This window comes from Pantoea sp. AG702, assembly GCF_003182295.1.
In the GTDB taxonomy this organism is placed as follows: domain Bacteria; phylum Pseudomonadota; class Gammaproteobacteria; order Enterobacterales; family Enterobacteriaceae; genus Pantoea; species Pantoea ananatis.
This window is the reverse complement of sequence record NZ_QGTU01000001.1, coordinates 1,147,096-1,351,691: the sequence shown is the minus strand read 5'-3', so window position 1 is coordinate 1,351,691 and position 204,596 is coordinate 1,147,096. Positions and strand designations below refer to the sequence as shown.

General features: G+C 53.4%; 176 protein-coding genes, 3 tRNA genes, 6 other RNA genes and 6 pseudogenes (1 of these 191 running past the window's edge). 104 read left to right on the top strand and 87 right to left on the bottom strand.

Annotated elements, in window-relative coordinates; genetic code table 11:
• The first annotated feature begins 923 nt into the window (after window positions 1-923).
• The 4 genes from DFO57_RS06420 to DFO57_RS06405 all read left to right on the top strand — a co-directional run bounded on the left by DFO57_RS06420 (window position 924) and on the right by DFO57_RS06405 (window position 10,534).
• The gene (locus DFO57_RS06420; RefSeq protein ID WP_014593938.1) at window positions 924-1,829 is read left to right on the top strand and encodes a flagellin; all 906 of its coding nucleotides are present in this window, start codon (window positions 924-926) and stop codon (window positions 1,827-1,829) included.
• 189 nt (window positions 1,830-2,018) lie between these two features.
• Window positions 2,019-5,711 carry a glycosyltransferase gene (locus DFO57_RS06415; RefSeq protein ID WP_064373935.1) on the top strand — a complete coding sequence of 1,231 codons (3,693 nt, stop codon included), beginning with the start codon at window positions 2,019-2,021 and terminating at the stop codon, window positions 5,709-5,711.
• A gap of 130 nt (window positions 5,712-5,841) precedes the next feature.
• A complete protein-coding gene (locus DFO57_RS06410) occupies window positions 5,842-9,315 on the top strand; it encodes a glycosyl transferase family 2 (protein ID WP_014605575.1) in 3,474 nt (1,157 codons plus the stop codon).
• Window positions 9,316-9,391: 76 nt separating this feature from the next.
• Window positions 9,392-10,534, top strand: a complete 1,143-nt coding sequence (locus DFO57_RS06405) for a DegT/DnrJ/EryC1/StrS aminotransferase family protein (RefSeq protein ID WP_014605576.1) — start codon at window positions 9,392-9,394, stop codon at window positions 10,532-10,534.
• Window positions 10,535-10,788: 254 nt separating this feature from the next.
• Here the strand turns inward: DFO57_RS06405 and DFO57_RS06400 are convergent, their stop codons facing one another.
• The 7 genes and pseudogenes from DFO57_RS06400 to DFO57_RS06370 all read right to left on the bottom strand — a co-directional run.
• Entirely contained in the window at window positions 10,789-11,895 is a 1,107-nt protein-coding gene (locus DFO57_RS06400; protein ID WP_014605577.1) for an FkbM family methyltransferase, read from the bottom strand.
• A gap of 33 nt (window positions 11,896-11,928) precedes the next feature.
• Window positions 11,929-13,038: a Gfo/Idh/MocA family protein gene (locus DFO57_RS06395; RefSeq protein ID WP_014605578.1), complete on the bottom strand. Its 1,110-nt coding sequence runs from the start codon at window positions 13,036-13,038 to the stop codon at window positions 11,929-11,931.
• A gap of 9 nt (window positions 13,039-13,047) precedes the next feature.
• Window positions 13,048-14,214 carry an acetyl-CoA carboxylase biotin carboxylase subunit family protein gene (locus tag DFO57_RS06390; RefSeq protein WP_110015185.1) on the bottom strand — a complete coding sequence of 389 codons (1,167 nt, stop codon included), beginning with the start codon at window positions 14,212-14,214 and terminating at the stop codon, window positions 13,048-13,050.
• 394 nt (window positions 14,215-14,608) lie between these two features.
• The gene (locus DFO57_RS06385; protein WP_014605580.1) at window positions 14,609-15,451 is read right to left on the bottom strand and encodes a WcbI family polysaccharide biosynthesis putative acetyltransferase; all 843 of its coding nucleotides are present in this window, start codon (window positions 15,449-15,451) and stop codon (window positions 14,609-14,611) included.
• A 12-nt stretch (window positions 15,452-15,463) separates the two neighbouring features.
• Entirely contained in the window at window positions 15,464-16,330 is an 867-nt protein-coding gene (gene rfbD, locus DFO57_RS06380; protein ID WP_014605581.1) for a dTDP-4-dehydrorhamnose reductase, read from the bottom strand.
• Window positions 16,330-16,521, bottom strand: a complete 192-nt coding sequence (locus DFO57_RS06375; protein ID WP_227022877.1) for a dTDP-4-dehydrorhamnose 3,5-epimerase family protein — start codon at window positions 16,519-16,521, stop codon at window positions 16,330-16,332. The genes rfbD and DFO57_RS06375 overlap by 1 nt, the downstream gene beginning before the upstream one ends.
• Window positions 16,519-16,647, bottom strand: a pseudogene (locus tag DFO57_RS06370) (sugar phosphate nucleotidyltransferase); the annotation flags it as partial. The gene DFO57_RS06375 and the pseudogene DFO57_RS06370, both read right to left, overlap by 3 nt.
• Window positions 16,648-16,978: 331 nt before the next feature.
• Between DFO57_RS06370 and DFO57_RS06365 the strand changes: the two are divergent.
• From DFO57_RS06365 to DFO57_RS06330, 8 genes are all read left to right on the top strand, one after another.
• On the top strand, window positions 16,979-17,947 hold the full coding sequence (locus DFO57_RS06365) for an HNH endonuclease signature motif containing protein (protein WP_014593927.1): 969 nt from the start codon (window positions 16,979-16,981) through the stop codon (window positions 17,945-17,947).
• 143 nt (window positions 17,948-18,090) lie between these two features.
• The gene (locus DFO57_RS06360) at window positions 18,091-18,813 is read left to right on the top strand and encodes an RNA polymerase sigma factor FliA (RefSeq protein ID WP_006118887.1); all 723 of its coding nucleotides are present in this window, start codon (window positions 18,091-18,093) and stop codon (window positions 18,811-18,813) included.
• Between the two features lie 51 nt (window positions 18,814-18,864).
• Window positions 18,865-19,368 carry a flagella biosynthesis regulatory protein FliZ gene (gene fliZ, locus DFO57_RS06355; protein WP_013026139.1) on the top strand — a complete coding sequence of 168 codons (504 nt, stop codon included), beginning with the start codon at window positions 18,865-18,867 and terminating at the stop codon, window positions 19,366-19,368.
• Between the two features lie 203 nt (window positions 19,369-19,571).
• On the top strand, window positions 19,572-20,558 hold the full coding sequence (locus tag DFO57_RS06350) for a D-cysteine desulfhydrase (protein ID WP_015700081.1): 987 nt from the start codon (window positions 19,572-19,574) through the stop codon (window positions 20,556-20,558).
• 133 nt (window positions 20,559-20,691) lie between these two features.
• On the top strand, window positions 20,692-21,492 hold the full coding sequence (tcyJ, locus tag DFO57_RS06345) for a cystine ABC transporter substrate-binding protein (RefSeq protein ID WP_110015184.1): 801 nt from the start codon (window positions 20,692-20,694) through the stop codon (window positions 21,490-21,492).
• Entirely contained in the window at window positions 21,492-22,160 is a 669-nt protein-coding gene (gene tcyL / locus DFO57_RS06340; RefSeq protein WP_013026136.1) for a cystine ABC transporter permease, read from the top strand. Before tcyJ ends, tcyL begins: the two co-directional genes overlap by 1 nt.
• The gene (tcyN, locus tag DFO57_RS06335; RefSeq protein ID WP_029570176.1) at window positions 22,157-22,909 is read left to right on the top strand and encodes an L-cystine ABC transporter ATP-binding protein TcyN; all 753 of its coding nucleotides are present in this window, start codon (window positions 22,157-22,159) and stop codon (window positions 22,907-22,909) included. Before tcyL ends, tcyN begins: the two co-directional genes overlap by 4 nt.
• A gap of 236 nt (window positions 22,910-23,145) precedes the next feature.
• Window positions 23,146-24,231, top strand: coding sequence for an acyltransferase family protein (locus DFO57_RS06330; RefSeq protein WP_014605584.1), 1,086 nt, complete (start codon window positions 23,146-23,148; stop codon window positions 24,229-24,231).
• Between the two features lie 179 nt (window positions 24,232-24,410).
• On the opposite strand, the gene DFO57_RS06325 is transcribed toward DFO57_RS06330, so the two are convergent.
• Window positions 24,411-25,019, bottom strand: a complete 609-nt coding sequence (locus DFO57_RS06325) for an NUDIX domain-containing protein (RefSeq protein WP_110015183.1) — start codon at window positions 25,017-25,019, stop codon at window positions 24,411-24,413.
• Between the two features lie 946 nt (window positions 25,020-25,965).
• Here DFO57_RS06325 and DFO57_RS06320 point away from each other — a divergent pair.
• Window positions 25,966-27,045: an acyltransferase family protein gene (locus DFO57_RS06320; RefSeq protein WP_110015182.1), complete on the top strand. Its 1,080-nt coding sequence runs from the start codon at window positions 25,966-25,968 to the stop codon at window positions 27,043-27,045.
• A 101-nt stretch (window positions 27,046-27,146) separates the two neighbouring features.
• On the opposite strand, the pseudogene DFO57_RS06315 reads toward DFO57_RS06320, so the two are convergent.
• Both DFO57_RS06315 and putA read right to left on the bottom strand, forming a co-directional pair.
• Window positions 27,147-27,374 (bottom strand): annotated as a pseudogene (locus tag DFO57_RS06315) (respiratory nitrate reductase subunit gamma); the annotation flags it as partial.
• A 74-nt stretch (window positions 27,375-27,448) separates the two neighbouring features.
• Window positions 27,449-31,393, bottom strand: a complete 3,945-nt coding sequence (putA, locus tag DFO57_RS06310; RefSeq protein WP_110015181.1) for a trifunctional transcriptional regulator/proline dehydrogenase/L-glutamate gamma-semialdehyde dehydrogenase — start codon at window positions 31,391-31,393, stop codon at window positions 27,449-27,451.
• A gap of 443 nt (window positions 31,394-31,836) precedes the next feature.
• Between putA and putP the strand changes: the two genes are divergently transcribed.
• The 5 genes from putP to phoH all read left to right on the top strand — a co-directional run bounded on the left by putP (window position 31,837) and on the right by phoH (window position 38,165).
• Window positions 31,837-33,321, top strand: coding sequence for a sodium/proline symporter PutP (gene putP, locus DFO57_RS06305; RefSeq protein WP_022623275.1), 1,485 nt, complete (start codon window positions 31,837-31,839; stop codon window positions 33,319-33,321).
• A 190-nt stretch (window positions 33,322-33,511) separates the two neighbouring features.
• On the top strand, window positions 33,512-34,339 hold the full coding sequence (gene efeU / locus DFO57_RS06300) for an iron uptake transporter permease EfeU (RefSeq protein ID WP_013026128.1): 828 nt from the start codon (window positions 33,512-33,514) through the stop codon (window positions 34,337-34,339).
• A 49-nt stretch (window positions 34,340-34,388) separates the two neighbouring features.
• Window positions 34,389-35,510, top strand: a complete 1,122-nt coding sequence (gene efeO / locus DFO57_RS06295) for an iron uptake system protein EfeO (protein WP_013026127.1) — start codon at window positions 34,389-34,391, stop codon at window positions 35,508-35,510.
• Entirely contained in the window at window positions 35,510-36,799 is a 1,290-nt protein-coding gene (gene efeB, locus DFO57_RS06290; protein ID WP_014605589.1) for an iron uptake transporter deferrochelatase/peroxidase subunit, read from the top strand. Before efeO ends, efeB begins: the two co-directional genes overlap by 1 nt.
• 577 nt (window positions 36,800-37,376) lie before the next feature.
• On the top strand, window positions 37,377-38,165 hold the full coding sequence (gene phoH / locus DFO57_RS06285; RefSeq protein WP_013026125.1) for a phosphate starvation-inducible protein PhoH: 789 nt from the start codon (window positions 37,377-37,379) through the stop codon (window positions 38,163-38,165).
• A 68-nt stretch (window positions 38,166-38,233) separates the two neighbouring features.
• Here phoH and DFO57_RS06280 read toward each other — a convergent pair whose 3' ends face one another.
• The 5 genes from DFO57_RS06280 to ssuD all read right to left on the bottom strand — a co-directional run bounded on the left by DFO57_RS06280 (window position 38,234) and on the right by ssuD (window position 45,201).
• A complete protein-coding gene (locus DFO57_RS06280; protein WP_072136866.1) occupies window positions 38,234-39,436 on the bottom strand; it encodes an acyl-CoA dehydrogenase family protein in 1,203 nt (400 codons plus the stop codon).
• A complete protein-coding gene (locus DFO57_RS06275) occupies window positions 39,429-40,889 on the bottom strand; it encodes an MFS transporter (protein ID WP_014593915.1) in 1,461 nt (486 codons plus the stop codon). Before DFO57_RS06275 ends, DFO57_RS06280 begins: the two co-directional genes overlap by 8 nt.
• A 233-nt stretch (window positions 40,890-41,122) precedes the next feature.
• Window positions 41,123-42,532 carry an LLM class flavin-dependent oxidoreductase gene (locus DFO57_RS06270; RefSeq protein ID WP_013026122.1) on the bottom strand — a complete coding sequence of 470 codons (1,410 nt, stop codon included), beginning with the start codon at window positions 42,530-42,532 and terminating at the stop codon, window positions 41,123-41,125.
• Between the two features lie 68 nt (window positions 42,533-42,600).
• Complete coding sequence (locus DFO57_RS06265) at window positions 42,601-44,013, bottom strand: FAD/NAD(P)-binding protein (RefSeq protein ID WP_110015180.1); 1,413 nt, start codon at window positions 44,011-44,013, stop codon at window positions 42,601-42,603.
• A 15-nt stretch (window positions 44,014-44,028) separates the two neighbouring features.
• Window positions 44,029-45,201 (bottom strand): FMNH2-dependent alkanesulfonate monooxygenase, encoded by a 1,173-nt coding sequence (gene ssuD, locus DFO57_RS06260; RefSeq protein ID WP_013026120.1) that lies wholly within the window; start codon window positions 45,199-45,201, stop codon window positions 44,029-44,031.
• Between the two features lie 278 nt (window positions 45,202-45,479).
• Between ssuD and DFO57_RS06255 the strand changes: the two genes are divergently transcribed.
• From DFO57_RS06255 to DFO57_RS06240, 4 genes are all read left to right on the top strand, one after another.
• The gene (locus DFO57_RS06255; protein ID WP_026020924.1) at window positions 45,480-47,366 is read left to right on the top strand and encodes an aliphatic sulfonate ABC transporter substrate-binding protein; all 1,887 of its coding nucleotides are present in this window, start codon (window positions 45,480-45,482) and stop codon (window positions 47,364-47,366) included.
• Between the two features lie 94 nt (window positions 47,367-47,460).
• Window positions 47,461-48,408 carry a sulfonate ABC transporter substrate-binding protein gene (locus DFO57_RS06250; protein ID WP_015700094.1) on the top strand — a complete coding sequence of 316 codons (948 nt, stop codon included), beginning with the start codon at window positions 47,461-47,463 and terminating at the stop codon, window positions 48,406-48,408.
• 324 nt (window positions 48,409-48,732) lie between these two features.
• Window positions 48,733-49,125, top strand: a complete 393-nt coding sequence (locus DFO57_RS06245) for a type II toxin-antitoxin system RelE/ParE family toxin (RefSeq protein ID WP_110015179.1) — start codon at window positions 48,733-48,735, stop codon at window positions 49,123-49,125.
• Window positions 49,115-49,468, top strand: coding sequence for a DNA-binding transcriptional regulator (locus DFO57_RS06240; RefSeq protein ID WP_014605595.1), 354 nt, complete (start codon window positions 49,115-49,117; stop codon window positions 49,466-49,468). Before DFO57_RS06245 ends, DFO57_RS06240 begins: the two co-directional genes overlap by 11 nt.
• Before the next feature lie 91 nt (window positions 49,469-49,559).
• Here the strand turns inward: DFO57_RS06240 and DFO57_RS06235 are convergent.
• The 6 genes from DFO57_RS06235 to pmrA all read right to left on the bottom strand — a co-directional run bounded on the left by DFO57_RS06235 (window position 49,560) and on the right by pmrA (window position 52,840).
• Window positions 49,560-49,684, bottom strand: a non-coding RNA gene (locus DFO57_RS06235) — RtT sRNA.
• A gap of 41 nt (window positions 49,685-49,725) precedes the next feature.
• Window positions 49,726-49,850, bottom strand: a non-coding RNA gene (locus tag DFO57_RS06230) — RtT sRNA.
• 42 nt (window positions 49,851-49,892) lie between these two features.
• Window positions 49,893-49,980, bottom strand: a tRNA-Ser gene (locus tag DFO57_RS06225).
• Window positions 49,981-50,187: 207 nt separating this feature from the next.
• The gene (gene msrA / locus DFO57_RS06220; RefSeq protein ID WP_024472094.1) at window positions 50,188-50,727 is read right to left on the bottom strand and encodes a peptide-methionine (S)-S-oxide reductase MsrA; all 540 of its coding nucleotides are present in this window, start codon (window positions 50,725-50,727) and stop codon (window positions 50,188-50,190) included.
• Between the two features lie 362 nt (window positions 50,728-51,089).
• Window positions 51,090-52,157 (bottom strand): two-component system sensor histidine kinase PmrB, encoded by a 1,068-nt coding sequence (gene pmrB, locus DFO57_RS06215; protein WP_013026114.1) that lies wholly within the window; start codon window positions 52,155-52,157, stop codon window positions 51,090-51,092.
• Entirely contained in the window at window positions 52,154-52,840 is a 687-nt protein-coding gene (pmrA, locus tag DFO57_RS06210; RefSeq protein WP_013026113.1) for a two-component system response regulator PmrA, read from the bottom strand. The genes pmrB and pmrA overlap by 4 nt, the downstream gene beginning before the upstream one ends.
• Window positions 52,841-53,725: 885 nt before the next feature.
• Between pmrA and otsB the strand changes: the two genes are divergently transcribed.
• The 18 genes and pseudogenes from otsB (at window position 53,726) to DFO57_RS06125 (ending at window position 73,217) form a co-directional block, all read left to right on the top strand.
• Window positions 53,726-54,514: a trehalose-phosphatase gene (gene otsB, locus DFO57_RS06205; protein WP_078828734.1), complete on the top strand. Its 789-nt coding sequence runs from the start codon at window positions 53,726-53,728 to the stop codon at window positions 54,512-54,514.
• The gene (gene otsA, locus DFO57_RS06200) at window positions 54,511-55,947 is read left to right on the top strand and encodes an alpha,alpha-trehalose-phosphate synthase (protein ID WP_110015178.1); all 1,437 of its coding nucleotides are present in this window, start codon (window positions 54,511-54,513) and stop codon (window positions 55,945-55,947) included. The genes otsB and otsA overlap by 4 nt, the downstream gene beginning before the upstream one ends.
• A 992-nt stretch (window positions 55,948-56,939) precedes the next feature.
• Entirely contained in the window at window positions 56,940-57,290 is a 351-nt protein-coding gene (flhD, locus tag DFO57_RS06195; protein WP_006120236.1) for a flagellar transcriptional regulator FlhD, read from the top strand.
• Window positions 57,290-57,868, top strand: coding sequence for a flagellar transcriptional regulator FlhC (gene flhC, locus DFO57_RS06190; protein WP_013026109.1), 579 nt, complete (start codon window positions 57,290-57,292; stop codon window positions 57,866-57,868). Before flhD ends, flhC begins: the two co-directional genes overlap by 1 nt.
• Window positions 57,869-57,998: 130 nt before the next feature.
• Entirely contained in the window at window positions 57,999-58,886 is an 888-nt protein-coding gene (gene motA / locus DFO57_RS06185) for a flagellar motor stator protein MotA (protein WP_006120238.1), read from the top strand.
• Complete coding sequence (gene motB / locus DFO57_RS06180) at window positions 58,883-60,157, top strand: flagellar motor protein MotB (protein ID WP_013026108.1); 1,275 nt, start codon at window positions 58,883-58,885, stop codon at window positions 60,155-60,157. The genes motA and motB overlap by 4 nt, the downstream gene beginning before the upstream one ends.
• Window positions 60,158-60,168: 11 nt before the next feature.
• Window positions 60,169-62,163 carry a chemotaxis protein CheA gene (cheA, locus tag DFO57_RS06175; RefSeq protein WP_014593908.1) on the top strand — a complete coding sequence of 665 codons (1,995 nt, stop codon included), beginning with the start codon at window positions 60,169-60,171 and terminating at the stop codon, window positions 62,161-62,163.
• Window positions 62,164-62,186: 23 nt separating this feature from the next.
• Window positions 62,187-62,684, top strand: coding sequence for a chemotaxis protein CheW (gene cheW / locus DFO57_RS06170; RefSeq protein ID WP_013026106.1), 498 nt, complete (start codon window positions 62,187-62,189; stop codon window positions 62,682-62,684).
• Between the two features lie 268 nt (window positions 62,685-62,952).
• Window positions 62,953-63,420 (top strand): annotated as a pseudogene (locus tag DFO57_RS23055) (Tar ligand binding domain-containing protein); the annotation flags it as partial.
• 126 nt (window positions 63,421-63,546) lie between these two features.
• Window positions 63,547-64,515, top strand: a pseudogene (locus DFO57_RS23050) (methyl-accepting chemotaxis protein); the annotation flags it as partial.
• A 111-nt stretch (window positions 64,516-64,626) separates the two neighbouring features.
• Window positions 64,627-66,303, top strand: coding sequence for a methyl-accepting chemotaxis protein (locus DFO57_RS06160; RefSeq protein ID WP_014605659.1), 1,677 nt, complete (start codon window positions 64,627-64,629; stop codon window positions 66,301-66,303).
• An 82-nt stretch (window positions 66,304-66,385) separates the two neighbouring features.
• Window positions 66,386-67,258: a protein-glutamate O-methyltransferase CheR gene (gene cheR, locus DFO57_RS06155; RefSeq protein ID WP_013026103.1), complete on the top strand. Its 873-nt coding sequence runs from the start codon at window positions 66,386-66,388 to the stop codon at window positions 67,256-67,258.
• The gene (locus tag DFO57_RS06150) at window positions 67,258-68,307 is read left to right on the top strand and encodes a chemotaxis response regulator protein-glutamate methylesterase (protein WP_014605660.1); all 1,050 of its coding nucleotides are present in this window, start codon (window positions 67,258-67,260) and stop codon (window positions 68,305-68,307) included. The genes cheR and DFO57_RS06150 overlap by 1 nt, the downstream gene beginning before the upstream one ends.
• A gap of 40 nt (window positions 68,308-68,347) precedes the next feature.
• Window positions 68,348-68,737 carry a chemotaxis response regulator CheY gene (gene cheY / locus DFO57_RS06145; protein WP_013026101.1) on the top strand — a complete coding sequence of 130 codons (390 nt, stop codon included), beginning with the start codon at window positions 68,348-68,350 and terminating at the stop codon, window positions 68,735-68,737.
• Window positions 68,738-68,746: 9 nt separating this feature from the next.
• Complete coding sequence (gene cheZ / locus DFO57_RS06140) at window positions 68,747-69,388, top strand: protein phosphatase CheZ (protein ID WP_014593904.1); 642 nt, start codon at window positions 68,747-68,749, stop codon at window positions 69,386-69,388.
• 202 nt (window positions 69,389-69,590) lie between these two features.
• The gene (gene flhB, locus DFO57_RS06135) at window positions 69,591-70,742 is read left to right on the top strand and encodes a flagellar biosynthesis protein FlhB (RefSeq protein ID WP_014605661.1); all 1,152 of its coding nucleotides are present in this window, start codon (window positions 69,591-69,593) and stop codon (window positions 70,740-70,742) included.
• Window positions 70,735-72,828 (top strand): flagellar biosynthesis protein FlhA, encoded by a 2,094-nt coding sequence (flhA, locus tag DFO57_RS06130; protein ID WP_014593902.1) that lies wholly within the window; start codon window positions 70,735-70,737, stop codon window positions 72,826-72,828. The genes flhB and flhA overlap by 8 nt, the downstream gene beginning before the upstream one ends.
• Window positions 72,825-73,217 (top strand): flagellar protein FlhE, encoded by a 393-nt coding sequence (locus DFO57_RS06125; protein ID WP_015700157.1) that lies wholly within the window; start codon window positions 72,825-72,827, stop codon window positions 73,215-73,217. The genes flhA and DFO57_RS06125 overlap by 4 nt, the downstream gene beginning before the upstream one ends.
• Before the next feature lie 95 nt (window positions 73,218-73,312).
• Here DFO57_RS06125 and aqpZ read toward each other — a convergent pair whose 3' ends face one another.
• Both aqpZ and argS read right to left on the bottom strand, forming a co-directional pair.
• A complete protein-coding gene (gene aqpZ / locus DFO57_RS06120) occupies window positions 73,313-74,008 on the bottom strand; it encodes an aquaporin Z (protein WP_015700158.1) in 696 nt (231 codons plus the stop codon).
• Window positions 74,009-74,312: 304 nt separating this feature from the next.
• Window positions 74,313-76,043, bottom strand: a complete 1,731-nt coding sequence (gene argS, locus DFO57_RS06110) for an arginine--tRNA ligase (RefSeq protein ID WP_014605664.1) — start codon at window positions 76,041-76,043, stop codon at window positions 74,313-74,315.
• 629 nt (window positions 76,044-76,672) lie between these two features.
• On the opposite strand from argS, the gene DFO57_RS06105 reads away from it, so the two are divergent.
• Window positions 76,673-77,233 (top strand): VOC family protein, encoded by a 561-nt coding sequence (locus DFO57_RS06105; protein ID WP_013026094.1) that lies wholly within the window; start codon window positions 76,673-76,675, stop codon window positions 77,231-77,233.
• On the opposite strand, the gene DFO57_RS06100 is transcribed toward DFO57_RS06105, so the two are convergent.
• Window positions 77,230-78,372, bottom strand: a complete 1,143-nt coding sequence (locus DFO57_RS06100) for a MalY/PatB family protein (RefSeq protein WP_110015177.1) — start codon at window positions 78,370-78,372, stop codon at window positions 77,230-77,232. The genes DFO57_RS06105 and DFO57_RS06100 overlap by 4 nt on opposite strands.
• 86 nt (window positions 78,373-78,458) lie before the next feature.
• Here DFO57_RS06100 and cutC point away from each other — a divergent pair, with 86 nt between their 5' ends.
• On the top strand, window positions 78,459-79,211 hold the full coding sequence (cutC, locus tag DFO57_RS06095; RefSeq protein WP_110015176.1) for a copper homeostasis protein CutC: 753 nt from the start codon (window positions 78,459-78,461) through the stop codon (window positions 79,209-79,211).
• A gap of 242 nt (window positions 79,212-79,453) precedes the next feature.
• Window positions 79,454-80,299, top strand: coding sequence for a hypothetical protein (locus DFO57_RS06085; RefSeq protein ID WP_014605666.1), 846 nt, complete (start codon window positions 79,454-79,456; stop codon window positions 80,297-80,299).
• Between the two features lie 3 nt (window positions 80,300-80,302).
• Here DFO57_RS06085 and DFO57_RS06080 read toward each other — a convergent pair whose 3' ends face one another.
• Window positions 80,303-81,397, bottom strand: a complete 1,095-nt coding sequence (locus DFO57_RS06080; protein WP_014605667.1) for a glycerol dehydrogenase — start codon at window positions 81,395-81,397, stop codon at window positions 80,303-80,305.
• A gap of 146 nt (window positions 81,398-81,543) precedes the next feature.
• On the opposite strand from DFO57_RS06080, the gene DFO57_RS06075 reads away from it, so the two are divergent.
• A complete protein-coding gene (locus DFO57_RS06075) occupies window positions 81,544-82,167 on the top strand; it encodes a LysE family translocator (protein ID WP_033770444.1) in 624 nt (207 codons plus the stop codon).
• A gap of 3 nt (window positions 82,168-82,170) precedes the next feature.
• On the opposite strand, the gene cmoB is transcribed toward DFO57_RS06075, so the two are convergent.
• From cmoB to DFO57_RS06055, 4 genes are all read right to left on the bottom strand, one after another.
• Window positions 82,171-83,139 (bottom strand): tRNA 5-methoxyuridine(34)/uridine 5-oxyacetic acid(34) synthase CmoB, encoded by a 969-nt coding sequence (gene cmoB, locus DFO57_RS06070; protein ID WP_110015174.1) that lies wholly within the window; start codon window positions 83,137-83,139, stop codon window positions 82,171-82,173.
• Window positions 83,136-83,864: a carboxy-S-adenosyl-L-methionine synthase CmoA gene (cmoA, locus tag DFO57_RS06065; RefSeq protein WP_014605669.1), complete on the bottom strand. Its 729-nt coding sequence runs from the start codon at window positions 83,862-83,864 to the stop codon at window positions 83,136-83,138. Before cmoA ends, cmoB begins: the two co-directional genes overlap by 4 nt.
• A 79-nt stretch (window positions 83,865-83,943) precedes the next feature.
• Window positions 83,944-84,339 (bottom strand): MAPEG family protein, encoded by a 396-nt coding sequence (locus tag DFO57_RS06060; protein ID WP_014605670.1) that lies wholly within the window; start codon window positions 84,337-84,339, stop codon window positions 83,944-83,946.
• Window positions 84,340-84,393: 54 nt separating this feature from the next.
• Window positions 84,394-85,215: a DUF72 domain-containing protein gene (locus DFO57_RS06055; protein ID WP_014605671.1), complete on the bottom strand. Its 822-nt coding sequence runs from the start codon at window positions 85,213-85,215 to the stop codon at window positions 84,394-84,396.
• Between the two features lie 220 nt (window positions 85,216-85,435).
• Between DFO57_RS06055 and aspS the strand changes: the two genes are divergently transcribed.
• The 6 genes from aspS to ruvB all read left to right on the top strand — a co-directional run bounded on the left by aspS (window position 85,436) and on the right by ruvB (window position 90,916).
• The gene (gene aspS, locus DFO57_RS06050) at window positions 85,436-87,214 is read left to right on the top strand and encodes an aspartate--tRNA ligase (protein WP_019105097.1); all 1,779 of its coding nucleotides are present in this window, start codon (window positions 85,436-85,438) and stop codon (window positions 87,212-87,214) included.
• Window positions 87,214-87,645, top strand: a complete 432-nt coding sequence (gene nudB, locus DFO57_RS06045; protein ID WP_013026082.1) for a dihydroneopterin triphosphate diphosphatase — start codon at window positions 87,214-87,216, stop codon at window positions 87,643-87,645. Before aspS ends, nudB begins: the two co-directional genes overlap by 1 nt.
• A gap of 239 nt (window positions 87,646-87,884) precedes the next feature.
• On the top strand, window positions 87,885-88,628 hold the full coding sequence (locus tag DFO57_RS06040; RefSeq protein ID WP_013026080.1) for a YebC/PmpR family DNA-binding transcriptional regulator: 744 nt from the start codon (window positions 87,885-87,887) through the stop codon (window positions 88,626-88,628).
• A gap of 36 nt (window positions 88,629-88,664) precedes the next feature.
• Complete coding sequence (gene ruvC / locus DFO57_RS06035; RefSeq protein WP_013026079.1) at window positions 88,665-89,192, top strand: crossover junction endodeoxyribonuclease RuvC; 528 nt, start codon at window positions 88,665-88,667, stop codon at window positions 89,190-89,192.
• A gap of 96 nt (window positions 89,193-89,288) precedes the next feature.
• Complete coding sequence (ruvA, locus tag DFO57_RS06030; RefSeq protein WP_013026078.1) at window positions 89,289-89,903, top strand: Holliday junction branch migration protein RuvA; 615 nt, start codon at window positions 89,289-89,291, stop codon at window positions 89,901-89,903.
• An 8-nt stretch (window positions 89,904-89,911) separates the two neighbouring features.
• The gene (gene ruvB, locus DFO57_RS06025; protein ID WP_013026077.1) at window positions 89,912-90,916 is read left to right on the top strand and encodes a Holliday junction branch migration DNA helicase RuvB; all 1,005 of its coding nucleotides are present in this window, start codon (window positions 89,912-89,914) and stop codon (window positions 90,914-90,916) included.
• On the opposite strand, the gene znuB is transcribed toward ruvB, so the two are convergent.
• Both znuB and znuC read right to left on the bottom strand, forming a co-directional pair.
• Window positions 90,917-91,702: a zinc ABC transporter permease subunit ZnuB gene (gene znuB / locus DFO57_RS06020; protein ID WP_014593886.1), complete on the bottom strand. Its 786-nt coding sequence runs from the start codon at window positions 91,700-91,702 to the stop codon at window positions 90,917-90,919.
• Window positions 91,699-92,454 carry a zinc ABC transporter ATP-binding protein ZnuC gene (gene znuC / locus DFO57_RS06015; RefSeq protein ID WP_014593885.1) on the bottom strand — a complete coding sequence of 252 codons (756 nt, stop codon included), beginning with the start codon at window positions 92,452-92,454 and terminating at the stop codon, window positions 91,699-91,701. The genes znuB and znuC overlap by 4 nt, the downstream gene beginning before the upstream one ends.
• Window positions 92,455-92,531: 77 nt before the next feature.
• Here znuC and znuA point away from each other — a divergent pair, with 77 nt between their 5' ends.
• The 3 genes from znuA (at window position 92,532) to lpxM (ending at window position 95,913) form a co-directional block, all read left to right on the top strand.
• On the top strand, window positions 92,532-93,479 hold the full coding sequence (gene znuA / locus DFO57_RS06010; RefSeq protein WP_013026074.1) for a zinc ABC transporter substrate-binding protein ZnuA: 948 nt from the start codon (window positions 92,532-92,534) through the stop codon (window positions 93,477-93,479).
• Window positions 93,480-93,493: 14 nt separating this feature from the next.
• Window positions 93,494-94,825 carry a murein DD-endopeptidase MepM gene (gene mepM / locus DFO57_RS06005; RefSeq protein WP_013026073.1) on the top strand — a complete coding sequence of 444 codons (1,332 nt, stop codon included), beginning with the start codon at window positions 93,494-93,496 and terminating at the stop codon, window positions 94,823-94,825.
• Between the two features lie 113 nt (window positions 94,826-94,938).
• Window positions 94,939-95,913 carry a lauroyl-Kdo(2)-lipid IV(A) myristoyltransferase gene (lpxM, locus tag DFO57_RS06000; RefSeq protein WP_110015173.1) on the top strand — a complete coding sequence of 325 codons (975 nt, stop codon included), beginning with the start codon at window positions 94,939-94,941 and terminating at the stop codon, window positions 95,911-95,913.
• Between the two features lie 29 nt (window positions 95,914-95,942).
• On the opposite strand, the gene DFO57_RS05995 is transcribed toward lpxM, so the two are convergent.
• The 3 genes from DFO57_RS05995 to DFO57_RS05985 all read right to left on the bottom strand — a co-directional run bounded on the left by DFO57_RS05995 (window position 95,943) and on the right by DFO57_RS05985 (window position 99,861).
• Window positions 95,943-97,175 carry an MFS transporter gene (locus DFO57_RS05995; protein ID WP_110015172.1) on the bottom strand — a complete coding sequence of 411 codons (1,233 nt, stop codon included), beginning with the start codon at window positions 97,173-97,175 and terminating at the stop codon, window positions 95,943-95,945.
• A gap of 85 nt (window positions 97,176-97,260) precedes the next feature.
• Window positions 97,261-98,703, bottom strand: coding sequence for a pyruvate kinase (pyk, locus tag DFO57_RS05990; protein WP_013026070.1), 1,443 nt, complete (start codon window positions 98,701-98,703; stop codon window positions 97,261-97,263).
• Window positions 98,704-98,997: 294 nt separating this feature from the next.
• Window positions 98,998-99,861, bottom strand: coding sequence for a MurR/RpiR family transcriptional regulator (locus DFO57_RS05985; RefSeq protein WP_105076942.1), 864 nt, complete (start codon window positions 99,859-99,861; stop codon window positions 98,998-99,000).
• A gap of 370 nt (window positions 99,862-100,231) precedes the next feature.
• On the opposite strand from DFO57_RS05985, the gene zwf reads away from it, so the two are divergent.
• On the top strand, window positions 100,232-101,707 hold the full coding sequence (gene zwf, locus DFO57_RS05980) for a glucose-6-phosphate dehydrogenase (RefSeq protein WP_013026068.1): 1,476 nt from the start codon (window positions 100,232-100,234) through the stop codon (window positions 101,705-101,707).
• A gap of 186 nt (window positions 101,708-101,893) precedes the next feature.
• Window positions 101,894-102,532 carry a bifunctional 4-hydroxy-2-oxoglutarate aldolase/2-dehydro-3-deoxy-phosphogluconate aldolase gene (locus DFO57_RS05975; RefSeq protein ID WP_015700167.1) on the top strand — a complete coding sequence of 213 codons (639 nt, stop codon included), beginning with the start codon at window positions 101,894-101,896 and terminating at the stop codon, window positions 102,530-102,532.
• 54 nt (window positions 102,533-102,586) lie between these two features.
• On the opposite strand, the gene purT is transcribed toward DFO57_RS05975, so the two are convergent.
• Window positions 102,587-103,765, bottom strand: a complete 1,179-nt coding sequence (purT, locus tag DFO57_RS05970) for a formate-dependent phosphoribosylglycinamide formyltransferase (protein WP_110015171.1) — start codon at window positions 103,763-103,765, stop codon at window positions 102,587-102,589.
• Between the two features lie 170 nt (window positions 103,766-103,935).
• On the opposite strand from purT, the gene DFO57_RS05965 reads away from it, so the two are divergent.
• Window positions 103,936-104,580: a tellurite resistance TerB family protein gene (locus DFO57_RS05965; protein WP_110015170.1), complete on the top strand. Its 645-nt coding sequence runs from the start codon at window positions 103,936-103,938 to the stop codon at window positions 104,578-104,580.
• 115 nt (window positions 104,581-104,695) lie between these two features.
• Complete coding sequence (locus DFO57_RS05960) at window positions 104,696-106,768, top strand: prolyl oligopeptidase family serine peptidase (protein ID WP_014605680.1); 2,073 nt, start codon at window positions 104,696-104,698, stop codon at window positions 106,766-106,768.
• Here the strand turns inward: DFO57_RS05960 and exoX are convergent.
• Window positions 106,752-107,423 (bottom strand): exodeoxyribonuclease X, encoded by a 672-nt coding sequence (gene exoX / locus DFO57_RS05955; RefSeq protein ID WP_015700171.1) that lies wholly within the window; start codon window positions 107,421-107,423, stop codon window positions 106,752-106,754. The two genes, DFO57_RS05960 and exoX, sit on opposite strands and share 17 nt — an antisense overlap.
• Window positions 107,423-107,653, bottom strand: a complete 231-nt coding sequence (locus DFO57_RS05950; protein ID WP_089517302.1) for a DNA polymerase III subunit theta — start codon at window positions 107,651-107,653, stop codon at window positions 107,423-107,425. Before DFO57_RS05950 ends, exoX begins: the two co-directional genes overlap by 1 nt.
• 150 nt (window positions 107,654-107,803) lie before the next feature.
• Here DFO57_RS05950 and copC point away from each other — a divergent pair, with 150 nt between their 5' ends.
• The 3 genes from copC to DFO57_RS05935 are packed head-to-tail and all read left to right on the top strand — an operon-like array spanning window position 107,804 to window position 109,433.
• Window positions 107,804-108,178, top strand: a complete 375-nt coding sequence (gene copC / locus DFO57_RS05945; RefSeq protein WP_089517303.1) for a copper homeostasis periplasmic binding protein CopC — start codon at window positions 107,804-107,806, stop codon at window positions 108,176-108,178.
• Between the two features lie 4 nt (window positions 108,179-108,182).
• The gene (gene copD / locus DFO57_RS05940) at window positions 108,183-109,058 is read left to right on the top strand and encodes a copper homeostasis membrane protein CopD (RefSeq protein WP_110015169.1); all 876 of its coding nucleotides are present in this window, start codon (window positions 108,183-108,185) and stop codon (window positions 109,056-109,058) included.
• 27 nt (window positions 109,059-109,085) lie between these two features.
• A complete protein-coding gene (locus tag DFO57_RS05935) occupies window positions 109,086-109,433 on the top strand; it encodes a YebY family protein (protein ID WP_014593872.1) in 348 nt (115 codons plus the stop codon).
• 352 nt (window positions 109,434-109,785) lie between these two features.
• Here DFO57_RS05935 and DFO57_RS05930 read toward each other — a convergent pair.
• Window positions 109,786-110,118: pseudogene (locus DFO57_RS05930) on the bottom strand (methyl-accepting chemotaxis protein); the annotation flags it as partial.
• Here DFO57_RS05930 and DFO57_RS05925 point away from each other — a divergent pair.
• Window positions 110,071-111,393, top strand: coding sequence for a 6-phospho-alpha-glucosidase (locus tag DFO57_RS05925; RefSeq protein ID WP_072136861.1), 1,323 nt, complete (start codon window positions 110,071-110,073; stop codon window positions 111,391-111,393). The pseudogene DFO57_RS05930 and the gene DFO57_RS05925 overlap by 48 nt on opposite strands.
• Before the next feature lie 269 nt (window positions 111,394-111,662).
• Window positions 111,663-112,136 carry an MEKHLA domain-containing protein gene (locus tag DFO57_RS05920; protein WP_029568844.1) on the top strand — a complete coding sequence of 158 codons (474 nt, stop codon included), beginning with the start codon at window positions 111,663-111,665 and terminating at the stop codon, window positions 112,134-112,136.
• 38 nt (window positions 112,137-112,174) lie between these two features.
• Here the strand turns inward: DFO57_RS05920 and DFO57_RS05915 are convergent, their stop codons facing one another.
• A complete protein-coding gene (locus DFO57_RS05915; RefSeq protein ID WP_015700182.1) occupies window positions 112,175-113,719 on the bottom strand; it encodes a methyl-accepting chemotaxis protein in 1,545 nt (514 codons plus the stop codon).
• 784 nt (window positions 113,720-114,503) lie between these two features.
• A complete protein-coding gene (locus DFO57_RS05905) occupies window positions 114,504-115,637 on the bottom strand; it encodes an acyltransferase (protein ID WP_014605688.1) in 1,134 nt (377 codons plus the stop codon).
• A gap of 181 nt (window positions 115,638-115,818) precedes the next feature.
• Between DFO57_RS05905 and DFO57_RS05900 the strand changes: the two genes are divergently transcribed.
• Window positions 115,819-116,565, top strand: a complete 747-nt coding sequence (locus DFO57_RS05900) for an SDR family oxidoreductase (RefSeq protein ID WP_014605689.1) — start codon at window positions 115,819-115,821, stop codon at window positions 116,563-116,565.
• Window positions 116,566-116,602: 37 nt separating this feature from the next.
• On the opposite strand, the gene DFO57_RS05895 is transcribed toward DFO57_RS05900, so the two are convergent.
• On the bottom strand, window positions 116,603-117,520 hold the full coding sequence (locus DFO57_RS05895; protein WP_028715234.1) for a LysR family transcriptional regulator: 918 nt from the start codon (window positions 117,518-117,520) through the stop codon (window positions 116,603-116,605).
• Window positions 117,521-117,602: 82 nt separating this feature from the next.
• On the opposite strand from DFO57_RS05895, the gene DFO57_RS05890 reads away from it, so the two are divergent.
• Window positions 117,603-118,016 carry a GNAT family N-acetyltransferase gene (locus DFO57_RS05890; RefSeq protein ID WP_013026048.1) on the top strand — a complete coding sequence of 138 codons (414 nt, stop codon included), beginning with the start codon at window positions 117,603-117,605 and terminating at the stop codon, window positions 118,014-118,016.
• A gap of 34 nt (window positions 118,017-118,050) precedes the next feature.
• Here the strand turns inward: DFO57_RS05890 and mdtI are convergent, their stop codons facing one another.
• The 5 genes from mdtI to betI form a co-directional block, all read right to left on the bottom strand.
• A complete protein-coding gene (mdtI, locus tag DFO57_RS05885; RefSeq protein ID WP_013026047.1) occupies window positions 118,051-118,380 on the bottom strand; it encodes a multidrug/spermidine efflux SMR transporter subunit MdtI in 330 nt (109 codons plus the stop codon).
• Window positions 118,367-118,717 carry a multidrug/spermidine efflux SMR transporter subunit MdtJ gene (gene mdtJ / locus DFO57_RS05880; protein ID WP_014593863.1) on the bottom strand — a complete coding sequence of 117 codons (351 nt, stop codon included), beginning with the start codon at window positions 118,715-118,717 and terminating at the stop codon, window positions 118,367-118,369. The genes mdtI and mdtJ overlap by 14 nt, the downstream gene beginning before the upstream one ends.
• A gap of 397 nt (window positions 118,718-119,114) precedes the next feature.
• A complete protein-coding gene (gene betA / locus DFO57_RS05875) occupies window positions 119,115-120,797 on the bottom strand; it encodes a choline dehydrogenase (protein WP_013026045.1) in 1,683 nt (560 codons plus the stop codon).
• Between the two features lie 23 nt (window positions 120,798-120,820).
• Entirely contained in the window at window positions 120,821-122,293 is a 1,473-nt protein-coding gene (gene betB / locus DFO57_RS05870) for a betaine-aldehyde dehydrogenase (RefSeq protein WP_013026044.1), read from the bottom strand.
• A 17-nt stretch (window positions 122,294-122,310) separates the two neighbouring features.
• Window positions 122,311-122,904: a transcriptional regulator BetI gene (betI, locus tag DFO57_RS05865; RefSeq protein ID WP_014593862.1), complete on the bottom strand. Its 594-nt coding sequence runs from the start codon at window positions 122,902-122,904 to the stop codon at window positions 122,311-122,313.
• Window positions 122,905-123,160: 256 nt separating this feature from the next.
• Here betI and DFO57_RS05860 point away from each other — a divergent pair, with 256 nt between their 5' ends.
• From DFO57_RS05860 to DFO57_RS05850, 3 genes are all read left to right on the top strand, one after another.
• Complete coding sequence (locus tag DFO57_RS05860) at window positions 123,161-125,191, top strand: choline transporter (protein ID WP_014593861.1); 2,031 nt, start codon at window positions 123,161-123,163, stop codon at window positions 125,189-125,191.
• Window positions 125,192-125,322: 131 nt separating this feature from the next.
• Window positions 125,323-126,690: an MFS transporter gene (locus tag DFO57_RS05855; RefSeq protein WP_015700189.1), complete on the top strand. Its 1,368-nt coding sequence runs from the start codon at window positions 125,323-125,325 to the stop codon at window positions 126,688-126,690.
• 96 nt (window positions 126,691-126,786) lie between these two features.
• The gene (locus tag DFO57_RS05850) at window positions 126,787-127,005 is read left to right on the top strand and encodes a DUF1272 domain-containing protein (RefSeq protein ID WP_013026040.1); all 219 of its coding nucleotides are present in this window, start codon (window positions 126,787-126,789) and stop codon (window positions 127,003-127,005) included.
• 147 nt (window positions 127,006-127,152) lie between these two features.
• Here DFO57_RS05850 and rsmF read toward each other — a convergent pair whose 3' ends face one another.
• The 3 genes from rsmF to yebS form a co-directional block, all read right to left on the bottom strand.
• Complete coding sequence (gene rsmF / locus DFO57_RS05845; protein ID WP_199226566.1) at window positions 127,153-128,580, bottom strand: 16S rRNA (cytosine(1407)-C(5))-methyltransferase RsmF; 1,428 nt, start codon at window positions 128,578-128,580, stop codon at window positions 127,153-127,155.
• Window positions 128,581-128,657: 77 nt separating this feature from the next.
• Window positions 128,658-131,297, bottom strand: coding sequence for a PqiB family protein (locus DFO57_RS05840; protein ID WP_015700191.1), 2,640 nt, complete (start codon window positions 131,295-131,297; stop codon window positions 128,658-128,660).
• Window positions 131,266-132,510: a membrane integrity lipid transport subunit YebS gene (yebS, locus tag DFO57_RS05835; protein WP_013026037.1), complete on the bottom strand. Its 1,245-nt coding sequence runs from the start codon at window positions 132,508-132,510 to the stop codon at window positions 131,266-131,268. Before yebS ends, DFO57_RS05840 begins: the two co-directional genes overlap by 32 nt.
• A gap of 211 nt (window positions 132,511-132,721) precedes the next feature.
• Here yebS and DFO57_RS05830 point away from each other — a divergent pair, with 211 nt between their 5' ends.
• The 4 genes from DFO57_RS05830 (at window position 132,722) to htpX (ending at window position 137,217) form a co-directional block, all read left to right on the top strand.
• Window positions 132,722-133,222, top strand: coding sequence for a GAF domain-containing protein (locus tag DFO57_RS05830; protein ID WP_013026036.1), 501 nt, complete (start codon window positions 132,722-132,724; stop codon window positions 133,220-133,222).
• A 96-nt stretch (window positions 133,223-133,318) separates the two neighbouring features.
• On the top strand, window positions 133,319-134,020 hold the full coding sequence (gene proQ / locus DFO57_RS05825) for an RNA chaperone ProQ (RefSeq protein ID WP_013026035.1): 702 nt from the start codon (window positions 133,319-133,321) through the stop codon (window positions 134,018-134,020).
• Window positions 134,021-134,039: 19 nt separating this feature from the next.
• Window positions 134,040-136,085, top strand: coding sequence for a carboxy terminal-processing peptidase (prc, locus tag DFO57_RS05820; protein ID WP_014605697.1), 2,046 nt, complete (start codon window positions 134,040-134,042; stop codon window positions 136,083-136,085).
• 250 nt (window positions 136,086-136,335) lie between these two features.
• Window positions 136,336-137,217, top strand: coding sequence for a protease HtpX (gene htpX / locus DFO57_RS05815; RefSeq protein ID WP_013026033.1), 882 nt, complete (start codon window positions 136,336-136,338; stop codon window positions 137,215-137,217).
• Between the two features lie 48 nt (window positions 137,218-137,265).
• On the opposite strand, the gene DFO57_RS05810 is transcribed toward htpX, so the two are convergent.
• Entirely contained in the window at window positions 137,266-138,627 is a 1,362-nt protein-coding gene (locus DFO57_RS05810; protein WP_013026032.1) for an MFS transporter, read from the bottom strand.
• A gap of 185 nt (window positions 138,628-138,812) precedes the next feature.
• Here DFO57_RS05810 and kdgR point away from each other — a divergent pair, with 185 nt between their 5' ends.
• Window positions 138,813-139,607, top strand: a complete 795-nt coding sequence (kdgR, locus tag DFO57_RS05805) for a DNA-binding transcriptional regulator KdgR (protein WP_013026031.1) — start codon at window positions 138,813-138,815, stop codon at window positions 139,605-139,607.
• 30 nt (window positions 139,608-139,637) lie between these two features.
• Here kdgR and DFO57_RS05800 read toward each other — a convergent pair whose 3' ends face one another.
• Complete coding sequence (locus tag DFO57_RS05800; RefSeq protein ID WP_013026030.1) at window positions 139,638-139,874, bottom strand: YobH family protein; 237 nt, start codon at window positions 139,872-139,874, stop codon at window positions 139,638-139,640.
• A gap of 221 nt (window positions 139,875-140,095) precedes the next feature.
• Between DFO57_RS05800 and DFO57_RS05795 the strand changes: the two genes are divergently transcribed.
• The 5 genes and pseudogenes from DFO57_RS05795 to rlmA all read left to right on the top strand — a co-directional run bounded on the left by DFO57_RS05795 (window position 140,096) and on the right by rlmA (window position 143,232).
• Window positions 140,096-140,368 carry a YebO family protein gene (locus DFO57_RS05795; RefSeq protein ID WP_044042541.1) on the top strand — a complete coding sequence of 91 codons (273 nt, stop codon included), beginning with the start codon at window positions 140,096-140,098 and terminating at the stop codon, window positions 140,366-140,368.
• Between the two features lie 18 nt (window positions 140,369-140,386).
• Window positions 140,387-141,391: an MBL fold metallo-hydrolase gene (locus DFO57_RS05790; protein ID WP_028715231.1), complete on the top strand. Its 1,005-nt coding sequence runs from the start codon at window positions 140,387-140,389 to the stop codon at window positions 141,389-141,391.
• Between the two features lie 528 nt (window positions 141,392-141,919).
• Window positions 141,920-142,038: pseudogene (locus DFO57_RS05785) on the top strand (DUF2627 domain-containing protein).
• A 37-nt stretch (window positions 142,039-142,075) separates the two neighbouring features.
• Window positions 142,076-142,285: a transcription antiterminator/RNA stability regulator CspE gene (cspE, locus tag DFO57_RS05780; RefSeq protein ID WP_001062678.1), complete on the top strand. Its 210-nt coding sequence runs from the start codon at window positions 142,076-142,078 to the stop codon at window positions 142,283-142,285.
• 137 nt (window positions 142,286-142,422) lie between these two features.
• Window positions 142,423-143,232 carry a 23S rRNA (guanine(745)-N(1))-methyltransferase gene (rlmA, locus tag DFO57_RS05775; protein WP_022623239.1) on the top strand — a complete coding sequence of 270 codons (810 nt, stop codon included), beginning with the start codon at window positions 142,423-142,425 and terminating at the stop codon, window positions 143,230-143,232.
• Here the strand turns inward: rlmA and DFO57_RS05770 are convergent.
• The 4 genes from DFO57_RS05770 to manX all read right to left on the bottom strand — a co-directional run bounded on the left by DFO57_RS05770 (window position 143,229) and on the right by manX (window position 146,457).
• Window positions 143,229-143,687, bottom strand: coding sequence for a DUF986 family protein (locus tag DFO57_RS05770; RefSeq protein ID WP_014593854.1), 459 nt, complete (start codon window positions 143,685-143,687; stop codon window positions 143,229-143,231). The two genes, rlmA and DFO57_RS05770, sit on opposite strands and share 4 nt — an antisense overlap.
• 89 nt (window positions 143,688-143,776) lie before the next feature.
• Window positions 143,777-144,622: a PTS mannose transporter subunit IID gene (locus DFO57_RS05765; protein WP_013026024.1), complete on the bottom strand. Its 846-nt coding sequence runs from the start codon at window positions 144,620-144,622 to the stop codon at window positions 143,777-143,779.
• Window positions 144,623-144,637: 15 nt separating this feature from the next.
• Complete coding sequence (locus DFO57_RS05760) at window positions 144,638-145,438, bottom strand: PTS mannose/fructose/sorbose transporter subunit IIC (protein WP_026020938.1); 801 nt, start codon at window positions 145,436-145,438, stop codon at window positions 144,638-144,640.
• A gap of 44 nt (window positions 145,439-145,482) precedes the next feature.
• The gene (gene manX, locus DFO57_RS05755; protein WP_110015167.1) at window positions 145,483-146,457 is read right to left on the bottom strand and encodes a PTS mannose transporter subunit IIAB; all 975 of its coding nucleotides are present in this window, start codon (window positions 146,455-146,457) and stop codon (window positions 145,483-145,485) included.
• A 501-nt stretch (window positions 146,458-146,958) separates the two neighbouring features.
• Here manX and DFO57_RS05750 point away from each other — a divergent pair.
• Complete coding sequence (locus DFO57_RS05750; RefSeq protein WP_014593852.1) at window positions 146,959-148,527, top strand: TerC family protein; 1,569 nt, start codon at window positions 146,959-146,961, stop codon at window positions 148,525-148,527.
• A gap of 81 nt (window positions 148,528-148,608) precedes the next feature.
• On the opposite strand, the gene DFO57_RS05745 is transcribed toward DFO57_RS05750, so the two are convergent.
• From DFO57_RS05745 to pabB, 4 genes are all read right to left on the bottom strand, one after another.
• On the bottom strand, window positions 148,609-150,171 hold the full coding sequence (locus DFO57_RS05745) for an EAL domain-containing protein (RefSeq protein ID WP_014593851.1): 1,563 nt from the start codon (window positions 150,169-150,171) through the stop codon (window positions 148,609-148,611).
• Between the two features lie 213 nt (window positions 150,172-150,384).
• The gene (locus DFO57_RS05740) at window positions 150,385-151,749 is read right to left on the bottom strand and encodes an L-serine ammonia-lyase (protein ID WP_110015166.1); all 1,365 of its coding nucleotides are present in this window, start codon (window positions 151,747-151,749) and stop codon (window positions 150,385-150,387) included.
• Window positions 151,750-151,935: 186 nt separating this feature from the next.
• Window positions 151,936-152,499, bottom strand: a complete 564-nt coding sequence (locus DFO57_RS05735; protein ID WP_013026018.1) for a CoA pyrophosphatase — start codon at window positions 152,497-152,499, stop codon at window positions 151,936-151,938.
• Window positions 152,500-153,858, bottom strand: a complete 1,359-nt coding sequence (gene pabB, locus DFO57_RS05730) for an aminodeoxychorismate synthase component 1 (protein ID WP_072136833.1) — start codon at window positions 153,856-153,858, stop codon at window positions 152,500-152,502.
• Between the two features lie 109 nt (window positions 153,859-153,967).
• On the opposite strand from pabB, the gene DFO57_RS05725 reads away from it, so the two are divergent.
• Complete coding sequence (locus DFO57_RS05725) at window positions 153,968-154,153, top strand: YoaH family protein (protein ID WP_013026016.1); 186 nt, start codon at window positions 153,968-153,970, stop codon at window positions 154,151-154,153.
• A gap of 15 nt (window positions 154,154-154,168) precedes the next feature.
• Here DFO57_RS05725 and DFO57_RS05720 read toward each other — a convergent pair whose 3' ends face one another.
• Window positions 154,169-154,513, bottom strand: a complete 345-nt coding sequence (locus tag DFO57_RS05720) for a RidA family protein (protein ID WP_014605705.1) — start codon at window positions 154,511-154,513, stop codon at window positions 154,169-154,171.
• Window positions 154,514-154,664: 151 nt separating this feature from the next.
• Between DFO57_RS05720 and DFO57_RS22735 the strand changes: the two genes are divergently transcribed.
• The 6 genes from DFO57_RS22735 (at window position 154,665) to rnd (ending at window position 161,355) form a co-directional block, all read left to right on the top strand.
• The gene (locus DFO57_RS22735; RefSeq protein WP_199226565.1) at window positions 154,665-154,832 is read left to right on the top strand and encodes a hypothetical protein; all 168 of its coding nucleotides are present in this window, start codon (window positions 154,665-154,667) and stop codon (window positions 154,830-154,832) included.
• A 112-nt stretch (window positions 154,833-154,944) separates the two neighbouring features.
• The gene (locus DFO57_RS05715; RefSeq protein ID WP_041930812.1) at window positions 154,945-156,855 is read left to right on the top strand and encodes an ATP-dependent DNA helicase; all 1,911 of its coding nucleotides are present in this window, start codon (window positions 154,945-154,947) and stop codon (window positions 156,853-156,855) included.
• Between the two features lie 45 nt (window positions 156,856-156,900).
• Window positions 156,901-157,599, top strand: coding sequence for a tRNA (adenosine(37)-N6)-threonylcarbamoyltransferase complex dimerization subunit type 1 TsaB (tsaB, locus tag DFO57_RS05710; RefSeq protein WP_015700197.1), 699 nt, complete (start codon window positions 156,901-156,903; stop codon window positions 157,597-157,599).
• Window positions 157,600-157,659: 60 nt separating this feature from the next.
• Window positions 157,660-158,253, top strand: coding sequence for a Slp family lipoprotein (locus DFO57_RS05705; protein ID WP_013026011.1), 594 nt, complete (start codon window positions 157,660-157,662; stop codon window positions 158,251-158,253).
• A gap of 204 nt (window positions 158,254-158,457) precedes the next feature.
• Complete coding sequence (fadD, locus tag DFO57_RS05700; RefSeq protein ID WP_126843543.1) at window positions 158,458-160,134, top strand: long-chain-fatty-acid--CoA ligase FadD; 1,677 nt, start codon at window positions 158,458-158,460, stop codon at window positions 160,132-160,134.
• Between the two features lie 99 nt (window positions 160,135-160,233).
• The gene (gene rnd, locus DFO57_RS05695) at window positions 160,234-161,355 is read left to right on the top strand and encodes a ribonuclease D (RefSeq protein ID WP_019105121.1); all 1,122 of its coding nucleotides are present in this window, start codon (window positions 160,234-160,236) and stop codon (window positions 161,353-161,355) included.
• Between the two features lie 51 nt (window positions 161,356-161,406).
• On the opposite strand, the gene minE is transcribed toward rnd, so the two are convergent.
• From minE to minC, 3 genes are read right to left on the bottom strand one after another with little or no spacing between them, the layout of a single operon-like run.
• Window positions 161,407-161,676 carry a cell division topological specificity factor MinE gene (gene minE / locus DFO57_RS05690; protein WP_010616394.1) on the bottom strand — a complete coding sequence of 90 codons (270 nt, stop codon included), beginning with the start codon at window positions 161,674-161,676 and terminating at the stop codon, window positions 161,407-161,409.
• 3 nt (window positions 161,677-161,679) lie between these two features.
• Window positions 161,680-162,492: a septum site-determining protein MinD gene (gene minD, locus DFO57_RS05685; RefSeq protein ID WP_014593844.1), complete on the bottom strand. Its 813-nt coding sequence runs from the start codon at window positions 162,490-162,492 to the stop codon at window positions 161,680-161,682.
• A gap of 33 nt (window positions 162,493-162,525) precedes the next feature.
• Window positions 162,526-163,224, bottom strand: coding sequence for a septum site-determining protein MinC (gene minC / locus DFO57_RS05680; RefSeq protein WP_013026006.1), 699 nt, complete (start codon window positions 163,222-163,224; stop codon window positions 162,526-162,528).
• Window positions 163,225-163,378: 154 nt separating this feature from the next.
• Between minC and DFO57_RS05675 the strand changes: the two genes are divergently transcribed.
• The 3 genes from DFO57_RS05675 to DFO57_RS05665 all read left to right on the top strand — a co-directional run bounded on the left by DFO57_RS05675 (window position 163,379) and on the right by DFO57_RS05665 (window position 165,119).
• Entirely contained in the window at window positions 163,379-163,654 is a 276-nt protein-coding gene (locus DFO57_RS05675) for a YcgL domain-containing protein (RefSeq protein WP_013026005.1), read from the top strand.
• A 295-nt stretch (window positions 163,655-163,949) separates the two neighbouring features.
• Window positions 163,950-164,609, top strand: coding sequence for a fumarylacetoacetate hydrolase family protein (locus tag DFO57_RS05670; RefSeq protein WP_110015165.1), 660 nt, complete (start codon window positions 163,950-163,952; stop codon window positions 164,607-164,609).
• 63 nt (window positions 164,610-164,672) lie between these two features.
• Window positions 164,673-165,119, top strand: a complete 447-nt coding sequence (locus DFO57_RS05665; protein ID WP_013026002.1) for a YcgN family cysteine cluster protein — start codon at window positions 164,673-164,675, stop codon at window positions 165,117-165,119.
• 41 nt (window positions 165,120-165,160) lie between these two features.
• Here the strand turns inward: DFO57_RS05665 and dsbB are convergent, their stop codons facing one another.
• Window positions 165,161-165,691 carry a disulfide bond formation protein DsbB gene (gene dsbB / locus DFO57_RS05660; RefSeq protein ID WP_014605709.1) on the bottom strand — a complete coding sequence of 177 codons (531 nt, stop codon included), beginning with the start codon at window positions 165,689-165,691 and terminating at the stop codon, window positions 165,161-165,163.
• Between the two features lie 380 nt (window positions 165,692-166,071).
• Between dsbB and fadR the strand changes: the two genes are divergently transcribed.
• The gene (fadR, locus tag DFO57_RS05655) at window positions 166,072-166,791 is read left to right on the top strand and encodes a fatty acid metabolism transcriptional regulator FadR (RefSeq protein WP_013026000.1); all 720 of its coding nucleotides are present in this window, start codon (window positions 166,072-166,074) and stop codon (window positions 166,789-166,791) included.
• 46 nt (window positions 166,792-166,837) lie between these two features.
• Here fadR and DFO57_RS05650 read toward each other — a convergent pair whose 3' ends face one another.
• Window positions 166,838-168,373, bottom strand: coding sequence for a SpoVR family protein (locus DFO57_RS05650; RefSeq protein ID WP_110015164.1), 1,536 nt, complete (start codon window positions 168,371-168,373; stop codon window positions 166,838-166,840).
• A gap of 503 nt (window positions 168,374-168,876) precedes the next feature.
• Here DFO57_RS05650 and DFO57_RS05645 point away from each other — a divergent pair.
• On the top strand, window positions 168,877-170,178 hold the full coding sequence (locus DFO57_RS05645; protein WP_064373891.1) for a D-amino acid dehydrogenase: 1,302 nt from the start codon (window positions 168,877-168,879) through the stop codon (window positions 170,176-170,178).
• Window positions 170,179-170,196: 18 nt separating this feature from the next.
• Window positions 170,197-171,267, top strand: coding sequence for a catabolic alanine racemase DadX (gene dadX, locus DFO57_RS05640; protein WP_014593840.1), 1,071 nt, complete (start codon window positions 170,197-170,199; stop codon window positions 171,265-171,267).
• Here dadX and DFO57_RS05635 read toward each other — a convergent pair.
• The 6 genes from DFO57_RS05635 to yeaG all read right to left on the bottom strand — a co-directional run bounded on the left by DFO57_RS05635 (window position 171,260) and on the right by yeaG (window position 180,002).
• On the bottom strand, window positions 171,260-172,453 hold the full coding sequence (locus DFO57_RS05635) for a multidrug effflux MFS transporter (RefSeq protein WP_110015163.1): 1,194 nt from the start codon (window positions 172,451-172,453) through the stop codon (window positions 171,260-171,262). The two genes, dadX and DFO57_RS05635, sit on opposite strands and share 8 nt — an antisense overlap.
• A gap of 121 nt (window positions 172,454-172,574) precedes the next feature.
• Window positions 172,575-174,041, bottom strand: a complete 1,467-nt coding sequence (gene wbaP, locus DFO57_RS05630) for an undecaprenyl-phosphate galactose phosphotransferase WbaP (RefSeq protein WP_014605710.1) — start codon at window positions 174,039-174,041, stop codon at window positions 172,575-172,577.
• A 376-nt stretch (window positions 174,042-174,417) separates the two neighbouring features.
• Window positions 174,418-174,651 (bottom strand): DUF1480 family protein, encoded by a 234-nt coding sequence (locus DFO57_RS05625; RefSeq protein ID WP_013025994.1) that lies wholly within the window; start codon window positions 174,649-174,651, stop codon window positions 174,418-174,420.
• A 76-nt stretch (window positions 174,652-174,727) separates the two neighbouring features.
• On the bottom strand, window positions 174,728-176,455 hold the full coding sequence (locus DFO57_RS05620) for a potassium/proton antiporter (RefSeq protein ID WP_013025993.1): 1,728 nt from the start codon (window positions 176,453-176,455) through the stop codon (window positions 174,728-174,730).
• A 245-nt stretch (window positions 176,456-176,700) separates the two neighbouring features.
• Entirely contained in the window at window positions 176,701-177,975 is a 1,275-nt protein-coding gene (locus DFO57_RS05615; RefSeq protein ID WP_013025992.1) for a YeaH/YhbH family protein, read from the bottom strand.
• 92 nt (window positions 177,976-178,067) lie between these two features.
• Window positions 178,068-180,002 (bottom strand): protein kinase YeaG, encoded by a 1,935-nt coding sequence (gene yeaG / locus DFO57_RS05610; protein WP_014593835.1) that lies wholly within the window; start codon window positions 180,000-180,002, stop codon window positions 178,068-178,070.
• Between the two features lie 420 nt (window positions 180,003-180,422).
• On the opposite strand from yeaG, the gene DFO57_RS05605 reads away from it, so the two are divergent.
• Entirely contained in the window at window positions 180,423-181,172 is a 750-nt protein-coding gene (locus DFO57_RS05605; protein WP_013025990.1) for a MipA/OmpV family protein, read from the top strand.
• A gap of 70 nt (window positions 181,173-181,242) precedes the next feature.
• The gene (locus DFO57_RS05600) at window positions 181,243-182,094 is read left to right on the top strand and encodes an aldo/keto reductase (RefSeq protein ID WP_110015162.1); all 852 of its coding nucleotides are present in this window, start codon (window positions 181,243-181,245) and stop codon (window positions 182,092-182,094) included.
• Between the two features lie 8 nt (window positions 182,095-182,102).
• On the opposite strand, the gene DFO57_RS05595 is transcribed toward DFO57_RS05600, so the two are convergent.
• Together DFO57_RS05595 and gapA are read right to left on the bottom strand one after the other, a co-directional pair.
• Window positions 182,103-182,981, bottom strand: coding sequence for a D-hexose-6-phosphate mutarotase (locus DFO57_RS05595; RefSeq protein WP_015700203.1), 879 nt, complete (start codon window positions 182,979-182,981; stop codon window positions 182,103-182,105).
• Between the two features lie 72 nt (window positions 182,982-183,053).
• Window positions 183,054-184,052 (bottom strand): glyceraldehyde-3-phosphate dehydrogenase, encoded by a 999-nt coding sequence (gene gapA, locus DFO57_RS05590; protein WP_014593833.1) that lies wholly within the window; start codon window positions 184,050-184,052, stop codon window positions 183,054-183,056.
• A gap of 340 nt (window positions 184,053-184,392) precedes the next feature.
• On the opposite strand from gapA, the gene msrB reads away from it, so the two are divergent.
• Both msrB and DFO57_RS05580 read left to right on the top strand, forming a co-directional pair.
• A complete protein-coding gene (gene msrB / locus DFO57_RS05585; RefSeq protein WP_013025986.1) occupies window positions 184,393-184,803 on the top strand; it encodes a peptide-methionine (R)-S-oxide reductase MsrB in 411 nt (136 codons plus the stop codon).
• A gap of 2 nt (window positions 184,804-184,805) precedes the next feature.
• Window positions 184,806-185,087 carry a YeaC family protein gene (locus DFO57_RS05580; RefSeq protein ID WP_013025984.1) on the top strand — a complete coding sequence of 94 codons (282 nt, stop codon included), beginning with the start codon at window positions 184,806-184,808 and terminating at the stop codon, window positions 185,085-185,087.
• Window positions 185,088-185,170: 83 nt separating this feature from the next.
• Here the strand turns inward: DFO57_RS05580 and pncA are convergent, their stop codons facing one another.
• The 3 genes from pncA to sppA all read right to left on the bottom strand — a co-directional run bounded on the left by pncA (window position 185,171) and on the right by sppA (window position 188,757).
• Window positions 185,171-185,779, bottom strand: coding sequence for a bifunctional nicotinamidase/pyrazinamidase (gene pncA / locus DFO57_RS05575; protein WP_013025983.1), 609 nt, complete (start codon window positions 185,777-185,779; stop codon window positions 185,171-185,173).
• A 16-nt stretch (window positions 185,780-185,795) separates the two neighbouring features.
• Complete coding sequence (gene ansA, locus DFO57_RS05570) at window positions 185,796-186,809, bottom strand: asparaginase (protein WP_013025982.1); 1,014 nt, start codon at window positions 186,807-186,809, stop codon at window positions 185,796-185,798.
• A gap of 85 nt (window positions 186,810-186,894) precedes the next feature.
• The gene (sppA, locus tag DFO57_RS05565) at window positions 186,895-188,757 is read right to left on the bottom strand and encodes a signal peptide peptidase SppA (protein ID WP_014605713.1); all 1,863 of its coding nucleotides are present in this window, start codon (window positions 188,755-188,757) and stop codon (window positions 186,895-186,897) included.
• A 173-nt stretch (window positions 188,758-188,930) separates the two neighbouring features.
• Between sppA and DFO57_RS05560 the strand changes: the two genes are divergently transcribed.
• From DFO57_RS05560 to DFO57_RS05550, 3 genes are all read left to right on the top strand, one after another.
• Entirely contained in the window at window positions 188,931-189,482 is a 552-nt protein-coding gene (locus DFO57_RS05560) for an NAD(P)H nitroreductase (RefSeq protein ID WP_013025980.1), read from the top strand.
• Window positions 189,483-189,731: 249 nt separating this feature from the next.
• Entirely contained in the window at window positions 189,732-191,648 is a 1,917-nt protein-coding gene (locus DFO57_RS05555; protein ID WP_014593831.1) for a DNA topoisomerase III, read from the top strand.
• Entirely contained in the window at window positions 191,648-191,944 is a 297-nt protein-coding gene (locus DFO57_RS05550) for a YnjH family protein (protein WP_013025978.1), read from the top strand. Before DFO57_RS05555 ends, DFO57_RS05550 begins: the two co-directional genes overlap by 1 nt.
• 35 nt (window positions 191,945-191,979) lie before the next feature.
• Here the strand turns inward: DFO57_RS05550 and xthA are convergent, their stop codons facing one another.
• The 9 genes from xthA to DFO57_RS05505 form a co-directional block, all read right to left on the bottom strand.
• Window positions 191,980-192,786 (bottom strand): exodeoxyribonuclease III, encoded by an 807-nt coding sequence (gene xthA / locus DFO57_RS05545; protein ID WP_013025977.1) that lies wholly within the window; start codon window positions 192,784-192,786, stop codon window positions 191,980-191,982.
• Window positions 192,787-192,898: 112 nt separating this feature from the next.
• Window positions 192,899-193,011: non-coding RNA, RtT sRNA (locus DFO57_RS05540), on the bottom strand.
• Window positions 193,012-193,052: 41 nt separating this feature from the next.
• Window positions 193,053-193,180, bottom strand: a non-coding RNA gene (locus DFO57_RS05535) — RtT sRNA.
• 41 nt (window positions 193,181-193,221) lie between these two features.
• A non-coding RNA gene (locus DFO57_RS05530) (RtT sRNA) lies at window positions 193,222-193,349 on the bottom strand.
• A 41-nt stretch (window positions 193,350-193,390) separates the two neighbouring features.
• A non-coding RNA gene (locus tag DFO57_RS05525) (RtT sRNA) lies at window positions 193,391-193,518 on the bottom strand.
• A gap of 41 nt (window positions 193,519-193,559) precedes the next feature.
• A tRNA-Tyr gene (locus DFO57_RS05520) sits at window positions 193,560-193,644 on the bottom strand.
• Between the two features lie 35 nt (window positions 193,645-193,679).
• Window positions 193,680-193,764 (bottom strand) — tRNA-Tyr (locus tag DFO57_RS05515).
• A 144-nt stretch (window positions 193,765-193,908) separates the two neighbouring features.
• Complete coding sequence (gene purU / locus DFO57_RS05510; RefSeq protein WP_013025975.1) at window positions 193,909-194,757, bottom strand: formyltetrahydrofolate deformylase; 849 nt, start codon at window positions 194,755-194,757, stop codon at window positions 193,909-193,911.
• 56 nt (window positions 194,758-194,813) lie between these two features.
• The gene (locus tag DFO57_RS05505; RefSeq protein ID WP_110015161.1) at window positions 194,814-195,269 is read right to left on the bottom strand and encodes a YchJ family protein; all 456 of its coding nucleotides are present in this window, start codon (window positions 195,267-195,269) and stop codon (window positions 194,814-194,816) included.
• A gap of 97 nt (window positions 195,270-195,366) precedes the next feature.
• Here DFO57_RS05505 and rssA point away from each other — a divergent pair, with 97 nt between their 5' ends.
• From rssA to DFO57_RS05480, 5 genes are all read left to right on the top strand, one after another.
• Entirely contained in the window at window positions 195,367-196,278 is a 912-nt protein-coding gene (gene rssA / locus DFO57_RS05500; RefSeq protein ID WP_014593828.1) for a patatin-like phospholipase RssA, read from the top strand.
• Between the two features lie 99 nt (window positions 196,279-196,377).
• Entirely contained in the window at window positions 196,378-197,394 is a 1,017-nt protein-coding gene (gene rssB, locus DFO57_RS05495; RefSeq protein WP_110015160.1) for a two-component system response regulator RssB, read from the top strand.
• A 195-nt stretch (window positions 197,395-197,589) separates the two neighbouring features.
• A complete protein-coding gene (gene galU, locus DFO57_RS05490; RefSeq protein ID WP_014593827.1) occupies window positions 197,590-198,498 on the top strand; it encodes a UTP--glucose-1-phosphate uridylyltransferase GalU in 909 nt (302 codons plus the stop codon).
• Between the two features lie 21 nt (window positions 198,499-198,519).
• Entirely contained in the window at window positions 198,520-199,860 is a 1,341-nt protein-coding gene (locus DFO57_RS05485) for a UDP-glucose/GDP-mannose dehydrogenase family protein (RefSeq protein WP_013025970.1), read from the top strand.
• A 14-nt stretch (window positions 199,861-199,874) separates the two neighbouring features.
• On the top strand, window positions 199,875-200,882 hold the full coding sequence (locus DFO57_RS05480) for an NAD-dependent epimerase (protein ID WP_014593826.1): 1,008 nt from the start codon (window positions 199,875-199,877) through the stop codon (window positions 200,880-200,882).
• Window positions 200,883-200,977: 95 nt separating this feature from the next.
• Here the strand turns inward: DFO57_RS05480 and hns are convergent, their stop codons facing one another.
• Window positions 200,978-201,385, bottom strand: a complete 408-nt coding sequence (gene hns / locus DFO57_RS05475) for a histone-like nucleoid-structuring protein H-NS (RefSeq protein ID WP_014605719.1) — start codon at window positions 201,383-201,385, stop codon at window positions 200,978-200,980.
• A gap of 415 nt (window positions 201,386-201,800) precedes the next feature.
• On the opposite strand from hns, the gene tdk reads away from it, so the two are divergent.
• Entirely contained in the window at window positions 201,801-202,424 is a 624-nt protein-coding gene (gene tdk, locus DFO57_RS05470) for a thymidine kinase (RefSeq protein ID WP_024471785.1), read from the top strand.
• Between the two features lie 232 nt (window positions 202,425-202,656).
• On the opposite strand, the gene adhE is transcribed toward tdk, so the two are convergent.
• Window positions 202,657-204,596 carry the 3' portion of a bifunctional acetaldehyde-CoA/alcohol dehydrogenase gene (adhE, locus tag DFO57_RS05465; RefSeq protein WP_110015159.1) on the bottom strand. It continues 748 nt past the right edge of the window, so the window shows 1,940 of its 2,688 coding nt (coding positions 749-2,688); its start codon lies beyond the right edge, outside the window; the stop codon is at window positions 202,657-202,659.

Sequence of the window (204,596 nt, the reverse complement as noted above, 5' to 3'; positions counted from 1 at the left end):
CTTCTGTACTGGCCCAGGCCAACCAGGTTCCACAGACCATGCTGTCTCTGCTGCGTTAATCGCCGCAAAACCTGTATTAATAAAAACGCCCTCAGTGATGAGGGCGTTTTTTTATTGCCTGAAAACATGATGTCTTCATGGCTGTGGGTGAAAAAGTGAAACGCTTGCTTGAATGTTACAGGGATTCATACGGCATTTCACGTCGGTGAGTCTCTGGCAGGTCAGCTCACAGCGTTGAGTATCGAACGCTGACGTAAGGGAATAGACAGAAATATGCTGCGTTGAGGGCCTGGGCTAAAACAGGTGCATATCCTGATGCTGATTCGTTCCTGAAAGTGGTTCTGGCAGGCACGGCTATGACATCTTGCGTTATATCCGTTCATGTTCAGGCCGACTGGCTTTTAAAAGGGAAGCGGTTTGACATGAGATGATGAATAGCAATTATTAACGCAATGTTATTATCACGCCTTTCTGGGAATGGATTATTGAAGATGGAATGCTGAAACAGGTTGCCCGAACAGGCACTGAGATATCACGATGTTTCTTTATTGCAGAAATAACATTTTGTCTCGGTGGTGGCATCATATTAAAGCGGAGCCACTTTTCAATAAAACCGGTAAGTGAAAGGTTTTAATACGGAATAAATAGGCGAAAAAATATAACCGCCTATTTAATAACGTTTTTTAATACAGGGGAAAGTGAGCAGGGGAGCGCCTGCTGCCAGGAATACGGTAAGTTTACGCTTCAGTACGGCCCGACCTTGACCTGGGAAGCCTTTTGTAAACAAATTTCAGTTGTCCTCTTTGGTAAAAAAAAAGACTAAAGCATAAAGTTTTAAGCCAGGAGGGCGATAACAATATTGAAGGCGATGAAGCCGCAGGCCAAATCCGAACCCTATAATTCTTTTATGAAGGATAATTATTATGGCAGTTATTAATACCAATACCCTGTCTCTGGTTACGCAGAATAACCTGACCAAATCTCAGTCATCACTGGGTACTGCGATTGAGCGCCTGTCTTCCGGCCTGCGCATCAACAGTGCAAAAGATGACGCAGCGGGTCAGGCGATTGCCAACCGCTTCAGCTCTAACATCAACGGCCTGACCGTTGCTGCCCGTAACGCCAACGACGGTATCTCGCTGTCGCAGACCGCTGAAGGCGCACTGACCGAAGTCAACAACAACCTGCAGCGCGTACGTGACCTGACCGTTCAGGCACAGAACAGCTCTAACTCAGCGTCTGACATAGACTCAATCCAGGCTGAAGTTAACCAGCGTATGGAAGAGATCAACCGCGTCACCAAGCAGACCGACTTCAACGGCATCAAAGTGCTGAACACCGGTTCAGGCAGCAGCACCTACAACTTCCAGGTTGGCGCGAAAGACGGTGAAACCATTGGTATCACCATCAGTGCAAGTAACGGTTTCAACCTGTTCAATACCTCTGGTGCGACGTCTCAGACTACAGGTCAGACTATCAATGGCAACGCCCGTACTACCGCTGCAGAAGGCTTTGACGTACTGAGCGGTACCGTAACAAGCGGTGGCAGCACTGATGGTGCGCCGCTGGCCGATATTGATGCTGCCATTAAAGCAGTCGATAACCAGCGCAGCCTGCTGGGTGCGTCTCAGAACCGTTTTGAGTCCACCATCAGCAACCTGAACAACACCGTAACCAACCTGACCGCGGCCCGCAGCCGTATCCAGGATGCGGATTACGCAACGGAAGTGTCGAACATGTCCCGTGCGCAGATCCTGCAGCAGGCCGGCTCTTCTGTACTGGCCCAGGCCAACCAGGTTCCACAGACCATGCTGTCTCTGCTGCGTTAATCGCCGCAAAACCTGTATTAATAAAAACGCCCTCAGAAATGAGGGCGTTTTTTTGCTTAATCGCTTTAATTAGCCCGGTTTACTGTAGCTAATGTCCCGCTAAGTTAGTCGCTTACACTTCTACAATAGTCTGATATGGGTGATCTATGTGCGTGCAGATTTTGCTGATGCACAACCAGAGGATATCAGATGAGCAGGCTTTTAATTAGCATCGACAGATTCGAGCACTTTTCCATTCACGTTAATGAAGCGCTCGATATCATTGATGTTTTTTTGTCCTTAGGATGGCAGGTTGACGTTGTTACCAGTACGTACGGTAAGACGGTGTCATTTGAACTGGAAAGGCTCAGACAGAATCCAGACTTTCGCATCATCAGCGAAAAGCTGGGCACTTTGGCCGATGAGTATGGGCTTATCCTGGTTTACAAAGGTTTTTTTAGCCAGAAACTCCTGTCTTCTGTTGGGTTATTTTCCAGAACCGCGCCCGTTATTTTCCGGCATTTTTACGACTATCACGATGTTTATATGCCATGGGGCGTTGAGCTTGAGAATCAGCTTGCTTCACTCTCTCTCAGCCTGTCGCCGGCGATCTCTGAGCGATTACTCCAGAACGGCCTTCTACCCGGTCAGGTAGAGGTTTTACCCTATACTTTCTCCCCTGCATTCAATGCATTCGGGCAGCGTAGGATTCGCACAGAATTGAAAAAGGTGCTTTATTTTGCGCCTGATATTTCTGCCGAAATGTATGAACTGCAGCAGCAGCTCAAAGCACAAGCAATCAGCCTGGAATGGTTCGATTGCAGCCAGCCTGTTAGCCGTATTGAGCCTGAGTGGCTCAATAATTATGATGCCGTTATCGGTAGTGATGAGATTGTGGCGAAATCACTCATCCTCGGTATTCCTGTGTTTCTCGCCTCTACAAATTATGTTGAAGGCTATTTAGGCGAGCATAATTTTAGTGAGTTCGATAAATCACATTTTACTGTCGTTAACCTGCAGTTTTGTCCTGATGCGGATGAATGGATTGAATTACTCAAACGTGGCTTCAAGGATGCACTGCATTGGACGCTTGCAAATGAAGACCGCTTCCGGAATCAGTGGGACCTGTCTTGTGCCATCGACAAAATCATTAGCCTGCCACTTGTAGCCAAAAAATGGTCTATGGATGAACGCGCGCATCACGCTTTGCGTTTCCATAGCCAGTCAGTGTTGTCATGGGTAGACAAAAACTATTCTATAGAGCAGTGGCTTAAAGAGAGGCGTATTACGGACGCCCGTCGGGCAGCATTACTCTCGTTTATTGGAGCCGTTCCAGAAAGTGGTCACATCGGCGTCGTCATCGTTAATGAAAAAGGCAACGCAGCTGACTGCAAACGTTCTCTGGCTGCGGTCAGGGAGCAAACACTGCCGCCCTCGACAATAAGCTTATTAAGCGATGATGATGTCGTTTTAGATGAAGGAACTTTTGCGCGATGTGAAAAGGGCTGGCTGGCTGAACTTAACCACTTGCTCAAAGACACAAGCGCCCCTTCCGCATTTATTGTTGTCATGGCAGGAGATGAGCTTTTACCGGATGCCTTGTTGCTCATGGCTGAACACCGTTTGCGCTATCCTGATACCGCCTTCTGGTATTGCGATGAGAGCTTTAACGATGAAAACAATGAACCCGGCGTCATACTGCGACCCGCGCCTAATATCGATCTGTTAAGAAGCACGCCTTACGTGGGCCGCACGCTGATGTTTGACAAACATAAGGCGCAGGCAGCAGGGGGGATCACCGATGAAATGAATCCCCTCGGACTTTATCAACTTCTTTGGCAATGCATTGAACAGCAAGGGCCGGGTGCACTTGGTCATCTGTCAGAAGTGGTGGTAAAGAGCAGTAAAGATAACGGCCGCTGGTTCGAGGAAAGCCATTACAGCGCAGCCTATCAGGACGTTGTTAAAGCACATTTACAACGTTTAGGGATTACGGCATCACTTGACGCCGGAATGAATCTGGGCACGATGCGGGTGCGTTATCACTGGGATGCTAAACCGCTGGTTTCAATTATTATTCCCACCCGCGACCACGCCGCCTTATTACGTACCTGTATTGATACGTTGATGGAGAAAACGCGCTATCCCTATTATGAATTGCTGATTGTTGATAACCAGTCAGTGGACGAACAGGCGTGTGCATTTCTTAACGATCTTGAAAAATTAAATATCGAACAAATCAAGGTCCTACGCTACGACGCGCCGTTCAACTTTGCAGCCATAAATAATCGTGCTGCGGAACAGGCACGAGGCGACATACTGCTGTTTCTCAATAACGACTGCCAAATTACCCATCCGGACTGGCTTGATGCACTGCTCGAACATGCCTTGCGTCCGGAAATTGCCTTGGCGGGCGCTCGTCTGGAGTATCAGGATGGCCGGATACAGCATGGCGGCTTTCTGCTCGGCGTACAGAATGGTGTAGACAGCCCCTGGGATGGGGTTGATGGTGAAGCCAGAGGCTTCCAGCGTTATCTGCAAACTGAGCACAACCTGGCCGCGGTAAGCGCATCTTGCATGATGGTTCGCAAATCGGTCTTTTTTAGTCTGGGTGGATTTGCTGAACAAGAGTATCCCCTGTATTTCGCGGATGTTGATCTGGGCCTACGCGCTTTACAGCAAGGTTACCTGAACGTCTGGACACCATGGTCGCGCGTTCGTCATATGGGCGGAGCAACCCGACTGATGACGGAAAAATTCCATGTGCAGGAAAGACCTTTTCTTCACGATTACAGCAAGCTTCGCAGCCAATGGCGATCGATGCTCTTGCGGGATCCCAGCAATAATCAACAAATGCAGCGGGCAGGTAAAGCGTTCACGCTTGGCGCAGGAACGGCGCGTTTCCAGCAGCCGTTACCGGGGCGCCCCTTGCCGGTTGTGTTAGCGCATCACGTTGACTGGCAGGGATGTGGCAATCACCGTATCGTCCAGCCATTTAAAGCGCTGGAAAGTAATCTGCTGTTAGAAGGCGGTATGACCCAGCAGATTCCCGGCGTCATGGAAGTGGCGCTTCTGCAACCAGACATCATTTTGCTGGAGTCATTAAGTGGAAGCCGCTTCCCTTCAATTATGAAGCAGTATCGGGACGTCAGCGACGCGAAGATCGTGGTGGAATATGATGATTTCCTGCTGAACGTGCCGTTAAAAAATGGCAACCGCAACCACTTTCCCCAGCAGATCGTCAAAAATCTTCGCAAAGTGATGGAGTCCGCAGACTGGGTTGTCGTTTCCACGGCGCCACTGGCTGAGGCTTACAGCCGCTTTCACGCCGATATACGGATCGCGCAAAACCGACTGGCGGAAGCACAGTGGGGGCACTTATTGAGTCAACGTGGTGTCGGGCGTAAGGTGCGTATCGGCTGGGCAGGCGGCAGCACGCACACGGGCGATCTGCAAATTTTATTGCCAATTATCAAGGAACTGGAAGATAAGGTTGAATGGGTGTTCATGGGGATGAAGCCCCGGGGCGTTCACTGCGAATTCCATCCAGGCGTGCCTTTTGAGATGTATCCAGAAAAACTCGCCAGCCTCAACCTGGATCTGGCGCTGGTTCCTCTTGAAATCAACCAGTTTAATGAATGCAAAAGTAACCTTAGGCTGCTGGAGATTGGCACCTGCGGCGTGCCCATTATCGCGACCAGTATCGAGCCTTATCGCTGTGGATTGCCTGTGACCCTGGTTGAAAACCGCTTCAAAGACTGGATGGGCGCTATCCGCTCGCACTTAGGCGACATGGAGGCCACTTATCATCTGGGCGATCAACTCCGTGCTGCCGTCCATCAGGACTGGTATCTAAGGGAGAATGGATTAGATGAATGGCAGAAAGGTTGGCTTTCTGCCTGAAGCGGTTGCGGCGCGTCGTCTTGATGATGACGCCGTCGTTACATGACTGGACATAAGGTCTCCGTAGAGACACACGACTTTCAGGCAACGCCAGCTTTTCATTGTCGCGCCTGTAGAAAAAGAGGCTGTTATGCGTGGGTTCACCTTTCCATACTTACTTCTGGCACCTGATTACATCGAATCGTCATCCGGCGTTCAGGTTATTCATCAGCTCTGTCATATGATTAACGAACAGGGCGGTAAAGCCTGGATGGTTAATTGCCGGGTAAATCCAGAATGGAATACGCCGGTGATAAACAGTGAAGACTGGATGGTTATTCAAAACAGCGGACAACCCTGGATTGCCATTTACCCTGAAATCGTGTCGGGAAACCCTCTCTCCGCGCCCGTTTGTGTTCGCTATATGCTGAACCGGGAAGGCGTGATCATGAATAATCGGATACATGAAGGACCAGAAGATTTATTTTTCTGGTACCGCAACGAATTTGCTGAAAAAGCGGTTGATCCACAGATATTGGGAATTGAATCGTTTGATCTGCAATTATTTTGTGACGACAACCCGGAGAAAGACCTTAATATTCTCTACCTGAATCGTGTGCCTGAATCGGTTGTTGATTTCAGCCGACTCCCTGCAGATACCAAAATCTTGTCTATGGCAAACCCACTGCCTCTGAAAGAACTTGCCGTTGTGCTCAAGCGTACGCGCGTATTTTATTCGTATGAATCCTCGGGCACCTGCGCAATGGCGATTTTATGCGGAAGTCCCGTAGTTTCGTTAACCGCACCGGGTTATGAAAAGTATGCCATTACGCAGGAAACCGTGCGTGACAACGGTGGCGCTGGATTTTGCTGGGAAAACACCCAGGAAGCGATTGATAACGAGCGCCAGAATTTATGGAAGATGCGTGAATATTTTCTGGTCCGACGCGCGCGAAGTCAGCAACAGTTTGAAAACTTCGTTACGTTGACACAAGAAAAGGCCGAGCAACGTGCCGCGCATGATAAGCGACACGCTTTGAATGACTGGCTGTATAAGCGTCTACTTCCAGTTCCTGCTGAAAAGGTGCAGAGTATTGCGCCACCGCCAGGCCTCAGAATGCTGATTGCCGTGCAGTCAGGTCGCGCAGAAGACATGAACACGACGCTGAATACCTTACTGCCTCAGTTAGATCATGTAAAAGGATGCGCTGTTTTACTGGCGGCTCATCAGGAAACGCGACACGTTTCTGATGATCGTGTCGTTCAAATCGGGCCTGAGGTATGGTTGGGCGAAATTAATCGTTATCTGGAGCAGAACGTTTACGACTGGATATACGTCGTCCCTGCCGGATGCCAGTTTACTGCGGAAAGTTTACGACTCATGGCTGAAGCCTTGAGCAGCAGAACGGAATGCGCTTTTGTTTACGCGGATGAAGGCCTCTCTGACAATGAAGGGAAAATTCATCCCCATTTTAAGCCTGCATTTTGCCCGGATCTTTTTCTGAGTCAGCCTTCACTCTATCTCAAGCGCGGGATCTTCGCGCGAAACGCCATGATGGCTATTGGCGGGTTTAATGCTGATTTTTCGGAGTGCTATGAACTGGATGCGGTTACACGGTTGTTAGCCACGTACGATCGCAATGCCTTTGGCCATGTTTCAGAAGTCTTTACCGTGACTGCTCTGAACAGCTGTGTGACACAGGAACTTCAGCAGGAACATGCTGTGTTGCAATCTTATCTTCAGCAGCAGGGCTTCAGCCAAGGTGTAGTGGAGCACCAGCCGGGTAAGCCGTGGCGGTTAAAATACAGCATGGAGCCGGTTATTTCGCTCAGCATCATACTTGTCGCTGGCACGGATATTCATCAACTGCAGTGTTGCATCACCACGTTATTTGAACAAACCTATCAACCGCTATGCCAGTTGATTGTTATTGTGACGCCAGCGACCTCTGAGGCTATCACGGCCTGGCTGACGACAAATTTGTCAACAGCATCGGTTAACATCCACATCCTGAAAAGTCATGGTAGCCAAACCCAGGAAGCTGCGATTAATGAGGTAGCAGGGCAGGCAGAAGGCGAGTTTCTGCTGTTGTTGGATCCCAGTGTTTTATTTGTCAGCCGCGGCTGGCTGGAGGCGCTGGCATGTCATGCTCTACGGCATGACGTTGTCTGCGTCGCGCCTCATATTATCAACCTGGACAGTCAGATCTTATGTGCCGGAGAAATTCTTGGGGTTCGGGGCCTGGCCTTCCCCGTCGGTTATGCCGAAAGATGGGGCAATGCAGGCTACCTGTCACGTTATCAAAGCGACTGTAGTTATTCGACGTTGCCCACAGACTGTTTGTTAATCAGAAAAGACAGATGGCTGGAGATCGGCGGATTTGATACGGCTTACACACAACCTCTGCTGGCCAGACTGGACCTGAATCTGCGACTGGTTCAGCAGGGCGGTCGGGCAATATGCACACCCTACAGCGTCGTAGCGAAACAGGAAGCCGTGACGGACTTTCCGCCAAATTACGCGTTGTCGCCTTCACAGGACCTCGACCGTTTCTATCACACCTGGCTCCCTGTTCTGGCAGATGATCCGGCTTATAATAAAAATTTAAGCCTGAACAGAACCCTTTTTACCGCAGACAGAACGTTAGTCACGGGCTGGAATCCGCTCAAACATAGCGAAACACGCACCGTCATTTTTATCGCGCAGGATCAGAATGATACTGGCGTGCAGCGATTTATCACCGCTCTGGACAGGCTAACGAATGCCGGCGGCGTCAAAAGCGTGCTTCTTGAACAGATACCCTCCGCGCCAGAATTATTGCGGCATCATCCTGACGAGCTCGTTATCAGCGGCGAACTGTCGGATCTCGCCTGCCAGACAATCAGGCAACTCAAAAACGCCGTAACCTGTCGTGTTCATTATCTTATTCAGGACGATCCGAATGCGCGGAAATATAAAAAATTAATTGAAGATAATGTTATCGATAACTGGCTAACGTACAGCGATGCCCTGGCCAATTGGCTCAAAAAGCGCCATAAACCTGTCGTTATTCTTCCCAATGTTTTAGTGCAACCCTGTCAGGATAGGGTTAAGCAGAAAAAAGACAAATGCCGTGTCGTGTGTTTCACATACGATCTCAGGAAGAAAGAGTGTGAATTACTGACTTCAGCGATAATGGCAAGTGCTGAAAGGCTTGACTGGATTGTCATTGGGCATTGTCCGCCGGAATGGCTGCCTTATATCAGGGAAACGTACCGTTTTCAGACTGAGGCCCGCCTGGTCGCGCAGTTGCTGCATTGTGAAGCCGATATCGCCGTGCTTCCGCGCTGCAACAATGATGAAAACCGTTACAAAGATAACAACGTGCTCATGCAGTTAGCGGTTATGGGGATACCGGCGATATATAGCGATCATCCTACATTCGGTGAATCCGTTCCCGGCTGGAAAGTAAAGCATAACCCGAACGCCTGGAAAGAGGCTATCGCAACACTTTGTGCAGAGACGTCGCTCACTGACACGATGAGTCAGCAGTTGAAAGAAAAAGCTTATGACGAGGTAAACCAGAACGCGCTTATGACACTTTTCGGCCGGATACAGGCGTTATCTGAAGCAACTCAGGCATAAATGACGTGCAAAGACAGCGAGCCAGATAAAAGCCCTGTACGCATTCAACAATTATTTAAGGTCAGGAAGTTATCCGATGAAGATAAACAAGCCCTCATCAAATGTGCTGGTGACAAGTCCTCTTCTGCCGCCCTTGGAAGAGTTCCTGCCTTATTTAGAACGTATCTGGGACAGTAAACAGCTCACAAATGGTGGTCCCTATCACCAGGAGCTGGAACGGGCCCTTGCCGATTATCTCGGTGTCGAGCACCTCAGTTTGTTCGCGAACGGTACCCTGGCGCTGGTGACTGCGCTACAGGCGCTCAGAATCACGGGGGAGGTGATTACCACGCCATATTCTTTCGTCGCGACATCCCATTCCTTATTATGGAACGGCATAAAACCCATTTTCGTCGATATTGATCCTGTTACCTGCAATATCGATCCTGAAAAGATTGAGTCCGCCATTACGCCAACCACCAGTGCAATTTTACCCGTTCACTGCTATGGCATTCCCTGCGATGTTGACCGCATTCAACGTATTGCCGACAACTACGGTCTGAAAGTCATTTACGATGCCGCGCATTGTTTTGGTGTTAAACAAAAAAACGTCAGTATCCTAAATCACGGCGATCTGTCTGTTTTAAGCTTCCATGCAACGAAGGTATTTAATACGTTTGAAGGCGGTGCCATTATCTGCCCGAATGAAAAAATCAAACGACGTATTGATTATTTAAAGAATTTTGGCTTTGCCGATGAAACCACGGTGGTTGCGCCGGGTATCAATGGCAAAATGAATGAAGTTCAGGCGGCTTTTGGATTACTCCAGCTGAAGCATGTGGATTCAGCGCTGGCTAAGCGTAAAGTCATTTATCAAAAATATCAGCAGGCATTAGGGCATATACACGGACTTACGCTACTACCGCTCGTTGATGAAACCGACTGGAACTATGCGTATTGCCCGGTCTTTGTTCACGCGGGATTATTCCCGATGACGCGTGATGAACTGTATCATCACTTCAAAAGCCAAAATATTTATGTCAGACGGTATTTTTATCCGCTCATCTCCGATTTCCCGATGTACAAAGGCTATGAATCATCGGCTCCTTCAAATCTGCCGGTGGCCAGTCAAATTTCTCAGCAGGTGTTGTGTTTACCAGTGCATCCGAACCTGGCGGAAGAAGATCAGGATGAGATTATTAACATTATTATGCGCGCCAGCAATGTGAATGCTGCGTAAGTCATCAATCCGGATCTTTGCAAGCCCGTCATGCAAAAGTGAACATGCTTTTGCATGACGCTGCAGATCTCACATGCATTCCATCTGCACGATCTCGCTTTCTTAATCGGTTCTCATCTCAAAAATCGTTGCTGACAGCGGTACATTGACAGCAGCCTGAAAAAGAAACGGGAAGGGCACAGACGACGGATACAGGTAATGAGAATAACTCTGCCCGGTTGATACGCGAGAGCCGGGCTGATGCAAAGAAAAAATCAGGTAGGAATCGCGTACAACACCAGTTCAAAAGCATGAACAGGATGATGTGCGCGGAGATAAAACCGATACCCGGGCATAATGCTTTTAATATAAGCAGGGATCTTTATAAGATCATCCGGTTTATGATAGGCGCTGATTGCCAACAGTGGGTAACAGCGTTGAATACTGTTTTTCGCCCCCTCCAGCGCAGAAAGCTCAGCACCTTCAATATCCATTTTGATAAATGTCACCTTACTGTCCGCAATAACGCTATCGAGCGTGGTTAATACGATACTGTTAGTCGTGACCTTTTCGGTGATTTTTGAATCCAACGCTTTTCCTGATTCGAAATACAGCGTTGTCTCTTCACTCCATACGCCTGCCTGGTGGCATTCACAATACGCTTTATCCGCTGTAGCGGCACACAGCAACGGGTAATTGACCTTGTCTGGTTCGAAGGCAAAGATTTTTTTCGGCAAAGGGAGTCCGCGGGTTGCCAGTGCGGCTTCGAAAGCATTCACGCTGTCACCATTATAAGCGCCACAGTCAACAAAAACCTCGGACTTACTCAACGCGACAATGTCGATTGGGAAGTAATGGTTCTCATCATATACTGCTTTAATATAGTCAGAGCGTGCGCTAATACGCTGATTCATGAATGCGATAAACGTCTCGCGAGATTTATCATCACCAAGACTTTCATATAAGGAATGCAGTGCATCAGCATGAGTCTGACAAAAATCATAGGAGATAATTTCTTCGGTGTTCACGCCTGTGAAAGAGGGATCATAGACCAGGACTTCAGATTGAACGTCTGATAGTGAATTTAAAAACGTCTGATCGACATACTGTAGTGCAATAATAAAATTGTATTTCTTATTGGTGTTGAGCAAGTTTTCTAGAGGCACAACAGTCAGTTCGTTTAACGTTTGACCAGGAGAAAAATACATTTCATTGACCGCAACATAATCGATATGCAAGTGATTACGCGCCATATATTCACTGGTCTTAGTAGCCAGACAGCCTGCGCCAATGAGGACTACCGGATTGCTGTTTTGGTACATTTTCTCCAGCGTAACGAGAAAATGGTTATTTTTCTCGACTATTTCACTAAGAAAATTCATGAGAAACTCCGTTATATTTTATCTTTTTATTGTTTAAAGGGTACATTTTTGCAGACTTGTTGCACTTTTCGCGGCACTTTCGAGAAAGTGAAGCCCGCGAGCCGCAACGTCTGAACCCATCACGTAATCGTTAGGTTCCCCTCTCAATGCAGAGGCAATGTCAGCATAATAATTGGCAAATGCTTCAATAAAGCCAGCAGGGTGACCCGCTTTAAAACGGCAGTAACGTGCATCAGCAGCAACAATATTGTCATTGGCTGTGCGATCGATAACAGTACGACTGCCTTGCAAACCGCTGACATAAAGGAATTCAGGATCCATTTGGAGCCATTCTGCACTGCCCTGACTTCCCATGACGCGAATCCGCAGGCCATTTCGGTATCCCAGGGCGGCTTTGCCATACCAGTAATTACATGTCATACCGCTTTGATAACGCGATAAGAGATGTACGGTGTCGATGACGCCGGGGATTTTGGCGTACGTATCATGGATCGCATAAATATCGACTGCGTGATCCCCGGTGATAAATTCAATTAGCTGGTGAACATGAACGCCAAGATCGAGCGAAACGGTTGGAATGACGGCATCCTGCTGCCGCCATCTCTGCGGTTTTGGCACATCGCCATGTTGATTATGTCGTGCAAAACCTTCCTGAGGCATTTCAACCATGACTTGCTGAATGGCCCCGAAATCGCCCCGCTGTACGCGTTTTTGCAGTTCGCGCACCATGGGATAGCCACTGTAATTATAAGTGACAAACAATTTTGCCTGATGTTGGTGCTCGCTGTTCATCACGTGCAAAGCGCTTTGATGGCTTTCAACCATAGCCTTTTCGCAAATTACAGCCAGACCGTTTTCGAAACAGGCGGTGATAATTTCATGATGGTCAGGGGTGGGTGTTAACACCGCAACTGCGTCAAGATGGTGGCGCTCCTGCATAATAAATGCCTGAATACTGTCGTAGATACGTTCAGGATGAATATTCCAGCTCTCACCCGTGTGGCGATTCTGCTCAGGATTGCGGCTAAAGCAGCCCGCCACAAGTGTAAAATCCCCGTCGAGCTGTGAGGCAATTTTATGGGTAAGACCAATAGCCGAATTCGCGCCACCGCCAATAAAACCAAGTTGTAGTTGTTTTTTCATATCGGTTTCCTAGTACTTACTGAGCGTAAAAAAATTTTTTAATTGTGGTGTGAAGCTGGCCAGTTCATCACGTTGGTGGAATTCAGCAAAAATAAGCGCGGCGCGATCGTGAGGCGCGCGCTGGATTCTCTCGCCTGTTTTCTTCAGTGGCAGAAAGGAAAGGATATTGGCCGGTAATGCTGCGAAGTTGACGGAGGTAAAGGTTTCTTCCTGATCAACGGACAGGGTATGGCGAGCGATTAATCTGACGTGCCCGGGGCGCCGATTGGCTGGCGTAAAAGGTGTGCCGGTAAAGGCATGGGTGAACCAGAGTGAATAAGGCGTGTCTGTAGAATATTCAATAAGTTGATTATAAAGATCACCCGGGCATCGGCGTGTCATTTCTATTAGAGAAAAGTCTTTACCGTCCGAGATAAACTGAGTGTGCAGTAAACCATCACAAAGCCCGAGCTCATCAACGAGTGCCTGTATACAGTCGCTGACCTGGTCTTTTATCGACGCAGAAAGATTGAGGCTGAGACTACTACTGTTTACCTGCCAGGAGTAAACGGTACAAAATTCATCAACAAAATATTCGACCGCCACTTTTCCATTCACGATAAAAGCGGAGTGGCTGTGCAAATCACCGGCTATCCAGCGCTCTATAAGTGCCTGGCCACAGGATGATGCTGCACAGGCGTCTCGCCAGGCGGCGGAGATATGTTCGCGCTCAGTCACCAGTGAAATCCCTAATCCGCTGTATGAGTCGACAGGTTTTATCATCAACGGTAGCGGAAGTGGCGCCGCCTCTTCAGGACAGCTCACGGCCACAGGGACTGGATAACCCTTATTCTGTGCCCACTGGCGGAAAACGTCTTTTTTAAAAATAATTTCTGCTACATCAGGGCGATCAAAACCGCGTAAGCCCATTGCTTCAGCGACACTGGCACCCGTAAGGTAAGACACATCGGTAACACCAGGCAGAAGTGAAGTGATATTGAGTGATTTCGCCAGGGTCAGTACGTCCTGTACGTTGGCATAATTCAGGCAAAAAGAGTGGGCCGCGAGTTGATGAACCGGATCCTGCGGTTTGCCGCTGCATACGGCTGTTTCATAACCGGAATGCTTAAGTGCCATCAAAAGAGGCATGGCAGCAAAACCGGCATCCAGCATAAGTGCTTTTTTATTACTGCTCATTATGATTTGCCTGAGGTGGTGCAGCTAACACATTGTTTAGCTAGCGAAGTTTTTCCTGGTATGAATGGGGTGCCAGGCGCGCTTTTATAGCAGATTGTAATCCCGGCAGGCCGAACTGATGCCGTAAATAAAGCCCTTTTTAGTGTGTATTTAACGCAAACGGGGACAGGCAGGCACTCCAGGAACCGCGCTTCTTTCTGGCGTCAACCTGAGCGTTGTAAGCAGAATCATAATGACCGGAATGGCAGAGACAGGCCTGACGCAACAAAGCGATATAACGCTGTATTAATACGGTAAAGCAATATCGCTGTGTTTATTGCGCGGCCTGAACAATATCGTTTTCTGTGCTGATAAGCCTGATCGATAAGATGCAACTTCAGGCTTACAGCATAGCTCAGAGGTTTTGATAGCCGGATTTCAGACTGCGGTAATAGGTAGAACGCAGTAAGGCTTCTGAGAGTTGTTCACGCGATTGTGAAGAAAAGAAGTGATAGTTAATTTTACAGGCCAGAGAAAGCCCTGTTTCGCGCATCATAAAATAATGCTGTTCGCCACTGCCTACCTCTGGAACAATATAGTTTTTAAGCAAATCGTTGCCGCCCAGATCGAAGTTCTTATTCTCTTTAAATAAATCAAAAAAGATTGCACTAAAGAAAATGCTTAAATGTTTATTATTGGGGTGGCTTACCGTGCTGTAGCAACGTTTATCTTTTAACAGGGCATCCCGATAAAAGTCTGAATAATCAAACGCCACCTTCCCCTCTTTGAACAACCGCTGGTAGCGATTAGCGTCGTCCATGATCATGTTATGCTGCCTGGCAGCATCGTAACTGACATTGTGGTACGCAGCAACGGCATCCATACAGGCATGTGCGGTCAAATAAAGATGCAAAAAACGGTAATCAACATACACCATTAAATCGGGCACGGCAGCAGAATAATACCCTAGTTGCGGTGCTGATACGCTTGATTCCATTGTGGGTAATATGCGGATATCGAAATACTCAGTCAGTTTTACAGTTGAAAGCAAACCCCAGCGTTCAGAATGATACTGCATATAAATATGATCGCAGCTTTCAAGTTCGTGCATCAGATTGATAATGTCTCGCTGAGCATCAAGTTTATACAGAGGTGTATTAAAAACTTGTGTTATTGCGCCACGATGAAGCTCAGAATAATTACTTAATAACTGACCAACGACTTCGAGCTGACAGTTACCAATCGTTGCTACTTTCATTCAATTATCTCCTTATAAAGTATTCGCGTAGGGAAAGGGGGTCGCCAGGTGATTCAGACAGAGGCGAAGTTTATCCTGCCAGTCTGAAGGGTGGATGCCGATGGTGCTGAGAGCGTCGCTGTTCATCACACTGCGCGCAGGCCGAATCGCCGCAGACGGATAGTGCGAGCTGATAATGCCATGCACGACCACGTCCTGTTGCGCCGCGACAAATATTGTCTGAGCGAATTCGCACCAGCTAACGGCAACATCGCCACAATAATGGTAAAGACCGCGCTTTTCGGGCATGTCGGCGAGCGTGATCATGGCCTGGGCTAAATCACCCGCGTAGGTCGGACAGCCATACTGATCGTTCACCACATGTAACTCGGAACGCGTCTGCGCCAGACGAAGCATCGTACTCACGAAGTTATTACCGTATTCGCTGAACATCCATGAGGTTCTAATCACAATGGCTTCTGGCAATACCTCAAACACACGCTTTTCACCTTCCCACTTGCTTAAGCCATAGAAATTAATCGGGCAGGGCGGATCATTTTCGCTATAAGTCGTTTTCTTTAACCCATCAAAAACATAGTCAGTCGATATATGAATCAGGCGTGCGTTGACCAGTTTTGCTGCTTGTGCCAGATTTTCAGGACCAATCGCATTCACCTTCAGCGCGCGGGTACGATCGGTTTCTGCTTTATCGACGGCCGTGTAGGCCGCAGCATTCATGATGACATCAGGTTTGAATTTTTTGACGACGCGCATAACCGCACAGCGGTCAGTAATATCCAGTTCTGCCGAACCACACGCCAGCGTGATCCAGTCAGCGGGAAAACGATCCAGCAAGCAACGCCCTAATTGGCCATAAGCCCCTGTAAGTAAAACGCGCATTACACCAACTCCTGCAGTGATAGTCCTTGTTGATCTTTTACCGACAATATCGGCTGTTCTACAGGCCATTGAATTGCAAAATCAGGGTCATTCCACATCAGGCAGGCTTCATCCTTAGGATTATCATAGTGAGGACAGGTATATTCAAAATCAGCAATGTCCGGGCGCGAGACGAATGGATGCAAGTGCATCAAAAGCGAAAGGGGAAGAGAGAGCATGGGTTTGTCATAGAACGGTAGCAGTTGCTCAGAGACGCCGCAGGTTACAGGATGTAATCGAGAACCTGTTCCACCAGCCAGCACTATGCCTTTCATCATTCACTTCCTCTATACCCGATCTGCATCTGCAGAGTGATGGTGAAAGAATACGAGTGTGCAAGTGAAATTAATGGCAAGAATAACCGATAAAAAAGCAGGTAAAGTAAAGGATAAGAACGCCGCGCGCCCCTGAACAGAGAGGGAGATAAAACAAACAGGCGTGTTTTGTGTTGCACTAATGCAAATGTTGCAGAGCAAAACGAACGGATTTTGGTCTGGGCCGTAAACAATAAAAAAGTGAACTCAGCGTTACAGTTCATCTCCGCTATGCCGATAATTCCCTTCAGAATGGCTCTAATTTTGATATTACTTTTCATGTTCTGGGGTGGTTATGCGCTTTAACTATGACCTGCTACCGGGCGAACGTCTCTCATTTGAAGAGATCGCCCTACGTTATGCACAACAATACCCTGATGAGAAAGAACTGACCGCGCGTGCGTTGCTGAGTCCTTCAACCAGCTATCGGACGTTAAAAATTCGCGCTGTCTTTGCTCAGGAAGAGAGTAACAGTCCGCTGGAAGACCTGTTGTTCATTGCCAACGATAACGAACGAAAAAATTATCTGCGCCGTTTTGAGCACTATCTGAAACAGCAGCAGCCTTTTCACTATTTTCGTCGGGGACACGAGGATAAAGAGAACAACCGGTGGAAAGTGATTGGGCAGAGCTACGTCTATGCGATGGTCGATCCGCACTCCGCTCAGGCGCAAAACCTGATCAACAGCCGGGGCTATAAGCTGGTTCTGATGCGCGAGGACGAAGAGGATGCCTGGTGGCAGCTGTTCAACGTTCAGTCTAATCCTTGCTTTCCACAGTCACGCCGTATCCAGTTTATTGTGGTACTAAGCACGCCTGAGCACAGAACGCCCGCTGCAGTTATGCCTGGTACGGAAGTCGGGCGGCGGGTGAAAGCCAAAGTGTTGCAGAAGGCCAGCCAGTCAGAGTTTATGGCGGCGGTTAAGGCGCGCTATGGGGCCTGTATCATTACCGGAACCAGCCTTCTCGATCAGCATCAATGGCCCTGGGTCGAAGCCTGCCATATCGATACGCGCGAAAACGAAGAGGGATTTCTCGCAGACAATAGCGTGGATAATGGGCTGTTCCTACGCAGCGACTTACAGCGGCTTTTCATCAACAGAATGATTAGTATCGATGGTGATTCCGGGCAGGTCCGTTTTCACACGGATGATAAAACACGTGAAAGCATTAGCCCGTTTTATCAGGAGATGGAAGGCCGGGTTTGCGCGCTATGGGAAAACGTCCCCGTAGCCACACGGCAGCGTTTGCTGACATTACGTTAGCCTTCCTGTTCAGAGCGGAGACTTCCGCTCTGAAACATCACAAATTTGAAATAACCTCGGTTTATCCCGCCTATTCTGCCAATCAAAAGCCCTACAGAATTGCATAATCATGCCGATAACTTCATTAACGCAGGGTAGTCAACGTGAACGATCTCTATACCGCCGAAGGCGTGATGGACAAACATTCGCTCTGGCAGCGCTACGTACCACTGGTACGTCATGAAGCACTGCGCTTGCAGGTCCGCCTGCCAGCCAGTGTTGAACTTGACGATCTGCTTCAAGCCGGGGGCATTGGTCTGTTGAATGCGGTGGAGCGCTATGACGCACTCCAGGGTACCGCCTTTACCACGTATGCAGTACAGCGCATCCGTGGAGCCATGCTTGATGAGCTTCGCAGCAGGGACTGGGCACCACGTAGCGTCAGACGAAATGCTCGCGAGGTTGCGGGAGCCATGCATCAGGTTGAACAGATGCTTGGCCGCGCTGCCTCTGAGCAGGAAGTCGCGCAACAGTTGAATGTTTCGATAGAAGAGTACCGGCAGATTCTGTTGGATACCAACAACAGCCAACTCTTTTCGTACGACGAGTATCGGGAAGAACACGGTGACAGTGCGGAACTGGTGACGGAAGGGCACGAAGAGGCCAATCCACTTCATCAGTTGATGGAAGGGAGTCTGCGTGAACGCGTCATTGAAGCGATCGAGGCCTTGCCCGAACGCGAAAAGATGGTGCTGACACTGTACTACCAGGAAGAACTGAATCTGAAAGAGATTGGCGCGGTTCTTGACGTGGGGGAATCCCGAGTCAGCCAACTGCACAGTCAGGCGATAAAACGCTTGCGTGCCCGACTTACGGGAGCGCGCTAGAAGGCTCAGTTCCTGGCGATCTATAAATAATAAGAAATCGGGGACTCAACAGTGGGAGCCAAAACCAAAGCCAGACCTTTAAGTCGTTATCTTAAAGACTACAAACACAGCCAAACCAATTGTTCACACTGTGGCAAAGTTTTAGATCGTATGGCGCTGGTCTTCCGAGGTCAGATCATCAATAAAGAGGCCATCGCACGCATGGACCAAATGATTGATGAGCCGCTTTGGCTAAAACTTCAGCCTGAATTAACGGCGCTTTGCCGTTTTTGCAGCGATATTTTTTGTAATACACATCCTAACTACTTTGACATTATGGCGTTTAAACAATATCTGTTCGAACAGACGGAAATGAGCCCGAGCACGATTCGTGAATACGTGGTTCGCTTACGTCGGCTTGACGATATGCTGAAAGCCAGAAACTTTCCGGCTGAAAAACTGACAGGCAATAGCTGGCATCAATGCCTGGAAGAAGACTTACCTGATGCTGGCAATAATAATTATCGTATTGCGCTGCGAAAGTACGACCAGTTTTTAGGCTGGCAGCAACGTTAAGGGACACAGTGAAATGTCAGAGAGCGTTGCCACTGACATGATGTCTCCCACCCCCATTTTTCCCACTTCGCGGGGGAAAATGGGGATGTTGCGCTGCAGCAGGCTGACCTCTCTTTCCCCCCGCATTTGAATTCAGGATGATCCTTTCCGCATCTTCTGTAACACTGTAAAGATCACTGCCTTGTGCCCAACGGGAGGCCGCATTGTCCTTACATCTTATCCATCAGTTTCCTCGTATCGAACTTCTGGGCGCGCCCACGCCGCTGGAATATCTGCCCCGTTTATCTGACTATCTTGGTCGTGACATCTTTATCAAACGTGATGACGTGACACCGCTGGCTATGGGCGGTAACAAGCTGCGCAAGCTGGAGTTTTTAGCCGCGGATGCCCTTCGTGAAGGCGCTGACGTGCTGCTGACCGCCGGCGCCATTCAGTCTAACCATGTGCGTCAAACGGCGGCCGTTGCGGCCAAACTCGGCCTGAAATGTGTGGCCTTGCTGGAGAACCCGATAGCAACGCACAGTGAAAACTACCTGACCAATGGCAACCGCCTGATGCTGGATCTCATGGATGTCGAAGTGGTGATGGTCGATGCGCTGACCCAACCTGCCGTGCAACTGGCGGAACAGGCGGAGCGGCTTGAAGCGCAGGGCTTCCGGCCTTACATTCTGCCGGTGGGCGGTTCGAATGCGCTGGGGGCGCTGGGCTATGTGGAATGTGCCCAGGAGATTGCTCATCAGAGCGAAGGGGTGGTGGATTTTGCGGCAGTCCTGGTCGCATCAGGCAGTGCCGGAACGCATGCCGGTCTGGCGGTTGGGCTGGAACAGCTGCTGCCGGAAACTGAGCTGGTTGGCGTAACCGTATCGCGTAACGTCGCTGAGCAACGGCCTAAGGTTGACGCACTACGCCAGGCCCTGGCAACGCAGTTAGCCCTAGAGGCGAAGGCACCGGTCACGCTATGGGATGACTATTTTGCTCCGCGCTACGGCGAGCCGAATGAAGAAGGCATGGAGGCGATCAAACTGCTGGCGCGTCTTGAAGGGATTTTTCTCGATCCTGTTTATACCGGTAAAGCCATGGCGGGCCTGATCGATGGTATCAACCAGAATCGTTTTCGCCGGGAAGGGCCGCTGTTGTTTGTGCATACAGGCGGCGCGCCCGCGTTATTTGCTTATCACCCTTCGGTCTGAGACGCAGCGCAAAAAAGGGTTATAATTCAGCCGTTATTTTAACGCCTTAGGTAAAATAACGCCCATAATGACAGAGCGGCAGGCCGTGATGCGCCGCTCAACAGCACACTTACAAATAATAAACGGGGTAAACATGGCTTTCTCACAGATTCGTCGCCAGGTGGTGACGGGAATGATGGCGGTTGCGCTGGTGGCAGGCTTCAGCGTTAAAACGTTTGCGGCAGACGATTTACTGGCGCAGGTTAAAAGCAAAGGCGAGCTGCGCGTCGGTCTGGAAGGCACCTATCCTCCTTTCAGTTTTCAGGATGAAAAGGGCAAGCTGACGGGCTTTGAAGTGGAGTTTGCTCAGGATCTGGCCAAACACATGAGGGTTAAAGCCGTCCTGAAGCCGACCAAGTGGGATGGCATGTTAGCGGCGCTGGATTCGAAACGCATCGATGTGGTCATCAATCAGGTGACGATCTCCGATGAGCGTAAAAAGAAATACGATTTCTCTACGCCGTATACGATTTCTGGCGTGCAGGCGCTGACGCTGAAGAAAAACGCGGGCAGCATCACTAAGCCAGAAGACCTCGCAGGGAAGAAAGTCGGTGTGGGCCTGGGGACCAACTACGAGCAGTGGCTGCGCGCGAACGTAAAAGGTGTGGATATCCGCACTTATGATGATGACCCAACCAAATATCAGGATCTGCGTTCTGGTCGCGTTGACGCGATTCTGGTGGATCGCCTGGCTGCTCTGGATCTGGTGAAGAAAACAGGCGATACCATGGCGGTAGCCGGTCCGGCATTCTCGCGTCTGGAAGCGGGCGTTGCGCTGCGTAAGGGCAACGAAGATTTACTGAAGGCGATCGATCAGGCCATTGCGGAAATGCAGAAAGACGGCACCCTTAAAAAGCTGTCAGAAAAATGGTTTGGCGCGGACGTTACTAAATAATGCAGGAAAGTTTACAACTGGTGCTGGACTCAGCACCCTTTCTTCTTAAGGGCGCGCTGTTCACGCTGCAGCTCAGTATTGGCGGTATGTTTTTCGGGCTGATACTGGGCTTTTTGCTGGCGCTGATGCGCCTGTCCCGCTTCTGGCCCGTGAACTGGCTGGCGCGTATCTACGTGTCCATCTTTCGTGGCACGCCGCTTATCGCCCAGCTGTTTATGATCTACTACGGTCTGCCGCAGTTTGGCATTGAGCTGGATCCCATTCCCTCGGCGATGATTGGGCTGTCGCTTAACATGGCGGCCTATGCCTCAGAATCGCTGCGCGGCGCGATTGCTGCCATCGAGCGCGGCCAGTGGGAAGCGGCGGCCAGTATCGGCATGACGCCGTGGCAAACGCTGCGTCGGGTTGTTTTACCGCAGGCCGCCCGCACCGCACTCCCGCCTTTGGGTAACAGCTTTATCAGTCTGGTAAAAGATACCTCGCTGGCTGCCACGATCCAGGTTCCGGAACTGTTTCGTCAGGCGCAGCTGATTACTTCACGCACGTTGGAGGTGTTCACCATGTATCTGGCGGCTTCGCTGATCTATTGGGTGATGGCAACCGTACTGTCAGCATTGCAGAACCGACTGGAAGCGCACGTTAACCGTCAGGATCAGGAGGCGAAATGAGTGCTATTGAAGTTCGCCAGTTGGTGAAAAAGTTTAACGGACAAACGGTACTGCACGGCATCGATCTCGATGTCGCCCCGGGCGAAATCGTCGCGATAATCGGCCCCAGTGGCTCAGGTAAAACCACGCTGTTGCGCAGCATCAACCTCCTTGAGGTCCCGGATGCTGGCCGCATTAAAGTGGGTGATATCACCATTGACGCCAGCCTGGGCATGAACAGACAGAAAGAGCGGGTGCGGATGTTGCGTCAGCAGGTGGGTTTTGTCTTTCAAAACTTCAATTTATTTCCGCATCGTTCGGTGCTGGAAAATATTATTGAAGGTCCGGTGATTGTGAAGCGGGAAGCGAAAGCGGACGCGGTTGCCCGCGCGCGCAGCCTGCTTGAAAAAGTTGGACTCAACGGCAAGGAAGACAGCTACCCACGGCGCCTGTCCGGTGGTCAGCAGCAGCGTGTCGCCATTGCCCGCGCGTTGGCGATGCAGCCAGAAGTCATTTTGTTTGATGAACCGACCTCTGCGCTGGATCCGGAACTGGTGGGTGAAGTACTGAACACCATTCGCGCACTGGCTCAGGAAAAACGCACCATGGTTATCGTGACGCACGAAATGAGCTTTGCCCGCGACGTCGCCGACCGCGCCATTTTTATGGATCAGGGCCGTGTTGTTGAACAGGGCCCTGCTAAGGCACTCTTCAGCGATCCTCAGGAGCCGCGTACCCGGCAGTTTCTGAATAAATTTCTTAATCAATAAACCCGGTGCCGCCAGAAGTTGGCGGCGCTTATTGCGCTGTATCCCACCTTTATTCTTCTCAGTTTCTTCCGAAAATTTACATTTTGCATAGATTTAATTAACTGATTTTAAAGGTTATTTGTCATCATCTCGCGTCCTGAGGTAACAGATTGTAACTTTTAAGAGCCGCCTGATTGAGACTTCCCGCTAAATATTAATAATTCTTCACAAATTCATTGCACGATCGGGAAGACATAATGAACCAACCCAGGAAGGAAATCCTCTGGATCAATACCCTAAAAGGGGGATGCATTTTACTTGTGGTACTGCATCACTCCATCATTACAACCTTCGCGCCAGCGCTTCATCATTTGACAGCCGGTATCGTACCGGCTCATGCGTGGGTGGCGTTTAATACCTGGCTTTCCCCCTTACGGATGCCGGCATTTTTCTTTGTATCCGGCCTGCTGGCCAGTAACTCGGTGATCAATAAACGCTGGAAAGCGGTCTTCACTAAAAAGTTCAGCAACATCGTTTACCTGTATCTGCTGTGGGGCGTAATCCAGTGGCTGAGTATCCACTACATTTCAACCCACCTGGGCGAGCGGCTGTCCAGCAGCAAAAACGCCGCCTATGCGGATTCGCCAATGGAGTTTATTAAACTGCTGATGCTGTCGATGACCAGCCTGTGGTACCTGTATGCTCTGGCGGGGTTTTTTCTGGTCACTAAACTTTTCCATCGGCAGAAGATGCTGCTGGTGGCTGCGGCAATAGCGGCAAACTACGCCGCGCAGTTTAGCCTGATCCCCGGATGGGGCCCGGCCAGCGTGGCACAGAACTATCTCTATTTCTTACTGGGCGTATTTTTTAGCGCAACGTTAATCGAACTGAGCGGTTTAAAAGGTCGTCACTGGCTCTGGTTGGGCGCAATCGCGGCGATCGGCATTGCCCATCATCTGGGCGGCATATATAAAAACCCGTTCTACAGCCTGCTGACCATCGTCTTTGGTATTGTGCTGTGCCGTTTTCTTAATGCGCATTTCAATATGGCGTGGCTGAACTATATAGGGCGTAACACGCTGCAGATTTATGTTTTGCACCGTATCTTTATCGAACTGGTGGGGCTGAGCGCCATCTCACTGGCGCTGCACTACGGCTGGTTTGGCAACGCGGGTTTTAGCTGGGCATGGGCGTTGCTGATGCCGTTAACCGGCGTGGCAGTCTGCACGCTCCTGTCTTTGATGGTCTGGTCGCTGCTGAACCGGGGGCCGGGACGGATGCTGTTTATTCATCCACGTTTAATCAGTAAACGGCAGCCAGAAACCCAAGCCTCATCATCCTGACGTACCGGGCCAGCATGCTGGCCCGTTTCGTATCCTTTCTCTGGCGAGCAAAGCAGGGAGTGAGCATCTCTCCCCCGTTAGCCTGTTCCTGTCGCGTCAGCTGACAGGGCGAGAAGCCTCAGCCGCCTCTGGTCGGGGAAAAGGACACTGCATGTTGAGGCTGCTCTTCGCGTGCCGTGTTATGCCGGGAGACAAATGCCTTTGATGACCAGGTGCTGAATCAGAATAATGGTTTTCGCGTCAATGATGATGCCGGCCTCAATCATTGCAAGCGCCTCTTGAATCGCCACCTCAATGACTTTGATATCTTCACCTTCAGCAGCAAGGCCTCCGCCCTCGTTAATCCGAATTTCGCGGGTAAAAGGGGCGATGAAAAAGTGCAGACGCTCAGTAACGGAACCCGGGCTCATGAATATCTCGCCAATCTTAGTGACCTCATTCAGCTTATATCCGGTCTCTTCTTCGGCTTCGCTTCTTATTGCCTGGATCGGGTCCCGCTCATCAAGCAAACCGGCGCAGGCTTCAATCAGTTCATAGTGATGACCGATCAAAAACGCAGGCAGGCGGAACTGGCTGGTAAGGATGACCGTTCTGTCATCGCGGTTGTAGAGCAGAATAGTCGCACCGTGGCCGCGATCGTAAGCTTCACGCGTGAAACGCTGTTCTGTCCCATCGGAACGGACATAGGTCATATCGTATTTGGTCAGAGTGCCCCAGTCGTTTGCCAGTATCTGCTGGTTGTTAACGGTCGCGGTGGTGGAAACGGGCGTATAATGCGCATGCTGCATATTGAGATTCCATTGGTAAGTAAGTCTGGAAGAGCTATTCAGACACAGCGTGCCGAGTGGACATTGAAAAAATCACCCCTAAACCTAAACCTAAACCTAAACCTAAACCTAAACCTAAACCTAAAAATGCACTTTTCACCTGTCAGCGATATTTCCGAAAGGAACACCTAAGCGAATAACGTTTAGCGGTGTTTTATCCACGCCCTGTCTTTTTTAAGGTGATATTCGAACCTGAAATAAAGATACAGGCAATAATGCAGGAAAAAATTAGCCGAAAAGGGCATGAACGAACGATTTTACCTGGCTGAATAAGTCACTCGCGCTAATCAAACACGCACAGTAACGTTACCTGTACTTAAGATGAGTCACCTGAGCTAACATAAAGCCAGAAATAAGGTTAAGCAAGCGTTGAGTGTGAAAATTCGCCGGGACGTCATCGTGCGGTGTGGCATCGCGCGATGAAACGTTTATCTGTTGCCGCAACGATAAAGTCATGGATCTGAGGGGCAGGATGCGCGGGACCTTGGGGCCTTTTCGGCAGGATGCCTGCATAGCGCCGCACGGCTTTTGCAGCGCGCGTTCACGCAACAGCGTAGGGCCATGGGATAAAATACCTCGCCTGTCCTGCGCGACCCAGGCCAACTGATTTAATAACTGACCTGATGCTTAACGGGCAGCAACACCTGGACATTTCTTATTTATTCAGATAAGAACACCTTATTTATTCCGTCGTCTGACAACAATTCCCTGCGTTGAAATTAAATTCGGGATAAATGTCAGAAAACATCCTGTATTGTAAAGTACGGTTTTAAACCCTTCCGGGGAGGGGACTTTAAGACTTTCGCTACATTCAGGAGTGCGAGCATAGGGAATACTTTTCGTATAACGATAACGTCGGCAGTTCGAATAACTTGTTTGTACATGACACAGCGACGGAAAAAGCCTGATGACGAAAAGTGAAAAAAAAGATATTGCATGGATTAATACCCTAAAGGGAATCTGTATCCTGCTGGTCGTCCTGTATCACACGGTGTTACCCGGTTTTGAAAGCCAGGTGAAAGATCTGGCCGCAGGTGAATGGGTGGCAGAGATGTGGGTGCAGTTTAATACGTTATTATCGCCGCTGCGCATGCCCGCGTTTTTCTTTGTGTCGGGTTTACTTGCCAGAAATGCCATCATTGACCGCCCCTGGAAACATATCGCGACCAGCCGGATGACAAATCTGTTTTATCTCTATCTGCTGTGGGGAGCCATTCAGTGGGGGGCCATCACGGGCATTTCAACGGAAATTACCGGGCAGCGTATTTCACAAAATATCAATGCGGCCTATGCGGGAACCTTTTCTGAGTTCCTGACGCTGACGTTTCTGGCGATGAGCACCTCATGGTATTTATATGCCCTGGGGATCTACTTTCTTCTTGCCAAACTTCTTCAACGTTACAGCCTGCCTTTATTGCTTATGGCCGCAGTGCTTAATTATCTGGCGGTTGAAAAAATCATTCCCTACTGGGGCCCGCAGAGTCTGGCGCAATATTTTGTTTTCTTCATGCTCGGCACGTTCTGGTGTTCGCAGATACTGCGTTTAAGCGAGTGGCGAAGGCAAAACGGACTGCCGTGGTTGTTACTGCTGCTGCTGGCGGGCCTGCCCGCTCTGTTCGATTTCGACAGAAGCCTCTTCTTATCTGTTCTTGCCATCCTCATCAGTGTGGCGGCCTGTCGCGGGTTAAATCAGGTCAGTAGCATGGCGTGGCTCAACTGGATTGGCCGTCACACCTTGCCTGTTTACGTCCTGCATCGCATCTTTATTGAGTATTTCGGCATGACGGCCATTTTGTTTGCGCAGCGCCACCAGCTCTTTGCGCTGGCATGGTTTTCGTGGCTGTGGGCCTGCCTCTATCCGCTGGTCATTGTCGTCCTCTGCTCACTGGCGTCCGTTGCCGTCTGGTCGCTGACAAATCATGGCGTCGGGCGCGCGTTGTTTCGCTTCCCGACGCTGATAAAACGGCCTGCGTGCCCGGCGGCGTAACCGGGGCAGGGCACGCAGGATGCGGGAACAGAAAAAGGCGTGATGTAAAAAGCGCAATGAACCCGGCCGCTGATAGCGGGCCGGATTGCGGTCAGGCTTAGTTACGCGCGCACCACCTGATAGCGTCGCGTGAAATACTCGACCGGCGCGCTCCAGATGTGCATAAGCCGGGTAAACGGAAACACCAGAAAAATCGTCACTCCCAGAATCAGGTGAATACGATCAATCCCTTCCACCCCGTCAAGCCAGCGTGAGGCGTTGCCCCGCAACATGATCACCACCTGTGCCCAGCCGACCTGTTTCATCATGCCAGGGCCGTCCATATATCGCCCAATGCTCCGCGCAAAAAAAGGGTTCATGCCCGGGCATGAACCTTTAACGTAAGCGATCGGTCTGAAGGACGTTACCCGATTGTCATCAGGCTGGCATTGCCGCCCGCGGCTGCGGTGTTAACGCTGAGCGAACGTTCAATCAGCAGACGTTCCAGCAGCAGATTAGTTTCGCCGCGCGCAAAACCCTGCACCGACACGATGGCACCTTCGCGCGCCGCAACCTGTTCGCACAGGTTGCGGAGCTGGTCGGCATCACCGTGATAGATAACGGCGTCAAAATGCGCAGACAGGGGATCGTTGGAGAGCGTAATGCGGCTTTTCACCGTCGCCGGTAAGGTGCCCAGCAGTGCGCGGTGCAGCTCATCGTCCTGCCACAGTGCCTGGCTGCCTACGCTGGTGACCGCCGCCAGTTGAATCAGAGCATCCTGCTCGTTATCCGCCAGACAGAGTACCTGCTCACGCGGCAGCAACAGGAAGGTATTGCGTTCGCCTGTTGGACCGGGCAGCAGGCGTACCGTGCCTGCCTGAGCCAGCTCGGCATAATGCTGGCACAGTGAAGACAGCTGAGGCTTATCTTTTGCCCACTCGCTCAATGCCTGATGTGCTGCCAGCAGCAGCTGACGCTGGGCATGGTCGGCCGGGCGCTCAGCATCCTGACGGGCGAGGGTGGTGCTGAGTGCGTTGTCCGGGCGATTCGCCAGCAGGCGATACAGATAAAGCGGGCCACCCGCTTTCGGACCGGTACCGGATAACCCCTCGCCGCCGAATGGTTGCACGCCCACCACCGCGCCAACCATGTTGCGGTTAACGTACAGATTGCCCACTTTGGCCGCTGCGGTGACCTGCATGATGGTTTCGTCAATGCGGGTATGGACGCCTAACGTCAGCCCATAGCCCGAGGCGTTAATCTGTTCGATCAACTGCGGCAGGCCACTGCGGGTGAAGCGCACAACGTGCAACACCGGACCAAATACCTCTTGCGTCAGATCGCTAACCTTATCCAGTTCAATCAGCGTCGGTTTCACAAAGGTTCCGGTTGCCCACTCTTTGCTGTCCTGTGGATGATCCTGCGCCGTTTGAAACACCTTAAAGCCTTTATTGCGCATGGCCTGAATATGGCGCTCAATGTTGGCTTTGGCCTCTTTATCGATCACCGGGCCGATATCGGTGGACAGGCGCTCCGGATTCCCCATACGGCACTCCGCCATCGCGCCACGCAGCATTTTCAACGTATGTTCCGCGACGTCCTCCTGAACGCACAGCAGACGCAGCGCAGAGCAGCGTTGACCCGCGCTGTCAAAGGCCGAGGCGACGATATCTATCACCACCTGTTCTGTCAGGGCGGATGAATCGACAATCATGGCATTCATGCCGCCGGTTTCAGCAATCAGCGGAGTGGGGCGGCCTTGGGGATCCAGCCGACCTGCCAGATTACGTTGCAACAGGGTGGCGACCGCCGTGGAGCCGGTGAACATCACGCCACGAATGCGTTCGTCTCCGGTGAGCTGTGCGCCCACGGTTTCACCGGGGCCCGGCAGCAGTTGCACGACGCCAGCCGGGACACCGGCACTCAGTAAGATCTCAACGGCCTGCGCGGCAATCAGCGGCGTCTGCTCGGCAGGCTTCGCCAGCACGCTGTTTCCGGCCGCCAGCGCGGCTGCGACCTGACCGGTAAAAATGGCCAGCGGAAAGTTCCACGGGCTGATACAGACCACAGGTCCCAGTGGGCGGTGCGTTTCGTTGTCAAAATCAAGGCGGACGATGCCAGCGTAGTAATAGAGGAAGTCCACGGCCTCACGCACTTCGGCAATGGCGTTGCTGTAGGTTTTACCGGCTTCGCGCACCAGAATGCCCAGCAACTGCTGTAGCTGACCTTCCATTAACTGGGCTGCACGCTCAAGGATGGCCGCGCGCTCCTGCGGCGGAGTGGCAAACCAGATAGGACCGGCATTGACCGCCGCCTCAATGGCCTGGGAAACCTCCTGTTCTGAGGCATGGCGAACGGTACCGACGACGTCCGACGGCGCGGCCGGATTCACCACATTCTGGCTTTCTCCGCTACCAGCAGGGCCGTCAATAAGCGGTTGTGCCAGATAAGGCTCACTCGCGCCGCTCAGCAGAGCACTGGACAGGGAAGCAAGGCGGTGCTCGTTAGCCATATCCAGACCCGCAGAGTTAACCCGGTCGCTGCCATATAAGTCTCGCGGCAGCGGGATCTTTGGATGTGGCAGGCCCAGGGTGCCTTCGCTGGCACCCAGTTTTTCAATTTCACTCACCGGATCGGCGACCAGCTCGTCTATCGGCATGGACGTGTCGGCAATACGGTTAACAAAGGAGGTATTCGCACCGTTTTCCAGTAGGCGACGCACCAGGTAAGCCAGCAGGGTTTCATGTGTACCTACGGGGGCATAGATACGGCAGGGACGATTGAGTTTGCCGTCTGCCACTTTGCCTACCACCTGATCGTAGAGCGGTTCACCCATGCCATGCAGGCACTGAAACTCATACTGTCCGGGATAATAGTTATTGCCCGCCAGTTGATAGATCGCGGCCAGCGTGTGCGCGTTATGTGTGGCAAACTGCGGATAGATCAGATTGGGCACCGCCAGCAGTTTACGGGCGCAGGCCAGATAAGAAATGTCGGTGTACACCTTACGGGTATAAACCGGATAGCCTTCCAGTCCTTCCACCTGGGCGCGTTTGATCTCGCTGTCCCAGTAAGCGCCTTTCACCAGGCGAATCATGAGACGACGACGGCTGCGTTGGGCCAGATCTGTCAGCTCATCAATCACAAACGGGCAACGCTTCATATAAGCCTGAATCACGAAACCTATGCCGTTCCAGCCTTCAAGCTCGGGTTCAAAACACAACCGCTCCAGCATATCGAGAGACAGCTCTAAACGATCGGCCTCTTCCGCATCAATGTTAATGCCGATGTCGTAAGAGCGGGCCAACAGGGTCAGCGACTTCAGAATTGGATACAGCTCATCCATCACCCGATCATACTGCGCGCGGCTGTAGCGCGGATGGAGTGCGGACAGCTTGATAGAAATGCCCGGGCCTTCATAGATGCCCCGACCGTTTGAGGCTTTACCAATGGCGTGAATCGCCTGCTGATAAGAAACCAGATAGGCTTTGGCATCGCTGGCCGTCAGGGCGGCTTCACCCAGCATATCGTAGGAGTAACGGAAGCCTTTTTCTTCAAGCTTGCGGGCGTTGGCCAGGGCTTCGGCGATGGTTTCACCGGTCACGAACTGTTCGCCCATCAGACGCATCGCCATATCCACGCCTTTCCGGATGAGCGGCTCGCCGCTCTTGCCAATAATTCGGTTAAGCGAGCGCGACAGGTTGACTTCATTGTGCGTTGAGACCAGACGGCCCGTAAACAGTAATCCCCACGTCGCGGCGTTCACAAACAGTGACGGGCTGCGGCCAAGATGTGACTGCCAGTTACCGTTGCTGATCTTGTCGCGGATCAGCGCATCGCGGGTGGGCTTATCCGGGATACGCAACAAAGCCTCGGCCAGGCACATTAATGCCACACCTTCCTGAGAGGAGAGTGAAAACTCCTGCAGCAGGCTTTGCACCATGCCGGCACGGCCGGTCGCCCCTTTTTGGTGCCTCAGCTTGTCGGCCAGCTGGTGCGCCAGCTGCTGCGTTTTTTCTGCCAGGGCGGCGGGAAGGCGCGCTTGCTCAAGCAACATGGGAACCGCATCAGTTTCAGGACGGCGCCAGGCGGCTGTCACCGCAGAGCGGGCGACCGATTGCGGCAAAATGTTTTCGGCGAATTCAAGGAAGGGCTGAACGATTTCTTCCGGGGCAAGCTCATCGGATGCTGAGTCGTTAAGCTGCAGGGGGATCTCATCCACCGTTTCACCCGCATCTAACTGGGTCAGATAATTAAAGATCGCCTGTTTGATCAGCCAGTGTGGCGTGCGATCGAGTTTCTGCGCCGCCAGTTTAATACGGTTGCGGGTGGCTTCATCCAGCTTCACCCCCATGGTTGTTGTTCCCATGATTTTCTCTTCCTTAAAACGGTTTTGACCAGAGCATGGGCTGCACTATTACCCATGTTGCAACTTTGTGCAACCAGGTTAAATGTGACCTCGGTTGCACACTTTGAACCCCCTTTTTTAATTAACATTTAAAAGCGGCACAAATCTTGCTGCAAAAAACTCGCCAAAGTTGCAACCTCATTCAATTTAAAGGGTGAAATCATTGCAAAGGTGCAACTTTATTGTGAGCGGGCGCAACCTGTGAGCATTAAAAAGGGATTGAGAGGTGAAACTGATGTGACGGATGTGTTAAATGCATTGTGTGCGCCGTGCCTTTACGGCAGGATACCGCGCCTTAAGGGAAATCGCTTTCTCTTGATGCGGTAACAGCCTGACGCCTTCACGTTCCGAGGGGGGCAGGAAAAAGATTTCTCTCAAGAGATCGGATAATAACGGAGAAACAAATGACAGTAAGTACGCCAATGTTGGTGACCTTTTTAATTTATATCCTTGGGATGGTGCTTATCGGTTTTATTGCCTGGCGCTCAACGAAAAACTTCGACGACTATATTCTGGGCGGACGCAGCCTGGGCAGTGTCGTGACTGCGCTGTCCGCTGGAGCCTCCGATATGAGTGGATGGTTGCTAATGGGATTGCCGGGTGCCATTTTTCTTTCCGGTATCTCTGAAAGCTGGATCGCCATTGGCCTGATTATTGGTGCATGGTTTAACTGGAAGATTGTCGCGGGGCGCTTACGGGTTCAGACGGAACATCATGATAACGCCCTGACGCTGCCTGACTTCTTTACCAGCCGCTTTGAAGATCGCAGCAAAATCTTGCGGGTCATTTCTGCCGTGGTGATTCTGGTGTTTTTCACTATCTACTGCGCATCAGGCGTGGTAGCGGGCGCGCGTCTGTTTGAAAGCACCTTTGGTATGGATTACTCCACCGCCCTCTGGGCCGGTGCCGCCGCCACCATTCTGTATACCCTGGTGGGCGGATTCCTGGCGGTGAGCTGGACGGATACCGTTCAGGCCAGCCTGATGATCTTCGCGCTGATCCTGACGCCAGTCATCGTGGTTATCGCCGTGGGTGGCTGGAGCGATTCGATGGCGGTGATTGAGGCCAAAAATGCTGAAAACGTGGATATGTTCAAAGGCCTGAATTTCGTGGCCGTGCTGTCACTGCTGGGCTGGGGACTGGGCTATTTCGGTCAGCCTCATATCCTGGCACGTTTTATGGCGGCGGATTCACATCGTTCCATTCGTACCGCGCGCCGTATCGGCATGGCGTGGATGATTCTCTGTCTGGCGGGCGCGGTGGCCGTGGGCTTCTTTGGGATCGCCTATTTCCACAATAATCCTTCTCTGGCTGCGGGCGTTTCACAGAATGGAGAGCGCATCTTTATTGAGCTGGCACGTATTCTGTTTAATCCGTGGATTGCCGGTATTTTACTGTCTGCCATTCTGGCGGCGGTCATGTCCACGCTCAGCTGCCAGCTGCTGGTCTGCTCCAGTGCGCTGACGGAAGATTTGTACAAAGGCTTTTTACGCAAGAATGCCAGCCAGAAAGAACTGGTTTGGGTAGGGCGCCTCATGGTGCTGCTGGTAGCGTTAGTGGCCATCGCGCTGGCGTCGAATCCCGAAAATCGGGTGTTAGGCCTGGTCAGCTATGCATGGGCCGGTTTTGGCGCGGCATTTGGACCGGTAGTCCTGTTTGGCGTGTGCTGGAAACGCATGAACCGCAACGGTGCGCTGGCGGGAATGATTGTCGGTGCGGTCACGGTACTGGTATGGAAACAGTATGGCTGGCTCGGCCTGTATGAAATCATTCCGGGCTTTATTTTTGCCAGTATCGCCATTGTGGTCTTCAGCCTGGCAGGCCGGGAACCTTCTGCAGCGGCCATTGAACGCTTCGATGCTGCCGAGGCAGAATTCCAGACTAAATAAGGCGTGAACGTGTTGAAAAGCCTGCCCTGTAAAGGGCGGGCTTTTTTTTGGCCTGCGTCTGGCACAGACAGTTACGAAATTATTTCACGGAGGAACTTGTTTTTTTCTGAGTGGTAATGATAATCGGTATCGTTCGTTTTTACGTAAATTTACGTCCCATTGACGCTGCTTAACATTCAAGAGGTCGGCGATGTTCGTTCCCTTTCTCATCATGCTGCGTGAAGGCCTGGAGGCAGCGCTCATCGTGAGCCTTATTGCCAGCTACCTGAAAAGGACGCAGCGCACACAATGGTTCCCTGCCATGTGGGCGGGTGTGTTTATTGCCGCTGCGCTTTGCCTTGCGCTGGGCATCGTCATCAACCAAACCACAGGGGAGTTTCCTCAGAAGCAGCAAGAGCTTTTTGAAGGCATTGTTGCGGTGGTCGCGGTCGTCATCCTGACCTCAATGGTGTTCTGGATGCGCCGGGTGGCGCGCAATATCAAGCTGGAACTTGAGCAGGCGGTCGATCAGGCTTTACAGAAATCAGCCGGGGGCGGCCTGGCCCTGGTCCTGATGGTGTTTCTTGCCGTCGCCCGGGAAGGGCTGGAGTCAGTGTTCTTTTTACTGGCCGCCTTCACTCAGGACGTCGGTTATGCGCCGCCGCTGGGGGCCGTGCTTGGCCTGGCGACGGCCGTTGTGCTGGGCATGTTGATCTACTGGGGCGGGGTTCGTCTGAATATGGCGCACTTTTTCCGCTGGACCAGCCTTTTTATTCTTCTGGTGGCCGCGGGGCTGGCAGCTGGCGCTATCCGTGCCTTTCATGAAGCCGGGCTGTGGAACCATTTTCAGCAGGTGGCCTTCGATATGAGTAACACCTTATCGACCCATTCACTGTTTGGCACGCTGCTTGAAGGCATTCTGGGTTATCAGGAAGCCCCCAGCGTAAGTGAAGTGGCCGTCTGGCTGCTTTATTTGATTCCGGCATTATTACTGTTTGTTATGCCTGCACGTGCTGGAACCTCAGCCGCTGCGCGCTAACGCGTTTACCAGGCGCGTCAGGCGCGCCTCTGACTGAATAGGGAAAAATATGAAGAAGCGTTTTCGTCGTCACGCGGTGCTGGCTTCGCTGCTGGCGGTTTCCGGCTCCACACTGGCTGCAGCCATTCCACAGGTTAGCGTGAGTGTCACGGACAAGCAGTGTGAACCGATGTCACTGACGGTTCAGGCGGGCAAGACTCAGTTTCTGATCAAAAACAACAGCCAAAAGGCGCTGGAATGGGAAATCCTGAAAGGGGTGATGGTGGTTGAGGAGCGCGAAAATATTGCGCCCGGCTTCAGTCAAAAACTGACCGCCAACCTTGAAGCGGGCGAATATGAAATGACCTGCGGCCTGCTGACGAATCCGAAAGGCAAGCTGATTGTCCAGGGCGGCGCGGGCAAAAACGTGCAGAAAGGTAAAACAGAACTGATGCAGCTGGCGGGTCCAATCAACGCCTACAAAGCCTACGTGACGGACGAAGTCAACCAGCTGGTGGCGGGAACCCAGGCCTTTACGGATGCAGTGAAAGCCGGAGATATCGAAAAAGCCAAAGCGCTGTTTGCCCCCACGCGCCAGCATTACGAACGTATAGAGCCGATAGCTGAGCTGTTCTCCGATCTGGATGGTCGCATTGACGCCCGTGAAGATGATTATGAGAAAAAGGCTGAAGACCCGAAATTCACCGGTTTTCACCGGCTTGAGAAAGCGTTGTTTGCCGATAATAGCACCAAAGATATGGCGGGCTATGCCGAGCAGTTAAACAACGACGTGCGCGATTTGCAGAAACGCGTTAGCGAGCTGGCGTTCCCCCCGGCCAAGGTCGTGGGCGGCGCCGCAGGGCTGATCGAAGAAGTGGCTTCCAGTAAAATCTCCGGCGAAGAAGATCGTTACAGCCGTACCGACCTGTGGGATTTCCGGGCGAACGTGGATGGCGCGCAAAAAATTGTCGAGCTATTGCGCCCCGTCCTGAAGCAGGCAAATCCAGCGCTTCTGGCAAAAGTGGATGCCAATTTCGCGAAAGTTGACGCGATTCTGGATAAATACCGCAGCGGTCAGGGTTATGAATCGTATGAAAAACTGACGCCAGCCGATCGAACCGCGCTGAAAGGGCCGATTACTGCCCTGGCGGAAGATCTTTCTCTGCTGCGTGGCACCTTAGGCCTGGATTGATGATGGATAAGGATAAGGCGTTAAGCCAGCCATCGCGCCGCCGTTTATTGAAAGGACTGGGGATGCTGGGCGGCGCGGCGGCCGTCAGCGGTGGTTGTCCGTTTCATGCCGCGGCCGCCGAAAACCCGGACAGCTTTTCGCCCGGCACGGTAACGCCGAACGCGCGTCAGCAAGTGCAGCCCTTTTATGGCGTGCATCAATCCGGCATTACGACGCCACAGCAGGCGTCAATGATGCTGGTCGCGTTCGATGTGCTGACCCGCGATAAGCAGGAACTGCAGCGTTTGTTCAAACTGCTTACGCAGCGCATCGCGTTTCTGACCCGGGGCGGGATGGCGCCCGCGGTGACCAACCCACAGCTGCCGCCGCTGGATTCAGGCATTCTGGGCGCCGAGATTGCCCCGGACAACCTGACGATGACGGTTTCCGTCGGTCATTCCCTGTTTGATTCGCGCTTTGGTCTGGCGGCGCTTAAGCCGGCTAAACTGCAGGCCATGAGCCGTTTCCCTAACGACTCTCTGGATGCAAATCAGTGCCACGGCGATCTGCTGTTGCAAATCTGTGCTAACACGCAGGACACGGTGATTCATGCACTCCGTGATGTGGTGAAACATACGCCCGATTTGCTCGGCATTCGCTGGCGACGGGAAGGTTTTATTTCCGATCATGCCGCGCGCAGCGCGGGAAAAGAAACGCCTATTAATCTGCTGGGTTTTAAAGACGGCACGGCCAATCCCGATACGCATAACATGGCGTTGATGGATAAGCTGCTGTGGGTAACGGAAGAGCAGGCGGAACCCGCGTGGGCCCGTCACGGCAGTTATCAGGCAGTAAGGTTGATCCGTTTTCATGTGGAAATGTGGGATCGCACGCCATTGGGTGAGCAACAAACGATCTTTGGTCGCGAGAAATTAAGCGGCGCACCACTGGGCATGAAAAACGAGCACGACGTGCCGGATTATCGCCAGGATCCTGATGGCGATGTCATTGCGTTGGATGCGCATATTCGGCTGGCGAACCCGCGCACGCCTGCGACCGAAAGCAGCCTGATGCTGCGCCGGGGCTACAGTTATTCGGCGGGTATTTCAGCGTCAGGCCAGATGGAAATGGGCTTGCTGTTTGTTTGTTATCAACATGATTTAGAATTGGGTTTTCTGACCGTACAAAACCGTCTGAATGGTGAAGCGCTGGAAGAGTATATACGTCCCTTTGGCGGCGGATACTTTTTTGTATTACCCGGCGTTATCAATGAAAATCATTATTTGGGCCAGTCCTTACTTGAAAGCTGATTAAATTTTAATCACGGCATTCTGTGCCTGACCGCCCAGTGTGCCGTATTTCTGTCTCAGGTTTTTTATCTCCCGCCTGTTTTTTCGCGCTCCGTTTTAAACCGTTGATGCCGCATTGAAAAATAAACTAACTCTCTGTAATACTTGCGTAATTTAATTTAAGTAAGGTTGGCGATAACGCACGGTTGAATATTTATTTTTCAATAAAGTGAAAATACTGTTGCAAAATACCAATAAGATGGTTCACTTTACTATGAAAGCGTAATCGGGCGTGTTGATGTCTCACACTGGAGTTCGCGCATGGATAGATGTTTTTACAGCCGTTCAGCAGTAAAAAATATCGCATTTACCCGTGAGGAGGTTTCTTCCTCAACCGCTTTTACACCGCAATGTGTTTTCTCTTTTCAACCTCACTCCTTTTTTACCGGTATACGGCCTGGCTGTTTTGCTGCCGGATATCAATCGTCATGGCCTGTCACGGCTCTAAAGGAAGCCAACTGAAACCTCTAAAGCGTTCACGTAATCGCATCGGGCTTGTTGCCTGAGCGGGAAATGAAACCAACTGTAAGGTGCCACTATGGGAAGACAGAAAGCAGTGATCAAAGCGCGTCGAGAAGCAAGACGAGTGCTTCGCAATGACTCCCGCAGTCATCGTCAGCGTGAAGAAGAATCGGTCACTTCGCTGGTGCAAATGGGTGGGCTGGACTCGATTGGCATGGCGCGCGATGTGCGCGATCGTGCTCCGATTGAAGCCCGCAATGAAGCTCAGGCGCACTATCTCAACGCCATAGAATCAAAACAGCTTATCTTCGCTACCGGCGAGGCAGGCTGCGGCAAAACCTGGATTAGTGCTGCGAAAGCGGCAGAGGCCCTGATTCATAAGGATATCGACAGGATTATCGTTACGCGCCCGGTGCTGCAGGCGGATGAAGATCTGGGATTCCTTCCCGGGGATATCTCAGAAAAATTCGCCCCGTATTTCCGCCCGGTTTACGACATTCTGGTTAAACGTCTTGGCGCATCCTTTATGCAATATTGTCTGCGTCCCGAAATTGGCAAAGTTGAAATCGCGCCCTTTGCTTATATGCGCGGTCGTACCTTTGAAAATGCAGTGGTGATTCTCGATGAAGCGCAGAACGTTACCGCTGCGCAAATGAAAATGTTTCTGACCCGCCTTGGCGAAAACGTCACGGTGATTGTTAACGGCGATATAACCCAGTGCGATTTGCCCGCTGGGGTGCCTTCTGGTCTCGCGGACGCGCTGGCGCGTTTTGAAGAGGACGAGATGGTGGGCATTGTCCGTTTTGGCAAAGAGGATTGCGTGCGTTCCGCGCTGTGTCAGCGCACTTTGCATGCTTACAGCTAGCGTTCGATTGAGTCATGTAGCGACCAAAACCCGGCTTCGGCCGGGTTTTTTATCTCCGTTATGGGGCGCTATTCGCCGCTGCCGATTTGCCAGATAAAGGTAGGATCGCGCCCGTTGACTTCCCAGTCGCCCACGTTACGGCTTTTATAGATCACCGGATTGTGCGAGCCAATCGTTCGGGCATTGCGCCAGTGACGGTCCAGCGCTTTACTCACTCGCGTATCTGACGCGCCAAGCGCGTTAAACAGCTCACTGGCCGCACGCGTCACCCAATCCACGGCCACGACCTGCGCCTTCGCAGCCTCCACTTCTGCCTGGACGTTGGCGGCATGAATCTGCGTTTCATCTTGTCCCTGAATGTGCGTATCAAAAGCCTGTTGCAGCGCGTGCGTGGCCCGCTGCACGGCGGCATCTGTTGCCCATATCCAACTGCTGATCTGTCCCACCACCTGTAAGACCTGCACGTCCTGGCTGACGTGACGGGCATTACCGTGGCTGTAGATTCGTTTTCGGTTTGCTACGCCCTGTGACACGTCCCGCACGATAGCCCGGCCGATCCCGGCCAGCGTCGCCAGTAAGACATGCTGATAGAAGGCGGTTTGATATCGGAAGCGCTCGCTGAAATCATAGACATGGGCAGGTTCCACAACGGCCTGATGAAAACGCGTGGTTCCGCTACCGGTAAGACGTTGACCAAATCCGTCCCAGTCATCCTCCCGTACTACCGCATCCTGATGTGTACTGACCACCGCAATGACATCGCGCTGGTTGTCCGTACGCTTAGCGTAGACATCAATCCAGTCGGCATACAGCGTGCCGGTGCTGTAAAATTTTTCGCCCTCAAGCCGCCAGCCGTTGGCGGCGGGCGACACCTGCGTATTCACGTCTCCTAATCGAACGCTGCCTGTTTCACTCCAGCCGCTCCCGACAATATCACCGTCGATAAACCGATTAAACCAGCGCTGGCGCGCCTCACTGTCGGGCTGGTTAAGACGATCCTCGACAAAGGCCATGTGCGCGCGCAGCGCCTGAGGCAGGTTAGAATCCGCTTCTGCCAGCTCGGTCAGTAAGCGGAACAGTTGTGGCAGCGAGGCACCCAATCCGCCGTTTGCTTGTGGAATACGCAGCGTGCCAAAACCCGCCGCCTTCAGCCAGCGAACCGGCTCGTGAAGCAGGGTACGATTCCGTTCGCGATCGGCAGCGCCTTCGGCGATGCGGGCAAAGATGGGGCGGAAACGCGCCGCCAGTGAGGTGTAATCGGGCTCAGACATGGTGTTCTCCGTGTGTTGACTGGTCATCGATATCGTGACGAGTGGGTTCAAACCGGACGACTAACAGGAAAATGATGGGAATGAGGGCGGCTAGTGACACGATCCAGAACATATTGGTGCCATAAGCCGCCTGCAATATGGGCAGAATGAACAGCGCCAGCGCGCTCCCGATGCCCGAGACGGAACGACTAAAACCGACGCCGGTGGCCCGAATGTGCGTGGGATAGGAGAGGGCGGGATAGATCATTAACTGCGCTCCTGGCCCAAAGCCCTCAGCAAACAACCACAGCCCCAGCAGTAAAATGGCAAATACGACGCCGTAGGTTGCAACAGGATGGCCAATCAGAGCCAGTGAGATCAGCGCAATAAACTGCAGGGCAAATCCGGCAATCGCAACATGGCGTGACGGAAATCGCCAGGCCAGACGCATGCCAAGCAGGCCGCCGGTAAAGGCGAACAGCGCGTTAAGTCCTAGCGAGGCGGAGATCGTTTCAAAGACGCCCGCCCCCAGAAACTGCGCCAGGATAGAGGGCAGGAAAAAGGCGATCGCCGTATATTCGAATGAAATACAGGCGTTCATCACCGCCGCCACAACGGTGCGCTCCCGGTAAGGTTTTTGAAACAAGACGCGAAAACTGACCGCCTGGGCGACGGGTTTGGCCGCCGGCTCAGCGCGCTTATCTTCGTGCGCGTGAATGCCGTACGAATCGCGCAGGATTCGCGCTGCGCCGCTTAAATCCCCCTGGTTTGCGGCCCACAGCGGAGACTCATTCATAAACCTGCTGCGCACAGCAATGATGAGCAGGGCAGGCACTGCGCCAAACAGCAATGAAGCGCGCCACAGCCAGTCGAGGTGCTCTGCAGGCAGCAGAAAGTAAAGGCCAAAAATAATCAGAAAGCACACCGAAGACGCGGCATACCACATGGGGCACCAGGCGGCGAGCCGCGACGCTTTATTCCCCTTTCCGGAGAATTTCGAAAATTCGGCCAGATAGGCCATCGCGACAGGCAAATCGATGCCCACACCAACGCCCATCAAAAAGCGCGCGCCAATCAGTACCCAGACGTTCGGCGCCAGGCCGGCCGCAATAGCGGACACCACAAAAAAAAGCATGTCCGCCATAAAGACGGAATAGCGGCCATATTTATCCGTCAGCCAGCCCCCGACCAGATTACCGACAATGGTGCCAATCATAATGGATGAGGTGACCAGTCCGGTTAATGTGGGCGTTAAGCTGAATGTTTTCACGACATCATCAATGCCGTAAGACAGGGTGGTCAGGTCGTAGGCATCCAGAAATACGCCGCCTAACGCCAGAAACACGATCCAGCGTGCGTAGCTGTTTTTCTCACTTTGCGTATTAATCAACTTTGCAACGTCGCTGACGGAGCGAATGGGCGTTGAGTGAGGTAAGGGGATCGCGGCATCGTCATCGATATTTAATGTGCTCATTTTATCCTCGTTATTGTCTGTACAGGTGACGCCTTTATATGCAGGAATCGCGATGTAAACAAACAACAAAAAGTGATAACTATTACTTTAATTTCAATAAGTTAATTTGATTTTTGTAGATAAGGGAAATACCGGGTGCGCTGTGACGCATCCGGTAAAATAAGCGGGCAAGGGGACGTGGTGTCAGTCTGCTCAGCGGCAGACGGGCTATCCGAACAGATCGTTAAATCCCTTCATGATGCCTCCGCAGGCACAACCCGGCCTGATACCGAGGTTGTGCGTCGATATCCTGCGCCGGGATGAGGATGTTCAAGGCGGGCGCCCTTAGCAAACAGCTTCTCCCGCAGCGTACCGGGTTGGTAATCCTGTTTATAAACGCCACGTTTTTGCAGTTCCGGCACCAGCAGATCGACGACATCAGCAAAGGTTTCATGCGTGAGGGCATAGGCCAGATTAAAGCCATCCACGTCCGTCTCCTCCACCCAGCTTTGCAGTTCATCGGCAACGGTTTCTGTGCTGCCCACCAGTAGGGGACCAAAGCCGCCAATGCCCACCCAGTCGGCCATGTTTTGCACCGTCCATTCACGCTGCGGATCGGCTGTGGAGAAGCTCTCTACAACAGACTGAATGGCATCGGTATGCAGATGCTTAAAAACCTGATCGGGTTGGTACTGACTGAAATCGATGCCGGTCCAGCCGGAGATCAGCGCCAGTGCGCCTTCATGGCTGACATAGCGTTTGTAATCCTGCCACTTGGCCTGGGCTGCTTTATCGGTTTCCCCCACAATGACCGTTTGCATGTTGAAAATCAGAATACTGCGCGGATCGCGGCCGGCCTCCTCTGCACGACGACGTATATCGGCCACGGTTTTCTTCAACAGCACTTTAGACGGCGCGGCAACAAATACGCACTCGGCGTGTTGTGCGGCGAAGGCTTTACCGCGGCTGGATGCGCCTGCCTGATACAGCACAGGCGTGCGCTGGGGCGAAGGCTCACACAGATGAATGCCCGGTACCTGGAAAAACGTTCCCTGATGATTAATGGGATGCACCTTATTGGGATCGCTGAAAATATGACGCTGGCGATCGCGTATCACGGCATCATCCTCCCAACTGCCTTCCAGCAGCTTGTATACCACCTGCAGATATTCGTCGGCGTAGTCATAACGCGCATCGTGGCTGGTTTGGCTGACCTGTCCCAGATTGCGGGCTCCGCTTTCCAGATAGGAGGTAACAATATTCCAGCCGATCCGACCTTTGGTCAGATGATCCAGCGTCGACATGCGCCGGGCAAACGGATAGGGATGCTCAAAAGAGAGTGATGCGGTCAGGCCAAAACCGAGGTGCTTTGTCACCATCGCCATCGGCGTAATCAGAGCCAGCGGGTCATTGACCGGTACCTGGGCGGCACTGCGAAGAGCGGCATCATTATTCCCGTTGAAAACATCGTAAATCCCCAAGACGTCGGCGATAAACAGGCCGTCGAACTTACCGCGTTCCAACAGGACCGCCAAATCTGTCCAGTATTCCAGATCTTTGTATTGCCACGAGCGGTCGCGAGGGTGCGCCCACAGGCCAGGTGACTGGTGACCCACACAGTTCATATCAAACGCATTAAGGCGGATTTCACGTTGTTTAGGCATAGCAAACTCCTGAGCGGATGCGGCACTGTCGGGCCGCCCACTTCGTTGGGATGAAAAAGGGGGGTAAATTAATTAGTCAGAGAAAGGGGACATCGCTCATGACGCGTGTCATCAGTGAGGTTGAGCAACTGGCGCGCGACGGCCTCAGCATGTGTGGCAACCTGCGGCAGGCCCATTAATTCACCAAAACGTCCGCGCGCCGCAGGCCCGACCACATACAGATGAGGATTCGCCTGGCCCTGGGGGTTTAGCGTCTGTGACCGGGCATTGACATGAATTCCCAGCGCCAGCGGATCGGACTGAATAACGCCATCCTGAGCCAGCTGGTTGAGTAACGCATCGCGCTCAATCAACGCGCCATGCGCAGGACCGGTGGTGACGATGATCTTGTCCACCTCCAGCGCCTGTACGCCGCCGGAACGCGGTTGCAGGCTGAGCCTGACGGCAGAGGGCAACGCCGCCGCCGCGGTCAGTCGTGCGGCGAGCACGCTGAGTGTGCCGCTGCGTTGGTGGTGCTTTAACACCTGCCCAACCTGGGGGGCAATCCGATAACGGTGAACGTCCCACCATGGCCGCAGATGCCGCAGGAAACGCCGTTGTTCATCCAGCGACAGGCTTTGCCAAATCGCCTGACCGTTGTGACGGACCTCATCGAACACCACCTGCCACGGGATGTGCCTGGCCGCCGCCTGGCGAATTTCCTGTCTGATCCGGCGTAGCCATGCGCGAACGCCCAGAGGTTTGCTGAAATCAATACCAAGATGCCAGCTGAAATTGTCCTCAGTGAGGCTGGAACGCGGAAGCTGACCGCGTCGGGAAAAGACGGTGACTGGCCCGCGATGTCCCTGACGGTCCAGGGTCGCAACCATGTCTGACATGGTTAAGCCGGTACCCACAATGGCAACCCGGTCGTCAGGCGCAATCTGTGACAGGGCACCTTCCCGCCAGGGATCGGCAATCAGTGCAGGGTGAGGTGCCAGCGAAGCCAGGGCTGAGGGAAGTTGAGGCGCGGGATGGCTGATGGCCAGTACCACGATATCAGCATCGAGATGCGCACCGGATGCGGTGCTGACCGTACCTTGTCGCAGCGCAACGGCGCGGTCCTGCACATGCAACAGCTCAACAGGAGAATGCTGTTTTACTGCATCAAACTGTTCACTGACCCACTGGCCAAACTGCCTGCGCTGCGGAAAAACCGTGCCGTCGTGCCATTCAGCCGCCGCATCCCTGGCAAATGCGGCAGAGGCACGGAACCAGCGCTCAAAGCTGCCTTCCTCGTCGCCGGCGAGTTGCATACGCGAGGCGGGCACGTTGGTGCGATGCGCCGGATCGGTGGTCGAGTAAGCTACGCCCTGGGCCAACTGCGCGCGGGGTTCGATGACCGTGACGCGCAGGCCCGCGCCGCCCAGACGACCAAGATGAACGGCCAGCGCCGTTCCGCTGAATCCTCCACCCACAATGACAATATGCTGCTCGGACATACACTGCCTCTCTGATTAGCTTGCACTGGCCTGTTTTTCGGGACGACGGTCGCCTCCGATGGTTTCGCCAAAAGGACCGGTATTAACCGTGCGCTGTTTATTTCCCGCAGGGGTTGAAAGCGGCAACAGCGGCATCAGCAAATCGGCAACCCGGTGTGCTTCTTCGAGATGCGGATAACCGGACAGAATAAAGTTATCAATGCCCAGCGCCTGGTATTCCCGAATCCGTTCCGCGACCTGCTGCGGATTTCCCACCAACGCGGTACCCGCGCCGCCGCGTACCAGACCGACGCCAGCCCATAAGTTGGGACCGATGCGCAGTCCATCACGCGAGCCACCGTGGAGTGCGCTCATGCGAGCCTGTCCGGTCGAATCCATTCTGGCAAAGATTTTCTGGGCGGCGGCGATGGTGTCTTCATCCAGATGTGCGATCAGCTTATCCGCCGCGGCCCAGGCTTCTTCCTCGGTTTCCCGCACGATGACGTGAAGACGAATACCGTAGGAAAGCGTCCTGCCGCGTTCCTCTGCGCGCTTCCGCACCCCTTCAAGTTTAGCGGCAACCTGCGCTAAGGGTTCGCCCCAGGTCAGATAGGTATCAACCTGACGGGCTGCAACGTCAACCGCTTCATCGGATGAGCCACCGAAATAAAGCGGTGGACCTTCGGCCTGTACCGGTGGAAAGAGAATTTCAGCCCCTTCCACGTGAATATGTTCCCCGTGATAGTCCACTTTCTCTCCTTTAAGCAGGCGGGAATAGACATCAAGAAACTCACGGGTGACCTGATAACGTTCTGCGTGGCTGAGAAAAATGCCGTCGCCCTTGTTTTCAACCGGATCGCCGCCGGTCACCACATTGATCAGCAAACGTCCTTCAGACAGACGATCCAGCGTAGCCGCCATGCGCGCCGCCAGGCTGGGTGGCTGCAATCCCGGCCGGACGGCTACCAGATAGCGAAGCTGTTTGGTAATCGGCACCAGCGCAGAGGCTACCAGCCAGGCATCTTCGCAGCTTTTTCCAGTGGGAATTAAAACGCCATAGAAACCCAGATTATCGGCGGCAAGGGCTACCTGTTGCAGATAGGGCAGGTCTACCGCTCTGCCGCCCTGGGTGGTTCCCAAATAACGCCCGTCACCATGTGTCGGTAAGAACCAAAAAAGATTGATGTTTTTTTCAGCGGTATCAGGCATTAGCAGATTCCTTTATAACGATATTTGAAATTGGCAATTAGAAAATTCATTTTCAGTTATATAGCTTTAAGCAGGATACGTGCCAACAGGTTAAGTGTTTTTTATTTTTTAATATCAATAAGATAGGTTTTTATTGCGGCGGCGGCTGCTGCTGCAAATGCAGCAATGTGTGAAGGATGCTGCTGTATTTGCAGCAAATCACGCTGGGCAGCGGCTCGTTTCTGGCCGCAACAAGGGATATCTTTAGCGCTCTCTCACTCACTCAGCAGGAACGCGCTATGCAACACGCTGGCCCCGATTTAATTGACCCTGCTTCCCTGGCGTTCAGGCATATTCTGGATCAGCTGGCGCCCACGGACGCGACCGTATTAATCATTGGTGAAACCGGCACGGGCAAAGAGGTGATGGCGCGCTATCTGCATCATCACAGCCCGCGCCGCCATGCGCCCTTTATGGCAGTGAACTGCGGTGCGCTAACGGAGAGCCTGGCAGAATCAGAACTCTTTGGTCATGAGAAGGGGGCATTTACCGGCGCGACCGACCGTCATCGTGGCTGGTTTGAGGCCGCGCAGGGCGGGACGTTACTGCTGGATGAAATCGGCGAGCTGAGCCTGCCCCTTCAGGTCAAACTGCTTCGCGTACTGCAGGAAAGGGAAATTACCCGCGTGGGATCTTCTCGCGCAGTAAAAGTTGACGTCCGGGTGATTGCCGCGACGAACCGCGATCTGACGACTGCGATAGCCGAGCGGCGGTTTCGCGAGGATCTCTACTACCGGTTAAACGTCGCCAGCGTTGCCTTGCCGCCGCTGCGCCAGCGGTGTGAGGATATCCCGGTTCTGGCTAACTATTTTCTGCAAAGCTATGCGCGCCGACTGGGACGACCGCAGCTGCGCCTGAGCGACGAGGCAATGGAAACGCTCAAGGCCCATTCATGGCCAGGGAATATACGGGAGCTGGAAAATACATTACATAACGCGGTGCTGCTCTGTGAAACACCGCAGGTAGAACCACAACAGCTGCGGCTGGGCACGGTGACGGGCACGGGGCGGGTACAAAAGCAGGATGCGCTTGATGATTTTATTCGCCAGCAGATCCAGTGCAGTGACACGCCACTTTATCCCCGCGTCATTGAGGCACTGGTGAGAAATGCCTATGAACTAAGCCAGGGCAACCAGTTACAGGCCGCGGCGTTGCTGGGGATTAGCCGTAACAGCCTGCGTACGCATCTTGGCCATTACGGCATCATCAAGCCGCGTCGCAGCCTGACGTCAACCCTTCGCACCGCGTCAACAACGGGCGCGCAGGAGCGCGAGTTGCGAATTGGTTATCAAAAGTTTGGCAACCTTGGCATCCTCAAAGCGCGCCAGCAGCTTGAACAGCAGCTCGCCGGGCAAAACGTCAGCATCCTGTGGAGCGAATTTCCCGCCGGGCCTCAGCTGCTGCATGCGCTGAGCAATCGGGAAATTGATTTTGGCACCACCGGCGAAGTACCGCCTTTATTTGCCCAGGCCAGTCACTGTTCTCTGGTGTACGTTGCCTGGGAGCCGCCCGCGCCACAAAGCGTGGCGCTGCTGGTGGCTAAGCACAGTCAGATAAACCAGATGGCAGACTTAAGAGGCAAACGTATTGCCGTAAATAAAGGTTCCAACGTGCATTTTCTGCTGCTGCAAATCCTTGATGAGGCGGGGATGACGCCAGAGGACGTGCGGATTGTGTACGCGCCGCCTAAATACCCGCTCACGCCCAGCGATCTGAATGCCGTTGATGCATGGATGATGTGGGATCCTCTGCTGAGCGAGGCAGAAAAAGGGGAACAGCTCCGGGTCATTGCCGACGGCGTAGGACGGGTGAATAACCATCAGTTCTACCTTGCCGATCGCCACTTCGCGAACCAGTCTCCAGACCTTTTAGAAATACTGGTAACCGCGCTGGAGCAGACGGGGCGCTACATTGATGCCCATCCTAAAGAGGCCGCCGGGCTGCTGGCCGGGGAGCTAGGGATGTCTGATCGCGCGCTGCGCCTGGCGCTGGCCCGGCGGAGCCACCAGACGCAACCAATGAATCTGGCGATCATTCGGGAGCAGCAGAGAATCGCGGATCGTTTCTACGCGCTGGGCCTGTTTCCCCGCGCGATTAACGTACGTGACGCGGTGTGGTCGCAATGACGTTTTATGACTAAAGATAGAAGTTTTACGCATTAAGGCGTTGAGGCCTGGTTTGCTATGTTGCGCTGACGACAACACCACTCAGGAAAGAGACATGAAAAAAATTATATTCAGCGCACTGCTTGCGGTCGCGCACATTAGCAGCATCGTGACGGCACACGCAGAAGAGAAACCCAGGGTAGTGAATATCGGTTTTCAGAAAGCCAACATTTTTGCCTTACTGAAATACCGGGGCACGCTCGACAGTGAATTCAAAAAGCAGGGGATTGCCGTGCACTGGGTGGAATTTCCGGCGGGACCGCAAATGCTGGAAGGGCTCAACATAGGCAGCATCGATCTGGCCGCAACGGGTGATGCGCCGCCAACTTTTGCGCAAGCCGCGCAGGCTGACCTGGTTTATCTGGGCCATTCACCGGCAAATCCACAAACCGAAGCCATAGTGGTGCCTGCGGATTCGACGATAAAAAGTGTCAAGGATTTAAAAGGCAAGCGCGTCGCCCTGAACAAGGGATCGGATGTGAATTATCTTCTGGTATCAGCCCTTGAGCAGGCGGGGCTAAAATACAAGGATATCACGCCGGTTTATCTTCCTCCTGCTGATGCGCGAGCGGCTTTCCAGCGAGGCGCTGTAGATGCATGGGTCATCTGGGACCCTTACCTGGCGGAAGTAGAAACCACCGCCGGCGCGCGGCTGCTTAAAAATGCCGAGGGGCTGGTACCGCACTACACCTTTTATCTGGCCAGCCGCAAATTTGCGGAAGGTCATCCAGACGAGGCCAAAGAGGTTCTTTCAGAGCTGCAAAAGCTGAGCAGCTGGGCCAATAAAAACCAGGGCGAAGCCGCGAAAATTCTGTCTGGCTCGACTGGCCTGCCCGAACCTATCTGGCAGCGCGCGCTGGCAAGAATGCCCTTAGGGGCCGAGCGGATGACGCCGGATGTTTTCAAAGAGCAGCAGGCACTGGCAGATAAATTTACACAAATTGGTTTATTGCCGGTGAAGGTCGATGTCCGCAGCGCGACATGGTCGCTGGATAAAAAGTAACGGGTGAATGTGTTAAAGGGCCTGCCGGGTAGACCGGTAGGCCTTTTGTATTGGTGGGGGATACATTTCGTAGCGCGTAATTTTTTGGGGAGCGGCTCGCACTTCGCGTACGCAAGGCGTGAACAGGTGAGTGGGGAATCTGAATCGCTGATAGTGTGGGCGGGTGTTATTCATGGCCAGCGGTAATGGCGATGCGCACCGATTGGATTTCTTACTTTTTTACAAATAGCTTCAGATCCATTTGGACGTAAGACCAGGGGCCTTTGGCTTGTGAAGTGTAGTAATCATTACTATAATTCTCGCCATAACGAAAAGGGACTTTTCATGGGTTTTACGCTTTATGTTCATAAACGTTTTGACAGAGTGTTTAAAAAAACGCGTCTGACAGACAGCGTCCTGTGTTACGCAGCAGGTGACGTTATTACTGGCGTGTTTGAGGCTGACTTAGGCGGTGGCGTTATTAAAAAGCGTCTTGCTCTTCACCAAGGCAAGCGTGGCGGCGTGCGAACGGTCATCTTCTTCAGACAAGGCACCAACCTGGTTTATTACGATGGATGGGGCAAAAACTTGTCGAGGAAATACGCCAGGGAAATCGATGAAGATCAGCTGGATACCTACAGGGATGTGGCAAGAATGTTTTTCCGTGCAAATAGTGAAGTGATGAGCCTGCTCGTCAGAAGCGGAATGGTCAGAGAGGTTAAATGTAATGAAAACTGAACCCGCCGAATTGAGTGAACTACTTGAAGATGCGAAAGCGTTTCATGCGTTAGGACTGGCAACAGATGAAGAAGTGGAGTCCATAGCAAAGCGCGCAAAAAATCGTGAACTCCGTGCCCGTATTGCATCAGTAAAGCCCATGACAGCAACTGAAATCAAAGACGTGCGCATGCGTTGGGGAATGTCGCAATCGCTTGTGGCGCTCTCATTTGGCATGACGGTCGATAGCGTATCGAAATGGGAGCGAGGTGAAATCACACCGAGCCCACCGGTGATGCGGATGCTGCAACTCCTTCGCGATAACGGCCCTGAACTCTTTACCTCTAAGCATCAAGGTATCTAGACGCCGAACCCCGGTCGGAGCTTCTCATCCCCCTCAGCGCAGAATATGCAAAAAAAAAGTCCAGAGGTTAGTCTGGACTCTTCTTTCAATGTGGCGGTGAAAGGGGGATTCACTCGCTGCGCTCGCCCTTCGGGTGGCCTTGCGGCCATGCAAAACGGCGGGCCGTTTTGTCGAACCCCGGTCGGGGCTTCTCATCCCCCTCGGCGGAGAATATGTAAAAAAAAGCCTGAACGTGAGTTCAGGCTCTTCTTTGAAGATGGCGGTGAGAGGGGGATTCACTCGCTGCGCTCGCCCTTCGGGTGGCCTGACGGCCATGCAAAACGGCGGGCCGTTTTGTCGAACCCCGGTCGGGGCTTCTCATCCCCCTCAGCGCAGAATATGCAAAAAAAAAGTCCAGAGGTTAGTCTGGACTCTTCTTTGAATGTGGCGGTGAGAGGGGGATTCGAACCCCCGATACGTTGCCGTATACACACTTTCCAGGCGTGCTCCTTCAGCCACTCGGACACCTCACCGCAAATTGTTGCTGACCGCGCTGGGTCAACGGGGCGCTACTATAGGGAGTAGGCCTGAAACGGTCAAGCACTATTTTTCTCTTTTTTTCTATTCGCTTAAGCTCTGAACGAATCGCGTTAAGGCTGCGCAAATCGCGGTTTTTTGGCGCCAAAAACGCGATATTGCACAGCGTAACAGAAGGGGGAAATTCGCTGGGTTGCCTGAGCTTACGGCGCGCTTTTTACGCGGTTGGCAAAACTCTTGCGCAGCTTTTGCAGTTTGGGGGGAATCACCGCCATGCAGTAACCGTTGCGCTGACCGGCGCCTTCCCAGTAATCCTGATGATAACCTTCAGCGGGATACCAGGCTTTTAACGGTTCAATGGTGGTCACAACAGGCTCAGCATGATCCTGTTGGGCACGCGCGATGGCCGCTTTGGCTTCGGCTTCCTGCTCCGGCGTCTCAACAAAAATCGCGGAACGATACTGTGTACCGATGTCATTGCCCTGACGATTGAGCTGGGTCGGATCGTGGGTCGCAAAGCTGATGTCCAGCAAATCGCCATAGCTGATCTTTTCAGCATCAAAACCAATACGAATGGCTTCGGCATGACCGGTTGCGCCGCTGCACACCTGCTCGTAGGTGGGATTAGGGCGCGCACCGCCGGTATAACCACTTTCCACTGACTCAACGCCGATCACATCTTTAAAGACCGCTTCTGTACACCAGAAACAGCCGCCTGCGATCACTGCATATTGGATAGCCATAAAATTACTCCTGTCTGGTCTGAAGGAAAGAGGTGGGGATGAGATCGATCGTTTTCAACGTCACACAAGGCATTTCAGGCCGTTGCCAGGCTTTAGCGGGGTGGTGACATGGCGTGAGACGAATGATTTAGCGTAGCAGGGATCGATCGCCTGCGCCTGGCGGGCAGCCTGAAGGCGCGGCAGGTTAATGTTTCCTTAATATAAGAAAGCGATACTGCATGAAACATCACTGGAGAGATCGATGAAAACCCCCACCGTATCCGTCAGTTCTGTTCCGTCTCGCAGCCTCAGCGAATATCTAGCCGTGATTATTGCCGCCGGCACAGTGATTGCGTTTCTGGTCTGCTGGTTCAACGGCTAAATCACGCAGTAGCGAAGTTTACCCTGGCGCGGCAGCCTGAACGATCTGGGCGATTTTCCAGCAGGAATTGTCCGCCATGGAGCTGGACAATCCGGCTGACAATGCTCAACCCCAGGCCAATTCCGCCGTAGCCGGTATCCATGCGTACAAAGGCTTTACTCAGTTCACCGCGCATACTTTCATCAATGCCGTTCCCTTCATCCTCAATGATGAGCGACAGCCCGGCTGTTGCCTCAATACGCACCGTAATGTTTCCGCCCGATGGACTATAGCGATGAGCATTCTCTACCAGGTTACGCAGTAGCATTCTCAGCAAGATGGCATCGCCCTTCACCCGGAACATGTCCTCGACCTCCAGGGTCAGAGTCTGCTCGCGCGTCTCCAGCATTGCACTCAACTCAGCCTCCATCGGCAGGATGACTTCCTCTACTATCTCAACATTCTGATAACTGCCAGAGGTGAACTGCTGACCTGCACGCGTGAGTTGCAACAGTTGAGAGACATTGCCAGACATCTGATCAAGCCGCTGTAATAACGGTTGTGTATCGACGGCCTGGTTGCGCTGTAACAGTTCAAGATGCAAACGCAGCCCAGCGAGCGGCGTACGCAGTTCATGAGCAACATCGGCAGTAAAGAGGCGTTCGCGTTCAAGACTGGCGGTCAACCGCGCAACAAGTCGGTTAATGGACTGCGTGACGGCATCAATCTCCTGAACGGAGCCTTCAAAGATAATCGGCTCGAGGTTCACCTCACTCCGGCTTTCCAGCTCATGCTGCAGTTGATAAAGCGGGCGAGTGATCCATCTTACCGCCTGATAGCACAGCAGTAGCGTCAGGCTAATCATGACCAGGCTGGGCAGCGCCAGGCTCAGGATGGCTTCACGGACCTCTTTATCCACGTGCTTATCCATGTTGCGGTTAAGCAGGTTGGCTTCCACCAAAAACTGCACCTGCTCTTTACTCTCATGCCAGAGCCAGGCCACGCTGATCAACTGAAAAAACAGCATGATCATGCCAATCGTGAGCATCAGCCGGAAACGCATGGTATTGCCAGAACGGTAGGGATTCATTCGGGTGATGACTCGTTTTCTGCGCGCGGCTGAGATAAGGCATAGCCAAAACCGCGAACCGTTCGGATCGTGGCTTTGCCCACCTTGTCGCGCAGGTTATGAATATGGACTTCCAGCGTATTGGTGGAGGGCTCATTATCAAAGTTGTAGATGTCCTGATACAGCAACTCACGGTGAACCGGATGGCCTGCTTTCAACATCAACCGGGACAGAATGGAAAACTCTTTGGGCGTCAGGTCGAGCAGCACGTCATCCAGATGAATCTGGCGGTGGGTCATATCCAGTGAGAGATTACCCACTTCGAGGCGGGAATCGCCCTGGTTAACGTGACGCCTGATCAGCGCGCGAATCCGTGCCAGCAACTCATCCAGCGCAAAAGGCTTAATCAAATAGTCATCAGCGCCGGCATCGAGTCCGGCTATGCGCTCTTCAATGGTATCGCGTGCGGTCAGGATTAAAACGGGCTGCATCTGCTTTTGACGACGCAGGCGTTGCAGTAAATGCAGGCCGTCTTCGTCCGGCAGGCCGATATCCAGCACCACCAGGCTGTAAAGTCCGCTGGCAAGGTGGGCTTCGGCAGAACGGACCGTTGAAACACCATCGCACACATAGCCTGCACCTTCCAGCGCCAGTACCAGCCCCTGAAGTAGCAGGGCATCGTCTTCAACAATCAATATTTTCATAAGTTCTGAAACCCTTTACGAATCGGCGCTGGCAGTGAGAAAGGCAGATAAAGCGTGTTTGAGTCCCCATCGTGTGGGTGAACAGGACAAGCGCCCCGGCTATTGTGACCGAAAGCAACGTAAACGCCTATTGCGTCAGGGAATCTCAGCCTATTAATCGATGGCAAACGACGCGTAACCTTTACCGAATGCCGCGATAACGCTGAGAGACTGCCTGACGCAATGCCACATTCAGACGAATGGCAACGCCGTATGACGAAAACCTTGCCAGGGCAATAAAGCTGTCGCGATATAGCAAAACATAAAATGCCGCATTGCCAAAAGGACGTAATCAGTAATAGGGGAAAGCGACGCCCAAAAAATGATTTCATACGGAAAGGAATTATTAATCCAGGACGGATGGAAAGTCATTAATTACTATTATCACCGATTAAAAAGCGTTCATGAAACCAACAAAATACCGCCCATCCGTGTACGCGCGAATGAGTTGACAATAATTTTAAACAGTCTGCTGATTAAAGATTAAGAAAACCTTAAACAGGGCCATTTATTACACTTTTATTTCATTGCTGAGCGCTTGATAAAAAGACGGTAAGCGCTCAGGGATCGGTCCGGGCCAGTCCAGGGCATTGGAAAGCGAGACGGCTGGCACAGGAAATGCATATTCCTGGCAGAACGAAATTTAGCGACTACACTTTATGGGGCGACAATAGCAGCCAGCGGATTTATCAGCATCAAAACACATTTGTTTTTTGAGAAAGGGTTGTTGAATTGCAGGGTTTTACCACGCAGTCTCCTTACTTCACATGGCCTTGAGCCAACCTCTTGCTGAAACGTCCTCTGCTGTGATGTCCTGATGATGAACCTATTTACAGGAGAAGACACGTGACCCAGATGGCAGATAGTGATGCCTCATTTCCGTCATTGAGCGGCGGTCTGTATGCCTTCTTTTTTGATGTCGATGGCACGCTGGCAGCGATTCAGTCCCAGCCCGATGCTGTTTTCATTCCAGAAAATGTCGTCGCAGAACTGCAACGGCTCTCATCGTTATGCCATGGCGCAGTGGCGCTGGTTTCTGGCCGACCTGTCGAACAACTGGATGCGCTGGCGGCGCCTCTGCGGGCACCGGCAGCCGGCGTGCATGGAGCTGAACGGCGCGATGCGACAGGCGAACTGCATCGGGTGACTTTGCCAGATGATGTTGAACGTCCGCTCAAACGCCTGCTTGAGGAGGCGATGGAGCAGTGGCCGGGTACGCAGTTAGAAGCCAAAGGCATGGCTTTCGCGCTTCATTACCGTCGCGCGCCGCAGCACGAACAGGATGTCATGCAACTGGCTCAGGCTGCGGTGGCGCGTTTTAACGGCCTTGCGCTGCAACCCGGCAAATGCGTTGTAGAAATCAAACCCACCGGGATTGATAAAGGCGCAGCCGTCCATAAATTTATGCAGGAAGCCCCATTCTCAGGCCGTATCCCGGTGTTTATCGGGGATGACCTGACCGATGAAAAAGGATTCGCTGCGGTGAATGCCCTGCAGGGAATCTCTATAAAAGTGGGGGAAGGCCCCAGTCAGGCGCATTATCGTTTACATGACGTTACGGATGTCTATGCCTGGCTTGAAACAACACGATTACAATTAGAGCAAGACAACATTGGTAAGGAGTGTAGGTTATGAGTCGTTTAGTGGTTGTATCTAACCGTATCGCCATGCCAAATGGGAACAAAACCGGTGCTGGCGGCCTGGCCGTCGGCATTCTGGACGCGCTGAAGAGCACGGGCGGACTCTGGTTTGGATGGAACGGTGAGATCAGTGAGTTTTCAGGTGAAGAAGAAAATCCGGTATCGGTAATGGAACATGACGGTATTGAATATGCCTCTTTCCCTCTGAGCCAGAACGAATACGATCTTTACTACTGCCAGTTTTCAAACACCGTTATCTGGCCCGCCTTTCACTACCGGTTAGACTTAGTTCAGTTCCAGCGCGAAGCCTGGGAAGGCTACTGTGAGGTCAATGATGCGGTCGCGCAGCGATTAAAGCCGCTGATTAAGCCGGATGACATTCTGTGGATCCACGATTACCACTTTTTACCTTTTGCCGCTGCATTGCGTCGGGCTGGCATTAACAACCGTATCGGCTTCTTCCTGCATATTCCTTTCCCTACGCCGGAAATTTTCAACGCGCTGCCTCCTCATAAGGAACTGCTGGAGATGCTGTGCGAATACGATCTGCTAGGCTTCCAGACAGAATCAGATCGTGTGGCTTTCCTCGACAGTGTCAGCCAGTTGACCCAGTTGCAGAATAAGGGTGACAAGAAACACCGCGCCTATGGCAATACCTTTATGACAGAGGTCTACCCGATAGGGATTGAACCCGACAGCATTAAAGAGATGGCTGAAGGGCCGTTGCCACCGAAGATGGCCGCGATGAAAAAAGAGCTGGGCGATGCCCGCAACATCATCGCCTGTGAGCGTCTGGACTACTCCAAGGGGTTACCAGAACGTTTCCTGGCTTATGAGGCGCTGCTGGAAAACTTCCCTCAGCATCACGGCAAAATACGCTATTCCCAGATTGCGCCCACGTCACGCGGTGATGTGCAGGCTTACCAGGATATTCGTCATCAGCTTGAAACGGAAGCAGGGCGCATTAACGGTAAATACGGGACACTGGGCTGGACGCCGCTGTACTACCTTAACCAGCACTTTGACCGTCGTCTGTTGATGAAAATCTTCCGTCTGACCGACGTGGGGCTGGTGACGCCGTTACGTGATGGGATGAACCTGGTTGCGAAAGAGTATGTTGCGGCACAGGACCCGGATGATCCGGGCGTACTGGTACTGTCCCGCTTTGCCGGTGCGGCGAATGAGCTGACCTCGGCATTGATCGTGAATCCCTATGACCGGGATGAGGTGGCCGCTGCGCTGGACAAAGCCATTACTATGCCGCGCACGGAAAGAATTTCTCGCTATAACGATATGATGGCGGTTCTGCGTAAGAACGACATCACCGTATGGCGCGAAAGCTTCCTACGCGATCTCGAAAAGATTGCGCCACGTAGCGCCGATCATGGAATGGCGAATAAAGTGGCCACATTTCCAAAACTCGCCTGATGCCGCAGCAAGCCAGGGATGGCTTGCTGTTTGTCGTATTTGACCCTCGCTTGCCGTCTGCAAACGCTCCTTATGTTTTAATCAGTTACCCTTAACTCAAAGGCGGTCCCGTACCGCGGCAGGACACTATTCCGGCACTTTTGCTGTCAAAATGACCCATTAAAATGTCAAAACACTATTTTTACCTGGTTAAGCTAAAGTTTTGAAGATCCGGGCCGATACTCTTAGTGCACAAAACTATCTTGCCTGCAATTCATTCACGTTATTAATGTAACTCCTTGTTACATCGACGATCACCCTCTAAACACCTTGCTGTCACCCTTTACAACGGATTGCCAGAACGCGCCTAATCCCCATCGCCTGCCGGACATGGCTGTTGCCCCTTACTCTGCAGTAAAACGCTAACTGACTAATTTAAAAACAAATAATTGTTTCTGCTGGCAGCACATTCCACTGCTTTTATGGTTTTGAATGGTTCTAAATAGGGTACAAATTGCATTCGTGAACATAAACCTGACCTCAACGGTCTGATTTGGCTTTTGCGGCCGTTTTGTTGCTAATTAAGTCCTGGTTAGGACAAATCCCTACAAAAAAAACGTAATTTCGCTCAAAAAACACACAGTCAAAATGTGATCATAAAGTATTTCTGAAGAAAAAAGGCTCAAAAGTGTGACCTGTGTCACACTTTATCCAAAATTTCACTGAACTGTCGTTGTATGTGAGGATCAGACGATATAGATTTGCCTTGTTTTCGGATTAGTCTTAAAAAATGTATGAAGGCCTCACGGAAGAAGGTTGAAGACTTAAGAATAAGGTGGACTGAAAAAATTGACTTCTGACCCAAAACACAGGGTCGTAAAAAGAAGCAGCACTCAGAACCATTTGCCTTTTATGTTTAATTATTTTTGCCATCTTTAGATTTACCAACCAGCAGCTCGATACGCAGAGATGTTATCTGCGGTAAGTTACGTCGCGTCTCTCAGGATGGAAAAATGGGTACATCTGAATTACTAAAACATATTTACGATATCAACTTGTCATATTTACTGCTCGCGCAGCGATTAATTAACCAGGAAAAAGCTTCGGCAATGTTTCGCCTCGGGATCGATGAAAAGATGGCAGATGCGTTGTCAGAATTAACCTTACCTGAAATGGTAAAATTAGCTGAGACCAATCAACTTGTGTGTCAGTTTCGTTTTACCGATAGCACCGTTATTAATCGCCTGACGCAGGAATCTCGCGTGGATGATTTGCAACAGATCCACACCGGGATTTTGTTATCCAGCCGTTTATTACGCAGCGCGTCCAAAGACGCCGCGCCTACTAAAAAGAGGGCGGTATAATGGGTGAAAAAAGTATTGTTCAGGAAGCGCGCGATATTCAGCTCGCCATGGAGCTGATTACCCTGGGTGCGCGGTTACAAATGCTGGAAAGCGAAACGCAGCTGAGCCGCGGTCGCTTGATTAAACTGTATAAAGAGTTGCGTGGTAGTCCACCACCTAAAGGCATGTTGCCTTTCTCTACTGACTGGTTCATGACGTGGGAACAAAATATTCATGCTTCCATGTTCTGTAACGCCTGGACTTTCTTACTGAAAACCGGTTTGAGCAAAGGTATTGATGCGGTAATCAAAGCCTACCGCCTCTATCTTGAGCAGTGCCCGCAATCGGACGAGGGCCCGCTGTTGGCGCTGACACGCGCCTGGACCCTGGTGCGATTCGTCGAAAGCGGTATGCTGGAATTATCGGATTGTAAAAGCTGCAACGGCAGCTTTATTAATCATGCACATCAGCCTGTTGGCAGCTTTGTCTGCAGCCTGTGCCAGCCACCATCACGTGCCGTAAAAAGACGTAAACTTTCTGCAGATACTGCCGATATCTTTCCACAACTGCTGGATGAACAGGTTAAACACGCCGTTTAAATTTGTTCGCAATGTGGAAGTCATCCAGCAGCGGTTAATCCCGCTGCTTTTTTTTTGCCTCCACGTGGTGAACATCACCTGGGTTTCTGGCTTAACGTCGACCAACACGTTACGGACGTAAGGATTTTTTGTGCTGATAATTTTAGGTTACATCGTTGTATTAGGTTCCGTGTTGGGCGGATACGCTTTAGTGGGCGGCCATCTTGGCGCGCTTTACCAGCCTGCAGAACTGCTGATGATCGCCGGGGCGGGCGTCGGTGCGTTTCTGGTGGGCAACAACGGTAAATCGATCAAGAAGACCCTGAAGGCCCTGCCGCTCCTGTTTCGTGGCTCGAAATACAACAAAGCGGTCTATATGGATTTGATGGCGCTGCTGTATCGCCTGATGGCGAAATCACGCCAGCAAGGCATGTTGTCACTGGAGCGCGATATTGAAGATCCCGCTCAGAGCGAAATTTTTGCTAATTATCCCCGCATCTTAGCCGATAAACAGTTAGTAGATTTCATCACTGACTATTTACGCCTTATGGTCAGTGGCAACATGAATGCCTTCGAAATCGAAGCATTGATGGATGAAGAGATTGAAACCTACGAACACGAGTGTGAAGTTCCTGCGCAAAGTATCGCAGCAGTGGGCGATGGTCTGCCGGCTTTCGGTATCGTCGCCGCGGTGATGGGCGTAGTGCATGCCCTGGCGTCAGCCGACCGCCCAGCCGCAGAGTTAGGTGCGCTGGTTGCCCATGCAATGGTGGGAACCTTCCTCGGGATTTTACTGGCATACGGTTTTATTTCGCCGCTGGCGTCAGTGTTACGTCAGAAATGTGCAGAAACAACCAAGATGATGCAGTGCGTAAAAGTGACGCTGCTTTCAAGCCTGAACGGCTATGCGCCACAAATCGCCGTCGAGTTTGGCCGTAAAACGCTTTACTCCGCCGAGCGTCCTTCGTTCAGTGAACTGGAAGAGCACGTACGCAACGCGAAGAACCCGGCTAAACAGACTTCGGATCAGACCTCATGAAACATGGCAATCGCCCAATTGTGCTGATTAGAAAGCGCAAACATAAGAAACATGAAGGAGGGCATGGTTCATGGAAAATCGCTTATGCCGACTTCATGACGGCGATGATGGCATTTTTTATGGTGATGTGGCTGCTGTCGATCGCCAGCCCACAGCAGTTGATTCAGATAGCGGAATATTTTCAGACGCCCTTAAAAGTGGCGCTGACGGGTGGACAACGCAGCAGCGACAGCAGCAGCCCTATCCCGGGTGGCGGTGACGACCCAACGAAGAAAGAGGGTGAAGTTAAGAAGGTTGTGGATATGGATGCGCAGAAACGCAAGCTGGATGAGATTCGCCTCAACCGGTTACGTGAAAAGCTCGACCAGCTGATTGAAGCCGACCCGCGCCTGAAAGCACTGCGTCCGCATTTGATCATCAACATGGTGGAAGAGGGGCTGCGTATTCAGATTATCGACAGTCAGAATCGCCCAATGTTCAAAACCGGCAGCGCAGAAGTTGAACCTTATATGCGCGACATTTTGCGCGCGATTGCCCCGGTTCTGAACGACATCCCAAACCGAATCAGTATCGCGGGGCATACGGATGATATTCAGTACGCCGGTGGTGATAAAGGCTACAGCAACTGGGAGCTCTCTGCTGACCGCGCCAATGCGTCACGTCGGGAACTGGTGATTGGCGGACTGGATGGTGGAAAGATTCTTCGTATTGTCGGCATGGCTGACACGATGAAACTGAAAAACCGCGGGGGGGATGATGCCGTGAACCGCCGTATTAGTTTGCTGGTGTTGAACCACGATACCGAAGCCGCCATTGAGAAAGAGAATGCTGAAAGTGATGCCGTGCAGGTTAGCGATCCGGCTGCGTTTGAGAAAGTTACCGAACCATCAGCCTCCATCGGTACAGCAGCAGATAAAGCGGGTGCAGTGAAAACCGCAACCTCAGCACCGTCCGCCTCGGCAGGCGGTGCGATGAAAACGACAGCGTCTTCGCCGTCCGCCCCGGCGAACGGCACAGTGAAAACAGGCACTTCCACGCAGCCCGCGTCTTCAGCGGGTGCGGTGAAAACAGCAACGTCCGCACAACCAGCGTCTTCGACTGGTGCGGTAACAACCGTATCTCCCGCGCCGTCAGCCTTATCGACGGGTACGGTGATAACAGTAACCTCTGCACCGCCAGCGTCATCGGCTGGTGCGGTTAAAACAACCTCCGCGCCGTCAGCTTCGTCGGCTGGTGCGGTCACTACAGCAGCCCCCTCACAGCAGAGGTGATTCCCGTGAGCATGGACATCAGCGATTTTTACCAGACGTTTTTTGATGAAGCCGATGAGCTGTTAGCGGATATGGAGCAACACCTGTTGGGACTCGATCCCCAGGAACCTGACTCTGAACAGCTTAACGCCATCTTCCGCGCCGCCCACTCCATTAAAGGCGGGGCAGGAACCTTTGGTTTTACGGTTTTACAGGAAACAACCCATATCCTGGAAAACATTCTGGATGGTGCTCGTCGCGGCGAAATGCAGCTCAGCACCGACATCATCAATCTGTTTTTGGAAACTAAAGATATTATGCAGGAACAGCTCGATGCTTATAAAACCGCGCAAGAGCCTAACGCGGAAAGCTTCAAGTATATCTGTGAAGCATTACGCCAGCTGGCGTTAGAGGCTAAAGGTCTGCCGGTTGAAGCGCCGGTGGTGGTTGCCCTTGATGCACCGGTCAGTCAGGCAGAGTCCGCGCAAGCCGGCGCCGACGGCGTTCATCTGCAACTGGTCGATCTGAAAGAAAAAGACATTGATTTGATGCTGGAAGAGCTGGGTAACCTCGGCACAATCAGCGATGTCAAGAAAGGCAGCAACTCGCTTGAGTGCCACATTACGGGCGTTGGCAAAGACGATATCGTCGCCGTGCTCTGTTTTGTGATTGATGAATCCCAGATTCGCTTCCCGGAGGAGGGCGACGCAGCCCCAGCCGAGACAGCGCGCGCCGCTGAGCCTGAGGTGGCCGAAGTACAGACCGCGACCGTTACCGAATTGCCCGTTGCCGCAGCCAAACGCGAAAGCAAGCGCGTTGCCGCACCGGCGAAGACCAGCGAATCCAGCAGCATCCGTGTTGCCGTTGAGAAGGTCGATCAGCTGATTAACCTGGTGGGTGAGCTGGTAATCACGCAGTCAATGCTGGCACAGCGCTCTGGCGAACTGGATCCGGTGGCGCACGGCGAGTTGCTGAACAGCATGGGCCAGCTGGAGCGTAATGCGCGTGACCTGCAAGAGTCGGTGATGTCGATTCGTATGATGCCGATGGAATACGTATTCAGCCGCTTCCCGCGTCTGGTTCGCGATCTGGCCAGTAAACTGGGCAAAGAAGTCGAACTGACCTTACTCGGCAGCTCGACCGAACTGGATAAGAGCCTGATTGAACGCATTATCGATCCGTTAACGCACCTGGTGCGTAACAGCCTGGACCACGGCATTGAATCGCCTGATAAGCGTATTGCCGCAGGAAAAGTCGCGACGGGCAACCTGACGCTGTCCGCAGAACATCAGGGCGGCAACATCTGTATCGAAGTCTCCGATGACGGTGCGGGCCTGAACCGTGAGCGTATTCTTGCTAAAGCACTGTCATCCGGTCTACCGGTTCATGAAAACATGAGCGACGAAGAAGTCGGCATGTTGATTTTCGCGCCAGGCTTCTCCACCGCAGAACAGGTCACGGATGTGTCTGGCCGCGGCGTGGGCATGGACGTTGTGAAACGGAATATCCAGGAAATGGGTGGTCATGTCGAAATTGCCTCTAAACAGGGCAAAGGCACCACAATCCGTATCCTGCTGCCGCTGACGCTGGCCATCCTTGATGGCATGTCTGTACGCGTCGCGGATGAAGTCTTTATTCTGCCGCTGAATGCGGTGATGGAATCATTGCAGCCTCGCGCAGAAGAGTTGAAACCGCTGGCGGGTGGCGAATGTGTTCTGGAAGTCCGTGGCGAATATCTGCCGCTGGTTGAACTGTGGAACGTCTTTGATGTGAAAGATGCCAAAACAGAAGCGACACAGGGCATCGTGGTCATTTTGCAAAGCGCGGGCAAACGCTACGCCCTGTTGGTAGACCAGTTAATTGGTCAGCATCAGGTTGTTGTTAAAAACCTGGAAAGCAACTATCGCAAAGTACCAGGGATTTCAGCCGCCACCATCCTCGGCGATGGCAGCGTGGCGCTGATTGTTGACGTTTCGGCGTTGCAGTCACTTAACCGTGAAAAACGTGTGGCCGGCGCTGCCGCCTGATTGATAACGAAAGGGTAAATAACATGAGTGGAATGGCAACCGTGACAAAAATTGCTGGCGAAACCGTGGGCCAGGAGTTCCTGGTGTTCACGCTGGGTGATGAAGAATACGGCATCGATATTCTTAAGGTTCAGGAAATTCGTGGTTACGATCAGGTAACCCGCATTGCCAACACGCCGGATTTTATTCGCGGCGTAACGAACCTGCGTGGCGTGATTGTGCCTATCATCGATTTGCGTGTGAAATTTGCACAGGCAGACGTTGAGTACAATGAGAATACGGTCGTAATCGTTCTTAATCTGGAAAACCGCGTCGTCGGTATCGTGGTTGATGGCGTGTCTGACGTGCTGTCGTTGACGCAGGAACAGATCCGTCCTTCACCTGAGTTTGCCGTGACAATGTCCACCGAGTACCTCACCGGTCTGGGTGCGCTCGGCGACCGCATGTTGATTCTGGTTGACATCGAGAAGCTGCTGAGCAGCGAAGAGATGGCGCTGGTCGATAACCTGCGTACGGCATAATCCTTCTTCACGGGTCAGTCCAGGCTGGCCCGTGAGGTTCTGTGTCTTGTGTACAGCCTGAATTAGTGTGATCCGCTTAACCCACGCATCGCTTCCACCTCTCATTTTTCCCCTGTTGTCTGTGACCTGGGCCACTAAAAAACACCCTCAGCTGATATCAATAATTACAAAAGCCCTAATTGCCGCTTTTTCACTGAAGTTGACTAAACCCTCTCTCTTTCCCGCCGATACAGCCCCTGCACTTTACTTTTTATGCTCGGGGAAAAAGATGTTAAAACGAATAAAAGTCGTGACCAGTCTTATCGCGGTACTGATGCTTTTCGGTGCCATGCAGCTGCTGTCAGGCAGCCTGTTCTGGTCAGCGCTGAATAATGATAAAGAGGCCTTTGCACTGTCACAAATTTCCACCCGGAACGTTGCGGCGATGACCGATGCCTATATGGCGCTGAACCAGTCTCGTACCACCCTCAACCGCGCAATGTTGCGCCTGCAAACCAGCCTGGCGTCTCAAATGAACGGCGGCCAGCTGGACAGCCTGACAGAGAAAGCCGTTAACGAGGCGAATAAAGGTGAGCAGTACCTGGCAGAATTTAACGCGATTCCGGAAACACCGGGCGCAGATACGGAAATGCGCGATCGACTGCAAAACGATTTTAAGGCCTATCTGACCGGTCTGCGCGGCATGATCGCCAGCCTGAAAGCGAAAGATCTGGAAGGCATGTTTAAACAAAATATTGAACAGAAGCAGCAGGCGATGCAGGCCACCTATTCCGCATGGCGCCTGAAGCAAAGCGAACTGTCCGCACACGGCGCAGAGCAGAATCAACAGGCCTTCACGCAGATGATGTGGATGCTCGGCATGGTGGGCGTGCTGGTGATTGTGGTTATTCTGGGCTGCTGGTTTGGACTGCGTCAGCTCTTGATTCAACCGCTTCAACGTCTGCTGGTGGATATTCGCACCATTGCTTCTGGCGACCTGACGCAACCCATTCTGGTGGAAGGCCGCAATGAGATGAGCCAACTGGCCGCCGGCATCCATGAGATGCAGCATTCGTTGGTATCGACCGTGGGTGAGGTTCGCAGCGGGTGTGATGCCATTTTCACCGGCGCCAGTGAAATCGCGGCCGGGAATAACGATCTGTCTGCGCGTACGGAAGAGCAGGCAGCTTCGCTTGAACAAACGGCAGCCAGCATGGAGCAGTTAACGGCGACGGTAAAACAGAACGCAGATAACGCACGTCAGGCTTCTCAACTGGCACAAACCGCATCCGAAACCGCGCTGCAGGGCGGTAAAGTGGTGGATGGCGTGGTGACCACCATGCAGGAAATTGCCGGCAGTTCGAAGAAAATCGCAGACATTATCAGCGTTATCGACGGCATTGCTTTCCAGACCAATATTCTGGCGCTTAACGCTGCCGTAGAAGCGGCGCGTGCCGGTGAGCAGGGCCGTGGCTTTGCCGTGGTGGCGGGTGAAGTCCGCAGTCTGGCACAGCGCAGTGCTCAGGCAGCAAAAGAGATCAAAGGGTTAATCGAAGATTCAGTGGCGCGCGTTAACAGCGGCTCGCTTCAGGTTGAAAGCGCGGGCAGCACCATGAATAACATCGTGGGCGCGGTAACACGCGTGACCGATATCATGGGCGAAATCGCTTCTGCATCTGACGAGCAAAGTCGCGGCATCGATCAGGTGGGCCAGGCCGTAACGGAAATGGATCGTGTGACACAGCAGAACGCCTCGCTGGTCGAAGAGTCAGCCGCCGCGGCCGCCGCGCTGGAGCAACAGGCCAGCGCCCTGTCCCAGGCCGTATCCGTCTTTAAAATCTCGCGCGTTTAAGTTTTCCCAACCTCTTTTTACGGCCAGCGTGAACCTGTCTTCACGCTGGCCGTAAAGTTCCGCACGTCCGGGCCGATAAACAGAATCGAATTGCTAATGAATGAGGTTTCTATGTTTAGTCGAGTACGTGTTGTCTCCGGTCTTCTCTGTGTATTGGCACTGTTCGCGCTACTGCAAATTTTTTCGGGTGGCGTGTTCTATAAGACGGTGACAGAAGATAAAGAAAATTTTGCCTATAACCAACGTCTGAGTACGCTTCAACGCGCCATGGGCACCTCTTGGGTCGCACTGGTACAGGCGCGAAATACCTTAAACCGCGCCGGGATCCGTTATTTGCAGGATGGGCAAATGGCCGGCTCAGGTGCCACCGTTAAAGAGCTGGTGGCGCTGGCAGATAGTGAATTAAAGCGTGCGGAAGAAGGCTATGCCATGTTCAATGCCAATCTTTCTGAGAAAGGCAAAAGTGCAGAAAACGTACTGACGCTGCAGGCAAACTATAAGCAATTCCATGACGGACTCGCGGAACTGATCGTATTTCTTGGCAACGGTAACTTTAAAGGGTTTGTAGACCAGCCGACGCAGAGCTATCAGGACAAATTCCAGAAAGACTACGATGCCTGGCTTAACTACAACCTTCAACTCAGTCAGCAGGGCGTGGATGCCAACAATGCCGCCTATCAACGCATGATTATGCTGGTTGTAGGGACGCTGTTGGTCACGCTGTTGGTGATTGTGCTGGTCTGGAATCTGATGCGCAGCCTGCTTATTCGACCGCTCAAAGAGAGCATTGAACATATTCAGCACATCGCAGGCGGCGATCTCACGCAGCCCATCAACATTAGCGTACGTAATGAAATTGGCGATCTGCTGACCTCGCTGCAGGACATGCAACGTTCTCTGGTGCGCACAGTCAGCACCGTGCGAGACGGCGCAGATGCAATTTATACCGGGGCCAGCGAAATTGCCGTCGGTAATAACGATCTTTCTTCACGAACCGAACAGCAGGCGGCATCGCTGGAGCAAACGGCGGCCAGCATGGAAGAACTTACCGCGACCGTAAAACAAAATGCGGAAAATGCCCGTCAGGCTTCAAAGCTGGCGCTGAATGCCTCTGAAACCGCGCAGCAGGGTGGCAAAGTCGTTGATGGCGTGGTCACGACCATGAAAGAAATTGCCGGCAGCTCACGGAAAATTGCGGACATTATCAGCGTCATTGATGGTATCGCTTTCCAGACCAACATCCTGGCGTTGAACGCAGCGGTTGAAGCCGCGCGAGCTGGCGAACAGGGACGAGGCTTTGCCGTGGTAGCTGGTGAGGTTCGTAACCTGGCCCAGCGCAGCGCACAGGCGGCAAAAGAGATTAAAGGCCTGATTGAAGACTCCGTTGGTCGCGTTAACACCGGCTCAGTGCTGGTTGAGAGCGCGGGCGATACCATGAATGAGATCGTCAGTGCGGTGACGCGCGTGACCGACATCATGGGTGAAATTGCTTCTGCGTCGGACGAACAGAGCCGTGGTATCGACCAGGTCGGTCAGGCGGTGACCGAGATGGATCGCGTAACACAACAGAACGCCTCGCTGGTGGAAGAGTCTGCTGCAGCCGCCGCGGCGCTGGAAGATCAGGCCAGTAACTTAAAACAAGCGGTTTCTGCCTTCAATATTGGTAAAGAAATTGTCACGCAGGCCGTTAACAAGACTACGGCGGCAAAAAATTTACGTTTAGAAAGTCCGTCAGAAGGCATTCGCCAGCCATCACCGCGCGGTGATGAGAACTGGGAAACCTTTTAATTGCCTGGATGGCCCAGCCGCTGAGACGCGGTTGGGCGTAGCAGCAGATGTTCAACAGGTTTAGTTCAGGCCAGGTGCAAAGATGAAGAAATCGACGTTATTAGATCAACCGGAAGCGACGACGCTGCTGTCACAAATGGTGCAGCGTCTGCCCCTGTCCGATACCCATTTTCGCCGTATCAGCCAGCTCATCTATCAGCGTGCGGGTATCGTGCTGGCCGATCACAAGCGCGAGATGGTTTACAACCGTCTGGTTCGTCGTCTGCGCACGCTGAATATCGATGATTTTGGTCGCTATCTGGCCCTGCTGGAAAATGATCCAAACAGTGCTGAGTGGCAGGCGTTTATTAATGCGTTAACCACTAACCTGACAGCGTTTTTCCGCGAGGCGCATCATTTTCCAATCCTTGCGGAGCATGCACGTAAACGTCAGGGAAATTTTAGCGTCTGGAGTACGGCAGCGTCCACCGGCGAAGAGCCTTACTCTATCGCGATTACGTTGGCTGAAACCTTAGGCATGGGACCGGGTAAATTCCAGGTACATGCCAGCGATATCGATACCCAGGTTTTGGAGAAAGCCGTGGCGGGCGTTTACCGCCAGGAAGAGCTGCGTACGCTGTCGCCCGCGCAGTTACAGCGTTTCTTTTTACGCGGTACAGGTCCACATGCTGGCATGGTTCGTGTCCGTTCCGAACTGGCGAACATGGTGAACTATACCCAGCTTAACCTGCTGGCAAATGACTGGGCCTTACCGGGACCGTTCGATGCGATCTTCTGCCGCAACGTAATGATCTATTTCGATAAAGAAACACAAGAAAAAATTCTACGTCGTTTTGTTCCTCTGCTTAAGCCCGGCGGCATTCTCTTTGCCGGACACTCAGAGAACTTCAGCCAGATTAGTAAAGAGTTTTGGCTGCGTGGGCAAACCGTGTATGGACTGACGAAGGAAAGATGATGAGCAAAATTACCGTGATGTGCGTAGATGACTCTGCGCTGATGCGGCAACTGATGACCGAAATCATCAACAGTCATCCTGATATGGAAATGGTGGCTACGGCCCCGGATCCGTTAGTGGCACGCGATCTGATTAAACAGTTTAATCCGCAGGTGTTAACGCTGGATGTTGAAATGCCGCGCATGGACGGCCTGGACTTTCTTGAAAAACTGATGCGTTTACGGCCCATGCCCGTGGTCATGGTGTCATCCCTGACGGGACAGGGCTCAGAAATCACGCTGCGCGCGCTGGAGTTAGGTGCGATCGATTTCGTGACGAAGCCGCAGCTAGGCATTCGTGAAGGCATGCTGGCCTATAGCCAGATGATTGGCGACAAAATTCGCGCGGCGGCCCGGGCGCGCCTGCATGTTCGTAACGTCATGCCCGCGCCGGTCACGCTGAAAGCCGGCCCGTTGCTGAGTAGTGAAAAGTTGATTGCCATTGGTTCATCAACCGGCGGCACAGAGGCGATTCGCCACGTTTTACAGCCGTTACCGGCCACCAGTCCGGCACTGCTGATTACGCAACATATGCCACCGGGCTTTACCCGATCTTTTGCCGAGCGGCTGAACAAGCTGTGCCAGATCACGGTGAAAGAAGCGGAAGATGGCGAGCGTATTCTTCCCGGCCATGCCTACATCGCGCCTGGCGCAATGCACATGGAACTGGGGCGCAGCGGGGCGAACTACGTGGTGAAGCTGAATGAAGGCCCCCCGGTTAACCGGCATAAACCTTCAGTGGATGTCTTGTTTAAATCGGTTGCGATTAACGCCGGGCGTAATGCCGTCGGCGTCATCCTGACCGGTATGGGTAACGATGGGGCAGCAGGCATGCTGGAAATGCATCGTGCCGGCGCCTGGACCATCGCGCAAAATGAAGCAAGTTGTGTCGTTTTTGGCATGCCACGCGAGGCGATAGCCAGCGGTGGCGTGAGCGAAGTAGTAGATTTAAGCAACATCAGCCAGCACATGCTGGCGAAAATTAGCGCCGGACAGGCATTGCGTATATAACCAGGCCCGTCCTGCCGGGCGAGATAACACAGGAGTAGATATGGCTGATAAAAACATGCGCTTTTTGGTAGTGGACGACTTCAATACGATGCGTCGTATTGTACGTAACCTGCTGAAAGAGCTTGGTTTCAATAACGTAGAAGAAGCGGAAGACGGCGTTGATGCGCTAGGCAAGCTGAAAGCAGGTGGTTTCGATTTCGTTATCTCTGACTGGAACATGCCAAATATGGATGGCCTGCAACTGCTGCAGACTATTCGTGCCGATGCTGCCATGGCGAGCCTGCCAGTTTTAATGGTGACGGCAGAAGCGAAGAAAGAAAACATTATTGCTGCTGCTCAGGCGGGTGCAAGCGGCTATGTAGTCAAGCCGTTTACTGCAGCCACGCTTGAAGAAAAGCTGGGCAAAATTTTTGAAAAACTGGGTATGTAAGGAGATGTGATGAGCGACCTTCCGAAATCAGCTGAGCAAGCCGCGGCACACGATATCATTTCCCGCATCGGTTCACTGACCCGCATGCTGCGTGACAGTCTGCGTGAGCTGGGGCTGGATCAGGCCATTGCAGAAGCTGCTGAAGCCATTCCTGACGCCCGCGACCGTCTGGACTATGTAGTGCAAAAGACCGCTCAGGCGGCCGACAGGGCGCTGAACAGCGTCGAAGCAGCGCAACCGCACCAGGACAAAATGGAAGCGGGCGCGATTGCGCTGAAAGGACGCTGGGATGCGTGGTTTGAAAATCCAATTGAACTTGCCGACGCACGCGAGCTGGTGACGGATACGCGTGAGTATTTAGGGGAAGTGCCTACGCACACCTCTTTTACTAACAAGCAGTTGCTCGACATCATGATGGCGCAGGATTTCCAGGACCTTACTGGTCAGGTCATCAAGCGCATGATGGATGTGATCCAGGAAATCGAGCGCCAGCTGTTGATGGTGCTGCTGGAAAACATGCCAGAAGTGAGCGCCGAGAAACGTCAGGTTGGCACCACGCTGCTTAACGGACCTCAGGTCAATGCCGCTGCGCCAGGCGTCGTGGCGAATCAGGACCAGGTTGATGACCTGCTGGACAGCCTGGGTTTCTAACCGCGAGTCTGTCTGGTCATCGCCGATCCGTTAACGGTTGGCGATTGCCGCCCCTTCTAAGATGGCCTGTTTCTGACAGGCCACTTCTCTTTTCTCTTTTGCCATCCGTGAAAGAGCGCGCATTTTTCACGTTTTATCCACGCTTTAACCAAACCCAAATTTGGCATTCTATGCTCAGAATTCCTGCCAACCGAGGTTTGTGGTGTCAGAAAATAGCGACGAAGAAAAAACAGAATCGCCCACGGCCCACCGACTTGAGAAAGCACGTGAAGAAGGCCAGATTCCGCGTTCGCGCGAGTTGACCTCATTACTGATGCTGTTAGCCGGCATCATGATTTTATGGGTCGGCGGTGCCATGATGGCCCACCGGCTGGCCGCGATGGTGTCAACCGGATTACGATTTGACCATGCCATGGTGACCGATGACAAAATCATCATTGCGCATGTGGGCAATCTGATTATGCAGGCCATTGCGGCGCTGCTCCCGCTGCTGGGCGGGCTGGTTCTGGTCGCGATTGCCTCGCCAATGCTGCTGGGCGGCGTGGTGATCAGTGGAAAATCCATTAAGGTCGATTTTGGCAAACTGAACCCGCTGTCTGGTTTAAAGCGTATGTTTGCCGCTCAGGCCTGGACCGAACTGTTTAAAGGCATCCTGAAGACTATTCTGGTCGGTTGTGTTGCAGGCTGGTACGTCTGGAGCCACTGGCCCGATATGCTGCGTCTGATTGCCGAATCACCGACAACGGCACTGATTCACGGCATGGATATGATTGCCATCTGCTGCTCGCTGGTCATGCTCGGGTTGATCCCCATGGTGGGCTATGACGTTTTCTGGCAACTGTACAGCCATTTTAAAAAGCTGCGCATGTCGCGTCAGGAAATTCGTGATGAACATAAACAGCAAGAGGGTGATCCGCACGTGAAAGGGCGCATCCGCCAGCAGATGCGCGCAGCCGCCCGACGTCGCATGATGGCCGATGTTCCCAAAGCCGATGTTATCGTCACCAACCCAACGCACTACTCGGTTGCCTTGCAATATAACGAGAAAAAGATGAGCGCGCCGAAGGTCATCGCCAAGGGCGCAGGGGATATTGCCTTACGCATTCGTGAACTGGGCGCGGAACACCGTATTCCGGTTCTGGAAGCGCCGCCACTGGCGCGTGCGCTGTACCGACATACTGAAATTGGACAACACATTCCGGGTGCGCTCTATGGCGCCGTCGCGGAAGTGCTGGCCTGGGTCTGGCAGCTACGTCGCTGGAAGCGCGAAGGCGGCCTGATCCCGGTAAAACCTAAAGACCTGCCGGTCCCGGCAGAGATGGACTTTGCAGGAGAGAACACAAACGATGGCTAATCTGGCCGCTAAATTACGCCTACCGGGCAACTTCAAAGATATGCAGTGGCAGGTGCTTGCTGGCCCGGTACTGATCATCATGATTTTATCGATGATGGTTCTGCCGTTACCGCCATTCATCCTTGATCTGTTGTTCACCTTCAACATCGCCTTGTCGATCATGGTGCTGCTGGTGGCGATGTTTACCCAGCGCACGCTGGAGTTTGCGGCGTTTCCAACCATCCTGCTGTTTTCGACCTTGCTGCGCCTGGCGCTTAACGTTGCCTCAACCCGTATCATTTTACTGGACGGCCACACCGGGGCCGCCGCCGCCGGACGGGTGGTGGAAGCCTTTGGCCACTTCCTGGTCGGGGGCAACTTTGCCATCGGTATTGTGGTGTTTATCATCCTGGTGATTATCAACTTTATGGTTATCACCAAAGGTGCTGGCCGTATCGCTGAAGTGGGCGCGCGCTTTGTTCTTGACGGGATGCCCGGTAAGCAGATGGCCATCGACGCCGACCTGAATGCCGGTCTGATCGGTGAAGATGAAGCGAAACGCCGCCGTGCTGAAGTCACCCAGGAAGCCGACTTCTACGGTTCAATGGACGGTGCCAGTAAGTTCGTACGTGGTGATGCCATCGCCGGCATTTTGATCATGGTAATCAACGTGATTGGCGGGCTGTTGGTCGGTATCGTGCAGCACGGCATGGATGCAGGACATGCGGCAGAAACCTATACGTTGCTGACTATCGGTGATGGTCTGGTTGCTCAGATCCCGGCGCTGGTTATCTCGACTGCGGCGGGTGTTATTGTGACGCGCGTGGCAACCGATCAGGACGTCGGCGAGCAGATGGTTGGCCAGCTGTTTAAAGATCCTCGCGTACTGATGCTGAGCGGCGGCGTAATCGGTTTGCTGGGCCTGGTGCCGGGCATGCCGAACTTCGTTTTCCTGCTGTTTACGGCGGCCTTACTGGGGCTGGCATGGTGGTTACGCGGCCGCGAAATGCAGCCGAAAAAGAGTGTCGAATCACCCAGCAGCCTCACCAAATCTATGGAAACACCCGCATCGGCCGAGGCGTCCTGGACCGATGTACAGCTGGAAGATACCCTGGGAATGGAAGTGGGCTATCGCCTGATTCCGATGGTCGATCATAATCAAAACGGTGAACTGCTGGGGCGTATCCGCAGTATCCGTAAGAAGGTGGCGCAGGACGTCGGCTTCCTGCCACCGGTGGTGCATATCCGTGACAATATGGAATTACCGCCGGCCCGCTATCGCATTTTGATGAAGGGCGTAGAAATTGGCAGTGGTGACGCGTATCCGGGGCGCTGGATGGCGATTAACCCCGGCACCGCAGCGGGCACCTTGCCGGGTGAAGCCACCGTCGATCCGGCGTTTGGCCTGGCGGCCGTGTGGATTGATGGCGCGCTGAAAGAGCAGGCCCAGATCCAGGGCTTTACCGTGGTCGAAGCCAGTACGGTGGTGGCAACCCATCTTAATCATCTGATTGGTCAGTATGCCAGCGAGCTGTTTGGTCGTCAGGAGGCGCAACAGCTGCTGGATCGCGTCTCGTCTGAAATGCCTAAACTGACTGAAGATCTGGTGCCGGGCGTCATTACCCTGACAACCCTGCATAAAGTGCTGCAAAACCTGCTGGTGGAGCGCGTCTCTATTCGCGACATGCGCACCATCATTGAAACGCTGGCAGAGCACGCGCCGGTTCAAAGCGATCCGCAGGAGTTGACCAGCGTGGTGCGTGTCGCGTTGGGTCGTGCAATCACCCAACAATGGTTCCCGGGCAACGGTGAAGTTCAGGTTATTGGCCTGGATGCTACGCTGGAACGCCTGTTACTGCAGGCTCTGCAGGGCGGTGGTGGGCTGGAGCCGGGGCTTGCCGATCGTCTGCTGGCCCAGACGCAGGAAGCCTTACAGCGTCAGGAGATGATGGGCGCGCCGCCGGTCTTACTGGTAAACCATCCATTACGTGCGTTACTGGCGCGCTTCCTGCGTCGCAACATGCCGCAGCTGGTTGTGCTGTCCAACATGGAATTAAGTGACAATCGTCAGATTCGCATGACCGCCACCATCGGAGGCAAACAATGAGATCGATGATGCTGTTTGCACTGCTCCTGCCGCTGTCTGCCCTGGCCGCTGACGGCGCCTGGAGCGCCAGCGCGGCGGGCCCGCTGATGGCCAATCGCGGTAGCTGGCAATCCTCACAGCCCTTAACGCCGCCGGGCGACGTAAAAGGGGCAATGACCGTGGTGAACTGGCGCTATCAGCTCACCCGGCCTGCGCCATCGGGCCTGCAGGTCCGGCTTTGTGCGGCGCAGCGCTGTACCGAACTGGACGGTGCCAACGGCGCGACGCGGGGTCTGACCGGCGTGACCGCGGATGAAACATTGCATATGGTGTTTGGTTTCGCTGGAAGCGGCAGCTTACCGCCCGGGCTGAAAGTGGTCAGTACAGACGTGACGGTTAATTACCAGTAAGCCTGATTATTTCATTGTTAAGACAGACCGGCAGCGATCGTGCAGGCGTGCACGATCGCTGCCGGTCTGCATAATGAAGTCATTTTCGCATTAAATCAGTCTGTGCTTAGCAGCAGAAAACGAGAGATCAATCCGCCAGCCACACCGCCCACCATCGGCACCAGCCAAAACACCCACAGCTGCTGCAAGGCCCAGGTTCCCTGGAACAGCGCCATCGCCGTACTGCGCGCCGGGTTTACCGACGTATTGGTCACGGGGATGCTAATTAAATGAATAAGCGTTAAGGCCAGGCCAATGGCGATGGGCGCGAAACCCGCGGGCGCGCGTTTATCGGTCGCCCCCTGAATAATGATCAGGAAAAAGGCGCTGAGTACTAGTTCAGTGACCACTGCTGCACAAAGGCTGTAGCCCCCGGGAGAGTGTTCGCCAAAGCCGTTAGCCGCGAACCCGCTGGTGGTGGCATCAAAATCAGACTGACCACTTGCAATCACATACAGCACGGCCGCCGCCGCGATACCGCCCGCGACCTGCATAATGATATAGGGCAAAATGGCCTGATATCCGATACGGCCGCCCGCCCATAAACCCAGCGTGACGGCAGGATTAAAATGGCCGCCCGAAAGATGACCAACAGCAAAAGCCATCGTCAGTACGGCAAGGCCGAAAGCCAGAGCCACTCCGGCAAAGCCAATCCCGGTTTGCGGAAAGGTTGCCGCCAGCAGGGCGCTTCCACAACCTGCCAATACTAACCAGAATGTGCCTATGAATTCGGCAAACGCTTTTTTAATCATCAATTTAGTTTCCTTTCTCGTTAACAGGTCAAGACCTGATGAAATGCGGGCTTATAGTAGAGCGCGCGCATCAGAAAGGAATAACCCCATGATCTTACGCAGATAAACAGGACATTATGGCGGCATGGGCCAGTTTGTCCGTTGCTATGCATCATGATGTCTGGTTTTCAGGCGATAGCGGGCCGATTCATATCGTGGGCAGAGCGGGCGGCGAAAACAGCGGTCGCGGAAATCATGACGCGGCGGCGGGGAAGGCAGGGAAGGCAGGCGCCGGGCCACGGTGGGCACTCAGCGCCTGAAGAGGTTACATGCGATCGACGGTTTTGATACCCAGCGTGTCCAGCCCCAGTTTCAGGGTTTTGGCGGTCAGGGCAGCAATCTGTAACCGGCTCTGACGGGTCGCTTCATCTTCGGCCGCCAGAATCGGGCAATGCTCGTAGAAGCCGGAGAACAGGCCAGCCACGTCATAGAGGTACGCACACATCACATGCGGCGTGCCGTCACGGGCAACCTGAGTAATGACTTCTTCAAACTGCAGTAGGCGTGTAGCCAGCAGGGCTTCACGATCGTCCGTCAGGGTGATGTCGGCCTGAATCGCGTCGGCTTCAATACCGGCCTTACGGAATACCGACAGGACACGCGTGTAAGCGTACTGCATATAAGGCGCGGTGTTACCTTCAAACGCCAGCATGTTGTCCCAGTCAAAGATATAATCCGTGGTGCGGCTCTTTGACAGATCGGCATATTTTACAGCGCTGACGCCGACGACTTCCGCAAGTGCACGCCGCTCTTCTTCGCTCATCTCCGGGTTTTTTTCGCTGACCAGCGAGTAAGCACGATCGTAAGCTTCATCCAGTAGATCCGAAAGTTTGATGGTGCCGCCGCTGCGGGTCTTAAACGGACGACCGTCTTTACCCAGCATCATGCCAAATGCATGGTGCTCAAGCGGCACAGATTCAGGCACATAACCGGCTTTACGCACGATGGTCCACGCCTGCTGTAAATGCTGATGCTGGCGCGAGTCGATGTAGTAAATCACCCGATCGGCATGCAGCGTTTCGTAGCGGTATTTGGCGCAGGCAATATCGGTAGTGGTGTAAAGATAGCCGCCGTCTTTCTTCTGAATGATGACGCCCATAGGCTCACCTTCTTTATTCTGGTATTCATCCAGAAAGACCACGGTCGCACCTTCGCTCTCAACGGCTAACCCTTTCGCTTTCAGGTCGGCAACAATACCCGGCAGCATGTCGTTGTAAAGGCTCTCGCCCATGACATCTTTGCGGGTCAGCGTGACGTTAAGGCGGTCATAGATATGCTGGTTCTGGCTCATGGTGATATCAACCAGCTTTTTCCACATCTGGCGGCAGTAGTCATCGCCGCCTTGTAACTTCACCACGTAGCGACGTGCGCGCTCTGCAAATTCCGGATCTTCATCGTAGGTGCGCTTGGCTTCACGGTAAAACCCTTCTAAGTCAGCCAGCGCCATTTCGGCATGGTTTTCGTTCTGCTGTTTCTCAAGGAAAGCTATCAGCATACCGAACTGCGTTCCCCAGTCGCCAACGTGGTTGGCACGGATGACGTTATGGCCCAGAAACGCCAGAGTGCGGACAGCGGCATCACCAATAATGGTGGAGCGGACGTGGCCGACGTGCATTTCTTTCGCGACGTTCGGGGCAGAGTAATCCACGACGATAGTCTGAGGTTCAACGCGGGCGACGCCGAGTCGCGGATGCTGAAGGGCATTCCTGGCATGTTCTGCCAGCCAGCCACGATCGAGAAAGATATTAATAAACCCGGGTCCGGCAATCTCAACCTTGCTGGCAATACCGGTAAGATCCAGATGTTGAATAACAGTTTCAGCTAATTGTCGCGGCGCCTGGCCCAGTTTTTTAGCCACGGCCATGATGCCGTTTGCCTGATAATCACCAAACTGAACTTTGGCCGACTGGCGAACCTGAGGTTCGCAATCGGAGGGAGCACCAGCCAGCACCATAGCCTGACTGACTTTTGCGGAAAGAAGCGCCTGAATATTCACCGGGTTACCTTACATATGCTAAGAAAAGCACGCTGACAGCGCAGCGCGCTTCATCCTCATTCTGCCGGAGGCGATAACCAGAGTCATCACCAGGCAGAACGGAAAAAAATGAGGGGAAAAGTATACGTGAATTGTCAGCTTGAGTCAGTAACTGGATAAACGCGGAGAAACAGAGCTAAGGATGTTTCCCAAAGGATTAGCGGCGGCGCGCGCGGCGCGCATTTTTAACGCTTTTGTCTTCTCGCACCTTCCAGTGGCGCGCAAGGGCAAATCCCATCAGTGCGATCAATGTTGCCACTACGATGAGCATAGTCATAAAAACTTTCCTTATAATGGTATTGATGCAAATTTATAAGAAAGGTGACGCGGCTGCAATCATGTTGGCGGCAAATGGGAATTGTCTTATGGCATTAATTAACGTTAATTTAAACAGATAGTTAGGTGGTTTTTGTCAACTTAAGGGTGGATCTAAAAAGAAGATAAGTCTGAATTGAAAGCGTAATTTATCTGCTTTAATGGAAAAGAATCACGTAAATAAGATGAATCTCACCATTATGTCGTTTAGGATTTAATGCTAACAATGAGTTACGATATTTAAGTCTGTAAATTTTAGAGGGGCAGAGGCAACCGTGAGCACCACCTTTCCATCAGAACTGGACGATTTACGCGAAGATTTGGCCGCTTTCGAACAACGGTTACAAAGTTTTTCACAGCGACTCGGATTAGATAATGCCGGACTCGATGTCGATCATGTCGCGGTTCGCTGTCACCAGAACACCACCGCCGAACGTTGGCAGCAGGGTCTGGCGAAAATGGGCCAGCAATTTTCGGCAGCGATGATCAATGGTCGTCCTGTCTGCCTGTTCAAACTGCATCAGCCGCTCCAGATTGCCGGCTGGCATATCGACGTGGTGGAGTTACCCTGGCCCGGCGAGAAACGCTATCGCCATGAAGGCTGGGAGCATGTGGAAGTGGTATTAAGGGGCGAGCCAGAAACGCTTGGGATGCGGGCAATGGCGTTGCTGTCCGACCATGCGCTGTCCCAACCCGGTATTTCGTTCAAGACCAGCTCGCCAAAAGGGGAAAATGAACGTTTGCCTAATCCTACCCTCGCAGTAACCGACGGGGAAACCACGATAAAGTTTCACCCGTGGAGCCTGGAAGAGATCGTGGCCAGTGAGCAGTCCTAACCCAGGGCGTCAACCGCGCGTTTAAGCCGCTTTGCCGCTTCTTCCAGCAGTGCGCGTGGACAACCGAAGTTGATACGCACGAAACGATCATCGCCAAAATCGCGGCCCGGTGAGAAACCCAGCCCGTACTTTTCAAAATAGAGTGCCGGGCTGGCAACCGGTAATGCGCTGGCATCAATCCAGCCGAGATAGCTGCCTTCTGGTGACACCATCGAGAGTCCGGGGAGCGCATTGACCTGTTCAACCAGCCAGTCACGATTACCGCGCAGATAGTCCAGCTGTGCAGCAAGCCAGTCATCATTGTCGCGCCAGGCAACCTCTGCGGCCACCAGCGCCAGAATATCAACCGAGGGAACGATGCCCTGGCGGACGGCGTTGAAACGTTCACGCAGTACAGGGTCAGGGATGATGGCGACGGATGCGCCCAGGCCTGCGATGTTAAAGGTTTTCGAGGGCGAAAGCAGCGTGACGCTGCGCCGGGCGGCATCGTCGCTCAGGGAGGCGAACGGGATGTGTTGCAGGCCCTGTGTTAACAGCAGGTCGCAATGGATTTCGTCAGAACAGACAATCAGGTCGTGCTGCTGGGCAAACGCCAGCTGGGCCTCCAGCTCTTCCCGGCGATAAACCGTACCGCCAGGATTCTGGGGATTACACAGCATCAACAGCTTTTTGTCCTGCATTTTCCCTTCGGCCGCGCTCAGGTCCATGACCCAGCGCCCGTCCTGTAATATTAATGGCAGACTCAGCTGGTCGCGTTCCGCCAGTTTAGCGGCAGAGCGAAAAGGGGGATAAATCGGTAAGGGTGCCACGGTACCTTGCGGTGGCTGAGTAAAGGCGCGGACCGACAGATTTAAGCCGCAGACAACGCCGGGCAAGACAACAACCCATTCGGGATCGACCTGCCAGTGATAACGTGATGCACAGCGGGCGATAAGGGCCGCAATCAACCCCTGGGGCTTATCGCCATAGCCGAAAACGCCGTGGTCAACGCGGGCTTTAATGGCTTCAATGATACGCTCAGGCGATCGGAAATCCGTATCGGCGACCCACAGTGGCAGAATATCCTGACCCGCATATTTGTGCCATTTAAGACTATCACTGTGACGGCGGTCTATCCGTTGGTCAAAATTGAATGTCATAGTTAGTTTTCCACGTAAACTGTTCTAAGGGATAAGCGTACCTGACGAATTTGGCGTGAACAGGAAGCCATGTAAAGGAGAAGACAATGACGACACTGGAAATTTGTTGCTATGGGGTGGATTGTGCATTAACCGCCCAGCAGGCGGGAGCCGATCGCATAGAGCTTTGCGCCGCGCCGCGTGAAGGCGGGCTGACGCCTTCTGCAGGCATGCTGGAGGTCGCCCGTCGTAACATTTCAGTTCCGGTGCATCCTATTGTTCGCCCTCGCGGTGGCGACTTTTGCTATTCCAGCCGTGAATTTGAAACGATGAAGTCAGACGTGGCGCGTATCCGTGAGCTGGGTTTTCCCGGCATCGTTCTGGGCATGCTGGATGAAGATGCCAATATCCATGCCAGTCAGATGCGACAAATCATGGCCCTGTGCGACGGGATGGCGGTGACTTTTCACCGCGCCTTCGATCTGTGCCATCGGCCCAAGCGTTCGCTTGATGTGCTGACGGATTTTGGCGTCAGGCGCATCCTGACATCTGGCCAGCAACAAAGCGCGGAAAACGGAATTGCATTATTGAGGGAACTTAATGAATACAGCGCAGGTCCAATCATTATGGCCGGTGCTGGCGTTCGCCTCAGCAACCTGCAAAAGTTTCTGGATGCGGATATTCGCGAGGTACACAGCTCGGCCAGCCACCTTGTGGCATCCCCGATGCGCTACCGTAAAGTGGGCGTTTCCATGTGTTCCGAAGCCGAAATTGATGAGTTCAGCCGCTACTGCGTCGATGGCGATGTCGTTGAGGCAATGAAAAGTGTGATGCAAATGAATACCGCCCGGGTGGCTTGATTCATGACCAGTTTTGCCGCGCAGCACGCCGATTGATGACGTGATGTTTGCAAGTACCAAACCCCAGTAAATTTGCTGGGGTATTTTTTGCCCAAAATTCCTTCAGCGCCCTTTATCGTCGTGCCCGCGAGGCTGAATTCAGTCGCTGCTGGCGCTGAGAGAAGAATTCCGCTTTCCATCATCCGTCGGTTCCTGCTATTTAGGGTAAACCGTTTACGACATTGACGTCCGAGGTGCACACCATGCGATGCGTTCTGCTGTCCGCTGTGATTACGTTATTCTCCTTTCCCACCGCATGGGCCGCAGCCTCATGTCAGCCATACAGTAAAGCGGTGACCAACAGCAATAACTGGATCCTGCTGGGCGGCAGTGCCAAAGGTCAGGTGCGTCAGGTGATCGCCGGCGAGTTTGGTAAAGACGTCAACTCACAGAAACGGGTACTGGGGCAGTTTGATCGCTGTGGCGATCTGCTGGTGGCGGACATCAGCTATGACAAAAATGAGCGCAACGTCATCCTGAGCATGGAACAGCACCTGGTTCGGGTTCAGGACGGCTGGGTTGCGGAGTATGCCTATCTGGTTAAAGTCATCAAGCAGGGCAGTGAAGTGGTGGTCGATAACCGTCAGGGCACTATTCAGTGGCAGAAGGGCAAAAACGGCAACATCATCAGCGCATCGGATAAATTTATCAGCATGGGTAAAGACGGGTTTACGGATACGACTTACCGTTATGATAAACGTTTCCACTTACTAAAAAGTATTGCGCGAGGTACCGATCCCGTCAGCAATGGGGAATACCGTTATGAGTGGAATCCACAAGGCCTGGTCACCCGTTCGACCTCTGCCCGCCGCAAAGATACCTATACCTATGATAACCAGTGGCGGGAACGGCGCCTGAATGGCACCGCAACGACAGACGTCAGCACATTGCGCACCGTGGATGAATGCCAGTTCTGGGATGAGAAGGGCAACTGCACGCTGAGTTATCTGAATGAAACGGAAGTGTTCGAGAAAGGGACGATTCAACGCCACCTCAGCGCAGTCTATAAATACCAGTACTGGGATAAACCCGCTGAGGTGACGGAATAGCCGTTATTTTACCGTTTGACTGAACGCATCCAGCCCCAGCAGCGCATGGGCAATTTGCTCCGGTGCCAGGTTGGGGTTAAGGTTTTTCAGCGTATCGCCTTCACTGTTTGCCAGTGCGCCTATTTTCACCAGATTTTCCCAGCTTTCGCCCTCCAGATGCATCTCTTTCAGGGTGGTGGGCATCTTAATCGAGCGATAGAAACGGATGTAGCGTGCGATCTCCTCGTCCGGTCGCTGCTCCAGCACCATCTGGGTTAAGGTACCGTAGGCCACTTTCTCGCCGTGGGTGAGATGATGGATATCGCCTTCAATAGCAGTAAAACCATTGTGAATGGCGTGCGCGGCTGCCAGGCCGGCATTTTCGAATCCCAGGCCCGACAGCAAGGTATTCGCTTCCACCACCGCTTCCACCGCCGGCGTCACGCGTTTTTCCGAAACGGCAACATAGGCACTGTAACCCCAGGTCAGCAGGGTTTCCTCACAGGCACGGGCGATGGCCAGCCCGGCAATGGTCGGATCGCCATTGACCATCGATTTGGCATGGCTGCGGGCTACCGCCTGGGCTTCCACCCAGGTTGCGAGGCCATCCGCAATGCCCGAGGCAAACAGGCGGGCAGGCGCAGCGGCACAGACGGCGGTATCCACCAGCACCAGATCGGGGTTCTTATTGTAGAAGCGGTAGCTCTCAAACACGCCGCTGTCAGAATAGATAACGGAGAGTGCGCTACAGGGCGCATCGGTAGAGGCAATCGTGGGAACGATCACAACCGGTTGTTGGATCTCATCAGCCACTGCCTTAACGGTATCCAGCGTTTTACCGCCGCCCAGCCCGATGACCACGTTGCAGTTCTGCTGTTGCGCCTGCTGGCTCAACCGGGTGATTTCATTACTGGACGCCTCGCCGTTGAACTGCTGGCGCACCACGTTCACGCCCGCCTTTGTGAGCGTGGCCTGAGCCCGTTCACCAATCAGTCCCCAGACGACATCGTCCGCGACCACAAAAGCCTGAGTACCCAGTTCGGTGACGTAGCTCCCCAGTTCATCGAGTACGCCTGCACCTTGCACATATTTGCGCGGTGACGAGAAAATAAATTTCATAAACGTTGCTCCTGGTTGCATAAATCATGGCCGTGATCGGCCCGTTGATAAAGCCCTTAAAAGGGTAGCAGCTAATGGGGGTTTGCTGGCTGTACAGACAAAAAACCGCTTGTTATTGTGAGCGGATGTTTACCGGGGATACGCTTATGACGGCTTCGTTGCTCTCTTTCCTGCTGGCTATTATTATTTTGACCCTGACGCCGGGCTTTGATACGGCGTTGATCCTGCGATCGGCCGCCGCACAGGGCTGGCAGCGTGCCAGTGCCACGGCGCTGGGCGTGGCAACCGGCTGTTTGCTCTGGGGCATTGCGGTAGGGCTGGGATTAGGCGCGCTGCTGCTGGCGTCTGAGATGGCTTATAACCTGCTGAAGTGGGCTGGCGCCGCTTACCTCCTCTATCTGGGCATTAAGCTGCTGTGGCATCCGCGCGCCCAAAGCGTGTCAATGCATGCCGAGGCCGCGGCTCAGCAACGTCATCTTGCCTGCTTCACGCGTGGATTATTGGGGAATCTGCTGAATCCCAAGGTGGGCGTTTTCTATGTGACTTTTTTGCCCCAGTTCATTCCGCAGGGCGCCTCTGTCCCGATCTGGTGCAGCCTGATGGCGTTGACGCACATGCTGGTGGGGTTGGCCTGGAGCACGGTGCTGATCGGCAGCAGCCACTATTTTGCTGAGCAGTTAAAACGGCCACGGATAGTCAAAATCATGGACCGTTTAACGGGCTGCGTCTTTATTGGTTTTGCGGCGAAACTGGCGCTGTCTCGCCGCTGAGGGTCAGGGTTTGGTGGCAACCAGAACGGCACGCAGCGGTGCGGGATAACCTTCAATGGTTTTGCTGCTGTCGTCAGGATCCAGAAATTCGGCCAGTGATTCACTGGTCATCCAACTGGTACGACGTTGCTCTTCCGTCGAGGTCAGGGCAAAGTCGACAATGCGCACGTTAACAAAGCCACACTTCTCCAGCCAGCTTTTCAGCGCCTCGGCAGAGGGAATAAAATAGACGTTGCGCATCTGCGCATAGCGTTCGCCCGGCACCAGCACCTGGTTCACATCGCCTTCGATCACCAGCGTTTCCAGTACCAGCTCGCCGCCGCTGACCAACTGATTTTTTAGCTGAAGGAGGTGATCAAGGGGGGAGCGGCGATGATATAGCACGCCCATCGAAAAGACCGTGTCGAACGCCTGGAGCGCCGGCAGTTGTTCAATGCCCAGCGGCAGTAAATGGGCGCGACGGTCATCATTCAACAGCTTACGCACGGCTTCGAACTGGCATAAAAACAGCTGCATGGGATCGATACCGACAACCAGATGCGCACCCGCACCGATCATCCGCCACATGTGGTAGCCGCTGCCGCAGCCGACATCCAGCACGGTTCGTCCGGCCAGCGAGGAAATATGAGGCAGCACGCGCTCCCATTTCCAGTCAGAACGCCATTCGGTGTTAATCTCCGTTCCGTACAGGGAATAAGGGCCTTTGCGCCACGGCATCAAATTGCGTAGTAGTTTCTCAATGCCCTGACGATGACGATCGCTGATGTCATCCCGATCGGCGCTTACGCTGTTCAGCAGGTCCAGCCGCTGGGGTTCCAGCAGCGGTAAGTATTCCAGCGACTTGTACCAGTCACGGAAGTGCCCGTGCAGATTCTCGCGCTGCCAGTCGCTAATCTGTGCAGGCAGCACGTCAAGCCATTTTGCCAGGGGGCTAACGGCGATTTGCTGATAAAAACGGCCAAAGTCGATCATTTTAATGCCACCAACGAACCAAAATTAAAGCACTGAAACCATAATTCAGCGTGCGAAAAGCCCGCCTGCTTAAGACGAGCCTTATGCGCTTCCACACTGTCGGTCAGCATGACGTTTTCCAGCATGCTGCGCTTCTGGCTAATCTCCAGTTCGCTGTAACCGTTGGCGCGCTTAAAGTCATGATGCATGTTAAACAGCAGTTCGCCGACATCACGATCTTCAAAGCTGAACTTCTCCGAGAGAACCAGGGCTCCGCCGGGATTCAGCCCCTGCCAGATTTTACTGAGCAGCGTAAGACGGGCAGGCGGCTCAAGAAACTGCAGGGTGAAATTGAGCACCACCAGAGAGGCATTCTCAATCTCAATGTCACAGATGTCCGCTTCCACCACGGTAACCGGCGTGTCGGCGCGAAAGGCATTGATATGGCGGCGGCAGCGTTCGACCATGGCCGGAGAGTTGTCTACGGCGATAATCTGGCAGCCTGGCACGTGAATATTACGACGCACCGAAAGTGTGGCGGCACCGAGTGAGCAGCCCAGGTCAAACACCTGGCTGTTGGGCTGGACGAAGCGTTCTGCCAGCATGCCAATCATCGAAATGATATTGGAATAGCCGGGCACCGAGCGCTGAATCATGTCGGGAAACACTTCAGCGACACGTTCGTCAAAGGTCCAGTCGCCCAGTTTTTCAATGGGCGCAGAAAAGAGTTGATCGCGATCAGACATATCGAAAATCCGAAGAGACGGCGGAAAGGGCGCTATTCTGGCAGAAACTGCCGCGGCCTGCACCCTTTAAGCCGCAACATTAATGCAGGCTGAGCACCAGTTGCCAGGGGAGATAGATGAGGTTAAAAATCACCATTCCACTCAGGCCAAACAAGGTCAGCATCATGCCGTATTTGCGTCCACTCATCACGTCTTTACGCAGGCCATAAGCATGCAAAAAACGGCCAACAAAAAACACGATGCCCGTCAGGTGAACCATCCAGACATCCGCCCCGTTCATCTCAAGCGTGATCAGCAGCAACAGCGCCAGGGGAATGGTTTCAACGGCATTGCCATGAATGCGGATGGCCCTGTTCAGGTCGTGATGACCGCCATCCCCAAAAGCAACATGATGTTGACGCCGAAAGCGGACGACATTGAGGGTGAACTTCATTATCAGTAACGCACCGATAACCACATATAACGCGCTAATCATCATTGTTTCCTTTTTTATTCATATCACCAGAGGGGGCGAGGCTGCCCATCGCTATCAGAATAGCGAATCCTGTTGCGGCCAGTCAGGTCCGGGACCGATGCTGGCATCAATTTTTTGTAATGCCGGCCAGAGCGCCTGCACCAGCGGAAACACCTGTCCCATATCGGGCGTGTGGATAAACACCAGAGGGTCACTTTGCGTGTGCCATTCGGCCAGCTTGGCCAGCCAGATTTGAAACAGTGGCAGGCTTTCTTCCAGGTTGTCGCTGCCGACAAAACGGATCATGGGGCGCGACCCGGTTAACAGTGCATGCGGCGGAACGCGAGGCTTTTGCTGGCGGGCGTGAAGTGCCGCCGGGCTTTGCGAGGTTGAGGCATGAACCGGACGGCTGTCCAGCACCACACGATTGACGCCGCGCTGCAGCAGGCCGCGATTCAGCGCGCGCTCAGCCTCGCCTTTGGCAAAAAAGGCGGCATGGCGGACTTCGACGCCGTAGGAGAAATGGGTGGGCAGGCTGTCCAGAAAGCGCCAGAGATCGTTCAGTTGCGCAGGGGAAAAGCTGGCGGGCAGCTGTAGCCAGTACTGACCCATGCGGTCGGCGAGCGGTGCCATCAGGCGAAAAAAATCCGTTACTAAGTCGTCGGTATTTTGCAGGGCGGCCTGATGGCTGATGCTGCTGGGAAATTTAAAACAGAAACGAAACTGGTCATGCGTCATATCCCGCCAGCGCAGGACCGTTTCCGCATCAGGCAGCGCATACAATGTGGTATTGCCTTCCACCGTGCCGAAATAACGCGCATAGTCAGCCAGGGTTTCGATTCCCCATCGCTTCCAGTGCGCGTGATGCCATTGTGGCAAACCAATACGAAGTGTCACGCCTGATTCCCGCCTTTGAGTGTGATGGTAATTATCCTGTAAGGCAGTATATTGACGCAAACAGGTGAAAAGCGAACAGGAAATGCCGCGCTTTAACGTGGCTCCACTTATCCTGTTTGCCTTTTTCCATTATAATAGCGGCCTTTTTTGCGACAGCACCCTACAAGGTGACGCGGCCTGGTGCTGTCAGCTGCAGCGGCGAAGTTAAAAGGATAGTGTTATGCGTACAGAGTATTGTGGACAGCTCAATCTGTCTCATGTAGGTCAGCAAGTCACGCTTTGCGGCTGGGTCAACCGTCGTCGCGATCTGGGAAGCCTGATTTTTATCGATATGCGTGACCGTGAAGGCATCGCACAGGTTTTTTTCGATGCCGATCATCAAGACGCTTTCCAACTGGCATCTGAACTGCGTAACGAATTCTGTATCCAGATTACCGGCACCGTGCGTGCCCGTGACGAAAAAAACAGAAACAGCGACATGGCCACGGGTGACGTAGAAGTCTTTGCCCACGCGCTGAACATCATCAATCGTGCTGAACCACTGCCTTTGGATTCTAACCAGACCAACAGCGAAGAAGCACGTCTGAAGTACCGTTATCTGGATCTGCGCCGCCCTGAAATGGTTGAGCGCTTAAAGACTCGCGCTAAGATCACCAGTTTTGTCCGTCGTTTTATGGATGACGCTGGCTTCCTGGATATCGAAACGCCGATGCTGACGAAAGCCACCCCGGAAGGCGCGCGCGATTACCTGGTGCCGAGCCGCGTGCACAAAGGCAAATTTTATGCGCTGCCTCAGTCACCGCAGCTGTTTAAACAGTTGCTCATGATGTCGGGTTTCGATCGCTATTATCAGATTGTTAAATGTTTCCGTGATGAAGACCTACGCGCAGACCGTCAGCCCGAATTTACGCAGATCGATGTGGAAACTTCCTTCCTGACCGCACCTCAGGTGCGTGAAATTATGGAGCGCATGATTCGCGAACTCTGGCAGAGCGTGAAGGGCGTGGATCTGGGTGAGTTTCCGCAGATGACCTTTGCCGAAGCCATGCATCGCTACGGTTCAGACAAACCCGACCTGCGTAATCCCATGGAGCTGGTGGACGTGGGCGACCTGCTGAAAACCGTTGAGTTCCAGGTATTTTCTGGCCCGGCTAACGACGAGAAAGGCCGTGTTGCCGCGCTGCGTGTTCCCGGCGGCGCGCAGCTGAGCCGTAAGCAGATTGATGAATACGGCAAATTTGTTGAGATTTACGGTGCCAAAGGCCTGGCCTGGATGAAGGTAAACGAACGTGCGAAGGGCCTGGAGGGCGTACAGAGCCCGGTAGCGAAATTCCTTAATGCCGATATCGTTGAAACCCTCCTCAGCCGCACGAGCGCGCAGGATGGGGATATCATCTTCTTTGGTGCCGACCGTGCCAAAGTGGTGGCCGATGCGCTGGGCGCACTGCGCCTGAAAGTGGGACGTGACCTGCAAATCACCGACGACAAAGCCTGGGCGCCGCTATGGGTTGTCGACTTCCCGATGTTTGAAGAAGATGACGAAGGTGGGCTGGCTGCCATGCACCATCCGTTTACGGCACCGAAAGAGATGAGTGCGGAACAGCTGGCAGCCGATCCAACCCAGGCCGTAGCGAATGCTTACGACATGGTGATCAACGGTTATGAAGTCGGCGGCGGATCTGTGCGTATCCACAACGGAAACATGCAGCAGACCGTGTTTAGCATTCTGGGCATTGAAGAGCATGAACAGCGTGAGAAGTTCGGCTTCCTGCTGGATGCACTGAAGTACGGCACGCCGCCGCATGCAGGCCTGGCGTTTGGTCTGGATCGCCTGACGATGCTGTTAACCGGTACCGACAATATTCGTGACGTTATCGCGTTCCCGAAAACCACGGCAGCGGCCTGCATGATGACGGAAGCGCCAAGCGAAGCGAATCCGGCGTCACTGCTTGAGTTAGGCATTCAGGTCGTCAAGAAAGACAAGTCTGAGACGAAGTAATGCCGTATAAACATCCGGTTTCTGTGTTAGTGGTGATTGTGGCGCAGGACAGTGGCCGGGTGTTAATGCTGCAGCGCCGTGACGACCCGGATTTCTGGCAATCGGTCACCGGCAGCCTGGAAGCGGATGAGTGTCCGCTGCAGGCGGCCGAGCGAGAAGTCGGTGAGGAGCTGGGGATTGATGTAAAGGCCGAGCAGCTAACGATTGAAGACTGTCAGCGTGAAATCGACTTTGAGATTTTCCCGCACTATCGTCATCGTTATGCGCCGGGCACGACGCACAACCGTGAACACTGGTTCAGGCTGGCCTTGCCTACAGAGCGTGATCTGCTGCTCACCGAGCATCTTGCCGCGCGCTGGCTCGATCCCGCCGCCGCCGCTGCCCTCACGAAATCCTGGAGTAATCGCCAGGCGATTGAAGAATTTATCTGAATGCTCGCCGCTGCGCGTTTTTCCCGTGGCGAAGGCATTAGGTTTTATGAATCGGGTGGGTTTTCAATGAACGCACCGAACAATATCGACAGTCAGGCGTAATCGGCGCCGCGAGGGTGTCCACCGCCAGCGCACCGCAACGGATCGTACTTCTGTACGTGGGAATTGCGGGCACGGCCTGGGGACACGTTCGCACGTAAGATAGCCTGCACCCAGTAAAAGATCGGAGAAAATGCAACATGGCTGGACACAGTAAATGGGCGAATACCAAGCACCGTAAGGCCGCTCAGGACGCCAAGCGCGGTAAAATCTTTACGAAGATCATTCGTGAGCTGGTCACGGCTGCCAAACTGGGCGGCGGCGATCCGGGCTCCAACCCGCGCCTGCGTGCGGCAATGGATAAAGCGCTGTCTAATAACATGACGCGCGATACCATGAACCGTGCCATTGCACGCGGCGTAGGCGGCGAAGATGACTCCAATATGGAAACCATCATTTATGAAGGTTACGGTCCGGGCGGGTCGGCCATCATGATTGAGTGCCTGAGCGACAACCGCAACCGTACCGTGGGCGAAGTGCGTCACGCCTTCACCAAAACGGGCGGCAACCTGGGTACCGATGGCTCCGTCGCCTATCTGTTCAGCAAAAAAGGCGTAATCTCCTTCGCACCCGGTCATGACGAAGATGCGGTGATGGAAGCGGCGCTGGAAGCGGGCGCAGAAGACGTGGTCGGTTACGATGACGGCGCGATTGACGTGTTTACCGCATGGGAAGAGATGGGCACGGTGCGCGATGCGCTGGAAGCGGCGGGCTTTAAAGCCGACTCCGCGGAAGTGGCCATGATCCCCTCGACCAAAGCTGAAATGGATGCGGAAACCGCGCCTAAACTGCTGCGCCTGATCGATATGCTGGAAGACTGTGACGACGTGCAGGAGGTTTACCATAACGGCGAAATCTCCGACGAGGTGGCGGAAACGCTTTAATGCTGTACCGCTGCACGCTTAGGCTGGAGACGCGTCATGTCGATTATTTTAGGGATTGACCCTGGCTCACGCGTGACCGGTTATGGGGTGATTCGTCAGACTGGCCGCCAGCTCACTTATCTGGGCAGCGGCTGTATTCGTACCAACACAACAGAGTTACCTGCGCGTCTGAAGCTGATCTATGCCGGAGTATGCGAAATCATTACGCAGTTCTCGCCGGATTTTTTTGCTATCGAGCAGGTGTTTATGGCGAAGAATGCCGATTCTGCCCTGAAACTGGGGCAGGCGCGGGGGGCCGCGATTGTGGCGGCGGTTAACCATGATCTGCCGGTGTTTGAATATGCCGCGCGCCAGGTCAAGCAAACGGTCGTTGGCACCGGTGGCGCAGAAAAAAGTCAGGTGCAACACATGGTGAAATCGCTGCTGAAACTGGCGGCGAATCCCCAGGCCGATGCCGCCGATGCGCTGGCTATCGCCATCACGCACTGTCACGTGGCCCAAAACGCGGCGCGCATGAGTGACAGCAAGCTGGTGCTGACCCGCGGCCGGTTGCGTCAGAGTTAACAACCCTTACGTCGTCATCGCTATCAGGCTGGATATTCATCCAGCCTTTTTTATGGTATAAATTCCGCCACATACTTTGGATAAGGAAGGCTTCAGGTGATTGGTCGTTTACGGGGCATTATTCTGGAAAAGCAGCCACCGCTGGTGCTGCTGGAGGCGCACGGTGTCGGCTATGAAGTCCATATGCCAATGACCTGTTTTTATGAGCTGCCCGATCTTAATCACGAGGCGGTGATCTTTACTCAGTTTGTGGTGCGCGAAGATGCACAGTTGCTGTTTGGCTTTAACAGCAAGCAGGAACGTGCACTGTTCCGTGAGTTGATTAAAGTCAATGGCGTTGGGCCTAAGCTGGCGCTGGCCATTCTGTCGGGCATGTCGGCACAGCAGTTTGTGACGGCGGTTGAAAAGGAAGAGATTGCCGCGCTGGTTAAACTGCCGGGCGTGGGCAAGAAAACCGCTGAGCGTCTGGTGGTGGAAATGAAAGACCGCTTTAAAGGCATGCATGGCGATCTGTTTGGCGGCGATTCGGCCTTTACGCTGACCACGCCGGGCCCGGAGCCAGAGACCAACGATGCAGAATCGGAAGCGGTTGCAGCGCTGGTGTCGCTGGGGTATAAACCGCAGGAAGCGAGCCGCATGATCAGCAAAGTTGGCCGTCCTGACGCGGATTGCGAAACGTTGATCCGTGAAGCGCTCCGCGCCGCTATTTGAGGTAATTCATGATTGAAGCCGATCGCCTGATCTCCGCTGCCAGCATTAACGAAGAAGAGGGCCTCGACCGCGCCATTCGTCCGAAGATGCTGACCGAATATGTGGGCCAGCCGCAGGTGCGTGAGCAGATGGAAATTTTCATCAAGGCAGCACAACTGCGTGGTGATGCGCTGGATCATTTATTGATTTTTGGCCCTCCCGGGCTGGGCAAAACGACGCTGGCCAACATTGTGGCCAACGAGATGGGCGTTAATCTGCGCACGACCTCCGGCCCGGTGCTGGAAAAAGCGGGCGACCTGGCCGCGATGCTGACCAACCTCGAACCTCACGATGTGCTGTTCATTGATGAAATCCATCGTCTTTCACCGGTCGTGGAAGAGGTACTTTATCCGGCTATGGAAGACTATCAGCTGGATATTATGATTGGTGAAGGCCCGGCTGCGCGTTCCATCAAACTGGATCTGCCGCCCTTTACGCTGATTGGCGCCACCACGCGGGCAGGCTCGCTGACGTCACCCCTGCGCGATCGCTTCGGCATCGTGCAGCGTCTGGAGTTTTATCAGGTAAAAGATTTACAGCACATTGTGGGACGCAGCGCCGCCTGCCTTGGTCTGGCACTCAGTGAAGAAGCCGCCCTGGAAATCGCCCGCCGGTCACGCGGAACGCCACGTATTGCCAATCGCCTGTTACGTCGGGTAAGGGATTTTGCTGAGGTGCGCGCGAACGGTGTACTGAGTGGTGATGTCTCGGTGACGGCGCTGGATATGCTGAACGTGGACAGCGAAGGCTTCGATTATATGGATCGAAAACTGTTGCTGGCCATTATCGATAAATTCACCGGTGGGCCGGTCGGGCTGGACAACCTGGCGGCAGCGATTGGCGAAGAGCGGGAAACCATCGAAGACGTGATTGAGCCGTTTTTAATTCAGCAGGGCTTTATTCAGCGCACGCCGCGCGGCCGGATGGCCACGCAGCATGCCTATCGCCACTTTGGTATCACCAAAGAAGCCTGATCACAGCGCCGGTTTGCGCACCATGCTGAAGAGAAAAAGGATGGCGGCGCACAGCACGACGGAAGGGCCGGCGGGCGTGTCATAAAACGCCGAGAAGGTTAAGCCGCCGGTCACGGCAATCACGCCAATCAGTACGGCCACTGCCGCCATCATTTCGGGTGAACGCGCAAAGCGCCTGGCGGTGGCAGCCGGAATGATCAGCAGCGATGTGATGATCAGCGCACCAACAAACTTCATCGCCACACCAATCGTCAATGCGGTTACCAGCATCAGCATCAGCCGGGTGCGTTGAATATTCACGCCGTCAACCTGTGCCAGTTCAGGGCTGATTGTCATCGACAGCAGTGCGCGCCACTGCCAGGCCATAACGGCCAGCACGAATATCACACCTGCAGCCATGGCCCAGAGATCGCTGGGCGTTACCGCCAGCAAATCGCCAAACAGGTAGGCCATCAAATCCACCCGCACGTTCGACATCAGGCTCACCACGACCAGTCCGAGCGAAAGCGCACTGTGCGCCATGATGCCTAGCAGTGTATCTATCGCCAGATGCGGGCGACGCTCAAGCCAGACCAGACCCAGTGCCAGACAGACCGTGACCAGGATCACGGCATAGTAAGGGTTGACGTTGAGCAGCAAACCAAAGGCGACGCCGAGCAGTGAGGCATGCGCCAGCGTGTCGCCGAAATACGACATCTTGCGCCAGACGACAAAAGAGCCCAGGGGGCCCGCCGCCAGCGCCAGCATCACGCCGCCCAGCCAGCCCGGAAGCAGTAATTCAATCATGATGGACCCGGTCCTTTGCGTAATACGATACGTCCCTGAAGGTCGTGACGGTGATTATGGTGATGACGATAAATAGCCAGTTCCTGCGCACCGCGCGGGCCGAACATGGCAATAAATTCGGGATGCTGCGACACCGCCTCAGGCGTACCTGAACAGCAAATGTGATGGTTAAGGCACAGGACCTCATCCGTTTTCGCCATGACTAAATGCAAATCATGGGAAACCATGAGCACGGCGCAGTTCAGCTCGTGTCGCAGTTGATTGATCAAATCGTAAAGCGCGACCTGCCCGTTGACATCCACACCCTGCGTCGGTTCATCAAGCACCAGCAACTGAGGCTGATTGAGCAAGGCGCGAGCCAGTAACACGCGCTGCGTTTCGCCGCCCGACAGTTTCTGCAACGGCGAGGTCAACAGGTGACCCGCCTGGACGCGTTTCAGGGCAGGCAAAATATCCTGATTGCGCGCACCGCGCGACAGGCGCATAAAACGTTCGACCGTGACCGGCAGCGTGGGATCGATATGCAGCTTCTGTGGCACGTAGCCGATGCGTAAGCCCGCACTGCGACTGACCCGACCGGAGGAGGGCGCAAGGAGGCCAAGCACCACCCGGACCAGCGTCGATTTGCCCGCGCCGTTAGGACCGAGCAGGGTTAAAATTTTACCAGGATGAAGTTCCAGACTCACGCCAGATAAGACCTGACGTTGATCAAAACTGATGGATACGTTTTCAAGTGTGACAAGTGATGGCATAAGATTTACAGGTTGCACAGAATTTCGAATGTTATAATATCACATCCAATCTGTTGATGACGAAGGAATGACGCATTATGTTACATAATAAAAAAGGGGGCTTTTTGACCCTGACGGCGATGGCTTTCGCCACCTCTGCTGCCTTACCCGCTCATGCCGATATTGTGGCCTCCATTAAGCCCGTTGGGTTTATCGCCTCGGCCATTGCTGACGGCGTCACACCCGTGGAGGTTTTGCTGCCGGATGGCGCATCCGAACACGATTATGCCCTGCGCCCCTCTGATGTAAAACGCTTACAAAACGCGGACTTAGTTGTTTGGGTTGGCCCTGAAATGGAAGCCTTCATGACAAAATCTGCGGCGTCTCTGCCGGAAAAAAAGAATCTTGAGATCGTGCAAATTTCCGGCGTAAAACCCTTGCTACTGCGTGGAGGTGAAGACGATGATCATCACGACCATGATGACGCAGAGCACGATCATGATGAAGCGCATCATCACCATCATGGTGAGTTTAATATGCACTTGTGGATGTCACCAGAGATAGCGAAAAAAACCGCGGTTGCAATCCACGGAAAATTATTGGAACTTATGCCGCAGGATAAAGCCAAACTTGACGCCAACCTGCAGCATTTTGAGGCAGAATTAGCGGACACAGATAAGCGCATTATCTCACAGCTTGCCCCCGTTAAAGATAAAGGGTATTTCGTTTTTCACGACGCTTACACGTACTTTGAAAAACACTACGGTCTCTCGCCCACCGGGCATTTTACCGTTAACCCTGAGATTCAGCCGGGTGCACAGCGCTTACATCAAATTCGAACACAGTTGGTTGAGAAAAAGGCCGTTTGCGTCTTTGCTGAGCCACAATTCAGGCCGGCGGTCATCGATGCTGTTGCCCGTGGAACCCAGGTGCGTAAAGGCACGCTTGATCCGCTGGGTACAGACATCAGCTTAGGAAAAGACAGCTATGTGAAATTCCTCTCACAGCTGTCGAGCCAGTATGAGACCTGCCTGAAAGGAGCATAGAGGAATAGTTCAACGTGCAGCAGATAGCCCGCTCTGTCGCCCTCGCATTTAATAATTTGCCGCGCCCCCACCGCGTTATGCTGGGATCGTTAACCGTAGTGACTCTGGCCGTCGCCGTCTGGCGGCCTTACGTCTACCATCCCAGTAATGATGTGACGCCCATCGTCAAAACCATCGAACTGGACAAAAACGAATTTCGTACACTGCTTCCCGAAGCCAGTGAACCCATCGACCAAAGTACCCCAGAGCCGGATGAAGAACTCCCTGCAGATGATGTCGATCAGGACGTCGCCGACAGTGCCGGCACGCATGAATACACGGTTTCTTCTGGCGATACCCTGAGCAGTGCACTTAATCAGTACGGCATTGATATGGGGGACATTAACGCCCTGGTCTCCAGCGATCGCGATCTGCGGAATTTGCAGGTCGGGCAGCAGCTCAGCTGGACATTAAACGATGACGGCGCGCTGAACACCTTTAGCTGGGAAATTTCGCGTCGTGAAACCCGCACCTATACGCGCACGGATAGCGGCGGCTTCAAAATGCAGTCGCAGATGCAGCAGGGCGAATGGCGCAACAGCGTGATGCAGGGTGAGATACACGGCAGCTTTGCCGCCAGTGCCCGTCGGGCCGGTCTAACCAGTGGCGAAGCCAGCAGCGTGATCAAAGCGATGCAGTGGCAGATGGATTTCCGTAAGCTGCGGGCAGGCGATAAGTTTAGCGTGCTGATGTCGCGTGAAATGATGGACGGCAAGAGCGCACAAAGCCAGTTGCTGGGGGTGCGTTTGCGCAGTGGCGGTAAAGATTATTACGCCTTCCGTGCTGATGACGGCAAGTTCTATGACCGCAGCGGTGCAGGACTGGCGCGCGGCTTTATGCGCTTCCCCACCGTCAAACAGTATCGAGTGTCCTCTAACTTTAATCCCCGCCGCCTTAATCCTGTGACGGGTCGCATTGCGCCGCACAAAGGCGTTGATTTCGCCTTACCGATCGGTACGCCTGTGCTGGCGGTCGGTGATGGTGAGGTCGTGGTGGCGAAAAACGGCGGCGCCGCCGGAAACTATGTGGCTATCCGGCATGGTCGTCAGTACATGACGCGCTACATGCACCTGAAGAAAGTGTTGGTGAAACCAGGTGAAAAAGTGAAGCGTGGCGACCGCATTGCGCTGTCAGGCAACACAGGCCGTTCTACTGGCCCGCACCTGCACTTTGAGATCTGGATTAATAACCAGGCGGTCAATCCCTTAACGGCTAAGCTACCGCGTATGGAAGGCCTGACCGGTAAAGAACGGACGCAGTACCTTACCCAGGTGAAAGGCTGGCTACCTCAGCTAGGGCTGAAGTAAGTTTTTCGCTAAAATCGACGGCATTGCCGTCGATTTTTTTATCTCTGGCGCAGGATGATTGCAAATTTACTCGTCGCCACTATCATTAGCCCGTCATTGATTGAGGCGAGTGCATGGAAACCCGTAAAAAAAATAACAGCGAATTTATTCCCGTTTTTGAACGATCTTTTTTAAAGCCTAAATACTGGGGCAGCTGGTTGGGTATTGGTGCACTGGCAGGCATCGCCCTGATGCCCGCCACCGTGCGCGATCCGCTTCTGGGGCGGCTGGGCAAAATGGCCGGAAAGCTGGCGAAAGGCGCGCGTCGTCGTGCGCTGATTAATCTCTATTATTGCCTGCCTGAATTAAGCGAATATCAACGCGATGCGATCGTTGATCAGATGTTTGCCACTGCGCCACAGGCGATGGCCATGATGGCTGAGTTGGGGATGCGCGATCCGGCACAAATTCGTCAGCGCGTTGAGTGGCACGGTCGGAAAATTATTGACCAGTTGCAGGCCGACAAGCAGAACGTTATTTTTCTGGTACCGCATGGCTGGGCTGTCGATATTCCTGCTATGCTGCTGGCCTCAGAGGGCCAAAAGATGGCAGCCATGTTCCACAATCAGAGCGATCCGCTGGTGGACTATGTCTGGAACCGTGTCCGTCGCCGCTTTGGTGGCCGTATGCATGCGCGCAATGATGGCATCAAGCCGTTTATCAGTTCGGTTCGTCAGGGCTACTGGGGCTATTATCTGCCTGACCAGGATCACGGTCCGGAGCACAGCGAGTTTGTCGATTTCTTTGCGACCTATAAAGCCACTTTGCCCGCGGTGGGGCGACTAATGAAAGTCTGCCGTGCCCGCGTTGTACCACTGTTTCCGGTCTATAACGGTGAAAGTCACAAACTGGAAATTTATGTTCGCCCTCCCATGGACGACTTACTTGACGCGGATGACCGCCAACTGGCGCGCAGGATGAATGAGGAGGTGGAGGTGTTTGTGCGTCCGCATCCGGAACAATATACCTGGATACTCAAGCTGCTGAAAACTCGCAAAGAAGGTGATATCGAACCTTACTCGCGCGACGAGCTTTATCCACGTAAATAATCATCAGGCCGCATTGCGGCCTGAAAGCTTCAGAAAGGCGTTACTTTGGCGTGACGTTTACGTTCACGCAGGAACATCAGCACCAGCCCAAACCACATCACGCCGCTGATAAAGTTGATCAGGCTAAACCAGATGACCCCGCCGTTGAAATAGAAGTGCTTCGCTAACTCAATGCCGATAGCCAGGGTCAGAATACTGACCATGCCCAGCATGGCCGCCACGCTGCCTTTTCCTTCATCACTGGCATACAGTGTCAGACGATAAAGTCCTGCATTGACCATGCCGCCGCCAAAGGCATACAAACTCAGTCCCGCCGTGATAAAGAGATAACTGTGCGCGTCAATCAGGGTAGCTGAAAGGGCAAGACTCAGGCCCAGTAGTATCGGCCATGCCGCAAACTTTACTGGCTGCTCTATCGGCATGCGGCCTACCACCTTACTCAGCGTCACATTGCCCGCAATCATCGCCAGAAAAACCGGAAGCTGGAGCAGGGCATACTGCATGCGGGAAAGGCCCTCATCGCGCATTAAAATCACGGGTGACAAGGCAACCCAGGTCAGAATGGGAATGAATACCAGCCCGATAGCAAAGGAGCCATACATCACCTGGCGATCTTTCAAAAGACGGCCGTAATTACGTGCGAGCACGGGCAGCGCAACAGACTGAGTGCGATCGCCTGCGGTTTCAGGCATCACCCGCCATAAAACGAGAAAAGCCACGGCGCTGCAGGCGGCAAACAGCCAAAACATACTGCGCCAGCTGCCTACCGTTAGCCAGGCTGCACCCGCCAGCGGTCCGGCGAGCGGGGCGAGCAGGGCCACATTCGCCATGAGCGCCATAATCCGCACCGCTAAAGCTTCTTCAAACGCTTCCTGAATAGCGGCATAGCCCACCGCGCCGATGAAGCACAGACTGATACCCTGCACAAAACGCAGGCTGACAAACTGCTGAATATCGCTTACCCAGGTTGTGAGAATGCAGGCGGACGCAAAAAAGAGAATGCCGAATAGCAACACGGGCCTGCGGCCATATTTATCCGATAGCGGGCCGAGTAACCACTGGAGCACGACGCCGCCCAGTAAGTAGGCCGTCAGAGAGGTTGATACCCATTCTGCGCCAACGTTGAATTCGGCGGTGACCAGTAACATGCCGGGTTGGATCATGTCGTGCGCAATATAGGTTGCAAACTCGTAGAGCACCATAGCCAGTGGGAACAGCATTATGCGCCCCGTAAGCTGGCTGATGGGTTGATAACGGGCCATCTGGCCTCCTTGTGGAAAAACAAAAACGCGACTGCAGGGCAGTCGCGTTTCCAATGGTAATACAGGTGATGGGAAAAAGGCGGAATTAATCGACGCGCAGCACACGACCTGTGTTGGTTGTTCCGGTTGCGCCCATCACATCACCCTGGGTGACCACGACAAGGTCACCCGACAGCAGAAAGCCTTTATCACGCAGCAGATTAACCGCGTCGTGCGCGTTTGCTACGCCCTCATTATTGCTGTCGAAGAATACCGGCGTTACGCCACGGAACAGCGCCGTAATGTTCAGCGTGCGCTCGTGGCGCGACATGGCAAAAATCGGCAGGCCAGAGGTGATGCGCGAGGTCATCAACGGCGTACGGCCTGATTCCGTCATCGTAATAATGGCGGTCACGCCCTGCAGATGGTTGGCCGTGTACATGGCTGACATCGCGATGGCTTCTTCGATGTTGTCAAACTGCACGTCAAGGCGGTGTTTAGAGACGTTCACGCTGGGGATTTTTTCTGCACCCAGACACACTTTTGCCATCGCCGCGACCGTTTCAGCCGGGTACTGGCCTGCGGCGGTTTCAGCAGAGAGCATCACGGCATCGGTGCCGTCCAGCACGGCGTTGGCAACGTCCATGACTTCAGCGCGGGTGGGCATTGGATTGGTAATCATGGATTCCATCATCTGGGTTGCCGTGATGATGGTACGGTTAAGCTGACGGGCGCGGCGGATAAGCGCCTTCTGAATACCCACCAGTTCCGGATCGCCGATTTCAACGCCAAGATCGCCACGGGCCACCATGACCACGTCTGAGGCCAGAATGATGTCGTCCATCGCCTCCTGCGAGGCAACGGCTTCAGCACGTTCTACCTTCGCCACCATCAGCGCATCACAGCCTGCGTCGCGCGCCAGACGGCGCGCATAGTGCATGTCTTCACCACAGCGCGGGAAAGAAACGGCCAGGTAATCCACATTGATTTTGGCTGCGGTGATGATGTCTGCTTTGTCTTTTTCGGTCAGGGCTTCGGCTGATAACCCGCCGCCCAGTTTGTTGATCCCTTTATTGTTGGAGAGCGGGCCGCCTACCGTAACTTCAGTAAAGACTTTTACGCCCTGAACTTCCAGCACCTTTAACTGTACGCGACCATCATCCAGCAACAGAATATCGCCAGGCACCACGTCCTCAGGCAGACCTTTATAATCGATGCCCACGCGCTCTTTGTCGCCTTCGCCTTTACCCATCGCCGCGTCCAGCAGGAAACGATCGCCGACGTTCAGGAACACTTTGCCTTCTTTGAAGGTCGAGACACGGATCTTAGGGCCTTGCAAATCGCCCAGAATGGCAACATGACGTCCCAGTTTTGCGGCAATCTGACGGACTTTATCAGCACGCAACTGATGATCTTCAGCCGTGCCGTGAGAAAAGTTAAGACGCACGACGTTGGCGCCAGCTGCAATGATTTTTTCGAGGTTGTTGTCGCGGTCAGTGGCTGGGCCGAGGGTAGTTACGATCTTGGTTCTTCTTAAACGTCGAGACATAGGGATTCCTTTGGAGTTTGGAACTGAGCTGAATCGTTACATTTTAAGGTGTTAGCCCATCAGATACTGCTTACCACACAGAGGTATTATTATACATTCGAGTGTGTCAGAACTGTGGCACTGCGCCATAACCCTGTCGAGAAAGGGCGATTTTGTTAGATACAATACTGAGACTCATCAAGGAAGTCATCCCCCTCACGGCATTAGCGAAAGCTTAATTGACCAGGCGCATATGATGTCACTTTTCCGATCGCTTTTACGCGGTATCGGGAAAATGAACCCAGGGCGCAGAGATCAGACGCTATCGTTATCGGCAATGGCAGGTTTGTCGTAACGAGATGACTTTAGCGCCTCTTTTACCCGCTTCAGGTTCTGCCTGAAAGCGGGCCCCCGTTCCAGGGTAAAACCGGTCGCCAGCAGGTCGATCACGGTGAGTTGAGCCAGCCTGGACACCATCGGCAGATAGATATCGGTATCCTCGGGCACATCGACGAGCAGCGCCAGCGAGGCTTCATGGGCAAGTGGCGATCCGGCTGAGGTAATGGCGATAACGGTCGAGCCGTTGGCCTTTGCCATCTGCGCTAGCTCAACCATGTTGCGGGTACGGCCGGTATGAGAGATCAAAACAAACACCTCGTTGTCGCGGCTGTTGATACAGCTCATTCGCTGCATCACCACATCATCTGACCAGATAACCGGCAGGTTGAAGCGTAAAAACTTGTTGAAGGCATCGTGTGCCACCACAGCGGAGGCACCTAAACCAAAAAAAGTGATTTTATCGGTATGCGTCAGATGGCTCACGGCCTGCTGCAGCGCGGCAAGATCGAGATGCTCCCGCACCCGCTGAAGCCCGGCCAGGGCAGAATCGAATATTTTCTCACTGTAACGCTCAACGCTGTCATCTTCCTGCACGTCCCGACTGAGCCAGTTAGGGGACTTGACCAGCGCCTGAGCAAGTTGAAGCTTGAAGTCGGGAAAACCCGCCGTGCCAAGATGGCGGCAAAACCGGTTGACGGTGGGCTCACTCACTTCCGCCGCCCGTGCCAGCGTAGCAATACTGGAATGTATCGCCTGCTCCGGAGAAGCAAGGATATGTTGTGCCACTTTACGCTCTGACTTACTGAGCGCACTCATCTGCACCCGAATTTTATCCAACATAGTCCTGACCTGATAAGCGTGGAATATCTGTTAATATGAATAATTACTGTTGTTACAGGAAATTAACGGAGAATATACCCCGCCTGACCGAGGTGGGCGCAAGGTCTGATAAGTTTGCGGCCCTTTTTTTTGCGATAATCAGGCCCGTACTGGATTTTAGCCAGACAATATTTGACACAGAAAAATAACTGAAAGCGCACGTGTCAACATACCCCAGACGCTAATTGGGTGCAGAGTTAGCGTCGTGACGCCGCAGGCTGGTTTACCTGGCCTGGGGAAAAAAGTACATTGTGCTGAAAGAAAATGACAACTTGGACCCGGTGCTCAGGACGCAACGCCACCGGGACAATCCTGCAACGAGGAGAGGAAAATGGCGGTAACACAAATAGCCCAGGCATGCGATCTGGTAATTTTCGGCGCCAAAGGCGATCTCGCCCGTCGTAAACTATTGCCCTCGCTGTATCAGTTAGAGAAAGCGGGCCAGATTCATGAAGAAACCCGCATCATCGGCGTGGGCCGTGCCGAGTGGGATAAAGCCGAATACACCAAAGTGGTGCGTGAGGCGTTAGAAACCTTCATGAAGGAAAAGATCGATGAAGCACTCTGGGACAAGCTCAGCAACCGTCTCGATTTCTGTAACCTTGATGTAAACGATACGTCGCACTTCCCACGCCTGGGTAAGATGCTGGACCAGAAAAGCCGTACCACCATTAACTATTTTGCCATGCCGCCCAGCACCTTCGGTGCGATCTGTCAGGGACTGGGCACGGCAAAGCTGAACGCTAAACCCGCGCGTGTTGTCATGGAAAAACCGCTCGGTACCTCGCTGGAAACCTCAAAAGAAATTAACGACAGCGTGGGTGAGTACTTTGATGAGAGTCAGGTTTTCCGTATTGACCACTATCTGGGCAAAGAAACGGTTCTTAACCTGTTAGCGCTGCGCTTTGCTAATGCCATTTTTGTTAATAACTGGGATAACCGCACGATCGATCACGTGCAGATTACCGTAGCGGAAGAAGTGGGTATTGAAGGACGCTGGGGCTACTTTGATAAAGCGGGCCAGATGCGCGATATGATTCAGAACCATCTGTTACAGGTTCTGACGATGATCGCCATGTCACCGCCTTCCGATCTCAGCGCCGACAGTATTCGTGATGAAAAAGTGAAAGTGCTGCGCTCGCTGCGTCCTATCGATCAAACCAACGTCCGCGAAAAAACGGTACGTGGTCAGTACACCTCTGGCTTCGTTCAGGGCAAGAAAGTGCCAGGTTATCTGGAAGAAGAGGGTGCCAATAAGACTAGCGCCACCGAAACCTTTGTGGCTATTCGCGTGGACATCGATAACTGGCGTTGGGCAGGCGTGCCGTTCTACCTGCGTACCGGTAAACGTCTTCCGACCAAATGCTCAGAAGTCGTGGTGTATTTCAAAAACCCGGAGATGAACCTGTTTAAGGATTCCTACTCCCAGTTGCCGCAGAACAAACTCACTATTCGCCTGCAGCCTGATGAAGGCGTGGATATTGAGATCCTGAACAAAGTGCCTGGTCTTGATCATAAACACAAACTGCAAACCACCAAGCTGGATCTGAGCTATTCAGAAACCTTCAATCAGTCTCATCTGGCCGATGCCTATGAGCGCTTATTGCTGGAATCCATGCGCGGTATTCAGGCGCTGTTTGTGCGTCGCGATGAAGTGGAAGCGGCATGGACCTATGTGGATTCCATCATCGATGCCTGGGCAGCCGACGGCGACTCATCCAAGCCTTATCAGGCGGGAACATGGGGGCCGGTGGCCTCTGTGGCAATGATTACGCGTGATGGCCGCTCCTGGAACGAATTTGAATAACCACCCAGCCCGCCGCGAGCGGGCTTTTTTTTGCACCAACTCTCAAAAATGAACTGCCGTTTTAAAAATCTTTCCCGGTCATAGACGGGCAAACGGCGGATCCTGTATGGTAGTAGCGCTGTTAACCGGGCTGACCTGGCGATGTCCTCGCCGTGCTGCTCCCAATGTTATCCATCAGGGGACGTGATGAAAAACTGGAAAACGAGTGCCGAACAGATTCTGAAAACCGGACCGGTCGTGCCGGTGATTGTGGTTAACAAGCTGGAACATGCCGTTCCCATGGCTCAGGCCCTGGTCGCCGGTGGCGTCAAGGTACTGGAGGTCACGTTGCGCACCCCTGTGGCGATGGATGCCCTGCGCGCCATCATTAAAAACGTACCTGACGCCATTGTGGGAGCCGGCACCGTGCTTAACACCCAACAGCTGCAGGAAGTCACGCAGGCGGGTGCCCAGTTCGTCATTAGCCCGGGGATTACCGAGTCTCTGCTTAAGGCCGCCGTTGAAGGCCCGATTCCGCTGATTCCCGGCATTAGCACCGTGTCAGAATTGATGACCGGCATGGACTATGGTTTGCGGGAATTCAAGTTTTTCCCTGCGGAAGCGAACGGTGGAGTAAAAGCGTTGCAGGCCATCGGCGGGCCTTTCCCTCAGGTACGCTTCTGCCCGACGGGCGGTATCTCACCGACAAATTACCGCGACTATCTGGCTCTCAAAAGCGTGCTCTGTATCGGCGGTTCCTGGCTGGTGCCAAACGATGCACTGGAAGCGGGCGACTGGCAGCGAATCACGCAACTGGCGCGCGACGCTGTCGCTGGCGCGGAGTAATCTCCGGCGGGAAGTCAAACGCGAGCGGTGAGTCACTGACTCACCGCAATGGTACTATCCCTGAACGCTGACAGCCGCCGCGCTGGCAACGGCACGCGCAACGGCTTCTTCAGTTGTATCCGCACTGGCCAGGGCAACACCTAAACGGCGCTGACCGTCGATTTCAGGTTTGCCAAACAGGCGCAGCTGCAAACCTGAACCCAATGCCGCCTCCACATTGACGAACTGCACGTTCTGACTGGTCAACTGCGGCAGGATAACAGCTGACGCGGAAGGACCATACTGGCGAACGGCGCCAATCGGCAGGCCAAGGAACGCACGCACATGAAGCGCGAATTCAGACAGATCTTGTGAAATCAGCGTCACCATACCGGTATCGTGCGGGCGAGGGGAGACTTCGCTGAACACCACTTCGTCGCCACAGACAAACAGCTCTACGCCAAACAGCCCATAGCCACCCAGCGCTTTCACCACGGTTTCCGCAATGTGCTGCGCACGCTGCAGCGCCAGCTCACTCATTTGCTGAGGTTGCCATGATTCACGGTAATCCCCGTCCTCCTGGCGATGACCAATGGGGGCACAGAAATGAATGCCGTCAACGGCACTGATCGTTAACAGGGTGATTTCAAAATCAAACTTCACCACGCCTTCCACGATAACGCGCCCGGCACCCGCACGGCCGCCCTGCTGCGCATAGTCCCAGGCTTTTTCCAGCTGGCTGGCATCCCGGATAAAGCTCTGACCTTTACCTGAAGAGCTCATCACTGGCTTCACGATGCATGGAAAACCAATTTCGGCGGCGGCAGACACGAAATTATTTTTGCTGTCGGCAAAACGGTAGTGGGAAGTGGGAAGCGCGAGCTCTTCTGCTGCCAGACGGCGAATGCCCTCGCGGTTCATGGTCAGGCGCGCCGCGCGGGCCGTCGGCACGACGTGCTGGCCTTGCTGCTCCAACTCCAGGAGTTTTTCAGTCGCAATAGCTTCAATTTCGGGTACGACGAAGTGAGGCTTTTCCTGCGCAATCACCGCGGCCAGCGCGTCACCATCCAGCATATTAATCACGTGGCTGCGATGAGCAACATGCATGGCAGGTGCATCAGCGTAGCGGTCAACGGCAATCACTTCCACACCCAGGCGCTGACATTCCAGCGCAACTTCTTTCCCCAGTTCACCGGAGCCCAACAGCATTACGCGCGTTGCACCAGGGCGCAGCGCAGTTCCAAGAGTCGTCATAAATTCCCCTAAAATCGAAGCAGTCAAAATGCGCGCGCAGTATATACGAAAACGTTTGCGTTCTCACCCTTCAGCTTGTTTGCCTGGGTTTGCGCTACTTTTCCTGCTCTGACGTTTCCTGACATCTTTTTGGTAATGATGTTGTTTCTGAATGGTAAAGGGAGATGATGATGAACAACTGGCTGCAACAGATTCAATCGGTACTGGCTAAAAAAAGCAGCGAGGGTAAATCCAGCGGAGGATTAAGCGATATGCTGGCGCCGGGGGCTTTAGGCGGGCTGGCAGCCATGCTGGTGGCCAGTAAGTCATCCCGAAAGTTGTTAACGAAATATGGCGGTCAGGCTTTGATTATCGGCGGCGGGGCCGCGGCGGGTGCCGTGCTGTGGAACAAATATAAGCAGCGGGTACGCGAAACGCATCAAAACGATCCCGGCTTTGGTGCGTTGCAAACGCCAGTGGATCAGCGGGCGGAGCGGCTGGTGACCGCGCTGGTTTTTGCTGCTAAAAGCGATGGCCATATTGACGATCGGGAACGCGCGGCGATTGAGCATAATATTCACGAGGCTGGCTATGGTCAGGATGCCGAAAAACTCATCCAGCAGGCCATGCAGCGACCGCTGGACCCCGAGTGGCTCGCGGCGGACGTCAAAAATGAAGAAGAGGCGCTTGAACTCTATTTTCTGAGCTGCGCCGCCATTGATGTGGACCACTTCATGGAGCGCAGCTATCTTTCCGCCCTGGGCGATGCGCTAAAAATCCCGCACGATGTGCGTGACGGCATTCAGCAGGATATCCTGCAGCAGAAAGCGGGCTAACCGCACAGGGCCAGCGATATGGCCCTGCACAACCTCACATTACCTTCACTTTACTTGGCATCTCTTTACATTAGTGCCACGCTTAGTGTTCATTACATTCAGCGGGACGGATGACATGAAAGCACCGAGCGCAAAAAAAATCCCTTACGAATTATCGCTGCATGGCGAAACGCGCATCGACAATTATTACTGGCTACGTGACGACAGGCGTGAAAACAGCGAGGTGCTGGACTATTTACGCGCTGAGAACAATTACGGCCAGAAAATCATGGGCTCACAACAGCCCTTACAGAATCGCATTCTGCATGAGATTATCGATCGCCTGCCGCCGCAGGACCACTCAGTACCCTATGTGAAAAATGGTTATCGCTATCAAAGCCGGTATGAAAGCGGCAATGAATATGCCGCCTATTACCGACAGCCCGCTGACAGCGATGAGAGCGACCCGTGGACACTGCTGCTGGATGCGAATCAGCGCGCATCACACAGTGATTTTTATACTATGGGCGCACTGCACATCAGCCCGGATAACCGGGTGCTGGCAGTGGCAGAGGACTTCCTTTCCCGGCGGCAGTACGGCATTCGTTTTCGCAATCTGGACAGTGGGAGTTGGTATCCGGAAGTGCTTAACGATGCCTCGTCCAGCTTTGCGTGGGCGAATGATTCACGCACCCTCTATTACGTTCGTAAACATCCGCAAACCCTGTTGCCTTATCAGCTATGGCGGCATGAGTTGGGTACGCCCCAGCACGACGATCGGCTCGTGTACGAAGAAAAAGACGATACCTATCACCTCAGCATTCATAAAACCACGTCGAAACAGTTCATCCTGATCGTGCTATACAGCACCAGCAGCAGCGAGATTCAGCTGATCGATGCGGATTTCCCGGACGCCCTTCCGCAGGTTTTTTTGCCCCGGCGGCGCGATCATGAATACAGTCTTGATCATTATGATCACACGTTCTTCATCCGCTCGAATCGCGAGGGTAAAAATTTCGGACTCTACCGTAGCCATTATCTGGATGAAGCGCGCTGGCAAACCGTGATCCCCGCGCGCGACCATATCGTAATGGAGGATTTCCAGCTTTTTCGTGACTGGCTGGTGGTAGAGGAGCGCCAGCGTGGGCTGACCAGCCTGCGGCAAATCAACTGGGAGACGGGAGAAACCAGCGGCATTGCGTTTGACGATCCCACTTACGTTACCTGGCTGGCTTACAATCCTACGCCGCGCACCAGTAAGCTGCGCTATGGCTATTCGTCCATGACCACGCCCGCCACGCTGTTTGAACTGGATATGGATACGGGGGAACGTCGCATCTTAAAACAAAGTGCGGTCAAAGACTTCAATCCGGATGAGTACAAAAGCGAGCACCATTGGATCACCGTTTCTGACGGCACAGAAGTGCCGGTCTCGCTGGTGTACCACCGCACCCATTTTCAGAAAGGGCAGAACCCCATGCTGGTGTATGGCTATGGCGCCTATGGCAGTAGCATGGACGCTGACTTTAGCGTCAGTCGACTCAGCCTGCTGGACCGCGGGTTCATCTATGCGCTGGTGCATGTGCGAGGCGGCGGGGAGATGGGGCAGCAGTGGTATGACGGTGGCCGCCTGCTCAATAAGATGAACAGCTTCACCGATTTTATCGACGTGACAAACGGGCTCGTGGCGCGTGGATTCGGGCACCCGGACCGGCTCTATGCGATGGGAGGAAGTGCAGGGGGATTGCTGATGGGCGCAGTCATGAATCTGGCGCCCACGCGCTATCACGGTGTGGTTGCGCAGGTGCCTTTTGTTGATGTGCTCACCACGATGCTTGATGAGTCTATTCCACTGACGACCGGGGAATATGACGAGTGGGGTAATCCGAATGACGCGGAGTACTATCGCTATATCCGGCAATACAGCCCATATGACAACGTTGCGGCGAAAACCTGCCCCCACCTGCTGGTGACAACCGGCCTGCATGATTCACAGGTGCAATACTGGGAACCGGCAAAGTGGGTGGCTAAGCTGCGTGAATATAAAACCGATGATAACCTGCTGCTGCTCTGCACCGATATGGACTCGGGGCATGGCGGTAAGTCTGGGCGCTACAAGGCCTATGAAGGCGTTGCCCTGGAGCTCACCTTCATCATCGCCCTTGCTCAGGGCAGTTTGCCTCCGGCCGCGCTTACGGAAGCTGACTAAGGCACTTGCGCAGCGCCTGCCGTAACGGTGGGCGCAAATCTTTCACGTTATCCAGCATCCATTTCAGGTAACCCGGATCTTTTCGGGCCACCACGGCCAGCGCCTGACCACGATATTTGCCAAACGGCAGCACATCATCACGCTGCGCGGCAGGCTGCGAGCGCAGACTCATTTCGTCCGCACGCCAGCCGGACAGTTCCATAATTCGAATGAGCAGCGCGGCCGTCACGTAGCAGTCGTACAGCGCCCGATGAGCATGCAAATCCGCTGGCGGCGTCACATCCAGCTTGAGGCTGTGCCGGAGCGCCTGATTACCGTATTTAATGCCGGGCCATAGCTGACGAGCCAGCGTCATGGTACAGATCCACTCGCCGTGCATTTCCGGCAACATCCGGCGGTCAAAGCTGGCGTTGTGGGCCACGTAAAAGGGACTGCCGTGGTAGCGCAGGATGGCCTCTTCAATCGGCGGTTTGCCCATTACCATGGCTTCAGTAATGCGGTGCACGGCCATGGCCTGACGACTGATGGGGCGATCGGGTGAGACAAGATCGCTCATTGGATTGACGATTTGGCCGTCGATCACATCTACCGATGCAACTTCAACCACGCCGCCCTGCAGTCCGCAGGTTTCCGTATCGATAACGCGTAGCATCATTATTTCTGTTTAGGCTCGTAGGGCAGGCGTGACAGGTTGAGAGAGGCCTGGCGGTAATGCATTAAACGCTGACGAAACCACTCCCGCAGGGCTTCAGGTTGTTCGTTGGCGATCATTTCTGCCACGACAGGCATGTTGTAGCGCTCTTTAAAAGCAACGCCTGCTGCAGCCAGATCGACATTGACTTTGTCTTTCTCTTCCTGCGACAGCAAGGCAAGGTTGTGACTCATGATATTCTCCCGATAAGCGTGACCAAAAGTAATGTTTTCCTCCTCCTGGCGCAAGGGACAGGATAGCATTGCTGGCCTCGACAGTTAAATTTCAGCGGCGTATTCTTGCGCCACGTTCGTGGCCTTTGCCGCCGTTAACAGGATGAAGAGATGAAAAAAACCGCGATTTCACGTGGGGTGCTGGCTCTGATCGCCACCGGCACAATGATGTTTAGTCAGCTTGCACTGGCGCACGCCCACTTAGCGTCGTCGGTGCCGGCAGCCAACGCGGCGGTAACGCCTGCGCCGCAACACATTACGCTGAGCTTCACCGAAGACGTTGAAGCCGCATTCAGTGGCGTTGACGTCATGAATGCACAGCATAAAGCCGTGGGTGAAAAGGCCCGGCTGGATGGCAAGCAGCACGACCGCCTGCGGGTTGATTTTGCCCAGCCGCTGGCGCAGGGCGCTTATCAGGTTAACTGGCACGTGCTGTCCGTTGACGGGCACAAAACGCACGGAAGCTATACCTTCAGCGTGAAATAAAACCGTGACCCTGTTGTGGCTGGTGCTGCGCGCACTGCATTTCACGGCATTAATGTTGTTGGTTGGCAGTGCCTTTTACAGCAGGTTGCTGGCACCGGTTGCCTTTCGAACCTCGCTGGCCGCGCGATTATTTCCGCTAATGAAGTGGAGTACATGGCTGGCCCTGCTGTCGGCACTGGCGATGCTGGCCACACAAAATGTGTTGATGAGTGGTGACTGGCACAATTTGTCAGAGACGGCTGTGTGGCTGGCGGTATTCACAACCCGCTGGGGGGCCGTATGGCAATGGCAGCTCCTCTTTTCGCTGTGTAGCGTGGCTGCGATTGTCATGCGTGACCGCCTCCGTCAGCAGGTTTGGCTGTTAATTGGCCTGCTACAGACAGGCTGCCTGGCGCTAACGGGCCATGCCGCCATGCGCGAGGGTATCGCCGGGCTCCTGCAACAAAGTAACCAGGCCTTACATCTTCTCTCCGCCGCCTTTTGGGCGGGCGGGTTAGTGCCTGTGTTGGTGTTGATGCGCATGGCGCGTAACATCGAATACCGGACAGCCGCAATCCGCACCATGATGCGTTTTTCCCGTTATGGTCACGTTGCCGTCGCCTTAACGATAATTACCGGTGTCGTTAACAGCCTGCTGATTGCCGGGGCGCCAGCAAACTGGCATCTCAACGATTATGTTGTACTGTTGTTGTGCAAAGCAGGGCTGGTCATGCTAATGGTGCTGATTGCGCTCTGGAATCGTTACTGGCTGGTGCCGCGCTTTCACATTGCGGGCCTTGCCGCACAACGACTGTTTATTCGCATGACCCAGCTGGAAATTGTGCTGGCATGCGGCGTAGTGGGGTTGGTCAGCGTGTTTGCTACGTTGTCACCAACCTGAATGATGAAAACCCCATAAAGGTAAGTTATGTTGCTGAAGAAAGCGATCCCCACACTGCTGTTATTAACGCTGGCTGGTCAGGCAGCAGCGGCACAAATCATCACCGTCAGCCGTTTCGAAATTGGTAAAGACAAGTGGCCGTTTAATCGTGAAGAGGTGATGCTGACCTGTGAGAAAGATGGATCGCTGTTTGCCATCAATCCCAGCACGCTGATGCAGTACCCGCTTAATGAGAAGGCGGAGGCTCAGGTCAATGCTAAGCGGGTGAAGGCACAGCCCATCAGCGTGATTCAGGCGCCGGATAAAGCGCATCCGGATCGGATGATGAGTCTGCAACCTGTCGTGGATCGTGCACAGGCGCTGTGCACAAAATAAGACGATGCAGGCAAGAGTGCGCAAATTTGTCTTACGGGTCACAAACCTGTCGGGTTTATGGTCTGAGCCGCGGCGCTGGCTGGAAAATCTGGCGCGTTGTCCTACGCTTTAGAAGCAAGGCGAAAGCCTCTATTAATGCCAACTTTTAGCGCACGGCTCCTTGAGAGCCATTTCCCTGGACCGAATACAGGAATCGTGTTCGGTCTTTTTTTGCCTTTCAACGCTCACCATGACGGCCCAGACAGCGGGGATGGTGTTCACCTGGCCGCACGCTACTGGCCCGGCTCACGCAACAGGATGGCAGAAACGAAACCGGCGCGATCGCGTTTCTCCCTCCTGTGCGAAAGGGCGTTTACACCCGGAACGCTTCTACCATACCGCGCAGCGCGTGTGCCTGCTCAGAAAGGGATTGTGAAGCGGACGATGATTCCTCAACCAGTGCGGCGTTGTTCTGAGTAACGCTGTCCATCTGGCCCACGGCGACACTCACCTGAGAAATCCCCTGCATCTGTTCGGAAGAGGCCAGCGAGATCTCATCCATAGCCGTTGCCAGTTCACCCACCATGTTAACGATTTTCAAGATACTTTGACCGGTTCCACTCGCGACGGTTACGCCGGTTTCAACCTGCTGCACGGCCTGTTCAATCAAGGTTTTAATTTCCTTCGCGGCGGTAGCACCTTTACGCCGGGTATTGTGCTAATGCTCCTGGCGAACCGGCACCGCTTTCCTTTACGCCAGCTGAAGTTTTACGACAATGACGCGGCCCGTCAGGAAACCATTGCCCGGGCCTGTAAGATTATCTTGCAGGAACAGGCACCTGACATTGTGTTCAGCTATACCACCGATCCGCAGGAAGCATTCAGTGACGTCGATTTTGTCATGGCGCATATTCGGGTGGGTAAATATCCCATGCGTGAGCAAGATGAAAAAATCCCCTTGCGTCATGGTGTTCTGGGCCAGGAAACCTGTGGGCCGGGTGGTATTGCCTATGGCATGCGCTCAATCGGCGGTGTCCTTGAGCTTGTCGATTATATGCAACAGTACTCACCCGACGCCTGGATGCTGAATTATTCCAACCCGGCCGCCATCGTGGCTGAGGCAACGCGACGCCTGCGACCTGAGGCTAAAATCCTGAATATTTGTGACATGCCGATTGGTATTGAAAGTCGGATGGCAAAAATTGTCGGTCTGCAAGACCGCAAGCAAATGCGGGTGCGCTACTACGGGCTCAATCATTTTGGCTGGTGGACCGCTGTTGAAGATTTGAAGGGGAATGATTTAATGCCACAGCTGCGTGAGTACGTGGCAAAGTACGGCTATGTTCCGCCCTCTGGATCGTCATCAGTGGAGTCCAGCTGGAAGGATACTTTCCTGAAGGCGCGCGATGTGCAAGCGCTGGATCCCCAGACGTTGCCCAATACCTATCTGAAATATTATTTGTTCCCAGATTATGTGGTCGCGCATTCCAACCCTGAACGCACCCGCGCTAATGAGGTCATGGAGCATCGTGAAAAGCAGGTGTTCAGCGCCTGCAGGGCAATCACCGATGCCGGGCATTCATCCGCCGGAGAGTTGGAAATAGACGAACATGCTTCCTATATTGTCGATCTGGCGACCGCGATCGCCTTCAATACCCAGGAGCGTATGCTGCTCATTGTGCCTAATCAGGGCGCTATCCCCAACTTTGATGCGGACGCTATGGTGGAAATTCCCTGTCTGGTGGGGCGCAACGGTGCGGAACCCCTTCAGGTTGGCGACATTCCGACTTTCCAGAAGGGGTTAATGAGTCAGCAGGTTGCGGTCGAAAAGCTCGTGGTGGAGGCATGGGAACAGCGCTCCCGGCATAAGTTATGGCAGGCCATTACCTTATCTAAAACGGTACCAAGTGCCGCCGTTGCAAAAGCGATTCTCGACGATCTTATCGAGGCAAATAAAGCCTTCTGGCCGCCGTTGAGCTAGAGCGCCCGTCAGCCAGCCTGGGTTCGCGTTCAGGCTGGCTGTCTTCGCAGACAGGGCCAACCAGGAGAATCGAATGCCGTGAGGGATAACCCTGTGGATCGCGCGAGAGAGTCGTCAATATTCCAGTGTGCATTGCGCGGCAGTGCAGTCCTGAGCTCGGCGTGCCGGGACTGCACTGCCGCGTCATGCCTCTCCACCGTTGCGCGTGCTTGATTTTCAGCGCGCATCCCGCCACATTAGCTCCTCGTATCCTGCCGCTTGCAAAGGAGATGATCGTGTCGACTGTACCCCCACTGACCTTACTGAAGCGTATTGATGAACGCTACCGATCGCTCACCGGACATGGGCTTTACTGTCCTCATGATATCGATGACCGTTATCAGTGGCTGCATGAACAGGCACCGTACAGCATTCTTGCCCACAGTACCGCAGCCGATCCCGTGTTTGTCTATGCCAATCGTTGTGCTCTGAACTGCTTCAAATACAGTGCGGAAGAGATACGGCAACTGCCGTCACGACTCAGTGCCGGGCCTTTCGACAGGGAAGCACGACAGCGCCTGCTGGATATTGTCAGACGCGATGGCATTGCCACCGGCTACAGCGGACCGCGTGTCGATAAGCAGGGCAAAAGCTTCATTATCTACGATGGCGAAGTCTGGCAGTCAGACGGACGCGATGAGGCGGGATGGGGCCAGGCCGCACTGTTCTGGCCCAGCCCCCGTCACGCGTTGGCAGCGTTCTGATCGGCGCGACGACGCCTTTCTGCCGTGTGCTGACAGGCTTATACCCGGAACGCTTCTACCATGCCGCGTAATGCGTGGGCCTGTTCAGAAAGGGACTGAGAAGCAGAGGATGACTCTTCAACCAGCGCCGCGTTGTTCTGGGTGACGCTGTCCATCTGGCTGACGGCGACGCTCACCTGAGAAATGCCCTGCATTTGTTCGGAGGAGGCCAGTGAGATCTCATCCATCGCGCTGGCCAGGTCGCCGACCATGCTGACGATTTTGAGGATGCTTTCACCTGTACCGTTGGCGACTTTGACGCCGCTGCCAACCTGTTCAACCGCTTGCTCAATCAGCGACTTAATCTCTTTTGCTGCGGTCGCGCTGCGCTGGGCCAGGGTGCGGACTTCACCTGCGACAACGGCAAAACCCCGGCCCTGTTCGCCAGCACGCGCGGCCTCTACCGCGGCATTGAGGGCCAGGATATTGGTCTGGAAGGCGATGCCCTCAATAACGCCGGTGATATCGCGAATTTTAGACGCGCTCAGCGAAATGTCGTTCATGGTTTCCGACATCCGGTGTACGTCGCTTTCGCCACTGCGCGCCAGCACGGCGGTCTCACGGGCAGTTGACGCAGTGCTTTGCGCACCGGCGGCGTTACTTTTCACCGTGGCGGTGAGCTGTTCCATGCTGGCTGCGGTTTCCTGCAGGGCGGCGGCCTGCTGTTCGGTCCGGGAGGACAGCTCCGTGTTCCCCTGGGCGATCTCTTCCGCTGCCAGCGCAACGTTACCCGAGGTCTGTTTGATCTCTGACACCAGAGCACGCAGTTTAGCCTGCATACCATCCAGTGAAGCCAGCAGGCTGGTGGAATCATTACGGCGGAGCGTGACGCTGGCGGTCAAATCGCCCGAGGCAATCGCGGCCGCCAGTTCCTGGGCCTGGGCAGGCTCACCGCCCAACTGGCGCATTAACACCCGGGTGATGACATAGCCGGTGGCGATGGAGAACAGCACGGAAAGCACGGATAAAAACACCAGCGTCAAGGACGCCCGGCTGGTTGCCACGCTGTTAACTTCCACCGCGTTGCGGCTGTTATGCATGAGAATGTCTGTGGTTTTGTTTAGCGCATCCAGCATATTGCGTTGCAAGGGGCGCAAGGTCTCCATGAGATAACGCGTCGCTTCATCTCGCTCATTCTTCAGCCCCAGTTGCCCGGCAGCTTCGAAAGCGCTCATCACCGTGCCTTCCAGTTCTTTAATGTGGTTTAAGGCAGCCTGTTCTTCAGCCGTGGACTGGCTCTGCATGATCACCTCGAGCGTTTCACGGTTTTCCGCGAACAGTTTTTTTTGCGCTTCAAGACGCTCCCATTCAGGCTGCATTTCCTTAACGTCGCTCAACAAGGCCAGATTTCGCACGGCTATCGCCAAATCCCTGAGTTCGCCGCGCATATCAAGAATCAACTGGTACTTCCGCATTTTGACATTCACGACCTCATCCATTCCGGTTTTAGCGTTATGCAGCGAGTTAAGTGAGACAGAGGTGCAGATAATGGAAAGCAAAATTAACAAACCGAAACCGGTTGCAAGACGAGTGGAGATTTTCATGGATATGTTCCCGATGGATTGCTGTTTTGTTCTCTATCGGCACGCGTCAGGAAAATGATTAACAAAAAGGCCAAAATTTACATAAGTATCGTTAATATTATTATTTTGAATTTAAAAAATGATCTTAATCAATAAATGACGATATTTTTGTTATGTCTTGAATATCGTAAGGTAATGGCCGAAAAATATGCAATAGGTTGATGTATTGAGTCAGGTTGAGGGGGAATTTTTTATTAAATCATAAATTTAAATGGTGGTTGCCACTAACCCGGATCGACGGGCAGCGAAGGGCAGACATGACCTCGTAGCGGGCCTGGATCTGCGCTCGCCACTCTGTTGCTCATCAGTGATCCCGTCACGCTACCCAACAGATCAAACTCTGAAGTGACGGCGTTGGGTAAGGTGTGCCTGTGCGACGAACACAGCGCGTATACGTCCGATAAATATGTGATCGGGGGTAACAATCTTGACATGAATTTTAAGTTTATCAGACAGTTCATTACGCCAGTTTCTTCACTATAGCGACTCCATTCACAGCATGGGAAAGCACAATGAGGAAACCGTTAGCAGTGGCCTGGTTGTTTTTGATCATTTCATTCGGCGCAACGGCGCAAAGTCTGACGCACAGCAGGGCCGATCCCGCCCATTATGCGGGATTAAAGACGTACAGCAGCATCGCAGATACGCCGGAATCACCGGATGAGCATGTGAGGGAGAGGCAGCACGACGTGGGTAAAGCATTGTGAAGTAAAAAGATGGCTCGCCAGTGCGAGCCATTTTTTCATCAGCGTGCAGGCCTGGGTGCCAGAAACTTCTTGCCCAGTTTTATTCCCGGTTTTTCCACACAGTTAAACAGTAATGATGCCAGCGCGTAGGTCACCGGAATCGATACGGCACAAACAATCAAAAAACGCGTCAGATCATTTTGATACTCAATGTCCGTTTGATTGAGCAACAGCGCAATGGCCGGGATCACGATCAGCAGATGCAGCAAGTAGACCGAAAACGACACATCGCCCAGCCATGTACTCAGACGGTTGTTTAACACCTTACGCGGAATGCGGATCAGTTTTGCCATCAGGCTGCTTTCCTGATACTGCCAGAGCACGGCCGCCATACCGATAATCATAAAGGCTTCCAGCATCACCTGCAGCTTAATGGCACCCAGCCCAATCAGCACGCTTACGGCCGGTCCGGCAAGGGCAAACAGCACGTACAGCAGGGATTTACGGCGTACCGCTTCAGCCAGCAGCATGCCTGAAATAAACATATTCAGTTTAATCAGAATCATTGACGGCATTTCAAAGGCTTCATAGTAGTCGGGCAGCAGATAACGGCCTGCGCAACTCAGCGCCATCATGCTCAGCAGGGCGGTCGCGTAACCGAAGCGCATCACCGCCAGCATCATAAACGGAAACAGCAGATAGAACTGCATTTCCAGCCCAATGCTCCAGTCGGGCAGCGTGGTATTGAATCCATAGGCGGGCAGCACGCCAAACAGGAATGACAGATGCGTCAGCACGTTCATGAACGACTGATCCGCATAGCGTGAGGATTCTGTTGCGGTCCCGGAATAAAACTGGGCAATGGTATCGCGCATCTCACCAAACCAGGGGCCATAGATCAGGGCAACCGCCAGCAGCAGATAATAAAGCGGGGCAATGCGGAAAAAACGGCGTAACCAGAATTTTTTAATGGTTTCCGCGCGTTGCCAGGGCTCCTTGTGCTGGCGTTCCACATAGTTTTTTGCCATCAGATAGCCCGAAAGCAGGATAAAGAGATCCACGCCAATGCCGGGTGAGGAGATCAAGGTAATATGGCAATGGATAAGCAGACTTATGTGTCCCAGCAGTACCCAAAGAGAAGCGATGCCGCGTAACCCCTCCAGTTCCGTGGACCAACCTCGTGTCGCAGACATGGTAAAACCCCGTTAATCAGTTAGTTATACTTGCACTAAGGCGGTAACTAAGCCCTAACGTGGTGGTTAAGTCCACCCGTTGAGAAAAAAGTGAGAGGATTCTGACGCTGTGGTTAATAATTAATCGGCGAGATAATGCGCTCGCTGATTATTTATGGCGGTTCAAACGGGAGCACGCAAGATGAATAAGCACGGCAATACATTGTTGATCACCGGTGGGGGAACGGGCATTGGGCGCGCACTGGCGCATCGCTGGCATGACGCCGGGAACAAGGTGATTATTACCGGACGTCGTCAGGACGCGCTGGACGAAGCGGCGGCCGGACGAGAAGGCATAGCGACCTGGGTTTTAGATGTCACCGATGCGGATGACGTCAGTCACGCCATTCCTCTGCTGCTCCAGACGTATCCGCACCTGAATGTTTTAGTCAACAATGCTGGCGTCTTTAGCCCTGAGGACATCACTTCACGCCGCGACCTGAGCGATGTTGTGAGAATGACCGAAACCAATTTTATTGCGCCCGTCAGGCTCACTGATGCGCTAATCGATCACCTGAGTGCTCAGCCCGCTGCGGCTATTATTAACGTGTCGTCCGGGCTGGCATTTGTCCCTTTCCCTGCTTCGCCGACCTACAGCGCCACTAAAGCGGCACTTCACTCCTATACCGCAGCCCTTCGGCCGCTGTTAAAAGGGAAGGTTGAGGTGATTGAGATTATCCCGCCACAGGTGCAAACCGAGTTAGCGCCCGGGCAGTCTCAGGATCCTGACAGCATGCCGCTTGATGCCTTCGCCGATGAGGTTATGACGTTATTGCACAGCGGCACAACGCCCACCGAAGTCTGTGTGGAACGCGTGCGCTACTTTCGCGAGGCCGAAGCGAAAGGGCAGTTTGATGAGGCATTGCAGATGCTGGTGCAATACAGCTAAGCCCCGGCCAGGCGCGAGGCGACAACGCGAGCGACGATTACGCTGTTCCACTGATTTCGTGCAGCCAGTCTGTGAGGTCGCGCTCAAGCGTTCCTGCCTTTGCGACCTCAGGCGAGAACAGGCAATACTCTGAGCCATCTTCCACAAACCCCATTGGTGCGGCCAGTATGCCGCTTTGAATATCATCTTTAACGAGCGGCCAGGGTCCAATGGCTACGCCGATCCCGGCTACCGCCGCCTGCAGGCTAAAATAAAAATGTTCGAAACACTGCTGCACGTTAACGGGAGCCGGTATCTGCATCGCCGTCGCCCAGACCTGCCACGCCTCCGGGCGGCTTCTGGAGAGCAGTAAAGGCGCGTCCGGATTCAAACCCGGACGCTCGCTGTCGAACCAGACCGTGACGCGATCGGGGCGGCAGACCGGTCCCACCTTTTCCCTGAACAAGTGTTCGATATGGCAGGGCGATACGTGAGTAAAATCATTGCGGCGCAGCGCAAAATCAATCCCCTGATCAAACGAGAATGCGCCACTGGCCGCGACCAGATGGATTTCATTTTTACCGAAGCGCGCCTCAAAATCGCCCCAGCGTGGAATCAGCCAGCGCATTAATAACGTGGGCTCACATGACAGCACGCGCTGGCGCGTTCCCGCGCGTAAGCGGTTTACGCTGCGGGAGATCATGGCGAAGCCGTGACTGACCGCGTCAGCCAGCTGTTCGCCTGCTTCTGTCAGACAGACTTTCCGGTTACGACGCGCAAACAGCGCAACACCTAAATCCTCTTCAAGTACGCGCACCGCCCGGCTGACAGCACCGGGCGTAAGATGCAGTTCGTCTGCTGCACGGGCAAAACTTTCGAAACGCGCCGCCGCTTCAAAACAGCGCAGCGCCATTAACGAGGGCAGGCGGTTGCCTGCTACAGGTGAGTTTAACTCACCGTTTGGCGCAGAAATCATCGTTATATCTCGCGTTTTTTCACCATTAATATCAATCAAACCGAGAAGGGTTGGATATTTATATTACCAGGGGGTCAGTAACGTGGACTATATCATTCGGGAAGAAATACCGTCTGTAGAAACCTATCGCCACATCAGAGTGAGCGCAGGATTAAGTGACAAAACGGAACAGGCCGCAAAGACGGGGTTAAGAAACGGTTTGTACAGCGTGGTGGTTTGCCATCAGGACGCGCCGGTTGGCATGGGAAGAGTGATTGGCGACGGAGGCTGCTTTTTTGTCATTACCGATATTGCTGTGCTGCCACAACATCATAAAAAGGGGGTGGGCGATCGTATTATGACGGCGTTAATGGCCTGGATAGCGCGCCATGCGCCGCCCTCCGCCTACATCAGTTTGATTGCCAGTCATGGCTCGCCGGGTTTTTATGCCCGTTATGGTTTCGAACCGGCATTGCTGCCAGAACGTGCGGGCATGTTTTTGCGAATCCAGGGATAAAGATGAAAAAGGGGACGTCAGCGTCCCCCTGTTATCAGGCCAGTTTCAGAATGATCATGCCCAGCAATAACAGCACAAGCCCCACCCAGCCCTTGAGGTTGAGCCGCTGACCAAACAGTATCCATCCTGCTGCCACGGTCGCGACGATACCAAAGCCGCCCCACAGGGCGTAAGCAACCGACAGATCGATGCCTTTAACCGCCTGAGACAGCGCGCTAAACGCCAGCAGCACGCAGGCCAGAGACAGCATTCCCGGGAGGATTTTTTTAAAGCCGTTGCTGTACTTAAGCAAAATATTTGCGGCTATCTCCAGCAGGACCGCCAGTGCCAGCCAGGCAAAATGGATCACATCAGGCAGGATCATGTTCTGCCTCCTTCACCTCACCGCTGCCGACTTTAATGAGCAGAATGCCCGTCATCAGCGTGATCAAACCGCAGATTTTCATTAACGACAGGGTTTCATCAAAAAGCTGCACGCTAAATAAGGTGATCAGCAGAATGCCAATGCCCTCCCAGAGCGCGTAAGCCACACCCAGCGCAATGCGCTTGATGGCGAAACTCAAAAAAAAATAAGAACAGGCAATCATCCCCAGCATGACCACATAACCCAGCTGACTCTGATTCAGGCTGGACCATTTCATGGTCAGGGTACCTATAATTTCCGTAACAATAGCGAGTACTAATAATCCCCAGGCGCGCATGGGTTTTCTCCATCAATCGACGTCATGATTTACCGTGATGCGTAACACAACGGCAGAAAAGAAGTTGGCTGGCAGAAAGGGGACTAAAGGGCGCTGCGCCAGTGCTGATCGACGGCGTTAACGCTGACAGGTGCGAGGGTAAAAAGGGGGGTAAAAAGAGTAATGAACATCCTGCTCATAATTAAACAATGCATCCACGTTGTTGCTTCTCTTCAGTGGACGGGGAAAGCCTCCGGTAATGAACACAGTAGCGTTATATCATTAAAACCGCCCCAGGCACAGCCTGTTTGTTCGGGTTTTTGACAAATATCAGGTCAATATTGCTGGGGTTTAGGCACGGTTGCGTTTCGGCAAAAAAAAGCCGGACAGCAGTCCGGCTTTGATGTCGTAGAAAACCTTACGCTGGGCGCGCGGGTTCCGTACGAACGGGCGCTTCGCCCGCCACATAGTAGTCAGCCGTGCTGCGTGGCAGAGCATCAAGTCCACGAATGCAGTCGGCAATTTTTTCACCGATCATAATGGTGGTCGCATTCAGGTTACCGGTAATGATCAGCGGCATAATTGAGGCATCGACAACGCGTAATCCCTGGAGTCCGTGAACGCGGCCTTCACCGTCAACGACCGACATCTCGTCATTGCCCATTTTACAGGTGCCGCAGGGATGATAGGCCGTTTCGCCGTGATTACGGACAAACTCATCCAGTTCTTCATCGGTCTGGCATTCAATGCCCGGACTGATTTCACGTCCGCGGTATTTATCCAGGGCCGGCTGATTAATGATCTCACGCGTAATGCGGATGGCATCGCGGAATTCGTGCCAGTCCTGCTCATGTGACATATAGTTGAACAGGATCGCAGGATGGCGACGTGGATCGCGCGATTTCAGGCGCACATGACCCCGGCTCGGCGACCGCATAGAGCCAACATGACACTGGAAACCGTGCGCATCTACCGCATTTGACCCGTTATAGTTAATCGCGACCGGCAGAAAATGGTACTGAATATTCGGCCAGCTAAACTCTTCGCGGCTGCGAATAAATCCGCCTGCCTCAAACTGGTTGCTTGCCCCGACGCCGGTGCCGTTAAACAGCCATTCCGCGCCAATCTTAGGCTGGTTCCACCATTTCAACGCCGGATAGAGCGAGACCGGCTCTTTGCACTCGTACTGCAGGTACATTTCCAGGTGATCCTGCAGATTTTCACCCACGCCTGGCAGGTCATGTACCACCGGAATATCGAACTGGTTCAGCAACTCGGCTGAACCCACGCCGGAACGCTGCAGGATCTGAGGGGAGGCAATGGCCCCTGCACACAGCAAGACTTCGCGGCGGGCGTGAACCGTATGCAGCGTATTGCTGTCGCCGATCAGGTACTCGACACCTATTGCACGCTTGCCTTCAAACAAAATGCGATCGGTCGTGGCATGCGTAACGATTTTCAGGTTGGCACGATTTTTCGCCCTGTCCAGATAACCGCGCGCGGTGCTTGAACGACGACCTTCAGGCGTGACAAAGCGGTCCATTGGACCAAAGCCTTCCTGCTGATAGCCGTTAAGGTCATCGGTACGCGGATAGCCGGCCTGAACGCCTGCCTGAATCATCGCCTCAAACAGAACGTTATTGCCTTTCTTCGGCGTGGTCACGCTGACCGGACCCTCTCCGCCGTGGTAATCGTTGGCGCCCGTATCACGGGTTTCTGATTTACGGTAGTAGGGCAGACAGTCCAGGTAGCTCCAGTTTTCCAGACCGGGCATGGTCGCCCAGTTGTCCAGATCCATGGCGTTACCGCGGATGTAACACATGCCGTTGATCAGTGATGAACCGCCCAGGCCTTTGCCTCGGCCACACTCCATCCTGCGGTTGTTCATGTAAGGCTCAGGTTCCGTTTCGTAGGCCCAGTTATAACGTTTTCCCTGTAAAGGGTAAGCCAGTGCCGCAGGCATCTGGGTTCGGAAATCAAAACGATAGTCGGGGCCGCCCGCTTCCAGCAGTAAGACATTCACATTGCTGTCTTCGGTCAGTCGGGTAGCCAGGACATTCCCTGCGGATCCGGCTCCAATGATAATGTAATCAAATTCCATTCGTCGCTCCTCAGGTAGGGGGATTAAAATACAGACTGAAAACGCGTCAGTTCTACCTGAACCGACTTCACCTGGGTGTAATTTTGCAGCGTCATCAGGCCGTTTTCACGTCCCACGCCAGAGTGCTTATAGCCACCAACCGGCATTTCGGCGGCAGATTCACCCCAGGTGTTAATCCAGCAAATACCGGCTTCAATCTGATGGATCACGCGGTGCGCGCGGTTAAGGTCTTGCGTGACCAGGCCGGCAGCCAGACCGAATTCGGTGTCATTGGCCCGACGTATCACTTCGTCTTCAGAGGTGTAGCTCAGAATTGACATCACAGGACCAAAGATTTCCTCACGGACAATCTTCATCTCGTCACGGCAGTCGCTGAATACGGTGGGTTCAACCCAGGCGCCCTGATCAAAGCCTTCGCCCGTTAAGCGTTTTCCGCCACACAGCAGACGTGCGCCTTCTTCAACGCCAGAGGCGATAAAGCGCATGACGTTGTCGCGGTGGCTAAAGCTGACCAACGGACCAAAGTTAGTCTCAGGATCGCGCAGGTCGCCCGCTTTGATGCGCGCAACGCGCTCAAGAATTTTGGCTTCAAACGCCGACTGCAGCCCGGCGGGAATAAACACGCGCGTGCCGTTAGTACATACCTGGCCTGAACTGTAAAAGTTAGCCATCATGGCGATATCCGCGGCGAGATCGAGATCGGCATCATCAAAGATGATCAGCGGTGACTTACCGCCCAGCTCCATCGTAACGTCTTTCAGCGTAGAACCGGCCGCGTTCGCCATTACCTTCTTACCACTGACGACGCCGCCGGTGAACGAGACTTTATCAATGCCGGGATGTTCGGTCAGCAGCTGGCCGGTCACCGCGCCGGTTCCCGGCAGCACGTTGAACACGCCATCCGGCACGCCCGCTTCCGTGTAGATTTCAGCCAGTTTCAGGGCCGTAAGTGGCGTGACTTCACTGGGCTTGAAGATCATGGCGTTGCCGGCGGCCAGAGCAGGCGCTGACTTCCACAGCGCGATCTGGATCGGATAGTTCCAGGCACCGATGCCCGCAACAACGCCCAGCGGTTCGCGGCGGGTATAAACAAACGAGGTATCACGCAGTGGAATTTGCTGGCCTTCCAGCGCAGGGATCAGCCCAGCGTAATATTCCAGTACGTCGGCACCGGTCACGATGTCCACGCTGGAGGTTTCACTGAACGGCTTACCGGTATCAAGCATTTCCAGCTCAGCCAGCTCATCATTGCGCTCGCGCAGGATATCAACCGCACGACGCAGAATGCGTGAACGTTCCATTGCGGTCATCGCTGCCCAGATCTTTTGTCCTTTTCTGGCAGCGGCGACGGCACGATCGACATCCTCGCGTCCGGCGATCTGAACATCAGCCAGAACCTCACCGTTGACCGGATTGATGCTCTGGAAGGTTTCTCCAGAGGTGGCGGCAACGTAGGTACCATTGATGTAGAGTTGTTGCTCGTTGAATCGGGACATAATTTCTCCTGGTTCCGTTACTCGTGTTCGCCAGCTAACTGCTGACGAATGAATTGGGTGGTCAGTGTTCGGGCGGTGGCGGCGTCAAACGGCTTGCCACTCAACGCGGCGCGTAACCACAGACCGTCGATCATGGCCGCCAGCCCGTACGCGGCAAGACGGGCCTTTTCCTTTGGTAACTGGCGGCGAAATTCAACCGCTAAAGAGGAAAACAACCGCCGGTGGCTGACCCGTTCCAGACGTTTGAGCTGCGGCTGATGCATGCTGCTCGACCAGAAATCAAGCCAGGCTTTCATTACCGCACGTTCGATCTGACTTTCGTCGAAGTTGCCGTCAACGATAGCGCGTAGCCGGACCTCTGCGGAGGCCTCTGTCAGGGACGCCAGTCGACTCGCGACCGCCTCACGTAGCTGACGCGTCACATCGCGCATGGTGGCTTCCAGCAGGCCGTTCTTATCCTTGAAGTAATGACTGATGATGCCCGTTGAAACCCCTGCGCGCCGTGCAATCTGGGCAATGGTGGCATCATTAATACCCACCTCATTAATTGTTCCCAGCGTTGCATCGATCAGCTGCCGACGTCGTATTGGCTGCATCCCTACCTTTGGCATGACTCTCACTCCAGCCTGAAACCGAACCCCTATTTAAACTTTTTTTGATTGGATGTTCAATATAAATAGAATCCTTGTTAGGATGATGTGTCCTAAAAGTTGAGTAAGTGAAGCGGTAAGTGTGGCAGATTTGCTAGTTTTGACCAGAATGTAACAGCAGGAAACGAAGCGTAAAAACACACGACGCCGGGACGCCGGATTATCCAAACAGGATGATCCCTTGCAAAATTTACACGCCAACAACCAGAGGTAAACGATGACGAGTCCACCTAGTAGTGAAAAAGACAGAATCAATCCTGTAGTGTTTTATACATCGGCGGGATTGATTCTGACCTTTTCACTCATCACCATTTTGTTCAGTAATGAAGCCGCAGGCTGGATCCTCAAGGCAGTCAACTGGGTATCTTCCGCGTTCGGCTGGTATTACATGCTGGCGGCCACGCTCTACATTGTGTTTGTGATTTACATGGCCTGTTCCCGTTTCGGCTCAATCAAGCTGGGGCCGGAGCAGTCAAAGCCAGAGTTTAGTGTACTGAGCTGGTCGGCGATGCTGTTTGCTGCCGGTATCGGTATCGACCTGATGTTTTTCTCGGTAGCCGAACCTGTTTCGCAATATATGCAGCCGCCGGAAGGTGCAGGGCAGACCATGGAGGCGGCCCGCCAGGCGATGGTCTGGACGCTGTTCCATTACGGCTTAACCGGGTGGTCAATGTATGCCTTGATGGGGATTGCGCTTGGCTACTTCAGCTACCGGTATAATCTGCCGCTCACCATTCGTTCGGCGCTGTATCCCATTTTTGGCAAGCGCATCAACGGGCCGATTGGGCACACGGTTGATATCGCCGCCGTTATCGGCACGATTTTCGGTATCGCCACCACGCTTGGCATCGGTGTTGTGCAGCTCAATTACGGGCTGAAAGTGTTGTTTGATATTCCGGAAGGGTTAACTGCCCAGACCGCGCTGATCGTTTTATCGGTGGTTATCGCCACCATTTCAGTGACCTCCGGTGTGGACAAAGGTATCCGTATTCTGTCGGAACTGAATGTCGCCCTGGCGCTCTGCCTGATTCTGTTTGTTCTGTTTGCAGGCAACACCAGTTTCCTGCTGAATGCGCTGGTGCTTAACGTGGGAGACTACATCAACCGCTTTATGGGCATGACGCTGAACACCTTTGCCTTTGACCGGCCAACGCAGTGGATGAACAGCTGGACGCTGTTTTTCTGGGCCTGGTGGGTTGCCTGGTCGCCGTTCGTCGGCCTGTTCCTGGCGCGTATCTCTCGCGGCCGTACCATCCGTGAATTCGTTCTTGGTACGCTGGTGATTCCTTTTACCTTTACGCTGCTGTGGCTGTCCGTATTCGGTAACGCGGCCCTGTATGAAATTATTCACGGCGACGCCGGTTTTGCACAGGAAGTCATGACGCACGCCGAACGTGGCTTCTACAGCCTGCTGGCGCAGTATCCGGCGTTTAAGCTGAGCGCATCGGTCGCCACCATTACCGGCATGTTGTTCTACGTCACCTCAGCGGATTCCGGATCGCTGGTGTTAGGTAACTTCACCTCAAAGTTGAAAGACATTAACAGTGATGCCCCCAACTGGCTGCGTATTTTCTGGTCGGTAGCCATCGGTGTCCTGACGTTAAGTATGCTGATGACCAACGGCATTACCGCGCTGCAAAACACGACGGTTATCATGGGGCTGCCATTTAGCTTCGTGATCTTCTTTGTGATGGCGGGGTTGTATAAATCACTTAAGGTTGAAGATTACCGCCGCGCCAGTGCTTCACGTGAAACTGCACCCTATTTGGCCCATGCGACCGATCGTCTGACCTGGAAAAAACGCCTGTCGCGCCTGATGAACTATCCTGGCTCGCGTTACACGCTGAAGATGATGGAAGAAACCCTCTTCCCCGCCATGCAGGAAGTGGCGAAAGAGCTGGAGCTGCGCGGGGCTAAGGTTACGCTGGACAGGGTTGCGGCCAATGACGAACATCCCCTGGGTTATCTGGACCTGCGGGTGCAGCTGGGCGAGGAGCAGGATTTCCTCTATCAGGTCTGGCCTCAGCAGTACTCTATACCGGGCTTTACCTACCGCGCGCGTAGCGGAAAATCGACCTATTACCGGCTGGAAACCTTCCTGCTGGAAGGCAGTCAGGGCAATGACCTGATGGACTACAGCAAAGAACAGGTGATTATTGATATCCTCGATCAATACGAACGCCATCTTAACTTTATCCATCTTCATCGTGAGGCACCGGGAAACAGTATTACCTTCCCTAACGCCTGAGTCAGCAGCCCGTAAGCCATGCGGTTTACGGGCTTTTTTTATAGTCGGAATTGTCCCGACCTAAACCGTGACAAAATCAACTATGGTTAACTCTGACAGGACACCGACCAACGGGGTAGACAGGGAGTCTTATGCGAAAAATACTCAGAACATTTCTGCCGCTTTATACCACGACGCTGTTAATGCTGCTGGGTTCGGGCTTGCTGACCACCTATGTGTCACTTCGCCTGGCGCATGAAGCGGTAAACGGTGCCTTAATCGGCGCGATTATTGCCGCCTATTACATTGGCCTGGTGATTGGTGGAAAAGTGGGACACAACCTGATTGCCCGCGTCGGCCATATTCGCGCTTACGTCGCCTGCGCCGGGATTATCACAGCCTCGGTAATAGGGCACGGGCTGACGGACTTTATACCGCTGTGGGTTTTCCTGCGTCTGATTATCGGCCTGTGCATGATGTGTCAGTACATGGTGCTGGAGAGCTGGCTCAATGACCAGGCGGAATCTTCCCAGCGCGGCCTGATTTTTGGCTTCTATATGGTGGCGACCTACCTTGGCTTAAGCAGCGGTCAGGTGGTCCTGACGCTGCAAAGCGGGTTTGGTATTAACACGCTCCTGATCGTGGCGCTCTGCTTTGCGCTTTGTCTGGTGCCCATTGCGCTGACGACGCGCACGCACGTCCGGCCCATGTCGCCTGCACCGATGGAGCTGGGCTATTTCATTCGCACCATTCCTAAGTTGCTCAGTACCACCCTGTTAACTGGCATGGTGGTCGGCGCGTTCTATGGTCTGGCGCCGGTCTATGCCAGCAGCAAAGGGTTCAGTGACGCGCAGACCGGTATCTTTATGAGCCTGACCATCTTCGCCGGACTCGTCTCGCAGTTTCCGCTCAGCTGGCTGTCCGATCGCTATGACCGTCAGCGGCTGCTGTTTTATATCTCACTGGTTTTGATGCTGGCCTGTTTGCCGCTGGTCTTGCTGCCAAATCTACCCTTTAACTGGGTACTGGGTATCGCGTTTGTCGCCAGCATGGTGCAGTTTGCGCTTTATCCTTTACAGGTTGCCCTGGCTAACGATCAGGTGGCTGCCGAGCAGCGCGTTTCCCTGACGGCCTGTCTGCTGATGGCATTTGGCATCGGGGCCAGCATCGGTCCCTTGTTGGTGGGTACATTGATGCAGCCCTTCGGCAGCAACCTGCTCTATCTGTTCTTCACCCTGTGTACGCTGCTGATTGCCGCACTGAGCTTCATGAAAACGCCGCAGCCGTTACCCACCACCGAAGTACCCCTGCCGCACGTGGTGTTGCCAGACAGCCTGGCGACATCGCCCTTAGGCGCGGCGCTTAATCCGGTGCTGGAAGACGAGGCGATTCAGGCGGCGATGGTCAACAGTGATGAGATAAACGAGGACGAGGAAGGCGGTGAAGATGATGAAGGGGACGAGAATGATGACGACCCTGGCACGAATAAGACGCTGAATCAGTCATCTCCGCCCCGATGAACAACGGCCCTGAACGTGCCGCTGGCACGATGAAAATCCTCGACAAGGTGCGCGGGTTTTGTCACGCTGAAAGCCGAAATCGCCGAGGAAGATGCCATGCTGGAACTGCGCCCTAACTGTGAACGCTGTGATATTGATTTGCCTGCGGCATCCCACGATGCGCGCATCTGTTCGTTCGAGTGCACGTTTTGCGCCGCCTGCGCTGAGCAGCACCTTAAAGGGCGGTGTCCGAACTGTGGCGGTGAACTGGTCCGGCGTCCTGTCCGGCCTGCCGCTAAACTGCTGACGCACCCGGCCAAAACGCGTCCCGCCTGAGGTCATGACATCACAACGCCGGCTTCTGCCGGCGTTCTTCCATTCTCATTACCGCTTGTCTTGCCCGCTAACCTCCCCGAATCATCCCCTTTGCAAGGTGAAAATGGGATCATTTAGTGACAGTGTCACAAAAGGCGGGTGGGGCGATTACCGGAACAGCCTGCCGTCGCGCACCAGCTCGCGCGGATAGCTGTTTTTAATACGGCTGCCAACACGTTTAGCCAGCCCGAGCGGCTGATCCTGATAGGTCACTATCATTTCATCCCGCGTGGGGACGCTTTCAGGATAAATATCGCGACCGCGATACCACTCTTCAGCTTCAGCTTCGTTTAGCGCAAACGTCTGATCGGGGCGCGGGGATGCAAGGGCAATGACGGCCTCGTGTTGCCAGCGATAGCCTTTTGCAAAGGTTTCGGCCAGCTTCAGGCCAATCCGCGAGAAACGGACCTTACCTAACAGCGGTGTCACACCGGCCGGGAACAGCCAGATCTCCTTATCGCGCTGCCAGAGCTGAAGGTTGTCATCCCACTGAATCGCCACCTGCGCCGCCGACGCTACAATCTCGCTTTCAAGTTTGCGACTGACGTGGCTGAACGGCAGCTTACCCACTTTATAGGTCGGCTCAGGTAGCCGTGTGACAGAGGCGGTTTTACGCAAGCAGGCGACAAAGAACCCTTCGCTGTCGAACAGGTGCGGGAAAACGTGAAGATAACCTTCAGGCGTCGCGGCCCGCTCCGCCCCGGCAAATAACCCATTCAACGGGGCGATTTCAACGGCGTCCGGATAGCGCGCCAGCAGCCAGGCGACAACCTGTTGGTTCTCAATCTGATTAAGCGTACAGGTAGAGTAAACCAGCGTACCGCCGGGCTTGAGGGCGTGGAACGCGCTTTCGATAAGTTCGCGCTGAGTCTGCGCGATAGTCTGCGTGCTGGTCAGCGACCAGTTTTTCAGGGCATCAGCATCTTTACGCATGACGCCTTCACCCGAGCAGGGCGCGTCCAGCAAAATGGCATCAAACTGTTCCGGCAGCGCAGGCCCAAAGACGCGGGCATCAAAGTGGGTCAGGGCGCTGTTGGTTACGCCGCAACGGGTTATGTTGGCATGAAGCACTTTGACCCGGCTGGCGGAAAACTCGTTGGCCAGAATAACGCCCCGGTTGTGCATGCAGGCGGCAATCTGGGTGGTCTTGGAACCGGGAGCAGCAGCCATATCCATGACGCTCATGGCATCGGGCTGGGCCGCAAACAGTGCCGTCACCGGCAGCATTGAGCTGGCTTCCTGGATATAAAACAGGCCGCTCAGATGCTCCGCAACGCTGCCCAGCGGCAGGCTTTCGTCCTCGCGATTTATCCAGAATCCTTCCGCACACCATGGAACCGGCGTCAACTGCCAGCCGTAATGCGCGGTTTGTGTCAGAAAGTCACTAACGCCGATCTTTAAGGTGTTAACGCGCAGGCTGCGACGTAATGGCTGCAGGCTGATGTCAATAAACTGCTGCAGGTCAGTATCATCGGGCAAGCTCTGGCGTATCAGATCGAGGAATTCGGCAGGGAAGCGTGAGGCGGAGTCGGACACGGATAAGTTCTCTTTGAGGCAAAGGCGGCAGTGTAGCACGCCAAAAGAAAACGGGCAGCCTGGGCTGCCCGTATGGCTTAAGGTTGATTCGGGTCGGGGATCGCAGTTCCCCAGTTACGCCAGTCTTTAGGCGGTTCATCCTGCAGCAGGAAGTGTTTGTTTGACGTTGCCTGAGGTGCCAGCGGCACGGTCGGCGGCGTAGCAAACTGAATACCGCCACGGATAAACTGCTGGAAGGTGCCGGTTTTCACCACGCCGCCAATCAGGCCAAAGTCCAGGTTATAGCCCGAGGCCAGCCAGAACACCGAATTGTTGCGGACCAGGTGCTGGTATTTCTTACTGATACGCAGCGCGATTTGTACACGGTCTGCCATATTCCCCAGCGATGTACCGGTCACCGTGCCCACTTCTACCCCGCGGAACAGCACCGGCGTACCCAGCGACAGGGAACCCGCTTCGGTCGCATCCACATAGATGTTCAGGCCGTTAAGGTAACGTGAATCAGTAATGGTGCTTTCCTGCAGCTCAAAGGTGCGCGCGCCACGGCCTTTACCCGGATCGACGTTGACATAAGGCTGGAGGATCGTTTCCAGATGATTTACACCTGCGGCAGAAATTTCTGGCGATACTACCGAGAAACGGCTGTCGACGCGGGCAAAACTCTGCACATATTCAGGGTAAAGTACGGCCTTCGCCACCACCTGATTGTTGTCATCGCTCAGCGACAGCGACTCGATTTGTCCCACGTTGATACCGAGATAACGAATTGGCATGCCGGCGGACAGCTTGCTGGCGTCATAGGTATGTAACGTAATCTGGCTGCCCACGGCCCGTGCAGCCGTTTCAGACGGATAAAGCACGCGCTTCGCGCCTTTATCAATTTTCGCGCCCGTCAGGTTGTCGAAGCTAATGGCGCCTTTCAACGCCCGGTTTAGCGGCGAGGCCTGCACGGTTAACCCACTGCCGTTAAGCTGAACGCGTGCGCCGCCTTCTGCCCAGAACACACTTTCAGCAGAGAGCAGTTTGCGGTATTCCGGTTTGATGTGGACCGCGATATCAAACGCATCAGCACGCGGGGTGACTTGAGTAATTTCACCGACCTGGAATTTACGATAGAGCACAATCGAGCCGGCCTGAACGTCTGGCAGGCTTTTCGCCGTCAGCATCAGCGTGGTGGATGGGCCATCGCCGGTAATGCCTTCTTCCGCGCGTTCAGCATCGGCAAAGAGGGGATAGGCCGTCTTAGGTGCGCCTTGTTTACCCGGCTCCAGACGAATACCGCCATCGACCCACTCGCGGGCGCTGGCGCCCAGCACCTGCATGCCATCCAGGCCGAATTTCACGTCAAGGCGACTGTTCACAATGAATTTACTGTCGCCGTGGACCAGTTGGCGCTGGTCAGGATTGACCGCGACAACAAAATTAACGCCATTTGCATCCAGATCCCGGGAAATCACCTGACCAATTTTTAGCCCATGCAACATCAGGGGTTGGCCGGCATCGATGCCGTAGCTTTCGGGGGCGCTCAGTTTCACGGTGAGAACATTGGGTTGCTGCAGCAGCGTTTTATTGGGTGCGACCACCGTAAAATGCTGCTGCGGTGCACCATCGCCAGGCACCAGCTCAAAGGTGTTACCGGTCAGCAGGCTGCTCAGGCTGGTATCCGTGAGGCTGAGTTTGGGGCTGCGCATCTCAATACGCGTGCCTTCACGCATCAGTCCCACGACAGAGGGATCGATCGTCATCTCACCGGTCACTTTACCGCCATCCTGTAGATTCAGTTTGGTCAGGGTGCCGACTTCTAAGCCCTGATACATCAGGGGCGTACGGTTGGCTGAGAGATTATCCCCGCTGGGCAGATCCAGCGATATCAGCACGCCCCTCTGGCTGTGAGCCAGGTCGGGATAGAGCTGATAGTTCTGATCGGTTTTGGCGGCTTCCGCGCCCTCAGGCGAGTCAAAGGCGATAGCGCCGTTGACTAAGGCTGACAGGCTTTCTAGCTGTACTCTGGCCCCGCTCAGGCTGACGTCTGCATTCATTCCTGACACATTCCAGAAGCGGCTGCTGGTTTTCACCAGGTTCACGAAGCGCCGCTCAATCAGGACGTCAATCGACACGCCGTTGTTCTGATTGTTAATGCTGTAATCGTAGACACGGCCCACCGGGATTTTGCGGTAATACACTAACGAGCCAGTGTTCAACGAGCCGAGGTCGGATGAATGCAGGTGAATCATGAGCTCACCGGTATTCACGCGGTATTTCGGTTGGGTATCCAGCGCGGTAAAGGTGTCACTTTCTTTACCATCGCCTGGCATCATGCCGATGTAGTTCCCCCCCACCAGCGCATCCAGACCGGAAACCCCCGCCAGTGAGGCTTTTGGCGTGACCAGCCAGAACTGCGTATTTTCACGCAGCGCATCGCGCATGTCGCTCTTAATGCTGGCCTTGATCTGAATCTTTTTGTAGTCGTCGCTAAGATTGATGCCCTGCACAGTACCGACTTCCACGCCCTGATAGCGGATAGGCGTGCGGCCGGGCACGATGCCATCGGCCGTCTGGAAATTGATGGTGATGGTCGTGCCGCGCTCTTGAAAATTGGTCCAAAGCAGCCAGCCCGCAATCAGCATTGCGATAATGGGCAGAAGCCAAAAAGGTGAAATTTTACGCTTGTTGCGCAGCGTAGCATTAGTCGGTGTAGTCGGCGTTTCCTGTTGCATGTGCATCCCAGAGCAGGCGGCTATCCAGCCACTCAACGGCCATAATGGTCAGGATCACTGCCGCGCCAAAATAAAACGCAGCGGGTCCCATGGTAAAAGCCAGTAGTTGATCGCGATTGACCAACGACATGGTTAGTGAAATGACAAACAGATCCAGCATAGACCAGCGTCCAACCCAGGTCACAAAACGTAGCAGACGAATGCGGGTTTTCAGGCCCTGTTCGCAGCGGAAATGGATACTGAGCAGCAGCGCCAGCATCACCAGCACTTTGGTGAAGGGAACCAGAATACTGGCGATAAACACCACGGCTGCGACGGGCACGTTACCGGATGCCAGAGACAGGATGCCGGAGAAGATCGTGTCTTCACGGCGCGATCCGTTCAGGTACACCACCGAAATCGGCAACAGATTGGCGGGAATCAGCAGCACAATTGACGCGATAAGGGCGGCCCAGGACTTTTGTAAGCTGTGGCGGCGCCGAAAATCAAGCGGCGTATGACAGCGCGCGCAGCGGCCGCGGGCGTCAGGAATATCGGTGTAGTGGCAGTTAAGGCAGACCTGAAGATCGTCACGCCGCGTCACCTGGTGCGACTGGGGATAAAAGTGCTCCCAAAGCTGCTCCATGTTCAGATGAATCAACGTAATGACGCTCAGCACGGTTAGCGCCACATAGGCGACCAGCCCATAGCCTAATTCGAGGTCGGCGTAATCCTGGACTTTTATGGAGGCGACGGCGATGCCAATCAAAAAAATATCCAGCATCACCCACTCTTTGAGCTTATCGAGCATCAGCAGCACCGGGCGCAGATTCATCCCTAAACGCTCACCCAGGGCCAGATAGCCAATGCCTGCCACCAGCGTCACCGGCGCGCCGATAGTACAGAACGCCACCATCGAGGCGGTCAGGACATTGCCCTGTAGCGTCATCTGAACGATACCTTCCAGTACGCTGGCGTCAATGCGCATGCCCAGCAGGCGAATGTCGATAAGCGGCATGCTAAAAGCAAAAGGCATCAGCACCAGCATCGTGGCCGCCATCGCCAGCAGACGTGTCATTGACCAGTCGCGGCCGCTCACAATTTGCGCGTTGCAGCGGGGACAGTGGGCTGACTGATACGATTTCACATCTGGTAAGGAAAAAAGGGTATCGCATTGCGGACAACGCTGATAACGTGCCTGAGGCAATGTCTGGCTGATAGCGTGAATTTTCATAAATTAGTGCATGTTTCGCTTATTGTGATTAACGCAAAGGGTCAGTAAGACATCGCCTGGGTACCTGTCTCGGGTATCACGCTTCGATCCACAGAATGTTAAGGTTATAGTAACTAACGCTATGATTCACCTTATGGCTATGGATTTTTAGTGCTTATTTTTAACAAGCGGAGTGGTTAGCCGCTCGGATGTCACTGGTAACGGTTGAATAATGAACAAAACTGCCTTTTACGCCGATTTAGATCGCGATATGCGCGCCTTACTGGCGGGAGAAACGGCGTTCCTCGCTGCAATGGGTAATTTTAGCGCGCTGTTGTATGAACGTCTCGAAGGCGTGAACTGGGCAGGTTTCTACCTGCTAACGGAAGCCGATACGCTGGTTCTGGGCCCGTTCCAGGGGAAAATCGCCTGCGTGCGCATTCCCGTGGGCAAAGGGGTTTGCGGCACCGCACTGGCGCAACAACAGGTGCAGCGTGTTGATGATGTCCATGCTTTCCCTGGCCATATCGCCTGCGATGCCGCCAGTAATGCAGAAATTGTGATTCCTCTGAAAATAAACGGTCAGGTTGTCGGCGTACTGGATATCGACAGTGTGGAATACAATCGCTTTGATAGTGAAGATGAAAAAGGGCTGGTCGCCTTGACTAACGGGCTTTGCGACGTGCTCGCGAACAGTGACTTAGAAAAATATTTGCAGCTGACGCGTAGCTAATCGACTGGATTGCATGGCATTTGGCGATGTTGTCATTATAATGTCGCCTGTTCATGCCTGCTCTGGTCGGCAAACCCGTAGTAATCAGGAAATTTCATGGAAAATCAACCTAAGTTGAATAGCAGTAAAGAAGTCATTAGCTTTCTGGCGGAGCGCTTTCCGCACTGCTTTAGCGCTGAAGGCGAAGCGCGTCCGCTCAAAATCGGTATCTTTCAGGATCTGGTAGAGCGCGTTCAGGGCGAAATGAACCTGAGCAAGACGCAGTTGCGTTCGGCCTTGCGTCTTTATACCTCTAGCTGGCGCTATCTGTACGGTATCAAAGCGGGTGCCACCCGTGTGGATCTCGATGGAAACCCCTGTGGTGTTCTTGATGAGCAGCACGTGGAGCATGCCCGTAAGCAACTCGAAGATGCCAAAGCGCGTGTTCAGGCACAGCGCGACCAGCAGCGAGCCGCTCGTCGCGAAGCCGGTGAAGGCGAAGAGGGTGCCAGCGCACCACGTCGCCCACGCAAGCCTGCTCCGCGTAAACCGGCAGAAGGTGAGGCCGCGCGTAAGCCGCGTCCACAGTCTGCTGAGCGTCCTACTGCATCGCAGAATCGCAAACCGGCACCACGCCCGGAGCAGCAGGCTAAACCCATCACTGATACCTCAACTTTGCAACCCGGCCAGAGTATTAAAGTTAAAGCAGGCAAAAGTGCGATGGACGCAACCGTTCTGGAAGTGTCGAAAGACGGCGTCCGGGTACAGCTCGCTTCCGGCATGGCAATGATTGTGCGCGCAGAACATTTGCAGTTCTGAAACGGAGGCTGACCCCGGCATGAACACCCTTTTAAAAGTTGGATTGATTGCGGGCCTGCTGTTGTCAGGCCCTTCCTTTGCGGCCGAGAACATTACACGTGCCGATCAAATTCCACAGCTGCATGAAGATCCGCAGGATGCGACGGTAAGCGAGCGCGTGACGTCGCGTTTTACCCGTTCTCACTATCGTCAGTTCGATCTTGACGGCGCCTTCTCGGCCAAGATTTTTGACCGCTATCTCAATATGCTCGACTACAGCCACAACGTGTTGCTGGCGTCGGACGTTGCACAGTTTGCCAGCAAGAAGACCCAACTGGGTGATGAGCTGCGTAGCGGTAAGCTGGATATTTTTTACGATCTTTATAATCTGGCGCAAAAACGCCGCTTTGAGCGCTATCAGTATGCGCTTACGGTGCTGGCGCGTCCGATGAACTTTACCGGCAATGATACCATCGATATTGACCGTTCTAAAGCGCCCTGGCCGAAAGACCAGAGTGAGTTGAATGCGCTGTGGGACGCCAAGGTCAAATACGATGAGCTGAGCCTTAAACTCGCCGGTAAAGACGAAAAAGAAATCCGTGAAGTGCTGACCAAACGTTATAACTTTGCCATCCGTCGTCTGGCGCAAAGCAACAGTGAAGATGTATTCCAGCTGGCAATGAACGCTTTTGCCCACGAAATCGATCCGCACACCAACTACCTTTCACCGCGTAATACGGAGCAGTTCAACACCGAAATGAGCCTGTCGCTCGAAGGGATTGGTGCCGTGTTGCAGATGGATGATGACTATACCGTTATCAACTCTATGGTGGCCGGTGGTCCGGCGGCGAAAAGTAAAGCGATCACCGTTGGCGACCGCATCGTCGGCGTCGGTGAGCCTGGCAAGCCAATGGAAGACGTTATCGGCTGGCGTCTGGATGATGTGGTCGCCAAAATCAAAGGGCCGAAAGGCAGCAAGGTTCGCCTTGAGATTCTGCCTGCTGGCAAAGGCACTAAGACCCGTATTGTGACCTTAACGCGTGAGAAAATCCGTCTGGAAGATCGCGCGGTTAAAATGAGCATTCACACTGTCGGTAAAGAAAAAGTCGGCGTGCTCGATATTCCTGGCTTCTACGTTGGCCTGACCGATGATGTCAAAGTGCAGTTGCAGAAGCTGCAAAAGCAGAACGTTGACAGCATCGTCATCGATCTGCGCACCAACGGCGGCGGCGCACTGACCGAGGCGGTTTCGCTTTCTGGCTTGTTTATTCCAAGTGGCCCGGTTGTTCAGGTCCGTGATAACAATGGCCACGTGCGTCAGGATAGCGACAACGACGGCATTGTTTATTACAAAGGCCCGCTGGTGGTGCTGGTTGACCGCTTCAGTGCTTCTGCATCAGAAATTTTTGCAGCGGCAATGCAGGATTATGGTCGTGCGCTGATCGTCGGCGAGCCCACCTTTGGTAAAGGCACCGTTCAACAGTACCGGTCACTGAACCGCATTTACGATCAGATGCTGCGTCCGGAATGGCCTGCGCTGGGTTCGGTGCAGTATACGATTCAGAAGTTTTATCGTATCAATGGCGGCAGTACGCAGCGCAAAGGCGTGACGCCGGACCTGTTGATGCCAACCGGTGTTGAAGCGGCGGAAACGGGCGAGAAGTTCGAGGACAATGCGTTACCGTGGGACAGCATTACGGCCGCGACCTACACCCGCACAGGTGATGTCAAGGCGCTGGCGCCACAGCTGACCAAAGAGCACGATGAGCGCATCGCTAAGGATCGCGAGTTCCAGTACATCATGAAGGACATCGCCCGCTTTAACGCCATGAAAGACAAGCGCAACATTGTGTCGCTCAATCTTGCCCAGCGCGAGAAAGAGAACCACGAGGAAGATGCGCTACGTCTGGAACGCATTAACGCGCGCTATCAGGCTGAAGGTAAAAAGCCGCTGAAGAGCCTTGATGATTTGCCGAAAGACTATAAAGAGCCCGATCCTTATCTGGATGAAACGGTAAAAATTGCCAATGACCTGGCGCAGCTGGAGAAATCCTCACCTGAGGCACCGGCAGCCAAAACCAACTAACGGCATAACCCGGGTTACCCAAAGCACCGCCCAGCGCGGTGCTTTTTTTTATCATTAATTTGGCAGTGATAAGCGTCGTTAATGTGTTCGTCTGAGCGGTTTCCGACAGGTTGCGCGAAAGGTTGTGTCATATTGTAAAGTTATGTCTTTTTAGACACTTAAACGTTAAGGTCGCTTGAAAACCCGCACAATGCTCATAGGATATGTATCCGCGCATGAGCGCATGAACTACTGAGGAAGATTAACCGTTATGATGCGTATTGCTCTTTTCCTGCTGACCAACCTGGCTGTGATGTTGGTATTCGGGCTGATTCTCAGCCTGACAGGAATCCAGTCAAGCAGTGTTCAGGGCCTGATGATAATGGCAGGCTTGTTTGGCTTCGGCGGTGCGTTTGTCTCACTGCTGATGTCGAAGTGGATGGCGCTACGTTCAGTTGGCGGTGAAGTGATTGAGCAACCGCGCAACGAAACCGAGCGCTGGTTAATTGACACGATTGGCCGACAGGCACAGCAGGTCGGTATTGCTATGCCCCAGGTCGCTATCTATCACGCGCCGGATATCAACGCGTTCGCAACCGGTGCGCGACGTAATGCCTCGCTGGTGGCGGTTTCTACTGGCCTGCTACAAAACATGAGTCGTGATGAAGCGGAGGCGGTGCTGGCGCACGAGGTGGCGCACATTGCGAATGGCGACATGATCACCATGACGCTGATTCAGGGTGTGGTGAACACCTTTGTTATCTTTGTGTCGCGTATCCTGGCACAGATTGCGGCGGGCTTTATGTCCGGCAACCGTGATGGCGAGGAGAGCAGCAACGGAAATCCGCTGGTCTACTTTGCTGTCTCGATGGTGCTTGAACTGGTATTCGGTATTCTGGCCAGCATCATCACGATGTGGTTTTCACGTCATCGTGAATTCCATGCCGATGCCGGCTCGGCCAAACTGGTGGGGCGCGAAAAAATGATTGCGGCTTTGCAGCGTCTGAAAACCAGCTATGAGCCGCAGGAACCCAGCAGCATGATGGCGTTTTGTATTAACGGAAAAGGAAAATCATTTAGCGAACTCTTTATGTCGCATCCACCGTTAGATAAACGAATCGAAGCGCTGCGCAGCGGTGAATACCTGAAGTAACCCTCACGAAAAAGGCGACGGCAACGTCGCCTTTTTTTATCGCTGAACTCAGGCTTTCATTCGTGACAGGCTGAGAAGGGCGGCGACGGTAGAGAATCCTCCCGCTAATAACAGCGAGGCATGGGTTCCGCCATTTCCCATCAGATTGAACATCAGCGCGACCAGCGCCGCGCCGCTGCTCTGGCCCAGTAATCGCGCCGTGCCTAACATACCGCTGGCACCGCCGCTGCGGTTGCGCGGCGCAGCAGTGACGATTGTATGGTTGTTTGGCGACTGAAACAGGCCAAAACCGGCTCCGCACAGCATCATGCGCCAGATAATATCCATGTCGTCAGGTTGGGCAGGCAGCCGGGCCAGCAGGAACAGCCCGCTGGCAAACAGTGCCAGACCAATGCCGCCGAGCAGACCGGCATGGACCCGCTCAATCAGGCGGCCCGCAATGGGTGAAAGCAGCATGGTAGCAAGAGGCCAGGGCGTCAGCAGCAGGCCTGTTGCGACTTCATCGCGACCCAGTACGCTTTGCAGATAAAAAGGCAGAGAGACCATCGCCAGCATTTGTGCACAGAAAGAGCAGACGGAAGTGCAGATCGACAGTGCGAAAATGGGAATACGCAGCAAGTCAACCGGCAGCAGCGGCACCTCCATCCTTAACTGACGACGGATAAAGAAATAACCGACCAGGATGATCACCACAATTTCGCTGGCGATCAGCCAGTGGGGCTGTCCCTGCGCAAATCCCCCCAGAGCCGAAATCAACAGCCCGAAAAAAAGCGCATTCATCACCGCACTGGTGATATCGAACTTCTGGGTTTTTGCCCGTTGTGGGTTATCGGGCAGATAACGCAACGCCAACCAGAGTGTCACTGCACCCAGCGGCAGGTTAATCAGAAATAACCAACGCCAGCTGGCAACAGAAAGAATGGCTGCCGCGACGGTGGGACCGGCAGCGGTTGAGATCGCCACCAGCAGTGCATTGATGGCAATGCCCCGACCCAGATAGCGAGGAGGATAGATAATGCGTATCAGCGCTGTATTAACGCTCATGACCGCAGCACCGCCAAGCCCCTGCAAGACACGCGCAACGGTCAGCATCGTCAGCGTGGATGACAGCGCGCAGAACACCGATGTCGCGGCAAAGACCACCAGGCCGAACTGATAAACGCGGCGGTATCCAACGATATCGCCTAAAAAGGACAGCGACAGCAGTGAAGCCACAATCGCGATCTGATAGGCGTTAATGACCCAGACCGACTGGGCCGGGCTGGCCTGCAGCTCACGTGAAATGGTTGGGAGAGCCACATTGGCAATTGAGCCGTCTAACACCGCCATGATGAGGCCAATGGCGATTGTCAGAATAGCCCAGTACCGTTGTGGCACAGGAAGTCCGCCGTCAGAAGAAGAGAGTGACATAGAGGCTAATATTAAAGAGTGTGAATATCATCATGCTAATCAATTGGCGGACAAAATGCACCGCGCCGGAATGAAAAATATATTTTACAGATGTTACAGACCTTGAAAGTTTGCCGGAGCGAGGCGCCGCAATCTATACTGCAACCCCGTTCCGTTTTTTTTGAAACACGTATTCAAGGTGAGCAATGGTTCCTGATTCAAAGGACAAACAACCTGATTCTGTCTCTTCGGTGCAAAAGGTGTTTGGCATTTTGCAGGCCTTAAGCGAAGAGCGCGATCACGGCATTACCGAACTGGCTCAGCGGCTGATGATGTCTAAAAGCACCGTTTACCGTTTCCTGCAAACCATGAAATCACTGGGCTATGTCGCCCAGGAAGGGGAAAGCGAAAAATACTCACTGACGTTAAAACTGTTTGAGGTGGGATCGAAAGCGCTGCAGAACATTGACCTGATCCGCAGTGCCGATGTGCAGATGCGTGAACTGTCCCGGTTAACCAAAGAAACGATCCATCTGGGCGCGCTGGACGAGGACAGTATTGTCTATGTCCATAAGATCGATTCGCTGTATAACCTGCGCATGTCGTCACGTATTGGCCGCCGCAATCCGCTGCACTCAACCGCGCTGGGTAAAGTGTTACTGGCGTGGCGCAGTCGGGAAGACATTAACGACATTTTGCAGCGGATAACCTTTACCATTAATACCGCGAATACGCTTTCTGACGCCGGCGCGCTTATTGACGTCCTGAGTCAGGTCAGGAAGCAGGGTTATGGTGAGGATAATGAAGAGCAGGAAGAGGGCGTTTGCTGCATCGCCGTGCCCATTTTCGATCGTTTCGGCGTGGCCGTCGCGGGGCTGAGTATCTCTTTTCCTACGCTGCGCTTCCCGGCATCGAACAAGCACACTTACGTGGCAATGCTGCATGAGGCGGGACGCCGTCTTTCCGCTGAGCTTGGTTACCACGATTACCCTTTAAACTGAAAAAGCGGGCCGTGGCCCGCTTCAGTGCGATCAGTTATCAATCACGTCGCCACTCTTTTTCAACAGCGGGCAGTCGGTAACGCCCACGACGCCGCTGTCGGTGTGCAGATATTGTGCCGTGATCATGCCCCGTGCGGTCAGGTAGTTACACTTCAGGCCCAGACCTGCGGCATTCTTGTTACTTCCGGCCAGCACGCCATATCCGGTAAACAGCATGGCCAGCCAGATGATTCCCACAACAACAATTGCCCGAATGAACAGTTTCATTGTATCTCCTTATGATACCCAACGCAGTGTTCCAGTGACTGCTGCTTAACATGATGTACAGGGGCAGCATGCCTCGCTTTTAAAAGGGATGCGATCAGAGATAACTGAAAGAAGCAGATTGATACACATCATTTACGTCACCATTATCTTTTACTGCGCCACAGGGTAGAATGGCGGGTCGTCCCCTTTATTGTGATTTCACCTGGTATCTTGAGGCAGTTATGAATGAGTTAGCCGCTAATGCGGGTCCTGTGGTCAGCTTTGGCGTGATGGGAATCGTGCTGATTGTGGCATTGATGCTATGGTTCTATGTTAACCGCGCCAGCGTTCGGGCAAATGAACAGATTGCGTTGCTGGCGTCACTGTTAGAAGAGCAAAAGAAACAAAACGCGCTGCTTAAGCGGCTGATCGAGAGGCAAACGGGTGCCGCCGAGCAAAAAGCGGAAGAGCAGGCGGAAAGCAATGATTTTATTCGCCTGATCCCGGAACGTTAAATCCTGCATGGAGGCCGGATGGCCTGGAAAAATCCCTGGTATGACAGCAGTAAACCCCATCATACGCCGGAGGGGTTTCGCAACCCTGAACCTGATATGCGCCAACAGGGTGACCTGAAGCGCTGGCGTAAGGAACGTAAAGCGCAGGGATTACCGCATCCGCCTCAGCAGGGCTATGATGGTTTTAGGGCGCAGTGGTGGCAACCCGCCGACCTGAGCGGTGACGACGATCGCATCTGGTGGCTGGGCCATGCTGCGCTGCTGTTGCGGCTGAATCAACGCTATATTCTGATTGACCCCGCACTTTCCCGGCGGGCATCGCCATTGCCGTTTCTGGGGCCGGAACGCAAAACCCCTTCGCCGCTGACGATCGACCAGTTGCCACATCTGGATTACGTGTTGATCTCCCACAGCCATTACGATCATCTGGATAAGCCGACCATCAAGCAGATCGTACGCCACTTTCCAGAGGCGGTTTTTGTGGTTCCGCTGGGTCTGGCTGACTGGTGTCAACGCCGTGGCGTGAAGCAGGTACATCAGCTTGACTGGTGGCAGCAGAAAGCCTTCGAGGGTATTCAGTTTCATGCGGTTCCGGCCCGCCACTGGAGTATGCGCACGTTAACTGACCGCAACCGGTCATTGTGGTGCGGCTGGGTCATCCACACCGCGTCGCTGCGCTTTTGGTTCTCGGGGGACAGTGGCTACACTGAAAACCTTCATGCCATTGCCGCGCGTCTCGGGCCGTTTAATCTTGCCGCGCTGCCCGTCGGTGCCTATGAACCCCGCTGGTTTATGGCGGGGCAACATATGGATCCTCAACAGGCGGTGTCGCTCTGGCATGCAATAGGGCAGCCTCTCACGATCCCTGTTCACTGGGGCGTCTTTGAACTTGCTGATGAATCGCTCGATGCGCCCCCGGCAGAATTGCTGCGGGTCTTACAACAACGTGGGGAAGCAAGCAGGCATTTTACGCCCTGGCAGATAGGCGAGAGCCGCAGCCTGAGCTATATCGACCAGGCGTAGTCAGAGGTAATAACCTTTCCTTCTGACGCCACGGGATTCTGGCTGAAATCAATATTCCTTCACGGCCCCCGGCAGGCGTAATTCAAAAAACGCCTGCATGCAAGCTGTAAGTGATTGCGTTAACGCTCAACTTATGATTTTACTGGAAATAAAATTTATATTTGTACGAAATAGAATTTATTGTACAAGCCTGCTGCAATAGTTTGCCCGCGCTTCACTTATCGGCTCCTTTATTTGGTGCAACTTTGCCATATTAGTGCAATGTTATTTTTTTAATGTTATCCCTCTGGCTGGACGGCCTAGACGGCGTCAGATATCACCCTGTCTGGGCAGAAAAGCATTATATTATAGGGTTGTTGTGACTATTAGTGGCGTTCAGTACACAGGCTTATGTACCAGAAAGTACATTCTCTGGGAGCTGTCTTGCAAATATGTGAAAAGCGCCGACCGTGTTTATAAAAATGGCTTGCCATTATTTAGCGGATATGTGATAACAATTCGTGGGTTAAACGAGGTACAGTTCTGTTTATGTATGGCATCTTCAGTAAAGAAGTTACGAGTAAAGACGTTGACGTTGAATACCGCTTCCTTGCCGAACTTTAATCAGTGCCTCATTCAGTAATGTCTCTGTTTTATCTGTAGGTTAGCCTCCGGGCAAAATAAACACTTTAAGGAATTAGTAAAATGGCAAAGATTAAAGGTCAGGTTAAGTGGTTCAACGAGTCTAAAGGCTTCGGTTTTATCACTCCAGCTGACGGTAGCAAAGATGTATTCGTACACTTCTCTGCTATTCAGGGCAACGGCTTCAAAACGCTGGCCGAAGGCCAAAACGTTGAGTTCGAAATTCAGGACGGCCAGAAAGGCCCAGCAGCGGTTAACGTTACTGCTATCTGATTTCGCCTCAGACGGGTGCCATGCACCACAGTCTCAGATATTAAAGCCTTGGCCAACTGGCCGAGGCTTTTTTTACGCTTTCGCTATTGTTTCCCGTCAAGTACACTTCCGCGCGTTAATCTTTGCCGGAGCGCCTGATGTCTTTGAACTGCCCACTTTGTCACTTCCCCCTGACCCTGACTGACCGCAGCTGGCGCTGTGAAAATCGCCATCAGTTCGATCAGGCGAAAGAGGGCTACGTCAATTTGCTGCCCGTTCAACATAAAGGTTCACGTGAACCGGGCGACAGTGCAGACATGATGCAGGCGCGACGTGCGTTTCTGCAGGCCGGTCACTACCAGCCATTGCGGGACAACGTGGTTGCCGTCCTTAACCAGCATCTTAACCAACCGGCTGCGCAGATTCTGGATATCGGCTGTGGAGAAGGGTACTACACGGGCGCACTGGCCAGCGAGCTCGCGCCTGAGGGCCAGGTTTATGGTCTGGATGTGGCGAAGATGGCCGTCAGGCTGGCGGCAAAGCGTTACGCCCAGGTTTTATTTTGCGTGGCATCAAGCCACCGCCTGCCGTTTGGTGATGCTTCGCTGGATGCGGTGGTCCGCATTTATGCGCCCTGTAACGAGACTGAGCTCAGCCGGGTCATTAAACCGGGAGGCTTTTTACTCACGGTCACGCCCGGGCCTCATCATCTTCAGCAGCTTAAGGCGCTGATATACCGCGACGTTCAACTCCACGCCTCGGAAGAGAAAAGCTACCAGGGATTTCGTCAACTCGCCCAGCATCGTTTAACGTATCCAATGGCGTTGAGCGGGCAGTCTGCCACCACCTTGTTGCAGATGACGCCCTTTGCCTGGCGCGCGCGACCTGATGTGTGGCAGAGCTTAGCGGAAAGTACGCAGTTTCCCTGCGACGCAGACTTTATGATCACCCTGTGGCAACGCGATTAGCGTGCCTCCACCAGGGTCTGGTAAATGCGTTCCAGATCGTCAAGCTGTTGCACGGCGATAAGCAACCGCCGCTGCTCAAGCTGCATCACCAAAATACCGTCCTCGGAAAGATTGATGCTCTGTATCTGTGGATACGTTGTCCATCTGCCGGCATAAAACAGCCCCTGACTTTTCATCAGCAATTTGGGGCGGCGCACCCAGAAAAGCCAGAACGATAAAAAGCACAGCACCATCAAAAGCGTGGTCGTGAGTTTCGGCCCCTGATGGGTCAGATTGTTCCACAACAGAATGAGCAGTAAGCCAATAAAAATGAGGCTGTCTGCTTTGTGTTGGCGTTGGAGCGGGACACGTAAAAGCGCAGGGCCATGACGACGTGGCAGCACGGCTTCAACGTAAATAGCCAATAACAGAAGGGCAGCGATGCAGAGGGCGATGACGATGTCGGTCAATGACATTCTTCTTCCTTTACTGATTAAAGCCGGGCGTGAGTCACGCGACCACAATCTGAAAACATCGGGAGCCGCGGCTCCCGATGTGATGCCGGTTACAGCCCGAGCAAACCAATCCAGTAGCCAAAAATACCGATAGCAAAAAAGCCCACAATGATCCACAGGGCATTGACCTTACGGCGCAGCAGCCACATACAGGCGAAGGTCAGCAGGAGCGGTACGATCCCCGGCATCAGCTGATCCAGAATCGACTGCACGGTTGTCACCGTGGTTTTTCCGGTTTGATCGGTGATGCGTGAAACCACCAACGGAATGTTGACGTGCGTCCACTTATTGACCAGCGCCCCCATGACAAACAGGCCGAGTATGGATGCCCCCTCGGTCAGTTTTTGCAGGAAGCCACCGCCCATATCGCTGACGATATCAATCCCCTTACGGTAACCATAAGCGACGCCGTAATAACGGGTTAACAGACGCGCCAGGTTAAACAGGATAAAGAACAGCAGCGGACCGAGCAGACTGCCGCTCATTGCAATCCCCGCGCCTAATGCCGCAAACACGGGACGAACGGTTCCCCAGAAAATCGGGTCACCAACGCCAGCCAGCGGGCCCATCAGGCCCACTTTGATGCCGTTGATGGCACCGTCATCAATCGCGGCACCGTTGGCGCGCTGCTCTTCCATTGCCATCGTCACGCCCAGCACAGGCGCGGCGACGTAAGGATGTGTATTAAAAAACTCCAGATGGCGTTTGATCGCCTGCTTACGATCGTCATTGTTTTCAGGATAAAGACGGCGAATGACCGGCACCATTGAGAAACAGAACCCCAGCGCCTGCATACGTTCAAAGTTCCAGGAGCCCTGAAAGAGGTTTGAGCGTAAAAACACAGCGCGTACGTCACCCGGCGTCAGTTTCTTTTCGACTTTTGTTATATCAACCATGTTGTCACCTGTTCCTTAATCGAGTTCGTTGTCGAGGTCGTTAGCTGACGGTGATGCCGCAGGCGCACCGGCTGCGCGGTTATATTTCGGGCTGAGCTGGATATAGAGCACCGCCATCACCACGCCAATCACGCCCAGTGCCACCAGGTTAAAGCTGGTAAACGCGGCAGTAACGAAACCCAGATAGAAGAACGGCATCAGGTAGCCTGCGCGCATCATGTTAATAACCATGGCATAACCCACCACCACGATCATGCCACCCGCGATGTTCAGGCCGTTGGTGACCACCTCCGGAATAGAGCTGAGCAGGGAGTGAACCGCATCCGTTCCTACCGAGATAGCCACAATCAGCGCCGGAATCGCGATGCGCATGGCCTGAAGCAGTAAGGCGGAAACGTGGATCCATGAGATGGCCGTGAGGTTGCCTTTCTCCGCCGCTTTGTCAGCGGCATGCTGGAAGGCTACGGTCAGCGTACGCACGATGATAGTCAGCACCTGACCGGCTGCCGCCAGCGGAATAGCCAGGGCGATACCGGCACCGACGCTCTGTCCACCGGCAATAACCAGAATGGTGGAGATAATCGAGGCCAGCGCAGCGTCCGGGGCAACCGCAGCACCGATGTTCATCCAGCCCAGCGCAATCATCTCCAGCGTACCGCCGATGATGATGCCCGTTTTCATATCACCCAGCACAATGCCAATCAGCGTACAGGCGACTAACGGACGGTGAAACTGGAACTCATCCAGGATCGAACCCATCCCGGCAATACAGGCAATGATAAAGATTAATACAATTTGAAGTGTGGTTATTTCCATCATACTGCTTGTCCTCTACAGGATAGAAAAAGACGGCTGGCGCGTTATGCGCTCACCTTTGCCACCAGATCCATCATTTTTAGTTTTGGATCGCCCGAAACTTTACGCACCTCAAGTTCGATGTTGCGCGCGTTAAGCTGGCGAAATGCGGCGATATCTTTTTCATCGACCGAGACGGCATTGTTGACCTGGGTTTTACCCTGGCGAAAAGCCATGCCGCCAATGTTAACGCTCTTGATATCAACCCCTTGCTCAACAATCCGCAGGACATCCGTCGGGTTGGTAAACAGCAACATGACCCGATCCCGGGCATATTTGGGGTTATTCCAGACGCGCACCATCTTATCGACGCCCACCACATGCGCGGTGACGCCCGGCGGTGCCACCTGGGTTAACAGCGTTTTGCGCACGTTGTCGTTGGCCACTTCATCGCTGACAACGATGATGCGGCTGACGTTGGTTTCCTTGGTCCAGCGTGTAGCGACCTGCCCATGAATCAGGCGGTCGTCGATGCGCGCCAGGCAAATATTCATATGGTCGTCGGGGGTGAGAGGGCGACTGGCATGCGGGGCGCTGGCCGGGGCGGAGAGCGAGGCGGCAACCGCTGCGGGTTTTTCTTCAGGTTGTGCTTTTAAGGCTCTGACGCCTTCGCGACCGGTTTCTACCGCAATGGCCACCAGCTCGTCAAAAGAGGGGTTATCATCCCGCGCCATCAGGGTTTCCACCAACATGGGAATGTTTACCCCGGCGACCACCTCATAATGTGTTTTATCAACGACCAGCCGGCTGGCTGCATTGAAAGGGCTGCCGCCCCAGGTATCAACCAGAAAAAGCACGCCCTGCGAGGTGTCCAGTTCTGTTAGTCTTGCCTGATATTTCTCAATCAGCGTGTCCGCGTTTTCTCCCGGGACAAAATCAATCCATCCCACATTTTCCTGTTCGCCTAAAAGCATCTCTGCCGTTTTTAGCAGCTGCTCCGCTGCCCAGCCGTGTGTACCAATTACAAGAGCAATGGTCACGTGCTACCTCCGTTCGCTTGTTAGTTCCTCAGAATCTGAGGAACCGTTAAGAATTATCGCGTTAACAATATCCAAATCTTGTTAATGTGATTTAACCTGACTTCAACATTGCAGGGATAACTAACTCACTACGTGATGCCGGATTTATTTTAGTGTCCGAAAAAATAAATTTTGTGACATTGGTTGGTTATTTGCAGCATGAAAGAGGGAAGTTGAGTTTTTATGTTACTCAATGCCGTCTGGCGAAAATGTAAAAACAGGAAAATTTTTTGACCTCGTGGTACGAACTGATACATTAGCGATCTGTTTATTATTCAGGAGTAGCGGGCAGCAGCCCACCCTTATGGATCGTCACCGACGTTGCTTAACCTTGTCTTTGCGCTCTTCAGCGCGCCAATTTACGCCAGACCGCGTTTTCTCTGCTTTTCCGGGCTTCTCTCTGTCACGTCCTTCGACGCGGGCATGCGTTAGCGTAATCACATCCTTTTTCTGGAGTCACTAATGGAATTTCTGTTCGACCCCTCAATTTGGGCGGGATTGCTCACGCTCATCGTGCTGGAAATCGTACTCGGCATTGATAACCTGGTCTTTATTGCCATTCTTGCGGATAAGTTGCCTCCTAAGCAGCGTGATAAAGCGCGATTAATTGGTCTTTCTCTGGCACTGGTGATGCGCCTGGGGCTGTTGTCACTTATCTCCTGGATGGTAACCCTGACGCGCCCTCTGTTCAGCGTGGGGGATTTTAGCTTTGCCGGACGCGATCTGATTTTGCTGGCGGGCGGGATATTCCTGTTGTTTAAGGCCACCATGGAACTGCATGAGCGGCTGGAAAACCGTCAGCTGGAAAACAGCGGTAACCGTAGCTACGCCAGCTTTTGGGCGGTGGTGACCCAGATTGTCATACTGGATGCGGTCTTCTCACTGGATGCCGTGATAACTGCGGTAGGGATGGTGAATAACCTGCCGGTCATGATGACTGCGGTCGTGATTGCGATGGTGGTGATGCTGCTGGCTTCCAAGCCGCTAACCAAATTCGTTAACGCGCATCCTACTGTTGTGGTGCTGTGTCTGAGTTTCCTGTTGATGATCGGCCTGTCACTGGTGGCTGAAGGCTTTGGCTTTCATATTCCGAAAGGCTATCTGTATGCGGCGATTGGTTTCTCGATTCTTATCGAGTTGTTCAATCAGATTGCCCGTCGCAACTTCATTCGTCATCAGTCCCATCGTCCGATGCGTGAGCGCACCGCCGAGGCCATTCTGCGGTTGATGGGGGGACGTAACCGGGTGCAGAGCGCACCTGCGAGCACTGAAGAGCAGGCGATTGCCGTCGCGATGCCGCAGGAAGCGTTTAAAGATGAAGAGCGCTACATGATTAACGGCGTACTGACGCTGGCGTCACGTTCCATCCGCAGCATTATGACACCGCGCGGCGATATCTCGTGGGTGGATGCCAACCGTCCTGTGGATGAAATTCGTATTCAACTTCTGGATACGCCGCACAGCCTGTTCCCGGTGTGTCGGGGGGAACTGGATGAGATCATCGGCGTGGTCAGAGCCAAAGAGCTGCTGGTGGCGCTGGATCACGGCGTTGACGTCGCGACCTTTGCCGCCAGCACACCGACGATTATTGTGCCGGAAACGCTTGACCCGATTAACCTGCTCGGCGTGCTGCGTCGTGCCAAAGGTAGCTTCGTGATTGTGACTAACGAGTTTGGTGTGGTGCAGGGCTTAATTACGCCGCTGGACGTGCTGGAAGCGATTGCCGGTGAATTCCCGGATGAAGATGAAACGCCGGATATCATCATGGATGGCGACGGCTGGTTAGTAAAAGGCGGCACTGACCTGCATTCTCTGCAGCAGCTTCTGGACTTCCATGAGCTGGTGAAGCCGGAGGAAGATCATGCTTCGCTGGCTGGCTTGTTGATTGCGCAAAAAGGGCAGTTACCTAAGCCCGGCGACGTGATCGATATCGAACCGCTGCACTTCCAGATTATTGACGCGACGGAGTACCGCATTGATCTGGTCCGGGTAACAAAAGATCAGCGTGACGACGACGAAGAAGAAGGTTAAGGCCACACCTGAAGATAAAACGCATCACGGAGTGATGCGTTTTTTTTGCGCGGAATAATGCGATGGCACACTTTTATCGCATTACAGGCCGAGGGTAAGCTGGTGCTGACGCAACCATTCCGGGAAGTCCTCCAGCGGCATGGGGCGGGCAAAGTAATAGCCCTGTAAATGTTCCACGCCCCGATCCCTCAGATAGTGGGCCTGTTCCTCGGTTTCAACGCCTTCCGCAACCAGACTGATGTTCAGGCGCTGTGCCAGAGAAATCACCATATCCGTCACGATGGCGTTGATGGCATCTGTGCCAATTGACGCGGTAAAAATTTTATCCAGCTTTAACACGTCCGGCTGCAAATCTTTCAGGTAGGACAACGAGCTGTGCCCGGTGCCGAAATCATCAATCGCCAGACGCACCCCAATGTCGTGCAGTTGAGAAATTACGGCCTGATCGACGACGGGCAGCGCATCACGTTCGGTTAATTCAACAACCAGCGTGGGAACGGGCTCGGCGGGCCACCAAAGCGTTTGCAGGTCTTCCAGAATGGCGCGGTCGCGGAAGTGGCTGGCAGCCACGTTAATGGCAATGTGAAAATGAGGGCTATGCGGAAGGTCGGGTAAGGCTTCGACAACGCGGTTCAGTACAAAGCGGGTTAACGGCTTAATCAGGTTCTGACGCTCAACAAGAGGGATAAAGACGTCAGGCGGAATCCAGCCCTGCCGAGGATTGTGCCAACGCAACAGTAGCTCAATGCCTTCACACTCAGACGTACGGGCATTGATCAACGGCTGGCAGTAAACCATAAACTCCCTGGCCGTAATGCCGTAACTAATCTGCCAGCTCAGACTCATACGATTGGCGGTCGCCAGCCAGACCACGTAGCCAATCAGTAAACTCAGCATCAGCGCCAGCGGCAACTGCGAGGGTAAAGATTCCAGCGCCAGGCGGGAAGGTGACGGACCATAGAGCGTCACGGTGTAAGGATAACGCAGTGAGGCCTCGGTATAGGTGACTTCATCTTCAGAAGGCTGCGTGGACTCAATCAACGGATTACCGTATTCCAGGCTTTTACCGTTGACGTTAAAAATGGCCCGTTCAACCCAGGGCGCCTGCGGCTCCAGCAGGTAGCTGCTCATTAATTCAATATTAATGGCCTGAAGAATGCCAGAACGATTATCCAGCGTCGTTGGCGTCCACAGTAATAAAACGGGTGAACCTTTAAGCAGATACTCATCCGTGGATAACACCATGCGCCGATCGTTAAGGGCCAGTTCGGGGTAGGTCTGACTAAATGAGATGTCCCGGGTGCCAAAAATACTGGAACAGTAGAGCGTGTCCCCATCGACCAACAGAACAGCGCGCACCGTTTGTAGTGACGAAATCTTTTCAATTAATGGAAAACGGGCATCCTGGCAGGGCATACCCACCAGGCCCAGCATGTTGTTCGCTGAGACGTCGAGAGGTGAAAACATGCGATCGAAACGCGTGATCGCCGTGTCGGCAAAGCTGATTGCTCGCTTTTGAATACGTGATTTTTCTTCAAAATAGCGAAAAGCCAGCGTTAATGTAAGAACAATCGAAGCAATCACCAGCGCAATAAGCAATCGCTTACGTCTGTATTGTCCAACATATTGCTGGGCCATGAACATCAAGAATCACCTTCCCAAAACCAGAAAATAGATATAGCTGGGTTGTTATCGGCACGGCCCGAAGCAAATTTAGGACCTGAGCGTAAAATGAAAGGTCATAAAAAAAGGAGAGCGACCCGAAGGTCGCTTTAACATTGTTAATATTTATAGCAGGCAGGGCTGACTAATGCACTGGTTAAAAAGCAGAAAGTTAGAAACAAATCTCAAAAAATATTAGTCACACTGAACTTTTATCGCCAGTCCGCCGCGGGAGGTCTCGCGATATTTGGCATTCATGTCTTTTCCTGTCTCGTACATGGTTTCAATGACCTTATCCAGCGAAACGCGCGGCTCGCTGGTGCGGCGCAGGGCCATACGTGCAGCGTTGATGGCCTTCACGGAGGCAATGGCATTACGTTCAATGCAGGGCACCTGGACCTGACCCGCCACGGGATCGCAGGTCAGACCCAGATTGTGCTCCATGCCGATCTCCGCAGCGACACAGACCTGCTCTGGACTGGCACCTAACAGTTCCGCCAGACCCGCTGCAGCCATAGAACAGGCAACGCCCACTTCGCCCTGACAGCCCACTTCGGCACCGGAGATAGAGGCATTCATTTTATAAAGAATGCCGATCGCGCCGGAGGCGAGAAAATAGCGAATATAGATATCGGGCGTGACCGGTTCGATAAAGTGGTCGTAGTAGGCCAGCACGGCTGGCACGATGCCGCAGGCACCGTTGGTTGGTGCGGTGACCACGCGCCCCCCGGCGGCATTCTCTTCATTTACCGCCAGGGCAAACATGTTAATCCAGTCAATGACGACCATGGGATCGTTAGAGTGCTTGGCAGAGGAGATCAGCAGGCGGCGCAGTGACGCGGCGCGGCGCGGCACGCGCAAGGGACCGGGCAGCACGCCTTCGGTATTCAGGCCGCGATCGATACAGGCCTGCATGGTTTGCCAGATTGTTGCGAAATAGGCGTTAATGTCGTCACGCGAATGCAGTGCCAGTTCATTTTTCATCACCAGCCCTGACAGGGAAAGCCCGGTTTCACGGCAGTGCGACAACAACTCTTTTGCCGAGTGGAAAGGCCAGGGAACCGAAACTTCATCCAGCGCAGACTGACCAAAATGCTCTTCATCGACAATGAAGCCGCCGCCAACGGAGTAATAGGTCTTTGACAACACCAGCAGATCGCCCGAAAACGCCAGCAGGCGCAGGCCATTTTCATGCAGAGAAAGGTTCTCGCTGCGGAAGACCATGCCGCCTTCGCGAGGAAAATCGACTTCATGCGCGCCTTTCGCAACCAGCAGACGTTCCCGCTGCTGCACGTCTTTGATAAAGGCAGGAATGGAATCAATGTCTACGCTGTCAGGTGACTCACCCGCCAGGCCCATGATGATAGCGATATCGGTATGGTGACCTTTACCGGTCAATGACAGGGAACCATAGACATCGACGGCGATGCGTGTCACCTCATGCAGTTTGCCCTGTTCAGACAACAGATCCACAAACTGCTTACCCGCTTTCATCGGACCGACCGTATGAGAACTGGATGGGCCAATGCCCACTTTAAACATGTCAAAAACCGAAATCATGGGTGACACTCCTCACAAAAAAAACTTACCCTGCCGTGGCAGTTTATGGCGCTAATAGTAAACGGCGAAGCAGGATGAACGCGCTGCTTTTCGCATGAAATAAACTAATTAAAACCACGAAAAAAAATTATAGTGTGAGATCGCGCGGAAGCCCGTAAACAGGCTTAAAAATGAAAGCTGCGTCAACTAAAACGCAATTTGCTGACTCAGTGATCGAATAATGCCTGCTGTCATGCCCCAGACCAGGTAATCCTGATAGCGCGACAGCCACACAGGATGGCGAATACCGGCGCGATAGTAGTCAAGCTCTGCGTAGCGGCTGAGGCGCAACGCTTCGGTCAGGGGCATTTCAAAAGTACTCACCACTTCATCGGGGTTGATGCGCAGCGCGAGGCGGTCCGGGATGATGCCTAACACAGGCGTGACCTGAAATCCTGTGCTGCTGGTCACCGCAGGCAGGCAGCCCAAAACCTCCACCTGAGCGGGTGAAATGCCCACCTCTTCCTGCGCCTCCCGCAAAGCGGTAGCGACCAGCGAACCATCTTCGGGGTCCTGCATGCCACCGGGAAAAGCCACCTGACCGGCGTGCTTACGCAGCCCGTGTGAACGCTGGGTCAGCAGAAGACCGGGCTGCTGACGTGCAACAATGGGAATTAACACCGCCGCATGGCGCCCAGAAAGCGGCTGCGTAGGTTGCTGAGGGGGCTGCAGCAGAAAGCGGGTGCGGAAATCCGCCAGGGTCAACGCCATTCAGGCCCCTTTTTCCAGCGCGGGCAAAATGCGGCTGACCTTATCCAGGGTTTCCTGATATTCCGATTCCAGCTCGCTGTCGGCCACTAAACCGCCGCCAGCCGAACAGTAGAGGTGATGATCTTCGGCAATCAACGTACGAATCGTAATACTGGTGTCCATACGACCACACACACTCAGATATCCGATGCTGCCACACCAGGCGTTACGGCGTTGCGGTTCCAGTTCATCGATAATTTCCATTGCACGAATTTTCGGCGCACCCGTGATCGAACCGCCGGGAAAGCAGGCGCGTAACAGATCGCAGGCCTGCAGATTTTCGGGCAGCGTGGCGCGAACGGTGCTGACCAGATGATGCACTGCCGGAAAGGGCTCCACCACAAACAGTTCGGGTACGCTTACGGAACCGGCCACGGCGACCCGGCCTATATCATTACGCAGCAGATCGACAATCATCAGATTCTCTGCCCGGTCTTTGGCGGACGTCCGCAGACTTTCGGCCTGGGCGGCGTCCTGCACCGGATCGCTGTCACGCGGTCGCGTACCTTTAATCGGGCGGGTCGTAATGACGTGTTGATCCAGCGCCATAAAGCGCTCGGGGGAAAGGCTGAGAATGGCGCTATCCGGCAGGCGTAAAAAAGCGCTGAAAGGCGCGCGATTAGCCTGATTCAGCAAGCAGAACGCACGCCATTCGTCACCCTGATAACCGGCCTTGAAGCGCTGTGACAGGTTGACCTGGTAGCAGTCACCCGCCTGGATATAGGCCTGGACCTTGCGAAAACGTTCCGCGTAGTCATCAACGCTGAGGTTAGCGGACCATTCGCTGGTCAGTGAAAACGGCGCGCTTTCGCGTGTGGGCCAGCCTTCCAGCCAACTGAGCCGCTGCGCAACATCCTCTACAGCAACCAGGGTCAATGTCTGACGATGATGATCGGCAATTAATGCCCAGTTGTAGATGCCCACCGCCATATCCGGCGTCTGCAGATCGGCGGTGGCGATCTGAGGTAACTGCTCAAAGCGCCGTCCCAGGTCATAGCCAAACAGCCCCAGCGCGCCGCCCACAAAGGGTAAATCCGGATGGCGTGTTGGGGGGATGCCCAACGCGTTGCAGTAGTGCTGCACGAGAGAGAGAGGATCGTCCTCACTGTTTTCATGGCCATGTGCATGGCGAATTTCTGTTATCCTGCCACGCGTCGTCAGTGTGGTAAGGGGATCGGCGGTCAGGATATCAAAACGGTTATCGCTGTGATCGGCGTGCCCTGACGACAGCAGCATCGCCCATGGCAGATGCGCAATACGGGAAAAATAGTGCGTAAGGGCGTCAGGAGAATAACGTAGGTTATGAGTTTGAACGTTCATTGAGCACAAAATCTGACATCAGAAATGCCGTTAGACTGACATATTTTTTCCTGACTGGCACCTGTTTGTTCCCCATGAAATAATGGCAGCCCTAAAGCAGGAGTGAAACATGATTACAGGATTACCCGCACTTTCACACGACCAGCAGCAACGCGCGGTAGAACGCATTCAACAGTTAATGGCAGAGGGCATGTCCAGCGGCGAGGCGATAACCCTGGTGGCGCAGGAAATTCGTGAAAGTCACACCGGAGAACTGATTCGGGCGCGCTTCGAAGATGAAGACGACGAAGGCTGACGCCCGGAACCGGGGTTAACGCGCGGCGATAATTTTTATTTCGACTTTATACTTCGGATTCATTAAGGCTGCCTGAACCGTGCAGCGCACCGGGGCATTGCCGGGTGAAACCCAGGCGTCCCAGGCGCGGTTCATTGCCGCAAAATCAGCTTTATCGACCAAAAAAATGGTGGCATCCAGGATTTTGCTTTTGTCACTGCCCACGCGTGTAAGCAGGGCGTCAATCACCGCCAGCGCATTGGCGGTTTGCGCTTCGGCATCCGCATCAAGGTTTTCAGGCACGCTGGTATAATAAATCGTGTCGTTATGAACAACCGCTTCGGACATACGATGTTCGGGATCAATGCGCGTAATGCTCATCATCTTCTCCTTATTTTTTGGACGCCTAGCCTGACATATTCCCGATGCCATTGTCATCCATTGCAAACGCCTGCGGGCGTCGGTCGCGCATCGTGGCCGGAAAAATGGTATAAAACGTCGCTTATCAGTTCAGGACTCCTAGGAAGAAGGCATGGCGAATACGCAATATTTGTTTTGGGTGATGTTTGGCGCACTGGCGTTGCTGTCTGTGGTGGTGTCAACTTTTGCGGGCATGTCGCGTACGGCCAGACAGGGGTTTATCACGCTGGCGGTTTTATGGGTGATCCTGGCGGCGGGTGCGCTTTATATCAGTCATTAGCGGCATTCCCTGCATCCAGCTAGCATAATGGAGACGCCCGCGTCAGCAATTTCCTTAAGGCGGGAAAGACTGACATAATATACAGTGTTTTTTGCCGGAATTGAGAGGATACGTGGCAGACGATTTTGCATCAGATGGCGCGCTGGCAAAGCGTATTACGGGGTTCAAACCGCGTGAAGCACAGCGTGAAATGGCCCAGGCTGTCACCGAGGCCGTGCAGAGCAGCGGTGAGCTGGTTGTTGAAGCGGGCACGGGGACGGGCAAGACCTATGCCTACCTGGCACCGGCGTTACGCGCCAATAAAAAAGTGATTGTGTCCACGGGCTCAAAAGCCCTGCAGGATCAGCTTTATGCTCGCGATTTGCCCACCATCGCTAACGCGCTAAAATTTACCGGTAAAACGGCGCTGCTTAAAGGGCGATCTAACTACCTGTGCCTGGAGCGGATGGATCAGCAGTCTGCCACCGGCGGCGATCTGAGCGTTCAGTCGCTTACCGACCTGGTGACGCTGCGCGCCTGGGCCTCACACACCGTCGACGGCGATATCAGCGCCTGTGCAGACGTGACGGAAGACAGTCCGATATGGCCGCTGGTGACCAGTACCAACGACAACTGTCTGGGGAGCGATTGCCCGCAGTATAAAGCGTGTTTTGTCGTCAAAGCGCGCAAGAAGGCTATGGATGCCGATGTCGTCGTCGTCAATCATCATCTTTTTCTTGCCGATCTGGTGGTGAAAGAGGGGGGCTTCGGTGAGCTGATCCCTGAAGCGGACGTCATGATTTTTGATGAAGCCCATCAGTTACCGGATATCGCCAGCCAGTATTTCGGTCAGCAGATCTCCAGCCGTCAGTTAGCCGATCTGGCGAAAGACATCATTATTGCCTATCGCACCGAAGTGCGTGACGTTCAGCAACTGCAAAAATCGGCCGACAGGCTGGCTCAGTGCGCTCAGGATTTTCGGCTGGCGCTGGGCGAACCCGGCTATCGCGGAAATCTGCGGGACTTGCTCAGTGATAACAACATCATGCGCATGTTCACGCTGCTCGATGATGCCCTGGAACTGTGCTATGACGTCATTAAACTCTCACTCGGGCGTTCTGCGCTGCTTGATGCGGCCTTTGAACGCGCAGCGCTTTACCGTACGCGACTGAAGCGCATACGATCCATCAGCGAACCGGGATTCAGTTACTGGTATGAATGCACATCGCGGCACTTTGTGCTGGCGCTAACGCCGTTATCCGTGGCCGAACGCTTCCGGGAAATGATGGATGACCGCAAAGCAGCATGGATTTTCACCTCCGCGACCCTGGCCGTCGATGAAAAGATGGACCATTTTGCCGATCGGTTAGGCGTGAGCAAGGCGAAGAGTTTGATTCTCAGTAGCCCGTTTGACTACTCACAGCAGGCATTACTGTGCGTTCCCCGCAATCTGCCGGAACCGAATCGTCCCGGTGGCGCACGTCAGCTGGCTAAAATGATGAAGCCCTTGATCGATGCAAACCAAGGCCGCTGCTTCTTCTTATGTACCTCACACTTGATGATGCGTGAGCTGGCGGCCGAGTTCCGCGCCTCCATGACGTTGCCGGTGTTGGTGCAGGGCGAAACCAGTAAAGGGCAACTGCTGAAACAGTTTATCGAAAAGGGCAATGCCCTGCTGGTGGCTACCAGCAGCTTCTGGGAAGGGGTGGACGTACGTGGCGATGCGCTGTCGCTGGTCATCATCGACAAGCTGCCGTTTACCTCACCGGAGGATCCGCTGTTAAAAGCCCGCATGGAAGACTGCCGTTTGCGGGGAGGCGATCCCTTCAGTGACGTGCAACTGCCCGACGCCGTGATTACGTTGAAACAGGGCGTTGGCCGTTTGATTCGCGATACCGACGATCGTGGCGTGCTGGTGATTTGCGACCAGCGTCTGGTATCCCGGCCTTATGGCGCGCTGTTTCTTAACAGCCTGCCGCCCACTCCACGCACGCGGGATATCGCGCAGGCTATTGCCTTTATTCGTCAGCAACCTGACGCGTAATTTTATGCTAAGATGCGCGCCGTTTTTGAATCCTCTGAGGTCGTTATGTCGGTCCGAATTTTAGCGCTGGATACAGCGACAGAAGCCTGTTCTGCAGCCCTGCTCAACGGGCAGCAGATTGATGCGCGCTTTGAGATCGCGCCGCGCGATCACACCCAACGAATTTTACCCTTAGTGGCAGAACTGCTGCAGTCTCAGCAGTTGGAACTAACACAACTTGATGCGCTGGCATTTGGCCGCGGTCCGGGCAGCTTCACCGGCGTGCGTATTGGTATCGGGATCGCTCAGGGGCTGGCACTGGGCGCTGCGTTGCCCATGGCGGGCATCTCTACGCTGGCCACGCTGGCGCAGGGCGCCTGGCGGCTGCACGGCGCCACGCGGGTATTAACCGCGATAGATGCTCGTATGGGCGAAGTCTACTGGGCCGAGTATCAGCGTGATGAGCAGGGTCACTGGCAGGGTGAAGCGAGCGAGAGCGTACTGTCGCCCGCCGCGGCCTTGACGCGGATGCAGGCGCTGGAGGGCGAATGGTTTACTGCCGGAACCGGCTGGCAGGCCTGGCCAGATCTGCAGCAGGGCCATGCCCTTCAGCTGGTTAACAGCCATGTGGAACTGCCTGCGGCAGAAGATATGTTGCCGCTGGCCGTCGCCGCTTTGCAGCAGGGCGCGACGGTATTGCCTGAAAACGCAGAACCCACCTATCTGAGAAACGAGGTGGCCTGGAAAAAACTGCCTGGACGCTGAAACGAGACGCAACTTATTGTTATCGGAGCACTCTAAACAGCAACTTTCAGGAGAATACCCATGTCAATTCGTCGTCACGGTGTTGCCGGTCTGCTACTGGCCTGCGCCCTGGTTTTAAGTGGTTGTGTTTCAGTGCCGGATAATATTAAGGGCAATTCCGCCATGCCCCAGCAGGACTTATTGCGGGTGATGAAAGATCCGGCCATCTATGTCGGTCAGGAATCGCGCTTTGGCGGCAAGGTGGTTAACGTGTTCAACCGTAACGGCAAAACCCGGTTGGAAATAGCGACGCAGCCGCTGGATGAGGGCGCGCGTCCCGTACTGGGCGCCAGCTCTGTGGGTCGCATCTATGCCGACATTCCCGGCTTCGTCGATCCGACGGATGTCAAAGATCAGTACGTTACGGTGCTCGGTACGATTAAGGGCACGGAGCAGGGCAAAATTGGCGAGGCCACCTATCAGTTTGTGGTCATCGACGTTCGTGGCTATCAGCGCTGGCATCTGACGCGCCAGATTGTTGCGCCTCCGCAGCCCATTGACCCGTGGATTTGGTATGGCCCGACGCGCCATCGTGGGGGCTACTGGGGACCCAACCCGTACTGGGGAATGTATAACAGCGGGCCCGCACAGGTTGAAACTATCCTGACACAGTAAGCATTACCTGTTTTATTCAGCCCGGTAGCGGTGCTCGCTGCCGGGCTTTTTATTTGTATTGTCTGCAAAGACGAAATTTAGTGATGGACTTCGCAACCTCAACATGACAAGAAGAGCAAACTGGTACAATCAGTTAAAATATTGTTAACAAATGCGATTGTCGAGGCGGCGATGAGTACACAACAAGATTATCGGGGTGAATCCTTGAATAAGGTTTGGCTAAAACGCTACCCGGCAGACGTCCCTGCCGAAATTAATGCTGATCGTTACCGCTCTCTGGTTGATCTGTTTGAGCAGGCCGTTGCCCGTTACGCCGGGCAACCTGCTTTTTACAACATGGGTCAAAAGATGACCTATCGCCAACTGGACGAAAAAAGTCGGGCCTTTGCCGCCTATCTGCAACATGAGTTGAAACTGAAACAGGGCGACCGTGTTGCCCTGATGATGCCTAATCTGCTGCAATATCCGGTTGCGCTCTTTGGCGTTTTGCGGGCCGGAATGGTCGTGGTCAACGTCAACCCACTCTATACGCCGCGCGAATTAAAACACCAACTTAATGACAGCGGTGCCAGCGCGATCGTTATTGTCTCTAACTTTGCGCATACGTTAGAAAAAGTCGTCAGCGAGACCGCGATCAAACACGTTGTTTTGACCCGCATGGGCGACCAGCTTGCACCGGTCAAAGCCACCCTTGTGAACTTTGTGGTGAAGTATGTGAAGCGACTGGTACCAAAGTACCATTTGCCGGGTGCGATAGCGTTTCGCCACGTACTGGAAGCCGGAGAGAAAATGCCGTATCAGCGCCCGGATGTCAGTAATGAGGATCTGGCGTTTCTGCAATACACGGGCGGCACGACAGGCGTGGCGAAAGGTGCCATGCTGACGCACCGGAATATGCAGGCAAACCTTGAACAGACGAAAGCCACCTACGGCAAGCTGTTACGGGATGGCAAGGAGTGCGTTGTCACAGCGTTACCGCTTTACCATATCTTTGCGCTGACCGTTAACGGCTTGCTGTTTGTTGAGCTGGGTGGGCAGAATCTGCTGATCACCAATCCGCGTGATATTCCCGGTTTTGTTAAAGAGATCGCCAAATATCCGTTTACCGCCATTACCGGCGTGAATACGTTGTTCAACGCGCTGCTTAATGACGATGGCTTTACCAAACTCGATTTTTCTACCCTGCGCCTCTCTGCCGGGGGCGGGATGGCGGTACAAAAGGCCGTCGCTGAGCGCTGGGAAAAACTCACCGGCCACTATTTACTGGAAGGCTACGGTCTGACCGAGTGCTCTCCGCTGGTCTCCGTCAATCCTTATGACATTAGCTGCCACACGGGCAGTATTGGCTTACCGGTGCCCTCAACGGACGTGATCATTCTGGATGAAAACGGCAATGAAGTGCCAACCGGAGAGCCCGGCGAATTGTGTATCCGGGGTCCGCAGGTGATGCATGGCTACTGGCAGCATCCGGAGGCCACGGCAGAAGTCCTGAAAAATGGCTGGCTCCACAGCGGGGATATTGTTACCGTTGACCACGAAGGATTTATCCGTATCGTGGACCGCAAAAAGGATATGATTCTGGTGTCAGGTTTTAACGTCTATCCGAATGAAATTGAAGACGTTCTGATGCAGCATCCCAAAGTGCGCGAAGCGGCTGCGATTGGCGTGCCCAGCGAACTGTCGGGCGAGGCGGTGAAGGTCTGTGTGGTGAAGAAAGATCCCTCGCTGACCAAAGAAGAGCTGCTCGATCACTGTCGTCGTCAGCTCACCGGCTACAAAGTGCCGAAAATCGTTGAGTTCCGCGATGAACTACCCAAAACGAATGTAGGAAAAATTCTGCGTCGTGAACTGCGCGACGAGGTGAAAACCCACACGGGTTGATTCACCGTCAGGATTCAGGTTGAACGCCGGCTCTGTCCGGCGTTTTTATTGCTTTTAACATGGAGCACCGCACGTTGTCGGCTGCGGTGAAAACTGAACGTGAACTATTCCCTGATCGATAACGATGATCGCCTGGCCGAGGTGTGCAACAAAGCACGCCAGCATACGGCCGTCGCCCTGGATACGGAATTTGTCCGTACCCGTACCTACTATCCACAGCTGGGACTGATTCAGCTGTTTGATGGCGAACAGCTGGTGTTGATCGATCCGTTACCTGTCCGTGACTGGTCACCGTTTATCGAACTGTTAACGGATACCCGCGTCACGAAATTTTTGCACGCGGGCGGCGAAGATTTGGAAGTCTTCCTGCACCGTTTTGCTGTACTGCCACAGCCGATGATTGATACACAGATTCTGGCGGCCTTTAGCGGTCAACCGCTTTCCTGGGGATTTGCCTCCATGGTGGCGCACTTTACCCAGGTCGAATTAGATAAGAGTGAGGCGCGCACGGACTGGCTGGCGCGTCCGCTGACGGAACGGCAGTGCCAGTATGCCGCTGCCGACGTGCATTACCTGTTGCCGATTGCTCATCAACTCATGCAACAGGTTGAGCAGGCAGGGAACATGGCGGCGGCGCTGAGCGAATGTGAAAACCTGTGCCAGCGTCGGCTGGATAGCTTAGCGCCGGAAGATGCCTGGCGCGATATCACCAATGCCTGGCAGCTGCGTCCGCGCCAACTGGCGGCGCTGCAACGCCTGGCGGCCTGGCGGCTCAAGGTTGCCCGAGAAAAAGACATGGCAGTGAATTTTGTGGTGCGGGAAGAGAACCTGTGGAAAGTCGCCCGTTTCATGCCGGGCTCGCAGGGTGAGTTAGATCACCTGGGCTTATCTGGCCATGAGATTCGTTTTCACGGCAGGGCGATGCTGGCGCAGGTCGCAGACGCAGCCGGACTGGCTGAAAGCGAGCTGCCGCCGCCGTTAAGCAATCTGGTCGATCATGTGAACTATAAGCGGGCGTTTAAAGCGATCAAAGCACTGGTGCAGCAGGTAAGTGAGCAGAGCGGGTTTAGTCAGGAGCTGCTGGCATCGCGCCGACAGATCAATCAGGTACTGAGTCAGCACTGGGGGCTGAAGCCACAAAACCGCGAACCTGAACTGTTATCAGGCTGGCGAGGCGACGTGCTGAAACCCGGCATTATGACCATCCTTGCCGAGATGTAAGAAATTTCCCCTGCCAGTACAGCGCAGGGGAAAATCAGGAAACGGTCGACGTCATTTAGGCACGTCTTCCGTTTCAGGTAGCGTGACGTTCAGTTCCAGAATGGAGATATCATCCCCTTTCTGGTCGAGTTGAACCGTCACCATGTCCGGATCAATCTTCACGTACTTGCAAATCACTTCGAGAATGTCGCGCTTAAGTTGCGGAAGATAGTGGGGCTCACTGTCGCCCCTTCTCCGTTCTGCCACAATAATCTGTAGCCTTTCCTTGGCTATGTTGGCAGTGTTCTTCTTCCGGGATAAAAAGAAATCAAGTAATGCCATGGTTTATCCCCCGAACAGGCGTTTCAGGAAACCCTTCTTCTCTTCTTCAATAAAGCGGAAGGGGCGACTTTCACCGAGTAACCGGTCAACGGTATCGGCATAGGCTTTACCAGCATCAGACTCACCATCGAGAATTACCGGCTCACCCTGGTTAGAGGCACGAAGAACCGACTGGTCTTCTGGGATGACGCCGACCAGAGGAATACGCAGGATTTCCAGAACATCTTCCATGCTCAGCATATCGCCACGATTCACGCGGCCAGGATTGTAACGGGTCAGCAGCAGATGCTCTTTAACCGGTTCCTGGCTGGTTTCCGCACGGCGGGATTTGGAAGAAATAATACCGAGAATACGGTCAGAGTCGCGTACAGAGGAAACTTCCGGGTTCGTGGTGATGATGGCTTCGTCGGCAAAATAGAGCGCCATTAACGCACCGGTTTCGATGCCGGCCGGCGAGTCACAAACGATGAAGTCAAACGCCATCTCTGCCAGATCGTTCAGCACCTTCTCAACACCTTCGCGGGTAAGGGCGTCTTTGTCGCGGGTCTGCGAGGCAGGCAGAATATAAAGTTGTTCTGTGCGCTTATCACGAATCAATGCTTGGTTCAGCGTGGCATCACCCTGAATGACATTAACAAAATCATAAACCACACGGCGTTCGCAGCCCATGATTAAATCAAGGTTACGCAGGCCGATATCAAAGTCGATGACAACCGTTTTTTTGCCTTTCTGCGCTAAACCGGTGGCGATGGCCGCGCTTGACGTGGTCTTACCAACGCCCCCTTTACCGGATGTAACTACAATAATGCGTGCCATAAATGTTGATTTCCTTAACGAAAGAAAAGGGGCCTAATTAAGTGTCTGGATAGTCAGCGCGCCGTCCTGAAGGCAGAGGCGTGCCGCTTTAGCAAAAAACGCTTCGGGGATTTGATCCATGATCCAGTACTCCCCGGCGATAGAAACCAACTCTGCTGCCAGGTTGGTGCAAAAAATCTGGCAATCTCTGTCACCGCTGGCACCCGCCAGCGCGCGGCCGCGCATCATGCCATAGATATGAATATTGCCATCGGCAACCAGTTCCGCGCCGGCGCTGACGCTGCTGGTGACAATCAAATCCGCATTGCGGGCATAGATTTGCTGACCAGAACGCACCGGCGTGTTAACGATGCGTGTTTTCGCCACCAGCGCTTCCGTCGCAACGGGTTTTGACTCCGGCTCCGGCGCTTCGCGCTTGTGGCTCTCTTTACCTTCGGCCAGCACCGGAAGACCGACGCGGGCGATCATTTTTTTCAGCGCCTCGTCTTTGCATCCACTGACGCCGACGATACGGAGCCCCGTTGCGCTGACGGCCTGCTGCATCTGTTTCCAGTTTACGGCCGCATCAAGGGCCGCAACATTCAGCACCACGGGTGCGTTTTTCAGGAAATCTGGAGCCTGGTCAATTTTGTCCTGTAGCGCTTTGCGGATCACCTCTGGCTCATGGTGATGCAAATGAACAACGGACAAGGTAAAACTGCTTCCCTTAAATTCGATTGGCGATTGCGGCATCTGTCCCGACTCAGTCCTGTTTTACTACCCTGTGCTAAGCGATCATAAAAGCATCGTTAAAGCGCGATCGGCGAATATTCGAAGTACTGCAAGCATGTTATAGTTACCGCTATATTCAAACAAGCCTCACGGCTGGTTAATTCGAGTAAAAAATATGTTTTGTGTGATCTACAGAAGTCCCGTCCGCGACCAGACTTATCTCTACGTTGAAAAAAAAGACGATTTTTCGCGCGTTCCTGAGGCCCTGCTAAAAGGCTTTGGTAAGCCTCAGTTAGCGATGGTGGTGAACCTGGCCCAGCGCGACAAACTGGCCAATGCGGACATCAATAAAGTGAAGCAGGGGTTAAGCGAGCAGGGATATTATTTGCAAATTCCACCACCCATCGAAAGTTTGTTAAAAACGCATCTCGAACTGGATAGAAAAGATTAACTCGGATTGTTCCTTTAATATAAATTTTGCAGGGCCGTCATCAGCAAATTTATATTCCCGTGAGGCTGAATAATAATTGCACAGTCGCGCCGCTGCGGCGCGCTGTTTGCAACCTGACCGGTCAGATGAAGGCGGCGACGCACAAATAGCCTGGCTGACTTATTGACAATTCTCGCGCATCTGTCAGGTTTATGCATCTCAGTGATAGCTGGCAGGCTGGCTTTAGGTGTCGTCTGTCAGTAACGTCAATCCGCCGACATGACTGGCATTTCGGCACTCTAAGCAGGGGATTAGCATGTATCAGCATCGTAACTGGCAAGGCGCTTTGTTAGATTATCCCGTGAGCAAAGTGGTTTGCGTGGGCAGCAACTATGCGAAACACATCAAAGAAATGGGCAGTGCGACACCGACCGAGCCGGTTATTTTTATTAAGCCGCAAACGGCCTTGTGCGATCTGCGCCAGCCTTTATCTGTTCCCGATGCGTTTGGTGAAGTGCACCACGAAGTTGAGCTGGCCGTACTGATAGGCACCACCCTGAAGCAGGCTTCAGAAGCGCACGTGGCGCAAGCGATCGCCGGTTACGGTGTGGCGCTGGATTTAACCCTGCGTGACCTGCAGGCAGGCTTAAAAAAAGCCGGGCAGCCGTGGGAAAAAGCGAAAGCCTTTGATAACGCCTGTCCGGTCTCGGGATTTATTCCGGTCGCTGAGTTCTCAGGCGACCCGCAGAATACCGAGCTGAAGCTGGTGGTCAACGGTGAGGTTCGCCAGCAGGGCAACACCGCCGATATGATCCACAAAATTCTGCCGCTAATTGCACATATGAGTCAGTATTTTACCCTGCATGCGGGTGATGTCATCCTGACCGGCACGCCTGAAGGCGTGGGGCCGATGCGCTCGGGCGATATGCTTGAGGTTTCTGTTGCGGGCCACGGCATCAGCACGCGGGTACTCTAAAACTTGCATCATCGCGTCAATATCTTTATAAGGTGCGGTTTAGGCTAAATCTGGACAATCATCATGACTGAAACCCCTTTCTGGCAACATAAACGCCTGGCACAAATGAGCGATGAGGAATGGGAATCCTTGTGTGATGGTTGTGGCCAGTGCTGCCTGAACAAATTACAGGACGCCGATACGGATGAAATCTATTTCACCAACGTCGCCTGTAACCAGCTCAATATAAAGACCTGTCAGTGTCGCAATTACGAACGTCGGTTTGAATTTGAAGAAGACTGTATCAAGCTGACGCGCGAAAACCTGACCACCTTCAACTGGCTGCCCCGTACCTGCGCCTACCGGCTGTTGGGCGAGGGGAAGCCGCTCCCGGCCTGGCATCCGCTGCGCGCGGGCTCCAAAACCGAGATGCATGCTCAACGTATTTCGGTGCGTTATATTGCGGTGCGGGAAAGCGAAGTGCGTGACTGGGAAGATCACATTATTGATCGGCCGGATCGTAACGGCTGATGCACATACATTAAAGGCTGCCAGTGGCAGCCTTTTTAACGTTAGCGGCCAAATAGATCCCGGCGCTTAGGTTTTAACGGCTGCGCGATCAGAACCAAAATGCCGACCAGCAGATAGGCAGCGAAAACACCGATCATCCACTGTGGCATGCTGAGCGACAGGAATTCCCACCCACGATCTGAGCAGTCTCCGCTGGCGACGAACACCGACGGTAGCCATTTATCCAGCGGCAGCCACGTTGGAAAACGGGCCGCGAAATCACAGGTCACAAAAGGATTGGGATGCAGCAGGATCATCGTGTGTTCGTAAGACAGCCGCAGGCCTTCCCAGGCGCTGTAGATCCAGACCAGAATGGCCACCAGCCGTAACAGTGAACGTGGTAGAAGTAACCCGATAAGCCCTGCAGCCACTACGCCAAACAGCGCACAGCGCACATAAATACACATCACACAGGGTTTGAAGCCCAAACCATACTGGAACCACAACGCCGTAAGCTCCAAGGCCAGTGCAGAGAGGGCCAGTAATAACCAGGCCCCGCGACCACGCGAACATTGGTTTAAATATCGCAACATATTGCATTCCCTGTAAACGTTAATGCCCCGCAGTGTAAACCAAAAGTCGCTGCGCGCCATCCTGCGTTGGGTAAAAATTATGTACAAACATGACCTGGCACTGATCCAGATTAATGACTTAACAAAAATTCTGATAACCGCGTGATATTGATGTTCTTTTGCGCGTTAAATCCCGCAAGCAAGGGAACCGCGTGGTAGCAATGCGCCCGCCCAAAACGCTGAGGTAAGGCTGGCGTAAATACGGCCATAATGATCGCGGTAATCTGTCTTAATTTTGTGCTAAACCGCGCTTTTAATCGTTGTGCAGTCTGTATCCGCTATAGGGCGTCTGGTATGATGAGTCCCCATTACGATCCAGAAAGCAATGAGAACACACAGTTATGGTTATTAAGGCGCAGAGTCCAGCCGGATTTGCTGAAGAGTATATAATTGAAAGCATCTGGAACAGCCGTTTTCCGCCTGGATCTATTCTTCCTGCTGAACGTGAGCTTTCTGAACTGATTGGTGTAACACGTACCACATTGCGCGAAGTGCTGCAGCGTCTGGCGCGTGACGGCTGGCTGACGATTCAGCACGGCAAACCTACTCGCGTGAATAATTTTTGGGAAACCTCGGGTCTTAATATTCTTGAAACCCTGGCGCGTCTCGATCATGACAGCGTACCCGCCCTGATCGATAACCTGTTATCTGTCCGAACCAATATTTCTTCGATCTTTATCAGTCGCGCCTTACGCCATTATCCAGAGAAGGCACGCGAGGTGCTGGAAGCCGTAAACAGTGCTGAAGACCAGGTAGACAGCTATACCGAACTGGATTACCGGGTGTTTCGCGGGCTGGCGTTCGCATCAGGCAACCCAATTTATGGCCTGATCCTGAATGGGCTGAAAGGGCTTTACACCCGCGTTGGACGCCACTACTTTTCCAACCCGGAAGCGCGTAAGGTGGCACGCGATTTTTATCAAACGCTGCTCAACCTGTGTGACAAAGAGCCTACCCAGGACGAAATCGTTGAATGTGTCCGTCGCTATGGTCGTCAGAGTGGCGATATCTGGCATTCGATGCAAAAAACGTTGCCGGACGATTTAGGCAGCAAACGTTAATAAAAAACCGGACATGGCGTCCGGTTTTTTTTATTCCGCATTCCGCTTAAAGCGGGGCGTTACGCGGTGGATTACGGTCCAGTAGCTCAACGCTCCCGTCTTCGTTTTGCTGTTCCAGAATAACGTCAAATCCCCATAGTCGTTTCACGTGTTTAAGCACTTCCCGGCGGCTTTTGTCCAGCGGCGCACGGCTCTGCGGGACATAGCGCAGCGTCAGGGAACGATCGCCACGCAGGTCAACGTTGTAAACCTGAATGTTGGGCTCCAGGTTACTCAGGTTGTACTGAGCGGAGAGCTGCTGACGAATCGCACGGTAGCCCGCCTCATCGTGGATGGCAGCGATCTCCAGAAAGTTATTACGATCGTCATCCAGTACGGTAAACAGGCGGAAATCGCGCATAACCTTTGGCGACAGGAACTGACTGATAAAACTTTCATCCTTGAACTCCCGCATCGCGAAATGCAGGGTTTTTAGCCAGTCAGAACCGGCAATATCCGGGAACCAGTAACGATCTTCTTCGGTTGGCGACTGGCAAATGCGCTTGATGTCCTGGAACATCGCAAAACCTAATGCATAGGGGTTAATCCCGCTATACCACTGGCTGTTATACGGTGGCTGATAGATGACGTTGGTATGGCTGTGGAGAAACTCCATCATGAAGCGCTCGGACACTTTGCCTTCATCGTAAAGGTGGTTCAGGATGGTATAGTGCCAGAAGGTGGCCCAGCCTTCATTCATGACCTGGGTTTGTTTCTGGGGATAGAAATACTGGCTCACCTTACGCACTATGCGCAGAATCTCCCGCTGCCAGGATTCGAGCAGGGGCGCGTTCTTTTCCATAAAGTAGAGCAGGTTTTCCTGCGGCTCTGAAGGGTAACGCGCGGCCTCAACCAGCGTGGCTTCTTTCTCTTTGCGCGGCAGCGTACGCCAGAGCGTGTTCACCTGACTCTGCAGATACTCTTCACGGCTTTTTTGCCGCGCTTTCTCTTCCTGCAACGAAATTTTCTGGGGACGCTTGTAGCGATCAACACCGTAGTTCATCAACGCGTGGCAGGAATCAAGCAGGCGTTCCACTTCTTCAACCCCGTAACGCTCCTCGCAGTCAGAAATATAATTCTTTGCAAACAACAGATAATCCACGATGGAGCTGGCATCGGTCCAGCTACGAAACAGGTAGTTATTCTTGAAGAAGGAGTTGTGCCCGTAGCAGGCGTGCGCCATCACCAGCGCCTGCATGGTCATCGTGTTCTCTTCCATCAGATAGGCGATGCAGGGATTGGAGTTGATCACGATTTCGTAAGCCAGGCCCTGCTGGCCGTGCTTGTAGCGCTGCTCGGTCTCAATAAATTTTTTGCCAAAAGACCAGTGCGAGTAGTTGATGGGCATCCCTACGCTTGAGTAGGCGTCCATCATTTGCTCTGAGGTGATCACTTCTATTTGGTGCGGGTAGGTATCCAGACCGTAGTGTTTGGCTACGCGGTCGATTTCAGCGAGATAGACATCGAGCAGGTCGAAGGTCCAGTCGGGTCCATCGCTGATGCGTTTGCTGTCCATGAGTGAATCGTCAAAGATTGTTGTCATAGCGCACCTCTGTTTTGGCGAACGGACTCACGCGGTGGGGTTGCCCGTTGCGATTTATTTAAGGCTCTTCCTGAGAAAGGGAACCCAAAAAAACTGAGTGAACATATCAATGATAGTTCACTGTCGCTTATCCGATTCGGGAACTCAAACGAATTCTTTGGCAGAAAAATCATTTCAGGTTTAAGGGGTTGGGATTAAATAGCTCTACCGACTACATTGCAGGTATTTATTAGCACAATATTCTGGAATTGGGCCAAAAGGCGCGCTTTGAATGATTCTCCTGAAAGTGGTGGAATTAACTATAGACAATGTCATTTATGCCTGCTTTTTTTACTATTGGCGCATAACTCTCTGAATTTAAGTGGGTGAAATGATTTTAGTTACCTGCGGATGAAAAAAGAGGTGAAATAGTTGAATTGTTTAGAGGATGTTTCCACTTTGTGATCACACTGAATGTAAACCATTGCACAGTGGATTATGCTTTTTAATTTCGCGGGGGACTTATGCACGTAGTGATTCTTGGGAGTGGCGTAGTAGGGGTAACGAGCGCATGGTATCTGGCGCGTGCCGGACACCAGGTCACCGTGATCGATCGTCAGCCTCAGCCTGCGATGGAAACCAGTGCCGCCAATGCCGGGCAAATCTCCCCCGGTTATGCTGCCCCCTGGGCGGCGCCGGGCGTGCCGCTTAAAGCGATGAAGTGGATGTTTCAGCGCCATGCGCCGCTGGCTATCCGTCTGGACGGCAGTCGCTTCCAGCTCGAATGGATGTGGAACATGCTGCGCAATTGCGATATGCGTCACTACCAGCAAAACAAAAGCCGTATGGTCCGCCTGGCCGAATACAGCCGTGACTGTCTCAAAGCGTTGCGTGCGGAAACCGGAATCGCCTATGAAGGTCGTCAGGGCGGCACGCTGCAGCTGTTTCGAACCCAGCAGCAGTTCGACAGCGCCAGCAAAGATATTGCGGTGCTACGCGAGGCCGGTGTGCCCTATGAATTGCTGGAGGCGCACCAGCTGGCCAGCGTGGAACCGGCACTGGCAGCAACACAGCATAAACTCACTGGCGGCTTGCGCCTGCCTAACGATGAAACCGGCGATTGCCAGCTTTTCACGCAGCGTCTGGCCAAAATGGCTGAAGAGGCTGGCGTTGTCTTCCGGTTTAATACGCCGATCGATCAGCTCCTGCGTGATGGTAATCGTATTTATGGGGTGAAGTGCGGTGAGGAAGTGATCAAAGGTGACAGCTATGTGGTTGCGCTGGGATCCTACTCAACCTCGTTGATGAAAAACATCGTCGATATTCCTGTTTACCCGCTCAAAGGCTATTCCCTGACCATACCGGTGACCAATCCCGATGCCGCCCCAGTTTCAACGATCCTCGATGAAACCTATAAAGTGGCGGTGACACGCTTCGATAACCGTATTCGCGTCGGCGGTATGGCGGAGATTGTGGGTTTTAACACCAAACTGCTGGAGGCGCGTCGCGAAACGCTGGAGATGGTGGTCACAGATCTCTATCCTGAGGGGGGAGATGTCAGTCAGGCCAGCTTCTGGACCGGTCTGCGTCCCATGACGCCAGACGGGACGCCGGTGGTCGGTGCCACGCCGCTTTCGAATCTTTTCCTGAATACCGGCCACGGCACCTTGGGATGGACAATGGCGTGCGGCTCCGGTCAGTTACTGGCTGACGTCATATCCGGTACCTCATCCGCGATAGCCGCGGACGATCTTACAGTCTTTCGTTATTTACCCGGTTTTGCGGCGACCCGATCGCCGCTTCATAACGTTAACGCAGTACGTTAAGCCTTCAGGGAGAGGAATATGTCACGTCCAATTGTCGCGACCATCGATCAACAGGCGTTGCGACATAATCTGGCGATTGTGCGCCGGGCGGCCCCGACGTCACGCGTCTGGTCAGTGGTAAAAGCCAACGCTTACGGTCACGGCATCGCCCGCGTATGGGAAAGCCTGTCCGCCACGGATGGTTTCGCGCTACTCAACATGGAAGAGGCCATTTTGCTGCGCGAGCAGGGCTGGAAGAAGCCGATATTGCTGCTTGAAGGCTTTTTTCACCCTGACGATCTGGCATTGATTGATCGCTACCGGCTGACGACCAGCGTGCACAGCAACTGGCAAATTCACGCCCTGGCAAACGCCACGCTCTCTGCGCCTGTTGATCTCTATCTCAAGATCAACAGCGGCATGAACCGGCTGGGGTTTCGTCCTGAACAGGTCAACGGAATCTGGCATAAGCTGCGTGCGCTCGAAAATGTCGGAGACATTACCCTGATGGCGCACTTTGCCGATGCGGAAAATCCTGACGGAATCGTCGAGCCGCTTAAACGCATCGCACAGGCTACGGAAGGGCTGGACAGTCCGGTGTCATTATCCAATTCGGCCTGCACGTTGTGGCATCCTGAAGCGCATTACGACTGGGTACGTCCGGGCATCATCTTGTATGGCGCTTCGCCAAGCGGGAACTGGCAGGATATCGCCAGCAGCGGACTAAAACCGGTCATGACGCTGAGCAGTGAGATTATCGGCGTACAGCAGCTGCAGGCCGGTGATGGCGTCGGCTATGGTTATCGCTATCATGCAACCCAGCCGCAGCGTATCGGCGTGGTTGCCTGCGGTTATGCGGACGGCTATCCACGTCATGCGCCGACAGGAACCCCGGTTGCCGTTGACGGGATAATGACGCAGGTTGTCGGCGCGGTTTCGATGGATATGATAACGGTGGATCTCACGCCGTGCCCGCAGGCTGGCATTGGCTCGTCCGTGGAGTTATGGGGGGAAAATGTCAAAATCGATCAGGTGGCGAAAGCAGCCGGAACGGTGGGCTATGAGCTGATGTGCGCGCTGGCCCCACGCGTTCCGGTTAAAATCAGTTAACGGCGGTAATCCGGCTTTGCATTTTCTTACTGCAGCGCCAGGCCAGGAAGGCCAGCGCTGCGCCCAGCAGCATCATCAACGTTAATGACAGTTTCTCCGCTACCGGCAGAGCCACCACGATCAGGCTGCCTGCTGCGCCTCCCGCCATCTGGATAAATCCCTGCAGCGCCGAAGCCACGCCTGCCTGCTGCTGATAGGGTTCCAGCGCATAGCTGGTGGCTGGCCCAACGGTGAAAGCCAGCCCTGCTACGGCGACCGCCACCGGGAACATATACAGCGCCCAATGGAACTGCAGGCTGTCAGGCAACAAGGTCATTCCCGCCACGAGCAGAACGGCACCCGTCAACATGGTGATAAAACCGATGGCAAGGCAAAACGGTCGGCCCGCTTTGCGAATCGCTTTATTCACCACCACGCTGACCAGCATGATCCAAAAACCATTTGCACCAAAGGCAAACGAGAAGGCCAGAGGCGAAAGTCCCCCTTCGGTCATTAATACCTGCGGGGCCAGCGAGACATAGGTCAGCACCATCCCCAGCGCGCCGGCATTGGCAAAGGCAAACGCCAAAAAGCGCGGCTGGCGAAGAATCGCGGCGTACTGGTTTACCGGAAGGCCCTTCACGCGCAGCGTATCCGCCGGACGCGTTTCAGGCAGCCAGATGATGACCATCAGCATCACGACTGTCGCATAGGAACACAGGAACCAGAACGGCGCGCGCCAGTCGAAGGCGCTGGCCAGAATGCCACCCAGCAACGGCGCCAGAGCAGGCACAATATTCAGTGCCCCGTTCAGGAAGCCGTAAGCCCGGGCGGCGTCATCACCACTGAGTCGGTCACGCACGCCGCTAAAAGCCACCACCGCGCTGCAGCAGACCGCGCAGCCCTGAACCAGTCGGGCAATTAAAAATAGCGGGAAAGTGGTCGCCGTCGCGGCAATGACGCTGCCGGCGATGTACAGCGCCAGGCCCAGTAAGGCGACGGGCTTACGGCCATAGTTGTCCACCAGCGGGCCACTGACCAACTGTCCCAGCCCCATAATCAGTAAAAAAAGCGGGATCGTGGTTTGTACCAGGGCGACGGGCGTCGATAAGCCTTCAGCAATCTGCGGCAGCGTGGGTAAATAGAGATCAATGCCTAAAGGTGCCAGCAGCACCAGGCTCAATAGCAATAAGGTATATTTTTGCATAGCAACCAGAGGGTAAACGTTCGATAAAGCGAGGAAAGAGGGTAATGATTAACAGCGAAAAAGGAAAGCAAATTACCTGGAGAAATGGCGATGCCTGCTGAAACAGGCATCGCATGCTAAATCAGTAGGCGCCGTCGCGGCGGAAAACTACACCGGCCGTTTTAAACAGGATGGCGATGTCTGTCCATAACGCCCAGTTTTTAACATACCAGGAGTCGAAATAGACGCGGGTGTCGTAATCAATATCGTTACGTCCGCTGACCTGCCATAGCCCAGTCATACCCGGTTTCGCCATCAGGTAGTAATCCACATCGCCGGCGTAGCGCTCAAGCTCAGCCTCAATCACCGGACGCGGCCCCACCAGGCTCATCTCCCCGCGGATCACGTTCCACAGCTGCGGCAGCTCATCCAGGCTGGTTTTACGCAGGAAGCCGCCGATGCGGGTAATACGCGGATCCTTCTTGAGCTTAAAGTCTTTGTCCCATTCCCGACGCGCTTCTTCACTGGTTGCCAGCAAGCTTTCCAGCACCTCTTTGGAATTGGTCACCATTGAGCGGAACTTCAGACACTTGAACTTTCTGCCATCCTGCCCGATACGTTCGTGACCATAGATGGCATTGCCCCCATCACGCTTGACCATATAGCAGAGCAGGGCAAAGACCGGCGCCAGGAACAGCAGCAGTAACGACGCCACAACAATATCGAAACTGCGCTTCAGGAAACGTGACGAATGCTTTGCCAGGTTATTACTGACGCGCAAAATCATCACTTCATGGCTAAAGATAAACGACATATCCGTGCCGTAAAGCGGGACGCCACGCAGGGTTGGGATCACCGACACTGACCGGCAGTTCATTTTTGACAGAAACTTCAACCAGCGATCGCGCTCCGGCTGCTGCTCGTACTCCATCGCGACAATAAACTGCACGTTGTCGCGATCGATGGTGCTCCAGTTAATATCGTTGGCAGAAATGACCGGTACGCCATTCACGCTCTGCTGCAGCGGCGCATCTTCTACTGAAATAAATGCCTGAACGTTATATCCCAGGATTTCTTCACTTTGTAAGGCCGCATAGGCTTCGGTAGCGTTACGGCCAGAGCCAATAATGATGGTTTCTTTTTGCCACTGACCGGCTTTATTAATGGCACTTTTAACGCCTGCGCGCAGCAGCGGCAGCAGCAGCAGGGCATAGCTCCAGCTGAACACCCACACCATGCGGGAGAAGTCCCATTTAGAAAACGCGATTAATGCCAGATCGAGCAGGGAGAAAACAACCAGTGTTTTCACAATTTCTTTCAGTTCGAACCAAAAGGGTTTGCGGTAGGTGTAGTGACGCAGGCGCATCCAAAACCAGCCGGTACATAATACCGACATAATAAACTGCGCAATAAAACGGTTTTCAATTTGATGCGGCGGAATAAACGCATCCAAATCTCCCCAAATACCCTGCACGGTAGCGGCAGAGAGAAACAGCGCCAGGTTCAGCGCAATAAGGTCTGAAAAACTCAGTGCAAACTTTACCAGAATATTCTTACGAAGACCGCTCCATGAGCGACTCGCATTGTTTATTACCATTGTACTTGCCATAAAACCTGCTCTCTTAATTAAGTAAAAGATGGCCTGACCAGAATCAAGTACGCGTTCAGGGGTTAACGACTGAAAACCCGAAACCGGGATGTTTTCAGTTTGTTACAGTCATTAGAGCCATTGATGCTACAAATAAACCGTTACTAAGCGTGATTTGAGTCACGTAAAATTGCAGCACTGAAGGAGAGTATGCAGGAGATATTTGACGGAGTTAATACGGAAGAATTCTTAAAAAACCAGGTGAAAATTGCGCAGAATTGGCTTAAATGGCTGATTTGGAAAATAATATTTTAAAAGTATAACCTATAAGCCGTGCGGCCAGGGCCACTTTTTAGGAATTACCGCCAAATCAACTGACTGGCGGTAATACTCAGGCTCAGGCCGGTTCTTTTAATACCCACCGGTCTTGCTGCTTATCGTAGTGAGCGATATGTAAAATGACCTCTTTATCGTCGATCCATGCCGGAACGCTGGTGTCGTGATCCCAGCCGTCGAGCTGATAGCTCAGTCCGGGGTTGGTGTGGCAGGGAATACTCACTGTCAGCGGTTTTTCGCTGCTGAATTCTGCATCGACAATTTCGTAGCGACCAATTTTAACCACGTGACCCATGGATAACTCCCGTTTTCACTGAATGTTATAAAAGCGTAGTGCAATTCAGCCCATTTAACGCGCCAGCGAAGTAAGATTATTCTTTGTCTTCACTTGGGCGCACACCAATTTTCACAATCTGATTATCTTCTTTTTCCGCCACGGTCCAGGTCAGTTGATTCCATTCAACCTGATCGCCCACGACGGGCGTGCCACCCAGCATGCCAAGCATCAGCTGCCCGAGCGATTGTTGAGCATTGGTCTGTTCGTCCAGTTCAAGGCCGTAAATTTGCGCCACGTCGTTCAGGCGCGCGTCGGCATCCAGAATAAAGTCACCAAAGAAACGCTGATCCAGCGCGACGGGCGGCGACTGACTGAACATTTTTCCTAGCGCAGGCAGGTCACGCTCGCGTCCAATCACGCAGATAACGTCGTTTTCTTTTAATCGTGTCGCCCCGTTGGGATGCATCAGCACATTATCCCGAAACAGGGCAGCAATGCGGGTTTCACGCGGCATCTGTAAATCACGCAGCGCAGCGCCCACGCACCATTTGTCGGCACTGAGCTGGTAAACAAACTGCTCCCAGGGATTTTCCGGGTGGATATCTAACCCAATTCGGCTGACAGGCGATGCCGTGGGCGGTACCACCACTTTGGCTTTTTTTGCCGCATAGCCCAGAGAGGTGCCCTGCAGCATCAGGGAGACCAGCACGACAAAGAAGGCGATGTTGAAATAGAGTGATGCGTTTTCAAGTCCGGCCATCATCGGGAATACCGCCAGGATGATCGGAACCGCGCCCCGCAGGCCTACCCAGCTGATAAAAATCCGTTCGCGGCCTGTAAAACCGCGGAAGGGCAACAGGCCGATAAACACGGAGAGGGGGCGCGCAACCAAAATCAACCACAGGGAGAGGATCATTGCCGGAACCGCAATATGCCAGAGATCGGAAGGTGTGACCAACAGGCCCAGCACGATAAACATCCCTATCTGACTGAGCCACGCCATACCGTCAAAGGTTTGCAGAATGCCAAATCGGTTACGGATGGGGCTGTTACCCAGTAAAAAGCCGCACAGATACACGGCCAGAATGCCGCTGCCTTCCAGCACCGTTGTCAGGGCGAACACCAGAATCCCGCCGCTGAGTGCCAGCAAAGGATACAGGCCGGGTGCCAGGTTGATGCGGTTTATGAGCTGCTGCAGGGCCCAGCCGCCGCCCAGTCCAAGTACGATGCCCAGGCCGAACTGTTGGATGAGATGCACGAGAAACATCCAGTCAAGACCGGTTTTGCCCTGCTCGATCATTTCAATCAGCGTGATAGTGAGAAACACGGCCATGGGATCGTTGCTGCCTGACTCAATTTCCAGCGTTGAGCTGACGCGTTCGTTCAGGCCTTTATCCCCAAGCAGTGAAAAAACGGCTGCCGCATCGGTAGAGCCAATAATGGCACCGATCAGAAAGCCCTGCATCATATCCAGCCTGAAGAGCCAGGCCGCGGCCACGCCGGTCAGGCCAGCCGTAATCATTACGCCTACCGTTGCCAGTGACAGGGCCGGCCCCAGCGCCACCTTGAAGGAGCTGGCTTTGGTACGCATCCCACCGTCCAGCAGGATAATCGCCAGAGCAAGGTTAGAGATAAGGTAAGCGGCGGGATAGTTATCGAAGGCGATGCCGCCAATGCCATCCACGCCGGCCAGCATGCCCAGTGCCAGAAATATCACCAGAATAGGAATGCCAAGACGGGATGAAAAAGAGCTGAGTAAGATACTCGACGCAACCAGCACGGAGCCAATAATAAAAAGACTATAAACAATAGTGTGGTTCAAACGCGGTCTCCTGAGATTCGGCAGTCAATGTCAGCTAATGTGTAGAAACATCCATGCTATCTCTGCAAGATAATGTTTTATCAATGAGTTGTCATGGTCATTTTGCAATTTATATCAATTGCTAATGCCTTGGTTAATCCGGTTAAACGATATTAATAGAGGAGTTGGAGGAGTTGTTGCAAGAAAGGCCATGTTTTAACAGGTTATTACGCAAAAAAAAGCCGACAGAGCGTCGGCTTGATGTGTCAGGCTTCCATCGCCTGCTTGTGAAACAGTTCACGGAAGACCGGATAGATATCCTCCGGCTCGCGAATGTGCTGGATCGCAAAGTTATCAAATACAGACTGCAGATGTTCATATTCGCGCCACAGTGTCTGATGCGCGCGACGCGTGATTTCAATGTAGGTGTAGTAACGGACGACCGGTAAAATGTTCTTTGCCAGAATCTCATGGCACAGGGGGGAATCGTCGGCCCAGTTGTCGCCATCGGAGGCCTGCGCGGCATAGATATTCCACTGTGCCGGATCGTAACGCTCTTTCACCACGTCATCCATGAGCTTAAGGGCACTCGACACGATAGTGCCGCCGGTTTCCTGTGAGTAGAAAAACTCCTGCTCATCAACTTCTTTCGCCTGAGTATGGTGGCGAATGTAGACCACCTCGACATTTTTATAGGTTCGACTCAGGAACAGATAGAGCAAAATATAAAAACGTTTTGCCATGTCCTTGGTGGCCTGGTCCATTGAACCCGAAACGTCCATCAGACAGAACATCACGGCCTGGCTGGACGGCTCAGGGCGTTTTTCAAAATTTTTATAGCGTAAATCAAACGTATCAATGAAGGGCACCCGATCGATACGTGCTCGCAGCTCGGCAATTTCTTTGCGTAAGCGCTCCTCTTCGAGCAACTGAGCTGGTTCAGATTTTTCAACCGTCGTCAGCGCATCCTCAAGCTCATGCAACTGGCGGCGCTTACCTGCGGTCATCGCCGTACGGCGCGCCAGCGAGTTCTGTAGCGAGCGTACCACGCTGATGTTGGCCGGTACGCCATTAGACGTAAAACCGGCGCGGTGGGTTTTATACTCATTCAGCTGGCGATGCTGGTTTTTACGCAGGTTGGGCAGGGCCAGGTCTTCAAACAGCAGGTCCAGATATTCGTCTTTAGAAATCTGAAAAACAAACTCATCCTGACCTTCACCGTCCTGACCGGCGTTACCCTGGCCTGAACCGCTGCCACCGCCGCCCTGCGGCCGCTCCACGCGGTCATTTTGCACAAAGTGATCGTTACCGGGATGGACGCGGTGGCGCTGCCCGCCGCGTCCCTGATGGAAAATCGGTTCGTTGATGTCATCAATCGGAATAGAAACGGATTCGCCACTGCTGACGTCGGTGACCGAGCGTTTGTTAATGGCCTCGGAGATCGACTGCTTAATCTGAGACTTGTAACGACGCAAGAAGCGCTGGCGGTTGACCGCGCTCTTGTTTTTACCGTTTAGTCGGCGATCGATAAAATAGGCCATGATGTTCCCCCAAACTACATTGCAAGCAGGCCGGGTTGTCCCGACCTTAAGAGACCGGTGCTATCCCGCACCGGTTTGCTTACAGACTCTGATCAGGACGATTTACGCACGCGCAGATACCATTCACACAGCAGGCGAACCTGTTTGCGGGTATAGCCTTTTTCCATCATGCGATCGACAAAATCATCGTGTTTCTTCTGCTCATCCGTAGAGGTTTTCGTGTTAAACGAAATAACCGGCAACAGCTCCTCGGTATTCGAGAACATTTTTTTCTCAATCACCGTACGCAGTTTCTCATAACTGGTCCAGTTTGGATTGCGGCCGTTATTGTGCGCACGCGCACGCAGCACAAAATTGACAATTTCATTACGGAAGTCTTTAGGATTACTAATCCCGGCAGGCTTCTCGATTTTCTCCAGTTCCGCATTGAGCGACTCGCGGTCAAAAAGCTGTCCGGTGTCAGGGTCACGATATTCCTGATCCTGGATCCAGAAGTCGGCATAGGTAACATAGCGATCGAAAATATTCTGACCATATTCGGAATAGGATTCCAGATAAGCCGTCTGAATCTCTTTGCCAATAAACTCAGCGTATTTCGGAATTAAATAACCTTTAAGGTGCTCAAGGTATTTTTCCGCCTGCTCCTGTGGGAACTGCTCGCGTTCAATTTGCTGCTCCAGCACATAAAACAGGTGAACAGGGTTGGCTGCCACTTCAGTGTGATCGAAGTTGAAGACGCGGGACAGAATCTTAAAGGCGAAACGCGTTGACAGCCCGTTCATCCCTTCGTCGACGCCGGCGTAATCATGATACTCCTGCCAGGACTTCGCCTTAGGATCGGTATCTTTCAGGCTTTCACCGTCATACACACGCATTTTTGAGTAGATACTGGAGTTATCCGGGTCTTTAAGTCGCGAAAGGATGGAGAATCTCGCCAGCGTTTCCAGGGTGCCGGGTGCGCAAGGCGCGGTAGACAGCTCACTGTGGTTCAGCAGCTTCTCATAAATCTTAATCTCTTCGGACACGCGCAGGCAGTAAGGCACCTTAACAATATACACACGGTCAAGGAACGCCTCGTTGTTTTTGTTGTTGCGGAACGTCACCCACTCAGATTCGTTCGAGTGGGCCAGAATGATACCGTTAAACGGCAGGGCGGAAATGCCTTCGGTACCGTTGTAGTTACCTTCCTGGGTGGCGGTCAACAGGGGATGTAGCACTTTAATCGGTGCTTTAAACATCTCCACAAATTCCATGATGCCCTGGTTAGCCCGGCACAGCGCGCCCGAGTAGCCGTAAGCATCGGGATCGTTCTGCGCATGGTTTTCCAGTTTACGAATGTCCACCTTGCCGACCAGCGCGGAGATATCCTGGTTGTTTTCGTCGCCCGGCTCTGTTTTAGCAATAGCTAACTGCTCCAGAATCGACGGCCACACTTTCACCACTTTAAAGCGGGTGATATCCCCGCCGAAATCATGGAGGCGTTTAGCCGCCCATGGCGACATAATGGTGCCAAGGTAGCGGCGCGGCACGCCGTACTCTTTCTCCAGAATATTGGCGTCTTCCTGAGGATTGAACAGGCACAGTGGATGATCGTTAACCGGGCTCCGTTCGCCATCGGCACTCAACACATAGATAGGAACGCGTTGCATCAAAGATTTGAGACGTTCCGCCAGTGAGGATTTACCGCCCCCGACCGGACCCAGCAGATAAAGAATTTGTTTCTTCTCTTCAAGGCCTTGTGCCGCGTGTTTCAAATAAGAGACGATCTGTTCAATCGCTTCTTCCATACCGTAAAACTCTTCGAACGCCGGGTAACGGCCCATTACCCGGTTAGAAAAGATTCTGGAAAGACGTGGCTCCTGAGCGGTGTCCACCATCACGGGTTCACCGATTGCCATTAACAGTCGCTCTGCGGCGTTGGCGTATGCACTGCGATCCTGTTTACAGATTGTCAGAAATTCCTGCAGTGTGAACTCTTCGTCCTTGGCAGCTTCATAACGCTGACGATAATGATCGAATATATTCATAGCGATGCCCGTCCTTTCGTTTTTAGCACAGGTAAAGGAGCAATAATCAGTGCTCGTACAGCTCCCGGAAGATATTATCTGTTAGTACAGCAACCCTTATGCCAACCTGATCATTGTTATCGGGATGCACAACATTTATGACGACACTCTTGCAACAAAACCTCGGGTATTAAGTTTAACTGTAGAAGGCATTCAGAAAATTTCATCATAGATTTTTGATTAGTGAGCCACATATCAATAACAAAATCATTTTGTTGCGAAACCTTTTTGACAGGGTAATGGCGAATTTGTGATGCCTCCAACCCGGTTATGCCACATTCCGCCATAAATGCGGTAGATGATTTTCATATAAGGTTAATTCAGTCTGTAAAAAGCGTTAGACTGTATGAGTGATTGTTATATTTATGGAATGAATAAATTGTGAACCAATTCAAACTTAACACGCTTATCGCGCTTATCCCTTGTTATTTTCTGGGGCATTCAGTACAGGCCGCACCTTTATCGCTTGGCGCATCAGTGATTTATGCCCAGTCGCCTTACCGGGGTGGGCAGGACCGCTATTTGCCGGTGCCCATCATCAATTATGAAGGAGAAAACTTCTGGTTTAACACGCTGCAGGGCGGCTATTACCTGTGGAAAGACCCGCAGGATCAGCTGTCTCTGACCCTGCTCGGCTCGCCCCAGGAGTATGACCCCGGTGATAACGATCTGGGGGATATGAAAGGGCTGGATAAGCGCCGTATGACGCTGATGGGCGGGGCAACCTACCGACATACTGCAGACTGGGGGATTATCCGTACCTCACTGCTGGGCGACCTGCTCAACAACAGCAACGGGATCATCTGGGACCTGACCTATCTCTACCGCTTCAACTTCGGTGACTTTACCCTGACACCGGGCATCGGGGCGATGTGGAACAGCGCGAACCAAAACCGCTACTACTATGGTGTTTCCGGCAATGAGAGCGATCGCACCGGCATCAGCCGCTACCATCCTGATGACAGCTGGTCGCCCTATGCTGAGCTGAACGCCAGCTACAGTATTACGCCGCAGTGGAATGCCAACCTGTCCGGTCGCTATACGCGTTTTGCCAGTGAAATCAAAGACAGCCCTATGGTCGATAAAAGTGGGCAGTTCACAATCTGGACCGGTGTCAGTTACAGCTTCTGATTTGCACCCTAAGAGGGCAGGCGTTGCCCTCTGATCGTTTGTCTGCTCTACAACAGTGCAGGAGAGTCAAATGGCACAACGTCTCGATGTTGCGGGTCACCAGGGCATCCCGGCTATTGGCCTCGGAACCTGGTACATGGGCGAGGACAGCGCTCGCCGTCAGCAGGAAGTCACAGCGCTTCAGGCGGGTCTGGATGCAGGCCTGAAAATTATCGATACGGCAGAAATGTATGCCGATGGCAGAGCGGAAGAGGTGGTCGGCGAGGCATTAAAAGGGCGCCGCGATAGCGCGCTGCTGGTATCGAAAGTCTACCCATGGAATGCCGGTGAAGATGATGCGATAGCGGCCTGCGAAGCCAGCCTAGGCCGTTTGCAAACCGACCGTATTGATCTCTATCTGCTGCACTGGCGCGGCAGCGTCCCGTTGGAAGAGACGATTCGCGCCATGCAAAGGCTTCAGCAGCAGGGGAAGATTGTTCACTGGGGCGTTTCAAATTTTGACAGCGAAGACATGGACGAGCTCTGGGCGGAACCCGGGGGCGAAGCATGTGCGACGAATCAGGTCCTTTACCATCTCGCCTCTCGCGGTATTGAGTACGACCTGTTACCGCAGTGTCAGCAGCGTGCTGTGCCGGTCATGGCATACTGTCCGTTGGCACAGGCAGGGCGGCTGCGCAGCCATTTGTTCTCTGAGCCCACGCTGGTCGCTTTGGCTCAGCAGAAAGGCGTGACGGTTGCACAGCTGCTTCTGGCGTGGGTAATCCGCGCTCCCGGCGTGATGGCTATTCCTAAAGCCAGTTCCCTTCAGCACGTCCGGGAAAATGCCGCGGCACTGGATATCACCCTGAGTGATGAGGCGTGTTTCCTGATCGACAAGGCTTTCCCGCCACCGCGGCATAAAATTCCCCTGGACGTGGTGTGAATTAAGCGTTAATTCACTTTCCCTTTCAGACGGATCGTGGTGGCCAGCCGGGCCGGTTTTTCGCCCGCGCTGCGTAACGGCTTGCTGATTCGCGCCGTTTCCACGCACACCATGGTTTTATACCCTTCGTTGGGCATGTCCGTCATACTGCAGGAGAGTTCGACGCCGGGGTTCCACGTGACAACGTCACTATGATGGTGGTGATAGACTTCAATCTGGCGCTTTCCAGCCTGATCGTTAATCACCGAACAGTCATTGGCCGAGGTGAAAATACGGTCAACCCGGGTGGTAAAGCGCTGTTTGCCGTCGCCCGTGCCTGGCTGATTGTCGTTAACCTTGTCGATATAGTGCTCACCCAGACCCGACACCTCTACGCCGTTGATATCCGCCACGTTAAAGTAGCTGTGCAGGGCGGCGGTGGACGTGTAGTCGCCATAGGCTTCCAGTTCGATCTCACAGTGCTGCCCCAGGCGGAAACGGGCGATTAACGTGAATTCATGTGGCCACAGCTTTAAGGTTTGCGGATTACTTTCCAGCACCAGCGTCAAGATAACGCCATCTTCGTTTTCGTCATGGGCGGACAGCGTCCACGACTGGTTACGGGCAAAACCGTGTGCGGGTTCACCTGCGGGGCCAAACCAGGGCCAGCAAATGGGAATGCCGCCTCGAATCGCTTTGCCTGGTGAGAAGGGGCTTTTGTCACTTAGCCACAGGACAGGTTTCTCCCCGCTGGGCTGCCAGGCGATGAGATGCGCGCCCTGTAACGTGATAGCTGCGCGCACGCGGGGATGACTAACGACGATAGTCGGAAGTTCGCCCACCTGACGCTGTGACAGGTAAGGCGTAATCTGTTTAATGACGGGAAGAGAAAAAAGTTTGTCTTGCATGCCCGACTCCTTACGAAAGGGATCAAAAAAAGGGTGACCGAAGTCACCCTTATTCTCTAGTGTCTGGCTGCCTTATTTAGCAGAAACCAGCGCAATCAGGTCGAGAACTTTGTTTGAATAACCGGTCTCGTTATCGTACCAGGAAACCAGTTTAACGAAGTTGTCATTCAGCGCGATACCCGCTTTCGCATCGAATACTGAAGTCAGCACTTCGCCGTTGAAGTCGGTAGAAACCACGTCGTCTTCAACGTAGCCCAGCACGTCTTTCATTTCGCCTTCTGCTGCTGCTTTGATGGCTGCACAGATTTCTTTGTAAGATGCGGCTTTTTCCAGACGAACGGTCAGGTCAACAACAGAAACGTTTGGCGTCGGAACGCGGAACGCCATACCTGTCAGCTTGCCATTCAGTTCTGGCAGCACTTTACCTACGGCTTTGGCCGCACCGGTAGAAGAAGGGATGATGTTCTGAGACGCGCCACGACCGCCACGCCAGTCTTTGTGAGACGGGCCATCAACGGTTTTCTGCGTTGCAGTCGTTGCGTGAACGGTGGTCATCAGACCTTCCACGATACCGAACTTGTCATTGATCACTTTAGCCAGTGGTGCCAGGCAGTTAGTGGTACAAGAGGCGTTAGACACGATGTCCTGGCCCTGGTATTTGTCGAAGTTTGCACCACGAACAAACATTGGGGTGTCATCTTTAGACGGACCGGTCAGAACGACTTTCTTAGCACCCGCAGTGATGTGCTTACGTGCCGTCTCGTCGGTCAGGAAGATACCGGTTGCTTCAGCAACAACGTCAACGCCGACTTCATCCCACTTCAGGTTAGCCGGATCTCTCTCAGCGGTAACGCGGATTTTCTTACCGTTAACAACCAGAGCGCCGTCCTGTACTTCAACGGTGCCGTCGAAGCGGCCGTGAGTAGAGTCGTACTTCAGCATGTACGCCATGTAATCAGCGTCCAGCAGGTCGTTGATAGCAACGATTTCGATGTCAGAGCGCTGTTGAGCAGCACGGAAAACGATGCGACCGATACGGCCAAAACCGTTGATACCTACTTTGATAGTCATATATTCCACCAGCTAGTTGTTAGTGAATAAAAGGTTGGCTGTAAAATTACAAAAACCTTACCAGGCGTCAAGCGGAATCGTGTCAATTGTTGCGACAGGTCAATCCACCAGACAGGAATTATTGGGGCCGCAACCGCTTGCGCTCAGCGGTAAACGGCGTGCTCTGTTGAATCCTTCGCCGAATATATAGGGATATGCCAGAGAAAAGGTGATCGAGTTCACAAATCCACCTAGTGAGATACTGACTGAAGGGTTGAGCACAAAATAAGACCCGATTAATGTTGATCGTTTGTTAGAATACTAGTCGATTTTTACAGAATGACATCCCGGAATTGCTCAAATGCCTAAAGAAACCGCACCCGAAGCAAAAATTGCCCAACTGACTGAGATGCAACGCTATGTGACTCAACAGCGAGGAACGGAGCCGCCTTACAGCGGTGCCCTGCTGCATAACAAGCAGGAAGGGATTTATCACTGCCTGGTCTGCAATGCGCCGTTGTTTTTGTCTGATACCAAGTACGATTCAGGTTGTGGCTGGCCGAGTTTTTATCAGCCGGTAAGCGATGAGGCCATTCGCTATCTGGAAGATAATTCCCATGGTATGCAGCGCATCGAAATCCGCTGTGGCAGCTGTGATGCGCACCTGGGGCATGTTTTCCCGGATGGCCCCCAGCCGACAGGCGAGCGTTACTGCGTCAATTCTGCCTCGCTGAACTTTACAGATCAGCAAGGTGAGGAGACCCAAGGATAATCATGAAACAGCAACTTGAAGCCATGCTTGAAGCCCTGACGCCTGAAATTTATGAGCGTCTTGTTGTGGCCGTTGAAACCGGAAAATGGCCGGACGGTGTAGCGCTTACCCAGCAGCAGCGTGATAACAGCCTGCAACTGGTGATGATGTGGCAGGCACGTCATAACGATGCACCTCAGCATATGACCATCGGAAAAGACGGTGAGATGGTCACCAAATCGAAAAGGCAGCTGAAAGAAGAGTTTGGTATCGAACCAGACGTCACGCGTATCAACCTGCATTAAGTCTGATAAGGTGCTTCTGTCAGGGTGCTGACAGAAGCGTTTAGCGTGGATGACGGGCTGGCACGCTGCCAGCCCGGAGCACGTCAGACAATGACCGCACCCTGGGCGGCCATCTGGGCCAGTGCGATGTCGCTGTCTTCAGGATTCAAATTCACCCCGCGGCAGCCTTCGGCGACCACGTCCACCTGATAGCCCAGTTCCAGTGCATCCAGAACGCTGTATTTCACACAGTAATCGGTTGCCAGCCCCAGCATAACCAGATGGCTGATGCCGCGTTCACGTAACCAGCTGTCCAGCTCCGTTTTACGGCGATGGCCGTTATCAAAAAAAGCGCTGTAGCTGTCGACATCCTGATCCTGGCCCTTGTGAAAAACAGCATCAAACAGGCTGCGATCGAGACCAGGATGAAAATCAGCGCCCGCCGAATGCTGAACACCATGATCGGGCCACCAGATTTGAGGCAAACCGTTGAGCTCACCCAGGGTATAAACCGGCTCGCCCGAGACAGAAGCAAAGCTGCCATGATTGGCCGGGTGCCAGTCCTGCAAGGCCACTACGCATTCGCCTTTCTCATGAAAGGCACGGGCATAGCGATTTGCTACCGCGACGGTGTGATCGCCTTCTCTCACGGCCATTGGGCCGCCGGGGCAGAAGTCGTTCTGAATATCGATAATGATCAGTGCCCGTTTCATTCCCGTTTGCTCCGTTTTAGTCTTCTGTCAGTTCGCCACGCAGGTTTTGCTGCATTTTGGCACGGATTTGCTCGCTTGAAAGATCCTGACTTAACAGATAGTGAAGTTTGGTCAGGGCCGCTTCTACCGTCAGATCAAAACCGCTGATCACGCCTGCATGCTCCAGCGCATTGCCCGTCGCGTAGCCGCCCATGTTAACTTTGCCGGAAATACACTGCGTCAGGTTAACGACCACAATGCCGCGCTCGCTGGCCTGCTGCAGTTCAGAGAGAAACTCAGCGTTCTGCGGCGCATTACCCACGCCATAAGAGCGCAGAATAAGGGCTTTAACCGGCTGGCGCAGGAAGTTGCGCACCACATCGGCGGAAATACCGGGGTAAATGGTAACCACGCCAATAGGCTGTGGCGTAATGGTATGAACGATGAGTTCACCTTTCCCCTGTGGCGCGGGTGGCGTGTTCAGACGACGAATGTGGATGCCGGCTTCCAGCAGCGCAGAAAGGTTGGGTGAGGCAAAGGCATTAAACCCGTCAGCATGCGCTTTTGTGGTGCGGTTACCGCGATAGAGCGTGTTATTGAAAAACAGCGTCACTTCATTAACCGGATAGTTAGCGGCGACATAGAGTGAATTCAGCAGGTTTTGCTGACCGTCCGAGCGCAGTTCTGCCAGGGGGATTTGCGAGCCGGTTACGATGACAGGCTTGGCCAGGTTCTCCAACATAAACGACAGGGCGGAGGCGGTAAAAGCCATGGTATCTGTACCATGCAGAATCACAAAACCGTCGTAGCGATCGTAATTACGCCGGATATCTTCGGCAATTGACTGCCAGTCCTGAGGCGTCATATCGGACGAGTCGATCAGGGGCTGATATTCGTGAATCGTAAAGTCAGGCATTTCCGGGCGATGGAATTCCGGCATTTTTGCCAGCTCTTGCTGCAGGTGACCTGAAACCGGAATATAACCTTGAGCGGAACGTTGCATACCTATAGTACCGCCCGTATAGGCAACGTAAATGTTTTTCTTTTGCATAGGTGTACTCAGACTTGCCGTAAAACGCGCAGTATAAGGGCAATGGCAGGGAAAAGCAGCCCGACCAGCGGTCGGGCTGAGAGGTTTATCGCACTTCGCCGCAGGTCAGGCAGAAGGCATAGCGGTTTTGTGGATCGTTAAGATGGTCGAACAGGCCAGGCTGACGTCGCATCGCACTCATTACGTCGAACATCGGCGCAGGCAGCCAGGCTTTGATCGGGTCAGGCAGAACAGCCTGCACAGAGGCATTCATTTGATTTAGCATCAAATCAATAAAGCCGGGATCTTCCTGGTACCAGTCAAGCTGCGGCTGGGAAACCTTCGCCAGCTCAGCGGCTTTTTTCACTGCGTCATCAAAATCCCCCAGCGCATCGACCAGGCCATTAGCTTTCGCATCACTGCCGGTCCACACATGTCCCTGGGCGATGGCGTCAATTTGCTCCGGCGTTTTGTGACGCGAGGCGGCAACCAGACCAACAAAGTTGTGATAGCCGTTTTCGATGGTCAACTGCATAAGCTGTTGAACCTCGGGGGGCAGCGCCTTAGTGCTGGCGACGTCCGCCAGTGGCGATGTCGCCACGCCGTCCGTGTGCACACCAATACTGGCCAGACTGTTCTCCAGGGTATTAATTACGCCGAAGATGCCAATAGAGCCTGTCAGGGTACTCGGGCTGGCGATGATGTAGCTGGCTGGCGTTGAAATCCAGTATCCACCGGATGCCGCCATGCCGCCCATTGACACCACTATCGGTTTCCCGGCCGCTTTCGCTGCAGCCAGTTCGGCACGGATGGCCTCCGAGGCCGTCACGCTACCGCCCGGGCTGTTGACCCGAAGAATGATCGCTTTGATTTTCGGATCCAGGCGTGCATCACGAATCTGCGCCGCCGTGGTATCGCCACCGACGTTGCCCGGCGTTTCATCGCCATCCATGATGGCGCCGCTGGCCATGATCACGGCAATATTGCCTTTCTGCTGAGTGGCGTCCGGTTTCACGTTGTAGTCATAAATACTGACGCTGCGATAATCGCTACTCTGCTTATCGAAACCAAAGGTCTTGATTAACATCTGATCGGCATCGGCCCGTGAACCCAGAACGTCGACCAGTTTGTTATCCAGCGCGTATTGACCCGTATCACCTTTAACAGCCTGCAGGCCGGCGATAATGGCCGTTGCACCAGGGAACAGCTGCTCAGGCGTAATCTGACGGTTAGCCGATACGGTGTTCAGGTAATTTTGCCAGAGTTGGCCAACCCAACGGGTATCCGCATCGCGCGCTGCAGGTGACATATCGTCGCGCAGGAAAGGCTCAACGGCAGACTTATAGGTTCCAACACGGAAGACGTGTGAATTGACTTTCAGCTTTTCAAGCAGCGTTTTGTAGTACAACCCGTTGGTGGCGAAACCATGCAGGTCAACCGTACCCTGAGGCGAGAGGTAGATTTTTGTTGCATAGCTTGCAAGGTAGTACTGAGCCTGGCTGTAGCTGTCGCCCAACGCATAAATCGGCTTACCGCTTTCCCTGAATTCGCGCAGCGCTTTGCCCACATACTGCAGCGAGGGCTGATCGCCACCGGCAAAGTCACGCAGGTCCAGCACCATGCCTTTGATATTACTGTCATCCTTTGCCTGACGAATCGCATCGACCACGTCAAACAGGGAGTTTTCCTGCAGTCGGTCACTGCTGGTGCCTAACAGCTGACGGCCAATTTTGCTCAGGCGATTACTGACGGAAGGCTTATCGACCAGCACACCGGTCAGGTCAACTTTTAACGCACCTTGCTGTATGGGAGCAGAATGACTGCCTGAACCACTGACCTGAAGCCAGATCCCGACACACACGACAATTAAAAAAATCAGGAACAAATTAAGAATTAATTCCCTGATAAAGTTCAGCACTCGCCAGATCCCGCGGAACAGGCCAGCAATTATTCGCCACAATGTGCGCATCACACTCTCCATATTGATATAACCGGAAATCGCCGCTTAGCGGTCCAGGTCTCCGTTGACGACCTCATCCTAAAGAGCGGCGAAACAAAAGTCAGCAGGAAATCACCCTGGACTGTTACAAAAAATCCACCTGTGCCAGGATTACGCATGCTTTTACCCCACTGGAGAAAAACATGGATGCACTTGAATTACTGGTTAATCGCCGTTCGGCTTCCCGTCTGGCGGATCCGGCTCCCGGCGGCGAGGCGCTGGATAACATTCTGCGCGCAGCCATGCGCGCGCCCGATCACGGCACCTTACAACCGTGGCGCTTTATCATAGTTGAAAACAGTGGACGCGATCGCTTAAGCCAGCTTCTGGAAAAAGCGGCACGTGACAATCAACTGGATGACAAGGCCATCAATAAAGCCAGCCAGGCCCCATATCGTGCCCCAATGATCATTACGGTTGTGGCCCATTGTGAACTGAATCACAAGGTGCCACGCTGGGAGCAAATTGCATCTGCAAGCTGTGCCGTGATGGCTATGCAAATGGCCGCGGTCGCACAGGGATTTAATGGTATCTGGCGAAGTGGGGCCTGGACTGACGATCCCCAGGTACGCGAGGCCTTTGGCTGCCGTGAGCAGGACGCGATTGTGGGCTTTCTCTATTTAGGCACGCCCCAGCTGAAATCCAACACCACCGTGATACATCCCGACACTGCGCCGTTTGTGCGCTATTTCTGATCGCCCCTGAGCGGGTTTGCGCGGTTATTGTGCGAACAGTTCAGCATTGAACCCGGCGCGCTTATCAGCCGCGCGCCGCCAGGCTACCATAGCGCTGCTTCATCTGGCAGCGCATACTCTCTTCCAGCCTGTGCGCATGATGTAACCGTTCTTTGGACTGAGGCGCAGGCATCATGTTGCCGACTGTTTGTTGACCGGTAGTGCGTTGTCATCATTGTTGTTTGCTGACGTTAAGGATTACCCGATTTAATGCGTTTGTTTATTGCAGAGAAACCCAGCCTTGGACGGGCCATTGCCGATGTACTGCCTAAACCGCACCGGCGTGGTGAGGGCTTTATCGCCTGCGGCAATGACCAGATTGTCACCTGGTGCGTGGGGCATTTACTGGAGCAGGCGCAGCCTGATGTGTACGACAGCCGCTATGCGCGCTGGTCGCTGGTCGATCTGCCGATTATTCCTGAAAAATGGCGTTTGCAGCCGCGTCCTTCGGTGGCAAAACAACTCAAAGTGGTGGAAGGCTTACTGGCCCAGGCCGATGAAGTGGTGCACGCCGGCGACCCGGACAGGGAAGGCCAGCTGCTTGTGGATGAAGTGCTGGATTACCTTCAGCTTCCCGCTGAGAAACGCAGTAAAGTGCAGCGCTGTCTGATTAACGATCTCAACCCACAGGCTGTGGAGCGGGCTATCAACCGGCTGCGCGAGAATCGCGAATTTATTCCCCTCTGCGTGTCCGCGCTGGCGCGAGCACGTGCCGACTGGCTTTACGGTATTAATATGACCCGCGCCTGGACGCTGCTGGGCCGGAATGCGGGCTATGATGGCGTGTTGTCCGTTGGACGCGTACAAACGCCGGTGTTGGGGCTGGTGGTGCGACGGGATGAAGAGATCGCGAATTTCGTCCCGAAGGATTACTTTGAAGTGAAAGCGCACATCGTCACGCCGGATGAGAGCCGGTTTACCGCGAACTGGATCCCCAGTGAAGCCTGTGAACCCTGGCAGGATGAAGAAGGTCGCCTGCTGAAACGCTCACTGGCGGAACATGTGGTGGCGCGCATCAGCGGTCAGCCCGCTATCGTTACCGCCTACAGTGACAAGCGAGAAAACGACATTGCGCCGTTGCCGTTTTCACTCTCCAGCCTGCAAATCGAGGCGGCAAAGCGCTTTGGTTTGAGTGCACAGGCGGTGCTGGACATCTGCCAGCGGTTATATGAAACCCACAAGCTGATCACCTATCCACGTTCTGATAGCCGCTACTTACCCGATGAGCATTTTGCCGGCCGTCATGCGGTGCTCAATGCGATCCAGTCCCATCAACCCGATCTTACTCCACCAGCAGACTTTGATGCAGATCGAAAAAATCGCTGTTGGGATGACAAAAAAGTGGATGCGCACCACGCCATTATTCCTACCGCGCGCGCCAGCGCAGTGAAACTTAATGAAAACGAACAGCAGATTTATGGACTGGTTGCGCGTCAGTATTTGATGCAGTTTTGTCCGGATGCCGTGTTCCGCAAATGCACCATCGATCTGGATATCGCGGGCGGTAAATTCGTGGCTAAAGCGCGCTTTCTGGCGGAGGCGGGCTGGCGTGCGCTGTTGGGTGGCAAAGAGCGCGATGAAGAAAACGATGGCATGCCGCTGCCTGTTGTAGCGAAAGACGATGAGCTGCTGTGCGAGCGGGGTGAGGTGCTGGCGAAACAGACACAACCGCCACGCCACTTTACCGACGCGACCTTGCTTTCGGCCATGACCGGCATTGCGCGCTTTGTGCAGGATAAAGAATTAAAGAAAGTGCTGCGTGCGACCGATGGTTTAGGAACGGAAGCCACGCGCGCAGGCATTATTGAATTACTGTTCCGTCGTTCGTTTTTGCATAAGAAAGGGCGCTATATTCATTCTACTGATGCAGGCAAAGCGCTGATCCACTCGCTACCGGATCTCGCCGCCAGGCCGGACATGACGGCGCAATGGGAATCAACCCTGACGCGTATCAGTGAAAAGGCCTGTCGCTATGATGAATTTATGCAACCCCTGGTGCAGACGCTGAGCGGGCTTATTCAGCAGGCGCGACAGCAGCCCTCGGGACAGGCGTTTCGTGGTTTACCGTCCACCGGCCAAAAACGTCCACCGCGTAAAGCAGGGCGTAAAACGAAGGAAACTGAATAATGAGTAAATCAGCCTGGCTAATTCTGGTTGCAATGGCTGCCTGTAGCCCCGCGCATGCTAACTATCATCAGCAGGGCGCGGCAGGTGGCACCAATACCGATGTGATCGTGGATATGCCACCGGAAGTCTGGACGCAGGGGCAAAACCGTCAGCAAAACTGTCTGCAGTGCTGTATTTTTGAAAACCGAAATTACACAGAAGGCGCTGTGGTGAAATCGGAAGGTGTCCTGCTACAGTGCGCGCGCGATGAGAAGTCGTTGGGAACCAATAATCTGATTTGGAAAATAGTGAAATAAGGACGCGTGGCATTTCACCACGCGTCAGGATCCTGTCAGAAGTGGAAGGTTGACCAGACCGGCGCATGATCGGACGGTTTTTCCATACCGCGAATCTCGTAATCGATGCCTGTTTCAATACAGTGTGAGGCCAGCCCGGTGCTGGCCAGCAGCAAATCGATACGCAGACCGCGATTGTCATCAAAGCCTTTTGAACGGTAGTCGAACCACGAAAAGCGATCGTTAATCTCAGGGTTTTGTGCCCGCCAGGTATCAACAAGGCCCCAGCTGAGCAGGCGATCCATCCATTCACGTTCTTCCGGCAGGAAAGAGCATTTACCGGTACGCAACCAGCGCTTGCGACTGTCTTCTCCAATACCGATATCGAGATCAGTGCTGCTGATATTCATATCACCCATGATCAGCACCGGCTTATCGGCCGCCAGGCTGTCGCTCAGGTAGCTTTGCAAATCGCGATAAAACTTCTCTTTCGCCGGAAATTTTGTCGGATGGTCACGGCTCTCGCCCTGGGGGAAATAGCCGTTAATTACCGTAATATCGCCAATCGGGCTGGGGATCTCCGCCATGATCAACCGACGCTGAGCATCGTCGTCATCGCCCGGGAAGCCGCGTCGCACGGATACCGGCTGGACTTTTGTCAGCAGCGCCACACCGTAGTGCCCTTTTTGACCATGGTAAAACACGTTGTAGCCCAGCTTAGCCACGTCTTCTAAGGGGAACATATCGTCATGAACTTTGGTCTCCTGCAGTCCGATGACGTCCGGCTGATGTTTTTCTACCAGCGCTTCAAGTTGGTGAGGGCGAGCCCGCAAGCCGTTAATGTTGAATGAAATAAATTTCATGAGATGACCTTCAGCGAATGATAGGCAGGATGGTAGCGATTTTTACAGGAAAAGTCATGGCAGAGCAGGGCAATTTCAGCGAGTGGTGGACAGGCTCAGTCAGAAAGCGGGAAGCGGGTTCAAGAGGATGATTTCACCCTGCGGGCCGCGCTGATGCGCGTTGTCTCGCGATGCTCGACCCGAACCTTAGTCGAAGGTTCTCATCCCTCTCCCCGAAGAAGATGGTAATACATGTCTTTATTTGGGAGGGAGTGCAATATACGAGATGGTGGTGGGAGAAGGATTATTCGGCGCGTTGCGCCTCACCCTGCGGGCCGCGCTGACGCGCGTTGTCTCGCGATGCTCGACCCGAACCTTAGTCGAAGGTTCTCATCCCTCTCCCCGAAGAATATGGTGATTGAGATTATCTTGGGCAGATCAGGAGAATATTTAAGATGGTGGTGGGAGAAGGATTATTCGGCGCGTTGCGCCTCACCCTGCGGGCCGCGCTGACGCGCGTTGTCTCGCGATGCTCGACTCGAACCTTAGTCGAAGGTTCTCATCCCTCTCCCCAGATAACTATGATGGTTTGGTTTTTTTGGGCAGAAAGGCAGAATTTTCGTGATGGTGGTGGGAGAAGGATTATTCGGCGCGTTGCGCCTCACCCTGCGGGCCGCGCTGACGCGCGTTGTCTCGCGATGCTCGACTCGAACCTTAGTCGAAGGTTCTCATCCCTCTCCCCGAAGAAGATGGTAATAAATGTCTTTATTTGGGAGGGCGTGCAATATACGAGATGGTGGTGGGAGAAGGATTCGAACCTTCGAAGTCTGTGACGGCAGATTTACAGTCTGCTCCCTTTGGCCGCTCGGGAATCCCACCGGGGATGATATGTGTGTTCAGGCAGCAGGTTCAGATGGTGGTGGGAGAAGGATTCGAACCTTCGAAGTCTGTGACGGCAGATTTACAGTCTGCTCCCTTTGGCCGCTCGGGAATCCCACCAGGGACTGAATTGTTGTGCTCTGAAGCGGGGCGCATCATACCAAATGCGCCATGGCTGTAAAGCGACGACTGGCAAAAGGTGAATCGTTTGCCCACTTTTTGCCCGTAGCGCTGGAATGTCAGCCAATCCAGCGCCGTTTACGCTTAAAGAATAATCGTGCGGTTACCATAAACAAAAACACGCTGGCCCAATACTTTATCCAGCGCGCGGCTCAGCACGTTTTTTTCGACGTCGCGTCCGGCCCGCATCATCTCTTCTGCGGTGTAACTGTGATCGACATTAATCACGTCCTGCATGATGATCGGACCTTCATCAAGGTTATCGTTAACGTAGTGTGCCGTTGCACCAATGATTTTCACACCACGTTCGTAAGCCTGATGGTAAGGCCGTGCGCCGATAAAGGCCGGCAGGAAAGAGTGGTGAATGTTAATAATCTGATTTGGGTAGCGCTGCACAAAGCCCGGCGTCAGCACGCGCATGTATTTGGCAAGCACCACATAATCGGGCTGATAACGATCAATCTCGTCCGCCATGCGGTTGTCATGCTCTTCGCGCGACAAGCCTTCGTGGCTGACCAGAACAAACGGAATATCGAAACGCTCTACCAGCGAACGCAACGTGTCGTGATTACCGATAACGGCGGCGATTTCCATATCGAGGCCGCCAAACGCACTCTTCATCAGCAGGTCGCCAAGGCAGTGTGCTTCTTTGGTAATGAGAATAACAACACGGCGACGGCCTGCGCTATGCAGTTCACGCACGGAACCTTGCGGAAGGGCACTATCGAGATCGGCCAGCAGGGTGGTGTCGTTAAAAATCCCCTCCAGCTCTGTGCGCATAAAAAAGCGCCCGGTGCGATGGTCAACAAATTCATTGTTTTGCACGATATTCAGTTCGTGCTTGTAACAAATATTGGTGATTTTGGCGATCAGACCTTTTGCATCGGGACAAATGGTTCGTAAAACTTTTCTTTGCATGGTTTGCGCTTGCATCTCAATCAGAGTCCTGTCAAAGCATTAAGGGTAAAACCGTTACGCAGGCAACTGCCTTAGCCGCAACATTTTTTATATTTTTTATCGGCGCCACAAGGACAGCGATCGTTACGCCTAATAGCGGGCGTCACTCCGTCTACATAGTACCAGCGTTGATCCTCGCGAAGAAAGCGTGAACGTTCGTACATTGCCCGATCGGCGCCGTTTTCACGATAACGGGCGAAAAAAGTCACAAACGATTCGTCATCATCACGCCCCGGTTCACGCTGCGTGATGTTCAGGCTCAGCCATTCAGTACCAGCAAAACTTTCAGACAACAGTCCCGCAAGTGCCGGATCGCGCCGGGTAGGATGCCAGGTAGACACCAGGTAGTTGACGTCATGTTTGACATAAGCGCAGTAGCGAGAGCGCATAAGTTGTTCAGCTGATAAGGGAATTTCTGCTCCTTTAACAAAGGGCTGACAACATAGGCTATACTGCTTGCCGCTACAGCAAGGGCAAGATTCGGACACACTTTCTCCTGTTAATCACAGTCGTTGTTGATGATATCGTTTACTTTATCTGACCCATGCTTATGACGCTACGTATTGACGCCAGGAACCGAGCAAGATGAGAAAGCAAAAGATTGGATTGGCTCTGGGTTCCGGTGCCGCCAAAGGATGGGCGCATATCGGCGTCATCGAAGCGTTGGAAAGCGCAGGCATTGAAATTGACGTAGTCGCCGGGTGTTCAATCGGTGCCCTGGTCGGTGCGGCTTATGTCAATCACCGGTTGCCCCACATGAAAAAATGGGTCAGCGCTTTTAGCTACTGGGATGTGATCCGCCTGATGGATCTCTCCTGGCAGCGCGGCGGACTCCTGCGCGGTGAACGCGTATTTAACCATGTCCGCCAGCTCATCACGAATGATGCGCTTGAGTCATGCCATAAGCCCTTTGGCGTAGTGGCGACCAACCTGAGCACCGGGCGTGAATTATGGCTCACTGAGGGAGAATTGCATCAGGCGGTTCGCGCTTCCTGCAGTATGCCAGGTTTATTACCACCGGTCGGCTACAATGGATATTGGCTGGTAGACGGTGCCGTGGTGAATCCGGTGCCGGTTTCGCTAACGCGCGCACTGGGCGCTGATGTGGTTATTGCCGTCGATCTTCAACACGATGCGCACCTGATGCAGCCTGATTCAATGGTGCTGACGCCGCAGAGTTCTGAAGAACATGCCGCGGCTGTCGCACTGAATCTTGACTGGCGCGGAAAGCTGCGCCAGAGGCTGGTCAGTTTTACCCAGCGACGGGCATCACAAGTGCCGGGCGCGATGGAGATCATGGCAACATCCATTCAGGTCCTGGAAAATCGCCTGAAGCGAAACAGGATGGCAGGCGATCCGCCCGATGTGCTCATCCAGCCGTTTTGTCCACAAATATCCACGTTGGATTTTCATCGTGCAGAAGAAGCTATTGCGGCTGGGAAGGTTGCCGTTGAGAAACAAATGGATGAATTATTACCGCTGGTCCGTAGAAGATAATCTGGTTGTTCACGCACAGATGTTACTTCGGTCTATTCTGAAAGGCGCAACTGCGTTTTATGAACCACTATTGAATTATCGGGTACGCAGGGGGATGGAATGGAAAAACCACTGATCGGCAAAAAGATACTCATTGTCGAAGATGAGGCCGTTTTCCGTTCGCTTTTAAACCAATTTCTGTCATCAATGGGGGCTGTCACAGTTGAGGCAGAAGATGGCCTCGAGGCTATTGAGCAACTGAAGCAGCATGCTGTGGAGCTGGTGATTTGTGATCTTGAGATGCCGCGCATGAGCGGTATCGAATTCGTTGAACACGTGCGCAGCCGGGGTAACAGCGTCCCGATTTTGATTATTTCCGCCACAGAAAATATGTCCGATATTGCTCAGGTTTTGCGTCTTGGCGTACAGGATGTGCTGCTTAAGCCGCTAAAAAACTTTGAACGTTTTCGTGAAGCGGTTTACGAATGCCTCTATCCCTCCATGTTTACCTCAAAGGTGGAGGAAGACGAGCAGCTGTTTCAGGACTGGGACGCTCTGGTTCGCGATCCCTCTGCGGCGGCAAAACTCCTTAAAGAACTTCAGCCACCCGTACAACAACGCATTGCTAACTGTCGGATCAACTATCGGCAACTGATGATGGCCGAGCAGCCAGGTCTGGTGCTGGATATTGCGGCGCTTTCAGACAAAGATCTCGCCTTTTATTGTCTTGACGTTACTCGCGCTGGCGACAACGGCGTACTGGCCGCCTTGCTTTTGCGCGCCTTATTTAACGGACTCCTTCAGGAACAGTTATCTGGCCAAAAACAACGCTTACCTGAGCTGAGCAGTCTGCTCAGACAGGTTAATTTGCTGCTGCGCCAGGCAAATCTGACCGGTCAGTTCCCGTTGCTGGTGGGCTACTATCACCGCGGATTAAAAAATCTGGTACTGGTTTCAGCCGGATTAAATGCAACGCTGCACGTTCAGGCCCATCAAATACAACTCAGTAACGGTGTGCCACTTGGCACTATGGGCAGTACACATACTAACCAAATAAGCCAGCGCGCTGATGACTGGCAATGCCATATTTGGGGGGCCGGAGGCCGAATACGACTGATGTTATCGTCTGACCAGTAAACCCGAATGGATAGTTTATTATCTGATGGGAGACAGGGCCAGAAGTTAGCTTTACACTTGGGTAATAGTCTTAAATTCTACGGATAGCGGTCTTCCAGGATAAATCCGTTCACGACTAACTGATATACTCATTTCCGAATTTAAACCGACATATCAAGCATTAAAACTTGAACGGCCTATAAGAGAGGTATTTTGATGTCTGCCTATAAGACCAAAGTAAAAAAAGCGGTAATTCCAGTAGCGGGTTTGGGTACACGTATGTTGCCTGCTACCAAAGCGATTCCAAAAGAAATGTTGCCGCTGGTTGATAAGCCGTTAATTCAGTATGTCGTTAACGAGTGTATTGCTGCGGGTATTAATGAGATTGTGCTGGTTACTCACTCCTCTAAAAACGCCATTGAGAACCATTTTGATACCAGTTTTGAACTGGAGTCTATGCTGGAAAAACGCGTCAAGCGCCAGCTGCTGGACGAAATTCAGTCCATCTGTCCTCCGCACGTGACCATCATGCAGGTCCGTCAGGGCATCGCGAAAGGTCTGGGCCATGCGGTCATGTGTGCACATCCTCTGGTCGGCGATGAACCTGTTGCGGTCATCCTGCCTGACGTGATCATCGACGAATACGAATCTAACCCAACCAAAGATAACCTGGCAGAAATGCTGAGCCGTTACGAAGAGTCTGGCCGTAGTCAGATCATGGTTGAGCCCGTCAGCGATGTGACGGCATACGGTGTTGTCGATTGTCAGGGTGCAGAACTGAATCCTGGTGACAGCGCGCCTATGGTCGGGGTTGTTGAGAAACCTAAAGCGTCTGAAGCGCCATCCAACCTTGCGGTTGTCGGTCGTTACGTTCTGTCTGCGGATATCTGGCCACTGCTGGCGAAAACGCCTCCAGGTGCCGGTGGCGAAGTTCAGCTCACCGACTCCATCGCCATGCTGATGGATAAAGAAACCGTCGAAGCCTATCACCTGAAAGGGGTAAGCCACGACTGTGGTAACAAACTGGGTTATATGCAGGCTTTCGTTGAATATGGTGTCCGCCATCCGGTATTGGGTAAAGAGTTCACTGAATGGCTCAACAATACTGTTAGCGATAAAAAGTAATTTTAAACACAGGATAGCTCAATGAAAGTCACTGTATTTGGTATCGGCTATGTCGGTCTGGTTCAGGCTGCGGTGTTGGCCGAAGTCGGACATGACGTTCTCTGCATTGATGTGGATGAAAACAAGGTCGAGAACCTTAAAAAAGGCAAGATCCCAATTTTTGAGCCGGGTCTGACGCCGCTGGTTATGTCGAATTACGAATCGGGTCGCCTGAAGTTCAGCACTGATGCTGCTCAGGGCGTGAATCACGGTGTAATGCAGTTTATCGCCGTCGGCACGCCGCCTGATGAGGACGGCTCGGCCGATCTGAAATATGTTACTGCCGTAGCGCGTACCATTGCTCAGCACATGACCGATCACAAAGTCGTGATTGATAAGTCAACGGTACCGGTCGGAACGGCTGACAGAGTCCGTGCTGTCATGACAGAAACGCTGCAGGCGCGCGATGCCAACATCAGCTTTGATGTGGTATCCAACCCAGAGTTCCTGAAAGAAGGCGCGGCCGTTAACGACTGTATGCGCCCTGAGCGTATCGTTGTCGGCACCGACAATGATGACGTGGTGGAACTGTTGCGTGAGCTGTATGAGCCATTCAACCGTAACCACGATCGTATGATTTTGATGGATATTCGCAGTGCAGAACTGACGAAGTACGCCGCTAACTGCATGCTGGCGACGAAAATCAGCTTTATGAACGAAATTTCCAATCTCGCAGAACGTTTAGGTGCGGATATCGAAAAAGTGCGCCAGGGGATTGGTTCTGACTCACGTATCGGCTATCACTTTATCTACCCAGGCTGCGGCTATGGCGGTTCCTGCTTCCCGAAAGACGTTCAGGCGCTGATCCGCACAGCGGAGTCTATTGGTTATACACCGCGCCTGTTGAAGGCGGTGGAAGACGTCAACGACAGCCAAAAGACAAAGCTGCCCACCTTCATTAAACGCCACTTCGGTGACGATCTGAAAGGTAAAACGTTTGCGCTGTGGGGCCTGTCGTTCAAGCCCAACACAGATGATATGCGCGAAGCATCCAGTCGCGTGTTGATGGAAACGTTATGGGAAGCGGGTGCCTCTGTTCAGGCGTTCGATCCGGAAGCCATGGACGAAGCGCAGCGCATCTATGGTCATCGCGACGATCTGAAGCTGATGGGAACCAAAGAAGCGGCGCTGCACGGTGCAGACGGCCTGGTGATTTGTACGGAATGGCAAAATTTCCGTGCACCTGACTTTGACGTGATTAAGAGCGCACTGAAAGAACCCGTGATTTTTGATGGACGTAACCTGTATGATCCAGAGCGTATCAGCAAACGCGGCTTCGTTTATTATGCAATCGGCCGCGGAGCATCTATCCAGGCTGTGTGATTAACGAGGGATTTATGAATTTTCTGGTAACCGGCGCAGCAGGCTTTATTGGCTTTCATGTCAGTCAACGCCTGCTGGCCGCCGGTCACCAGGTTGTCGGCCTTGACAACCTGAATGACTACTATGATGTAAACCTTAAACAAGCTCGCCTTGATATCATCGGTGACAATCCATCCTTTACCTTTATTAAAGCCAATTTGGCCGATCGTCAGGCTATTGCCACACTTTTTGAACAGCACAATTTTCAGCGCGTTATTCATCTGGCCGCTCAGGCAGGGGTGCGTTACTCACTCGAAAACCCCCATGCGTATGCCGATGCAAACGTCATTGGGCACCTGAATATTCTTGAAGGCTGCCGCCACCATAAAATCGAGCATCTGCTTTATGCTTCATCCAGTTCGGTTTATGGCCTGAATAACAAGATGCCATTTTCAACAGAAGACAGCGTCGATCATCCCGTGTCATTGTATGCCGCGACGAAAAAAGCCAATGAGCTGATGTCGCATACCTATTCACATCTCTATCAATTGCCTACCACTGGCTTACGTTTTTTCACGGTCTATGGCCCGTGGGGACGTCCGGACATGGCGTTGTTTAAATTCACCCGCGCAATGCTTGCAGGCGAGGCGATAGATGTTTATAACCAGGGGCAAATGAAGCGCGACTTTACTTATATCGATGATGTTGCAGAGGCGGTTATTCGCTTGCAGGATGTTATCCCGCAGGCGGACGCAGACTGGACCGTGGAAACGGGTTCTGCCGCGTCAAGCTCTGCCCCTTATCGCATATATAACCTTGGCAATAGCCAGCCGGTGAGTCTGATTCACTATATTGAAGCGATTGAGAAAGCGCTGGGTGTGAAGGCAAATAAAAATCTGATGCCCATGCAACCGGGGGACGTGCTGGCAACCAGCGCGGACACAACCGCATTATTTAATACCATTGGATTTAAACCCCAAACCGGTGTTGATGAAGGCGTAAGGCGCTTTGTAGACTGGTATCGAAATTTCTATTCAATCTGAAAATAAAAAAAAGGAAGCGATCGCTTCCTTTTTTTTCTGGTGCGGATAATCGTAAAGCTAAAGTAAAGCTAACAATAAGCGAAACAGGCTAAGCATTACAGCAGGAAGTCGTCTAACTGCTTACCTTGTTCTTCCATGGCTTTCTTGATTGCTGCTGGCGTACGGCCCTGACCCGTCCAGGTTTTGGTCTCGCCATTTTCATCTACAAACTGATATTTAGCCGGGCGGGCAGCACGTTTGGCTTTGCCAGCCGTTTTTGATTCTGACAGGGTATTGAATAATTCGTTGGGATCGATACCATCCGCTAACAGCATCTCGCGATATTGCTCAAGTTTACGCGCACGCTCTTCGTTTTCAGCTTTAGAGTTTGACTCTTCGTCGCGACGTTCATTTACCACGACGTCCAGTTTTTCCAGCATTTCTTCCAGCGTTTCCAAAGAACACTCTCTGGCCTGGGCACGCAGCGTGCGGATATTATTAAGATTTTTAAGTGCTTCGCTCATTGTCCTGATCTCTGAATAATTAATAGGAGAGTTGTTCTGCCCGCTAATAGTAGTGGTGGAGAAAAATAAGTTCAACATTAAATTAATTTTTAGCTTAAAAAGAGTAAGCGAGGAATTTAATAAATTATTAATTCACCCCGATGACGTGTGATGTCAGGTGGGTTGAATCAATGAAAAGATTAAGATCTTAGCTGAAAATGCGCTGATACATTATCGGTATAAAAATAATGTTTAATCACACATGTGCTTTAATATTTATCCTGACCTAAAGACCCAATGCCGCATCATATTAACCGCTGCATCATCAATGAGTGATGCTAATCTGAACAGCATAAGGTGAAAATCCCCCCAGCAGCAACCTGTAGATATGGTAAAATCGGCCCTGTTTTTTCATCGTATCCGAGAATCGGCGCAAATGGCTCAACTCTATTTCTACTATTCGGCAATGAACGCCGGTAAATCAACCGCATTATTGCAGTCATCCTACAATTATCAGGAACGCGGGATGCGCACGCTCGTCTATACCGCTGAGATCGACAATCGCTTCGGCGCAGGCAAGGTGAGCTCGCGTATTGGATTATCTTCTCCTGCGGTGCTTTATAATGCAGCCAGCCAGCTTGATGTGGAAATTGCCCAGGAACATGCGCGACAACCCGTTCACTGTGTACTGGTGGACGAAAGCCAGTTTCTGACGCGTGAGCAGGTTAAGGCCTTGTCTGACGTGGTAGATAATCTGGATATTCCCGTACTCTGCTACGGGCTGCGTACCGATTTTCTTGGTGAACTCTTCACCGGTAGCCAGTATCTTCTGGCATGGGCGGATAAGCTGGTAGAGCTGAAAACGGTCTGTCATTGTGGACGTAAAGCGGGCATGGTGCTGCGTCTGGACAGTGACGGTAAACCTTTCAGAGAGGGGGAGCAGGTCGTCATCGGCGGCAACGAACGTTATATCTCCGTATGTCGTAAGCATTATAAAAAGGCGATAGAGCAGGGTTGTTTGCAGGCCATCCATGGGGCGCAAACCCCCGTGGGGGAATAAATAGCCCTCAATGAGCGCCGGGCTGCTTTTCCATGGCGCTCGTTAAGGGCGCAAGGCGATGTGATCACGGACTTTATCCCTTTTCCCGTCCGGCTCAGGTCGATATTCTCTTCACTACGCTGATGCACCAGGCAGCAGTGTTTATCAAAGCGATAAACCCCCCATAAAAAACCCCTTGAGGCACGGGCCAGACAAGGGGTTTCGGCAGCCCGTTCATCGGGCGCGGAGCGGATTAGGCTTTTTTAGCTTTCTTCGCCGCTTTGCTGTCACTGACAGGCTGAGCCTGGGCAGCCTCGGCGGCACTGGCGAACGGCTCGACAAATTTGCGTCCGTAGTAGCTGTCCAGCATCAGCTGTTTGAGTTCGGCAATCAGCGGATAACGTGGATTCGCGCCAGTACACTGGTCATCAAAGGCATCATCCGCCAGTTTATCGACTTTCGCCAGGAAGTCAGCCTCCTGCACACCGGCTTCACGAATTGAGGCCGGAATACCCAGTTCCGTTTTGATTTCATCCAGCCATACCAGCAGCTTCTCAATTTTCTGGGCAGTGCGGTCGCCCGGCGCGGTGAGACCAAGATGATCCGCAATTTCAGCATAACGACGACGCGCCTGGGGACGATCGTACTGGCTGAATGCGGTTTGCTTAGTAGGGTTGTCATTGGCGTTATAGCGAATAACGTTGGAAATCAGCAGCGAGTTAGCCAGTCCATGAGGAATATGGAACTCAGAGCCAAGCTTATGCGCCATTGAGTGACAAACCCCGAGGAAGGCGTTAGCAAAGGCGATACCGGCGATGGTGGCGGCATTATGTACACGTTCACGGGCAACCGGATTTTTTGCACCTTCTGCATAACTCGCCGGTAAGTTCTCTTTAAGCAGCTTAAGCGCCTGCAGGGCCTGACCATCGGAGTATTCATTGGCCAGAACGGACACATAGGCTTCCAGCGCGTGCGTCACCGCATCCAGACCGCCGAAGGCACAAAGTGAACGTGGCATATCCATGACCAGGTTGGCATCAACGATAGCCATATCCGGCGTCAGCGCATAATCGGCCAGCGGGTATTTCTGTCCGGTCGAGTCATCCGTTACCACGGCAAAAGGCGTCACTTCTGAACCTGTGCCTGAGGTCGTCGTAATGGCCACCATGCGCGCTTTCACGCCCATTTTAGGGAACTTATAGATACGTTTGCGAATATCCATAAACCGCAGTGCCAGCTCTTCAAAATGGGTTTCTGGATGCTCATACATGACCCACATGATTTTGGCTGCATCCATCGGCGAACCGCCGCCCAGGGCGATGATCACGTCTGGCTTAAAGCTGTTCATCTGTTCTGCACCTTTACGCACGATGCTTAAGGTGGGATCCGCTTCAACCTCAAAGAAAACTTCGGTTTCGATGCCGTGAGATTTTAAAACGCGGGTGACCTGATCGGCATAACCGTTGTTAAACAGGAAGCGGTCAGTCACCACAAACGCGCGTTTGGCACCGTCAGTGGCGATCTCTTCAAGCGCAATTGGTAAAGAGCCGCGACGGAAGTAAATGGACTTCGGAAGTTTATGCCACAACATATTTTCAGCTCGCTTAGCGACGGTTTTCTTGTTGATGAGATGTTTGGGCCCCACGTTTTCAGAAATGGAGTTACCGCCCCAGGAACCACAACCCAGTGTCAGAGAAGGGGCGAGTTTGAAGTTATATAAATCACCAATACCGCCCTGAGAAGCTGGCGTGTTGATCAGAATGCGGGCTGTTTTCATCTTGTCGCCAAAATAGTGCACGCGCGCTGTCTGATTGTCCTGGTCGGTATACAGGCATGACGTATGACCAATACCACCCATCGCCACCAGTTTCTCCGCTTTGCTGACGGCATCCTGATAATCTTTAGCACGGTACATCGCCAGTGTCGGCGACAGTTTTTCATGAGCGAAAGGCTCTGATTCATCGACCCGTTCAACTTCGCCAATCAGGATTTTGGTTTCACCAGGTACGCTGATGCCGGCCATCTCCGCAATCTTCACCGCAGGCTGGCCCACAATGGCGGCGTTAAGCCCACCGTTTTTTAGAATGATATTTTGTACCGCACTCAGTTCCTGTCCCTGAAGCAGATAGCCACCATGGCTGGCGAAGCGCTCGCGCACGGCGTCGTAGACGGCATCCACCACGATAACCGACT

Coding starts and splice junctions, on each gene's coding strand:
- DFO57_RS06420 (WP_014593938.1), top strand. CDS start 924: ATGGCAGTTATTAATACCAATACCCTGTCTCTGGTTACGCAGAATAAC.
- DFO57_RS06415 (WP_064373935.1), top strand. CDS start 2,019: ATGAGCAGGCTTTTAATTAGCATCGACAGATTCGAGCACTTTTCCATT.
- DFO57_RS06410 (WP_014605575.1), top strand. CDS start 5,842: ATGCGTGGGTTCACCTTTCCATACTTACTTCTGGCACCTGATTACATC.
- DFO57_RS06405 (WP_014605576.1), top strand. CDS start 9,392: ATGAAGATAAACAAGCCCTCATCAAATGTGCTGGTGACAAGTCCTCTT.
- DFO57_RS06400 (WP_014605577.1), bottom strand. CDS start 11,895: ATGAATTTTCTTAGTGAAATAGTCGAGAAAAATAACCATTTTCTCGTT.
- DFO57_RS06395 (WP_014605578.1), bottom strand. CDS start 13,038: ATGAAAAAACAACTACAACTTGGTTTTATTGGCGGTGGCGCGAATTCG.
- DFO57_RS06390 (WP_110015185.1), bottom strand. CDS start 14,214: ATGAGCAGTAATAAAAAAGCACTTATGCTGGATGCCGGTTTTGCTGCC.
- DFO57_RS06385 (WP_014605580.1), bottom strand. CDS start 15,451: ATGAAAGTAGCAACGATTGGTAACTGTCAGCTCGAAGTCGTTGGTCAG.
- rfbD (WP_014605581.1), bottom strand. CDS start 16,330: ATGCGCGTTTTACTTACAGGGGCTTATGGCCAATTAGGGCGTTGCTTG.
- DFO57_RS06375 (WP_227022877.1), bottom strand. CDS start 16,521: ATGCACTTGCATCCATTCGTCTCGCGCCCGGACATTGCTGATTTTGAA.
- DFO57_RS06365 (WP_014593927.1), top strand. CDS start 16,979: ATGCGCTTTAACTATGACCTGCTACCGGGCGAACGTCTCTCATTTGAA.
- tcyJ (WP_110015184.1), top strand. CDS start 20,692: ATGGCTTTCTCACAGATTCGTCGCCAGGTGGTGACGGGAATGATGGCG.
- tcyL (WP_013026136.1), top strand. CDS start 21,492: ATGCAGGAAAGTTTACAACTGGTGCTGGACTCAGCACCCTTTCTTCTT.
- tcyN (WP_029570176.1), top strand. CDS start 22,157: ATGAGTGCTATTGAAGTTCGCCAGTTGGTGAAAAAGTTTAACGGACAA.
- DFO57_RS06330 (WP_014605584.1), top strand. CDS start 23,146: ATGAACCAACCCAGGAAGGAAATCCTCTGGATCAATACCCTAAAAGGG.
- DFO57_RS06325 (WP_110015183.1), bottom strand. CDS start 25,019: ATGCAGCATGCGCATTATACGCCCGTTTCCACCACCGCGACCGTTAAC.
- DFO57_RS06320 (WP_110015182.1), top strand. CDS start 25,966: ATGACGAAAAGTGAAAAAAAAGATATTGCATGGATTAATACCCTAAAG.
- putA (WP_110015181.1), bottom strand. CDS start 31,393: ATGGGAACAACAACCATGGGGGTGAAGCTGGATGAAGCCACCCGCAAC.
- putP (WP_022623275.1), top strand. CDS start 31,837: ATGACAGTAAGTACGCCAATGTTGGTGACCTTTTTAATTTATATCCTT.
- efeU (WP_013026128.1), top strand. CDS start 33,512: ATGTTCGTTCCCTTTCTCATCATGCTGCGTGAAGGCCTGGAGGCAGCG.
- efeO (WP_013026127.1), top strand. CDS start 34,389: ATGAAGAAGCGTTTTCGTCGTCACGCGGTGCTGGCTTCGCTGCTGGCG.
- efeB (WP_014605589.1), top strand. CDS start 35,510: ATGATGGATAAGGATAAGGCGTTAAGCCAGCCATCGCGCCGCCGTTTA.
- phoH (WP_013026125.1), top strand. CDS start 37,377: ATGGGAAGACAGAAAGCAGTGATCAAAGCGCGTCGAGAAGCAAGACGA.
- DFO57_RS06280 (WP_072136866.1), bottom strand. CDS start 39,436: ATGTCTGAGCCCGATTACACCTCACTGGCGGCGCGTTTCCGCCCCATC.
- DFO57_RS06275 (WP_014593915.1), bottom strand. CDS start 40,889: ATGAGCACATTAAATATCGATGACGATGCCGCGATCCCCTTACCTCAC.
- DFO57_RS06270 (WP_013026122.1), bottom strand. CDS start 42,532: ATGCCTAAACAACGTGAAATCCGCCTTAATGCGTTTGATATGAACTGT.
- DFO57_RS06265 (WP_110015180.1), bottom strand. CDS start 44,013: ATGTCCGAGCAGCATATTGTCATTGTGGGTGGAGGATTCAGCGGAACG.
- ssuD (WP_013026120.1), bottom strand. CDS start 45,201: ATGCCTGATACCGCTGAAAAAAACATCAATCTTTTTTGGTTCTTACCG.
- DFO57_RS06255 (WP_026020924.1), top strand. CDS start 45,480: ATGCAACACGCTGGCCCCGATTTAATTGACCCTGCTTCCCTGGCGTTC.
- DFO57_RS06250 (WP_015700094.1), top strand. CDS start 47,461: ATGAAAAAAATTATATTCAGCGCACTGCTTGCGGTCGCGCACATTAGC.
- DFO57_RS06245 (WP_110015179.1), top strand. CDS start 48,733: ATGGGTTTTACGCTTTATGTTCATAAACGTTTTGACAGAGTGTTTAAA.
- DFO57_RS06240 (WP_014605595.1), top strand. CDS start 49,115: ATGAAAACTGAACCCGCCGAATTGAGTGAACTACTTGAAGATGCGAAA.
- msrA (WP_024472094.1), bottom strand. CDS start 50,727: ATGGCTATCCAATATGCAGTGATCGCAGGCGGCTGTTTCTGGTGTACA.
- pmrB (WP_013026114.1), bottom strand. CDS start 52,157: ATGAATCCCTACCGTTCTGGCAATACCATGCGTTTCCGGCTGATGCTC.
- pmrA (WP_013026113.1), bottom strand. CDS start 52,840: ATGAAAATATTGATTGTTGAAGACGATGCCCTGCTACTTCAGGGGCTG.
- otsA (WP_110015178.1), top strand. CDS start 54,511: ATGAGTCGTTTAGTGGTTGTATCTAACCGTATCGCCATGCCAAATGGG.
- flhD (WP_006120236.1), top strand. CDS start 56,940: ATGGGTACATCTGAATTACTAAAACATATTTACGATATCAACTTGTCA.
- flhC (WP_013026109.1), top strand. CDS start 57,290: ATGGGTGAAAAAAGTATTGTTCAGGAAGCGCGCGATATTCAGCTCGCC.
- motB (WP_013026108.1), top strand. CDS start 58,883: ATGAAACATGGCAATCGCCCAATTGTGCTGATTAGAAAGCGCAAACAT.
- cheA (WP_014593908.1), top strand. CDS start 60,169: ATGGACATCAGCGATTTTTACCAGACGTTTTTTGATGAAGCCGATGAG.
- cheW (WP_013026106.1), top strand. CDS start 62,187: ATGAGTGGAATGGCAACCGTGACAAAAATTGCTGGCGAAACCGTGGGC.
- DFO57_RS06160 (WP_014605659.1), top strand. CDS start 64,627: ATGTTTAGTCGAGTACGTGTTGTCTCCGGTCTTCTCTGTGTATTGGCA.
- cheR (WP_013026103.1), top strand. CDS start 66,386: ATGAAGAAATCGACGTTATTAGATCAACCGGAAGCGACGACGCTGCTG.
- DFO57_RS06150 (WP_014605660.1), top strand. CDS start 67,258: ATGAGCAAAATTACCGTGATGTGCGTAGATGACTCTGCGCTGATGCGG.
- cheY (WP_013026101.1), top strand. CDS start 68,348: ATGGCTGATAAAAACATGCGCTTTTTGGTAGTGGACGACTTCAATACG.
- cheZ (WP_014593904.1), top strand. CDS start 68,747: ATGAGCGACCTTCCGAAATCAGCTGAGCAAGCCGCGGCACACGATATC.
- flhA (WP_014593902.1), top strand. CDS start 70,735: ATGGCTAATCTGGCCGCTAAATTACGCCTACCGGGCAACTTCAAAGAT.
- DFO57_RS06125 (WP_015700157.1), top strand. CDS start 72,825: ATGAGATCGATGATGCTGTTTGCACTGCTCCTGCCGCTGTCTGCCCTG.
- aqpZ (WP_015700158.1), bottom strand. CDS start 74,008: ATGATTAAAAAAGCGTTTGCCGAATTCATAGGCACATTCTGGTTAGTA.
- DFO57_RS06100 (WP_110015177.1), bottom strand. CDS start 78,372: ATGACATTCAATTTTGACCAACGGATAGACCGCCGTCACAGTGATAGT.
- cutC (WP_110015176.1), top strand. CDS start 78,459: ATGACGACACTGGAAATTTGTTGCTATGGGGTGGATTGTGCATTAACC.
- DFO57_RS06085 (WP_014605666.1), top strand. CDS start 79,454: ATGCGATGCGTTCTGCTGTCCGCTGTGATTACGTTATTCTCCTTTCCC.
- DFO57_RS06080 (WP_014605667.1), bottom strand. CDS start 81,397: ATGAAATTTATTTTCTCGTCACCGCGCAAATATGTGCAAGGTGCAGGC.
- DFO57_RS06075 (WP_033770444.1), top strand. CDS start 81,544: ATGACGGCTTCGTTGCTCTCTTTCCTGCTGGCTATTATTATTTTGACC.
- cmoB (WP_110015174.1), bottom strand. CDS start 83,139: ATGATCGACTTTGGCCGTTTTTATCAGCAAATCGCCGTTAGCCCCCTG.
- cmoA (WP_014605669.1), bottom strand. CDS start 83,864: ATGTCTGATCGCGATCAACTCTTTTCTGCGCCCATTGAAAAACTGGGC.
- DFO57_RS06060 (WP_014605670.1), bottom strand. CDS start 84,339: ATGATTAGCGCGTTATATGTGGTTATCGGTGCGTTACTGATAATGAAG.
- aspS (WP_019105097.1), top strand. CDS start 85,436: ATGCGTACAGAGTATTGTGGACAGCTCAATCTGTCTCATGTAGGTCAG.
- nudB (WP_013026082.1), top strand. CDS start 87,214: ATGCCGTATAAACATCCGGTTTCTGTGTTAGTGGTGATTGTGGCGCAG.
- DFO57_RS06040 (WP_013026080.1), top strand. CDS start 87,885: ATGGCTGGACACAGTAAATGGGCGAATACCAAGCACCGTAAGGCCGCT.
- ruvC (WP_013026079.1), top strand. CDS start 88,665: ATGTCGATTATTTTAGGGATTGACCCTGGCTCACGCGTGACCGGTTAT.
- ruvB (WP_013026077.1), top strand. CDS start 89,912: ATGATTGAAGCCGATCGCCTGATCTCCGCTGCCAGCATTAACGAAGAA.
- znuB (WP_014593886.1), bottom strand. CDS start 91,702: ATGATTGAATTACTGCTTCCGGGCTGGCTGGGCGGCGTGATGCTGGCG.
- znuC (WP_014593885.1), bottom strand. CDS start 92,454: ATGCCATCACTTGTCACACTTGAAAACGTATCCATCAGTTTTGATCAA.
- znuA (WP_013026074.1), top strand. CDS start 92,532: ATGTTACATAATAAAAAAGGGGGCTTTTTGACCCTGACGGCGATGGCT.
- lpxM (WP_110015173.1), top strand. CDS start 94,939: ATGGAAACCCGTAAAAAAAATAACAGCGAATTTATTCCCGTTTTTGAA.
- DFO57_RS05995 (WP_110015172.1), bottom strand. CDS start 97,175: ATGGCCCGTTATCAACCCATCAGCCAGCTTACGGGGCGCATAATGCTG.
- pyk (WP_013026070.1), bottom strand. CDS start 98,703: ATGTCTCGACGTTTAAGAAGAACCAAGATCGTAACTACCCTCGGCCCA.
- DFO57_RS05985 (WP_105076942.1), bottom strand. CDS start 99,861: ATGTTGGATAAAATTCGGGTGCAGATGAGTGCGCTCAGTAAGTCAGAG.
- zwf (WP_013026068.1), top strand. CDS start 100,232: ATGGCGGTAACACAAATAGCCCAGGCATGCGATCTGGTAATTTTCGGC.
- DFO57_RS05975 (WP_015700167.1), top strand. CDS start 101,894: ATGAAAAACTGGAAAACGAGTGCCGAACAGATTCTGAAAACCGGACCG.
- purT (WP_110015171.1), bottom strand. CDS start 103,765: ATGACGACTCTTGGAACTGCGCTGCGCCCTGGTGCAACGCGCGTAATG.
- DFO57_RS05965 (WP_110015170.1), top strand. CDS start 103,936: ATGAACAACTGGCTGCAACAGATTCAATCGGTACTGGCTAAAAAAAGC.
- DFO57_RS05960 (WP_014605680.1), top strand. CDS start 104,696: ATGAAAGCACCGAGCGCAAAAAAAATCCCTTACGAATTATCGCTGCAT.
- exoX (WP_015700171.1), bottom strand. CDS start 107,423: ATGATGCTACGCGTTATCGATACGGAAACCTGCGGACTGCAGGGCGGC.
- DFO57_RS05950 (WP_089517302.1), bottom strand. CDS start 107,653: ATGAGTCACAACCTTGCCTTGCTGTCGCAGGAAGAGAAAGACAAAGTC.
- copC (WP_089517303.1), top strand. CDS start 107,804: ATGAAAAAAACCGCGATTTCACGTGGGGTGCTGGCTCTGATCGCCACC.
- DFO57_RS05935 (WP_014593872.1), top strand. CDS start 109,086: ATGTTGCTGAAGAAAGCGATCCCCACACTGCTGTTATTAACGCTGGCT.
- DFO57_RS05920 (WP_029568844.1), top strand. CDS start 111,663: ATGATCGTGTCGACTGTACCCCCACTGACCTTACTGAAGCGTATTGAT.
- DFO57_RS05915 (WP_015700182.1), bottom strand. CDS start 113,719: ATGAAAATCTCCACTCGTCTTGCAACCGGTTTCGGTTTGTTAATTTTG.
- DFO57_RS05905 (WP_014605688.1), bottom strand. CDS start 115,637: ATGTCTGCGACACGAGGTTGGTCCACGGAACTGGAGGGGTTACGCGGC.
- DFO57_RS05900 (WP_014605689.1), top strand. CDS start 115,819: ATGAATAAGCACGGCAATACATTGTTGATCACCGGTGGGGGAACGGGC.
- DFO57_RS05895 (WP_028715234.1), bottom strand. CDS start 117,520: ATGATTTCTGCGCCAAACGGTGAGTTAAACTCACCTGTAGCAGGCAAC.
- mdtI (WP_013026047.1), bottom strand. CDS start 118,380: ATGATCCTGCCTGATGTGATCCATTTTGCCTGGCTGGCACTGGCGGTC.
- mdtJ (WP_014593863.1), bottom strand. CDS start 118,717: ATGCGCGCCTGGGGATTATTAGTACTCGCTATTGTTACGGAAATTATA.
- betA (WP_013026045.1), bottom strand. CDS start 120,797: ATGGAATTTGATTACATTATCATTGGAGCCGGATCCGCAGGGAATGTC.
- betB (WP_013026044.1), bottom strand. CDS start 122,293: ATGTCCCGATTCAACGAGCAACAACTCTACATCAATGGTACCTACGTT.
- betI (WP_014593862.1), bottom strand. CDS start 122,904: ATGCCAAAGGTAGGGATGCAGCCAATACGACGTCGGCAGCTGATCGAT.
- DFO57_RS05860 (WP_014593861.1), top strand. CDS start 123,161: ATGACGAGTCCACCTAGTAGTGAAAAAGACAGAATCAATCCTGTAGTG.
- DFO57_RS05855 (WP_015700189.1), top strand. CDS start 125,323: ATGCGAAAAATACTCAGAACATTTCTGCCGCTTTATACCACGACGCTG.
- DFO57_RS05850 (WP_013026040.1), top strand. CDS start 126,787: ATGCTGGAACTGCGCCCTAACTGTGAACGCTGTGATATTGATTTGCCT.
- DFO57_RS05840 (WP_015700191.1), bottom strand. CDS start 131,297: ATGCAACAGGAAACGCCGACTACACCGACTAATGCTACGCTGCGCAAC.
- yebS (WP_013026037.1), bottom strand. CDS start 132,510: ATGAAAATTCACGCTATCAGCCAGACATTGCCTCAGGCACGTTATCAG.
- DFO57_RS05830 (WP_013026036.1), top strand. CDS start 132,722: ATGAACAAAACTGCCTTTTACGCCGATTTAGATCGCGATATGCGCGCC.
- proQ (WP_013026035.1), top strand. CDS start 133,319: ATGGAAAATCAACCTAAGTTGAATAGCAGTAAAGAAGTCATTAGCTTT.
- prc (WP_014605697.1), top strand. CDS start 134,040: ATGAACACCCTTTTAAAAGTTGGATTGATTGCGGGCCTGCTGTTGTCA.
- htpX (WP_013026033.1), top strand. CDS start 136,336: ATGATGCGTATTGCTCTTTTCCTGCTGACCAACCTGGCTGTGATGTTG.
- DFO57_RS05810 (WP_013026032.1), bottom strand. CDS start 138,627: ATGTCACTCTCTTCTTCTGACGGCGGACTTCCTGTGCCACAACGGTAC.
- kdgR (WP_013026031.1), top strand. CDS start 138,813: ATGGTTCCTGATTCAAAGGACAAACAACCTGATTCTGTCTCTTCGGTG.
- DFO57_RS05800 (WP_013026030.1), bottom strand. CDS start 139,874: ATGAAACTGTTCATTCGGGCAATTGTTGTTGTGGGAATCATCTGGCTG.
- DFO57_RS05795 (WP_044042541.1), top strand. CDS start 140,096: ATGAATGAGTTAGCCGCTAATGCGGGTCCTGTGGTCAGCTTTGGCGTG.
- DFO57_RS05790 (WP_028715231.1), top strand. CDS start 140,387: ATGGCCTGGAAAAATCCCTGGTATGACAGCAGTAAACCCCATCATACG.
- cspE (WP_001062678.1), top strand. CDS start 142,076: ATGGCAAAGATTAAAGGTCAGGTTAAGTGGTTCAACGAGTCTAAAGGC.
- rlmA (WP_022623239.1), top strand. CDS start 142,423: ATGTCTTTGAACTGCCCACTTTGTCACTTCCCCCTGACCCTGACTGAC.
- DFO57_RS05770 (WP_014593854.1), bottom strand. CDS start 143,687: ATGTCATTGACCGACATCGTCATCGCCCTCTGCATCGCTGCCCTTCTG.
- DFO57_RS05765 (WP_013026024.1), bottom strand. CDS start 144,622: ATGGTTGATATAACAAAAGTCGAAAAGAAACTGACGCCGGGTGACGTA.
- DFO57_RS05760 (WP_026020938.1), bottom strand. CDS start 145,438: ATGGAAATAACCACACTTCAAATTGTATTAATCTTTATCATTGCCTGT.
- DFO57_RS05750 (WP_014593852.1), top strand. CDS start 146,959: ATGGAATTTCTGTTCGACCCCTCAATTTGGGCGGGATTGCTCACGCTC.
- DFO57_RS05745 (WP_014593851.1), bottom strand. CDS start 150,171: ATGTTCATGGCCCAGCAATATGTTGGACAATACAGACGTAAGCGATTG.
- DFO57_RS05740 (WP_110015166.1), bottom strand. CDS start 151,749: ATGATTTCGGTTTTTGACATGTTTAAAGTGGGCATTGGCCCATCCAGT.
- DFO57_RS05735 (WP_013026018.1), bottom strand. CDS start 152,499: ATGGCGTTGACCCTGGCGGATTTCCGCACCCGCTTTCTGCTGCAGCCC.
- pabB (WP_072136833.1), bottom strand. CDS start 153,858: ATGAACGTTCAAACTCATAACCTACGTTATTCTCCTGACGCCCTTACG.
- DFO57_RS05725 (WP_013026016.1), top strand. CDS start 153,968: ATGATTACAGGATTACCCGCACTTTCACACGACCAGCAGCAACGCGCG.
- DFO57_RS05720 (WP_014605705.1), bottom strand. CDS start 154,513: ATGAGCATTACGCGCATTGATCCCGAACATCGTATGTCCGAAGCGGTT.
- DFO57_RS22735 (WP_199226565.1), top strand. CDS start 154,665: ATGGCGAATACGCAATATTTGTTTTGGGTGATGTTTGGCGCACTGGCG.
- tsaB (WP_015700197.1), top strand. CDS start 156,901: ATGTCGGTCCGAATTTTAGCGCTGGATACAGCGACAGAAGCCTGTTCT.
- DFO57_RS05705 (WP_013026011.1), top strand. CDS start 157,660: ATGTCAATTCGTCGTCACGGTGTTGCCGGTCTGCTACTGGCCTGCGCC.
- minE (WP_010616394.1), bottom strand. CDS start 161,676: ATGGCATTACTTGATTTCTTTTTATCCCGGAAGAAGAACACTGCCAAC.
- minD (WP_014593844.1), bottom strand. CDS start 162,492: ATGGCACGCATTATTGTAGTTACATCCGGTAAAGGGGGCGTTGGTAAG.
- minC (WP_013026006.1), bottom strand. CDS start 163,224: ATGCCGCAATCGCCAATCGAATTTAAGGGAAGCAGTTTTACCTTGTCC.
- DFO57_RS05675 (WP_013026005.1), top strand. CDS start 163,379: ATGTTTTGTGTGATCTACAGAAGTCCCGTCCGCGACCAGACTTATCTC.
- DFO57_RS05670 (WP_110015165.1), top strand. CDS start 163,950: ATGTATCAGCATCGTAACTGGCAAGGCGCTTTGTTAGATTATCCCGTG.
- DFO57_RS05665 (WP_013026002.1), top strand. CDS start 164,673: ATGACTGAAACCCCTTTCTGGCAACATAAACGCCTGGCACAAATGAGC.
- dsbB (WP_014605709.1), bottom strand. CDS start 165,691: ATGTTGCGATATTTAAACCAATGTTCGCGTGGTCGCGGGGCCTGGTTA.
- fadR (WP_013026000.1), top strand. CDS start 166,072: ATGGTTATTAAGGCGCAGAGTCCAGCCGGATTTGCTGAAGAGTATATA.
- DFO57_RS05650 (WP_110015164.1), bottom strand. CDS start 168,373: ATGACAACAATCTTTGACGATTCACTCATGGACAGCAAACGCATCAGC.
- DFO57_RS05645 (WP_064373891.1), top strand. CDS start 168,877: ATGCACGTAGTGATTCTTGGGAGTGGCGTAGTAGGGGTAACGAGCGCA.
- dadX (WP_014593840.1), top strand. CDS start 170,197: ATGTCACGTCCAATTGTCGCGACCATCGATCAACAGGCGTTGCGACAT.
- DFO57_RS05635 (WP_110015163.1), bottom strand. CDS start 172,453: ATGCAAAAATATACCTTATTGCTATTGAGCCTGGTGCTGCTGGCACCT.
- wbaP (WP_014605710.1), bottom strand. CDS start 174,041: ATGGCAAGTACAATGGTAATAAACAATGCGAGTCGCTCATGGAGCGGT.
- DFO57_RS05625 (WP_013025994.1), bottom strand. CDS start 174,651: ATGGGTCACGTGGTTAAAATTGGTCGCTACGAAATTGTCGATGCAGAA.
- DFO57_RS05615 (WP_013025992.1), bottom strand. CDS start 177,975: ATGGCCTATTTTATCGATCGCCGACTAAACGGTAAAAACAAGAGCGCG.
- yeaG (WP_014593835.1), bottom strand. CDS start 180,002: ATGAATATATTCGATCATTATCGTCAGCGTTATGAAGCTGCCAAGGAC.
- DFO57_RS05600 (WP_110015162.1), top strand. CDS start 181,243: ATGGCACAACGTCTCGATGTTGCGGGTCACCAGGGCATCCCGGCTATT.
- DFO57_RS05595 (WP_015700203.1), bottom strand. CDS start 182,981: ATGCAAGACAAACTTTTTTCTCTTCCCGTCATTAAACAGATTACGCCT.
- gapA (WP_014593833.1), bottom strand. CDS start 184,052: ATGACTATCAAAGTAGGTATCAACGGTTTTGGCCGTATCGGTCGCATC.
- msrB (WP_013025986.1), top strand. CDS start 184,393: ATGCCTAAAGAAACCGCACCCGAAGCAAAAATTGCCCAACTGACTGAG.
- DFO57_RS05580 (WP_013025984.1), top strand. CDS start 184,806: ATGAAACAGCAACTTGAAGCCATGCTTGAAGCCCTGACGCCTGAAATT.
- pncA (WP_013025983.1), bottom strand. CDS start 185,779: ATGAAACGGGCACTGATCATTATCGATATTCAGAACGACTTCTGCCCC.
- ansA (WP_013025982.1), bottom strand. CDS start 186,809: ATGCAAAAGAAAAACATTTACGTTGCCTATACGGGCGGTACTATAGGT.
- sppA (WP_014605713.1), bottom strand. CDS start 188,757: ATGCGCACATTGTGGCGAATAATTGCTGGCCTGTTCCGCGGGATCTGG.
- DFO57_RS05560 (WP_013025980.1), top strand. CDS start 188,931: ATGGATGCACTTGAATTACTGGTTAATCGCCGTTCGGCTTCCCGTCTG.
- DFO57_RS05555 (WP_014593831.1), top strand. CDS start 189,732: ATGCGTTTGTTTATTGCAGAGAAACCCAGCCTTGGACGGGCCATTGCC.
- DFO57_RS05550 (WP_013025978.1), top strand. CDS start 191,648: ATGAGTAAATCAGCCTGGCTAATTCTGGTTGCAATGGCTGCCTGTAGC.
- xthA (WP_013025977.1), bottom strand. CDS start 192,786: ATGAAATTTATTTCATTCAACATTAACGGCTTGCGGGCTCGCCCTCAC.
- purU (WP_013025975.1), bottom strand. CDS start 194,757: ATGCAAGCGCAAACCATGCAAAGAAAAGTTTTACGAACCATTTGTCCC.
- rssA (WP_014593828.1), top strand. CDS start 195,367: ATGAGAAAGCAAAAGATTGGATTGGCTCTGGGTTCCGGTGCCGCCAAA.
- rssB (WP_110015160.1), top strand. CDS start 196,378: ATGGAAAAACCACTGATCGGCAAAAAGATACTCATTGTCGAAGATGAG.
- galU (WP_014593827.1), top strand. CDS start 197,590: ATGTCTGCCTATAAGACCAAAGTAAAAAAAGCGGTAATTCCAGTAGCG.
- DFO57_RS05485 (WP_013025970.1), top strand. CDS start 198,520: ATGAAAGTCACTGTATTTGGTATCGGCTATGTCGGTCTGGTTCAGGCT.
- DFO57_RS05480 (WP_014593826.1), top strand. CDS start 199,875: ATGAATTTTCTGGTAACCGGCGCAGCAGGCTTTATTGGCTTTCATGTC.
- hns (WP_014605719.1), bottom strand. CDS start 201,385: ATGAGCGAAGCACTTAAAAATCTTAATAATATCCGCACGCTGCGTGCC.
- tdk (WP_024471785.1), top strand. CDS start 201,801: ATGGCTCAACTCTATTTCTACTATTCGGCAATGAACGCCGGTAAATCA.